At 63.7% G+C, this 230,686-nt stretch carries 191 protein-coding genes, 4 tRNA genes, 6 rRNA genes and 2 riboswitches (2 of these 203 only partly in view); of the genes, 115 read left to right on the forward strand and 86 right to left on the reverse strand.

The window, feature by feature from the left end; all coding sequences use genetic code 11:
• Positions 1 to 211, reverse strand: the 5' portion of a protein-coding gene (locus KG104_RS01870; RefSeq protein WP_207348414.1) for a prolyl oligopeptidase family serine peptidase. Its footprint begins 1,925 nt before the window's first position; the window shows 211 of its 2,136 coding nt (coding positions 1–211); its start codon is at positions 209 to 211; the stop codon falls past the left edge of the window.
• 109 nt (positions 212 to 320) lie between these two features.
• Here KG104_RS01870 and KG104_RS01875 point away from each other — a divergent pair, with 109 nt between their 5' ends.
• Entirely contained in the window at positions 321 to 2,333 is a 2,013-nt protein-coding gene (locus tag KG104_RS01875) for an FAD/NAD(P)-binding protein (protein ID WP_237687253.1), read from the forward strand.
• Between the two features lie 43 nt (positions 2,334 to 2,376).
• On the forward strand, positions 2,377 to 3,603 hold the full coding sequence (locus tag KG104_RS01880) for an MFS transporter (protein ID WP_207348415.1): 1,227 nt from the start codon (positions 2,377 to 2,379) through the stop codon (positions 3,601 to 3,603).
• A 69-nt stretch (positions 3,604 to 3,672) separates the two neighbouring features.
• On the opposite strand, the gene KG104_RS01885 is transcribed toward KG104_RS01880, so the two are convergent.
• Together KG104_RS01885 and KG104_RS01890 are read right to left on the reverse strand one after the other, a co-directional pair.
• Complete coding sequence (locus KG104_RS01885) at positions 3,673 to 4,557, reverse strand: alpha/beta fold hydrolase (RefSeq protein WP_207348416.1); 885 nt, start codon at positions 4,555 to 4,557, stop codon at positions 3,673 to 3,675.
• Between the two features lie 108 nt (positions 4,558 to 4,665).
• Positions 4,666 to 6,159, reverse strand: coding sequence for an aldehyde dehydrogenase family protein (locus KG104_RS01890; RefSeq protein ID WP_207348417.1), 1,494 nt, complete (start codon positions 6,157 to 6,159; stop codon positions 4,666 to 4,668).
• 224 nt (positions 6,160 to 6,383) lie between these two features.
• Between KG104_RS01890 and ctaD the strand changes: the two genes are divergently transcribed.
• Together ctaD and KG104_RS01900 are read left to right on the forward strand one after the other, a co-directional pair.
• A complete protein-coding gene (gene ctaD, locus KG104_RS01895; RefSeq protein ID WP_104055875.1) occupies positions 6,384 to 8,138 on the forward strand; it encodes an aa3-type cytochrome oxidase subunit I in 1,755 nt (584 codons plus the stop codon).
• Positions 8,139 to 8,288: 150 nt separating this feature from the next.
• Positions 8,289 to 9,239, forward strand: coding sequence for a zinc-binding dehydrogenase (locus KG104_RS01900; RefSeq protein ID WP_207348418.1), 951 nt, complete (start codon positions 8,289 to 8,291; stop codon positions 9,237 to 9,239).
• An 87-nt stretch (positions 9,240 to 9,326) separates the two neighbouring features.
• Here KG104_RS01900 and KG104_RS01905 read toward each other — a convergent pair whose 3' ends face one another.
• From KG104_RS01905 to KG104_RS01930, 6 genes are all read right to left on the reverse strand, one after another.
• Positions 9,327 to 10,313 carry a cyclase family protein gene (locus KG104_RS01905; protein ID WP_207348419.1) on the reverse strand — a complete coding sequence of 329 codons (987 nt, stop codon included), beginning with the start codon at positions 10,311 to 10,313 and terminating at the stop codon, positions 9,327 to 9,329.
• Between the two features lie 88 nt (positions 10,314 to 10,401).
• The gene (locus tag KG104_RS01910) at positions 10,402 to 11,382 is read right to left on the reverse strand and encodes an ABC transporter ATP-binding protein (RefSeq protein ID WP_207348420.1); all 981 of its coding nucleotides are present in this window, start codon (positions 11,380 to 11,382) and stop codon (positions 10,402 to 10,404) included.
• Complete coding sequence (locus KG104_RS01915) at positions 11,372 to 12,370, reverse strand: ABC transporter ATP-binding protein (protein ID WP_207348421.1); 999 nt, start codon at positions 12,368 to 12,370, stop codon at positions 11,372 to 11,374. Before KG104_RS01915 ends, KG104_RS01910 begins: the two co-directional genes overlap by 11 nt.
• 64 nt (positions 12,371 to 12,434) lie before the next feature.
• On the reverse strand, positions 12,435 to 13,991 hold the full coding sequence (locus KG104_RS01920) for an ABC transporter substrate-binding protein (RefSeq protein ID WP_207348422.1): 1,557 nt from the start codon (positions 13,989 to 13,991) through the stop codon (positions 12,435 to 12,437).
• Positions 13,992 to 14,050: 59 nt separating this feature from the next.
• Entirely contained in the window at positions 14,051 to 14,953 is a 903-nt protein-coding gene (locus tag KG104_RS01925; protein WP_207348423.1) for an ABC transporter permease, read from the reverse strand.
• Complete coding sequence (locus tag KG104_RS01930; RefSeq protein ID WP_337925762.1) at positions 14,950 to 16,077, reverse strand: ABC transporter permease; 1,128 nt, start codon at positions 16,075 to 16,077, stop codon at positions 14,950 to 14,952. The genes KG104_RS01925 and KG104_RS01930 overlap by 4 nt, the downstream gene beginning before the upstream one ends.
• A 196-nt stretch (positions 16,078 to 16,273) precedes the next feature.
• Here KG104_RS01930 and KG104_RS01935 point away from each other — a divergent pair, with 196 nt between their 5' ends.
• The 7 genes from KG104_RS01935 (at position 16,274) to KG104_RS01965 (ending at position 23,076) form a co-directional block, all read left to right on the forward strand.
• Positions 16,274 to 17,152 (forward strand): SDR family oxidoreductase, encoded by an 879-nt coding sequence (locus tag KG104_RS01935; protein WP_207348425.1) that lies wholly within the window; start codon positions 16,274 to 16,276, stop codon positions 17,150 to 17,152.
• Positions 17,153 to 17,211: 59 nt separating this feature from the next.
• Positions 17,212 to 18,705, forward strand: a complete 1,494-nt coding sequence (locus KG104_RS01940; RefSeq protein ID WP_207348426.1) for an aldehyde dehydrogenase — start codon at positions 17,212 to 17,214, stop codon at positions 18,703 to 18,705.
• A gap of 89 nt (positions 18,706 to 18,794) precedes the next feature.
• On the forward strand, positions 18,795 to 20,087 hold the full coding sequence (locus KG104_RS01945) for a cytochrome P450 (protein WP_207348427.1): 1,293 nt from the start codon (positions 18,795 to 18,797) through the stop codon (positions 20,085 to 20,087).
• The gene (locus KG104_RS01950) at positions 20,084 to 20,293 is read left to right on the forward strand and encodes a ferredoxin (RefSeq protein ID WP_207348428.1); all 210 of its coding nucleotides are present in this window, start codon (positions 20,084 to 20,086) and stop codon (positions 20,291 to 20,293) included. The genes KG104_RS01945 and KG104_RS01950 overlap by 4 nt, the downstream gene beginning before the upstream one ends.
• On the forward strand, positions 20,290 to 20,700 hold the full coding sequence (locus tag KG104_RS01955) for a Zn-ribbon domain-containing OB-fold protein (RefSeq protein WP_207348429.1): 411 nt from the start codon (positions 20,290 to 20,292) through the stop codon (positions 20,698 to 20,700). The genes KG104_RS01950 and KG104_RS01955 overlap by 4 nt, the downstream gene beginning before the upstream one ends.
• Positions 20,693 to 21,841 carry a thiolase family protein gene (locus KG104_RS01960; RefSeq protein ID WP_207348430.1) on the forward strand — a complete coding sequence of 383 codons (1,149 nt, stop codon included), beginning with the start codon at positions 20,693 to 20,695 and terminating at the stop codon, positions 21,839 to 21,841. The genes KG104_RS01955 and KG104_RS01960 overlap by 8 nt, the downstream gene beginning before the upstream one ends.
• Positions 21,838 to 23,076: a CaiB/BaiF CoA transferase family protein gene (locus KG104_RS01965; RefSeq protein WP_207348431.1), complete on the forward strand. Its 1,239-nt coding sequence runs from the start codon at positions 21,838 to 21,840 to the stop codon at positions 23,074 to 23,076. Before KG104_RS01960 ends, KG104_RS01965 begins: the two co-directional genes overlap by 4 nt.
• 69 nt (positions 23,077 to 23,145) lie before the next feature.
• On the opposite strand, the gene KG104_RS01970 is transcribed toward KG104_RS01965, so the two are convergent.
• Complete coding sequence (locus tag KG104_RS01970) at positions 23,146 to 23,355, reverse strand: ferredoxin (protein ID WP_207348432.1); 210 nt, start codon at positions 23,353 to 23,355, stop codon at positions 23,146 to 23,148.
• 1 nt (position 23,356) lies between these two features.
• Positions 23,357 to 24,517 (reverse strand): cytochrome P450, encoded by a 1,161-nt coding sequence (locus KG104_RS01975; protein WP_207348433.1) that lies wholly within the window; start codon positions 24,515 to 24,517, stop codon positions 23,357 to 23,359.
• 159 nt (positions 24,518 to 24,676) lie between these two features.
• Between KG104_RS01975 and fdxA (KG104_RS01980) the strand changes: the two genes are divergently transcribed.
• The gene (gene fdxA / locus KG104_RS01980) at positions 24,677 to 24,991 is read left to right on the forward strand and encodes a ferredoxin (RefSeq protein WP_207348434.1); all 315 of its coding nucleotides are present in this window, start codon (positions 24,677 to 24,679) and stop codon (positions 24,989 to 24,991) included.
• Between the two features lie 61 nt (positions 24,992 to 25,052).
• On the opposite strand, the gene KG104_RS01985 is transcribed toward fdxA (KG104_RS01980), so the two are convergent.
• The 5 genes from KG104_RS01985 to KG104_RS02005 all read right to left on the reverse strand — a co-directional run bounded on the left by KG104_RS01985 (position 25,053) and on the right by KG104_RS02005 (position 30,188).
• Positions 25,053 to 26,228: an Mrp/NBP35 family ATP-binding protein gene (locus tag KG104_RS01985; RefSeq protein ID WP_207348435.1), complete on the reverse strand. Its 1,176-nt coding sequence runs from the start codon at positions 26,226 to 26,228 to the stop codon at positions 25,053 to 25,055.
• Positions 26,225 to 27,577, reverse strand: coding sequence for an FAD-dependent oxidoreductase (locus KG104_RS01990; protein ID WP_207348436.1), 1,353 nt, complete (start codon positions 27,575 to 27,577; stop codon positions 26,225 to 26,227). Before KG104_RS01990 ends, KG104_RS01985 begins: the two co-directional genes overlap by 4 nt.
• Positions 27,574 to 27,903 carry a ferredoxin gene (fdxA, locus tag KG104_RS01995; protein ID WP_207348437.1) on the reverse strand — a complete coding sequence of 110 codons (330 nt, stop codon included), beginning with the start codon at positions 27,901 to 27,903 and terminating at the stop codon, positions 27,574 to 27,576. The genes KG104_RS01990 and fdxA (KG104_RS01995) overlap by 4 nt, the downstream gene beginning before the upstream one ends.
• Positions 27,904 to 27,927: 24 nt before the next feature.
• Positions 27,928 to 29,166 carry an NAD(P)/FAD-dependent oxidoreductase gene (locus KG104_RS02000; protein WP_207348438.1) on the reverse strand — a complete coding sequence of 413 codons (1,239 nt, stop codon included), beginning with the start codon at positions 29,164 to 29,166 and terminating at the stop codon, positions 27,928 to 27,930.
• 179 nt (positions 29,167 to 29,345) lie between these two features.
• Positions 29,346 to 30,188, reverse strand: a complete 843-nt coding sequence (locus KG104_RS02005) for an IclR family transcriptional regulator (protein WP_207348439.1) — start codon at positions 30,186 to 30,188, stop codon at positions 29,346 to 29,348.
• 253 nt (positions 30,189 to 30,441) lie between these two features.
• On the opposite strand from KG104_RS02005, the gene KG104_RS02010 reads away from it, so the two are divergent.
• Genes KG104_RS02010 through KG104_RS02025 form a run of 4 tightly spaced genes read left to right on the forward strand, consistent with a single transcriptional unit; the run spans position 30,442 to position 33,051 of the window.
• Positions 30,442 to 31,197 (forward strand): SDR family NAD(P)-dependent oxidoreductase, encoded by a 756-nt coding sequence (locus KG104_RS02010; protein ID WP_216202342.1) that lies wholly within the window; start codon positions 30,442 to 30,444, stop codon positions 31,195 to 31,197.
• Entirely contained in the window at positions 31,194 to 31,826 is a 633-nt protein-coding gene (locus tag KG104_RS02015; RefSeq protein ID WP_207348441.1) for a carboxymuconolactone decarboxylase family protein, read from the forward strand. The genes KG104_RS02010 and KG104_RS02015 overlap by 4 nt, the downstream gene beginning before the upstream one ends.
• A gap of 17 nt (positions 31,827 to 31,843) precedes the next feature.
• Positions 31,844 to 32,308 (forward strand): HtaA domain-containing protein, encoded by a 465-nt coding sequence (locus KG104_RS02020; protein ID WP_207348442.1) that lies wholly within the window; start codon positions 31,844 to 31,846, stop codon positions 32,306 to 32,308.
• Positions 32,309 to 32,310: 2 nt separating this feature from the next.
• On the forward strand, positions 32,311 to 33,051 hold the full coding sequence (locus tag KG104_RS02025) for a TetR/AcrR family transcriptional regulator (RefSeq protein ID WP_207348443.1): 741 nt from the start codon (positions 32,311 to 32,313) through the stop codon (positions 33,049 to 33,051).
• 65 nt (positions 33,052 to 33,116) lie between these two features.
• Here KG104_RS02025 and KG104_RS02030 read toward each other — a convergent pair whose 3' ends face one another.
• The gene (locus KG104_RS02030; protein WP_207348444.1) at positions 33,117 to 34,058 is read right to left on the reverse strand and encodes an SDR family NAD(P)-dependent oxidoreductase; all 942 of its coding nucleotides are present in this window, start codon (positions 34,056 to 34,058) and stop codon (positions 33,117 to 33,119) included.
• Between the two features lie 169 nt (positions 34,059 to 34,227).
• Between KG104_RS02030 and KG104_RS02035 the strand changes: the two genes are divergently transcribed.
• A complete protein-coding gene (locus KG104_RS02035) occupies positions 34,228 to 35,877 on the forward strand; it encodes a flavin-containing monooxygenase (RefSeq protein ID WP_207348445.1) in 1,650 nt (549 codons plus the stop codon).
• 26 nt (positions 35,878 to 35,903) lie between these two features.
• Positions 35,904 to 36,227 carry a DUF4286 family protein gene (locus KG104_RS02040; RefSeq protein ID WP_207348446.1) on the forward strand — a complete coding sequence of 108 codons (324 nt, stop codon included), beginning with the start codon at positions 35,904 to 35,906 and terminating at the stop codon, positions 36,225 to 36,227.
• Between the two features lie 150 nt (positions 36,228 to 36,377).
• On the opposite strand, the gene KG104_RS02045 is transcribed toward KG104_RS02040, so the two are convergent.
• Positions 36,378 to 40,880, reverse strand: a complete 4,503-nt coding sequence (locus KG104_RS02045) for an ExeM/NucH family extracellular endonuclease (protein ID WP_207348447.1) — start codon at positions 40,878 to 40,880, stop codon at positions 36,378 to 36,380.
• A gap of 210 nt (positions 40,881 to 41,090) precedes the next feature.
• Positions 41,091 to 41,181: transfer RNA gene (locus KG104_RS02050), tRNA-Ser, on the reverse strand.
• 65 nt (positions 41,182 to 41,246) lie between these two features.
• Between KG104_RS02050 and KG104_RS02055 the strand changes: the two genes are divergently transcribed.
• The 7 genes from KG104_RS02055 to KG104_RS02085 all read left to right on the forward strand — a co-directional run bounded on the left by KG104_RS02055 (position 41,247) and on the right by KG104_RS02085 (position 47,497).
• On the forward strand, positions 41,247 to 42,224 hold the full coding sequence (locus KG104_RS02055; RefSeq protein ID WP_207348448.1) for an NAD(P)H-quinone oxidoreductase: 978 nt from the start codon (positions 41,247 to 41,249) through the stop codon (positions 42,222 to 42,224).
• A 193-nt stretch (positions 42,225 to 42,417) separates the two neighbouring features.
• Positions 42,418 to 44,709, forward strand: coding sequence for a carbon starvation CstA family protein (locus KG104_RS02060; protein WP_207348449.1), 2,292 nt, complete (start codon positions 42,418 to 42,420; stop codon positions 44,707 to 44,709).
• A 26-nt stretch (positions 44,710 to 44,735) separates the two neighbouring features.
• Positions 44,736 to 44,918 (forward strand): YbdD/YjiX family protein, encoded by a 183-nt coding sequence (locus KG104_RS02065; RefSeq protein WP_207348471.1) that lies wholly within the window; start codon positions 44,736 to 44,738, stop codon positions 44,916 to 44,918.
• A gap of 247 nt (positions 44,919 to 45,165) precedes the next feature.
• A complete protein-coding gene (locus KG104_RS02070; RefSeq protein WP_207348450.1) occupies positions 45,166 to 45,333 on the forward strand; it encodes a hypothetical protein in 168 nt (55 codons plus the stop codon).
• 43 nt (positions 45,334 to 45,376) lie between these two features.
• A complete protein-coding gene (locus tag KG104_RS02075; protein ID WP_237687256.1) occupies positions 45,377 to 46,078 on the forward strand; it encodes a bacterial proteasome activator family protein in 702 nt (233 codons plus the stop codon).
• A 5-nt stretch (positions 46,079 to 46,083) separates the two neighbouring features.
• A complete protein-coding gene (locus tag KG104_RS02080; protein ID WP_104055884.1) occupies positions 46,084 to 46,563 on the forward strand; it encodes a hypothetical protein in 480 nt (159 codons plus the stop codon).
• A 97-nt stretch (positions 46,564 to 46,660) separates the two neighbouring features.
• Positions 46,661 to 47,497, forward strand: a complete 837-nt coding sequence (locus KG104_RS02085) for an aldo/keto reductase (RefSeq protein WP_104161960.1) — start codon at positions 46,661 to 46,663, stop codon at positions 47,495 to 47,497.
• Between the two features lie 82 nt (positions 47,498 to 47,579).
• Here the strand turns inward: KG104_RS02085 and KG104_RS02090 are convergent.
• The 6 genes from KG104_RS02090 to tmk form a co-directional block, all read right to left on the reverse strand.
• Positions 47,580 to 47,655, reverse strand: a tRNA-Thr gene (locus tag KG104_RS02090).
• Positions 47,656 to 47,734: 79 nt separating this feature from the next.
• The gene (locus KG104_RS02095; protein ID WP_104161959.1) at positions 47,735 to 48,415 is read right to left on the reverse strand and encodes a VC0807 family protein; all 681 of its coding nucleotides are present in this window, start codon (positions 48,413 to 48,415) and stop codon (positions 47,735 to 47,737) included.
• Positions 48,416 to 48,426: 11 nt separating this feature from the next.
• Entirely contained in the window at positions 48,427 to 49,020 is a 594-nt protein-coding gene (locus KG104_RS02100) for a TetR/AcrR family transcriptional regulator (RefSeq protein WP_207348451.1), read from the reverse strand.
• Positions 49,021 to 49,133: 113 nt separating this feature from the next.
• Positions 49,134 to 50,726, reverse strand: coding sequence for an alpha/beta hydrolase (locus KG104_RS02105; protein WP_207348452.1), 1,593 nt, complete (start codon positions 50,724 to 50,726; stop codon positions 49,134 to 49,136).
• 73 nt (positions 50,727 to 50,799) lie between these two features.
• On the reverse strand, positions 50,800 to 51,942 hold the full coding sequence (locus KG104_RS02110; protein WP_104161957.1) for a DNA polymerase III subunit delta': 1,143 nt from the start codon (positions 51,940 to 51,942) through the stop codon (positions 50,800 to 50,802).
• Positions 51,939 to 52,589, reverse strand: a complete 651-nt coding sequence (tmk, locus tag KG104_RS02115) for a dTMP kinase (RefSeq protein ID WP_372434204.1) — start codon at positions 52,587 to 52,589, stop codon at positions 51,939 to 51,941. The genes KG104_RS02110 and tmk overlap by 4 nt, the downstream gene beginning before the upstream one ends.
• 105 nt (positions 52,590 to 52,694) lie before the next feature.
• Between tmk and KG104_RS02120 the strand changes: the two genes are divergently transcribed.
• Positions 52,695 to 53,876, forward strand: a complete 1,182-nt coding sequence (locus KG104_RS02120) for a trans-sulfuration enzyme family protein (protein ID WP_104055896.1) — start codon at positions 52,695 to 52,697, stop codon at positions 53,874 to 53,876.
• Positions 53,877 to 53,885: 9 nt separating this feature from the next.
• Positions 53,886 to 54,206: a DUF2516 family protein gene (locus tag KG104_RS02125; protein ID WP_104055898.1), complete on the forward strand. Its 321-nt coding sequence runs from the start codon at positions 53,886 to 53,888 to the stop codon at positions 54,204 to 54,206.
• A 68-nt stretch (positions 54,207 to 54,274) separates the two neighbouring features.
• Here the strand turns inward: KG104_RS02125 and KG104_RS02130 are convergent, their stop codons facing one another.
• Complete coding sequence (locus KG104_RS02130; RefSeq protein ID WP_237688648.1) at positions 54,275 to 54,997, reverse strand: class I SAM-dependent methyltransferase; 723 nt, start codon at positions 54,995 to 54,997, stop codon at positions 54,275 to 54,277.
• 235 nt (positions 54,998 to 55,232) lie between these two features.
• On the opposite strand from KG104_RS02130, the gene KG104_RS02135 reads away from it, so the two are divergent.
• Complete coding sequence (locus tag KG104_RS02135; protein WP_104055902.1) at positions 55,233 to 55,985, forward strand: phosphoglyceromutase; 753 nt, start codon at positions 55,233 to 55,235, stop codon at positions 55,983 to 55,985.
• Between the two features lie 82 nt (positions 55,986 to 56,067).
• Here the strand turns inward: KG104_RS02135 and phoU are convergent, their stop codons facing one another.
• The gene (gene phoU, locus KG104_RS02140) at positions 56,068 to 56,730 is read right to left on the reverse strand and encodes a phosphate signaling complex protein PhoU (protein ID WP_104055970.1); all 663 of its coding nucleotides are present in this window, start codon (positions 56,728 to 56,730) and stop codon (positions 56,068 to 56,070) included.
• A gap of 186 nt (positions 56,731 to 56,916) precedes the next feature.
• On the opposite strand from phoU, the gene KG104_RS02145 reads away from it, so the two are divergent.
• On the forward strand, positions 56,917 to 58,149 hold the full coding sequence (locus tag KG104_RS02145; protein WP_207348454.1) for a sensor histidine kinase: 1,233 nt from the start codon (positions 56,917 to 56,919) through the stop codon (positions 58,147 to 58,149).
• Positions 58,146 to 58,826, forward strand: coding sequence for a response regulator transcription factor (locus KG104_RS02150; RefSeq protein WP_104055906.1), 681 nt, complete (start codon positions 58,146 to 58,148; stop codon positions 58,824 to 58,826). Before KG104_RS02145 ends, KG104_RS02150 begins: the two co-directional genes overlap by 4 nt.
• A gap of 145 nt (positions 58,827 to 58,971) precedes the next feature.
• Here the strand turns inward: KG104_RS02150 and KG104_RS02155 are convergent, their stop codons facing one another.
• A complete protein-coding gene (locus KG104_RS02155; RefSeq protein WP_207348455.1) occupies positions 58,972 to 59,565 on the reverse strand; it encodes a hypothetical protein in 594 nt (197 codons plus the stop codon).
• Positions 59,566 to 59,832: 267 nt separating this feature from the next.
• On the opposite strand from KG104_RS02155, the gene KG104_RS02160 reads away from it, so the two are divergent.
• From KG104_RS02160 to glgX, 6 genes are all read left to right on the forward strand, one after another.
• Positions 59,833 to 60,315 (forward strand): CarD family transcriptional regulator, encoded by a 483-nt coding sequence (locus KG104_RS02160; RefSeq protein WP_104055910.1) that lies wholly within the window; start codon positions 59,833 to 59,835, stop codon positions 60,313 to 60,315.
• A 149-nt stretch (positions 60,316 to 60,464) separates the two neighbouring features.
• Positions 60,465 to 61,229, forward strand: a complete 765-nt coding sequence (gene ispD, locus KG104_RS02165) for a 2-C-methyl-D-erythritol 4-phosphate cytidylyltransferase (RefSeq protein WP_207348456.1) — start codon at positions 60,465 to 60,467, stop codon at positions 61,227 to 61,229.
• A gap of 2 nt (positions 61,230 to 61,231) precedes the next feature.
• Positions 61,232 to 61,744 (forward strand): 2-C-methyl-D-erythritol 2,4-cyclodiphosphate synthase, encoded by a 513-nt coding sequence (gene ispF / locus KG104_RS02170; RefSeq protein WP_104161952.1) that lies wholly within the window; start codon positions 61,232 to 61,234, stop codon positions 61,742 to 61,744.
• Between the two features lie 38 nt (positions 61,745 to 61,782).
• Positions 61,783 to 63,237 (forward strand): cysteine--tRNA ligase, encoded by a 1,455-nt coding sequence (gene cysS / locus KG104_RS02175; protein WP_207348457.1) that lies wholly within the window; start codon positions 61,783 to 61,785, stop codon positions 63,235 to 63,237.
• Positions 63,238 to 63,361: 124 nt separating this feature from the next.
• Positions 63,362 to 64,363, forward strand: a complete 1,002-nt coding sequence (gene rlmB / locus KG104_RS02180) for a 23S rRNA (guanosine(2251)-2'-O)-methyltransferase RlmB (RefSeq protein ID WP_104104888.1) — start codon at positions 63,362 to 63,364, stop codon at positions 64,361 to 64,363.
• A gap of 28 nt (positions 64,364 to 64,391) precedes the next feature.
• Positions 64,392 to 66,503, forward strand: coding sequence for a glycogen debranching protein GlgX (gene glgX, locus KG104_RS02185; RefSeq protein WP_207348458.1), 2,112 nt, complete (start codon positions 64,392 to 64,394; stop codon positions 66,501 to 66,503).
• A gap of 51 nt (positions 66,504 to 66,554) precedes the next feature.
• Here the strand turns inward: glgX and glgP are convergent, their stop codons facing one another.
• Complete coding sequence (gene glgP / locus KG104_RS02190) at positions 66,555 to 69,179, reverse strand: alpha-glucan family phosphorylase (RefSeq protein WP_207348459.1); 2,625 nt, start codon at positions 69,177 to 69,179, stop codon at positions 66,555 to 66,557.
• A 209-nt stretch (positions 69,180 to 69,388) separates the two neighbouring features.
• Here glgP and KG104_RS02195 point away from each other — a divergent pair, with 209 nt between their 5' ends.
• The 12 genes from KG104_RS02195 to KG104_RS02250 all read left to right on the forward strand — a co-directional run bounded on the left by KG104_RS02195 (position 69,389) and on the right by KG104_RS02250 (position 93,802).
• A complete protein-coding gene (locus tag KG104_RS02195; RefSeq protein ID WP_104055972.1) occupies positions 69,389 to 71,422 on the forward strand; it encodes an alpha-1,4-glucan--maltose-1-phosphate maltosyltransferase in 2,034 nt (677 codons plus the stop codon).
• Positions 71,422 to 73,191 (forward strand): maltose alpha-D-glucosyltransferase, encoded by a 1,770-nt coding sequence (gene treS, locus KG104_RS02200; RefSeq protein ID WP_104055924.1) that lies wholly within the window; start codon positions 71,422 to 71,424, stop codon positions 73,189 to 73,191. The genes KG104_RS02195 and treS overlap by 1 nt, the downstream gene beginning before the upstream one ends.
• A complete protein-coding gene (gene glgB, locus KG104_RS02205; protein ID WP_207348460.1) occupies positions 73,188 to 76,961 on the forward strand; it encodes a 1,4-alpha-glucan branching protein GlgB in 3,774 nt (1,257 codons plus the stop codon). Before treS ends, glgB begins: the two co-directional genes overlap by 4 nt.
• A 446-nt stretch (positions 76,962 to 77,407) precedes the next feature.
• Positions 77,408 to 78,935 (forward strand): 16S ribosomal RNA (locus tag KG104_RS02210).
• A 505-nt stretch (positions 78,936 to 79,440) separates the two neighbouring features.
• Positions 79,441 to 82,603, forward strand: a 23S ribosomal RNA gene (locus KG104_RS02215).
• A 299-nt stretch (positions 82,604 to 82,902) separates the two neighbouring features.
• Positions 82,903 to 83,019: ribosomal RNA gene (rrf, locus tag KG104_RS02220) — 5S ribosomal RNA — on the forward strand.
• The 16S, 23S and 5S rRNA genes sit together here, the layout of an rRNA operon.
• A gap of 422 nt (positions 83,020 to 83,441) precedes the next feature.
• Positions 83,442 to 85,400, forward strand: a complete 1,959-nt coding sequence (locus KG104_RS02225) for a thioester domain-containing protein (protein ID WP_207348665.1) — start codon at positions 83,442 to 83,444, stop codon at positions 85,398 to 85,400.
• A gap of 723 nt (positions 85,401 to 86,123) precedes the next feature.
• Positions 86,124 to 87,649: ribosomal RNA gene (locus KG104_RS02230) — 16S ribosomal RNA — on the forward strand.
• A gap of 499 nt (positions 87,650 to 88,148) precedes the next feature.
• Positions 88,149 to 91,311: ribosomal RNA gene (locus KG104_RS02235) — 23S ribosomal RNA — on the forward strand.
• Between the two features lie 299 nt (positions 91,312 to 91,610).
• Positions 91,611 to 91,727, forward strand: a 5S ribosomal RNA gene (rrf, locus tag KG104_RS02240).
• A 206-nt stretch (positions 91,728 to 91,933) separates the two neighbouring features.
• A complete protein-coding gene (locus tag KG104_RS02245) occupies positions 91,934 to 92,419 on the forward strand; it encodes an SRPBCC family protein (RefSeq protein ID WP_207348474.1) in 486 nt (161 codons plus the stop codon).
• Positions 92,420 to 92,479: 60 nt separating this feature from the next.
• The gene (locus KG104_RS02250; protein WP_237687281.1) at positions 92,480 to 93,802 is read left to right on the forward strand and encodes an FAD-binding oxidoreductase; all 1,323 of its coding nucleotides are present in this window, start codon (positions 92,480 to 92,482) and stop codon (positions 93,800 to 93,802) included.
• 40 nt (positions 93,803 to 93,842) lie between these two features.
• Here the strand turns inward: KG104_RS02250 and KG104_RS02255 are convergent, their stop codons facing one another.
• The 5 genes from KG104_RS02255 to KG104_RS02275 all read right to left on the reverse strand — a co-directional run bounded on the left by KG104_RS02255 (position 93,843) and on the right by KG104_RS02275 (position 100,627).
• Positions 93,843 to 95,558 carry a glycoside hydrolase family 13 protein gene (locus tag KG104_RS02255; RefSeq protein WP_207348476.1) on the reverse strand — a complete coding sequence of 572 codons (1,716 nt, stop codon included), beginning with the start codon at positions 95,556 to 95,558 and terminating at the stop codon, positions 93,843 to 93,845.
• Positions 95,559 to 95,693: 135 nt separating this feature from the next.
• Complete coding sequence (locus KG104_RS02260; RefSeq protein ID WP_104055981.1) at positions 95,694 to 97,049, reverse strand: DUF4032 domain-containing protein; 1,356 nt, start codon at positions 97,047 to 97,049, stop codon at positions 95,694 to 95,696.
• A gap of 119 nt (positions 97,050 to 97,168) precedes the next feature.
• Positions 97,169 to 98,260 carry an ABC transporter ATP-binding protein gene (locus KG104_RS02265; protein WP_104055983.1) on the reverse strand — a complete coding sequence of 364 codons (1,092 nt, stop codon included), beginning with the start codon at positions 98,258 to 98,260 and terminating at the stop codon, positions 97,169 to 97,171.
• A 130-nt stretch (positions 98,261 to 98,390) separates the two neighbouring features.
• Positions 98,391 to 99,167 (reverse strand): trehalose-phosphatase, encoded by a 777-nt coding sequence (otsB, locus tag KG104_RS02270; protein WP_307859011.1) that lies wholly within the window; start codon positions 99,165 to 99,167, stop codon positions 98,391 to 98,393.
• A complete protein-coding gene (locus KG104_RS02275) occupies positions 99,164 to 100,627 on the reverse strand; it encodes an alpha,alpha-trehalose-phosphate synthase (UDP-forming) (protein ID WP_207348477.1) in 1,464 nt (487 codons plus the stop codon). Before KG104_RS02275 ends, otsB begins: the two co-directional genes overlap by 4 nt.
• Positions 100,628 to 100,795: 168 nt before the next feature.
• On the opposite strand from KG104_RS02275, the gene KG104_RS02280 reads away from it, so the two are divergent.
• Positions 100,796 to 101,668, forward strand: coding sequence for a DsbA family protein (locus tag KG104_RS02280; RefSeq protein ID WP_104055989.1), 873 nt, complete (start codon positions 100,796 to 100,798; stop codon positions 101,666 to 101,668).
• A 152-nt stretch (positions 101,669 to 101,820) separates the two neighbouring features.
• Positions 101,821 to 101,897, forward strand: a tRNA-Thr gene (locus KG104_RS02285).
• Between the two features lie 74 nt (positions 101,898 to 101,971).
• On the opposite strand, the gene KG104_RS02290 is transcribed toward KG104_RS02285, so the two are convergent.
• The 3 genes from KG104_RS02290 to KG104_RS02300 form a co-directional block, all read right to left on the reverse strand.
• The gene (locus KG104_RS02290) at positions 101,972 to 102,355 is read right to left on the reverse strand and encodes a hypothetical protein (protein ID WP_207348478.1); all 384 of its coding nucleotides are present in this window, start codon (positions 102,353 to 102,355) and stop codon (positions 101,972 to 101,974) included.
• Positions 102,356 to 102,590: 235 nt separating this feature from the next.
• A complete protein-coding gene (locus tag KG104_RS02295) occupies positions 102,591 to 102,731 on the reverse strand; it encodes a hypothetical protein (RefSeq protein ID WP_207348479.1) in 141 nt (46 codons plus the stop codon).
• 207 nt (positions 102,732 to 102,938) lie between these two features.
• A complete protein-coding gene (locus KG104_RS02300; protein WP_207348480.1) occupies positions 102,939 to 103,916 on the reverse strand; it encodes a DUF5692 family protein in 978 nt (325 codons plus the stop codon).
• A gap of 127 nt (positions 103,917 to 104,043) precedes the next feature.
• Between KG104_RS02300 and KG104_RS02305 the strand changes: the two genes are divergently transcribed.
• On the forward strand, positions 104,044 to 104,640 hold the full coding sequence (locus KG104_RS02305) for a TetR-like C-terminal domain-containing protein (RefSeq protein ID WP_207348481.1): 597 nt from the start codon (positions 104,044 to 104,046) through the stop codon (positions 104,638 to 104,640).
• A gap of 193 nt (positions 104,641 to 104,833) precedes the next feature.
• On the opposite strand, the gene KG104_RS02310 is transcribed toward KG104_RS02305, so the two are convergent.
• Positions 104,834 to 106,042 carry an ROK family transcriptional regulator gene (locus tag KG104_RS02310; RefSeq protein WP_207348482.1) on the reverse strand — a complete coding sequence of 403 codons (1,209 nt, stop codon included), beginning with the start codon at positions 106,040 to 106,042 and terminating at the stop codon, positions 104,834 to 104,836.
• A 98-nt stretch (positions 106,043 to 106,140) separates the two neighbouring features.
• Here KG104_RS02310 and gap point away from each other — a divergent pair, with 98 nt between their 5' ends.
• Both gap and KG104_RS02320 read left to right on the forward strand, forming a co-directional pair.
• Positions 106,141 to 107,148, forward strand: a complete 1,008-nt coding sequence (gap, locus tag KG104_RS02315; protein ID WP_207348483.1) for a type I glyceraldehyde-3-phosphate dehydrogenase — start codon at positions 106,141 to 106,143, stop codon at positions 107,146 to 107,148.
• Between the two features lie 256 nt (positions 107,149 to 107,404).
• On the forward strand, positions 107,405 to 107,632 hold the full coding sequence (locus KG104_RS02320) for a hexameric tyrosine-coordinated heme protein (protein ID WP_104056000.1): 228 nt from the start codon (positions 107,405 to 107,407) through the stop codon (positions 107,630 to 107,632).
• Between the two features lie 8 nt (positions 107,633 to 107,640).
• Here KG104_RS02320 and KG104_RS02325 read toward each other — a convergent pair whose 3' ends face one another.
• Positions 107,641 to 108,396: a dienelactone hydrolase family protein gene (locus KG104_RS02325; RefSeq protein ID WP_237687276.1), complete on the reverse strand. Its 756-nt coding sequence runs from the start codon at positions 108,394 to 108,396 to the stop codon at positions 107,641 to 107,643.
• 161 nt (positions 108,397 to 108,557) lie between these two features.
• Between KG104_RS02325 and KG104_RS02330 the strand changes: the two genes are divergently transcribed.
• The 4 genes from KG104_RS02330 to KG104_RS02345 all read left to right on the forward strand — a co-directional run bounded on the left by KG104_RS02330 (position 108,558) and on the right by KG104_RS02345 (position 112,781).
• Positions 108,558 to 109,514: a patatin-like phospholipase family protein gene (locus KG104_RS02330; protein WP_207348484.1), complete on the forward strand. Its 957-nt coding sequence runs from the start codon at positions 108,558 to 108,560 to the stop codon at positions 109,512 to 109,514.
• A 146-nt stretch (positions 109,515 to 109,660) separates the two neighbouring features.
• Positions 109,661 to 110,815 (forward strand): NAD(P)/FAD-dependent oxidoreductase, encoded by a 1,155-nt coding sequence (locus KG104_RS02335; RefSeq protein ID WP_207348485.1) that lies wholly within the window; start codon positions 109,661 to 109,663, stop codon positions 110,813 to 110,815.
• On the forward strand, positions 110,755 to 111,696 hold the full coding sequence (sigJ, locus tag KG104_RS02340) for an RNA polymerase sigma factor SigJ (protein WP_207348486.1): 942 nt from the start codon (positions 110,755 to 110,757) through the stop codon (positions 111,694 to 111,696). Before KG104_RS02335 ends, sigJ begins: the two co-directional genes overlap by 61 nt.
• A gap of 5 nt (positions 111,697 to 111,701) precedes the next feature.
• Positions 111,702 to 112,781, forward strand: coding sequence for a PLP-dependent cysteine synthase family protein (locus KG104_RS02345; protein WP_207348487.1), 1,080 nt, complete (start codon positions 111,702 to 111,704; stop codon positions 112,779 to 112,781).
• Here KG104_RS02345 and KG104_RS02350 read toward each other — a convergent pair.
• Entirely contained in the window at positions 112,778 to 113,257 is a 480-nt protein-coding gene (locus KG104_RS02350) for a hypothetical protein (protein WP_104056009.1), read from the reverse strand. The genes KG104_RS02345 and KG104_RS02350 overlap by 4 nt on opposite strands.
• A 137-nt stretch (positions 113,258 to 113,394) precedes the next feature.
• On the opposite strand from KG104_RS02350, the gene KG104_RS02355 reads away from it, so the two are divergent.
• Entirely contained in the window at positions 113,395 to 113,814 is a 420-nt protein-coding gene (locus KG104_RS02355) for a hypothetical protein (RefSeq protein WP_207348488.1), read from the forward strand.
• A gap of 12 nt (positions 113,815 to 113,826) precedes the next feature.
• Here the strand turns inward: KG104_RS02355 and KG104_RS02360 are convergent, their stop codons facing one another.
• Positions 113,827 to 114,399, reverse strand: coding sequence for a dihydrofolate reductase family protein (locus KG104_RS02360; RefSeq protein ID WP_104056013.1), 573 nt, complete (start codon positions 114,397 to 114,399; stop codon positions 113,827 to 113,829).
• Positions 114,400 to 114,518: 119 nt separating this feature from the next.
• Here KG104_RS02360 and KG104_RS02365 point away from each other — a divergent pair, with 119 nt between their 5' ends.
• The 5 genes from KG104_RS02365 to KG104_RS02385 are packed head-to-tail and all read left to right on the forward strand — an operon-like array spanning position 114,519 to position 121,369.
• Positions 114,519 to 115,847 (forward strand): extracellular solute-binding protein, encoded by a 1,329-nt coding sequence (locus KG104_RS02365; RefSeq protein WP_207348489.1) that lies wholly within the window; start codon positions 114,519 to 114,521, stop codon positions 115,845 to 115,847.
• A gap of 7 nt (positions 115,848 to 115,854) precedes the next feature.
• Positions 115,855 to 116,799 carry a carbohydrate ABC transporter permease gene (locus KG104_RS02370; RefSeq protein WP_104056017.1) on the forward strand — a complete coding sequence of 315 codons (945 nt, stop codon included), beginning with the start codon at positions 115,855 to 115,857 and terminating at the stop codon, positions 116,797 to 116,799.
• A 2-nt stretch (positions 116,800 to 116,801) separates the two neighbouring features.
• Positions 116,802 to 117,641, forward strand: a complete 840-nt coding sequence (locus KG104_RS02375) for a carbohydrate ABC transporter permease (RefSeq protein ID WP_104056019.1) — start codon at positions 116,802 to 116,804, stop codon at positions 117,639 to 117,641.
• Positions 117,642 to 117,648: 7 nt separating this feature from the next.
• Positions 117,649 to 120,681, forward strand: coding sequence for an alpha-mannosidase (locus KG104_RS02380; RefSeq protein WP_207348490.1), 3,033 nt, complete (start codon positions 117,649 to 117,651; stop codon positions 120,679 to 120,681).
• Positions 120,682 to 120,727: 46 nt separating this feature from the next.
• Complete coding sequence (locus KG104_RS02385; protein ID WP_207348491.1) at positions 120,728 to 121,369, forward strand: peptidyl-tRNA hydrolase; 642 nt, start codon at positions 120,728 to 120,730, stop codon at positions 121,367 to 121,369.
• A 35-nt stretch (positions 121,370 to 121,404) separates the two neighbouring features.
• Here KG104_RS02385 and KG104_RS02390 read toward each other — a convergent pair whose 3' ends face one another.
• From KG104_RS02390 to KG104_RS02400, 3 genes are all read right to left on the reverse strand, one after another.
• Positions 121,405 to 121,866, reverse strand: coding sequence for a GatB/YqeY domain-containing protein (locus KG104_RS02390; protein ID WP_104056025.1), 462 nt, complete (start codon positions 121,864 to 121,866; stop codon positions 121,405 to 121,407).
• 63 nt (positions 121,867 to 121,929) lie between these two features.
• Positions 121,930 to 122,622: a bifunctional 4-hydroxy-2-oxoglutarate aldolase/2-dehydro-3-deoxy-phosphogluconate aldolase gene (locus tag KG104_RS02395; protein WP_207348492.1), complete on the reverse strand. Its 693-nt coding sequence runs from the start codon at positions 122,620 to 122,622 to the stop codon at positions 121,930 to 121,932.
• A gap of 42 nt (positions 122,623 to 122,664) precedes the next feature.
• A complete protein-coding gene (locus tag KG104_RS02400) occupies positions 122,665 to 123,486 on the reverse strand; it encodes a DUF1684 domain-containing protein (RefSeq protein ID WP_207348493.1) in 822 nt (273 codons plus the stop codon).
• A 79-nt stretch (positions 123,487 to 123,565) separates the two neighbouring features.
• Here KG104_RS02400 and KG104_RS02405 point away from each other — a divergent pair, with 79 nt between their 5' ends.
• The 4 genes from KG104_RS02405 (at position 123,566) to KG104_RS02420 (ending at position 127,243) form a co-directional block, all read left to right on the forward strand.
• Entirely contained in the window at positions 123,566 to 123,733 is a 168-nt protein-coding gene (locus tag KG104_RS02405) for a hypothetical protein (protein ID WP_207348494.1), read from the forward strand.
• Between the two features lie 165 nt (positions 123,734 to 123,898).
• The gene (locus tag KG104_RS02410) at positions 123,899 to 124,282 is read left to right on the forward strand and encodes a DUF4282 domain-containing protein (protein ID WP_181032608.1); all 384 of its coding nucleotides are present in this window, start codon (positions 123,899 to 123,901) and stop codon (positions 124,280 to 124,282) included.
• A 117-nt stretch (positions 124,283 to 124,399) separates the two neighbouring features.
• Positions 124,400 to 125,929 carry an acetyl-CoA hydrolase/transferase family protein gene (locus tag KG104_RS02415; RefSeq protein WP_207348495.1) on the forward strand — a complete coding sequence of 510 codons (1,530 nt, stop codon included), beginning with the start codon at positions 124,400 to 124,402 and terminating at the stop codon, positions 125,927 to 125,929.
• Between the two features lie 69 nt (positions 125,930 to 125,998).
• Entirely contained in the window at positions 125,999 to 127,243 is a 1,245-nt protein-coding gene (locus tag KG104_RS02420) for an MFS transporter (protein WP_207348496.1), read from the forward strand.
• A 71-nt stretch (positions 127,244 to 127,314) separates the two neighbouring features.
• Here the strand turns inward: KG104_RS02420 and KG104_RS02425 are convergent, their stop codons facing one another.
• The 4 genes from KG104_RS02425 to KG104_RS02440 form a co-directional block, all read right to left on the reverse strand.
• Positions 127,315 to 127,698 (reverse strand): RNA-binding S4 domain-containing protein, encoded by a 384-nt coding sequence (locus tag KG104_RS02425; RefSeq protein ID WP_104105001.1) that lies wholly within the window; start codon positions 127,696 to 127,698, stop codon positions 127,315 to 127,317.
• A gap of 13 nt (positions 127,699 to 127,711) precedes the next feature.
• Positions 127,712 to 128,647 (reverse strand): HNH endonuclease, encoded by a 936-nt coding sequence (locus KG104_RS02430; RefSeq protein ID WP_207348497.1) that lies wholly within the window; start codon positions 128,645 to 128,647, stop codon positions 127,712 to 127,714.
• 52 nt (positions 128,648 to 128,699) lie between these two features.
• Positions 128,700 to 130,313 carry an AMP-binding protein gene (locus tag KG104_RS02435; protein ID WP_207348498.1) on the reverse strand — a complete coding sequence of 538 codons (1,614 nt, stop codon included), beginning with the start codon at positions 130,311 to 130,313 and terminating at the stop codon, positions 128,700 to 128,702.
• Positions 130,314 to 130,489: 176 nt separating this feature from the next.
• Positions 130,490 to 130,780, reverse strand: a complete 291-nt coding sequence (locus KG104_RS02440) for a DUF1540 domain-containing protein (RefSeq protein WP_104056044.1) — start codon at positions 130,778 to 130,780, stop codon at positions 130,490 to 130,492.
• Positions 130,781 to 131,060: 280 nt separating this feature from the next.
• On the opposite strand from KG104_RS02440, the gene KG104_RS02445 reads away from it, so the two are divergent.
• Positions 131,061 to 132,719: an HNH endonuclease signature motif containing protein gene (locus tag KG104_RS02445; protein WP_207348499.1), complete on the forward strand. Its 1,659-nt coding sequence runs from the start codon at positions 131,061 to 131,063 to the stop codon at positions 132,717 to 132,719.
• Between the two features lie 92 nt (positions 132,720 to 132,811).
• On the opposite strand, the gene KG104_RS02450 is transcribed toward KG104_RS02445, so the two are convergent.
• The 4 genes from KG104_RS02450 to KG104_RS02465 all read right to left on the reverse strand — a co-directional run bounded on the left by KG104_RS02450 (position 132,812) and on the right by KG104_RS02465 (position 137,145).
• Positions 132,812 to 133,741, reverse strand: coding sequence for a hypothetical protein (locus KG104_RS02450; protein ID WP_207348500.1), 930 nt, complete (start codon positions 133,739 to 133,741; stop codon positions 132,812 to 132,814).
• A 31-nt stretch (positions 133,742 to 133,772) separates the two neighbouring features.
• A complete protein-coding gene (locus tag KG104_RS02455; RefSeq protein WP_104162112.1) occupies positions 133,773 to 134,138 on the reverse strand; it encodes a DoxX family protein in 366 nt (121 codons plus the stop codon).
• 142 nt (positions 134,139 to 134,280) lie between these two features.
• Positions 134,281 to 135,300, reverse strand: a complete 1,020-nt coding sequence (locus KG104_RS02460; RefSeq protein ID WP_104105043.1) for a LacI family DNA-binding transcriptional regulator — start codon at positions 135,298 to 135,300, stop codon at positions 134,281 to 134,283.
• Between the two features lie 120 nt (positions 135,301 to 135,420).
• The gene (locus tag KG104_RS02465; protein WP_207348501.1) at positions 135,421 to 137,145 is read right to left on the reverse strand and encodes a glycoside hydrolase family 13 protein; all 1,725 of its coding nucleotides are present in this window, start codon (positions 137,143 to 137,145) and stop codon (positions 135,421 to 135,423) included.
• 311 nt (positions 137,146 to 137,456) lie between these two features.
• Here KG104_RS02465 and KG104_RS02470 point away from each other — a divergent pair, with 311 nt between their 5' ends.
• From KG104_RS02470 to KG104_RS02480, 3 genes are all read left to right on the forward strand, one after another.
• Positions 137,457 to 138,743, forward strand: a complete 1,287-nt coding sequence (locus KG104_RS02470) for a sugar ABC transporter substrate-binding protein (protein ID WP_104162114.1) — start codon at positions 137,457 to 137,459, stop codon at positions 138,741 to 138,743.
• Between the two features lie 129 nt (positions 138,744 to 138,872).
• Positions 138,873 to 140,480, forward strand: a complete 1,608-nt coding sequence (locus KG104_RS02475; RefSeq protein ID WP_207348502.1) for an ABC transporter permease subunit — start codon at positions 138,873 to 138,875, stop codon at positions 140,478 to 140,480.
• The gene (locus KG104_RS02480) at positions 140,477 to 141,415 is read left to right on the forward strand and encodes a sugar ABC transporter permease (protein WP_207348503.1); all 939 of its coding nucleotides are present in this window, start codon (positions 140,477 to 140,479) and stop codon (positions 141,413 to 141,415) included. Before KG104_RS02475 ends, KG104_RS02480 begins: the two co-directional genes overlap by 4 nt.
• On the opposite strand, the gene KG104_RS02485 is transcribed toward KG104_RS02480, so the two are convergent.
• Positions 141,412 to 142,389: an aldo/keto reductase gene (locus tag KG104_RS02485; protein WP_207348504.1), complete on the reverse strand. Its 978-nt coding sequence runs from the start codon at positions 142,387 to 142,389 to the stop codon at positions 141,412 to 141,414. The two genes, KG104_RS02480 and KG104_RS02485, sit on opposite strands and share 4 nt — an antisense overlap.
• Before the next feature lie 431 nt (positions 142,390 to 142,820).
• Here KG104_RS02485 and KG104_RS02490 point away from each other — a divergent pair, with 431 nt between their 5' ends.
• Positions 142,821 to 143,720, forward strand: coding sequence for a CHAD domain-containing protein (locus KG104_RS02490; RefSeq protein ID WP_207348505.1), 900 nt, complete (start codon positions 142,821 to 142,823; stop codon positions 143,718 to 143,720).
• Positions 143,721 to 143,768: 48 nt separating this feature from the next.
• Complete coding sequence (locus KG104_RS02495) at positions 143,769 to 145,337, forward strand: MFS transporter (RefSeq protein ID WP_104056064.1); 1,569 nt, start codon at positions 143,769 to 143,771, stop codon at positions 145,335 to 145,337.
• Between the two features lie 32 nt (positions 145,338 to 145,369).
• Here KG104_RS02495 and KG104_RS02500 read toward each other — a convergent pair whose 3' ends face one another.
• Positions 145,370 to 146,422 (reverse strand): LLM class flavin-dependent oxidoreductase, encoded by a 1,053-nt coding sequence (locus KG104_RS02500; protein ID WP_104056065.1) that lies wholly within the window; start codon positions 146,420 to 146,422, stop codon positions 145,370 to 145,372.
• 261 nt (positions 146,423 to 146,683) lie between these two features.
• Here KG104_RS02500 and KG104_RS02505 point away from each other — a divergent pair, with 261 nt between their 5' ends.
• Complete coding sequence (locus KG104_RS02505; protein ID WP_104056067.1) at positions 146,684 to 147,757, forward strand: lipid II:glycine glycyltransferase FemX; 1,074 nt, start codon at positions 146,684 to 146,686, stop codon at positions 147,755 to 147,757.
• Between the two features lie 357 nt (positions 147,758 to 148,114).
• Positions 148,115 to 149,662: a threonine/serine exporter family protein gene (locus KG104_RS02510; RefSeq protein WP_207348506.1), complete on the forward strand. Its 1,548-nt coding sequence runs from the start codon at positions 148,115 to 148,117 to the stop codon at positions 149,660 to 149,662.
• Between the two features lie 83 nt (positions 149,663 to 149,745).
• Here the strand turns inward: KG104_RS02510 and KG104_RS02515 are convergent, their stop codons facing one another.
• Both KG104_RS02515 and KG104_RS02520 read right to left on the reverse strand, forming a co-directional pair.
• Positions 149,746 to 150,603 carry a siderophore-interacting protein gene (locus KG104_RS02515; RefSeq protein WP_207348507.1) on the reverse strand — a complete coding sequence of 286 codons (858 nt, stop codon included), beginning with the start codon at positions 150,601 to 150,603 and terminating at the stop codon, positions 149,746 to 149,748.
• Between the two features lie 14 nt (positions 150,604 to 150,617).
• Positions 150,618 to 151,406: a uracil-DNA glycosylase gene (locus tag KG104_RS02520; protein WP_372434206.1), complete on the reverse strand. Its 789-nt coding sequence runs from the start codon at positions 151,404 to 151,406 to the stop codon at positions 150,618 to 150,620.
• 124 nt (positions 151,407 to 151,530) lie between these two features.
• Between KG104_RS02520 and KG104_RS02525 the strand changes: the two genes are divergently transcribed.
• The 4 genes from KG104_RS02525 to groL all read left to right on the forward strand — a co-directional run bounded on the left by KG104_RS02525 (position 151,531) and on the right by groL (position 154,883).
• Positions 151,531 to 151,833 carry a DUF3263 domain-containing protein gene (locus KG104_RS02525; RefSeq protein ID WP_104056073.1) on the forward strand — a complete coding sequence of 101 codons (303 nt, stop codon included), beginning with the start codon at positions 151,531 to 151,533 and terminating at the stop codon, positions 151,831 to 151,833.
• Positions 151,834 to 151,870: 37 nt separating this feature from the next.
• Entirely contained in the window at positions 151,871 to 152,500 is a 630-nt protein-coding gene (locus KG104_RS02530) for a LytR C-terminal domain-containing protein (protein WP_207348508.1), read from the forward strand.
• A 220-nt stretch (positions 152,501 to 152,720) separates the two neighbouring features.
• Positions 152,721 to 152,924: a cold-shock protein gene (locus tag KG104_RS02535; RefSeq protein WP_104056226.1), complete on the forward strand. Its 204-nt coding sequence runs from the start codon at positions 152,721 to 152,723 to the stop codon at positions 152,922 to 152,924.
• A 321-nt stretch (positions 152,925 to 153,245) separates the two neighbouring features.
• A complete protein-coding gene (groL, locus tag KG104_RS02540; RefSeq protein ID WP_207348509.1) occupies positions 153,246 to 154,883 on the forward strand; it encodes a chaperonin GroEL in 1,638 nt (545 codons plus the stop codon).
• Between the two features lie 144 nt (positions 154,884 to 155,027).
• Here groL and KG104_RS02545 read toward each other — a convergent pair whose 3' ends face one another.
• The 6 genes from KG104_RS02545 to KG104_RS02570 all read right to left on the reverse strand — a co-directional run bounded on the left by KG104_RS02545 (position 155,028) and on the right by KG104_RS02570 (position 162,111).
• The gene (locus tag KG104_RS02545) at positions 155,028 to 155,318 is read right to left on the reverse strand and encodes a WXG100 family type VII secretion target (RefSeq protein ID WP_104056079.1); all 291 of its coding nucleotides are present in this window, start codon (positions 155,316 to 155,318) and stop codon (positions 155,028 to 155,030) included.
• Between the two features lie 151 nt (positions 155,319 to 155,469).
• Positions 155,470 to 156,939 (reverse strand): sensor histidine kinase, encoded by a 1,470-nt coding sequence (locus KG104_RS02550; RefSeq protein WP_307859012.1) that lies wholly within the window; start codon positions 156,937 to 156,939, stop codon positions 155,470 to 155,472.
• Positions 156,940 to 156,942: 3 nt separating this feature from the next.
• Positions 156,943 to 157,656 (reverse strand): response regulator transcription factor, encoded by a 714-nt coding sequence (locus tag KG104_RS02555; protein ID WP_104056083.1) that lies wholly within the window; start codon positions 157,654 to 157,656, stop codon positions 156,943 to 156,945.
• 80 nt (positions 157,657 to 157,736) lie between these two features.
• Positions 157,737 to 159,383 carry a DNA repair helicase XPB gene (locus KG104_RS02560; RefSeq protein WP_207348510.1) on the reverse strand — a complete coding sequence of 549 codons (1,647 nt, stop codon included), beginning with the start codon at positions 159,381 to 159,383 and terminating at the stop codon, positions 157,737 to 157,739.
• Positions 159,376 to 161,808 carry a helicase-associated domain-containing protein gene (locus KG104_RS02565; protein WP_207348511.1) on the reverse strand — a complete coding sequence of 811 codons (2,433 nt, stop codon included), beginning with the start codon at positions 161,806 to 161,808 and terminating at the stop codon, positions 159,376 to 159,378. Before KG104_RS02565 ends, KG104_RS02560 begins: the two co-directional genes overlap by 8 nt.
• Before the next feature lie 39 nt (positions 161,809 to 161,847).
• Positions 161,848 to 162,111, reverse strand: coding sequence for a hypothetical protein (locus KG104_RS02570; RefSeq protein ID WP_207348512.1), 264 nt, complete (start codon positions 162,109 to 162,111; stop codon positions 161,848 to 161,850).
• Between the two features lie 242 nt (positions 162,112 to 162,353).
• Here KG104_RS02570 and KG104_RS02575 point away from each other — a divergent pair, with 242 nt between their 5' ends.
• Genes KG104_RS02575 through KG104_RS02585 form a run of 3 tightly spaced genes read left to right on the forward strand, consistent with a single transcriptional unit; the run spans position 162,354 to position 164,614 of the window.
• The gene (locus tag KG104_RS02575) at positions 162,354 to 162,737 is read left to right on the forward strand and encodes a cold-shock protein (protein WP_104056228.1); all 384 of its coding nucleotides are present in this window, start codon (positions 162,354 to 162,356) and stop codon (positions 162,735 to 162,737) included.
• 14 nt (positions 162,738 to 162,751) lie between these two features.
• Positions 162,752 to 163,288, forward strand: a complete 537-nt coding sequence (locus KG104_RS02580; protein WP_104056091.1) for a DUF3027 domain-containing protein — start codon at positions 162,752 to 162,754, stop codon at positions 163,286 to 163,288.
• A gap of 51 nt (positions 163,289 to 163,339) precedes the next feature.
• A complete protein-coding gene (locus tag KG104_RS02585; protein ID WP_104056093.1) occupies positions 163,340 to 164,614 on the forward strand; it encodes an MFS transporter in 1,275 nt (424 codons plus the stop codon).
• A gap of 42 nt (positions 164,615 to 164,656) precedes the next feature.
• Here KG104_RS02585 and serC read toward each other — a convergent pair whose 3' ends face one another.
• Positions 164,657 to 165,787: a phosphoserine transaminase gene (serC, locus tag KG104_RS02590; protein WP_207348513.1), complete on the reverse strand. Its 1,131-nt coding sequence runs from the start codon at positions 165,785 to 165,787 to the stop codon at positions 164,657 to 164,659.
• Positions 165,788 to 166,016: 229 nt separating this feature from the next.
• On the opposite strand from serC, the gene KG104_RS02595 reads away from it, so the two are divergent.
• The 9 genes from KG104_RS02595 (at position 166,017) to fdhD (ending at position 173,733) form a co-directional block, all read left to right on the forward strand.
• A complete protein-coding gene (locus tag KG104_RS02595; protein ID WP_104056097.1) occupies positions 166,017 to 166,715 on the forward strand; it encodes an iron-dependent transcriptional repressor DtxR in 699 nt (232 codons plus the stop codon).
• Between the two features lie 65 nt (positions 166,716 to 166,780).
• Positions 166,781 to 166,994: riboswitch (cyclic di-AMP (ydaO/yuaA leader) on the forward strand.
• Positions 166,995 to 166,996: 2 nt separating this feature from the next.
• Entirely contained in the window at positions 166,997 to 167,767 is a 771-nt protein-coding gene (locus KG104_RS02600; protein ID WP_207348514.1) for a M23 family metallopeptidase, read from the forward strand.
• A gap of 95 nt (positions 167,768 to 167,862) precedes the next feature.
• A riboswitch (cyclic di-AMP (ydaO/yuaA leader) is annotated at positions 167,863 to 168,049 on the forward strand.
• Between the two features lie 3 nt (positions 168,050 to 168,052).
• The gene (locus KG104_RS02605) at positions 168,053 to 168,889 is read left to right on the forward strand and encodes an NlpC/P60 family protein (RefSeq protein WP_207348515.1); all 837 of its coding nucleotides are present in this window, start codon (positions 168,053 to 168,055) and stop codon (positions 168,887 to 168,889) included.
• A 32-nt stretch (positions 168,890 to 168,921) separates the two neighbouring features.
• Positions 168,922 to 169,767 carry an NlpC/P60 family protein gene (locus tag KG104_RS02610; RefSeq protein WP_207348516.1) on the forward strand — a complete coding sequence of 282 codons (846 nt, stop codon included), beginning with the start codon at positions 168,922 to 168,924 and terminating at the stop codon, positions 169,765 to 169,767.
• A gap of 217 nt (positions 169,768 to 169,984) precedes the next feature.
• Positions 169,985 to 170,485 carry an HNH endonuclease gene (locus KG104_RS02615; RefSeq protein ID WP_104056105.1) on the forward strand — a complete coding sequence of 167 codons (501 nt, stop codon included), beginning with the start codon at positions 169,985 to 169,987 and terminating at the stop codon, positions 170,483 to 170,485.
• On the forward strand, positions 170,485 to 171,201 hold the full coding sequence (gene mobA, locus KG104_RS02620) for a molybdenum cofactor guanylyltransferase (protein WP_237687277.1): 717 nt from the start codon (positions 170,485 to 170,487) through the stop codon (positions 171,199 to 171,201). Before KG104_RS02615 ends, mobA begins: the two co-directional genes overlap by 1 nt.
• Before the next feature lie 32 nt (positions 171,202 to 171,233).
• On the forward strand, positions 171,234 to 171,524 hold the full coding sequence (locus tag KG104_RS17950; RefSeq protein WP_237687278.1) for a DUF6457 domain-containing protein: 291 nt from the start codon (positions 171,234 to 171,236) through the stop codon (positions 171,522 to 171,524).
• Entirely contained in the window at positions 171,514 to 172,806 is a 1,293-nt protein-coding gene (locus tag KG104_RS02625) for a molybdopterin molybdotransferase MoeA (RefSeq protein ID WP_104056107.1), read from the forward strand. Before KG104_RS17950 ends, KG104_RS02625 begins: the two co-directional genes overlap by 11 nt.
• Positions 172,807 to 172,905: 99 nt before the next feature.
• Entirely contained in the window at positions 172,906 to 173,733 is an 828-nt protein-coding gene (gene fdhD, locus KG104_RS02630) for a formate dehydrogenase accessory sulfurtransferase FdhD (RefSeq protein WP_104056109.1), read from the forward strand.
• A 10-nt stretch (positions 173,734 to 173,743) separates the two neighbouring features.
• Here the strand turns inward: fdhD and KG104_RS02635 are convergent, their stop codons facing one another.
• A complete protein-coding gene (locus KG104_RS02635) occupies positions 173,744 to 175,417 on the reverse strand; it encodes a sensor histidine kinase (protein WP_207348517.1) in 1,674 nt (557 codons plus the stop codon).
• A 210-nt stretch (positions 175,418 to 175,627) separates the two neighbouring features.
• On the opposite strand from KG104_RS02635, the gene KG104_RS02640 reads away from it, so the two are divergent.
• Positions 175,628 to 177,544, forward strand: a complete 1,917-nt coding sequence (locus KG104_RS02640; RefSeq protein WP_207348518.1) for an ABC transporter ATP-binding protein — start codon at positions 175,628 to 175,630, stop codon at positions 177,542 to 177,544.
• A gap of 56 nt (positions 177,545 to 177,600) precedes the next feature.
• Here KG104_RS02640 and KG104_RS02645 read toward each other — a convergent pair.
• Together KG104_RS02645 and KG104_RS02650 are read right to left on the reverse strand one after the other, a co-directional pair.
• Positions 177,601 to 177,674: transfer RNA gene (locus tag KG104_RS02645), tRNA-Arg, on the reverse strand.
• A gap of 67 nt (positions 177,675 to 177,741) precedes the next feature.
• Positions 177,742 to 178,251, reverse strand: coding sequence for a MarR family winged helix-turn-helix transcriptional regulator (locus tag KG104_RS02650; protein WP_207348519.1), 510 nt, complete (start codon positions 178,249 to 178,251; stop codon positions 177,742 to 177,744).
• Between the two features lie 85 nt (positions 178,252 to 178,336).
• Here KG104_RS02650 and KG104_RS02655 point away from each other — a divergent pair, with 85 nt between their 5' ends.
• Positions 178,337 to 180,478, forward strand: a complete 2,142-nt coding sequence (locus KG104_RS02655) for an MMPL family transporter (protein WP_207348520.1) — start codon at positions 178,337 to 178,339, stop codon at positions 180,476 to 180,478.
• Positions 180,479 to 180,560: 82 nt separating this feature from the next.
• Here KG104_RS02655 and KG104_RS02660 read toward each other — a convergent pair whose 3' ends face one another.
• Positions 180,561 to 181,196 (reverse strand): hypothetical protein, encoded by a 636-nt coding sequence (locus KG104_RS02660; protein ID WP_207348521.1) that lies wholly within the window; start codon positions 181,194 to 181,196, stop codon positions 180,561 to 180,563.
• 378 nt (positions 181,197 to 181,574) lie between these two features.
• On the opposite strand from KG104_RS02660, the gene KG104_RS02665 reads away from it, so the two are divergent.
• The 5 genes from KG104_RS02665 to KG104_RS02685 all read left to right on the forward strand — a co-directional run bounded on the left by KG104_RS02665 (position 181,575) and on the right by KG104_RS02685 (position 188,768).
• Positions 181,575 to 182,375 (forward strand): inositol monophosphatase family protein, encoded by an 801-nt coding sequence (locus KG104_RS02665; protein ID WP_104056124.1) that lies wholly within the window; start codon positions 181,575 to 181,577, stop codon positions 182,373 to 182,375.
• An 82-nt stretch (positions 182,376 to 182,457) separates the two neighbouring features.
• A complete protein-coding gene (pcrA, locus tag KG104_RS02670; protein ID WP_207348522.1) occupies positions 182,458 to 184,956 on the forward strand; it encodes a DNA helicase PcrA in 2,499 nt (832 codons plus the stop codon).
• Between the two features lie 206 nt (positions 184,957 to 185,162).
• Positions 185,163 to 186,332, forward strand: a complete 1,170-nt coding sequence (sucC, locus tag KG104_RS02675) for an ADP-forming succinate--CoA ligase subunit beta (protein WP_104056128.1) — start codon at positions 185,163 to 185,165, stop codon at positions 186,330 to 186,332.
• Positions 186,333 to 186,370: 38 nt separating this feature from the next.
• Positions 186,371 to 187,273, forward strand: coding sequence for a succinate--CoA ligase subunit alpha (gene sucD, locus KG104_RS02680; RefSeq protein ID WP_104056130.1), 903 nt, complete (start codon positions 186,371 to 186,373; stop codon positions 187,271 to 187,273).
• Between the two features lie 85 nt (positions 187,274 to 187,358).
• Positions 187,359 to 188,768, forward strand: a complete 1,410-nt coding sequence (locus KG104_RS02685; RefSeq protein ID WP_207348523.1) for a sugar porter family MFS transporter — start codon at positions 187,359 to 187,361, stop codon at positions 188,766 to 188,768.
• Positions 188,769 to 188,920: 152 nt separating this feature from the next.
• On the opposite strand, the gene KG104_RS02690 is transcribed toward KG104_RS02685, so the two are convergent.
• From KG104_RS02690 to KG104_RS02715, 6 genes are all read right to left on the reverse strand, one after another.
• On the reverse strand, positions 188,921 to 190,474 hold the full coding sequence (locus KG104_RS02690; RefSeq protein ID WP_207348524.1) for an alpha/beta hydrolase: 1,554 nt from the start codon (positions 190,472 to 190,474) through the stop codon (positions 188,921 to 188,923).
• Positions 190,475 to 190,762: 288 nt separating this feature from the next.
• On the reverse strand, positions 190,763 to 192,643 hold the full coding sequence (locus tag KG104_RS02695) for a BCCT family transporter (RefSeq protein ID WP_207348525.1): 1,881 nt from the start codon (positions 192,641 to 192,643) through the stop codon (positions 190,763 to 190,765).
• Positions 192,644 to 193,015: 372 nt separating this feature from the next.
• A complete protein-coding gene (locus KG104_RS02700; RefSeq protein WP_207348526.1) occupies positions 193,016 to 193,531 on the reverse strand; it encodes a hypothetical protein in 516 nt (171 codons plus the stop codon).
• Complete coding sequence (locus KG104_RS02705) at positions 193,528 to 194,472, reverse strand: DUF6507 family protein (RefSeq protein ID WP_207348527.1); 945 nt, start codon at positions 194,470 to 194,472, stop codon at positions 193,528 to 193,530. The genes KG104_RS02700 and KG104_RS02705 overlap by 4 nt, the downstream gene beginning before the upstream one ends.
• Positions 194,473 to 194,573: 101 nt before the next feature.
• The gene (locus tag KG104_RS02710) at positions 194,574 to 195,401 is read right to left on the reverse strand and encodes an aldo/keto reductase (RefSeq protein ID WP_207348528.1); all 828 of its coding nucleotides are present in this window, start codon (positions 195,399 to 195,401) and stop codon (positions 194,574 to 194,576) included.
• A 9-nt stretch (positions 195,402 to 195,410) separates the two neighbouring features.
• A complete protein-coding gene (locus KG104_RS02715; RefSeq protein WP_207348529.1) occupies positions 195,411 to 196,535 on the reverse strand; it encodes a VIT1/CCC1 transporter family protein in 1,125 nt (374 codons plus the stop codon).
• A gap of 378 nt (positions 196,536 to 196,913) precedes the next feature.
• Between KG104_RS02715 and KG104_RS02720 the strand changes: the two genes are divergently transcribed.
• Both KG104_RS02720 and KG104_RS02725 read left to right on the forward strand, forming a co-directional pair.
• Positions 196,914 to 198,668 carry a long-chain-fatty-acid--CoA ligase gene (locus KG104_RS02720; protein ID WP_237688649.1) on the forward strand — a complete coding sequence of 585 codons (1,755 nt, stop codon included), beginning with the start codon at positions 196,914 to 196,916 and terminating at the stop codon, positions 198,666 to 198,668.
• Positions 198,669 to 198,736: 68 nt separating this feature from the next.
• On the forward strand, positions 198,737 to 199,894 hold the full coding sequence (locus KG104_RS02725; RefSeq protein ID WP_104056143.1) for an AI-2E family transporter: 1,158 nt from the start codon (positions 198,737 to 198,739) through the stop codon (positions 199,892 to 199,894).
• A 36-nt stretch (positions 199,895 to 199,930) separates the two neighbouring features.
• Here the strand turns inward: KG104_RS02725 and KG104_RS02730 are convergent, their stop codons facing one another.
• Positions 199,931 to 201,445, reverse strand: a complete 1,515-nt coding sequence (locus KG104_RS02730) for a sodium:solute symporter family protein (protein WP_207348530.1) — start codon at positions 201,443 to 201,445, stop codon at positions 199,931 to 199,933.
• A gap of 221 nt (positions 201,446 to 201,666) precedes the next feature.
• Between KG104_RS02730 and KG104_RS02735 the strand changes: the two genes are divergently transcribed.
• Positions 201,667 to 202,242 carry a helix-turn-helix domain-containing protein gene (locus KG104_RS02735; protein ID WP_104056147.1) on the forward strand — a complete coding sequence of 192 codons (576 nt, stop codon included), beginning with the start codon at positions 201,667 to 201,669 and terminating at the stop codon, positions 202,240 to 202,242.
• Positions 202,243 to 202,252: 10 nt separating this feature from the next.
• Here the strand turns inward: KG104_RS02735 and KG104_RS02740 are convergent, their stop codons facing one another.
• Positions 202,253 to 203,944, reverse strand: a complete 1,692-nt coding sequence (locus KG104_RS02740; protein WP_104162145.1) for an FAD-dependent monooxygenase — start codon at positions 203,942 to 203,944, stop codon at positions 202,253 to 202,255.
• 162 nt (positions 203,945 to 204,106) lie between these two features.
• Between KG104_RS02740 and speB the strand changes: the two genes are divergently transcribed.
• From speB to KG104_RS02760, 4 genes are all read left to right on the forward strand, one after another.
• Positions 204,107 to 205,072: an agmatinase gene (gene speB, locus KG104_RS02745; RefSeq protein WP_207348531.1), complete on the forward strand. Its 966-nt coding sequence runs from the start codon at positions 204,107 to 204,109 to the stop codon at positions 205,070 to 205,072.
• Entirely contained in the window at positions 205,073 to 206,830 is a 1,758-nt protein-coding gene (locus KG104_RS02750) for a thiamine pyrophosphate-binding protein (protein WP_207348532.1), read from the forward strand.
• A 184-nt stretch (positions 206,831 to 207,014) separates the two neighbouring features.
• Positions 207,015 to 207,512: a MarR family winged helix-turn-helix transcriptional regulator gene (locus KG104_RS02755; protein WP_146068532.1), complete on the forward strand. Its 498-nt coding sequence runs from the start codon at positions 207,015 to 207,017 to the stop codon at positions 207,510 to 207,512.
• 101 nt (positions 207,513 to 207,613) lie between these two features.
• A complete protein-coding gene (locus tag KG104_RS02760; protein WP_207348570.1) occupies positions 207,614 to 209,299 on the forward strand; it encodes an MDR family MFS transporter in 1,686 nt (561 codons plus the stop codon).
• 195 nt (positions 209,300 to 209,494) lie between these two features.
• Here the strand turns inward: KG104_RS02760 and KG104_RS02765 are convergent, their stop codons facing one another.
• From KG104_RS02765 to KG104_RS02775, 3 genes are read right to left on the reverse strand one after another with little or no spacing between them, the layout of a single operon-like run.
• On the reverse strand, positions 209,495 to 210,751 hold the full coding sequence (locus tag KG104_RS02765; protein WP_237688650.1) for an FAD-dependent oxidoreductase: 1,257 nt from the start codon (positions 210,749 to 210,751) through the stop codon (positions 209,495 to 209,497).
• Positions 210,706 to 211,479 (reverse strand): class I SAM-dependent methyltransferase, encoded by a 774-nt coding sequence (locus KG104_RS02770; protein ID WP_307859013.1) that lies wholly within the window; start codon positions 211,477 to 211,479, stop codon positions 210,706 to 210,708. Before KG104_RS02770 ends, KG104_RS02765 begins: the two co-directional genes overlap by 46 nt.
• Complete coding sequence (locus tag KG104_RS02775) at positions 211,476 to 212,729, reverse strand: type III polyketide synthase (protein ID WP_207348534.1); 1,254 nt, start codon at positions 212,727 to 212,729, stop codon at positions 211,476 to 211,478. The genes KG104_RS02770 and KG104_RS02775 overlap by 4 nt, the downstream gene beginning before the upstream one ends.
• Positions 212,730 to 212,896: 167 nt before the next feature.
• Here KG104_RS02775 and KG104_RS02780 point away from each other — a divergent pair, with 167 nt between their 5' ends.
• Both KG104_RS02780 and mmsB read left to right on the forward strand, forming a co-directional pair.
• Complete coding sequence (locus KG104_RS02780) at positions 212,897 to 214,330, forward strand: MFS transporter (protein WP_104056159.1); 1,434 nt, start codon at positions 212,897 to 212,899, stop codon at positions 214,328 to 214,330.
• Between the two features lie 103 nt (positions 214,331 to 214,433).
• Entirely contained in the window at positions 214,434 to 215,372 is a 939-nt protein-coding gene (mmsB, locus tag KG104_RS02785) for a 3-hydroxyisobutyrate dehydrogenase (RefSeq protein WP_207348535.1), read from the forward strand.
• Here mmsB and KG104_RS02790 read toward each other — a convergent pair.
• Positions 215,369 to 216,139 carry a cytochrome c oxidase assembly protein gene (locus KG104_RS02790; protein ID WP_207348536.1) on the reverse strand — a complete coding sequence of 257 codons (771 nt, stop codon included), beginning with the start codon at positions 216,137 to 216,139 and terminating at the stop codon, positions 215,369 to 215,371. The two genes, mmsB and KG104_RS02790, sit on opposite strands and share 4 nt — an antisense overlap.
• Before the next feature lie 2 nt (positions 216,140 to 216,141).
• Entirely contained in the window at positions 216,142 to 216,624 is a 483-nt protein-coding gene (locus tag KG104_RS02795; protein WP_104162151.1) for a DUF2243 domain-containing protein, read from the reverse strand.
• Between the two features lie 93 nt (positions 216,625 to 216,717).
• On the opposite strand from KG104_RS02795, the gene KG104_RS02800 reads away from it, so the two are divergent.
• The 5 genes from KG104_RS02800 (at position 216,718) to KG104_RS02820 (ending at position 222,205) form a co-directional block, all read left to right on the forward strand.
• Positions 216,718 to 217,014: a DUF503 domain-containing protein gene (locus KG104_RS02800; protein WP_104056236.1), complete on the forward strand. Its 297-nt coding sequence runs from the start codon at positions 216,718 to 216,720 to the stop codon at positions 217,012 to 217,014.
• 134 nt (positions 217,015 to 217,148) lie between these two features.
• Positions 217,149 to 218,870, forward strand: a complete 1,722-nt coding sequence (locus KG104_RS02805; RefSeq protein ID WP_207348537.1) for a 3-ketosteroid-delta-1-dehydrogenase — start codon at positions 217,149 to 217,151, stop codon at positions 218,868 to 218,870.
• Positions 218,871 to 218,937: 67 nt separating this feature from the next.
• Positions 218,938 to 219,435 (forward strand): DUF2975 domain-containing protein, encoded by a 498-nt coding sequence (locus tag KG104_RS02810; RefSeq protein WP_207348538.1) that lies wholly within the window; start codon positions 218,938 to 218,940, stop codon positions 219,433 to 219,435.
• Positions 219,435 to 219,692, forward strand: a complete 258-nt coding sequence (locus KG104_RS02815) for a helix-turn-helix domain-containing protein (RefSeq protein ID WP_207348539.1) — start codon at positions 219,435 to 219,437, stop codon at positions 219,690 to 219,692. The genes KG104_RS02810 and KG104_RS02815 overlap by 1 nt, the downstream gene beginning before the upstream one ends.
• Positions 219,693 to 219,730: 38 nt before the next feature.
• Complete coding sequence (locus tag KG104_RS02820) at positions 219,731 to 222,205, forward strand: Tex family protein (protein WP_216202345.1); 2,475 nt, start codon at positions 219,731 to 219,733, stop codon at positions 222,203 to 222,205.
• On the opposite strand, the gene KG104_RS02825 is transcribed toward KG104_RS02820, so the two are convergent.
• From KG104_RS02825 to KG104_RS02835, 3 genes are all read right to left on the reverse strand, one after another.
• The gene (locus KG104_RS02825; RefSeq protein ID WP_104162156.1) at positions 222,202 to 222,462 is read right to left on the reverse strand and encodes a hypothetical protein; all 261 of its coding nucleotides are present in this window, start codon (positions 222,460 to 222,462) and stop codon (positions 222,202 to 222,204) included. The two genes, KG104_RS02820 and KG104_RS02825, sit on opposite strands and share 4 nt — an antisense overlap.
• 72 nt (positions 222,463 to 222,534) lie before the next feature.
• Complete coding sequence (locus KG104_RS02830) at positions 222,535 to 223,224, reverse strand: HAD family hydrolase (RefSeq protein ID WP_104056175.1); 690 nt, start codon at positions 223,222 to 223,224, stop codon at positions 222,535 to 222,537.
• Positions 223,225 to 223,289: 65 nt separating this feature from the next.
• Positions 223,290 to 223,730 carry a very short patch repair endonuclease gene (locus tag KG104_RS02835; protein WP_207348541.1) on the reverse strand — a complete coding sequence of 147 codons (441 nt, stop codon included), beginning with the start codon at positions 223,728 to 223,730 and terminating at the stop codon, positions 223,290 to 223,292.
• A 142-nt stretch (positions 223,731 to 223,872) separates the two neighbouring features.
• Here KG104_RS02835 and KG104_RS02840 point away from each other — a divergent pair, with 142 nt between their 5' ends.
• A complete protein-coding gene (locus tag KG104_RS02840; protein ID WP_207348542.1) occupies positions 223,873 to 224,865 on the forward strand; it encodes an asparaginase in 993 nt (330 codons plus the stop codon).
• Positions 224,866 to 224,969: 104 nt separating this feature from the next.
• Positions 224,970 to 225,206, forward strand: a complete 237-nt coding sequence (locus KG104_RS02845) for a YegP family protein (protein WP_104056180.1) — start codon at positions 224,970 to 224,972, stop codon at positions 225,204 to 225,206.
• Between the two features lie 84 nt (positions 225,207 to 225,290).
• Here the strand turns inward: KG104_RS02845 and KG104_RS02850 are convergent, their stop codons facing one another.
• On the reverse strand, positions 225,291 to 225,440 hold the full coding sequence (locus KG104_RS02850) for a hypothetical protein (protein WP_207348543.1): 150 nt from the start codon (positions 225,438 to 225,440) through the stop codon (positions 225,291 to 225,293).
• Between the two features lie 198 nt (positions 225,441 to 225,638).
• Here KG104_RS02850 and KG104_RS02855 point away from each other — a divergent pair, with 198 nt between their 5' ends.
• Complete coding sequence (locus KG104_RS02855; protein ID WP_207348544.1) at positions 225,639 to 227,309, forward strand: FAD-binding dehydrogenase; 1,671 nt, start codon at positions 225,639 to 225,641, stop codon at positions 227,307 to 227,309.
• Between the two features lie 3 nt (positions 227,310 to 227,312).
• On the opposite strand, the gene KG104_RS02860 is transcribed toward KG104_RS02855, so the two are convergent.
• On the reverse strand, positions 227,313 to 228,848 hold the full coding sequence (locus KG104_RS02860) for an AAA family ATPase (RefSeq protein WP_207348545.1): 1,536 nt from the start codon (positions 228,846 to 228,848) through the stop codon (positions 227,313 to 227,315).
• Positions 228,849 to 228,932: 84 nt separating this feature from the next.
• A protein-coding gene (locus tag KG104_RS02865; protein ID WP_207348546.1) for a helix-turn-helix transcriptional regulator crosses the window boundary here: on the reverse strand, positions 228,933 to 230,686 show its 3' portion. 613 nt of this gene lie beyond the right edge of the window; the window shows 1,754 of its 2,367 coding nt (coding positions 614–2,367); its start codon lies off the right edge, out of view — the gene reads right to left on this strand; its stop codon occupies positions 228,933 to 228,935.

Consider the following 230,686-nt stretch of genomic DNA (forward strand, 5'->3'; position numbering starts at 1 on the left):
GCTTGGTTGCCATCGGTATCCGGTCGGTGGAGTCCAGGACTTCGAGCAGACGTTTCTCGGTGTCCTCGAAGCCCGTTTCGGAGAGCAGGTCCTCGGTGACCTTGTTCTCCGAGCGCACCCAGTCCAGTTGCTTGTCGCCGTAGATGTCCTCCAGCCACAGAAACTCATCATCAGCGAAGGGACCGGGCAGGTCAGGAGTCGAGGAAGTCATGTGCCCATCCTAGGGGCGGATGCCACAGGCAGCGGCTAGCCTTCGGGCCGGACAGCCATTTGTCCGCCCCGCCGAAAAGGTGAACCTACCGGTTAGATACTCTTGAAGCATGATCAATACCACGCAGAGCTTCCAACTGGCCGTGATCGGAGCGGGCCCGCGGGGGATCTCTGTTGTGGAACGTACGCTGGCCCGGTACCTGGCGCTGCCGGAACCGAGCCGGCCTGCCCTGAAAATCCGGGTCATCGATCCGTTCAATCCCGGTCCGGGCCATGTCTGGCGCACCGGCCAGTCCCGGCTGTTCCTGATGAACACGCCCTGCCTCTTTCCCACCGTGGTTCCGGCCGGCGCCACCGCCGATGAGCTGGCGGCATCGCCGTCGGGCCTGTCCTTCGACCAGTGGCGGATACTGATGACGGATCCGGGCGCCGGCACGGACCTGCCTGCTGCCGACCGCGACGAACTGGCACAGCTGACACCCGGTGCCTTTCCCAGCCGCGCAGTGTACGGCCGGTACCTCGAATGGACTTTCGCCCGGTTGCAGGAAGCGGCGCTCGCAGCCGGCGTGGAACTGGACCATGTCCGCTCCGAAGTCCTCAGTCTCACCAGGCCGGAAACCGGTGCGGGCTGGGTGCTTGAGGTGGCAGGCGAAGGCACGCTGGACGCAGACGCCGTCGTGCTCGCCCTCGGCCACCTTCCGGCAGCCCTGAGCGCGGATCAGGACCGGCTGCGTGATGCCGCGGACCGCCACAACCTGCGCTACCTGCCGCCCGCAGTTCCTTCCGACGTGGATTTCAGTGTGTTTCCCGCCGGCGAGCCCGTACTTGTCCGCGGACTCGGGCTGAACTTCTTCGACATCATGATTCAGGTGACCACGGGCCGCGGCGGACGCTTCCTGCCCAGCGGACTGCCTGCGGGCCGGGCGCTTCGCTATGAGCCCAGCGGGCGTGAACCGGTCCTGGTGGCAGCCTCGCGGCGGGGAACCCCGTACCGGGCTAAGGCGCGGCTGGACTCTTACGTGCCGCGCAGCGTTCACCTGCGCTACTTCACTGAAGAAGCCGCAGCAGCCTTCAGGCAGCAGGGAATCCTGCCCGGCTTCGACCATGATCTCTGGCCGCTGCTGCACCGCGACGCCGTTTGGGCCTACTACTCCACACTTGTCCGGGTGGCGGCGGACGAGCTGCTGGAACCCGCAGAGCTGTTCCTCGAAGAGCTCCGCGCGGCCCTCGATCTTCCCGGCCCCGAATGGGATTCGGTCAAAGAAAAAGTTCTGGACCGCTTCGTGCCGGCGGACCGGCGCACCAACCTGGAAGCTTTGGCCCAGCCGCTGGGCAGGCGCCCCTACCGCGGCGCGCATGATCTGGACAACGCCGTCCTGGCCTATTTGGAGGACGACGCCGCCGGTTCCGCAGCAGGGGAGGACGATCCCCTGAAAATGGCGATTGGCGCCCTGAACGCCGGACGCACGCTGCTGAAATCCATAGTGGCCGACGGCGGACTGGCCGATGCATCCTGGCTTTCCGAACTGCGCGGCTGGTTTGAGCCGCTGGTGGAAGGGCTCGCGAGCGGACCTCCACCCGAGCGGATCGAACAGCTGGCCGCTCTGGTGCGGGCCGGCGTCGTGCACTTCGTGGGTCCGGACCCGCGCTTTGACATCGACGAAGCGCGCGGTGTGTTCACCGGTTCCTCGCCCTGGTCCGGCACGGAGTACGCCGCCCGGACGCTGGTGGAAGCGATGATGCCGCCCAACCGCGTGGACCGGAACATCTCCCCGCTGCTCGGCGGAATGCTGCGCGACGGACTGGTGCGGCCCAAGGTCATGATGGCGGCGGACGGAACGGCTGTGATCACCCCCGGCCTGGATGTCACCCTGCCGCCGTACCGGCCGGTGGGGATCAGCGGTGAGCCGCAGGAGAACCTGTATGTACTGGGGCTCCAGCTTTCATCGGTCCAGTGGGGTACCGCAATCGCGGCTGAAGCGGGTTCCCCGGCCGGCGCAGGCGCCCGAACACTGCGGGATGCGGACGATATTGCCTCGGCGCTCCTGGCCTCAGCGGCCGGCCGCGGACAAACCGGCGGGGCAAGCAAGTACCAGCGGGCGAACGCCGGCAGTTCGAGCTGACCCGTTCCTTGCCTGCGCGCGCGGGCATGCCTATGCTCAGGCGATGTCTGCGAAAACGATGCCGGGGGACTCAGGAAAGGCGCTTCGCCGGGAACGGGCTGCGCTGCTGGCGGCCGGGCTCACCTACGGTCCTGCTGAGCTGATCGATTTCCTTATCCCGCTGTGGGCGGGAATCGCCCTGGGGGCGAGTGCCTCGCAGGTGGGGTTGCTGATCGCGGCGGAACTGCTCGTCTCGGTTCTGGTCCGGCCTCTGGCGGGACGCTTGGCCGACAGCAGGGAACGGCGGACTCTTGCCGGGATCGGTGCAGTCATTTACGGGGTGTCCTGCTGCGGCTACGCCCTTGCAGATTCCCTGCCGACGGCGTTTGCCGCTGCCGTTGTGGGTGGTGCCGGCGGAGCCGTCCTGTGGGTGTCCCTGCGTGCCATGGTGAGCGAAAGATTGGCGGCAGACTCCGGAGTCTTTGCCCGGTTTATGTCCGTGCAGTCCACCGGTTCATGGATCGCCTTTGTCGCCGGGCTGACGCTGCTGGGACAGACGGACCTCTTCGCTCCGGTGCTCGCAGGATGCGGTGCGGCCTGCATGGTTGGTGCGGTGGCGCTGTTCACCAGCCCTGTCCGGCTTGCCCGGATTCCGGACGGCACGGGAACGGCCGGGGGAGAAAGCGGCGGGTCCCGGGCCGTCGCCCGGCGGGTGCGGCCCATGCTGATTGCTTCAGCCACTACCACTGTGGCAGAAGCCGCTGTTTCCGTCCTGCTGTTGCTGCACCTGCAGCGGGGATTCGGACTGGGTGTCATTGAAGCCGCTTATGTCTTTCTTCCCGGAGCCATTGCCATGATGGTCCTTCCTCCCGTGCTGCATAAAGCCGTCCTGCGGATCGGGCGGCGGCGGGCGGTCATGGCGGCGTCCGTTTTCAGTGCGGTCTTTGCCGTGTCGCTGGCATGGGTCGGCAGCCCGGTGCTGGTCTCGGTCCTATGGATCCTGAGCGGTGTCGCGTTTGCCGTGCTGATGCCGGTTGAACAGGCCGTGGTTGCCGAGGCAGCACCGAACAGTGTCGGCACTGCCATGGGCATCTACACCGCCGTGGGACTGCTCAGTGCGGCCGCCGGCGCCCTTGCCGCAGGGGCGCTCTACGAGTTCAGTTCCTGGCAGGTAGCCTGCCTGGTTTCCGGGGCCTTGATTCTCAGCGGTGCAGTGCTGGGCCCGTGGGCAATCCGGACACTGGGTGTTGCTGATGTCCCGGCCGACGCATCACCGGTTCTTCCGGGCTGATCCTGACCGGGGCTCCGATCCAGTGTCCCGACGGTGCCGCTTACCGCGGGATATTCGCGCATCGCCTCTTCACTCGAGGGCTTGTTCCGGCGCCGCGTTCTGCCGCAGCATCCGGCAGAACGCGGCACTGTTCTCTGCGGGCCACCAGTGTCCGCCGTCGACGGCGCTGATCCGCAGATCCCGAACCTCCTCGCGCAGCCCGTCCGTCAGCCGCGGAGACAGGAACGGATCCTGCAGCGGAACCACCACGTGCACGGGAACGCCGATGAGGGGTGGGAGTCCTCCGGCCGGAACACCGGACCCCAGCAGGTTGGCCCGGTACAGCTGCAGCCCGCGGATACCGTTGTCTGTGGCTGTTTCGGTGCTGGTTCCCGCTCGCTTCGCGTAGCGCGGCCCGAGAAGCCGCCACAGGAACTCCGGCAGCACGGGAAGTTGGAAGAAGGCCACATACGTACTGCGCACTGCCTGCCCCGCTGCCAGCAGCCACCGGCGCGGAGACCGCAGGGACGCGGCAAACCAGCGCCGCAGGTGACCGATGTCCGGACCGGAAATGCTGGTGAAGCCGAGGATCGTGCCCTCGGCCCGGGTATCGCGGACTGCAGCCCAGCACTGGATAGACCCCCAGTCGTGGCCCACGAGACGGACCGGCCCGGTTTCTGCCGATGCCAGCACCGCGTAGAGATCATTGACGAGCAGCGGCAGCCGGTACGGAGCCAGGGGGCTGCGTTCCTGGTTGCTGTCCACCCGTGACGCACCCGCATTGCGGGTGTCGTAGGCGAGGACCCGGTGGTCCGCAGCCAGATCCTCGATCACACTGCGGAACACCGTGTGGTCATCCGGGTAACCGTGCACCAGGAGCACGGTGGGTGTCATCGGTGCCGCCGGCAGCCCGTACTCGAAAACGGCCAGCCGGGCGCCGTCGTTCTCCACTGTCCACTGTCGCCTCGCCTGCATCGGCTCCCCCTTCATCTGCGTGGTACCCGGCAAAAGAACGATGCCGTCCCGGCAATCAGCCGGGACGGCATCCTTTCAGCTTTCAGCTCCGGGTGGAAGCTGAACCCGTTAGAACGGGTACTGCCGCGGCTCACGCTGCAGGGTCACCGTGTGGTCGGTGGTGAATTCCTCGATCGCCCATTCGCCGTTGAAACGTCCCAAACCGGAGTTCTTCTCGCCGCCGAAAGCCACATGGGCCTCGTCCTGAACGGGGATGTCGTTGACGTGCGTCATACCGGCCTTGATGCGGCGGGCAAACAGAACGCCCCGGTCCAGATCCGAGGTGAAGACCGAGCTCGCCAGTCCGAGATCACTGGCATTGGCCAGCGCGAGGGCGTCTTCGGCGTCGGCCGCGCGGATGATGCCGGCGATTGGACCGAAAATCTCCTCCTGGAAGAGCTCCATGTCCTTGGTGACATCGGCAAAGACGTAGGGGGAGAGGACCTGTCCGTTGGTTTCGCCCTCCACCACCAGCCGTGCACCCTGCTCCTGAGCCAGCTCAATCTTCCTCTGCAGGCCTTCGAGCTGCTTGGCGTTGATGATCGGGCCCACCGTGGTCTGCGGGTCCGTGGGATCCCCGGACTTCAGCGTCTTGGCGTGTGCGACAAACTTCTCCACGAACTCGTCATAGACGGCATCCTCGACAATGATCCGGTTCACGGCCATGCAGATCTGCCCCTGGTGCAGGAACTTGCCCATGATGGCGGCCTTGACGGCCTGGTCCACGTCAGCGTCGGCGAGGACCACAAAGGGACTGTTGCCGCCGAGCTCGAGCGCCACATGCTTCAGCGTGGGACCGGAAGAAGCGAGGGCCCCGAGGTTCTTGCCCACCGGGGTGGAACCTGTGAAGGAGATGAAGGAGGGGACCGGGTGCTCCACAAAGGCGTCACCGATTTCAGACCCGGCGCCGACGACGACGCTGAGGACGCCTGCGGGAAGCCCGGCTTCCTCGAAGATGCGGGCGATCATCAGGCCGCCGGTCACCGGGGTGTCCGAAGCGGGCTTGAGGACGACGGCGTTGCCCAGTGCCAGCGCGGGTGCCACGGAGCGCTGGGACAGGTGAAGCGGGAAGTTCCAGGGGCTGATGACGCCGACGACGCCAAGCGGGCCTCGGTAGACGCGGGACTCCTTGCCGGGGACGTCGGACTGCAGGATCCTGCCGGACACCCGGTGCGGGAAGGTGGCCGACTCCTTGGTGATGGCGCGGGCGGAATCAACCTCGATGTTGGCCTTGATCACGGTGCTGCCGGATTCGGCGGCGAGCCAGGCGATGATCTCGTCGCGGCGCTCGTCGAAGATTTCCGCTGCGCGTTCTAAGACGGCGCGGCGGGCCGCAGGTGTCTGCGCCGCCCACTGAAGCTGGGCCTTGGCCGCTGCGGTGTAGGCCTCGTCCAGGTCTTCCCGGGACGCCTGGCGGATACTCATCAGTTCGGTGCCGTCAAACGGGCTCTTGTCCGAGAGGGTCTTTTCCGAGCTGCCGTCGCGCCACTGCCCGGCGATGTACTGCTTCGAAGGAATCCAGTCCGTGAGGGCCGGAGCTGGTGACTGAACCTGCGTTGTCATGTGTTTCTCCTTGGAGTCTCGAGGCATGTCCCCGGTTCAACCGGGTGCTGGTCGCTTTCATTCCCCACTGTTGGACGGCACCGCTTCGAGCCAGTGGGCTGCGGAAGGTTCCTGCAGCCTCTGGACGGCGGTGAAAGAGGAGACCTACGATACAGACACGGCGGGCTCTGAGGGGATCGCTGGAAGTACGTTGTTCTGGCCACTGCACCCAAGGATGGCACTGCATGTCGACGCTCAAGTACTCCACTGATGAATCCGGCACCTTCGTTGCGCCGCGCGTCGTTCCGCTGTCCAAGGGACGCATCGTCGTCAACTGGATCACCTCGACGGATCACAAGACGATCGGGTACATGTACCTGATCGCGTCGTTCATCTTCTTCTGCCTGGGCGGGGTGATGGCCCTGGTGATCCGCGCCGAGCTCTTCGAGCCCGGAATGCAGATCCTGCAGACCAAGGAGCAGTACAACCAGCTGTTCACCATGCACGGCACGGTCATGCTGCTGATGTTCGCCACGCCTCTGTTCGCCGGCTTTGCCAACGTCATCATGCCGCTGCAAATTGGTGCACCCGATGTTGCCTTTCCCCGGTTGAACGCGCTGGCTTTCTGGTTCTTCCTCTTTGGCAGCACCATCGCGGTCAGCGGGTTCATCACGCCTCAGGGCGCGGCGTCCTTTGGATGGACGGCCTATGCGCCGCTGTCCAACACCACGTTCTCGCCCGGGATCGGCGGGGACCTGTGGGTGTTCGGGCTGGCCCTGTCCGGGTTCGGCACTATCCTGGGCGCAGTCAACTTCGTCACGACGATCATCTGCCTGCGCGCCCCCGGCATGACCATGTGGCGGATGCCGATCTTCACCTGGAACACGCTGGTCACCGCCATCCTGGTCCTCATGGCGTTCCCGCCTCTGGCAGCAGCACTGTTCGCCCTCGGAGCGGACCGCCGGTTCGGAGCACACATCTTTGACCCCGACCGCGGCGGCTCCATCCTGTGGCAGCACCTGTTCTGGTTCTTCGGCCACCCCGAGGTCTACATCATCGCCCTGCCGTTCTTCGGCATCATCTCGGAAGTGCTGCCGGTCTTCAGCCGGAAGCCGATCTTCGGGTACAAGGGGCTCGTCTTTGCCACGATCGCCATTGCAGCCCTGTCCGTCACCGTGTGGGCCCACCACATGTACGTCACCGGTGCGATCATGCAGTCCTTCTTCGCCTTCATGACCATGCTGATCGCCGTACCGACCGGCGTGAAGTTCTTCAACTGGATCGGCACCATGTGGCGGGGATCCATCACGTTCGAGACGCCCATGCTGTGGAGCATCGGCTTCCTCATCACGTTCCTCTTCGGCGGCCTGACGGGCATCATCCTGTCCTCGCCGCCGCTGGACTACCAGGTCTCTGACACCTACTTTGTGGTGGCACACTTCCACTACGTGATCTTCGGAACCGTTGTGTTCGCCATGTTCGCCGGCTTCTATTTCTGGTGGCCCAAATTCACCGGGAAGATGCTTAACGAGCGTCTGGGCAAGATCCATTTTTGGCTGTTGTTCATTGGGTTCCACGGCACGTTCCTGATCCAGCACTGGCTGGGCGTTATCGGCATGCCGCGCCGCTACGCCGATTATTTGGTGGAGGACCGCTTTACCGCCATGAACCAGCTGTCCACGATTTCCTCCATGATCCTGGGTGTTTCAATGATTCCGTTCTTCTGGAACGTGTACATCACCTGGCGCCGGGGACGCCGGGTGGACGTGGATGATCCCTGGGGCTTCGGGTGTTCGCTGGAGTGGGCCACGTCCTGCCCGCCGCCGCGCCACAACTTCACCTCCCTGCCCCGCATCCGGTCCGAGCGTCCTGCCCTGGACCTGCATCATCCGGAGCTGAAACCGCGGGCCAACGAGGACACGGACAACCCCATGGTCAAGGTCTTCGGGGCTGCGGATATGGGCAGTGAGAAGCCCAATGATCCGGACCCGCGGGACTAGCTGTCTGAAGGCAGCCAGCGGGTCTGGACCTGCCGCCGCGCGGGGTCCAGCGCGGTTCTAGACTGGAGCCGAGGGTTCTCGAACGATCGTGCGGACCACAGCGCATGTGCGGGGTCTGCCGCCCTCGACCCCGTCGGAAGGACACCAGTCATGAGAGCTTGGCAGTACATGGGGAAGCAGCAGCCGATCCAGCTGAACGAGGTTGAGGAGCCGGTTCCCGGTCCCACCCAGGTCATTATTGATGTGTTGGCTGCAGGCCTGTGCCACTCCGACGTGATGTACATGGAGGTCGGGGACCAGGCCATGCCGTTCCTGCCGATGACGCAGGGCCATGAGAACGCCGGCGTCATTACGGCGCTGGGCTCGGAAGTCACCGGCTTCAAAGTGGGGGACGTGGTGGGCGTGAATTCCGCCGGCGTCCAGCCGCCGCTGGGCATGTTCACCCCCGGCGGCTTCGCGGACAAGCTGGCCGCGGATTACCGCGATCTGGCCCGCGTTCCGGACGGCCTGGACATCTCCCTTGCCGCTTTGGCCACGGACGCCGGCATGACCTCGTATCACGCGATGATCAAGGCCGGCGGTGCGAAGAAGGGCATGAAGGTCGGCGTCATCGGCTTCGGCGGACTGGGGCAGATCGGTGCCCGCGCTGCGGTCCTGGCCGGGGCCGAGGTGCACGTGGCTGAGATGAAGGAAGAGGCTTGGCCCGCGGCCAGGGAAGTCGGTGCAGTTTCCTGCGTGAAGGATGCCGCGGAATGGGTGACCGATCCGCGGCGGGGCGGCGACTTTGACCTCGTGGTCGATTACGCCGGTTTCGATACCACCCAGAAAGCCGTGAATGCGATTAAGCGCGGCGGCAAGGTTGTCCAGGTCGGTTTGGGCAAACAGACGTTCACCATCCTGACCACCTCGATCCTGGGCAAGACCATCGAAGGTTCGCTCGGCGGCACCGTGGCCGACATCGAGGAGGTCTTTGACCTGATGCTCCGCGGCGAGATCACTCCGGGCTACGAGGAAATCACGTTCGACCAGATCGGCGAGGGCCTCGAGCGGCTGAAGAACAACCAGGTTCTCGGCCGGCTCGTTGCCCGCTTCGGGAACTAAGGTTTCCGCGCCTTAACGACGACGGTGGCTGCGTACCATTCCGGTGCGCAGCCACCGTCGTGCTTTAGCGGGCAGATCCCCGCGCGCTCAGTAGAGGAGCACCGGGTTGATCAAGACTCCGGTGGACCGGTGAATGGCCGGCGGGGCAGCAACGAGAAGACCCGTAGATACACCGGCGGCCTTGAGCTTGGCCACAGCGGGTCCAAGCAGGCAGTTGTCCACCAGGCAGAGACCGATGGCCCAGATCAGGTTGTGCACTTCCAATGCTCCGCGCGGGTTGTTACGTGCATCGTGGAAGTCCCACAGCACCAGCCCGGGGTCCTGAGCCGCTATCCACTCGGCTCCCTCTTCCCCGATGCCGGGGCGGGCCACCGCGGCGGCTCCGCTTGGATACACGTTGCCCGCTGCCTCGTAACGGTCCCGGCCCTGGTAAATGATCAGCGCATCCCCGGCTTCCAGCGTCACGCCTGTGGCGGTAAGCGCGGCGTCCAGTTCAGCAGCGGTGACGGGCTTCTCCGCAGTGATCCACTCCACGCCGCGGGCAGCGGCGACGTCGAGGACGACGCCGCGGGTGGCGATCCCGTGCTGCGCCCAGTTCACCATGGTGTCCTCATCAGTGGCGGTGTTCTGCACCGGGATGGATCCATGCCATGTCCCATCCGCACCGATATGTGCCAGCCCGTCCATGTGCGTGTTGTGGACGCCGTGCGGATCGTAGGAGATGACCTCGCCGCCGTGGGCAGCGCGACCGTACACGCCGATCTGTTCCTTCAGGTCCACGGCGCCGTGGCCGGCGGGCATCTCGGACAGGCCGAGCGCCTCCCACTGGCCCTTTTCAGCGTCCGCCCGCTGTCGTTCGGCGGCCAGACTGGCCGGACGGGTTTCCACCTCGCGTTCAAGCGAGACGACACGCCCGCGTTTGATGTGGGCGGCGCCCCGCAGCCGGGCTGCCTCGTCGATGAGTGCAACCGAGCCGCGGCACTGCTGCCCTGTTCCATGCCGGTCGACTTCGTGCTTTGCCGCGATTTCACGTACCCACGGGGCGAGCGGATCAGTATCCGGTACGGCTGTCATAAGAACTCCATCCTGCGAAAGGTAATGATTGGTGCCCGCGTTCGGTGCAGGCGGTACCTTGTGGTCTGCTTGTGGTGGTCCGGGACGGTCAGTCGAGGGGGAAATGGCAGGCCGCAAACTGCCCCGGGCGTATCTCGCGCATTTGCGGTTCTTCGATTGCGCAGGTGGCCTGTGCCAGGGGACACCGTCCCCGGAAGCGGCAGCCCGTCGGCGGGTTGAGGGGAGACGGAAGATCGCCCGTCAATGCCGGACCGGCGAAGCCATCCTCGAGCTCCGGGGAGGGGACTGAATCCAGCAGGCCCCGGGTATACGGATGGGCTGGCCGTTCGTAGACCTCCACCGAGTCGCCGAACTCGCAGGTCTTTCCGAGGTACATCACTAGGACCTTGTCACTGAAGCTGCGGACGACCCCCAGATCGTGCGCTATGAACACGACGGTGAGGTCGTGCTTTTGCTTAATGTCCTCCAACAGGTTGAGCACCTGGGCCTGCACCGACACATCGAGCGCGGACACAGGTTCGTCACAGATGAGCAGGCCCGGGCGAAGGGCCAGCGCGCGTGCGATGGCAACGCGCTGGGCCTGACCGCCGGATAGCTGGCGGGGCATCGCGTCGGCATATCGTTCGCTGGGGAGTCCCACCTCGGTCAGCAGTTCAGGCACTACTGCTGCCCTCTCCCGCCTGGTCTTACCCCCGATGGCAAGCCCCTCCGTGATGAGCTCCTTGACGGGCCGGCGGGGGTTAAGGGAACTTACGGGATCCTGGAATATCATCTGCATATCGCGGCGCAGCTCACGCATCCGGGAAGGAGGAGCGCTGTCTATATTCTCGCCGCGGTACCTGATGGTGCCGCGCGCTATCGGATCGAGGCGTAGGACGGCCCGCCCGGTGGTTGACTTGCCGCAGCCGGATTCGCCCACGATGCCCAGGGTTTCACCCTGTAAAAGGTCGAAGCTGACACCGGAGACGGCTTTAAAGCTTCCATGCCCCGTGTGATATTCGACCTCGAGATCCTCAACGGATAAAACAGCTGACTCGCCTCGCAAATGTGCGTTACCGCTACCGGCCAACTCGCTCACCTTCTTTCTGGGGGATGGGGTGCAGGCAGGCCGCGGCGTGGCGGTCGGCAAACACGGTAACGGGTGGCTGCTCCATGGTGCACTCTTCAGCAGCCGCCGGGCACCGTGGTGCGAAGCGGCAGCCCGAGGGCGGGTCCGTTGGTGAGGGCAGCGACCCGGGGATGACGTTGAGGGGGGCGTGCCGCGGATGGTCAACGGTGGGTGTGGCTCCCAGGAGGGCATGCGTGTAGCGGTGCCGGGGATCGTTGAAGACAGCCCGGCTGTCACCGATTTCGGCCAGTCGTCCTGCATACATCACGGCCGTGCGGTCCGTCCGTCCGGCCACAACGTGCAGGTCATGCGAGATGAGCATGAGGGACATGCCCCGCTCTGTCTGGACGCGGCGCAGCAGGTCAAGCACCTGCCGCTGGATCGTCACGTCCAGGGCTGTGGTTGGCTCGTCGGCTATCAGGAGGTCGGGTTCACAGGCGAGGGCAACGGCGATCATGATCCGCTGGCGCATCCCGCCGGAAAGCTCATTAGGGTAGGACCGCAAACGGCGTTCGGGATCCGGAACTCCGACCTCCTTGAGGAGCTCAAGTGCCCGCGTCGCGGCCTCGCTGCGGCCGATACCGAGGTGGAGCCGCATCCCTTCCGTCAGCTGGCGCTCCACCCGGACAACGGGGTTCAAGGACCGTCCCGGATCCTGGAAGACCATCGAAATCTGCTTTCCCCAGATTTCCTGCAGTTGCTTTCGGCCCAGACCGGAGAGGTCTCGTCCCTGAAAGACGATGCTCCCGGTCCGTGCTGAACGCGGAGGCATCAAGCCCATGATGGCGCGCGCCATTACGGACTTTCCCGAACCGGATTCCCCGACGACTCCGAGTGCTTCGCCTTTGTCCACTGACAGGCTGACGCCGTCGACGGCCTTGACGATGCCTCGTGGAGATCCGATGTAGGCATGAAGGTCGTTGACCTCCAGAAGCACTTTTTCGGTCATGGGTTGCTATCTTCCTTTGTCGAATGGTCCCGTAGGGCCCGGGAACGGGCCCTACGGCGTCGAGTTACTGCTGCAGCCAAATGTCTCCGGCGGCGGGTGTGGTGTAACCGAACATGGTTACGCCCTGTACCTTGTCGTTGGAAATGGCTCCGTTGAGGAACTTTTGGTACAGCAGGTACGGCGAGGTCTCAACCAGCCGCTGCTGGACCGTTTCATAGTGCTTCTTCTCTTCCGCCGGGTCGGTGGCTACTAGGGCGGCATCGAGAGCGGCGTTCAGCTCGGCATCGTTGATCCGTGAATAGTTGGTGCGTTCGGCTTCTCCGTTGAGTGCACCCCAGAGGCGTGAGGCGGGATCAACGAAGGCCAGGGATGAGGTGGCGAGCTGGTAGTCGCCCGAAGTTGTGACCACTCCCTGCTCTGATGTATCCCGCTGGTCAGCCGTGATGGTGACGTTTTCATACTCGGCGATCTGCGCCTGGAGGGCGTCGAAGGTGACGCTGCCGGTGCCCGGAAAAACGGTGTAGGTGAAGTCGACGGGCTTGCCCTCGTCGGCCAACTCATCGAACAACGCCTGCGCTTTTTCCGGGTTGTACGTGTGCAGCGGAATGTCTGAGTAGAAAGGTGATTCCTCTTGGAACAACGTCTCCGGAGGCGTGCCGTTACCGCGGTTAACTGCAGCGGCAATCTGTTTCATGTCGATGGCATAGGACAGTGCCTGGCGTGCCCGGACATCATTAAACGGTTCCTTTGCCGTGTTGACCATAAAGCCCACTCCGCCGTTGAAGGTGTAGATATGGTTCGTGAATCCGGCGGCTTCGGCATCGATGAAAGTTGTTTCATCGGAGTTCAGGATGATGTCGGCCTGTCCGGCGATCAGTGCGTTGAGTCGTTGCGTGTTGTCAGCAACCCCCTGGATTTCGATGGTGTCAAGGTGCGCCTGCTCACCCACGCTGTTTTCATTTTTCTTCAATTTGAGGACGCCGCCAGGGCTCCAGCTTTCAAAAAGGAAGGGGCCGGCGCCGACAGGGTTCTTATTGAACGCTTCCTGTCCCGCCTCGAGGGCAGTCGGTGAGGCGATCCACTGCAGTGCGTAGATCGGCATGAGTCCGAGGAAACCCGGTGTAGGGACTGTCATGTGCAGGCGTGCCGTCCGGGGATCGACCACCTCTATGTCGGCTATCTGGCTGGCCATTCCTGCACTGGCGGAGCCCATGGCCGGGTCCTTGACTCGGTCCCAGTTGTATTTGAGCGCAGCGGCGTCAAAGGGGGTGCCATCCGTGAACGTCATGCCTTCGCGCGTCACCACGTCCCACGTGGCACCGCCGTCCGGGGTGGTAAAGGACTCGCACAGTCCGCACTCGTAAGCGCCGGTCTCGGGATTGGTGATGACAAACTGGCCATAGAGGGCAGTGAACGTCAGGGGCATGGACGTTGAGCTGAAGGCCTGGACGGGATCGAATCCGGTTGGCTGGGCCACTTCGAGCACACGCAGCGTTCCGCCATCAACCGGATCACCTGCCGGCCCGGCGACGCCGGAGCTGTCCGATCCGGAATTCCCGTCGCCGCAGCCCGTCAATAGCAGGGCCACGACGAGGGCCGCGGAAAGTCTCTTCGAAATCACGTTGTACCTGTTCTTTCTCTTCATCGAGGATGTGACTGGTTGGGCAACGCATGGGTCTTTCAATCGCGCATGGTGCGGTCGAACCGCATGCGCAGGTTTTCTCCGGCTTGGTTGAGTGCGAAGACGGTGAGGAACAGTGCAACCGCCGGTACGAACACCATGTAGGGTGCGGAGCGGAGTTCAGCTGCGCCGGCGTTGATCATGCCGCCCCAGCTGGGGGTTGGTGGCGGCACCCCGAGCCCGAGGAAGCTCAGTGATCCCTCCGCGACTATGAGGGCGGCTATGACCAGCGGCAGGTAGGCCGCAAGCGTCGGTGTGACGTTCGGCAGGATCTCGCGGAGAAGGATACGTACGTTCGATGCCCCCATGTTCCGGGCCGCGCGGACAAACTCACGGCTGGTCCATGACATGGTGCTGGCCCGGGCCAGCCGGATGAACGTCGGCGTGCTGGTGAGCCCCAGACCGATCAAAAGGACCGGAACGCTGGGAGAGAAAATGGCGGTGATGGCCAGCAGTAGCACCAGGGACGGGAAGGAGAGCAGCACGTCGGCAACCAAAGTAACCACCCAGTCGATGCTCTTGCGGTAGTAACCGGCAAGCAGGCCGAGAATTGTTCCCAGTACAACGCCGCCCGCTGCGGACGCCGTGCCGATAAGCAGTGATATTTGCCCGCCGTACACCATACGCGTCAACATTGAGCGCCCAGCGGAATCCGTGCCCAGGAGGGTGTCCAGCTCCCCGAACTGCGGGGCCTGCCGGGGAGCACCGACAATGGCGTCAATAGCCGGAAGCGGAAGCACCCGGGCAAAAACCGCCAGCAGCACCACCAGCACTATCCAGGTGTAGGAAAGCCAGACCAGTACGGACCACTGGCGTTTTGGCGGAGCGATCGCGGGAAGACCGGGCAGAATGCCTGTCCCTGTTTTCCATACAGGTCGTGTGCTTCTGGTTGTGAGCGTCATGCCGGTACCGCCTTCACGGGAGCAATGGCCTTCTTTTTCGCCCTCCGGGCGCTGTTCCGAACGCGAGGATCGATGATGCCGTAGCCGACGTCGACCAGCATATTGATGACCACGAATGCCACGGCGATGATGGTGACCACGCCCTGGACGGTGATGACGTCCCGCTGGATGATGGCGCCGGAGATGAGCTGCCCGAGTCCCGGAAGGACGAACAGGGCTTCAACGATGATCGTTCCCCCGATTAGCCGGGCCAGGCTCAGCCCGGAAATTGTCAGCAGAGAGAACGAGGATGGGCGGAAGGCGTGGCGGAACATCACGTAGCCGGGACGCATTCCCTTGGCACGGGCCGCGGCAACGTAATCCTCCCGGAGGGTGCCGATGAGGTCTGCGCGCAGGACGCGGTGGAAGGCGGCAATTTCCGTCAGGGCGACGGCGACCGCCGGCAGCAGTGCGCTGCGCAGGTTACCCCCAAGATCAGTGCCGATAGGTATCCACCCCAGTGCAGGAAGCATCCCCAGCTGGACGGCGAAAACGAAAACCAGGATGGGACCGGCCACGAACGCCGGGATGGAGAGGAATACCGACGTCACGGCGTTGATCACGCGGTCGAGAATGCTGTTGGGGAAGGCCGCGGAGAGCACGGCAAGCGGCACGGCGACGCCCATGGCGATCACGAGTGCCAGGACAGCGAGCTCCAAGGTCACCGGGAGCCGCTGCAGGATGGACTCCGAGACGGACATATGGGTAATCAGCGAGGTCCCCAGGTCTCCCTGTACCGCGTTGGTTGCCCAGTCGAAGTACTGCACGAAGAAGGGGCGGTCCAGGCCCAGCTCCTGTTCCAGTGCCGCCACGTTTTCCGCTGTGGCGGACTCGCCCAAGACGACTTCGGCAATGGATCCCGGGGCAAGGCTCATTAGTGCCCGGACGCCGAGCGTCACGAGCACAATCACTAGCAGCGCGTATCCCACGCGCCGGAGGAAGTCAGGCCACCTCACATGGAGCCCCGGGGGGAGGGACTGAGGCTTCGAACCCGGCGCGGGGGGCTTGGCGCCGCTGGATAAGTGGACCGCATTGGACAACTCCTTTGTTGTGGTGCTGGCGTACTGTTCTGTACAACGCAACACGCAATCTCTTCAATGCAACAGTGTGAATGTGACACGTGACACGAAAGACTGTCAAGGATCCCCCATGAAGTCAGGTACAAAGCATTGACAATGGCGTAAGTCCTTGGGAAGCTGCGGATGTGTTTCGTTGTAAGGCTTAGCTGTTCCCTTCAACGAAACAGTATTTTTCAACCCTTCAGACAAGGATGTCTTCAAGATGGTTTTTGACCTCGGATATAAGGGCAAGGTTTGTGTCGTCACCGGCGCTGCCTCGGGGATGGGCAAAGCGCTCACGGAAATTCTGGTTGACCTGGGCGCAAGCGTTTACGCCGTCGATCGGGTGGAGGCTCCCGTCCAGGGGGTCAAGGAGTCCGTCATCGCGGACCTCGGGGATCGGGAGTCCGTGGACGCCGCCTTCCGGCAGATCCCGGATTCAATCGATGCCTATTTCGGCGTGGCAGGTGTCTCCGGAGTGCACACCAACTTCGCCGACACGATGCGCATCAATTTCACGGCAAACAAGTACGTTACGGACAAATACCTGGTCGATCGCATTGCGCAGGGTGGTTCCATCTCCTTCGTGACCTCCAACGGGGGCGTGCGCTGGGAGGATCCCTCCGTTCGCGAGGAACTGATTCCCTTCGCCCACGGCGGCGGCTGGGATGACCTGGCCCGGATCACGGACGAGTACGAGGCGGAATTCGGAACCATTCCGGGCACGCTCGGGTACATCCTGTCCAAGCGTGCGCTCAATTACTGGATCGCCGAACAGGTCGAGCGCTTCGCCGAGCTGGGCCGTGTCCGCATCAACGCAGTGCTGCCCGCCATGACTGTCTCGGGCATGCTGCCGGAGTTCGCTGAAATGAAAGGCGGACAGGAAGCAGTCGAGGCAGATCTGGGTCCCGCCGGCCGGCTCGCGGAGGCCAAGGAAATGGCGCAGGTCCTGGTCTTCCTCGGTTCCGACATGGCCAGCTACATCTCCGGCGCCCACATCTCGGTCGACTTCGGTATGAACGCCCGCACACTCGCCGGACTAGATCCCGAAAAGCTGCGCTGGACCCTGCACGGCGTGCTGAGCCGCCAGCCCGGCCAATAAGCGAGAGCAAACCGCACAGGCAAGCGCCCGGTGCCCCTTCATCCGAGAGAGGTATGCAAGTGACAAATTCTTCTGTACGCGACGAACCCATCACACTCCGCCATCCTGACCGCCTGTACATCAACGGCGAATGGACCGCTCCTGCCGTGGAAGGCGGCTTCGACGTCGTTGACTCGACCACCGAAGAGACCTTCCTGCGTGTGGCCAGAGCGGGCGCCACCGACGTCGACCGGGCCGTTGCTGCGGCGCGCTACGCTTTCGACCACACCTCCTGGTCCTTCCTGGAGCCGGCAGAGCGTGCCGTTTACCTGCGCAAGATGGCGGCGAGCCTGCGTGCCCGCAGCGAGGAGCTCGCTGCCTACTGGAGCCGCGTGGCGGGCATGGTGAACAACATTGCGAACTTCTCCGTCGCGCGCGTTCCGGCACTGTTCGACTACTACGCCGACTTGGCGGATTCTTTCGAGTGGGCGGCCGTCGATACCCCTGAGTTCGCTGCGTTCGGGGCAGTCGTTCAGGAGCCGGTTGGCGTGGTCGGGGCGATCGTTCCCTGGAACACGCCGCTTTCGTTGGCTGCCTACAAGATCGCTCCGGCACTGCTCGCTGGCTGCACCGTGGTACTGAAGGGGCCACCGGAGGCCCCGGCCGAAATGTATGTCCTGGCCGAGATTGCCGAGGAGATCGGTCTCCCGCCGGGAGTGCTCAACGTTGTCATTGCCAACCGTGAAGGGTCCCAGGCCCTGGTCGCCGATCCCCGCGTGGACAAGATCGCCTTCACCGGATCGAGTGCAGTGGGACGCCAGATTGCCGCCGTGTGCGGTGAGCGCCTGGCCCGCTACACGCTGGAGCTTGGCGGAAAATCCGCGGCGGTCATCCTGGACGACTACGATCTCACCGCCGCTGCCAAGGCCATCGCCCAGCAGGAATGTTCCATGGCCGGCCAGGTGTGCATGTCGCTGACACGAGCCATCGTGACCAAGGACCGGCATGACGAGTTTGCCGAAGCGCTGGGCAGCATCTTCGGTGCAGTGCGCGTCGGGGATCCGTTCGATCCGGGGTCTGCAATGGGTCCGCTGGCACTGTCGCGGCAGCGGGACAGCGTCGAAGCGTACATCCGCAAGGGCGTGGATGAGGGAGGCCGGCTGGTGACCGGCGGCAAACGCCCCGAACACCTTGACCGCGGCTGGTTCGTAGAGCCGACCGTCTTCGCCAACGTCGACAACAAGTCGACGATTGCGCAGGAGGAAATCTTCGGTCCGGTCATCTCGGTGATCCCGGCTGAAAACGAAGAGCACGCCATTGAGCTCGCCAACGGGACCGCCTACGGGCTTAACTCCGCGGTCTTCAGCGACGACGTCGAGCGCGCCTACCGGACAGCACGCCGCCTGCACTCGGGCACGGTGGGCCACAACGGCTTCAAGACCGACACTCGGATGGGCTACGGCGGTTTCAAGCAGTCCGGCGTCGGCCGCGAAGGCGGGACCCAGGGCCTGCTGCCGTATCTGGAGTCCAAGACTGTCCTGCTCGACAGCCCGCCGGCACGTTTCCAGAAGTAACCCCGACGCAGGGCGGCCTTCCGCCGCCCTGTGTCCCGGCCGCGCCCGCAGGGCCGGAAGCAACCCCAGACAGAAAGCGAAGGGTCCCGATGACCACCGTCAAGGTCGATCCCACTGAAATTGACTTCTTTACCGATCCGGAAACCGCCAGGAAGGCGGAACCCTATTTCGACCATATGCTCGCCAACCAACCGGTGTGGCGCGAACCGAAGTACGGCGTCGTTATTGTCACCGGATACGAGGAAGCCCTGCAGGTCTACCACCAGCCGGAGGTGTACTCATCCATCAATCGGACCGGGGGACCGGTGCTTGACCTGCCCGTGGAACTGACCGGAAACGACCTCACCGAAGTGTTGGAGAAGTACCGCGAGTACTTCCCCAACAACGACCAGATTGTCACCTTCGACCCGCCTGTGCACACGGACCACCGCTCACTGCTGATGGGGCTGATTACCCCCAAGCGGCTGCGTGAGAACGAGGAATTCCTCAAGCGCACCGCTGACCGGTTCCTGGACGGAATCATCGGCAAGGGTGAGTGCGAGTTCATCTGGGACTATGCCAAGAGCTACACTGTCCTGGCTGTGGCCGATCTACTCGGTGTGCCTGAAGGGGACCAGCCGATGCTGCTCGAACTCCTGGCCTCGTCCCCGGGTCCGGTACTCGGGAACCTGGAACTGCAGGCGAACCATCACAACACCATCGAAAAGCTCTACGAGTATTTTGTTGGCATGATCGAGAAGCGCCGGGCCGAGCCGAGGGAAGACGTAATCACAGGAATGGCGCTGGCTACCTTCCCCGACGGCACACTCCCGGAGCCGCTCGAAGTTGCCCGGATCGCAGCCAATATGTTCTCCGCCGGCCAAGAGACCACCGTCCAGCTGATGGGCATCGCCCTGCAGCGGATTGCCGATGACCAGCAACTCCAGAACCTGCTGCGCGGCGACACCTCCCTGATCCCTAAGTTCATTGAGGAAACCCTGCGGATCGAGGCCCCCATCAAGGGGTCATTCCGGCTCACCAAGGTGCCGACCAGCATTGGGGGACTGGACCTGTCTCCCGGAACGGTGGTGATGCTCTTGCATGGTGCCGCCGGGCGGGACCCGCGGCTCTTTGATAACCCGGCGGAATTCGATGTTCTGCGGGCCAACGCGCGCCAGCACTTGGCCTTCGGGCGCGGCATCCACACTTGCCCCGGCGCTCCGCTGGCCCGGGCGGAGGCAGTCTTTTCCATCCAGCGTTTCCTCGACCGGACGGAACAGATCGGGATCAGCGAGGAACACCATGGACCGGAGGACGCCCGCGAATGGGACCTCATTCGCAGCTACAAATTCCGCGGCCACAACAAGCTTTACCTGGAATACACGGCCAAGGAGGCATCATGACCGCTGACCTGACAGTGGACCGGGACCGCTGCATGGGTTCCGGGCAGTGCACGTTCTACGCGCCGCATACCTTTGACCTCGACGACCTCAGTATCGCCGTGGTCCTGGACGGCGGGGGCGATGCGGCCGCCGACGTCGCGATGGCAATCAATGTGTGTCCGACGCGCGCGATTGTCCGGACCGCTGGCACGGAGGGGAACGCATGAGCACCGCAACCGAAGCTCCCGTCTCCCACCCGGTGGCGGACCTGGACGAGGACAGTCTCCTGGGCAGCTTCCCGGAGGGCCCGCGCCTGATCGGCAGCCACTGCGACGACTGCGGCTGCACCATGATCGGCAGCCGCGTGGTGTGCAGCACCTGTGTCGGCCAGGCCATTTCACGGGTGGCCCTGCCCGGCGGCGGCGTGCTCTACACCTTCACGACCATCCATACCGGACCGGCTCCACGCACCCTCGGCTACGTCGATCTCGACAACGGGGTGAGGACCCTGGCCGATATCACAGCCGGGGACATCCAGCTCTACCCGGATATCCGGGTAGAGCTGGGAGTCGAGGGCAGCGACTGGTTCTTTTCGCCCGTTGAAGGCGAGCAGGGAAAGGGCCACCATGAGTGACCAGGTTTATGTGATTTCAGCAGCGATGATCCCCTTCGGGAAACACCGCAGTTCCTCTTATGTCGGTCTGGCGGTTCCGCCGCTGATTGACGCTATCCGCGAAGCGGGGATCACCAAGTCAGACATTGATGCGGTGTACGTGGGGCATTCCTACGGCGGCATGATGACCGGGCAGCGTATCTGCAAGGAAATCGGGTTGGGAACCGTGCCGACGGTCAACGTGGACAACGCGTGCTCCAGCGGCGCGACTGCCTTGCATGAGGCCTCGACGGCGATCGCCCAGGGACTTATCGACATCGCCGTGGTGGTCGGCGTGGAAAAGCTCACCCAGTTCGGGGGAGGAACGCTTCCGCTCTCGTCCGAGGACCGCGAGGTGAAACAGGGCATTATCATGCCGGCCGTGTACGCGATGCGTGCGACACGATACCTTCACGAAACGGACGCGACCCCCGAGGATCTGGCCCTGGTGAGCGTAAAGGCACGCCGGCACGGTGCGCTGAATCCCTTTGCGCAGTTCCGCAAGGAAACCACGGTGGACGAGGTGCTGGGTGCACGGAAGGTCGCGGATCCGCTGACACTGCCCATGTGCTGCCCCACCGGCGACGGTGCAGCGGTGGTGGTGATTGCCTCCGAGCGGGCACGGGCGCGGCTCAACGGCGGGCCCGGGATCCGGATAGCCGCCTCGGTGCTGCATTCGGGCCACGTGGCGGAGGGGTTCCGGGACATGACGAAGCCCGAGATCAGCTATGACTCGGCACGTGACGCCTACGCGGCCGCCGGCATCGAACCGAAGGACCTCGACGTCATCGAGCTGCACGATGCGTTCTCTATTGCCGAGCTCGTGTACTACGAAGCGTTTGGACTCGCGGAACCCGGACACGGCGTCGATCTCCTGCGCGATGGCAGGACGACGTTTGGCGGGGACGTGGTGGTGAACCCCAGCGGAGGGCTGCTGTCCAAAGGGCACCCGGTCGGAGCCAGCGGCGTCGCCCAGGTGGCGGAGGCTTTCTGGCAGCTCACCGGCCAGGCCGGCAGTCGACAGGTTGACGATGCCCACTGGGCTATGACGCATGTCACCGGCGGCGGCACGGCGGGCCTGGACCACGGCGCCTGCGCCATCCACATCTTTGAGGCAGTATGAGCGGGTCGCAACGGCCGCCGCTGGAGGGTATCCGGGTCATCGACCTGACCACTTTCCTCTCCGGGCCGTCGGCTACCCAGCTCCTCGGGGATCTCGGAGCCGATGTGATCAAGGTTGAGTCGTTGGGCGGTGACTCGAGTCGTTCGATTGCCGGGCCGGAGATCGACAACGTCAGCGCCTACTTCCTGGCAAACAACCGCAACAAGCGCAGCATCGCGATAAACCTCAAGACGCCGGAGGGTCTGGCCGTGGCCAAGCGCCTGATCGCCGGTGCCGACGTGGTGATCGAGAACTTCCGGCCCGGGGTAACCACCCGGCTGGGACTGGATCCGGAAGCCATTTCTGAGCTTCACCCGAAGCTGGTGTGGGCATCGATCAGCGGGTTCGGTCAGGACGGGCCGGGGCGGGACCGCCCGGCCTACGACATGGTAGTCCAGGCGCTCAGTGGCGTCATGAGTCTTACCGGCCACCCCGGGGCGCCGGCAGCCCGGCTGGGGATCCCGGCTGGCGACGTTGTTGCCGGCCTGTATGCCGTCATCGGTATCCTGGCCGCGCTTGCCGACCGAGGCACATCCGGCCGGGGACGCATTGTCGATGTGTCGATGCTTCAGGGTCAGCTCGCCATGTTGTCTTATCAGGCGCTCTACACCGTCATCAGCGGAACCGCCCCGGAACCGCAGGGAGCCGGACACGATTCGATTGCCACCTACCGCTCGTTCCGCGGCGGGGACGGACGGGAATTTGTGGTGACAGCCAACACGCCGCGGATGTGGGAGGGACTGTGCCGTGTTCTCGGGCTGGAAGAACTCATCGCTGATGCCCGCTTCGGCAATGCGGCCAGCCGGCTCCGAAACAAGGAAGCACTGTGGGCCCTGCTGGAGGCACGCTTCGAGGAGCGAAGCGCCGCCAAGTGGGTTGATCTGTTGACGGCTGACTCTGTGCCGGCAGCCCTGATCAAGAATGTCCTAGAAGCACTCAACGAGGCCCGAGCCTCGAACAACGGAGCGCTGGTTACCGTGACGGACGGATCGTCTTCCTTCGAGAACGTTGCCACGCCCATCCGCTTCGGGAACACGGGCACGATTGCTGCTGGCTATCCTCCCGAGCTCGGTGCGGACACGGTCAGCATCCTTCGGGAAGAGCTTGGTTACTCCGAATGCGACGTCGAGAAACTCCTGGCAGAGAATGTCATCGGGCAACCCGAAAGGACCACGTGGCAACCCGGTGAACCGTGAGAACCCCGAAAAACCCTTGGTCCACGGCGGGAATGCCGTGAACCAAGGGGTTTTCGTTGTCTGGGGTTCTTAGTTACCTGCCGGCACTGTCGTCAGGGAGATCGAACGGCTGGGACAGATATTCACGGCCTGGCGCACGCTGGCCAGGTCCGTCTCCGTGGTTGCGTCCTCCCGCAGGAGCACCACGAGTCCGTCATCATCCTGGTCAAAGGTCTCCGGCGCAGCGAAGACACACTGGCCAGCTCCGATACATGTCCGCCGGACGGCCTCAATCTGCACGCTACCACGCCACCGGAAGCGAATAGACGCCGTAGTTCGGCCCGAATTCCTTGAAGCTGGCCTGCTCGCGGGGGACGGCCAGCCGAAGTGTGGGCAACCGGCGCAGGACGGCCGCAAGCACAACTTCCAGTTCGAGCCTGGCAAGGTTCTGACCCAGGCACTGATGCGGGCCGAAGCCAAAAGCCAGGTGGTTGCGGGCACCACGGGTGAAGTCAATCCTGTTGGGGTCCTCGAAAACCTCTGGGTCGCGGTTGGCAGTATTCGTGAGCCCGAAAACCGAGTCGCCGGCGGGAATGATGGTTCCGTCGATCTCCAGATCCTCCGTCGCGAGCCGCAGTCCGCCGATTTCCGCGATGGTGAAGTACCGCAGGAGTTCTTCCACGGCGCCGGGCATCAGGGAAGGGTTGTCCCGAAGCTGCTGGGCGAGTTCAGGCTTGTCCAGCAGAGTCATCACCGACAGTGAGATCATGTTTGCCGTGGTCTCATGGCCGGCAATCAGAAGGAGGAACCCCATTGCCGTGAGTTCTTCGGGGTTCGCCCCCGCCGCCAGCTGCCGGCTGAGAATGTCCTCACCCGGTTGATCCACCCGCTCGGCAACAAGTTTGCCGATGTACGCCTTAAGGTTTCCAATTGCCACCGCTTTTTCCTCGGCCGTGGCGTCTATTTCAACAAAAACAGCACTGTTCTCCTGAAAGAAAGAATGGTCCTCATATGGAACCCCCAACAATTCCGCGATAACCATGGACGGGACCGGGAGGGACAAAGCGTCTACGAGATCAACTTCAGAGGGGCCGGCGAGCATAGCCTCAATGGTTTCATCGACAATTTCCGTGATGCGGGGGCGCATGGCCGCTATTTTCTTGACAGTGAACTCATTCATAATGCGCGAACGCGCAGTGGTGTGCTCGGGCGGGTCCATTTCAATGAGTTGCCTAAGGCTGCCTGGAACATAGGCCCGTCCGGTCGGGTGGCCGGGAAGGGACCGGTCCGAACTGAAACGGGCGTCGCTAAGCATGGCCCGAACATCCGCATGCTTGGTGATGGCCCAGATCTTTCCATCGCCCCATGCAACCTGCGCCACGGGGTTCTCCGCCTGCAGCCGCAGATGCTCAGCAGGAGGGGTGTACGGATCAATACGCTGAGTGGAAAAGGAATTCGTCATTGAAACTCCGCTGGGTCGGTTAACTGATGACGGCGGTTCTCCGCCCATCACGCCAGATTTCAAATCTAGTGCTTATTATCCTAGACACTTAAGGGTGCAGAGTCTAGGGTAGTTATAAAGCAAAACACAGTATCAAAAAGTATCAGGAACGGAACTGGGATGACCTTTGTAGTTACACAGGACTGCGTGGACGTAAAAGACAAAAGTTGCATTGAGGTTTGCCCAGTTGACTGCCTATATGAAGGCGGGCGGATGATGTACATCCGTCCTGACCAATGCATCAACTGTGGCGCGTGTGAGGCGGCATGCCCCATGGAAGCCATCCGGTTCGAGGGAGAACTGGAAGGGGACGAAGAAAAGTTTTTAGGCATTAATGCTCAATTTTTCGAAACCCAGGACGTGCCGAAGGGCGGACGCAAACTTGGGCGGATCGACCACGATGAGCCGTTCATCGCCCATTTGGAGCACAAGTAGCAAATAACCGCCCTATCCAGGCTGCGGACGGCTGAAAAACGAGCGCCGCCAGCAGCCCGAGCTAGGACAGTGAAACCGGGAGCCGGCGCCCGGGCAGGCCGCGTGGGCGGATCGACAGCGCCGTTGCCAGGGAGGTAAAAACCTGGGCAGCGGGATCGGCGGGATCGGAGGCGGCCACCGGCGTTCCGGTGTCGCCCGCCACTCGCAGCGCCGGGCTGAAGGGTACCGAGCCGAGCAGGGGAACCACCTCTCCGTTGGTGGACAATCGTTCCGCCAGGGTATTGCCTCCCCCGGTGCCGAAAGGTGCAAACTCGCTGCCGTCGGGCAGATGCATGGGGGCCATTGTTTCCACGACACCGATAATCCGCTGGCCCAGCTTCCGGGCCAGGAAAGCGCTGCGCACTGCAACCTCGGTGGCCGCACACTGCGGAGTCGTCACCACAATGACCTCGGCATGGGGCAGCAGCTGGCCCACGGAGATGGCTACGTCGCCCGTCCCGGGAGGCATATCGATCAGCAGGACGTCTAGATCTCCAAAGAAGACGTCCGTGATGAATTGATCAAGGGTCCGGTGAAGCATCGGGCCGCGCCAGGAAACAACTGCGTCGGTGTCCCCTTCCGGGAGGAACATGCCGATGGAGATGGTCTTGACGCCGTAACCGACCGGCGGCAGCACCAGATCCTCAACCCGGGTGGGACGAAGAGTTTCCCCGTCGTCGCCAATGAGGCCGAGGAGCCCCGGGATGGAGAAGCCGTGCACATCCGCATCGACAATGCCTACCCGGATACCCTGCGCGGCCATGGCGACCGCCAGGTTGGCCGTGACGGATGACTTCCCGACTCCGCCCTTGCCGCTGGTGACGGCAATGACCCGGGTCAGGGACTGGGCGCTGAAAGGCGTGCCGGTACGGCTGCGTCCATCCCGCAGTTTCGATGTCAGCGCAACGCGCTCCTGCTCCGTCATAACCGTCAGGACTACCTGAACCTCGTTGAGCCCTTCGACGGTGTCCGCCGCTGCCAGCACGTCGGCCTTAATACGGTCCGCCGCCGGACAGGTCGAAATGGTCAGGGCAACTTCGACGACAGCGGCAGCGCCGGTGACCCTGACGTCGCGGATCATGCCTAGTTCGGCGAGCGGGCGGCGAAGTTCGGGATCCACCACTCGCCCCACAACCTCACGGACGAAGGCGGTCAGATCCGGAGCCGTTGTGCCGGCCAGGCGAGATTTGGCGGTCATGGCATCTGCGCATTGAGGTTTAACGGCAGCCCTGCCGCGCGGAGCATGTCATCCTTGTCGTGCAGTTTCACGCGTTCGCGACTTAGCGCGGCACCGGCGGCGTACTCCGCCTTCGCCAGTTCGTGCCAGCCTGCCCAGGGGACCACGTGGACTCCGCGGCCGGCGAGCAGCCGGTCAACCTCGTCGGCGCTCGTGCCATGCGACACCCAGCCGGGCGCCGTTGTGTCGGCGAGGATTGAGGTGGCCGTTTCCAGGGCGCAGCGGCGGTTCGTGCCGACGACGCCGGTGGGTCCGCGCTTGATCCAACCTGTCACGTACACGCCGGGTACGTGACCGGCATCGTCCACCACGCGGGAATCGAGATGCGGAATCGTGCCGGTACGTTCGTCGAAGGGCAACCCGTCAATGGCCTGGCCACGGTAGCCGACCGAACGCAGTACCACCTCGGTTTGCAAGGTCTCCACCTCGGTGGGGTTGCTGGTTTTTGCCAGCTGGATGCCCGAAACGCTGCCATCGCCCACGCAGGCGAGCGGCGTGCGGTCGAACAGAAAACGGATGGTCTTGGCGCGCCCGAGGGTGCCCCGCGCGGCGGCTTTGGCGAAGGTCGCCAGGAGGCGCCGGGCCGCCGGGTCGCCGTCCGCGTGGGCCTGCTGCGCGGGGTCAAGTTCCAAATCGGCGGGGTCAATGACGACGTCGCAGTTCTCCACCTCAAGGAGTTCGATGAACTCCTTGTTTGTGAATTTGGCGTACGCCGGTCCGCGCCGCCCGACGACGACGATTTCGTCGTACGTGCTGGCGGCAAATGCCTCGACCACATGTTCGGGGACGTCGGTGGCGCGCAGGGCGTCGGTGGTGTGGGCCAGCATGCGGGCCGCGTCCAGGGCAACGTTGCCGACTCCGATGATGACGGCCCGTTTGCCGCTCAGTGAAAAGGCATCCGGTGCACTGTCGGGGTGCCCCTGGTACCAGGACACGAATTCCCGGACAGCGTAAACGCCGTCGAGCGTTTCCCCGGGGATACCCAGATTGCGATCGGCCGGAGCGCCGCTGGCGAAAACGACGGCGTCGTAGTGGTTGCGCAACTCCTCAAGTGTGATGTCCGAACCCACCTGGACGTTGGCGAGCAGGCGCACGTTCGGGTTCTCGTCGAATACCTCGGTAAAGGAGGTGATGATCGACTTGATTCTCGGATGGTCGGGGGCCACGCCGTACCGCACCAGGCCGAAGGGAGCAGCCAGCCGCTCAAAAACGTCAACTTCGATGGGCGACTCGGATTCTTCGCTGAGAAGCTGGGCGCAGTAGGCCCCGGAGGGACCCGACCCGATCACCGCTATGCGCAGGGCGGTCATTCGCCTGATCCTTCCCGGGCGGGGAGCGCGGTGATTTCCTCGACGTCGTGATCGATTTTTCCAGCCTTTCGGCCGCTCTTGGGGGTAGTGACTTCCTCGAAGAACCTCTCGTTGTATTCGAGATAGTTCTCCTTCTCGGCGGGTAGCTCAGCCTCGTAGTAGACAGCGTCCACGGGGCAGGCGGTAATGCAGGCTCCGCAGTCGATGCAAAGTGCCGGGTCGATATAGGTCATCCGCCGGCCTTCGAAGATGCAGTCTGCAGGGCATTCCTGCATGCAGCTCTTGTCCTGGATATCCACGCATTCTTCGGTGATTACATACGCCATGCTTGTTCTCCCTTGTTTCCGTCGTCAGCGCGCGGCATAAGCCATTTGCTTGAGCTCGTCGGCAATGGCTTCAGCCGACGCGTCCGCGGCGAGCAGCCGGCGGATGAGGTTGAGTCCGCGTATCCAGTTGATGGTGACGGCGCCGCAGGGAACGCCTTGGATATCTGTGTGAAGTACCGCTGCCCGGCCGTCAGCGAGATCACCGACCGTGTAGGAGATACCGTCAGGATCACGCCAGCCGACAGTGTGGATCTTCCAGTCATATTGGTCCGACCAGACGAAATCGGTTGGCTGGTAATCCGCATCCATGGTTCCGGTAATTGCGGCTGCAACGTAGCGGGCCTGGTCGCTGGCATTCGTCCAATGCTCGGCACGAACCAGAATGCCCCGTCCCGGATGGGGCCATCTGGCCACATCTCCAATGGCATACACGTCTTCGGCGCCGAAAGCACGCAGACGTGAATCTGTGAGGACGCCGTTGGCGGTGTCCAGTGCTGAATCCGCCAACCAGTACGTTGAGGGAATGGATCCGATTCCCACGACTGCCGCCGAGGTTTCAATCCGGCTGCCGTCCGCCAGGGAAACCGTCAGCGCGCCCTCCCTGCCCTGAATGTCGGTGACCCCAACTCCGAACCGGGTCCGGGCACCATTCCTGGTGTGGAGGTCGGTGAGGGTCAGGGCAGTCTCCGGACCCACGATCCGCGTCATCGGTTCGGCCACCGGATCGACCACCGTCACATCGCAGCCAAATCCGATTGCTGCAGCGGCAATTTCCGTGCCGATGAACCCGCCGCCCACAATGACGATAGGTTCCCGGCGCCGAAGGCAGGCGGCCAGCGCCCGGGAGTCGTCCAGGGTACGCAACTGGTACACGCCGGATTCCGGCTGCCACGGAGACGGCCGCGCGGCTGCACCGGTAGCGATGATCAGCACGTCGTACGGTATTTCCCGGCCATCGGCGAGGTGGACGGCACGGTCTGCGGTGTTGAGGCCGTCGGCCGGTACGCCCAGTTCCAAACGGATATCCGAGGCGCCGAGGCTGGCCGTCGTGGCGAGACGAAACAACTCCACGGAGGCGTCGGTCCAATCCGATTTCAGGAGGTCTTTGGAGAGCGGGGGCCGGTCGTAAGGCAGCTCGTGTTCGGAACCGATCAGCGTGATGGGGCCGGTATGTCCAAAGGCGCGCAGACCTTCGGCGGCTCGCGTTCCCGCCAATGACGCTCCAACGATAACTATGTGCCGCTTAGCAGGGGAGTCGGTCATCTTTGATCCTTTGTGTCGTCCAGAGGCACGCAGGATCTGTGTCGCCCACGCGTCCCTGCGCCATCTCAATCTACGTTCTGTACAACGGAACATAGAGTTGCTTCAACGCAACAGCATCAGTATGCGTGCAGCAGCGAAGTGGTGTCAACCACTTTTGGAACGCGCCGGTACGTCTGGCGTCAGCCCCGTTCGACGCCGCGCAGGATGCCGGTCTGGGGGCCCCAGGCGCCGTTGAGGTAATCCGTAACGCGGGAGGCGGACTGCCGAACCAAATCGGCAAGGCGCCCTGAGTCCGCGACATTGAAGCGCGTCTCCGGCAGGGTGATACCCACTGATCCGATAACGGCTCCCACTGGTCCGATGACCGGGGCCGCAATGGCAATGGCCCCCTGAATGCGCTCGCCATGGGTCATGGCATATCCATCCCGCCTGATCCCCTCTAATCGCTGGAGGAGGGCATCGCCGTCGACAGGTGTGCGGTCGGTGGCGGCAACGAGTGTGCCGCGGGCAATGCTCTCCTGGTTCTCCCGGGGAAGGAAAGCAAGCATGGCCAGGCCGCTTGCGCCCGTGTGCAGTGGGATCCACTGCCTCAGGGGCAGAGAATAGCGGAGCGGGTGCGGCGACTCGACGACGCGGGCAAACATCATCGCCAGTCGGCGTTCATCGAACACTGCGAAGAACGCAGATTCCCCGCTCTTGTCCTTCAGGTCTGCGAGAGTCTCCTCTGCAGCCGCCTGAATGGGATAACGCTCGGCGGTGGTCCAGGCTAATCGAAGGAACTCCAGGCCCAGCCGGTAGGAACCGTTTGGGAGACGGGCTACTAAGCCGAGCTTCTCCAGGTCGGCGAGGAGACGATGAATGGTGCTCGGGCTGACGTCCAGGCGCCCGGCTAGTTCGCGGACCCCGAAGGCGTCCTGATTGCTGTCAACCATGAGAGTGATCAGTTCGATACCGCGGGCAAGGGGGTGCCGGCGTCGCTGATCGGCTTCCTGATTGTGGGGCGTGCCGTCCGTGGTGGCCATTGAAAAACTCTCCCTTACTCATGTGGCAAGCATTGACAGTCCGTTGGGTGCGTGGAAGTCTGCTAGCTAACAACGGAACGACTGTTCCGCTGTAAGAAACAGTCTCGTATGAACAGTAGCGCCAAGACCAAAGACCTGACACCACAAAGACGTGAAATCCGTGCATCCGGCACTCAGCCGAAATTGTACGGAAGGAAAAGAGGAAGCCCATGTTTGCTGCTCCAAATACTCCCATTCATCAATGGCGCACCCGATGAGCGCGGCCCGCGGGGTCGCCGTCATTTCCGGCGGAGCGGCAGGAATTGGTCTGGCCATCGCTGAGCGGCTGGCCGCGGACGGGTTTCCTGTTGCCATACTGACCCGAACGGAAGGGGCGGCCGAGCAGGCGGCCGCTTCAATAGAGCAGTCCGGCGGTATCGCACGGGGTTACAGCGCCGACGTCAGTGACCGCGGGCAGGTCGACGATGCGTTGGCCAAAATCCGTGCCGATTTGGGCCCACTGTCCGTGCTTGTTGCCAATGCTGCCGTCGCACCGCAGCAGCCGTTCCTGGAGATGACGCTGGAACAATGGAACCAGACTCTGTCCATCAACCTGACCGGCACCTTCAACCTGGTACAGGCAGGCCTCCCCGACCTGATTGAGGCCGGCAAGGGGCGGGTTATCCTGATTTCTTCCTCCAGCGCTCAGCGCGGCGCCCCGCGGATGGCGCACTACGCCGCATCTAAGGGTGGGCAGCTCGCGCTGACCAAGGCTCTCGCCGTCGAGTTTGCCAGAACCGGCGTAACGGTCAACACGGTCGTTCCGTCCTCGATCGACACTCCGAGCGTGGAGAAGAAGCGCGCCGCCGGCACCATTCCTTCCGCAGAGGACATGGCCAAGTACATTCCGGTAGGCCGCATGGGGCGGGGGGAGGACATTGCAGGAGCCGTGGCCTATCTCGCCTCCGATGAGTCCTCGTACGTCACTGGGCAGACCATCAGCGTTAACGGCGGATCGTTCATAGGATGAGTGAGGAAGCGAAAATGGCGCAGCCGCGGATTGCACCGAGGCCCACTGAAGACTGGGATGCCGACGTCGACAGTTCCCTGTCCGTATTGGCTACGCACGGAGCGGGAGGGCAGAGCGCACCGGCCCTGACACCGGAAAACCGTCCTAAGTCCCACATTCTGGGCATCTATGCCTGGCACCCGGACCTGATGCGGGGGTGGATGCCGTACTCCAACCACTTGCGTAACTCCACGCTGACCGACCGTGTAAGGGAAATCGCCATCATTCGGACCACCTGGCTGGGGCATGGCGAGTATGAATGGGCCCAGCATGTGCGAATGAGCCTTGCCGCCGGCCAGCTCACGGAGAATGAGGTGGCGGGGTTGTCGGAAGGCGCTACAGCGTCGGTCTGGTCACCGGAGGATGCCCTGCTCGTCCAAGCCATTGATGAGATGTGTTTGGAGAAGAACGTCACGGATGCCACGTGGGAGGAACTGGAAGCCAATTTCAGCCGGCAGCAGTTGCTGGACCTTCTGTTCACCGTAGGAACATATGACTTCCACTGCATGGCCTTCCGCGTCATCGGGCTGGAACTTGAACCCGGAATGCCCAAATTCCCTGCGGAGCATACCCTCGAGCCGGTTCGGTGACTGGATCGGTTACGGCCGTGGATCGCGGATCGCTCAACTGGGCGATCCGTGATTCGCTGCTGCGCTATATCACCGTCATTGCAGGCGGCACCTGTACCGTCTCCGGCGGCGCGGGCGCTTCGGAAGGATCATTTGTCTTTCCGCTGCGCAGTATCCGGCACGCGGACGGCGAATGGTATCTGACGTTCGGCGGCGAAGTTCGCCTGACGGCACACCACGGATTTCTCGATGTCACACTCGCGGAGCCGGAATTTATCGCAGGGCCCGAAGGAGGAGTGCTTACTGTTCTCACCGGTGGCCAGGGCGGCAGGATTCCCGTGGCGCTAACAGACGGTGTCCAGTCCGGGTCCGGTGATACGGACCTCCTCTGGCACGCTATGCCGGCTCAGCTCTTGCCGGCCGCGTGTGGGTTGTTTGGGGACGCCTACCCGGCCGGCACCGAGCTGGCACCGGTGACAATTCGGGCCACACTAGACTCATAGGTATGCCACCAACCACTCCGGAGCAGCGGTCTTTTCAGCGACAGTCTCTCCAGCGGACGACATCCGAGCGACGCAACACCCGGGGGGAGTCAACGCGGCTGCGAATTCTGGAGGCCGCCGAGCGGCTCTTTGCCGAGCGTGGGATTTCCGCTGTTCCTTTGCGGGACATTGGTTTCGCTGCCGGGCAGCGAAATCATGCTGCCGTTCAGTATCACTTCGGAGAGCGGGAAGAAATTGTCCGCGCCCTCATGGACTACCGCGGCGGAGCCAGCGAAGCGATGCGGGCGGATATGGTTGCAGGAATCATGCTGGCTGCGACGAAGCCAACCGTTGCCGACGTCGTGGGCGCTTTTGTCCGCCCGCTGGCCATCCACTTTCAGCCCGACAACTACTACTTGCCGTTCCTCTCGCTGTATATCAGTGAGGAAGGCGGCTACGAGGGCCTGGTGGGAGTGCACGTCGGTGCGTCCGTCATGGCGCTGCGTACGCTGCTGGGCCATTTGGCCCCGGGGATCCCCGAGCGTGTGCTCGACGAGCGCTGGTGGGTAACGCTGACGAGTTCGGTTCATGCTCTGGGCCGCTATCACACGGCACGCCGTAAGCGGGAACATCTTCCGGCGGAAATCGAGGATCTGGTGTCGGACCTCATTGCCTTCCTCAGCGCGGGGATCCTCGCTCCCGTGGCGGATGGCTACCACCGGCAGGACAGGGGTGAAACAACCGGTGCCGAAGGGCGGCTGTAGGCCGGCGCCCCGATGCCCGCGAGAAAACTGTGTCCCACCGCGGGCAACGCGGGGCATATGGTGCGTCAGGCGAGATGACCCATGAAATTGGCTGACCACTCGTTGAGGTTGCGGGGAACGTAGAACCCCTCCAGGTCATTGATTTCGTTCCAGTGTCCGGCAACTTCCTCGATGGTGGGCATGCTGTCGGTATCGTCCAGCCAGCCCTGCGTGAAGCCCAGGAACCAGCGTCCGAACCGCTTCGCGCCGGCTACGAGGATCTCTCCATTGACCGTGCAGGATTCGTGCGCGAGGTAACCCACCAGCGGGGACACCAAATCGGTCTGCATTGCCTTGAGTAGCTCCGGATCCATTTTCGAGTCGGTGACGATGTTCGGTTTTTTTGCCGATTCGCTGGGGCGGGTCACGGCGTTTGGTGCGATGCAATTGACGAGGATGCCCTTGGGGGCGGCGCTCACAGCCAGGCTGCGGGTGAACCCGATCAGGGCTCCCTTCGCCGTTGCATAGGCGAGGTTCTCAGGCAGCCCCAGCATGCCCGTCGAGGTTGTCGTGATGATCCGCCCGTACCCCTGCTTTTCCATGTGAGGCCACGCGGCACGCGTGGTGTGCCATGTACCCCGCAGGTGCACATCTAGAGTGCGCTCGAGGTTTTCGGCGTCGGCTTCCGGAAACGCAGCCCAGCGGGAGATCCCGGCATTGTTGACCACAATGTCGATTCGACCGAACTCGCGGACCGCAGTCTCGACAAGGGCATGGCATCCGGCTTCGCTGCCTACATTGTTCGTGTCTGCAACTGCGACACCGCCGGCCGCGAGTATCTCGTTGACGGCATCGGTGGCGGGACTCGCATCCACGCCCTCACCTTCTTTGGATCCGCCGAGATCGTTGACTACAACCTTGGCGCCGCGCTGAGCCAGCAGGAGGGCATGCGCCCGGCCCAGACCGCGTCCGGCCCCGGTGACTATGGCGACGCGGCCGTCAAAACGGTGCTCGTTCTTGGCGTTCATGTTTCTCCTTTGAAAGATGCTGTATGGAATTTCATCATGTCTGCTGATTTAAGGAAAGTCTAGTTTCCATCTAAGCAGCTGTCTTTCCAAGGAAACCATTGTTATTTTTCAGCAGAAATGCTTAGATCACCTCATCGCCTTGAGGCGCAGAACCGAGTAGGAGTTAGTTATGCGAGAAATGACCGACAAGGACGTTGACGTTGACGTTGACGTGCTGGTAATCGGTGCCGGAGTGGTTGGCATTTATGCCCTCCAGCAGGCCGTAGAAGCCGGATTCAGTGCCCAGACACTGGAAGCCGGCGACGGTGTCGGGGGTGTCTGGTATTGGAACCGGTATCCCTCCGCGCGGTTCGATTCCGAGAGCTATGCCTATGCGTACATCCATTCCAAGGAGCTTTTCACTGGCTGGAAGTGGCAGGAGGAGTTCGCTACCCAGCCCGAAATCGAGAGCTATCTGAACTTTGCGGTCGACCATTTCGACCTGCGCGGCCACATCCGCACCGGTGAACGGGTCGTATCAGCGGTATGGCAGGAAGCGGCAAACCGCTGGGAGCTGACAACGGCTAAGGGGGAATTGATCTGGGCGCGCTGGGTCATTTCCGCCACCGGAGGGCTGTCAGTGCCCAACTACCCCGATCTGGAGGGTTTGGAAACGTTCAGCGGCCAGGCGCTCCACACTGGCGCCTGGCCGCACACGCCGGTAGATTTCGAGGGCAAGCGCGTGGCCATCATCGGCAACGGACCCAGTGGTGCCCAGCTCCTACCGGCCATCGTGGATACCGTCGAGTACGTGGATCTCTATCAGCGGACGCCTACCTGGACCACTCCTTTGAACAACACACCCATTACGGCCGAGCGGCAGACATGGCTGCGCGAGCACTTCGAAGAGATTGCGGCGAAGCTTGGTTCACCAGCGAACCCCACGGGTTTCCTCCACGAGCCGGCGGGCAAATTCTCGACTGACGATTCACCGGAAGAACGGCAGGTCTTTTTCGAGAAGGTCTGGAACAGCCCAGGCTTCGCGAAGCTCACGACCAATTACTACGACCTGACCACCAACAGGGAAATCAACCTTGAGTTCTGTGAATTCCTGGCCAACAAGGTCCGCAGTATCGTCGCTGACCCTGAAACCGCGGAACGGCTTATCCCCAAGGATCACCTCTTCGGTGCCAAGCGTCCGCCATTCGTCACGAATTACTATGAATCCTTCAATAAAGCTGCGGCTTCGCTGATCTCGCTGAAGGAGACGCCGATTGTCCGTGCCGATGCCACCGGTATCGAGACGACAGCCGGGCACCGGGATTACGACATCATCGTGTTCGCCACCGGATTCGACTTCGGCACGGGCGCTCTCACACGCATGGGAGTCAAGGGGCTGGACGGACTGGATCTAAGCACCGACTGGGAAGACGGGCCATCGGATTTCGCCGGTTTCAGCGCTAACAGGATGCCTAACTTCTTCTTTCCAGGCGGTCCGCACGGTGCCGGCGGAGGCAACTACCCGCGCTACTCCCAGGACCAGATCGACTGGATCACCGGCACCATGGTTTACGCACGGGAGCACGGCTATGACCGCTTCGAGCCCACCGGGACACAGCAGGAGGCTTGGATGGCGATGGTGGAAACTCTTGCCCCCCTGTCGATTTTCTCTGCCGAGCACAGCCATTATTACGGGGCGAATGTGGAGGGGAAGGTCCGCAAGTTCCTGCTCAACCCGGGCGGGCGCGCGAAGTTGCACGAAATGCTCGCCGAGATGACTTCCACCGAGAACTACGGCGGCGCCCTCTCAACCGTTCATGACCGTGTAAGCGCAGTCTAAGCCTGCCATTCAAAGGAGAACTGAGTATGTCTGAAAATGCATCGCCCCGCCAAATACTGTTGGCACTGGTCAACCCCGTCGAGGGGCGGGACGAAGAATTCCGCACCTGGTACTGGGAAACGCATATCCCTGAGGTCTTGGCACTGCCCGGTTTCATCTCTGCCGAGTGCTTCCACGTTCCCGCTGAAGCTGCTGAAACTGCCTCGCACCGATACACAACTATTTACGGAGTCGAGGGATCGGCTACAGCTGCCATGGACGGGCTGTTCAAGGCTGGTGTTGGCATGAGCCCGGACCTTGACCTGAGCACCATGGTCTTCGTGCCGCTCGTCGCCGCGGACGCGTCATAGCCACGAGCTCTGTCCAACGGACTCTCCCACCAGTGCGTGGAGGACAGTGACAATTACGTGATTGATCAAAGAGGCGGTGCCGCCGGGACCCAGGGTCCCGGCAGCACCGCCTCTTGTTTGTCTCAGGCTCTATGGATCAAGCAGCCCGGACTAGCCCCGCTGACTCAGGCAGACCAGGTACTTGGCCCACTCAAGGGCGTACCGGAGCCAGCCCCGGACATCCCACCAGTGCTGGGGCGGAACCGGAGCCTTGCAAACCGGGGCCGGCGGAACGGTCGGAGCAGCCTCCACCGTGACAGGAAGCGTCACCGTGGTACCGGACGGAGCCGCGGTGAGCACCAGGGTGCCCGAACCGGAAGCCGACGCCGGCAGGGTGACGTTCACAGTTGCCGTCCCGGTTGCCACAGGGGCTGTTCCCAGAGCGGTGGCGGTGCCGGCCGCATTCACCCAGCTGGCGGCCAGCCCGGTGTTCGCGGGGCTGCCCAGTGAGGTCAGATCCAAACCGGACACGGTGAAGGACGCCGCGGTTCCGGCCGTTGCAGTTGTCGGGGCGCCCTTGACGATGACGCCCTGGCGGGCAAAGTCCGGGGAGAGCGGGCTGTTGGCTTCGATGTAGCTGATCCAGGCATCACGGTCCACCAGTCCGGAGTCACGGGTGTCAGTGCCTTCGGAGAAGACGGTGAAGTTGTCGCCGCCCTGGGCCAGGAAGCTGAAGGTGCCCACCCGGTAGGCGCGGGACGGATCCATGGCGGCACCGTTGATGGTGACGGTCTGGATCCGGGAGCCGCGCGGCTGGTCCGGATCATAGGTGTAGGTGATGTTGTCGGACAGGCCCAGCGCCAGGAAGGCACGTGAGCTTCCGTCGGGCTGCCACTGCTGTTCCAGCATCGTTTTGAGCTGGGCACCGGTGAGCGTGGTGGTCCACAGGTTGTTGACGAACGGCAGCACTGCGTTGGCTTCGGCGTAAGTGATCACGCCGTCGTTTCCGTAGTACAGCTCGGCGCGCAGACCGCCGGGGTTGGTGACGCCGATTTCGGCGCCGCCGCGCTCGGCGGAGGACAGCGTGTTCAACAGGGAGTCTGCCACGAGGTTGCCCAGCGTGGATTCCGAGCTGCGGTCATCGCGGACGGTGCCGTTGAACGCCGTCGTAATGTCAGCCGTCACCGAACCGACCGGCTGGTTGCCGATCTCGGCAGCGGAGGCCAGCGCCGCATCCACGATGGACTTGACCTCTGCCACCGCGGGGTAGGCGGCAACGAGTGACTCAGCGCTCGCGGTGGTCCGCGGAACGTTGGTCGCCGTGTAGGACAGCACCTCATCCGTGGCCGGGTTGTAATCCAGGGTGATCTGGCCGACAAACTCGCCGTAGGAACCGGTCTGCAGCACCGGACGGGTCTTGCCGTCAGTGCCGGGAACGGGGGCATCCCAGGCGTACTGCTTGTGGGTGTGCCCGGTGTAGATGGCGTCCACCAGCGGGCTGGTGCCGTTCACGATCTCGGCAAACGCACCGCCGTCGGCCAGTTCATCGGCGAGGGAAGCGCCGTCGGGAGTGCCGCTGCCGGCGCCCTCGTGGTACTCGGCGATGATGACGTCAACATCGCCCTCAGCCTGCAGCTTTTCGGCTACGCGGTTGACGGCTTCCACGGGATCACCGAACTCCAGCGCGGCAATGCCGCCGGGCGTGACCAGCGTGGAGGTCTCTTCGGTGACGGCACCGATGACGGCCACGGAGACGCCGTTGACGTCCAGGACCGTGTATTCGTCCAGGGCCGGGGTGGTGGTGCCCTGGAGGTAGACGTTGGCCCCCAGGTACGGGAAGTCCGCAGCGGGATCAACCCGGTCCGTCAGGTCGGTGTAACCGGCGTCGAACTCGTGGTTGCCCACGGCCGAGGCCCGCAGTCCCAGGGCGTTCAGCACATCGATCGTCGGGACATCCTGCTGTACCGAGGAGGCGAACAGCGAAGCGCCGATGTTGTCGCCCGCAGAGAGGAACAGCGAGCTGCCCTCGGGTGCGGCGGCCTTGAGCTGTTCAACGGTTCCGGCGAAATTCACGGTGTTGTCATCAATGCGGCCGTGGAAATCGTTGATGTTCAGCAGGTTCAGTTCCTCGGTTTCGGTTCCGGCCGGGGTCAGGTCCAGGCCGACGAGGATGGGATCGTGGTCCGAGGAACGGTACGGATCCGGTGCGTAGTAGTTGGTGACGTTGGTGTTGTAGCGGCTGTATTCCAGCGCCACCGACTCCACCGAGTTGATGTTCCAGATGTCGGCACCGGTCACGGCTTCCGCTGCTTCCTCAGATGCCAGGATGTGGTCCAGGGAACCTACCATCCCGCTGAAGGCGTAGGAGTGCTTGCCGGTGGCCTTGCCCAGATTCACGTAGCCGGCCTCGGCCAGAACGTTCATCGGATCCTCGGCGGCGTAGGAGTTGAAGTCTCCCAGCAGGAAGACCTTTTCCGTGCCGGCGGCTTCGGCTGCGCTGTCGGCAAACGCCGCCAGTGCCTGGGCCTGCCGGACGCGGTCTGCGTTCCAGCCGCCCTGCCCGGTGTCGGCGTTTTCGCCGGTTGCCGGAGCCGATCCCTTGGATTTGAAGTGGTTACTCACGGCCAGGATGGTGGAGCTGTCGTCCCCGCCGGCAGGCTTGAAGGCCTGCGCCAGCGGTTCACGCGCGTTGGAGAAGACGGTTTCATCGTTGAGGATGACGGATTCACCCACCGGCTCGGCAACGGCCGTGCGGAAGATGAAGGCGGTGCGGATGACGTCTTCAGCGTCCGGCAGCGCTGCGGGGGAGCGGACATAATCCCAGGTTCCCGGTGCTGCCTCATTCAGGGCGGCGGTCAGGTTGGCCAGGGCTTCATCGCGGTCCTTGCCGAACACTGCGGAATTCTCCACCTCCATCAGGGACACGACGTCGGCGCCCAGGGCGTTGATGGCGGAAACGATCTTGGCCTGCTGCCGTTCCAGGTTTTCCGGGTTGGCAGCGCCTCGGGCGTCGCAGCCTCCGCGCACGGTCAGCGGGGCGCCGGCGCGGTCGTTGTAGTAGGTGCACCCGGTGAGATCCGTGCCCGTGGTGCTGAAGTAGTTGAGCACGTTGAAGGAGGCGAGTTTGAGGTTTCCTCCCACGCTTTCCGGTGCGGCGGTGCGCGTGGCTTCGAACGACGCCGGGGCCACCTCTGCCGCATTGGCAGCGGTGAGCGCGGTGAGCGGCTGGAACTTCCAGGCACTGTTGCGGTAGTCCAGGATGATGCCCGTGGTGAACGTCGCGGCAGCGCCGATGCGCACCGGGTTGTCCAGGGTCAGGTAGGGAAGCGCGATGCCCTGATTGGCGGCGCTGAGGAAATTGATGCTGCTGCCGTCGTCCAGCTTCACGGCGCGGGCCGCGTTGTCGGCGACGACGGCGTCGTGCTCCGGGGTTCCTACGGCAGCCACGGCGGTGGGCTGGACCAGGGGCGAGTCGCCGGCGGCCAGACCGATCTCCGCGTACTGGTTCAGGGAGTAATTGTCGGTCACCGTATAACTGCCCTGCGGTGCCAGCAGCATGCCCTCGAGGGCTTCACGCTCCGCGTCGGAGGCCGGCCAGGCAACAGCGGCAGGCTTGACCTCTTCGGCCGGTTCGTCGAGCTTGGTCATCTGGCCGGCAGCAACCGTGAGCTGGGTGAGGCCGAAGTATTCGCCCACGGCGCCGGTGACCTCAACATAGTCACCGGCTGCTACGGAGCCGACGGTGTCTGCGGAGAAGACGAAGATGCCGTCCGAAGCGGTGTGGGTGGCCGGATCCAGTGCGCCGCCGGTCCCGGGGGTCTGGAGGTAGTAGCCGTTGAACCCGCCGGTGGGATAGACACCGGTGACTTTTCCGCGGGTGGTGACGGTCTGGCCCACCAGCGGACTGGTGTCACCGGTCCCCTGGATCTGGGCAATGGGAATGGCGCCCGCAGGCGGTTCGACGGGCGTGGTGGGCGACGGCGTCGGAGTGGGGGTCGGAGTCGGCTCGGTGGGAACTGTTCCGCCGGTTCCGGTGGGAGTCACGGCTGCGCTGAGCACGAAATCCGCTGCGTTGTTGTTCGTGTCCGCGAATCCGGTCCGGTTCAGGGACTTGGGATCGCTGTTTCCCGCCGGTGCGGCGGCGGCGGAGGTTTCGAAGGTGTTCGAGGTGCCGTAGCCGAGCAGATCAACGACGCCGGCGGCGGCGGTGACCGAACCGGTGGGCAGGGGATCCACCCGGGTGGACTGGCTGGACAGGATCAGGGTGCCGCCCGAGCCGGAGAAGCTGGCGCCGATGTTCGCATCGGCTTCGGGCAGGGGTGCTCCGGTGGCGCCGTTGGAGGCGCCGGAGACCAGATAGTAGCCGCCGGCAGGAATGGTGCCGGACAGTGCGCCGATGCCGGTGGGTGCCGCCGTCGAGCCCGCGGCACGGTACTGGAGCGACCAGCCGTCAAGGCTGACGTCTTCCCCGGTCGGGTTGTACAGCTCCACGAACTTGTTGGCGAACGGCGCGTTGGCGCTGCCGCCGCTCAGGTACGCCTCGTTGATGATGACACCGGGGGAAACAGCAGCACTGCTGTCTTGTGCAAAGGCCGGCAGCGCCGTGATCGGTGCTGCCAGCAGGCCGGCTGTGAGGGTGGTTCCCAGCGCAGCCTTCCAGAATGGTCTTCTCATGCCTCTTGCTCCTTGGTCCGCTGGGGTGCCAGCCGACAGTAGTGACACCGCCGCGCGGCGCCAAGGGGGGTAACTGGAGTGACGCACGTAATACTATGTGGTCTGCGTTACGAACACATGACCTGCAGGAGACCAATCGAAGTTATTGCATGTGGGGGAGTCCCCGGATAACAAAAAAGCGGCCCCAATAGGGGACCGCTTTTCGGTTTTTGGCGGAAGGTAAGGGATTCGAACCCTTGGTACGGGGTTACCGCACACTGGTTTTCAAGACCAGCTCCATCGGCCGCTCGGACAACCTTCCTCACTAGTAGTCTGGCAGAAAGGTGCAAAACACCCAAAATTCGATCAAGCACCGCGGAGGTCAGAATGAGAGCAATTGTCATTAATTCGCCCGGAGGGCCGGAAGCCCTGCAGGTTCAAGAGGTGCCGGCGCCGGTGCCCGGCCCGGGGGAAGTCCTCATTGATGTGGCCGCTGCGGGCTTGAACCGGGCGGACGTGCTGCAGCGCCAGGGGCATTACCCGGTTCCGGCCGGCTCCTCCGAATACCCGGGTCTTGAGGTGTCGGGCCGGATAGCCGCAGTGGGAACCGGCGTCGAAGGACTCTCGGTGGGGGCCGACGTCGTCGCCCTGCTGACGGGCGGCGGTTACGCCGACCAGGTGAATGTCCCGGCGGGGCAGGTTCTGCCTGTCCCGGCCGGCCTTGACCTGGTGACGGCGGCAGCCTTGCCGGAAACCGCTGCCACTGTGTTTTCCAACCTGTTCATGGCCGCCGGGGTCACTGAGGGGGACCACGTCCTGATCCACGGGGGAGCCGGCGGAATTGGAACGATGGCCATCCAAATGGTCGCGGCGTTCGGTGCCGTCCCTATGGTCACCGCGGGATCACCGGAGAAACTGGAACTGGCGCGGTCACTGGGCGCCCAGGTCCTGATCAACTACAAGACCGAGGATTTCGTGGCTCGGGTGCGCGAAGTCACCGACGGCCGCGGAGCTGACGTCATCCTGGACGTCATCGGAGCGAAGTACCTGCAGCGCAACCTCGAGGCGCTGGCGGTATCCGGACGCCTGGTTATTATCGGCCTGCAGGGCGGCACCAAGGCGGAGATCGACCTCAACCTGCTGATGCGCAAGCGGCTGGCCGTCATCGGGACCACCCTGCGCGCCCGCCCGACTGAGGAAAAGGCCGCCATCATGCAGGCGGTCAAGCAGTATGTCTGGCCGCTGGTTGAGGCAGGAAAAATCCGTCCGCTGGTGGACAAGACCTTCCCCTTGGCCGAAGCCGCAGCAGCCCACGAGTACTTCGACTCCGGTGTCCACACAGGAAAAATCCTGCTGACAACCTAGTGCCGCCCGCAGGTTTTCCTGCCCCTGCGCCTACGGCCCGGCCGGTGACTGCTCCGGACAGTCACCGGCCTGTCTTGTGCCCGGGGTCACAGCGCACTGCTACCCTCTGTGGCAAGAGTCCGGAATCTTCCGGCTCCTGCCGGTTCCACTGCCGGCTTCCGCGCTTCATTACCGCAAGCAAAGGGACCCCTCCATGAGTGAGAATCGCCGGCGCCGGGCCGCTCCCGGAAAACCTGAGGACAGTGACGTCCTGGTGCAGGATCCGGACCTTCCGCCGGTGGCCCTGGACGCCGAAACGGCAGACGCCCAGGATCGGGAATGGACTCCGCTGAAGATCGCCATTTGGGCCGGCATTGCGCTGCTGGGCGGCGTGAGCTGGTACATGCTGGCGCTGGTCCGCGGGGAAACCGTCAACGCCATCTGGTTTGTGTTCGCCGCTGTCTGCACGTACTTCATCGCGTACCGCTTCTACTCCAAGTTCATTGAGCGCAAACTCCTTCGGCCCAATGACCTCCGGGCCACCCCGGCGGAGTACAAGGCGGACGGCAAGGATTATGCCGGCACGGACCGACGCGTCCTTTACGGGCACCACTTCGCGGCCATTGCAGGAGCGGGACCCCTGGTGGGGCCGGTCCTGGCTGCCCAGATGGGCTACCTGCCCGGCACCATCTGGATCATCATCGGCGTCGTCCTGGCCGGCGCCGTCCAGGATTATCTGGTCATGTTCTTCTCCATGCGCCGCGGCGGGCGCTCGCTGGGCCAGATGGCCCGCGAGGAACTGGGACGAGTGGGCGGCACCGCGGCCCTGATCGCCACCCTTGCCATCATGATCATCATCGTGGCCATCCTGGCCCTGGTGGTTGTCAATGCACTGGCCGAGAGCCCGTGGGGCGTCTTCTCCGTGGGGATGACCATCCCCATTGCCCTGTTCATGGGCGTGTACCTGCGGTTCCTGCGTCCGGGCAGAGTCACCGAAGTGTCCCTCATCGGTTTTGTCCTGCTGCTGCTGGCCATCATCGGCGGCGGCATGATCGCGGACACCGCGCTCGGCGACGCACTGACCCTGGACAAAACCGTCATCGCCTGGGGCATCATCATTTACGGGTTCATTGCCGCAGTGCTGCCCGTCTGGCTGCTGCTGGCACCCCGTGACTACCTGTCCACCTTCATGAAGGTGGGAACGATCGTGATGCTGGCGGTGGCCATCATCATCGTCCGGCCGGAAATCACCGTACCGGCCATCAGCGAATTCGCGTCAACGGACAACGGCCCGGTAGTGGCCGGCCCCCTGTTCCCGTTCCTCTTCGTCACCATCGCCTGCGGAGCCCTGTCCGGGTTCCATGCCCTGATCGCCTCCGGAACCACTCCGAAGATGATCGAGAAGGAACGGCAGACCCGCTTCATCGGCTACGGCGGCATGCTGATGGAATCCTTCGTGGCCATCATGGCCCTGGTCGCAGCCATCTCCATTGACCGCGGCATCTACTTCGCCATGAACTCCTCGGCCGCAGCCACCGGCGGCACCGTGGAAGGCGCCGTCGCCTTCGTCAACAGCCTGGGCCTGGCCGGCGTGAACCTGACTCCGGAAATGCTCACCAACATGGCCTCAAACGTGGGCGAGGAATCCATCGTGTCGCGCACCGGCGGTGCACCCACGCTGGCAGTCGGGCTCGCCCAGATCATGCAGAGCTTTATCGGCGGTTCCTCAATGATGGCGTTCTGGTACCACTTCGCCATCATGTTCGAAGCCCTGTTCATCCTCACCGCAGTGGACGCAGGCACCCGCGTGGCCCGGTTCATGCTGCAGGACTCCATCGGCAACTTCATTCCCAAGTTCCGTGACACCTCCTGGCGTACCGGAGCCTGGATCTGTACGGCCGTCATGGTGGGAGGTTGGGGCTCGATCCTGATCATGGGGGTCACGGATCCGCTGGGCGGCATCAATACCCTGTTCCCGCTCTTCGGCATCGCCAACCAGCTGCTGGCGGCAATAGCCCTGGCCATCTGCCTGGCCATTCTGGCGAAGAAGAACGTGTTCAAATACATCTGGATTGTGGTGCTGCCGCTGGCGTTCGCGTCCGTGGTGACCATCACCGCCTCCATGTACAAGATCTTCTCCACCGTTCCGGCCGTGGGTTACTGGGCGCAGCACAACGCCTTCAAGGGAGCCCTCGAGCGGGGCGAGACCAGCTTCGGAACGGCCAAGACGGTGGCAGCCATGGAAGCGGTGGTCCGGAACACCTTCATTCAGGGCACGCTGTCCATCGTGTTTGTCACCCTCGCCATCATCGTCATTGTCACGGCCATTCTCGCGAGCATCCGCTCGTACCGGTCCGGCGGTGCGCCCAGTGCCGAGGACCCCGCGGTTCCCTCGCGGATGTTCGCACCGTCGGGCTTCCTCGCCACGCCGGCGGAGAAGAAAATCCAGGCGCAGTGGGATGCCCTCCCCGAGGACCGTAAGGTCGTCCGGAAGGCCCATTCGTGACCCCGGCCGGTGCCCGGACGGCAGGGATGAGGGACGGGCTTCGAGGGTTCGTCCGGTTCTTCCGCGACGTCATGGGTGAAGACGCCTACCGGAAGTACGTGTCCTTCCACCGGGCCTCCGGATGCACTGGGCCGCTGCTCAGCGAACGTGAGTTCTGGAAGGACAAAATGGACCGCCAGGACGCAAACCCGGCGGGCCGCTGCTGCTGACGGATCCAGTTTCATGACGATGACGGCGGCACCAGCCCGGGTGCCGCCGTCATCGTTTGCGCGGCAGCTGCAGGCAACGGACCGGACAGCCCGAAGCATGTCGTTATGTTTCCCGGCCTTGAGCGTCCGCCGCGCATCGGCCTACCGTGAAGAATGGGACATCACCGGAATGCCGAGAACATGCCGCAGGACGAGCACCTGCGCGATGACATCAACCTCCCCGTCACAGATACGGCCGACAACGGGAATGAACACTTGGCCGAGGACATTAACCTGCCACGGGAATCAGGGGTGGGGCCCCGAATTTGATGACCGGCACTACACCGCCGGACAGCTCAATGCCGGCCAGCAGGTCGCGGGCCTGAGCCCGAGCGGGGAGTACGCGAAAATGCGGGAGGAAGAGCTCGAAAACTAGCTCGCCACCGGGTAATCAGGGTCAACCATGAGAGCATTAACGCATGACTGAAGAGAACGGATCCGCCGACCGCGGGACTGCGGCGCGTGCGCCCAAATCCGACGATTCATCACGTGCCGGGAAAGTCGGAGGTGTTGAGGCGCCGTCCAGCAACCCGCCGGTGGGCGTTCCGGGCGCCGGCGGCGGAGCACCCGGCAACGGTGCGGAAAACCCTGCCTCCGGCGGCGACAGCGTAGCCGGTCCGCCAAAGCTGCGCGATCTGGTGGACCAGCCCGCAAAGGTCATGCGGATCGGAACCATGGTCAAGCAGCTCCTGGAGGAGGTCCGGAACGCGCCGCTGGATGACGCAGCGCGCAACCGCCTGGCGGAAATCCATGAGCGGTCCCTCCATGAACTTGAGGACGGACTCGCGCCTGAACTGGTGGAAGAACTCCACCGCATTAACGTGCCTTTCGGAGATGACACCGTTCCCACCGACGCCGAACTTCGCATCGCCCAGGCCCAGCTGGTCGGGTGGCTGGAAGGACTGTTCCGGGGCATTCAAACCGCCATCGCAGCCCAGCAGACCGCCAACCAGCAAATGGCTTCACGTCTGCAGCTGCGCCAGCTCCCGCCCGGCACCGTCCTGGCCCCCGGCGTCATTATCGGCGAGAACGGTGAGCCGCGCCGTGCCGATTCATCGGCCCAGAGCCGCATCGGATCCACCAACCCCGAACCGCATGCCGGTCCCGGGCAATACCTGTAGGACCAATGGCACTTTTTGCAGCCGCCCGGCAGGGGCGGAAGGACGACACCCAACTCGGAAAAGGCGTGTGGCGACGGGCCCATGACCGCTTTACCCGCGGTTTGGACCGGTACCACCAGATGCTGGAGGGCGTGGAAGACGACGCCGTTTACAACGAGCTGGTGACGGTGGCCAACAGCTTGTCGGAGCTGCTGCCGCGGGTGCGGGAGGTGTGCATGGCTGCACAGCGCCGGCTGCCCAGCGACGGACAGGACATTCCGGGAGCCCTCATCGCCGTGCACCGCGCTCTCTCCCGCAGCGGCAACTCCCTGGCAGCCACCGCGGAGGCCGCGGCCATGTCCCGGCTTGAGGGCGAACGCTGGGGGTATGCCTCCGCCGGTCTGCAGAACGTTCACCGGCGGGCGCAGCTGGTCGCCGAAGACGTGCTGGAAGCTGAACGCGCACTGAAGGTCGCCGTCCCCGGACCCGCCGGCTCCAGAAAATAAATCCGCAAAACGGGAATAGGGCGGGTGCTTTTTTCGCGTCCAGCATAGAGGCGTCATTCAATGCCGGATACCGCCGGTCATTTGCGAAGATAGGCGAATGACTACATCACCGGTTTTGACTTTCAATGACGGCAACACCATCCCCCAGCTCGGCTACGGCGTGTGGCAGGTTGAGGATGAAGTTGCCGAAAAGGTAGTGGGACAGGCATTCGAGGTTGGCTACCGCCACATCGACACTGCCAAGATCTACGGCAACGAAGCCGGCGTTGGCCGTGCCATCGCTGCTACCTCTGTTCCCCGCGGGGACATGTTCATCACCACCAAGGTGTGGAACGCGGACCAGGGTTACGAAGAGACCCTGAAGGCCTTCGACGCTTCCATGGAACGCCTGGGCCTGGAAACCCTGGACCTGTACCTGATCCACTGGCTGCAGCCGAAGCAGAACAAGTACGTGGACACCTGGAAGGCCCTGATCGAACTGCAGAAGCAGGGTCGCGTCAAGTCCATCGGTGTCTGCAACTTCACCGTGGAGGCGCTGCAGGAAATCATCGACGCCACCGGCGTTGTCCCGGTCCTGAACCAGGTTGAAACCCACCCGTACCTGAACCAGTCCGAGCTGCGTGCCTTCGAAGCCAAGCACAACATCCTGCATGAGTCCTGGTCCCCGCTGGGCTCCGGCAAGGGTCTGCTGGAAGATCCCAAGCTGGTGGAGATTGCCGCGAAGTACGACGGCGCCACCCCGGCCCAGGTGGTCATCGCCTGGCACCTGGCGCTGGGCAACATCGTGATTCCGAAGTCCGTGACCGAGTCCCGGATCAAGGAAAACTGGGAGTCCCTGGACCTCAAGCTTTCGGATGAGGACATCGACGCCATCAATGCCCTCGACAACGGCACACGCTACGGAGCGGACCCGGCCACAGCCGACTTCGCCTAGGCCGCCGGTGGCCTCCGCCTCAGGATGCCACCGACGCGACACGCAAAAACCCCTGGAAACTGAGTTTCCAGGGGTTTTTCTGTGGAGCCTCCTGCCAGAATCGAACTGGCGACCTTCTCATTACGAGTGAGACGCTCTACCAACTGAGCTAAGGAGGCGGGCTTCACCTGTCCGCTAAGGGCCAGAATCCACAAGGAACAACTTTATATGCCACAGCCCGGCTGGTCAAAACGGGCGTCATTGGGCCGGAGTTTCCGGCACGGCATAGAACCGGGACCATTTTCGGGCGGCCCCTGTCACCTGGTAGTAAACGTTGGCGAACGTTATGAGTACCACGGTGGTGAGCGCGGACAGTGCGGCCGACAGCGAAGGCACGCTGTCGACGGGCAGCGTGTAGGCCATGAAGATGCGCAGCACGCAGTCGATGATCAGCGCGAGGCCCCATGCCACCGAGGTGACCCGCCAAACCCGGCGGAAACGGGGCACGCGCTCCCAGACAGCGTCCCAGTCGCCGGGCCACCCAAAACGGCCCTGCAGCAGCGGTCTGCTGAACAGGTAGACCAGCGGCCGCCGGGTAAAAGCACTGGCCAGGAACCATGCTCCCGCGAGACCAGTGGCCCATGCACCCCGGGCCAGCAGGAAACGCACGTCGCCGGCGATCAGAGAAACTCCCGTGCTGAAGACCATCAGGGTGATCACGAAGGCCGTCACCGGTCCGAGCGTCCGCCGGCGGACAACGTCGACGGCGGTTCCGGCCAGGGAAACAGCGGTTCCCGCCAGCAGGGCCAGGTAGGCGCTGACACCCATGGCGCGGAGCCCGTAGAACAGCGCCAAAGGCAACAGCAGGTCGGCGGCCAGCCGCAGGCCGCGCATCAGCCGCTTTAGAGCGGAACCGTGCTGTACTGCCGGACGTTTCACCTCGCTCCTCCTTACATTTCGCGCCGGGTGCCCAGCTCAAAAAGCATCGCCAGCTCGCGGGCATAGGCAGTGCAGTCCAGCTCCGGTTCCCGCTCCAGCAGGAACGGCAGCCCGTCCACGCAGCGCTGGACGGCGGCTGCCATCACCAGGGGGTCAAAGGGCCGGAACTCTCCGGCCTCCTGTCCCCGGCGCAGCAGTTGCTCCAGCGGCGCCCCGGCCCCGGCATCGTCGGCTGCCGAATAATTCAGGGCTCCCGCCAGGAGAATTTCTGTCAGGGCCTTCATGGGTGCACGGTTCTCCGCAATGAACTGCACGGTCGCTTCGATGTACGCCCGCAGCTGGGCGGCAGCACTGACATGGGACCGCATTTCCCCGCCGGTCCAGTTGCCGATGGCGGTGATGACGTCCGCCGCCACGGCGGCCATCAGGTCGGCTTTTCCGGCGAAATGGTAGGAAATCAGGCGCGTGCTGGAGATTCCGGCGCGCTCAGCGATGCGGGCGAACGACGCACGGTCGTACCCCTGTTCAGCGATGACTTTGATGGTGGCGTCAATGATCTGGGTCCGCCGTGCGGCCCCGGTGACCGTCACCGGTCTTACCTGCATGAGTAAAAAATACGCCGCCGAAGTAACGGCGGCCAGAGGCTTCCACAAAATAAAAAGAGCTGCCCTGCCTGGCCTGGATTCCAGACGCCGGCAGGGCAGCTCTTTACAAAGGGTTAGGAGCAGACCTTGTCCTCGCCGGGCACGGTGCCGTCAATGAAGTAGTCGTCCACCGTATCGGCGATGCAGTCATCCCCGCGTCCATAGGCCGTGTGTCCCTCGCCCTCCCAGGTCACCAGGGTGGCCGAATCCAGCTGTTCGGCCAGTGCCACCGACCACTGGTACGGGGTGGCCGGATCGCCGGTGGTGCCGATGACCAGCAGCTCAGCGGCGCCTTCGGCCTTGATCTCGTGCGGGGTGTTGACCGGTTCGTAGGGCCAGGACTCGCACGTGATGCCGCCGTAACCGAGGAATTTCCCGATCGTGGGGGAGGCTTCTTCGAGTTTCTTCGCGTCCAGGGCCATCTGTTCGTCGTCGGCCGTCATCGGATAGTCCAGGCAGTTGATGGCGCTGAAGGCCACCGTGGTGTTGGACCCGTAGGTGCCGTCCGGCTGGCGGTCGGCGTTGAGGTCTGCAAGGTACAGCATCGTGGACGGATCACCCTGGAGCGCTTCATCAAGCGCCTGCGTGAGGATCGGCCAGTTGTCCGAGTTGTACAACGGCACGATGAGGCCCGTGACAAAGGTGGACACGGTGACGGTCCGGCCGTCCTTGGCCGTCATGGGGCTGGCCTCGACCGAGGCGATCAGGTCCCGGATCGTCTGTACGGCCTCGTCGGTGCTGCCCGACAGGGGGCAGCTAGAGGAGGTCAAACAATCCTCTACGTAGGCACGGATGGCGTTTTCGAAGCCTTCCGCCTGCCCGAGAGTGATCTCTTCATTGCTGGCGGAAGGATCCAGGCCGCCGTCGAGAACCATGCGGCCCACTTTGTCGGGAAACAGTTCGGCGTAAGTGGCACCCAGGAAGGTGCCGTAGGAGAAGCCCAGGTAATTCAACTGCTTGTCACCGGCCACCGCGCGCAGGATGTCCATGTCCCGGGCCGCGCTGACAGTGTCCACGTGGCCCAGCAGTTCGCCGGTCTTCGCTTCGCATTTCGCCGCCAGTTCCCTTGCGTCCTCACGCGCGGCTTCCCGCCCGGCCGGTTCGGCCGGGTCGTAGTATTCTTCGCGAAGCGCGTCCAGCTCGGCATCGGTGAGGCATTCCACCGGGGTGGACCGTCCGACGCCGCGGGGGTCAAAGCCCAAGATGTTGAAGTTCTCCCGCAGCCGGTCCGTGGTTACGTAGTCCACGGACTCACGGACGGTGTCATAGCCGGAGCCCCCGGGACCGCCCGGATTCAGCAGGATGGTGCCCTGCGGCGTGTCATCGGACCGAGCCAGAATGGCGGCCAGTTCAATGCTCTCGCCCTCCGGATCCGCGTAGTCCAGCGGAACCTCCACCGTGGCGCACTGGAAGCTGCTTCTAAAACCCGTCTCGCATTCTTCCCAGGTCACTTCCTGGCTGTAAAACGGCAGCAGGTCCTCGGGAACGTCTCCGATCACGTCAGCCGAGGCTGCCGTAGGAGCAGCGCTGGCGGACGTTGACGGGGAGGCAGTGCCGGTTTCATCCGACGCAGTGTCCCCGGTACAGGCAGTGATGCCCGTCAGCAGGACGACGGCGGACGCTGCAGCCAGCGCGAGTCGGGGAAAGCGGCGGCTGGCTGGGGTCATCGTTGCTCCTGTAAGCGGTGGATGGTGCGATGGTTGTCAGCGGACTGGTGCTGGCCGTGCTGGCTGCGCGGGCTTATAACAGGCTAACCGCCATGGCTTCGATGGCCAGCAGCGGCGCCACGTTGGTGGATACCAGGCGCCTGCGCACCACGTTGATTTCCTCCATCCGCAGCAGTGTCTGCTCCGGAGAGCCCTGCGCGGCGTACTCGGTCAGCTCACGGCGCAGGGATTCATTGACGAGGGTGTCGGCGTTGCCCAGCTGGAGCATGAGCACGTCCCGGTAGAAGGACAGCAGATCGGTCAGAGCCCGGTCAAAGTAGTCGTTTTTCGACCGTTTGGCGCGGCGGACCTGGTCCTCCTCGAGGCGCTTTACCTGGCTTCGGATCGACGGCGGCAGCGTTCCGCTTTCCGGTGCGCCCAGGGAGGCCAGCAGCGACTGCCGCTCGGCGGCGTCTCGCTGCTCAAAGGAACTGGTGGCTTCGGCTTCGGCCAGGGCCACCAGATCGGCCGCCGCTTTCATGGCGCCGGAGACATTGCGCAGGGACAGGGGAAGCCGCACGATGGAGTCCCGGCGGCTGCGTGCGCCCTCATCCGTGGCCAGCCGTTTGGCAATGCCAATGTGGCTTTGGGCGGCACGTGCCGAGGCGCGGGCCACCTCGGGATCAATGCCGTCGCGGCGGATCAGGAGCTCAGCAACGTCCTCGACCGGCGGCAGACGCAGGCTGACGGCACGGCAGCGGGAACGGATGGTCACCAGGACGTCGCCGGGGCTGGGGGCGCAAAGCAGCCAGATGGTGCGCGGCGGCGGCTCCTCGATGGCTTTGAGGAGCACATTGGTGCTGCGCTCCTGCATGCGGTCGGCGTCTTCGACGATGATGACGCGCCAGCGGCCGGTGGAAGGCTTGTCCTGGGCCTTGCGGACCAGTTCCCGGGCTTCATCGATGCTGATGGTCACTTTCTCCGTGGTGACGGAAGTGACGTCCGCGTGTGAGCCAGCGAGTGCAGTCCGGCAGGCCTTGCATTCTCCGCAGCCTCGCAGGGCCGGGTCCTGCTGGTCGCACAGCAGGGCGGCGGCAAAGGCGCGGGCGGCATTGGAACGCCCGGACCCGGGCGGTCCGGTGAACAGCCAGGCGTGGTTGGGGGTTGCCTGGGCGGCCCCTCGGCGCAGCTGGTCAACCACGGGAGCCTGGCCCTGCAGATCGTCCCAGACACTCACGGCAGCAGCTCCTGCACCTTGGCCAGGATGGTGGCTGCCAGCTCTTCCACCGGCCGTCCGGCGTCGAGCACCAGATAGCGGTTCGGTTCGGTGCGGGCCTGTTCCAGGAAGGCCCGGCGGATGCGCAGGTGGAAGGTGTCCGGCTCGGATTCCAGCCGGTCCTCGGCGGCCTCGTTTGCCGTGCGCCGCAGACGGCCCTGCCCGGGATCAACGTCGAGCAGCACGGTGAGATCCGGGGTGAAGCCCTCCGTGGCCCAGATGTTCAGCTGCCGCACATCGTCCGTGCCCAGGGACCGCCCGGATCCCTGGTAGGCCACCGAGCTGTCGATGAACCGGTCGCAGACCACCACCTCGCCGCGTTCCACCGCCGGGCGGATTACCTGTGCCACGTGTGCGGCCCGCGAGGCCGCAAAGATCAAGGCTTCGGTGCGGGCGTCGATTTCGCCGTTGCCGTGCTCCAGCACCAGGGACCGCAGCTGTTCTCCCACCGGCGTTCCGCCGGGTTCACGCGTGCGGACCACGGTGTGCCCGGATGATTCGAGGGCCGCAGTGAGCTTGGCGGCCTGGGTCGACTTGCCGGCACCGTCGCCGCCCTCGAAGGTTATGAACAGGCCGGGCGTACCGGCTGGGACATCAGAAATACTCACCTGCCTAGCGTACCCAGTCCGGCTGGGAGGCAGCTGCCGGTCCATGGGTCCCTGCGTGAACGTAATGCGCGGACCTATCCCGAATCAGCGCATTAGGCTGGTCCCATGAGCCAAGCGCCGAACCACCACTGGACAGCGAACCTTTCACCGGACACCGTAGTGGTGTCCGCGGGGCGCCCGCCGCGTGAGCCGGATGCCCCGGTCAACCCGCCCATTGTGCTTTCTTCCACCTTCCACGGCGCAGGGACTCCGGCTCCCGGCGACCGGGTGTACGGGCGGTTTTCCAACCCCACCTGGGACCCCTTTGAAACGGTTCTGTCAGAGCTTGAAGGAGCAGCTTTGCCGGCCCTGGTCTTTTCCTCGGGCCTGGCTGCCGTGGCTGCCGCGTTGTCGCTGGTTCCCGCCGGCGGAATCCTGGTGATGCCGCAGCACAGCTATCAGGGTTCCCTGCTCCTCGCCGCGGAAGAGGCAGCCAACGGACGTTTCACCGTCCGGACCGTGGACATTGCGGATACGGAGCAGGTGCTGGCTGCCCTGCAGGGTTCATCGGGGGAATCCGGAACCTCCCGGCCGGCGGACATGCTGTGGATTGAAAGCCCCACGAATCCGATGCTTGAGGTGGCTGAGATCGACGTGCTGGCCCGCGCCGCGCATGACGCCGGTGCGCTCGTGGTCGCGGACAATACCTTTTCCACGCCGCTGGTAACCCGTCCGCTGGAGCTGGGCGCCGACGTCGTCCTCCACTCGGTCACCAAGTACCTTGCCGGGCACTCGGACGTAATCCTTGGAGCACTGGCCACCTCGGATGAGGACCTCCGCGCCCGGCTGCACAACCACCGCTCGCTGCACGGCGCTATCGCGGGACCCTTTGAGGTGTGGCTGGCGCTGCGCGGGCTGCGGACCCTGGCGCTCCGGATCGAAAGATCGCAGACCACGGCGGGCCTGCTGGCGGACCGGCTGCTCGGACATCCGGCAGTGGAGGCGGTCCGCTACCCGGGCCTGCCCGGGGACGCCGGATATGAACGCGCCGTCAAGCAGATGGACGGGTTCGGTTCCATCCTGTGCATCGAAGTTGCCGGCGGGGCCGAGGCTGCGGAAGCCGTGGCAGACAAGGTTCGTTTGTGGCTCCCGGCCACTTCGCTGGGCGGAGTGGAATCACTGATTGAGCGCCGGCGGCGCCAACCGGGGGAACCGCATTCGGTGCCGGAGAACCTGCTGCGGCTCTCGGTGGGCATCGAGAACGCCGAGGACCTCTGGTCGGACCTGTCCCAAGCGCTGGCAAGGTAGGCTGAAACGGTGATTGCCGTTCTGCTTCTTGAGCCCATCCTGTACCAAGTCCTCGGCTTGGCTACTCTGATCATTGCGCTGTGGGCCTTTTCGGACGCGCTGCGCCGCAAGCCGCAAATGTTCGAGGCTGCGGACAAGCGGACCAAGGGCTTTTGGCTGGGCATGACCGGTGCCTCTACGGCTGTCGGAGTGTTCAGCTCCCTTACCCCCGGCGCGCTGCTGCCCTTCACCCTGGCGGCACTGGTGGCAGCGTGCGTCTACTTGGCTGACGTCAAGCCTTCGGTCAGCGGTTCCGGCCGCGGAAACTCCGGCCCCTACGGGCGCTGGTAACAGCTCCATAAACGCTCAAACGGCGGGCTTGGCCGGCGTCCGGCGGAGCCGACCGGGACCCCGGCCGCTCAGCTCGGGGCGACGGCGTCCCATGCGACGGTGATTTCGCCCAGCCGCCAGCGGGCCGGGCCGGTCATCAGCGGCCAGCCGGAGGCACGCAGGTCCGCGCACATTGCCAGCCAGCGCTGCCGGTTGCCGTAGGAGGCCTGGGGTGCTGCCGTCAGCCACGCCTGGTCCATGGCCTGCAGCAGGGCATGGACTTTTTCGCCCGGGACGTTGCGGTGGATCAAAGCTTTGGGCAACCTCTCGGCCACGTCCGAGGGCAGCGTGAAAGCACCAAAGCGCAGGGAGATGCTCAGGGACACCGGCCCGTTGGAATCCAGTTCCACCCATGTGGAGCGCCGGCCAATCTCGTCACAGGTCCCGTCCACGAAGATGCCGCCGGGAGCGAGCCGCGAGAGAACCATGTCCCAGTGCGCCCGGTATTCGTCCTCCGAATACTGCCGGAGCACGTTAAACGCCCGGACCATGACCGGACGCCGTCCGTCCGCCGGCAGCTCGAAGCCGCCCTGCCGGAAGGAAAGACCGCTCCGTTCCAGCGGCTTCGCTGCGCGTACCCGGGCTGCGTCAATTTCAATACCCATGATCTCGACGTCGGGACGGACCCGCCCCAGGCGGGCATGAAGCTCGACGGCGGTGGTTGGGGCGGCCCCGTAACCGAGGTCAACAATCAGCGGGTCTGCCGCTCTGCGCAGCCGCCACCCCTGAGGGCCGGCCAACCAGCGGTCCACCCGTCGTAGTCTGTTGGGGTTTGTAGTGCCCCTGGTCACATTTCCTACGGGTTTCTGCAGTTTTTGCACTAAACAATGTTACTTGTCCGCAACCGGGTCCCCGGACCGCGTGCAGCGGACTAAGGCTGTGCCCCGGGAGGGTTCACGTCGCGCAGGCACCCAAAGTAAGCCGTAACGTTGGCCGCCAGGACGCAACCCTGCCCCCGGTGCGGTGTCCTCCGTTACGATGACATATATGACTTACAAACTGATCCTTCTGCGCCACGGCCAGAGCGAATGGAATGAAAAGAACCTGTTCACCGGCTGGGTGGACGTGGATCTGACGGACCTCGGCCGGGCCGAAGCGCTCCGCGGCGGCGAGCTGCTTGTGGAAGCGGACATCCTCCCCGACATCCTCTACACCTCGCGGCTGCAGCGTGCGATCAACACCGCCAACATTGCCCTGGGCGCGGCGGACCGCATCTGGATCGATGTAAAGCGCAGCTGGCGCCTGAATGAGCGGCACTACGGTGCCCTTCAGGGCAAGGACAAGGCCCAGACCCTGGCGGAATACGGCGAGGAGCAGTTCATGCTCTGGCGCCGGTCCTATGACACCCCGCCGCCGCCCCTGCCCGATGACAGCGATTTTTCGCAGGCACATGATCCGCGCTACGCCGATCTGTCGCAGGACGAGCTGCCGCGAACCGAGTGCCTCAAGGACGTCCTGGAGCGGTTCCTGCCGTACTGGGAGTCGGACATCTCCGCCGATATCAAGTCGGGCAAGACGGTCATGATCGCCGCGCACGGCAACTCGCTGCGTGCCCTGGTCAAGCATCTGGACGGCATCAGCGACGCGGATATCGCAGCCGTCAACATTCCCACGGGCATCCCGCTGGTTTATGAACTGGATGAAAACCTCAAGCCGGTCAAGGCCGGCGGCACGTACCTGGATCCGGAGGCCGCAGCGGCGTCCATCAAGGCCGTGGCCAACCAGGGCAAGAAGAAGTAAGCGTCTTTCCCGGCTTCTGCTGGGAACAACAGGAAAGGGCGGCCCCGCGGGGCCGCCCTTTCCTGTTGTTGTTCCTCGATGTTTAGCGGCTGGACTCGGACATCGGCTGCCACTCGCCGGTCACCAGGTAATTAACCTTCCGGGTGACCGAGACGCCGTGGTCCGCGAAGCGCTCAAAGTAGCGGCTGGCCAGGGTGAGGTCAACGGTGCTGACCGCGGACACGTTCCAGTCCGGCGAAGCAATGGCCTTGAAGACGCCGGCGTGGAGCTCGTTGATCCGGTTATTGCAGGCGTAGATGTCATTGCTCAGTTCCAGGTTCCGCGTCTCGAGCAGCTCAGTAAGCAGCTCGGAAATACGGATGTCCAGCCGCGCCATCTCGCTGAAGGTTTCCACCATGGGCTCGGGCACCACATGCTCGGGGTAGCGCAGGCGGGCCAGCTGGGCGATGTGCCGCGCCAGGTCACCCATCCGCTCCAGTGAGGCGCTCATCCGCAGGGAGCCCACGATCATGCGCAGGTCGCTGGCCACCGGCCCCTGCAGTGCGAGGACATCGATGGCCCGCTCATCGAGGTCATTCTGGAGGAAGTCGATGCGCGCGTCGGCGGCAATGACATCCTGCGCCAGTTCAGTGTCGGCGCCTTCGAAGGCTGCGGTGGCTTTCTGCATCGCTTCGGTGACGAGCTCGGAAATCTGGGTCAGCTCTTCGCCAATCTGATGAAGCTCGGCTTGAAAAACCTTACGCACTTCGGCGTCCTTTCGGTTGTGCAGCATCCTGCCCTGGTTGTCCGCAGCTGTTGATCGCGGCCATGCTGGCAGGATTTCAGTTAGCGGTTAACGGTTGGGCTTCTTTTGATGAACGTTAGTTTAACGGATCAGCTTATGCCACCGGAGAAGCCTCCCGCATTTCCGCGGTCAGCCTAAGCTAGGAGAGTGAATCCTGTATTGCTGGGCCTGATTGCCGGGGTCCTCGGCCTGGCTGTGGGCGTTTCCGGTGTGCTTGCGTATGTGTCCAGCCGGCGCCAGCGCCAAGAGCTTGCCGCAAACGATGACCCGGCCATCCCCAACGGAGCAGCGGAAGTGCTGGCCGCCATTGGCCGGGCTTACATCGTGGTGGACGCGGTCGACGGCGTGGTGCGGGCCAGTCCGGGCGCCTACGCTTTGGGACTGGTCCGGGGGCACACCCTCGTGCCTCCCGAACTGCTGGCTATGACCTCCCGGGTCCGGCGTGACGGAGTCATTGAGGAACGGCAGCTGGAGCTGCAGCGTGGACCGTTGGGCCAGGGCAGCACCATCCTGCAGGTTCGAGTGGCAACCGTGGGGGAGGAGTACATCCTCATCCTCGCGGACGACCACACCGAAATCGCCCGCACCGAAGAGGTGCGCAATGACTTTGTCGCCAACGTATCCCATGAGTTGAAGACCCCCGTGGGAGCAATCTCGCTCCTTTCCGAAGCTTTGGATGACGCCGCAGGTGACGAAGAAGCAGTGCGGCGCTTTGCGGCCAGAATGAGCAAGGAATCCGCGAGGCTCACGTCGCTGGTCCAGGACATCATCGAACTCTCACGCCTGCAAAGCACCGACATGGTGGACCGGGCCCGTGAGGTGGACCTGAACCAGCTCGTTGCCGAGGCGGTGGAAGCCAACCGGCTGCCGGCCGAGAACCGCAAGACAACCGTCGTCGTCGGCGGCTCCGTTGACGGCGCTGTCTATGGCGACGCGAAGATGCTGACCACGGCCTTCCGTAACCTGATCGACAACGCCATCCGATATTCGCCGGAGGGGAGCCGGGTGGGTATCGGCCTGCGGTCCCGCGACGGTATGGCGCAGGTTTCGGTTACCGACCAGGGGCCGGGGATCAACCCCGAGGACCAGGAACGGATTTTTGAGCGTTTTTACCGCATCGACAGTGCCCGGTCACGGCACACCGGCGGCACGGGCCTGGGTTTGAGCATCGTCAAGCACGTCGTCTCCAACCACGGCGGAGAGGTAAACCTCTGGTCCCAGCCGGGGCAGGGTTCCACCTTCACGGTCCGGCTGCCGGAGATGGAGTCCGCTGAGCCGTCTGCGGAGAAGCAGCAGCAATCGGACGCCGCCGGCGCCCGTGCACGGAAGGCAACCCCGCCGGCCGGCGGAGGAACGCGCGAACAAGGAGTCAGTGCTTGAGCAGGATCCTGATGGTTGAAGACGAAGAGTCCTTCAGCGACCCGCTGTCCTATCTTCTGGAACGGGAAGGTTTCGAGGTCCAGGTCGTGGACAACGGTAATGATGCCGTAACGGAATTCGACCGGCGCGGCGCGGACCTCGTGCTGCTGGACTTGATGCTTCCGGGCCAATCCGGCACTGAAGTCTGCCGGCAACTCCGCCAGCGATCCGACGTCCCCATCATCATGCTGACAGCGCTGGACGGAGAGATCGACAAAGTCGTGGGCCTGGAACTGGGGGCTGACGACTACGTCACCAAGCCCTACAGCTCCCGCGAACTGCTGGCCCGTGTCAGGGCAGTGCTGCGCCGCCGAAGCGACAGCGGGGAACTGTCCGGACCGTCCGTTGAGGCAGGACCCGTGCGCATGGATCTGGACCGCCACGTGGTCAGCGTCAACGGAGAGAACGTGCCGCTGCCGCTCAAGGAGTTTGAGCTGCTCGAGTTGCTTCTTCGCAATTCCGGCCGCGTTCTGACCCGCGGCCAGCTGATTGAACGGGTGTGGGGCGCGGACTACGTAGGTGACACCAAAACACTTGACGTGCACGTCAAGAGGCTGCGCGGGAAGATTGAACCGGATCCGTCGCTGCCGCGCCACCTGGTGACGGTGCGCGGGCTGGGCTACAAGTTCGAAGCCTGACCGGCTCACGGGTCCCGGAAGCCGTGGCCTGCCCGACACGGAAAATCCGTCTCACACAGAAAGCGTCGCACACGGAAAAAGGGACCAGGCCCGGTGGCCATGATCCCTTATCCCTGCCGGCATTGCGCCGGCACAAGCTGATGAACTAGTTGGACTGCACCGGCGCAGGCGTTTCAGCAACTCCGGTGTCAACGCCTGTGTCCTGCTCAGCGCCGGCCTCGTCGGAGGGAACCATGGTGGCAACGTCCGAGGGCACAGCCGACGGCGTCGGCAGGTACTCGCGGTAGTCAGCCAGGGTTCCGTCAACAACCGGGATATTCACTTCGACGGTCTCGGTGCCGTTGCTCGCGTCGCCGCGCAGTCCGGTTCCCGGCTTCACATCCACGTTCGGCACAGTCACCTCGGCGGCAGCTGCGTCTTCGAAGACCACTTTGTCTCCGGCTTCAATGTTCCAGGTAAGGGTGGTGCCGCCGGTGGCCAGCGAGAATTCAACGTCCTCGGAGGAGGCGTTCACTACTGTGCCCAGGAGGCGGCCCTCTTCGCCGTCGCCGTTGCTGACCATCAGGATGTTGCGCAGCTCCACGTCTCCGACGTTTTCGACGATTCCGTCAGACGGGGAGTACTCGCGCACCGTTGCCTGCTCGTTCACGGCGCTGCAGCTGGAGACTCCCAGTACGGCCAGCGCAATTACACCGGCGGCAGCTGCTCGCTGCGCCCGGTTCTTGGGTGTGAATCTCACAGCACAAACTCCTGGGGTATTGCGGTCTCTCGACCGGCGGCGTTTCTTTTGTGCCTAGCCTATCGGCAAACCCTCAAAATGTTGGATTTTGGCCCGTTGCGGGGGACGTAAAGCTGGGCCCGGGAAGACGTATCGCCGCAGGTGGGAATGGGAAATAGGGTCCGAATAATACTCAGCCTGATGACGATCGACTACCTGACCTGCGAAAACTCTACTCGGCGTATCGCACACATGGTAAACTAGAGGTTGGGAAAGGGGAAAGTCCACATGGTTTTTGAGGTTGGCGAAACAGTTGTTTACCCTCACCACGGTGCCGCGAAGATCGAAGAGATCAAGATGCGGACCATCAAGGGCGAAGAGAAAATGTATCTCAAGCTTAAGGTGGCACAGGGTGATCTGACCATAGAAGTACCGGCTGAGAACGTCGACCTCGTTGGGGTTCGGGACGTAGTGGGCAAAGAAGGTTTGGAGCATGTTTTTGACGTGCTGCGAGCCGAGCTCACTGAAGAACCCACCAACTGGTCGCGCCGCTACAAGGCGAACCTGGAGAAGTTGGCTTCCGGTGACGTGGTGAAGGTGGCAGAGGTCGTTCGTGACCTGTGGCGCCGCGACCACGACCGTGGGCTCTCCGCCGGGGAAAAGCGCATGCTCGCAAAAGCCCGCCAGATTCTGATTTCAGAACTTGCGCTGGCCGAAAAGACGGACGAGGATCAGGCCGCAGTTGTTCTGGACAAGGTCCTGGCAAGCTAAGCAGCAGCATCCAAGATAGAACGCAGCACCTACGGCACGCTGCCGGTCCTTTGGGACCGGCATTTTGTCGTTAAAGTGCGTCTTTCATGCCCGATCCCGGACGTGGCGCCCGAATACGCTGCCCGGCCGAGGGGCACTAGGCTGAAGGGGTGCCAACAACCACTTCATCCCGTCAACGCATCGGTGTCATTTTGGTGGCGGGCGGTTCCGGCCAAAGGCTGGGCTACGGGATCCCCAAAGCCCAGGTGCCGCTGTCCGGCGTCGCACTGTTGACCCGGGCACTGCGGGGTGTGGAAGCATCCGGGGTTGCCGCCGCGGTCAGCGTGGCAGTTCCATCAGGGGACACGGTTTTGCGTTCCCTCTGCGCTGAAGCCGGGATGAGCGTGCCGCTCGCCGTCGTTGACGGCGGGGAAACCCGTGCCCACTCTGTCCGGGCTGCCCTGCGGGCCCTTCCCGCGGACATCGACTCGGTCCTGGTCCATGACGCAGCCAGGCCACTCACTCCGCCTGAGGTGTTCCACCGGGTCGCGGCAGCCTTGGCCGCGGGCGCGGAGGCGGTCATCCCTGCCGTTCCCGTCACCGATACCATCAAGTCAACCGCGCCGACAGCACCCGGGCAGGCAGGCATCGCCTCACGGACTGTGACGGGCACCCCCGACCGTTCCGCGCTTAGAGCTGTGCAGACGCCCCAGGGTTTTGACGCCGCGCTGCTGTGCAGCGCGCATTCGGCAGCTGAAAGCTTCGACGCCGCACAGGCCGCAGCAGTCACCGACGACGCCATGCTCGTTGAATCCCTCGGAGCAGTGGTTTACGTTGTCGAAGGCTCTCAAACATCCCTCAAGATCACTACGCCGCTGGACCTGCTTCTGGCCGAAGCAGTCCTGGCTCAGGAACAGAATCGTCTGGAGGACTGACCATGCCCGCAGTGAACCTTCCCCGCACCGGCATCGGTGTGGACGTCCATGCGTTCGCTCCCGTCGACGCCCCGCGTCCCCTATGGGTGGCAGGACTGCTCTGGGACGGCGAGCGTGGACTTGCAGGCCATTCCGACGGCGATCCGGTGGCCCATGCGGCGGCGGACGCCCTGTTTTCCGCCGCCGGTCTCGGAGACCTGGGTACCCACTTCGGTACGGACCGGCCTGAATATGCGGGTGCCTCGGGGCTGACGCTGCTGGGCGAGGCCGCCCGGATTGTCCGCAGCGCCGGGTTTGAGATCGGAAACGTGGCGGTGCAGCTGATCGGTAACCGGCCCAAATTCTCCCCGCGCCGCGCAGAGGCTGAAGCAGTGCTCTCCGGTGCAGCCGGCGCACCGGTGAGCGTTTCCGCGACCACCACCGATGCTCTCGGGTTCACGGGACGCGGCGAGGGCATCGCAGCCGTGGCAACCGCCGTCGTCGTATTGGTGCATGAGTCCCTGCGCGACATCTAGATCGCCGCGGAGGCGCCACGGCGCGATAGCCTAGAGCGGTGAGCTTGAGATTCTATGACACCGCTTCCGCGCAGGTCCGTGACTTTGTTCCCTTGAAGGAGGGCGAGGTCAGCCTGTACTACTGCGGCGCCACTGTGCAGGGCCGGCCGCACGTGGGGCATATCCGCTCCGCCATTGCCTTTGACCAGCTCACCCGTTGGCTGCAGTTCCGCGGCTACCGGGTCACCACGGTCCGCAACGTGACGGACATTGATGACAAGATCCTGGCCAAATCCGCCGAATCCATGGGTGCCGAACCCTCCGCCGACGTCGTTCCCAACGAACCCTGGTGGGCGCTGGCCTACCGCTTCGAACAGGAATTCGCCAAGGCTTATGACACCCTCGGCGTCCAGCGGCCCACCTACGAACCCCGCGCCACCGGCCATATCCCGGAAATGCATGCGCTGATTGCACGGTTGATCGACGCCGGCCACGCCTATCCGGCGCTGGATGATTCCGGCGACGTCTACTTCGACGTCCGGTCCTGGAACAAGTACGGGTCGCTGACCCGGCAGAATATTGACGACATGCAGGCAGCGCCCGACGCCGGCCCCCGCGGCAAGCGCGATCCGCGCGACTTCGCACTGTGGAAAGGCTCCAAGGAGGGCGAGCCCCAGACGGCTGCCTGGGACAGCCCCTGGGGGAAGGGCCGGCCCGGCTGGCATCTGGAATGCTCGGCCATGGTCACCAAGTACCTTGGCCCGCAGTTCGATATTCACGGCGGCGGACTGGACCTGCGCTTCCCGCACCATGAGAACGAGATGGCCCAGTCGCAGGCAGCCGGCGACGGTTTCGCTAACTTCTGGATGCACAACGGCATGGTCACCTTCGAGGGCGAAAAAATGTCCAAGTCCATCGGCAACACGGTGAGCCCGGCGGACATGCTGGCCGAAGCAACACCCCGGGTAGTGCGGTATTACCTGGGCCAGGCACATTACCGGTCGGTGCTGGACTACCGGCCCACCTCTCTGCAGGAGGCAGCAGCCGCCGTGGAGCGGATCGACGGGTTTATCGCCAAGGCGCACGCCAAGGTCTACGGCGCCGGAAACTATGCCTTTGTCCTGAACACTGATGCCATGCCGGCGGCCTTCGCCGAAGCCATGGATGACGACCTCAACGTTCCGCAGGCGCTGGCAGCGCTGCACGATACCGTCCGTGCCGGAAACACCGCCCTGGCCGAGGGCAATACCGACGCCGTCCGTGAGGCGCTGCACGCGGTGCTGACCATGACGGGTGTTCTCGGCCTGGATGACGTCCGGCAGCCGCAAACAGGCACGGGCGCCGAACACCGGGCCCTGGACGCACTGGTCCAATCGCAGCTGGAAGAGCGGCGGGCCGCCCGCGCCGCCAAGGACTGGGCCCGCGCCGACGCCATTCGGGAGTCGCTCGCAGCCGCGGGCATCACCGTGGAAGACACCGCAGACGGCGCCAGCTGGAGTATGGCCCAGGGCTGATTCCGTCCAGAGGGTGAGCCTGGAATGTTTGCTTTCGGAGTACACTGCGGGGCGTGGAACACGCAGGGCCGTGAGCCTGCGTAAACTAGAAGTAATGCTTTCTTCTAGGTTTAAGGTGTAATCGATGGCCAACAACGGACGTCCCGGCGCAATGCGTAAAGCCAAAAAGGGCCCCAGCGGGGGCACCGGTGGATTGGGCCGCAAGGCTCTTGAGGGCAAGGGACCCACGCCCAAAGCCGAAGACCGCCCCTACCACAAGGCGTTTAAGAACAAGCAGCTCTCCGAGCGTTCGGCAGCCAAGCGCGGGGATTCCCGCGACAACCGTGCCGCCGGCGGCCGTAGCGGCACCAACGTCCGCGGCAAGGTGGCTGAAGAAGTCGTCACCGGCCGCAACTCAGTGGTGGAGGCCCTGCGCGCAGGCATTCCCGCCAAGGCGCTGCACGTCGCTGTGCGGATCGACATGGATGACCGCGTGCGTGAATCCCTCAAGATGGCGGCCGACCGCGGCCTGCCCGTGATGGAAACACACAAGCCCGAGCTGGACCGCATGACGAACGAGGCCGTGCACCAGGGCCTCGTGCTGCAGATCCCGCCGTATGAATACGCTGACCCCACGGATTTGGCAGCAGAAACCATCGAGGCCTGGAAGAAGGGCCACATCCGCAACGCACCGTTGTTTGTGGCGCTGGACGGCATTACCGATCCTCGTAACCTGGGTGCCATCATCCGCTCCGCGTCCGCCTTCAGCGCCCACGGCGTTGTTGTTCCGGAACGCCGCGCGGTGGGCATGACTGCGTCCGCATGGAAGACCAGCGCCGGTGCAGCCGTCCGCGTTCCGGTGGCCCGCGCAGGCAACCTGAACAACACCCTGAAGACCTTCAAGAAAATGGGCATCTTTGTCCTCGGCCTGGATGGCGACGGCGACGTGTCACTGCCGGACATCGTCCTGGCCAAGGACCCGGTCTGCATTGTCGTTGGTTCCGAGGGCAAGGGACTGTCCCGCCTGGTCCGCGAAAACTGCGACCAGATTGTGTCCATCCCCATTGATTCGGCCATGGAGTCGCTCAACGCCTCCATGGCGGTAGGCATCAGTTTGTACGAGATTTCACGGCAGCGTTCCGCCTGATCCAAGGCGGAGTCATCCCGGAGGCAGCATGGCAGACTTGACCAGCATTAAGCAGGGCCAAGCCGCCGCGCGGCGGGTTTCACGGCCCTTTCCCCTTGGCGTAAGGAATTCCGTTCCCGGTGTTGATGAGGTGCCGGGAACCGCCAATGTCTCTGTTTACGCACCCGGTCTCACCGGCGTCGAGATCCATTTTGAAAGGGCGCCGGGAGACTGGTCCTCGGCGCCCCTGGGTGAATCCGTTGCGGGAATCCACCACGGCCGCGTGAGCGGTCTGTCCTACGGCAGCCGTTACGGATTCTGGCCTGCGGGAAAGGAGCTGCCGGGCAGGCCCGGCAGCTTCCAGCTCCTGCTGGACCCCTACGGCCGCGGAATTGACGAAGTTCCGCATCCGGACGGCGTCCCCCTGTTCTTCTCCGTCCATGTGGATCCGTCCTTTGACTGGGGCGGCGCACGCCAGCCTCATATCCCGTGGCGCGACACCGTCATCTACGAGGCCCACGTCCGGGGACAGACGATGCTCCATCCGGACATCCCCGAGGAGCTGCGCGGCACCTACGCCGGCATGGGGCATCCCGTGATGGTCAATCACTTCAAAGAGCTTGGCATCACCGCGGTGGAGCTGCTGCCGGTGCACTTTCACACCGACGAAGCCCATCTGCGTGAGCTCAACCTGACCAACTACTGGGGCTACAACACCCTTGGCTTCTTCGCCCCGCACACCGCCTACGCCACCAAGGCAGCGCAGGCGGCAGGGCCCAAGGCTGTGCAGGACGAGGTCAAAACCATGATCAAATCCCTGCACGAGGCAGGCCTTGAGATCATCCTGGATGTTGTCTACAACCACACCGCCGAAGGCACCAAGGACCAGCCGGCGCTGAGCTGGCGGGGCCTGGGCGACAAACAGTATTACCGGCACGACGGCGAAGGCCGCTATCTGGATACCACCGGCTGCGGCAACACCTTGGATTTCAGTCAACCGCGGGTGATCCAAATGGCCCTGGACTCGCTGCGCCACTGGGTCCAGGACTATCAGGTGGACGGGTTCCGCTTTGACCTTGCCCCTGCGCTCTGCCGCGATGAAGACGGCCGTTTTGACCGCCGGCATCCGTTCCTGGTGGCAGTCGCGGCTGATCCCGTGCTCCAGGGGATCAAGCTCATCGCCGAGCCCTGGGACATTGGGCCCGACGGGTGGCAGACGGGAAACTTTCCGCCCGGCTGGGCCGAATGGAATGACCGGTTCCGTGACACCACCAGGGACTTTTGGCTCCGGGATCAAGCCGCGCTGGACGCCGGCGGCATGGGAAGCTCGGTGGCACGGATCGCCGGTTCGCTCGCAGGGTCGGCAGAGGTGTTCGCCGGCTCCGGACGCACCGCGCTGTCTTCAATCAACATGGTTACTGCCCATGACGGTTTCACCCTGGCGGACCTCACGTCCTACGAGCTCAAGCACAACGAGGCCAACGGTGAAGACAACCGGGACGGCAGCAGTGAGAACCGCAGTTACAACCACGGTGTCGAAGGCCCCACCCCGGACGGGGATGTCCTGGCCCGAAGGGCGCAGAGCGCCCGGAATATCATGGCGACCCTGCTGATGTCCCTGGGAATTCCCATGATCACGGCCGGCGATGAACTTGGGCGCACGCAGCAGGGCAACAACAACTCGTACTGCCAGGACAGCCCCCTCACGTGGCTGGACTGGAACCTGGACGAGGGCGGCCGCCGGATGCTGGCAACCACGCGCACATTGCTGCGCCTGCGCCATGAGTTCCTCGCCTCGCAGCCGTACCGTTTCCCGGCGGACGCCAACGAAGCATCGTTGCTGTGGTTCGATGTTTTCGGCCAGCCCATGGCGCTGGACAGGTGGGAGGATCCAAGCTCCCGGGTGGTCCAACTGCTGGTGAGCTCCCGGAACGGGATGCTGAAGGGCCTCATGGTCCTGAACGGCTCGCTGGAGGATACCGGATTCACCCTGCCCGAGGCTCAGGCCCTGGAGGGATCAGGTGCAGCCCGCGACGAAAACCACTCCTATGAACTGCTGCTGAGCACCGCCGCCGATGCGCAGGAGCGCACCGGCTTGCGGCTGCGCGGAGGGGAGAAGGACATCCTGCCGGCCAACTCAGTGAGCCTGTACCGGGCCTAGACGAGCTCGGGCCGGCATCTGGGTCTCTCCCAGCTGCCGGTCCGGGCTCGTCTAGGCGTTGGCCACCAGCCCCAGTTCCGCTTTGGAAGCCAGCCCTGCGTGCACCGGAAGCACCCTCACGGTGTACCCGAAGGGGCCGGCCTGCTCAATGCCGATCGTGCCGGAGAACATGTGGCGGCCAGAGCCGAGGTCCTCTGCCTGAACCAGCTCCTCGGTCCGCGGGTCCGCCAGCTGGTCATTTTCCAGGGCCTTGCCGTACGCCACTTCCACGCTAACGTCCTCCGGACGCAGGGAGCCCAGTGATACGTAGGCCTGCACTTTCAGCTGGTCACCGATTTGCGGGTCATCGGTGATGCCGATGGAATCCACATGTTCCACCGAGACAGCGGACCAGCCGTCGCGGATTCGGGTGATCCATTCCGCCAGTTCCTTCGCTGCTGCGTACCCGTTGGCGGAAGCAGCACGCCCGGACTGTCCGGCGGGGCGGTAGAGCTGGTTTACGTAGTCGCGCAGCATGCGGTTCGCCGACACCGCCGGACCCAGATCGGCCAGCGTGTGCTTGACCATTTCCAGCCATTCGCTTGGCAGGGAGCCTGTCGGTGCATCCGAAGGGCCGGCGGAACCAGCCTCCGCGGGCGGTTCCTTTCCGTAGAACATGGGCGTCACGGCGTTTTCCAGCAGGTCATACAGTGCTGCCGCTTCCAAATCATCGCGCTGGTCCGGTCCGTAAACCTCCCTCGTGCGCGCTCCCTGGGTCGGGTTGGCGGAGGGAATGGCCCAGCCGTTGCCGCCGTCGAACATCTCGTCCCACCAGCCGTCCAGGATCGAGAGGTTCAGTCCTCCGTTGATCGCAGACTTCATGCCCGAGGTGCCGGATGCCTCCAGCGGCCGCAGCGGGTTGTTCAGCCACACGTCGCAGCCGGGAAACAGCGTTCGTGCCATGGCGATGTCGTAGTTGGGGAGGAACACAATGCGGTGCCGGACCTCCGGATCATCGGTAAACCGGACGAGATCCTGGATCATGCGCTTGCCCTGCTCATCGGCGGGATGCGATTTGCCGGCAACCACCACCTGAAGCGGATGGGTGGGATGCAGCAGCAGGGCTTTCAGCCGGGCGGGATCCCGGAGCATAAGGGTCAGACGCTTGTAAGTGGGGACCCGCCGGGCGAACCCGATGGTAAGGATGTCCGGGTCCAACACGTTGTCGGTCCAGGCAAGCTCGGCATCAGTGGCACCGCGCTTGCGCCAGGCGGCACGCACCCGGCGGCGCACGTCATCGATCAGGTTGGAACGCAGTCGGCGCCGAAGGTCCCACAGATCTCTGTCGCTGATCTCGTAGGCCCGGCTCCAGTCGCGGTCGTGAACCGTGGCGACACCGAACTTCTCGCGGGCCAGTTTGGTGAGTTCCGGATCAACCCAGGAGGGCACGTGCACGCCGTTGGTCACCGAGGTGATGGGCACTTCGGAGATATCGAACCCGGGCCACAGGCCCGAGAACATTTCCCGGGACACCTTTCCGTGCAGCTTGGCTACGCCGTTGGCACGCTGGGCCAGGCGAAGACCCATTACTGCCATGTTGAACTTGCCGGGATCACCGCCGTCGTAGCTTTCAGCACCCAGGGCGAGGACCTTGTCCGTCGGGACCGACTGCGCCAGCCCGGCGCTGAAGAAATGCCGGATCTGGGACTGGTCAAAGCGGTCAATGCCCGCAGGGACGGGAGTATGAGTGGTGAAGACAGTGTTGGCACGGGTTGCGGTCAGGGCTTCTTCCCAGCCCATGCCGTTGTCCATCAGTTCGCGGATGCGTTCAACGCCCAGGAACCCGGCATGGCCTTCGTTGGTATGGAACACCTCAGGGGCCGCCGTGCCGGACAGGCGCTCGTAAACCCGCAGCGCCTTGACTCCGCCCATGCCCAGCAAAAGTTCCTGTTGCAGGCGGTGGTCTCCGCCGCCGCCGTAGAGCCGGTCCGTAATGCCGCGGGCGGCGTCGTCGTTGCCGGTAACGTCCGAGTCCAGCAGCAGCAGCGGAACGCGTCCGACGTCGGCACGCCAAATCTGCGCGGAAAGCCGGCGGTTATTGGGCAGCGGGAGGTTGACCCGGGCGGGGGTGCCGTCTTCTTCGCGCAGCAGTGTCAGCGGCAGGCCGTTGGGATCCAACACGGGGTAAGTTTCCAGCTGCCAGCCGTCGCGGGACAGCGCCTGCTTAAAGTACCCGGCCTGATAGAGCAGGCCGACCGCTATCAGGGGGACACCCAGATCCGAGGCCGACTTGAGGTGGTCGCCTGCAAGGATGCCCAGGCCGCCGGAGTACTGGGGCAGGACGGCACTGATGCCGTACTCGGGGGAGAAATAAGCCACGGCACGCGGTGCGTCTTCACCCAGTGTTTGATACCAGCGCGGGGCGGTCAGGTAGGCATCCAGATCGGCACCGAGATCCTGGATACGCTGAACGAGTCCAGCGTCCTGTGCCAGCCGTTCGAGGCTGCCGCGGCTCACTGACCCGAGGAACTTGACCGGGTCATGCCCGCTGGCCTTCCAAGCCGCCGGGTCAAGGTCGGCGAAGAGCCGGGTGGTGGGCTCATGCCAGGACCACCTCAGGTTTGAGGCCAGCTTACTCAGGGGAGCAATGCTGTCGGGGAGGACGGTTCGGACGGTAAACCTTCGAATTGCCTTCACCCGGGTTACGCTAGCGCAAAACGAACCCCGAATGGCATGGGTAGTGCTTGGAATCTGTTAGATTTCTGCCAATTAAGTCTCTGTGTCGGTGCTGCGCGAAAAACTCGCCAATACCCGCCGCCACCTGCGGCAAAACCCCAGAAAGTACGTTGGCTTAGCATTCTGCCCGGAATGTCGCTAACGTCTAGTCTGTGACCAGTTCCAGTGCGATGCCATCCAATGACCTGCCCGCTGAGGAACTCCGGTTCGGCCGGATTCCCATCATCAACGTGACCCCGGTGGTTGAATGCGGCCGCATTCCGGCCAAAGCCATACCGGGTGAGGACCTCGTCATCGGGGCCACGGTCTTCCGTGAAGGCCATGACCTCGTGGGCGTCAGCGCAGTGCTGTATGACCCTGAAGGCACCGAGATACAGCGGGTGCGGATGCACCCGGTGGGCATCGGCCTGGACCGGTGGGGCGGTTTGCTCCGGCCTGAAGGTACCGGCTCCTGGAGCTTCGCCGTCGAGGGCTGGGCTGACCTGTACTCCACCTGGCACCACAACGCTGAAGTGAAGATCAATGCCGGCGTGGACACAGACTTGATGCTCGCGGAAGGGGCTGCCCTGTTCCGGGATGCCGCGCAGGAGCGCACCGGTGACAGCGCACGGATTTTTGAGGCTGCGGCGGCAGCGCTCGCCGACACCGGTCTGCCCGTGGAGGACCGCCTGGCGGCAGCCGCTTCCGATGCTGTTCTTGCGGTCCTCGACCGGGAACCGATCCGCGACCTGGTGACCAGCAGCCCCCGTTTCCCCCTCCACGTTGAGCGTGAGCTTGCCGGCCGCGGTGCCTGGTACGAGTTCTTTCCGCGCTCCGAGGGCGCAAAACTGGATCCCGCAACCCGGGAGTGGACTTCCGGGACCTTCCGCAGTGCCGCGCGCAGTCTGCAGCGGGTAGCGGATATGGGCTTTGACGTGATCTACCTTCCGCCGGTGCATCCAATTGGCGTGACCCACCGGAAGGGGCCCAACAACACGCTTGTCGCCGGCCCCGGAGACCCCGGCTCCCCCTGGGCCATCGGTTCCGCTGAGGGCGGCCATGACGCCATTCATCCGGATCTCGGTACCTTCGAGGACTTCGACGCGTTCGTGGACACGGCCCGTGAACTGGGTCTGGAAGTGGCTATCGACCTTGCCCTGCAGGCGTCCCCGGACCATCCCTGGGTGACCAGCCATCCGGAATGGTTCACCACACGCGTGGACGGCACAATCGCTTACGCCGAAAACCCGCCGAAGAAGTACCAGGACATCTATCCCCTGAACTTCGACAACGACTTCACCGGCTTGTCGGAGGAGATCCTGCGGATCGTGCTGATGTGGATTGGCCACGGCGTCAAGATTTTCCGCGTGGACAATCCGCACACCAAGCCCCTGAGGTTCTGGGAATGGCTGATAAAGACGGTCAATGAAAAGCACCCGGAGGTCATCTTCCTGGCCGAGGCATTCACCCGCCCGCCCATGATGCATGCCTTGGGCATGGCCGGATTCCAGCAGTCCTACACGTACTTCACCTGGCGGAACACCCGCAAGGAACTGGAGGAGTACTTCACCGAGGTCTCGTCTGAGACTGCGGCATTCTTCCGGCCGAACTTCTTCGTAAACACTCCGGATATCCTGACCGAGTTCCTGCAGTACGGTGGACCGGCGGCCTTTAAGATCCGGGCCGTTCTGGCCTCCACAGCCAGTCCGCTCTGGGGCGTTTACGCCGGCTACGAGTTGTTTGAGCATGTGGCCCGTCCCGGTGCCGAAGAGTACATCGACAACGAAAAGTTCGAGTACAAGGAGCGTGACTTCGCTGCGGCGGAGGCGGAGGGCAGGAGCCTGGCCCCGTACATCACCCGGTTGAACGAAATCCGGCACACACATCCGGCGCTGGGGGATCTGCAGAACCTGACGGTGCATTCCAGCACGGACGAGTCAATCGTGGTGTACTCCAAGCACAAGGAGGTCCGCCCCGGGGACCCCGCCAGCAGGGACACCCTGATTATCGTGGTGAACACGGATCCGCACAGCGCCCGGGAATGTGGCGTGTCGCTGGACCTGGGGGCACTGCACCTTGATCCGAAGGACTTCAACGACGACGGAACCTTCTGGGTGGATGATCTTCTCAGCGGCCAGAGCTGGCGCTGGGGAGCTCACAACTATGTCCGGCTGGACGCCCATTTTGAACCTGCACACATCCTGTCAGTTCGGAGGAACTCCTAGTGCCCAACCCGTTTCAGCTGCACGCCCCAGGTCTCACGAATGACCCGCACTGGTACCGCAAAGCAGTTTTCTATGAAGTGCTCGTGCGCGGCTTCGCGGATGCCAACGGGGACGGGTCCGGCGACTTCACCGGCCTGATCGACAAACTCGACTATCTGCAGTGGCTCGGCGTTGACTGCCTCTGGCTTCCCCCGTTCTTTAAATCCCCTCTTCGGGACGGCGGATACGACATCTCTGATTACTACGATGTCCTGGACGAATTCGGAACCATCAGCGACTTCAAGCGGCTGGTGGCTGAAGCCCACGCCCGCGGCGTGCGCGTGATCATTGACCTTCCGCTGAACCACACCTCGGACAAGCATCCGTGGTTCGAAGAATCCCGCAGCGATCCGGACGGCCCTTACGGCGACTTCTATGTCTGGTCCGACACGGACCAGAAGTATGAAGACGCACGCATCATCTTCGTGGACACCGAAGAGTCCAACTGGGCCTTTGACCCCGTGCGGCGGCAGTTCTACTGGCACCGTTTCTTCAGCCACCAGCCGGATCTCAACTTCGAGAATCCCAAGGTGGTTGAGGCGATCTTCGACGTCGTCCGGTTCTGGCTCGACCAGGGCATTGACGGGTTCCGCGCCGATGCCATTCCTTACCTGTTTGAGGAGGACGGCACCAACTGCGAGAATCTTCCGGCGACGCACCGCTTCCTCAAGGACCTGCGCACCATGGTGGATGAAAACTACCCCGGACGCGTCATCGTGGCGGAGGCCAACCAGATGCCGCATGAGGTCGTGGAGTACTTCGGCGACGAAACCGGGCCCGAATGCCACATGGCGTTCCACTTCCCGATCATGCCCCGCCTCTTCTACGCGCTGCGCGACCAGAAGGCTGCGCCCATTGTGCAGACGATGGAGGAAACCCCGGACATTCCGGCGGGTGCCCAATGGGGAACCTTCCTGCGCAACCATGATGAGCTCACCTTGGAAATGGTCACCAACGAGGAGCGCCAGGCAATGCTCGGCTGGTACGCACCGGATTCACGCATGCGGGCCAACGTCGGTATCCGCCGGCGGCTCTCGCCGCTTCTGGACAACTCCCGTTCGGAAGTGGAACTGATCCATGCGCTGCTGCTTTCGCTTCCCGGCAGCCCGTTCCTCTACTACGGCGACGAAATCGGGATGGGCGACAACATCTGGCTTGAGGACCGGGACGCCTCGCGAACCCCCATGCAGTGGAACCCGGACCGCAACGCCGGCTTCTCCACCGCCGATCCCGGAAAGCTGTACCTGCCCGTGGTGCAGTCGTTGGTCTACCACTACAACCACGTGAACGTGGAAGCCCAGCTGGCGAGTTCCAGCTCGCTCCTGCACTGGATCCGCCAGATGATCATGGTCCGCAGGACCCACCCCGCGTTCGGGCTCGGTTCCTACCGGAATGTGCCCACCGAGGCGGAGTCCGTCCTGGCGTTCCTGCGCGAACTGCCGGCGGATAATCCCGAAGGCGAGGTGGGAGAAGTCATGTTCTGCATTTTCAACCTCTCCCAGCACCCGGTTTCGGCCACGGTGAGCCTGCCCGAGTTTGCCGGGCGCGGGTTGCGTGACGCCTTTGGCGGTACCCCGTTCCCGGCCTTCGGGGCGGACGGTTCCGTCACCCTGACCCTGGGCAGCCACGATTTCTACTGGCTGCGCCTGCGCTCTCCGAAATCAAACACTTCCTCGCCCCTGACCGAAGCGATTCCCCTCATTCCCATTTCGGAGGCCGTGAAGAAATGAGCCAGTTGACTCCGTCGCTGCCTGAACTCCTGACCGCCTGGCTGCCGCAGCAGCGCTGGTTCCCCGCGAAGGGCCGCGAAATTTCCCTGGACAGGGTGGGCGGCATCCGCTTGGAAGACCCGGCGGGGGCTGTGGAACTGGAAGTCCATCTCATCGCCGTGAGCTCGGGTCATCGAACGGACGTCATCAACGTCCCCGTCAGCTACCACAGCACCCCGGTGCCCGAATTGGCCGATTCGCTGCTGGGACGTGCCCAGCATGCCGAGCTGGGAGAGCGCTGGCTCTATGACGGTACTGCTGATCCGGTATTCGTTACGGCGTGGCTGGAACTGATGCGTTCGCAGTCGTCCTCGGTGGACGGCCACACCCACGGCATCGCGTTGGCCGGATTTGCCGAGTGGCCGCCCTTTGACAGCGTGGTGGATGCCAAGCTGATGAAGGGCGAGCAATCCAACACTTCCGTGGTGGTGCCCGCCCGGCCCAACCAGCTGATTATCAAGTTCTATCGGGTCCTCGCTGCCGGAGAAAGCCCCGATGTACAGGTCAGCGCCAAGCTCACTGCCATGGGTTCCGCCGACGTGCCGACAACTTTTGGCTGGGTGACGGGGAGCTGGCGGGATCCGCTGGCCGACGACGGCGCCTGGGTCGCCGGGGACCTCAGTGTCCTGCGCGAGTTCATCCCCAACAGCGAAGATGCCTGGCGCCCCGCTTCGGCTGCCGCCCTGGCGAATTCCGATTTCACCGCCGAGGCTGAAGAGCTGGGGGCAGTCACCGGGCGCATCCACCAGCAGCTGGCACAGGCTTTCGGCAGCCAGCCTCCCAGCGCGGCGGAACGCTCCGATTTCCTCGAGTCTCTTGAAAACCGGATCCGCTGGGCCTGGAAAGAAGCCCGGAGCTATGTGGGGGAGTACGACGAACCGCTGGAGTACCTGCTCCGGCAGATCAGCAACCTCGAAAAGCTGCCCAACCTCCAGCGAATCCACTCTGATTACCACTTGGGCCAGGTGCTGAAATCAGGCACCCATGGCTGGATGGTGCTGGACTTTGAAGGAGAGCCGCTGCGGCCGGCCGCTGAGCGCAGCGTTCCGGATGTGCCGCTGCGCGACGTGGTGGGCATGCTCCGGTCCATTGACTACGCCGCCGGCGTGGCGCTCGTCGAAGGCCCCGGAAAAGGTGACGCTGCCGGTTCCAAGGATCAGCAGCGCCGCGGCTTGGAAGCCGCACGCTGGGCCGCTACGGCGTCCGAAGCTTTTCTCCGCGGCTATGAGAAGGAAACAGGCACACAGATCAACCGCAGCGATCCGCTGTACCTTGCCCTGTGGCTGGACAAGGCCCTTTACGAAGTTGTCTACGAAATACGCAACCGCCCCGACTGGGTCCGCGTGCCGGTCGCTGCCGTTCGGCAGATTCTGGAACAGGCACGCAGGCAGGTCCACGGAACGAGCAGCCAGGAAGAGAATTCAGTGACTAAGACTCCACCCTCCGCTCCTAAGGGGAACCGTCCTTCGGAATCCGCGCTGCCCGCGAAAGCGGACGACGTCGTCGTACCGGCCGCCGGCGAAGCTGCCGTGGTGCCCGCGCACCGCAACCCGCTGCCGGTTTCCACGGATGTGCTGCAGGCCGTGTCCGAGGGCCGGTATCACCAGCCGCACGCAGTGCTGGGCGCCCACGTGGATGACCAGGGCCTCGTGACGATCCGCACCCTGCGTCCCCTTGCCCAGCAGGTAGTCGCTGTGACTGCCGGCGCGCGTGTTGAGCTTCAGCACGAGTACAACGGCATTTGGGTTGGCACACTTCCTGCTGATCGTCCGGGCCAGGTTCCCGATTACCGGCTCGAAGTGACCTACGAGGGTCTTGGCGCGCAGCGCTTTGATGACCCGTACCGGTTCCTGCCGTCGCTGGGGGAGATTGATCTGCATCTCATCGGCGAAGGCCGGCACGAGAAGCTGTGGACGGTGCTTGGAGCGAACCTGCACCATTACAAATCTGTTCTCGGTGATATCGACGGCGTCAGCTTCGCCGTTTGGGCACCCAACGCACAGGCGGTGCGCGTCAAGGGCGATTTCAACGCCTGGGACGGCAGGATTCACGCCATGCGCTCCCTGGGCGGCTCCGGAGTCTGGGAATTGTTCATCCCCGACGTGGAACCCGGCGCGCGTTACAAGTATGAAATCCTCGGCAGCGACGGAATCTGGCGTGACAAAGCCGACCCCCTGGCCCAGGCCACGGAGGTTCCGCCGTTGACCGGTTCCCGGGTGGTGGAGTCCACCTACGTGTTCCAGGATGCGGAGTGGATGGAAGCCCGGGCGGCACGGGACCCGCACAATGCACCCATGAGCGTCTACGAAGTGCATCTCGGATCGTGGCGCCTCGGCCTGGACTACCGCCAGATGGCGGACCAGTTGGCGGAATACGTGAAGTGGCAGGGGTTCACCCACGTGGAGTTCATGCCAGTCGCTGAGCATCCGTTCGGCGGCTCGTGGGGTTACCAGATCACCTCCTACTTCGCTCCCACTGCGCGCTTCGGGCATCCGGACGACTTCCGTTACCTGGTGGACAAGCTGCATCAGGCGGGCATCGGCGTCATCCTGGACTGGGTGCCGGGACACTTCCCCAAGGACGAATGGGCGCTGGCCAAATTTGACGGGCAGACGCTGTACGAACACGGAGATCCGCTCCGCGGCGAACAGCCCGACTGGGGCACGCTCATTTTCGATTACGGCCGCCGGGAGGTCCGCAACTTCCTCGTCGCCAACGCGATCTACTGGCTTGAAGAGTTCCACATCGACGGCCTGCGAGTGGATGCCGTGGCCTCCATGCTGTACCTGGATTACTCCCGGCCCGCCGACCAGTGGCGTCCCAACGCCTTTGGCGGCCGGGAGAATCTCGAGGCGATCTCCTTCCTGCAGGAAGTCAACGCCACCGCGTACCGCCGTGTCCCCGGCATCGTGATGATTGCGGAAGAGTCCACCGCGTTCCCGGGCGTTACCCAGCCCACCAGCAGCGGAGGCCTGGGATTTGGCCTGAAATGGAACATGGGGTGGATGCACGACACCTTGGAGTACATGTCCGAGGACCCCATCAACCGGATGTACCACCATGCCAAGCTGACGTTCTCCCTGGTGTACGCCTATACGGAGAACTTCCTGTTGCCGATCAGCCATGACGAAGTTGTGCACGGCAAGGGTTCACTGCTGCGGAAGATGCCCGGCGACCGCTGGCAGCAGTTGGCCAACGTTCGGGCCTATCTGGCGTTCCAGTGGGCACACCCGGGTAAGCAGCTCATCTTCATGGGCACGGAATTCGCCCAGGAAGCGGAATGGTCGGAACAGTACGGTCTGGACTGGTTCCTCACCGACACCCCGCAGCATAAGGGCGTGCAGCTGCTGGTCCGCCAGCTCAACGAGATCTACCGGAATACACCGGCTCTTTTCGACCGCGACAACGAGCCGGCCGGATTCCAGTGGATCAACGAGAACGACGGCGCCCGCAACGCACTGTCCTTTATCCGGTACGACCATCAGGGCAACCCCCTGGTGTGCATCGCCAACTTTGCCGGCGCCCCGCATGAGAACTTCAGGCTCGGCCTGCCGTGGGCCGGCGAATGGGTGGAGGCATTGAATACGGATGCGGCCGAGTTCGGTGGATCCGGTGTGGGCAACCTGGGCGTTGTCACCGCTGAAGAGGGAGCCTGCAACGGACAGCCTGCCTCGGCGACGCTGACTGTACCGCCGTTGGGTGTGCTGTACCTGTTGCCCAAGGACGTCTAGGCCGGGCAATTTAGCGTGATCAGGCCCGGGGCGCAGCCGCTCCGGGCCTGGTTCACCGCAGCCGCAAAACCGTGCTAGAGTTAATACCCGCGCTGATCGAGGCAACGAGAACAGCTGAGCGTCACGGAGCCTAGGCTCCATCCGGTTCGCCGGAAGGGCGAACAGCCGTTTTGACAGACTCTGATCAGGGCGGTAAGATTGAAAAGTTGCTCCGGAGCGATGCAGAGCGGAAGATCCTTGGATCTGAGCCTGTTGGTGCCGGAAGCAGTCTGTTGTTTGAGAACTCAATAGTGTGCCAAGTTTATTGATACCAATTATTTTAATTGGTTGAACTGGTTGTTTCCGCCCACCCCGTGGGTTGGGAGCAGCTTTTTTAGCTGGTTTCGAATTTAGTGCAGGACTGTGCAGCCAATTTTCCTTGGCTCCGGTCTTGTGTCTGTAACACATTTACGGAGAGTTTGATCCTGGCTCAGGATGAACGCTGGCGGCGTGCTTAACACATGCAAGTCGAACGATGACTTTTGTGCTTGCACAAAATGATTAGTGGCGAACGGGTGAGTAACACGTGAGTAACCTGCCCTTAACTTCGGGATAAGCCTGGGAAACCGGGTCTAATACCGGATACGACGGATTCCCGCATGGGGGTCCGTGGAAAGCTTGATGCGGTTTTGGATGGACTCGCGGCCTATCAGCTAGTTGGTTGGGGTAATGGCCCACCAAGGCGACGACGGGTAGCCGGCCTGAGAGGGTGACCGGCCACACTGGGACTGAGACACGGCCCAGACTCCTACGGGAGGCAGCAGTGGGGAATATTGCACAATGGGCGAAAGCCTGATGCAGCGACGCCGCGTGAGGGACGAAGGCCTTCGGGTTGTAAACCTCTTTCAGCAGGGAAGAAGCGAAAGTGACGGTACCTGCAGAAGAAGCGCCGGCTAACTACGTGCCAGCAGCCGCGGTAATACGTAGGGCGCAAGCGTTATCCGGAATTATTGGGCGTAAAGAGCTCGTAGGCGGTTTGTCGCGTCTGCTGTGAAAGCCCGGGGCTCAACCCCGGGTCTGCAGTGGGTACGGGCAGACTAGAGTGCAGTAGGGGAGACTGGAATTCCTGGTGTAGCGGTGAAATGCGCAGATATCAGGAGGAACACCGATGGCGAAGGCAGGTCTCTGGGCTGTAACTGACGCTGAGGAGCGAAAGCATGGGGAGCGAACAGGATTAGATACCCTGGTAGTCCATGCCGTAAACGTTGGGCACTAGGTGTGGGGGACATTCCACGTTTTCCGCGCCGTAGCTAACGCATTAAGTGCCCCGCCTGGGGAGTACGGCCGCAAGGCTAAAACTCAAAGGAATTGACGGGGGCCCGCACAAGCGGCGGAGCATGCGGATTAATTCGATGCAACGCGAAGAACCTTACCAAGGCTTGACATGAACCGGAAAGGCCTGGAAACAGGTCCCCCACTTGTGGCCGGTTTACAGGTGGTGCATGGTTGTCGTCAGCTCGTGTCGTGAGATGTTGGGTTAAGTCCCGCAACGAGCGCAACCCTCGTTCTATGTTGCCAGCGGGTTATGCCGGGGACTCATAGGAGACTGCCGGGGTCAACTCGGAGGAAGGTGGGGACGACGTCAAATCATCATGCCCCTTATGTCTTGGGCTTCACGCATGCTACAATGGCCGGTACAAAGGGTTGCGATACTGTGAGGTGGAGCTAATCCCAAAAAGCCGGTCTCAGTTCGGATTGAGGTCTGCAACTCGACCTCATGAAGTTGGAGTCGCTAGTAATCGCAGATCAGCAACGCTGCGGTGAATACGTTCCCGGGCCTTGTACACACCGCCCGTCAAGTCACGAAAGTTGGTAACACCCGAAGCCGGTGGCCTAACCCCTTGTGGGAGGGAGCCGTCGAAGGTGGGACCGGCGATTGGGACTAAGTCGTAACAAGGTAGCCGTACCGGAAGGTGCGGCTGGATCACCTCCTTTCTAAGGAGCACCTCAAAGTTTTTCGTGTTCTTCCACAGTGTTGGATGCGGGCTTTGCAGGAGATGCCCATATCGGAAACATATGTTTTCCGGTGGGTGCTCAAGGGTGGAATATCAATAGGCAGGTGCCCGGCGTTGAGCCCGGCAGCACAGTACGTTCTTCCTTCGGGGAGGACTGGAAACGCTGCCGGTGTCTTCAAGTACCGGGTTTTTCCGTTTGGCACACTGTTGGGTCCTGAAATAACAGGACCGAAGAATTTCAAGCCTTCATTGGAGGGGTTGGAAGGGACACGGGTTCGTGTTGTTTCTGATTGTTCCTGCGCAGGCCCAAGACCGTCACGGTGAATACGTGGTGGTGGCGGGGTGTGACGGGGTTGTTGTTTGAGAACTACATAGTGGACGCGAGCATCTTAAAATTATTAAGTGCAATTTCAGATAAACCTGGTGACCGGTTTTTACCGGCCTCCATGGTTTTCTCGATAGCGATAATATTTATTGATCTTTGTGGTCAAGTTTTTAAGGGCACACGGTGGATGCCTTGGCATCAGGAGCCGAAGAAGGACGTAGGAATCTGCGATAAGCCTGGGGGAGTTGATAACCGAGCGTTGATCCCAGGATGTCCGAATGGGGAAACCCCGCCCGGCGCGCGAGTGACCGGGTGACCCGCATCTGAACACATAGGGTGCGTGGAGGGAACGTGGGGAAGTGAAACATCTCAGTACCCACAGGAAGAGAAAACAACAGTGATTCCGTTAGTAGTGGCGAGCGAACGCGGAAGAGGCTAAACCAGTGGTGTGTGATAGCCGGCGGGCGTTGCATCACTGGGGTTGCGGGACTTTCCGTACCGATTCTGCCGGATTGGTGAAGTGAGTGCAGATGCATAGGTGAACGGGTTTGAAAGCCCGGCCGTAGAGGGTGTTAGCCCGTAACCGGAATGTATGCTGCCGCTTGGAGAGGATCCCAAGTAGCACGGGGCCCGAGAAATCCCGTGCGAATCTGCCAGGACCACCTGGTAAGCCTAAATACTCCCTGATGACCGATAGCGGACAAGTACCGTGAGGGAAAGGTGAAAAGTACCCCGGGAGGGGAGTGAAACAGTACCTGAAACCGTGTGCCTACAATCCGTTGGAGCAGGGCAATGCCACTTGTGGTGTTGTGCTTGTGACAGCGTGCCTTTTGAAGAATGAGCCTGCGAGTTAGTGTTACGTCGCGAGGTTAACCCGTGAGGGGAAGCCGTAGCGAAAGCGAGTCTGAACAGGGCGATGCAGTGGCGTGATCTAGACCCGAAGCGGAGTGATCTACCCATGGCCAGGTTGAAGCGCGTGTAAGAGCGCGTGGAGGACCGAACCCACTTCAGTTGAAAATGGAGGGGATGAGCTGTGGGTAGGGGTGAAAGGCCAATCAAACTCCGTGATAGCTGGTTCTCCCCGAAATGCATTTAGGTGCAGCGTTGCGTGTTTCTTACCGGAGGTAGAGCTACTGGATGGCTAATGGGCCCTACAAGGTTACTGACGTCAGCCAAACTCCGAATGCCGGTAAGTGAGAGCGCAGCAGTGAGACTGTGGGGGATAAGCTTCATAGTCGAGAGGGAAACAGCCCAGACCACCAACTAAGGCCCCTAAGCGTGTGCTAAGTGGGAAAGGATGTGGAGTTGCTCAGACAACCAGGAGGTTGGCTTAGAAGCAGCCATCCTTGAAAGAGTGCGTAATAGCTCACTGGTCAAGTGATTCCGCGCCGACAATGTAGCGGGGCTCAAGTACACCGCCGAAGTTGTGGCATTCAAATATTAGCCAAGCGGATGGTTTATCCATTTTCGTTCAAGCGTTTGGATGGGTAGGGGAGCGTCGTGTGGGCAGTGAAGTCGCGGTGTAAACCAGCGGTGGAGCCTACACGAGTGAGAATGCAGGCATGAGTAGCGAAAGACGGGTGAGAAACCCGTCCGCCGAATGATCAAGGGTTCCAGGGTCAAGCTAATCTGCCCTGGGTAAGTCGGGACCTAAGGCGAGGCCGACAGGCGTAGTCGATGGACAACGGGTTGATATTCCCGTACCGGCGAAAAACCGCCAATACTGATCGGGGGATACTAACCGCCCAATACCTGACCGTTAGCCCTTGTGGCGACACGGTTTTTGGTGGAGCGCGGGACCTGATCCCGGGAGGTAAGCGTATTAACAGGTGTGACGCAGGAAGGTAGCCGGGCCGGGCGATGGTTGTCCTGGTCTAAGGATGTAGGGTCAGTGATAGGTAAATCCGTCACTGTGTCTTGAATGACGCACCTGAGATCTGACGGGACCCACTTTGGTGGGAATCCGGTGATCCTATGCTGCCTAGAAAAGCATCGGCGCGAGGTTTTAGCCGCCCGTACCCCAAACCGACACAGGTGATCAGGTAGAGAATACTAAGGCGATCGAGAGAATTATGGTTAAGGAACTCGGCAAAATGCCCCCGTAACTTCGGGAGAAGGGGGGCCCCAACCTTGATGGACACTTGCTGTCCGGAGGGGATCGGGCCGCAGAGACCAGGGGGAAGCGACTGTTTACTAAAAACACAGGTCCGTGCGAAGTCGCAAGACGATGTATACGGACTGACTCCTGCCCGGTGCTGGAAGGTTAAGAGGACCGGTTAGCCCTTACGGGCGAAGCTGGGAATTTAAGCCCCAGTAAACGGCGGTGGTAACTATAACCATCCTAAGGTAGCGAAATTCCTTGTCGGGTAAGTTCCGACCTGCACGAATGGAGTAACGACTTCCCCGCTGTCTCAACCATAAACTCGGCGAAATTGCAGTACGAGTAAAGATGCTCGTTACGCGCAGCAGGACGGAAAGACCCCGAGACCTTTACTATAGTTTGGTATTGGTGTTCGGTGTGGCTTGTGTAGGATAGGTGGGAGACTGTGAGACCCGGACGCCAGTTCGGGTGGAGTCATCGTTGAAATACCACTCTGGTCATACTGGATATCTAACTTCGGCCCGTAATCCGGGTCAGGGACAGTGCCTGATGGGTAGTTTAACTGGGGCGGTTGCCTCCTAAAGAGTAACGGAGGCGCCCAAAGGTTCCCTCAGCCTGGTTGGCAATCAGGTGGCGAGTGTAAGTGCACAAGGGAGCTTGACTGTGAGAGAGACATCTCGAGCAGGGACGAAAGTCGGGACTAGTGATCCGGCGGTACATTGTGGAATGGCCGTCGCTCAACGGATAAAAGGTACCTCGGGGATAACAGGCTGATCTTGCCCAAGAGTCCATATCGACGGCATGGTTTGGCACCTCGATGTCGGCTCGTCGCATCCTGGGGCTGGAGTAGGTCCCAAGGGTTGGGCTGTTCGCCCATTAAAGCGGTACGCGAGCTGGGTTTAGAACGTCGTGAGACAGTTCGGTCCCTATCCGCTGCGCGCGCAGGAAATTTGAGAAGGGCTGTCCTTAGTACGAGAGGACCGGGACGGACGAACCTCTGGTGTGTCAGTTGTACTGCCAAGTGCACCGCTGATTAGCTACGTTCGGATGGGATAACCGCTGAAAGCATCTAAGCGGGAAGCCCGCTTCGAGATGAGATTTCCATACACCTTGTGTGTGAGAGGCCCCCAGCCAGACCACTGGGTTGATAGGCCGGATGTGGAAGCGGGGACTAAAGACCCGTGAAGCTGACCGGTACTAATAGGCCGATAACTTACACCACACCACAGTCTGGGCAGGAAACGACTTCAAACGTTCCCGCCAAAGAAGGATTGTGTTGATCATGCTGCTTGCGTCCACTATGTGGTTCCCGGATAACAAACCCGTGTGTGGTTTGTCACCGTGGAACGAACCGCTGATTGTCCTTTCGGGGATGGTTGGGTGGTTTAGAATAAAAGAGAAGTGTTCATTCTTACGCGTGGATACTTTTTCATGACAGGCACTGTTGTTTGAGTGTTTGGTTGTGACCCATTGTTTTCCCCTCCACCAGGAGTAGTTGGCCGGTGGTGCGGGTGGTAGGGTTACGGCGGTCATAGCGTGGGGGAAACGCCCGGTCCCATTCCGAACCCGGAAGCTAAGACCCACTGCGCCGATGGTACTGCATCCGGGAGGGTGTGGGAGAGTAGGTCACCGCCGGACAATATTTCGGTAGAGAGAGTAAGGCCCCGCCATCGGCGGGGCCTTACTTGTTTAACCAGGATTCCTTCCCAGCCGGCGGTTTTGCCGGGTTACGGTTGCCCGGACGGGAGCCGTTGGCGCTGCCTTACCGCGCGGGATTGTCAAGCACATCTCAGCTATCACGCTTTTAACTTCAGTATCAGTAGATGATTCCTGCACTTCCCTTTGCACACGTTTCCCCACGAGGTAGCCTCACTGCTCACGGAGCCTCATATAAGTCTGTCCTCACCTGGGCTCTGCGGATGTCAAAGGGTCGAGCAGAAAGCGGGAAGCTAATGAGCGTGCGTCGCAGAACCGGCAGTGTCCGGAGGGGCAGTACCCCAGTATGGAGAGGCCGGGCCAGCGGCACGGGCATTGGGGTATTCGCCATCCTGTGTCTTCTGATGCAACTGGCATTGCCGGCACATGCCGTATTCAGCGGTGAATCCCCGGGCAACGAAGTCCCCTCGGACCTCACGGAGATCACAATGACCGGCACCGGACCGGGTCAGGGGGTGGCTGGCGGGCTGCCTCCTGCAGGTACGCCGTTCGACCCCACCACCGGGTATCCCACGGGCGTGCCGGCGGGCTATGAGACCCTCAATGAGGGGTTTGCCGGCATCATCACCACTGTTGACGCCGTCGGCAATACGCAGCAGATGTACTGCATCGACATTCGTACCTCCACCTACACCGGCCTGGGTTATGAGAGCGGCAGCTGGGACGAATCCAATGTGCCGAACATTGGTTACGTTAATCGGGTGCTGAACAGCTACTACCCGGATCAGCCGGGCCTGCCGGAGGCGCCGTCGGACAGCATTCGGGCAGCAGCGGTTCAGGCTGCTGTGTGGTTTTTCAGCGACGGCTACGTCCTAGCGGAAAACGATCCAGTCCGGCCGTACACGGCTCCGATTGTCGCCGCAGTACTCGCGGCAGGACCGCTGACCGAGCCGCCGGCCCCCAACGTAGCTATCGATCCGCCCACTGCGTCAGGCCCCACCGACGGAGTCACCGGGCCATTCACCATTACTTCCGATGCAGGCACCATCACCGTTGCGGTGCCGGAAGGCTACACCCTGTACACGGATCCGGCCGGTACGGCCCCGCTTGTTGGCACGACTGTCACCTCCGGCACTCAGCTGTGGGTGCGGAACGACAACCAAACCACGGATCCAGTTGATCTGACCGCCACAGCCGTGGTTCCTGTCCAGACAGGCAACGTCTACCTCTATGCCGGCAACAATCCCAGCGTCACCACTGCCCAGAAGCTCATCCTGGCAGCTGATGCGCAGATTGAGTCCAATGCACGGGCGACGGCCGAGTTCTTCGTTGCCGGCGACTTGACGGTCAGTAAGGCGTTTGCAGGTGAAGGAGCCGGGCTGCAGGGCGACATTTCCCTGGTGGTGGACTGCGGAGCATCCGGCGTCTTCACCTTCGAGATCCCCGCCGGCACGACTGAAACAGTGACTGAGACGGTCGCAGGACTTCCAGTAGGCACGGTCTGTTCAGTTACTGAACCCGTCACCGGATCAACGACGGAGGTAACAGTCACACCGGTGCTCCCGGAACCCGTGACCATCACTGACGGTGAGAACGTCCTTGCGGTTACCAACACGGTTCAGTACCTCCCGGGAGCGCTTAACGTCACCAAGACGATCGACGGGAACGCCGCAGGTCTGCAGTCGGAAATAGTTCTCGACGTTGTGTGCGGGTCCGTTCTGGACACCAGTGTTGTCATCCCGGCAGGCAGCGCGGCCGGGACCTACGGTGAAACCCTCACTGATATCCCGGCGGGGACGGAATGTACGGTGACGGAATCGAGCACTGGGGCGACGTCGGAGGTTACCGTGGAGGCCGGTGACCCGGTAACGGTCGTTATTGAGCCGGGAGCCACGGTAAGTGCAGGCCTGGCTAATACGGTGCAATATGCCAATGGATCTCTGCAAGTAACCAAAATCGTGGCCGGAAATGGCGCCGGAAAGCAGTCCGCGTCATACCTCAACGTGGTCTGCGGAAACGAGCTCGAGCAAGTGGTGCGGATCCCCGCTGAAACCCTGCCCGGTGAGTACGTGCAGGTCTTCGACGGCATCCCTGCCGGTACCGAGTGCACTGTCACCGAGCCCACGAACGGTGAGAACGGGAACGTCACTGTCGAGACGATTCTGCCCTACAGCGTCGTGATCGTGTCGGGTGAAACCGTAGACGCGACAGTCACTAATACCTACGCGGTTTTGGGTAAGGACACGCTGGCCAAGACCGGGGCAACCGCCACCGCACAGGTATCCCTTGCCGGAGCTGGCGCCGTCCTCATGGGCACACTGCTGGTGGCCGGGGCTGCACGACGGAGGAAGGAAATGGACTAGCAACAGGGGGCCACGTCTGAGTTCTTTATGCCGGCTATAGGCTGAAGAGCTGATGACCAGCCGGTAGAGCCCGTGGGCTCAACATTGTGGGTAGCTCTCCAAACCGGAGAGCTACCCACAGCTGTGTCATGGGAGAATAACCATGCGGCAGACAGCCAAGGGAAATTCCGAACAAAAGTGGCTTTGAAGGGCCGGAAAGCCGTTTGTTCACCGTGGTTGTTGGGACCCCGATCACAGCCCATGGGCCGATTTGCGGGTGGGTCAAAACCTGTGTAAAGTCTTCTAAGTCGCCGCGGCCGGGAGTTGGAAAACATCCCGAGCATGGCGGCCAAACCCCACCAAAAACATCCTGGTGATCCATCCTGCGCCTTACGGCCCGGGAGCGGAAAGCCGGAGCTTTTGCGCGGGGTCAGCCGGACAAAATGAAGCACACTTCGGGAATTACCCCGAATTGCCAAATACGGTCCGGATGAAATAGAATAAAGAAACACTGCAGCGAAGAGAAAAGAAAAACATTCTTTGTTTTTCCGAGTATTTCGGATGCATCTGTTGTTTGAGAACTCAATAGTGTGCCAAGTTTATTGATACCAATTATTTTAATTGGTTGAACTGGTTGTTTCCGCCCACCCCGTGGGTTGGGAGCAGCTTTTTTAGCTGGTTTCGAATTTAGTGCAGGACTGTGCAGCCAATTTTCCTTGGCTCCGGTCTTGTGTCTGTAACACATTTACGGAGAGTTTGATCCTGGCTCAGGATGAACGCTGGCGGCGTGCTTAACACATGCAAGTCGAACGATGACTTTTGTGCTTGCACAAAATGATTAGTGGCGAACGGGTGAGTAACACGTGAGTAACCTGCCCTTAACTTCGGGATAAGCCTGGGAAACCGGGTCTAATACCGGATACGACGGATTCCCGCATGGGGGTCCGTGGAAAGCTTGATGCGGTTTTGGATGGACTCGCGGCCTATCAGCTAGTTGGTTGGGGTAATGGCCCACCAAGGCGACGACGGGTAGCCGGCCTGAGAGGGTGACCGGCCACACTGGGACTGAGACACGGCCCAGACTCCTACGGGAGGCAGCAGTGGGGAATATTGCACAATGGGCGAAAGCCTGATGCAGCGACGCCGCGTGAGGGACGAAGGCCTTCGGGTTGTAAACCTCTTTCAGCAGGGAAGAAGCGAAAGTGACGGTACCTGCAGAAGAAGCGCCGGCTAACTACGTGCCAGCAGCCGCGGTAATACGTAGGGCGCAAGCGTTATCCGGAATTATTGGGCGTAAAGAGCTCGTAGGCGGTTTGTCGCGTCTGCTGTGAAAGCCCGGGGCTCAACCCCGGGTCTGCAGTGGGTACGGGCAGACTAGAGTGCAGTAGGGGAGACTGGAATTCCTGGTGTAGCGGTGAAATGCGCAGATATCAGGAGGAACACCGATGGCGAAGGCAGGTCTCTGGGCTGTAACTGACGCTGAGGAGCGAAAGCATGGGGAGCGAACAGGATTAGATACCCTGGTAGTCCATGCCGTAAACGTTGGGCACTAGGTGTGGGGGACATTCCACGTTTTCCGCGCCGTAGCTAACGCATTAAGTGCCCCCCTGGGGAGTACGGCCGCAAGGCTAAAACTCAAAGGAATTGACGGGGGCCCGCACAAGCGGCGGAGCATGCGGATTAATTCGATGCAACGCGAAGAACCTTACCAAGGCTTGACATGAACCGGAAAGGCCTGGAAACAGGTCCCCCACTTGTGGCCGGTTTACAGGTGGTGCATGGTTGTCGTCAGCTCGTGTCGTGAGATGTTGGGTTAAGTCCCGCAACGAGCGCAACCCTCGTTCTATGTTGCCAGCGGGTTATGCCGGGGACTCATAGGAGACTGCCGGGTCAACTCGGAGGAAGGTGGGGACGACGTCAAATCATCATGCCCCTTATGTCTTGGGCTTCACGCATGCTACAATGGCCGGTACAAAGGGTTGCGATACTGTGAGGTGGAGCTAATCCCAAAAAGCCGGTCTCAGTTCGGATTGAGGTCTGCAACTCGACCTCATGAAGTTGGAGTCGCTAGTAATCGCAGATCAGCAACGCTGCGGTGAATACGTTCCCGGGCCTTGTACACACCGCCCGTCAAGTCACGAAAGTTGGTAACACCCGAAGCCGGTGGCCTAACCCCTTGTGGGAGGGAGCCGTCGAAGGTGGGACCGGCGATTGGGACTAAGTCGTAACAAGGTAGCCGTACCGGAAGGTGCGGCTGGATCACCTCCTTTCTAAGGAGCACCTCAAAGTTTTTCGTGTTCTTCCACAGTGTTGGATGCGGGCTTTGCAGGAGATGCCCATATCGGAAACATATGTTTTCCGGTGGGTGCTCAAGGGTGGAATATCAATAGGCAGGTGCCCGGCGTTGAGCCCGGCAGCACAGTACGTTCTTCCTTCGGGGAGGACTGGAAACGCTGCCGGTGTCTTCAAGTACCGGGTTTTTCCGTTTGGCACACTGTTGGGTCCTGAAATAACAGGACCGAAGAATTTCAAGCCTTCATTGGAGGGGTTGGAAGGGACACGGGTTCGTGTTGTTTCTGATTGTTCCTGCGCAGGCCCAAGACCGTCACGGTGAATACGTGGTGGTGGCGGGGTGTGACGGGGTTGTTGTTAGAACTACATAGTGGACGCGAGCATCTTAAAATTATTAAGTGCAATTTTAAACCTGGTGACCGGTTTTTACCGGCCTCCATGGTTTTCTCGATAGCGATAATATTTATTGATCTTTGTGGTCAAGTTTTTAAGGGCACACGGTGGATGCCTTGGCATCAGGAGCCGAAGAAGGACGTAGGAATCTGCGATAAGCCTGGGGGAGTTGATAACCGAGCGTTGATCCCAGGATGTCCGAATGGGGAAACCCCGCCCGGCGCGCGAGTGACCGGGTGACCCGCATCTGAACACATAGGGTGCGTGGAGGGAACGTGGGGAAGTGAAACATCTCAGTACCCACAGGAAGAGAAAACAACAGTGATTCCGTTAGTAGTGGCGAGCGAACGCGGAAGAGGCTAAACCAGTGGTGTGTGATAGCCGGCGGGCGTTGCATCACTGGGGTTGCGGGACTTTCCGTACCGATTCTGCCGGATTGGTGAAGTGAGTGCAGATGCATAGGTGAACGGGTTTGAAAGCCCGGCCGTAGAGGGTGTTAGCCCCGTAACCGGAATGTATGCTGCCGCTTGGAGAGGATCCCAAGTAGCACGGGGCCCGAGAAATCCCGTGCGAATCTGCCAGGACCACCTGGTAAGCCTAAATACTCCCTGATGACCGATAGCGGACAAGTACCGTGAGGGAAAGGTGAAAAGTACCCCGGGAGGGGAGTGAAACAGTACCTGAAACCGTGTGCCTACAATCCGTTGGAGCAGGGCAATGCCACTTGTGGTGTTGTGCTTGTGACAGCGTGCCTTTTGAAGAATGAGCCTGCGAGTTAGTGTTACGTCGCGAGGTTAACCCGTGAGGGGAAGCCGTAGCGAAAGCGAGTCTGAACAGGGCGATGCAGTGGCGTGATCTAGACCCGAAGCGGAGTGATCTACCCATGGCCAGGTTGAAGCGCGTGTAAGAGCGCGTGGAGGACCGAACCCACTTCAGTTGAAAATGGAGGGGATGAGCTGTGGGTAGGGGTGAAAGGCCAATCAAACTCCGTGATAGCTGGTTCTCCCCGAAATGCATTTAGGTGCAGCGTTGCGTGTTTCTTACCGGAGGTAGAGCTACTGGATGGCTAATGGGCCCTACAAGGTTACTGACGTCAGCCAAACTCCGAATGCCGGTAAGTGAGAGCGCAGCAGTGACTGTGGGGGATAAGCTTCATAGTCGAGAGGGAAACAGCCCAGACCACCAACTAAGGCCCCTAAGCGTGTGCTAAGTGGGAAAGGATGTGGAGTTGCTCAGACAACCAGGAGGTTGGCTTAGAAGCAGCCATCCTTGAAAGAGTGCGTAATAGCTCACTGGTCAAGTGATTCCGCGCCGACAATGTAGCGGGGCTCAAGTACACCGCCGAAGTTGTGGCATTCAAATATTAGCCAAGCGGATGGTTTATCCATTTTCGTTCAAGCGTTTGGATGGGTAGGGGAGCGTCGTGTGGGCAGTGAAGTCGCGGTGTAAACCAGCGGTGGAGCCTACACGAGTGAGAATGCAGGCATGAGTAGCGAAAGACGGGTGAGAAACCCGTCCGCCGAATGATCAAGGGTTCCAGGGTCAAGCTAATCTGCCCTGGGTAAGTCGGGACCTAAGGCGAGGCCGACAGGCGTAGTCGATGGACAACGGGTTGATATTCCCGTACCGGCGAAAAACCGCCAATACTGATCGGGGGATACTAACCGCCCAATACCTGACCGTTAGCCCTTGTGGCGACACGGTTTTTGGTGGAGCGCGGGACCTGATCCCGGGAGGTAAGCGTATTAACAGGTGTGACGCAGGAAGGTAGCCGGGCCGGGCGATGGTTGTCCTGGTCTAAGGATGTAGGGTCAGTGATAGGTAAATCCGTCACTGTGTCTTGGATGACGCACCTGAGATCTGACGGGACCCACTTTGGTGGGAATCCGGTGATCCTATGCTGCCTAGAAAAGCATCGGCGCGAGGTTTTAGCCGCCCGTACCCCAAACCGACACAGGTGATCAGGTAGAGAATACTAAGGCGATCGAGAGAATTATGGTTAAGGAACTCGGCAAAATGCCCCCGTAACTTCGGGAGAAGGGGGGCCCCAACCTTGATGGACACTTGCTGTCCGGAGGGGATCGGGGCCGCAGAGACCAGGGGGAAGCGACTGTTTACTAAAAACACAGGTCCGTGCGAAGTCGCAAGACGATGTATACGGACTGACTCCTGCCCGGTGCTGGAAGGTTAAGAGGACCGGTTAGCCCTTACGGGCGAAGCTGGGAATTTAAGCCCCAGTAAACGGCGGTGGTAACTATAACCATCCTAAGGTAGCGAAATTCCTTGTCGGGTAAGTTCCGACCTGCACGAATGGAGTAACGACTTCCCCGCTGTCTCAACCATAAACTCGGCGAAATTGCAGTACGAGTAAAGATGCTCGTTACGCGCAGCAGGACGGAAAGACCCCGAGACCTTTACTATAGTTTGGTATTGGTGTTCGGTGTGGCTTGTGTAGGATAGGTGGGAGACTGTGAGACCCGGACGCCAGTTCGGGTGGAGTCATCGTTGAAATACCACTCTGGTCATACTGGATATCTAACTTCGGCCCGTAATCCGGGTCAGGGACAGTGCCTGATGGGTAGTTTAACTGGGGCGGTTGCCTCCTAAAGAGTAACGGAGGCGCCCAAAGGTTCCCTCAGCCTGGTTGGCAATCAGGTGGCGAGTGTAAGTGCACAAGGGAGCTTGACTGTGAGAGAGACATCTCGAGCAGGGACGAAAGTCGGGACTAGTGATCCGGCGGTACATTGTGGAATGGCCGTCGCTCAACGGATAAAAGGTACCTCGGGGATAACAGGCTGATCTTGCCCAAGAGTCCATATCGACGGCATGGTTTGGCACCTCGATGTCGGCTCGTCGCATCCTGGGGCTGGAGTAGGTCCCAAGGGTTGGGCTGTTCGCCCATTAAAGCGGTACGCGAGCTGGGTTTAGAACGTCGTGAGACAGTTCGGTCCCTATCCGCTGCGCGCGCAGGAAATTTGAGAAGGGCTGTCCTTAGTACGAGAGGACCGGGACGGACGAACCTCTGGTGTGTCAGTTGTACTGCCAAGTGCACCGCTGATTAGCTACGTTCGGATGGGATAACCGCTGAAAGCATCTAAGCGGGAAGCCCGCTTCGAGATGAGATTTCCATACACCTTGTGTGTGAGAGGCCCCCAGCCAGACCACTGGGTTGATAGGCCGGATGTGGAAGCGGGGACTAAAGACCCGTGAAGCTGACCGGTACTAATAGGCCGATAACTTACACCACACCACAGTCTGGGCAGGAAACGACTTCAAACGTTCCCGCCAAAGAAGGATTGTGTTGATCATGCTGCTTGCGTCCACTATGTGGTTCCCGGATAACAAACCCGTGTGTGGTTTGTCACCGTGGAACGAACCGCTGATTGTCCTTTCGGGGATGGTTGGGTGGTTTAGAATAAAAGAGAAGTGTTCATTCTTACGCGTGGATACTTTTTCATGACAGGCACTGTTGTTTGAGTGTTTGGTTGTGACCCATTGTTTTCCCCTCCACCAGGAGTAGTTGGCCGGTGGTGCGGGTAGAAGGGTTACGGCGGTCATAGCGTGGGGGAAACGCCCGGTCCCATTCCGAACCCGGAAGCTAAGACCCACTGCGCCGATGGTACTGCATCCGGGAGGGTGTGGGAGAGTAGGTCACCGCCGGACAATATTTCGGTAGAGAGGTTGAGGCCCGTATCTTTTGGTACGGGCCTCAACTGTTTAACAGGCCTGGTCTAACCCATCGACTATCTGACCCATCAACTGTCTAACCCATCGACTATCTGACAATGGCGTCCAGAGCCCTTGCCCACGGCGCTGAGCGGCGGTTGCCGGCCGGCGGCCGGCAGGGACATCGGCGCTAGGCTTGGATGATGAATTCCTCTCTCTTTTCACATGCTGAGCAGCCCGAGCCGGCAAAGGAAACTATTTCAGTGCCGGACATCGTCGTGGAACGGAGAGTTCCACGCGAATTGCACGAGGCCTTCAACGGTTTCACTGAATACGTACACCTGTGGTGGCCGGAGGAGCACACGCAATTTGGCGAAGGAACCCATCCGGAGTTCGAATCAGACGCCCTGACGGAAACCGGCCCAGCGGGAGAATCTGCCGTGTGGGCGACGGTGGCCAAAAGAGTGCAGGACTCTCAGCTTCTGCTGGGTTGGATGGGGCGGCATAGCCCGCAGACCCCAACCTCGGTGCAGATCAGCTTCAGTTCAGCAGACGGGACAAGCACCCTTGTCACCCTCACGCATTCCGGCTTCAACATGGTGGCGGATCCGGTGAAGACCCAGGATGAGTTCTCCGTATTCTGGCCGCAGGTTTTGGACCGTTACGCTCGCTTCATGGGTGCCCGGTAGCATCCTCGTATGACCGCAGACACGCTTCTTGACCTATCCCGCTCCCTGACCGGCATCGAGATGGACACCGCGCCTCAGACGCTGGCAGCCTATGGAAGCGATCAGGGACCGGTCCTGGAGTACGTCAACCCTTTGGCGGTTGTGTGGGCCCGCTCCGTTGAGCAGGTCCAGCAGATTCTGCGCTGGGCTTCGCGTACCGGCACCACAGTGGTTCCCCGCGGTGCCGGGACCGGGGTGTCCGGTGGGGCCCATGCCACGGCCGGATGCATTGTCCTCAGCCTGGAGCGGATGAACAGGATCCTCGAAATTCGGCCGGAGGATGAACTGGCCATAGTGGAACCGGGGGTCATCAACGCAGACCTCAACGCTGCTGCGGCCGAATTCGGGCTGATGTACGCACCTGATCCCGCAAGCTACCGCGTGTCCACCGTCGGCGGAAATGTTGCGACCAACGCCGGAGGGCTGCGCTGCGCTAAATACGGCGTGACACGGGACTCTGTCCTCTCCCTCGACGTCGTCCTGGCCGACGGAACGCTCATCAGCACGGGCCAGGAAACGTTTAAGGGGGTGGCCGGGTACGACTTGACCAGCCTTTTCACCGGCTCCGAAGGGACACTGGGAGTAGTGGTGGGGATAACCGTGCGGCTGCGCTACCTCCCCGTGGATGTCTGCACGATCGCCGGATTCTTCCCTGACATCGAAAGCGCTGCAGCCGGGGTGCTGGCGGTGGGCCGCGCGCGGGTGCAGCCGGCGATCATGGAACTGCTCGACGCCGAGACCATGGTGGCGCTGGACACCGCCCACGGCTCCAACCTGCGCTCCCGCGGCGCTGCTCTGCTCCTCATCCAGACGGACGGGTACGGCGCCGCGGCCGAGGCCGACGTCGTGCGTTCAGTGCTGGGCGAGCTGGGCGGGCAGATCAGCCTGGAGGGATCGGAGGAGGCACTGCAACTGGTTGACCTTCGCCGCCACAGCCGCGGAGACGCCATCCACACCGAACACCGGGTGGGGGAGGACGTTGCGGTGCCGCGCTCCCGGCTGGTCTCCTATATCGCCGAATTGAACCGCATGGCACGCGAGCATGAGGTGCGGCTGAAAGTGGTGGCACATGCGGGAGACGGAAATCTTCATCCCACCTTCTGGGTGGACAAAACCGAGGGCAGCGCCGGCCTTCAACGGCTGGACGCTGCCCTCGATGAATCCATAGCCCTTGCCCTGGCGATGGGAGGCACCATCACCGGTGAACACGGGGTGGGCCAGTTCAAGCTCCGCTGGCTGGCGCAGGAGCAGCAGGAACAAGTCCTGGAACTGCAGCGCCGCATCAAGGCGGTGTTTGACCCGGCGGGGATCCTCAACCCGGGGAAAGCGATCCTCACCAGCTGAGAGCATCCCCCCGGCAGTACCCTGTGTCTCCTGCGACACCTTAGGCCAGTCGAAGCCACACAGTGCAGTTCGGACGGATTTTGGTTCCTTCCAGAGCGGAAGCCGAACTCATGGCAAGCACCGGGAGCTCCGGCAGCTGGATTGGGTTGTCTCCCATGTTCATGGCGACCAGGACGTTTCCGTTGACGAAGGCCACCAGGCCTTCGGCGTCATGCTCCGGCCACCACGCGAGCGACCCGGCGCCCAGCGCCAGCTCACGGCGAATCTCCAGTGCCGTGCGGTACATGTTCAGCGACGAGAACTGGTCCCTGCGCTGGATGTCCCGTGAATGCCGGCCCCAGTAGCCCGGCTGCGGCAGCCAGGTTTGTCCTGAGGAGCTGAACCCGAAGGACGGTTCGTGTACTCGCCAGGGCAGAGGCACGCGGCTGCCGTCGCGGCCCACCCTAACCCCTGCTGTGCGGTGATAAGTGGGATCCTGCCGGAACTCGTCAGGCATCAAGGTATGGTCCGGGAGGCCGAGCTCCTCGCCCTGATACAGATACACTCCGCCGGGCAATGCCAGCATCAGCATGGTGGCAGCCCGTGCCCGCGCCGCACCCAGCTGATAGTGCGGCTGGGCGTCGTTGGGCCCGATGCCGTCACCGCTGCGCAGATTATTGGCTTCCAGGCCGAAGCGGGACACATGCCGGACGACGTCGTGGTTGGACAGCACCCAAGTGGTGGGAGCGCCTACCTTGTCGAAGGCCCGCAGTGAGGAATCGATAATCTCCCGCAACTTCTCGGGGTTCCACGGATGGGTCAGATACGCAAAGTTGAAGGCCTGCTGCATTTCATCCGAGCGGACCCAGTCCGTCAGCCGGTCCAGCGGGTCAACGTTGGCTTCGGCGCACAGGACACGGTCGCCGTCGTACTCGTCAAGGAGCTTCCGCCAGGACCTAAAGATGTCGTGGATGCCCGGCTGGCCAAACATGGGCGTGTCATATCCGGGGAAACCTTCGGAGGAGGCGCCGTCGGCCTTCCCGCCCCAGTCAGGCAGCCCGGATTTCTTGATCAGTGCATGCGCCACATCCACCCGGAAACCGCCCACGCCGCGATCTAGCCAGAACCGCAGGATGCGCTCAAACTCTTCCCTGACCGCAGGATTGTCCCAGTTAAAGTCCGGCTGGGAGGTGTCGAAGAGATGCAGATACCACTGGCCCGGGGTTCCGTCCGGGTTGGCGATCCGGGTCCACGCTGGTCCGCCAAAGTGGGACTGCCAGTTGTTGGGCGGATTTTCGCCGTTCTCGCCGGTTCCGTCCCGGAAGATAAACATGTCGCGCTCCGGCGACCCGGGCTCCGCGGCGAGTGCTGCTTGGAACAGGGGATGCTGGTCGGAGCAGTGGTTGGGTACCAGATCCACGATGACCCGTATGCCATACTCGCCGGCTTTGGCCACCAGGGCGTCGAAATCCTCCATGGTGCCGAAGATCGGGTCCACCGAGCAGTAATCTGCGACGTCGTAACCGGCATCCTTCTGTGGAGACCGATAGAAGGGTGAGAGCCAGATGGCATCGATCGCGAGTTCAGCCAGGGCCGGGATTTCCGCGGTAATGCCGGGCAGGTCGCCAACCCCGTCACCGCGCAGATCCCGGAAGGACCGTGGATAGATCTGGTAGATCACCGAGGAACGCCACCACTCGCTGCCAGGCTGGCCGTCATGGACCGGAACAGTCCTCAGCGCACCTCCCTGGGAAGGGAAAACTGCTGATGCGGACATCTCTGAGGAGGATCCTCCTGTCTCGGGAAGGTTTTTAATAAGTTCCATCGACACTATTAAACGCAACAGCTGCGCCTGCTGCCATGAACTGGGCCACAGGCCGCAACAACGATGCCGCGCGGGTGCCGCCCGACGTCAGTCCGGTGCGCCGCCGGCCTCAAGTATTTTCATGGTCCTGGTGTCAGTTGACAGCAAAATGGCTGCCTCGTCCCGGCGGTGGCGGAGCACGGTGTCCAGATAGGACTGCACGGCCTCTGCCATGGGGACGTTGCGGTTTTCCTTTTCCGACATGTACCACCGGTGCTCAAGCACCTCGTGCACCACTTCGGCCTGTTCCAGCTTGCTGCCAAGTTCCCGGGGCACGGACTTTACGATGGGTTCGAAGACCTGGGTGACCCACAGATGTGCACTGAGTTCCTCGTCCAGCTCCGGATGGTTGTCAGCCCGGTAGGAATCCATGTCATTGAGCAGGCGGCGCGCCTGGTTTTCCTGGGCATCCAGACCGGTCAGGCGCAGCAGGCGCCGCTGGTGGTGGCCGGCGTCGACCACCTTGGGCTGGAGCTGGACCTGGGTGCCGTCGGCGGTGGTGTTGATGGTGAGTTCGTCGACGTCGAACCCCAGGTCATTCAGGCGGCGGATGCGGGCATTGACCCGCCAGCGTTCGCCGAGTTCGAAGGATTCCTTCTCCGTGAGTTCTGCCCAGAGGTTCCGGTAGCTGTTCATGATGCGCTCGCTGGTGGCGAGCGGATCGACGCTTTCTTCGATCAGCCCGCCCTCTGCGAGGTCCATCAATTCGCCGGCGATGTTCACCCTGGCAATCTCCAGGTCGTATTCGCGCTGGCCCCGGGAGAGTTCCGGATAGAGCTCTCCGGTCTCGGCATCCACCAGGTAGGCGGCAAACGCTCCGGCATCTCGTCGGAACAGCGTGTTGGACAATGACACATCACCCCAGTAGAAGCCTGCCAGATGAAGCCGGACCAGCAGCAGGGCCTGGGCGTCGATGAGGCGGGTCAGGGTGACCTGGCGCAGCGTCTGGGAGAAGACGGCACGGTACGGCAGGGAAAAGCGCAGGTGCCTGGTGACGAGGACGGGCTGCAGTTCCTGGCCGTCTACATCGTAGCGGCCGGTGATGACAGCCACCGGTTCAACGCTCGGAACATTGAGCCTGCGCAGCTTGCGCAGCATGTGGTATTCCTGCCGGGCCACGTGCTCGCTGGTTTCCTTGATGGCGATCAGCGAGTCACTCATTCGCGCGAAGCGGACGACGTGGCGGGAAATGCCTCGGGGCAGTGCCGCAAGGTTATCCTTGGGCCACTCTTCGAGCGGCAAATGCCACGGCAGGTCCAGCAGCCCCGGGTCCATCGAAGCAGCGGTAATGTTCAGGGACGCGAGTGCCTTTTGAGGGGCCGAGAGATGAATCCGGGGCAGTTTGCCCTGCTGCTCCCAGTCTGTTGGTTCATCGCGCCATTTGGCACCTGCGGGTTCGGACATAAGCACACGCCTTCATCGAACGTTCTGCTGAAACGGAGATGTAGTTAAACAGAAAATGCGGTGGCCCCTTAAACGAGTCTAGAACAGTCGCATGGGCCACCGCATATTCGGCGGCGGAACTAGGCCTGGTCTGCCAGGCGCTCTCCATTGCTGGTGTCGAACAGGTGCACATGGCCCTGCTGCGGGCGGACGAACAGGGTGTCGCCCTTCATCGGGGGACGCCTGCCGTCAACACGGACCACCATGTCCCGGTCAGTTCCGTCGAGGGTGGTGTGCCCGTAAACGTAAGCATCGGCGCCAAGCTCCTCCACCACGTCAACTTCCACCTTCAGGCCGGAGCCGGAAGAGTCAACGATCTCCAGGTCCTCAGGCCGGACGCCGACGGTCACGGTGTTGCCTGCGGCCGCGCCCAGAACCGAGCTGGCGACCGGGTAGATGGCGCCGCCGAAGGCAACACCGCCGTCCACAACGGGCAGTTCCAGCAGGTTCATGGCAGGGGAGCCGATGAAGCCGGCCACAAAGACATTCTTGGGGTGGTCGTACAGGTTGCGCGGGGTGTCCACCTGCTGCAGGATGCCGTCCTTGAGCACAGCCACGCGGTCACCCATGGTCATGGCCTCAACCTGGTCGTGGGTCACGTAAACGGTGGTGACGCCCAGGCGGCGGGTCAGCGATGCGATCTGGGTGCGGGTCTGTACGCGCAGCTTGGCGTCCAGGTTGGACAGCGGTTCATCCATGAGGAAGACCTGCGGGTTACGGACAATGGCACGACCCATGGCGACGCGCTGGCGCTGGCCGCCGGAGAGTGCCTTTGGCTTGCGGTCCAGGTAGTCCTCGAGGTCCAGGAGCTTGGCGGCATCGCGGACACGTTCCATCCGCTCTTCCTTGCCGATGCCTGCGATCTTCAGGGCAAAGCCCATGTTGTCCGCTACGGACATGTGGGGATAGAGGGCGTAGTTCTGGAAAACCATGGCAATGTCACGGTCTTTGGGCGGGACATCCGTGACGTCGCGGTCACCGATAAGAATGCGGCCGGAGTTGACGTCTTCGAGTCCGGCGAGCATGCGCAGGGAGGTTGACTTGCCGCAGCCGGAAGGCCCAACGAGCACCAGGAATTCGCCGTCGGCGATCTCCAGGCTGAGATTGTCCACTGCGGGCCTGTCAGTGCCCGGGTACAGGCGAGTGGCCTGGTCAAACGTTACCGTTGCCATGATATTTCTCCTTCACGGGCAGGTACGTGCCCGACGATCCGTTGTGAAGTGCTTATGTAGTTGTACAGCAGGTGGCAGCGGTTGTGGCCGCGGTCACAGGGTCAGTATGCCACACCCGTCCCGCGGCGGATCATTTGTGTGCGCGGCGAAGTTCCAGCAGGTGCGCCAGGACCGAGCTGAAGGCAGCCGGGGAGCCCACCCGGAAGGCGGCACGGGTGTCCCCGGGGCCGATCTTGATGGCCAGGTCCCCGGATTCCAGGGCTGCAAAGCCGTGCTCGTCGGTGACGTCATCGCCGGCGAACAGCACCGCCGTCGCACCGGTGAGTTCGCGCAGGGCGCGGATTCCTTCCCCCTTGTTGGTATGGACAACGGAGGCTTCCAGGACCCGCTTGCCGTCCGTGAGCTGGACACCGTCCAGTGCGCCAAGTCCCCGCCGGGCTGCATCGGTTGCGGCTGAGGCGACATCATCCGGTGCGCTGCGGGTGTGGAGCACGACGCCGGCCGGCTTTGCTTCCAGCCAGGTGCCCGGATGGGACGAGGTCACCCTTTCCACCGCTTCGCGTGCCCGCGCCAGCAAGGCAACCTGCTCCGGTGTCAGACGCAGCGGTTCGGCGTTGGGTCCCGTCCAGGCCTCTGCGCCGTGGCTGCCAATCAGCAGGGTTTCCGGCTCGGGGGAGGCGGTCCGGCGCAGGCTGTCCAGGGCGCGTCCGGAGATCAAAGCGGTAAAGGTGTCCGGCAGTTCTCCCAGCCCGGCCACTGCCGCAGCCGATGCCGGAAGCGGACGGGCGTCGTCGGCGTGCTCCACCAGGGGCGCGAGAGTACCGTCGAAGTCCAGCGCCACCAGCAGCGTTTCCGTGTCCGCCACCCGTGCCAGCGCCTGCATCAGATCTTCGGGGAGGTTGTTCACTGTGCTGCCTCGTTTTCTCCCTGCTGCAGGGCACTGAGGAAGTTCTTCGACCAGCGTTCGACGTCGTTCTGCAGGACCTGCCGGCGCATCAGGCGCATGCGGCGCTGGGCCTCGCGCTCCGGCATGTTGATCGCCGTCAGGATGGACTCCTTGACCCCGTCGATGTCGTGCGGATTCATCAGTACCGCCTGCCGCAGCTGGTCAGCGGCGCCGGCGAACTCGCTCAGCACCAGCGCACCGGTGTTGTTGATACGGGCGGCCACATACTCCTTGGCCACCAGGTTCATGCCGTCGCGCAGAGCGGTGACGAGCATGACGTCGGCGGCGAGGTACAGCGCCACCATTTCCTCCACCGGGTAGCTGTGGTGCAGGTAGCGGATGGCGGTGTTGCCCATGGTGTCATAGGTGCCGTTAATCCGGCCCACTGTGCCCTCCACCTCTTCGCGCAGCAGCCGGTACTGTTCCACGCGCTCGCGGCTGGGGCTGGCGACCTGGATCAGCGAAGCATCCTCCACGTTGAGCTTGCCGTCCTGGAGGAGCTCCCCGTAGGCCTTGAGCCGGTGGCTGATGCCCTTGGTGTAGTCCAGCCGGTCCACGCCCAGCAGGACAGTCTTGGGATCACCGAGTTCCTTGCGGATCTGCTTGGACCGCTCGATGATGTCCTCGCGCTTGGCCAGCTCGGTGATCTGTTCAACGTCAATGGAAATCGGGAAGGACTCGGCCCGCGAAACGTAGGACACTCCGTCCTCATTGGTGACGTGCACCTGCTGCTGGCGGACCGTGTGTCCGGCGAAGCGGCGCACGCAGCGCAGGAAGTTGCTGGCATCGGAGGGACGCTGGAAGCCGATCAGATCCGCGCCGAGCAGGCCCTCAATGATGTTGCGGCGCCAGGGCAGCTGGGCAAAAATCTCCAGCGGCGGGAAGGGGATGTGGTTGAAGAAGCCGATCTTCAGGTCCGGACGGTCCCTGCGCAGCATCTGCGGCACCAGCTGCAGCTGGTAGTCCTGGACCCACACGGTTGCCCCCTTGGCGGCCATGGTGGCAGCGGCGTCGGCGAAGCGGCGGTTGACGGTCCGGTAGGAATCCCACCAGGTGCGGTGGAACTCCGGCGGCGCAATGACGTCGTGGTAGAGCGGCCACAGCGTGGCGTTGGAGAAGCCCTCGTAATACAGCTCCACTTCGGAAGCGCTCAGCGGAACCGGCAGCAGATGCATGTTGTCATGATCGAACTCGTCCAGCTCTTCGTCGGCAGCTCCGTGCCAGCCCACCCACGCGCCGTCGGCCTTGGCCATCACCGGGGCCAGCGCTGTGACGAGCCCGCCGGGGGAGCGCCGCCAGCTTTCGCCGTCGTCCGTATTTACCCGGTCCACCGGAAGTCGGTTGGAAACTACGATGAAATCGAAATCGCCATACCCGTCCGTGGCATTCTGTCCTGCGGAATCAGCGGCAGCAGCGTTCACGATATGCACCCCTTGTTTGGCTTATGTATTTAGGCCACTCTATCCAAGGCTGGAAACTTTATGCCTGTACAGGCCGTTGAAAGTAAGGGCGGACACCCCCGGTGGCCTAAACTGTTGCTGCCCGGCCGCATGCCCAAACGGGCAGGCGTGAGAGAGACATGAGGAACTATGACTGAGCGGAACCCCAAGCCCAGCAAGGCCGATCGCACGGCTGCTGCGCGCGAACAGGCGCGTGCCCTGCGTGAAGCCCAGAAGAAGAAGGAGCGGCGCAACAAGCTCCTGGTGCGCTGGGGCGTGGTGGTTGCCGTGGTGGCGGTCATCGTCATCGTGGCGCTGATCGTGATCAATTCCGTGCGCAGCGGCAACGGAGCGGACGCCCAGACCGGAGAATCTCCGGCCAACGCGAATGAATACGGCGGCATTACGGTGACGTCCACCACCTCGCTGGAGCCCACCGAGCCGTTCAGTGTTGATGTTGCCTCACTGCCGGAGGCTCCGTCCGACGCCAAGGAAGACGCACCCGTTCCCCCGGGCATTGAAGCAGCCGAAGCCGGCCAGCCGGTGCCAATCGTGGCTTACGTGGATGTGAACTGCGTGCACTGTGCCGACTTCGAGAAGGCCTACAACTCGCAGATCGCCACCTGGCTCGACGCCGGCGAGGTCACCTTTGAGTACCGCACCGTCGCGTTCCTGGACCGCGGATCACCCACGAATTACTCCTCGCGCGGCGCCAATGCCGCAGCCTGCGTGGCGGACACCAACCCGGAGTCCTACTGGGACTTCATGAGCGCCATCTTTGCCAACTACGACAACGGCGAGATCAAGAACGCGGAGCTGGCTGACATGGCCGAGTCCGTGGGTGCCGGCGATGCGTCCGACTGCATCCAGAATGACGGCTTCCGCGCCTTCGTGAACTATGCGGACCGCCTGGCCCGCGTGGACTACGTCAGCGGAACTCCCACCGTGTATGTCAACGGTGCGGAGAGCAACCCCAATGACTTCACTGCCGCTGTTGAAGCTGCCATCGAGGCCACCAAGTAACCTGTTCCGGTTTCCCCCGGTGCGTCCGTTTCGTGCGGAACCGCCTCCTGGTTTCGCGGGAACGGGCGCTCTGGGCTAACCTTGACTAGCGCAGTTGCCGTGTTTGGCTTTTGAAGCACGACGACGGCGGTTAGCCGGCTTAGGCCGGCGCCGCCCCCTTAGCTCAGCTGGCCAGAGCACCTGTCTTGTAAACAGGGGGTCGCCGGTTCGAATCCGGCAGGGGGCTCCACGAAACCCCTCCTGATCAGGCATAACGCTGATCGGGAGGGGTTTTTCTATGGCATTCGAAGGCTCACGACACGCTTACAACAGGGGCTGGCGTGATGCTTCTGAATCAGCCGGTGCCAGGGGTTCGGCTCGCTCTGTGCGGTACAGGCCGCGCAGGTAACCCTGATGCAGGAGGTCCCGCTGGGCCCATTGCAGGTACGAAACCCCCGGCTCAAGGTCGAGCCGCTGCCAGAGCTTGCCGGAGTAGAAGAAGGAACCGAGCAGGGTGCCGAGCAGCAGGACCAATCCGCCGAGGATGGTGACTTCCCAGATTCTTTGGATGGCAAGCACGGCTCCGATAGTCAGCAGGATCAGGCTAAGAAACGGAACCCACCGGATTTCCGGGATCCGGACCGTTGCCAAGAGCACGCCTAGGCACAGTCCCAGAATGGCGATGATGATCAACGGTGTTGCCTCCATGATGCTGACTCCTGCTCCTCTGGCGGTAAACTTCAGGCTGTCAACCCACCTGCCGGATTTCAACCTATCGGCAGTCATCGTCACTGTAGACCAGGCCGATGGGAGCCGGAACCGTGGCGATGAACAGGCACCTGCTTTGGTACGGCTCCGCCATCGAGTTCTAGGTGAATTGTTTTATGGGCAGCCGCTAAACCGGGCATGACAAGCCCCGGCCGAAACGGGGCAGAGCGTCACATCATTCCTTGCGGCGGGCTGTGCGCCTGACAGCGCGATGCGGCACACCTTTGCGTGCGACGTAGACGATCCCGAAGATCACCGCGGCAATCAGGAGAATCATGAGGAACACGGTCAATGTCCAGCCTGCGATAACACCCATTTCATTTGTCCTTCCGTCGAGCCATTAGCTATTCGGAGCAGGTCATGTACGCACACCGTAGCCCACGTTCAGCTGTACCCAGAACGTAAACGGAAGTGGGTCGCCGGTTCGAATCCGGCAGGGGGCCCACAAAAAACTCCTCCTGCTCAGGCATAGCACCTGAGCAGGAGGAGTTTTCTTTATCGCAGTGAGCGGCGGCCGGCGGGGTTAGACGGTGACCGGCCGGCCCGTTCCCGGGGACCCGGGCAGGGCAGCCGGGGACTCGCCGGGGAGGTTGGCGTCGCGCACCTCCTGGTACTGAGGCAGGTGGGTGTACAGCTCGTCGCGCAGCGGGTTGCGGTGCCGTTTGACGATGGTGAACACCTGGTAGACCGCGACGGCGATGTTGGCCGCCAGCGAGATGGCCGACACGACGAACAGCGCGGTCGGGTTGTGCGAGGACTCGACGGCGAACGGCGACGTGCTCACGAATGTGGGGACCGCCATCGTGAACATCATCCACAATGCCAGGGTGTGGGCGCGGTGCTGCAGCCATGCACCCTTCTTGAGGAAGAACGCGGGGATGGTGCAGGAGATGAGCAGTGCCGCACCGGCGTAGAACGAGTGGTCACCGACGCAGTTGTAAACGTAGGCGAAGTTCCACAGGTCGTACGCGATGATCCAGAACCACATCATGTCGGGCCAGATCATGTCCTTCGACTTGTCGCGGGAGACGATGATGCCCGTCCAGCCGCAGATGGTGAGCAGGTTCAGGATGCCGGCGATGGCGTTCATGTAGTTCCACGGACCGCCGACCATGAAAACGCCGTCGTGCATGCCCTGCAGGCCCGCCACCTCAACGTCTCGGATGACCGCCTCGGCGATGTTGATCGCAAGGATCAGTGCAGGGAACATCAGCATCCAGCGGTTCTTCGCCAGGCGCGGGACATACCGGATGAGCATGAAGCCCAGGCACCCGAGGAGTGCCGAGTACACCTTCACCCAGTGGAACCACGTTCCTGTGGACGACCCTTCTCCGGCCGTCGTGGGCCACACGAACACGGTCAGGAGGACGGGCAGCGCCACGAAGAAGGCCAGACCGGCCCACTTCCAGCGCCGCGTCACTTCGTTAAGCGCAATGAGGGCAACCAGGACGACGCCGAACATCGCCCAGGAATACCAGGGAATCGATTCGTACAAGAACATCTAGGGACCTCTCCTTATTGGCCCGCCGCATGCGTGCCGTCTGATTCCAAAGTAAAAAAGGCCGCCCCGCGCGGTCATTAGACACCTGTTGCGATGTGTCCAAAAGCGCCCGGTGCTACCGTCAGGCATGACCGATGAGGGCACCGACGCGCAGCGTCACGCGAGTGCGCGAGCGGCTTTGGCTGCCGCGCTCAAGGCCCGGCTGAACACCGAGCCACTGGACAAAGTGACGGTCACGGAACTAACACGCGACTGCGGACTGACGCGGCAGGCGTTCTACTACCACTTCACCGATGTGCGGGATCTCGCGGTCTGGGTGTTCGAGACCGAGGTTGCCCGCCGGGTCCGCGCTTTTGCGGCTGAGGTGGGATGGGCTGACGGACTTGTGCGGTTGATGCTGTACATGCGCGATAACCGCTCGTCGACGCTCGGTGTCCTCAACGGGGTGGGCCAGCCCGGGCTCGAACGTTTCCTGTTTCGGCAGATGCGACCGATCACCGAGGCCGTGATGGACCAGGACGGCGGCGGACCGGCGCGCCCGCAGGACCGGGTCCTGGTGGTCGACTTTTACACCTCGGCCGTGCTCGCCGTGGTCCTGCGATGGGTCGCGGACGGCATGGTCGACCACCCGTACAAGGTGGTGGGGGACCTGGAAATCATGCTGCACGGCGCCGTGCGGGAGTCCGTCCGCCGGCTCGACGCCAGGGCAGCTCCAGGAAACTAATAAACGTCATCTGATGTCTATTTGTGGGACCACTTCACCACAGCCTCAGCCGCGCGGCTGACCCGTGAGCTGGCTGCAGCCGCTTGAAGGGCTGAACCCGTTGCCAGCGACCTGGGCCGGCCGCCGGATGGTCCTGGGGGCTGATCACGCAGATCACGGGTTGCTCCGGCAGCGGTGTTGCTCATCCAGCAGTTCAGCCGGGACGGCGGACCTGCGGCACCAGTTCCAGCAGGTGCTCCTCCACATAGTCCAGGGCCAGGCGCAGGGCACCGGTTGGTACCAGCAGTTTGCCCATGTTGGAGACGGCCAGCCGCGGCGGCTCCGCCACATAGCCGGCAAGTTCCCGGGTCATGGCAGGCAGCAATGCCTCGGCCGATGCTGCCACGGCGCCGCCGATGACGATCAGGCGCGGGTCGAAGAAGGACGAAACAAGGGCCAGCACCCGGGCCATGCGCCGGGCGATACGGTCCAGGATTTCCTGTGCCACCGGATCGCCGTCGGCTGCTGCCTCGAAAACGTAGCGGGCCGACGCGCGGTTGGTTTTCGGCCCCACGAGGTCCCGGATCCGCCCGTCGTGCCCGTCTTTGAGGGCGGCACTGCCCCAGAGGCGGGCCAGTTTCGCGATGCCGTCCTCGTTGCCGACGCCCTGGACAAGTTCCAGCCCGCCCATCGCACCCGTTCCGCCGCGGGCGCCGTGCAGCAGCCTGCCGGCGTCGATAATTCCGCTGCCCAGGCGCTCGCCGGCGAGGATCACCGCGAGGTTTTTTTCACCCGCGCCAACACCGCGCCACCGTTCGGCAAGCGCCGCCAGCTTGGCATCATTCTCCACCAGCATCGGCCAGCCCCGGACCTCGCCGAATTCCCGCTGCAGGCCGAGGTCAAACAGGGGTGCCATGGGCTGGCCGGGAACGACGACGCCGTCGCCGGCCACCTGTGCGGCAACACCCGTCCCGACGCAGAACACCTTTGCCGAGGTGATGCCGGCGTCCTCAAGCGCCTTGTCCACCGCGTCCGTCAATATCCGCCGCCGGGCATCCGGCTGACCGCCGTGGCGGGGGAATTGGGCCTCCGCACCGCCGACGACGGTTCCGGCGAGGTCGGCAACCAGGACTCGGATAGTTGCGATGCCGACGTCGAGCCCCAGGACATAGCCGGCATTTTCATTGAACTCAAAGCGCCGTGCAGGCCGCCCCTTTTGTCCTTCCGCACGCGGGGAATCAGCTTCCCGGGCCCAGCCGCGGGCGACCAGGTCATCACACACGGCGATCACCGTGGCACGCGTCAGCCCGGTGGCTTCGATCAGGTCGGTGCCCGTCACGGACGAGGCTGACCGCAGCACTTCCAGCACCGCCCGGAGGTTGGTGCGGCGCAGAAGCTGGGGGGTATTTGCGGAGGGGTCCATGGGATGCCTTTTGACGTGTGGCGGTAATAACAGCATAATTGTAGAAGGTAATAAATTTAGTGTCTAAATCTAATCCTGATCGAGCCTGAGGAGGCCCCATGACGGTACGTGTCGGAATTAATGGTTTTGGTCGCATTGGCCGCAATTTCCTGCGGGCAGCACTGGAGCACGGCGAAGGCTTTGAGGTTGTTGCAGTCAACGACCTCGGCGATCCCGCCCAGCTGGCGCACCTGCTGAAGTACGACTCCGTTGCCGGACGCCTGAGCGAAAAGGTCTCCGTCGAGGAGGGCAACCTCGTGGTTGGCGGTCACACCATCAAGGTCCTGGCCGAGCGCGATCCCGCCAACCTGCCCTGGGGCGAACTCGGCGTTGACATCGTCATCGAGTCCACCGGCTTCTTCACCAACGCCGATGACGCCCGAAAGCACATCACCGCCGGCGCCAAGAAGGTCCTGGTCTCCGCACCCGCCAAGGGCGATGCGTTCACCGTGGTCATGGGCGTCAACGACGCAGACTACGATGCCGAGAACCACGACGTCATCTCCAACGCATCCTGCACCACCAACTGCCTGGGCCCGCTGGCCAAGGTCCTCAACGACGCCTTCGGCATCGAAAAGGGCCTCATGACCACGGTTCACGCCTACACTGCAGACCAGAACCTGCAGGACGGCCCGCACAAGGACCTGCGCCGTGCACGCGCCGCAGCCCTGAACATGGTGCCCACCTCCACGGGTGCTGCTAAGGCCATCGGCCTGGTCCTGCCGGAGCTCAAGGGCAAGCTGGACGGCTTCGCCATCCGCGTTCCCGTTCCCACCGGCTCGGTCACGGATCTGACCGTCACGCTGGAAAAGGAAGCCACGGTCGAAGAGATCAACGCCGCCTACGCCAAGGCCGCACAGGATCCGCGCTGGACCGGCATCCTCACCTACACCGAGGATCCGATTGTTTCCTCCGATATCGTGGGCGATCCGTCCTCCTGCATCTTCGACTCCGGTCTGACCCGCGTTATGGGCAACCAGGTCAAGATCGTCGGCTGGTACGACAACGAGTGGGGCTACTCCAACCGCCTGGTCGATCTGACCGGACTGGTTGCTTCCAAGCTCTAAAGCTGGCCGCTTCCTTCGGGAGATCAGCACAGAACAACGCACGACGGCGCCGCGCCGGACCGCTTTCAGGGTCCGGGCGGCGCCGTCGTGCGTTTAACGCCGTTGGCCCTTCAACCTCAGCAATGGCACGCGGGCCTGCGTGCGCTGCCCTTGTTCGCCCCGGGACCAACCGCGGACAATGAGTCGGATAGCTGCATAAACCGGAAGCACCAGTGGTGCGGGGCGGGCCACTGTCTAACTCGACAGGACGGACACCATGGAACTCGTTCCCAACAACACCCTTATCTGCGCAAGCCCCGAAGACGGGAGACGGCTTGCCCTCGGTCTGGCAATGCAGACCTCTTTCGCCATTCAGCCCGATGACCACGTGCAGAAAATTATCCGCGACGCCTATATGAACAACCCTGACGGCCTGATTGCCGCTGGTCATGTGGTGGCCATTGAGTTCGCCACCATTGCGGCCGCCAACAATTACTGGCGCTGACTACAGGCCTAACGGTCCTGGCTCAGCGATTGGGCGAGGAATTCCAGCGTGCGGGCCCAGGCGTCGTCGGCGGCGTCCGAGTCGTAAGCAAACCGGTTGGTGTCATTGAAGAACGCATGGCCGGTGCCCGGATAGACATCCGCGGTGAAGTCGATGCCTGCCTCGGTCATGGCTGCACCCAAATCGGGGAGCGTTTCCACAAGGTCGGTGTCCTGATCGCCGTAAAACGCCAGGACCGGGCAGCGGATGGCGGCCAGCTCGGCGACGGAATAATCGGCCCGGCCGTAGAAGGACACGCAGGCCTTCAGGCGCGGCTCCTGGACGGCGAGGGAGAGCGCGAAGGTTCCGCCCATGCAGAAGCCAACGACGCCGATTTGTCCGTGGACGCCGGGGGAGGACTCCAGATACTCAAAGCAGGAGGAAACCCGTGCCGAGGCCTGGGCTGAAAAGTCCGGACTGCGGAACGGCGACATCAGAGCCCGCAGCTTCGGCTGTGCCGCGTGCCGCTGCTCCGGATCCGGATTGAAGAGTTGCTCACCGAGTTCCGTGGCCACGTCATCAGTGATGCCGTTCTCGCCCAGCAGATCGGGGGCAACCGCAAGGTATCCCTGTTCGGCAAACCGGTCCGCCACGCTGCGGATCTGGCCAACCAGTCCCCACGCCTCGTGAATGACAATAACGCCGCCCCGAATATCTCCCTCCGGCCGGGAAACGTAGGAGTGAACCGCGGAGGAACCTGTGCCCATTTCAATCATTTCGCCCATGCCGACACCCTGCCACAGGGAAGGCACGCCGGGCTAGGGATGCTGTGAGAGCAAGAAACCTTTTCGCACAGCGCCAACGTGCGTGGACCTTGACCCTGATCACCCTCGGGAGAAGGCTTAACCGCACGTTGGCACTTACCCCGCACCCCTCAGGAGCCCCCATGCTGCGCATTCTCTCGATCGACGGCGGCGGGGTCCGCGGGATCATTCCGGTCATCTGGCTCACCCACTTGGAAAGGCGATCGGGGCAGCGGACTGCGGACCTCTTTGACCTCATAGTGGGCACCTCCGTCGGGGGCATGATTGCCCTGGCCCTGGCCTGCCCCCGCGACGGCGGGGCTCCGTACAGTGCAGCCGACCTCCGGCATCTGGATCTGGGCAGCGTCAAGAAGATCTTCCCCCGCCATACCGCAGCCCGCCCCAAGGCCGCACCCGGCACGGCGGCCTATTCCGCCGCACCGCTGCAGGAGTTTCTGCATAAGGTCATGGGTCACACCAAACTCTCCGAGGCTTACCGGCCAGTGGGCGTCGTGACGTGCGATCTCGTCCATACACAGGCTCTGCACTTCGCGGGCGGGGGATTGGACCAGTCACAGCTCGGTGATGCCGACATGGCGGTTGCTGCTCGGGCCACGGCATCGCTGCCGCGGTTTTTCCCGCCCGTCACCTTCACAGACCCCGGCGGGCAGGCGCGCGAGCTGGTGGACGGCGGGCTGGCCGCTGATGATCCGGCACTGGTGGCCTACACGCTGGGCCGGTCCCTGGCTGGGGCCGACGACGGCGTGTTGTTGGTTTCGCTGGGCACCGGAACCAGCCAAACCTCCTCGGGCCTGCTGCTGAGCTCGGAACAAACCAGCAGCACCGCAGACGTGCAGGGGATGGAACGGGACTTTTCCATGGTCTACGAAGGGCCGGGACAGCTGGTCCGTGAGAGCCTGCGCCAGCTTCTGGGCGAGGACTACGTCCGGATCCAGACCAGCCTCCTTCCAGGCACGCATCACGCTTCCGACGACGCGAGCCCCAAAAACATCCTGGGACTGCTGGCTACCGCCGAGAAGATGGTTCTGGAGACTTCCTCCGAGCTGGAGCGGCTGGCGGAACTGCTGCAGGGCAGGTAACCCGGCGCTGCTCCCGATCTCGCTGGCCCCGGTGCGGGCCTCCCTGCTGTCACAAATGCGGGCTGTCACAAATCCGGCCCGTCCGGTGTCCTATGTGTGAGCCGGCCGCGAGCCGGAGCGGCAGGTTTCAGGGACAGGAGAAGGACATGGGAACCACAGCAGTTGTCCTGGGCGGCGGATACGCGGGAGTCATGGCAGCCAATCGGCTCGCCGCCGCAGCACGGCCCGGACTCGACGTCGTGCTGGTAAGCCCGGGAGAGCGCTTCGTGGAGCGGATCCGGCTGCATGAGTATGCCGCCGGAGTCCGCAGTGATGCCACCGCCTCCTTTGAATCCGTGCTGCATCCGGCCATCCGACGGGTGCGGGACACGGCGGTGCGCATCGATGCTGCCGGCCGGTGTGTGCGGCTAGCCGGCGGCCGGCTGCTGAACTACGACTATTTGGTCTACGCAGTGGGATCAGGGGCCCTGAAGGTTCCGGAAGGTGCGCTCACCGTCCAACAGCTGGAGGGAGCCGAAGACACCCGCACGGCACTCGAGGCGCTGGCCCCGGGCGGCCGGGTTGCGGTGGTTGGCGCCGGGTTGACCGCCGTCGAAACGGCGGCGGAAATTGCCGCCCACCGAGGAGACCTGCACGTGCGCCTGCACACGGACGGTAATCCCCTCCCACAGGTGACAGCGGCCGCCCGCCGTGGTCTGGAACGGAGCCTTCGCCGCACAGCAGTGAAACTGCAGTCCGGCGTGCGGGTATCCGGGTCCGGTGATCCGCATCTGCGGCTTCAGGCCGACGTCGTGCTCTGGTGCACGGGTTTTGGAGTTCCGGATCTCGCCTCGGCCAGTGGGCTGCCGGTTGATCAGGAAGGCCGTCTGCTGCTGGACCCGAATCTGCAGGTGCCCGGGGAGGAACGGATTTACGGGGCCGGTGACGCCGCCGTGATTGCCAGCCCGGAGTACGCCTACCTGCGGATGAGCTGCGCGGCGGCGATGCCCATGGGTGCTGACGCGGCGGGAAACATCCTGCGCGGAATGGATGGGGCACCCGGCATCCGGCATGACAGCGGTTTCGGCGGCCAGTGCGTTAGTCTGGGCCGCAGCGACGGGCTGGTCCAGTTTGTCCGGGCGGATGACACCCCGGTCCGCGTTCACCTGCACGGCAGGTTGGCGGCGGTCCAGAAGGAGATTATCTGCCGGATGACGCTGCGCTGGATCCGCAGCGAAATCAAACGGAGCGGAGCATACACATGGCCCAAAGGTCTGCGGATGACGACGGCGGAGCAGACTCAGGCGCCGGCCGGACGGTGAGCCGCGACGCCGATTTCCTCGCCCACCGCGGCATGGTGTTCACCATCGCCTATGACGTCCTCGGGACCGTGGCGGATGCCGAGGACGTTGTCCAGGAAACCTATCTCCGGTGGCGGACGGTCCCCGATCCGGTACGCAACCCCCGGGCCTATCTGGCGCGGATCGCCACCCGGCAGGCGCTGAACACCGTCCGCTCCGCAGCCCGGCGGCGTGAGGACTATCCGGGGGAGTGGCTCCCCGAGCCGCTCCGCACCGGCGCCGGCGCAGACGGCCCCGCCACTCCGGAAACCGCTGCCCTGACCGCAGCCGAAGTTTCCACCGCCATGCTGGTGGTCCTGCAGACGCTGAGCGGACCGGAACGCGCGGGGTTCATCCTGCATGACGTGTTTGGGTTTGGTTATCCGGAAATTGCAGAGGCGTTGGAGTCCGGGCAGCCTGCTGTCCGGCAACTGGTGCACCGGGCACGGGAGCGGGTGGAGCGGGGCACACCGAAGACCCAGCCCGATCCCGCCGAGCACCGGGCCGCCGTCGGACGCTTCCTGGAAGCCACCATGACCGGATCGCTGCAGGCGCTGCTGGATGTGCTGGCCCCGGAGGTGGTGCTGCGTTCGGACGGCGGAGGCAAAGCCAGCGCCGCACTAAAGCCGGTGTCCGGACCGGAGAAGGTTGCGCGGCTGATGCTTGGGCTGGCCTCAAAGTATGCGGCCGGTGTCCTGCCGGAGTTCGTGGAACTGAACGGGCTGCCCGCCGTCGCCTTCCGGGAGGACGGAAGCGTCACCACCGTGTTCCAGCTAAGCCTGGTGAACGGACAGGTCCAGGAGATCTACGCAATGCGGAACCCGGACAAACTCGGGCAGCTGCAGGGGCCGCCTGTAGGCTGAATCGGGTGACTATTTCCTCGACTCCCAACCGCCGCTGGTCCGAAGACGCCATCCGGCGCATCGAGGCCGACAGCAACCGCTCTGCCGACACCCACCTGTTTGAGATTCCTGTTCCGGCGGGCTGGTCAGTGAAGGTGTACCTCAAGGACGAGTCCACCCACCGCACCGGAAGCCTCAAGCACCGGCTCGCGAGGTCACTGTTCCTCTTTGGACTGGTCAACGGCTGGATCACCCGGGGCATGCCCATCGTGGAGGCCTCCAGCGGGTCCACCGCCGTGTCCGAAGCCTACTTCGCCCAGCTGCTGGACCTTCCGTTTGTGGCCGTCATGCCGCGCAGCACCAGTGCTGAGAAAATCGCGTTGATCGAGCAGTACAAGGGCACCTGCCACTTCGTGGATGATCCGTCGCAGGTGTATGCGGCTGCCGAAGAGATTGCCCGCAGCACCGGCGGCCATTACATGGACCAGTTCACCTACGCCGAACGTGCCACCGACTGGCGCGGCAACAACAACATCGCCGAATCCATGTTTGGTCAGCTGAAACTCGAGGACTCCCCGGTGCCCGAGTGGATTGTGGTGGGCGCAGGAACCGGGGGCACCAGTGCGACGATCGGCCGCTACATCCGCTACCACCGCCATGGAACCCGGCTGGCCGTCGTGGACCCGGAGAACTCGGCGTTCTTCCCTGCCTGGCACAATCCGGGGGCTCCCGCCGTCGGCGGTCCGTCCCGGATCGAAGGCATCGGCAGGCCGCGGCTGGAACCCAGCTTCGTGCCCGCGGTCATTGACCACATGATCCAGGTGCCGGACGCCGCATCGGTTGCCGCGGCGCGGCACCTGCGGGAAACAGCAGGTCTCCACGCCGGCCCCTCGACCGGAACCAACCTCTGGGGAGTGTGGCAGCTGGGAGCGCAGATGGAGGCCGAAGGCCGGGCGGGGAGCATCGTTTCGCTGATGTGTGATTCGGGGGACCGGTATGCCGCCTCCTACGGCGACGACGAGTGGCTCGCTTCCCGGGGACTGGATCCGGCGCCCGCGGCGGCTTTGCTGACGAAGCTGTTTGAGGCCGGCCGCTGGCCCGCCTAAGAAGCCTGGGGTGCGCTCGCGCCGGGTTGGCCGCCCATGTCCTTCTCAGCGGTGCTTATCAGCTTTTCCTCATCGTCACGGACGTCAACCGGGCGCTTGCCCTGCAGGGAAGGGTTGGGGCTGTAGAACCACAGGGCAACCTGCTCGTCCTTCCAGCCGGCCCAACGCCCCATGCGGACTACGTCCTTGACCGCCGGGACGGTGCGGCCGCCGGGTTCGTCAAACTGGAAACCCGGATACAGGAATGTTCCACCGCGCTGCACTGCCAGGACCCGCCCTTTGCCGGTCAGCCGTCCGGCCCGGAGGTTGGGTCCGTAACCGAATCCGAGCCGTTCAGCGGCTTCGGAGATGGTGTAAAGGCCGTGTTCCTGCCGCATGGCTCGCCACAGCGCCTCGGCCTTCTTTCCTGAGGGGATCGAAGGGATGGCGCCGGTCGGATGGGAACTGTGCCGCCGGTGGGTGTCGCGGTCGCTCATAATTCAACGGTACAACCGCCGCGGGCCCTGAGGCAGAGCTCGCAGCTCCCGCAGGTCCGGCAGGAGGAAAGCTCTTTCATGAGCGCGGCTGAACAGCCAAATAGGTTCTGCCCGCCTCCAGCTGGGATTATGGAAACATGCGAACACTCAGCCACCAGGAAGCCACCCGACTTGCGGAGCAGACAGCGGCCGTGGCTGAGGCCCACATCCCCTACGGGTCCGGACTGGGTGCACCGGCATCCTTTACACTGGCCTGGCTGATGGCGGGCGCGGGCATTGAGGACATCCGCGTGGCCAGCGGTAGCTCAGGCATGGGGGACCACTTCTGGATTGAGACGGCCCAATGGCGGATCGATCCGACGTTGCGCCAGTTTTCCCATCTGAAGCACCGTTCGCTGGTGGAGCCGGTGACGGAGGCCGGGAGCTTCGAAGCGCTCAAGTACCACAACGTTCCGGCTTCCCGGGAGGAAGCGGTGCGCGAGGTCTCCTACGGTTTCCGGAACGCCGTTGAAACCGAGGCATTCGTCAATGAGATGACGGCGGCCGTCAGCTTCTGACGCCCTGCATCCCTAACCTGTGAAGCCGGCCTGCCGGATGCCGTAGCGCAGGAACACCACCCCGTTGCCGAACCGGCGCTCGTCGAGCAGTTCAAGGTCCAGCCGCAGTCCGTCCGGCAGGAAGGGCTTCCCGCCTCCGACGACGACGGGGGAGAGCAGCTGGTGCAGCTCGTCCACCAACCCTGCCTGCAGCGCCTGTGCCGCCAGGGTGGGGCCGCCGACTGTGAGATCCCGGTCGGCACTTTCTTTGAGCCGGCGTAGGGCCTCAGGGTCGAAGGTCCGCTCCAACCGGGTGTTGGAGGTGCTGATGGCGGGCAGCGTGCGGGAAAAGACGATCTTGTCCGCAGCCTTCCAGATGCCGGCGTAATCCTGAATCACGGCCGGCTCCCCGGCTACGGGCATGGTCTCCCACGCAGACATCACCTCGTACAGCTTTCGTCCGTAGAGCTGAGTTCCGATCCTCCGTTCCAAATCATTGACGAAGGCATGAACTTCTTCGTCCGGCATGCTCCAGTCGAACTGCCCGTCCTCATCAGCGACGTAGCCGTCAAGCGAAGTAATGCAGGTGTACACCAAACGTCCCATGCTGTGCCTCCCGACACCGGTGCCGATGTGTCAATGATTGAGGAAAGCCCGGCGGTGTACTAGCGTCGGGCGCACCACGGGCCGGGTCCGCCGTGGAACCCGTGGATCAAAGGAGAACCATGCGAGGGATAACCAAGACCGTGATTGCAGCCGCGGCAATAAGTTTGGCGCTGACCGGCTGCTCCGGAGACGATACAGCTGACGGCTCGCAGACCCTGAGGATCGTTTACAAGAACGCCGACGCGGCCCCTCTGGTAGCCCTGATGGAGAACGTCAAAGAGGAGTTTGAAGCGGCCAACGAGGGTGTAACGGTTGAGCTGGCGCCCATTGAGGGAAACGATGAGGACTATGCCACCAAACTGGCCTTGTCCCAGCGCTCACCTGACACCGCTCCCGATGTCTTTGTGGAGGATTCCTTCAAGCTCCGTGCTGACGTTGACGCGGGCTATGTGCTGCAGCTGGACGATTATCTGTCCGATTGGGAGGACTGGGACAGCTTCAACGAAACGGCCAAGCAGGCGGGCTTGGCCGACGACGGCGGCACCTATGCGATCCCGCTGGAAACGGACACCCGCGTGATTTGGTACAACAAGAATGTATTGGGTGCGGCGGGTATTGAGCTTCCGTGGCAGCCGGAAAGCTGGGATGACCTCCTGACCATGGCACGCACCGTGAAGGACTCCAACCCCGACGTCATCCCCTTCAGCATGTATGCCGGCACCATGCAGAGTTTCTATGAGCTCCTCTACGGGACTGAGGGTGGAACCCTCTATGACGCTGACGAGCAGAAATGGGTCACCGGGTCCCAGGGCTTCATCGATTCCCTTGCGTTTCTGAAGACCATTTATGACGAGGGGCTGGCGGTCACCCCGGCGCAGGCCCTGGATGCGAATATCTGGCAGCCCATCGTGGGAGAGATGCTTCCGCAGGACCGCATGGGTGCCACGGTGGAGGGCTCCTATGCGCCGCAGTTCTGGCAGCCGGGAGGACAGTTTGAATGGCCCGAGTACAGCGAGGTTATGGCCACGGCACCGTTTCCCACCCAGAACGGGCAGAAGCCCGGTGCAGTCAACATGTCCGGCGGGTGGACCCTGGCGGTGGGGGCCGGAACAGAAGAGCCGGAGCTGGCCGCTGATTTCGTAAAAATGGCCCTGAGCTACGAGAACTCCCTGGAGTACACCGTGGACAGTTCCAAGATTGCCGTACGGACCGACGTCGCAGAGGCCCCGGAATACCTGGACATGAATCCCTTTGCCTCCGAGGTCACGGAGGTGCTTGACGTCAGCAATTACCGCCCGGCAACGTCCGATTTCGCCGAGATCGATGCCGCTGTCCTCACAGCCACCCAGGAAGTGGTGGCCGGCGGCAAATCTCCGGAAGAGGCGGCGGCCGCCTATGACGAGACACTGACCAAGATAGTCGGTGACGAATTCGTGGTTGAGAAGTAGCTCGGGCATGTCCAGTACGTCTCTGGCCGGCCGCTCCCGCCCCGTGAGCGGCCGGCCGGATGCCCGCCGGGCCCGGCCGCCTTCAGCGCGCCGACAGCTCGGCAGACTGCTGCCCCTGCTGCCCGCGGTGGCCCTGCTGCTGGTTTTTCTGGGCGGCCCCATCCTCTGGGCCTTCTACGGTTCCTTTACGGACGCCGGTCTGACCGGTGCCAGCGCAAAGAATCCGGAGTGGATCGGGTTCGAAAACTACCGGACCCTTTTCACGGACCCGTTGTTTCCGCGCTCGCTGTGGCTCACTTTCCTGTTTGTGTTCGCCTCGGCCGTTATCGGACAGAACTGCTTGGGCCTGGCCCTTGCTCTTGTCATGCAGCGGGCCAATAAGGCCGTTGCCGGTTTCGTGGGTTCCTGTGTGGTGGCGGCTTGGGTTTTGCCCGAGATTGTTGCGGCCTTCATTGCGTATGCATTCTTTTTTCGGGACGGCATGCTGAACCAGATGACCGGGCTGCTGGGGATCCCTGCCGTGGACTGGTTGTACGAGTACCCCATGGCGGCGCTGATCCTGGCCAACATCTGGCGGGGGACCGCTTTTTCGATGATGAACTACCAGGCAGCCCTGAACGACGTCCCACCGGACATTACGGAGTCAGCCACTATTGACGGTGCCGGAGGGCTTGCCCGCCTGCGGTTCATCACTCTTCCCATGATCAAACGCAGCATCGCGACAAACCTCATGCTGATTACTCTCCTGACCCTGGGTACCTTCACCTTGATTTACGTTGTCACCCAGGGAGGACCGCTCAATGCGAGCACCACACTTCCGATCATGGCCTATGAGCAGGCCTTCCAGTACGGGGACATCGGTTACGGCACGGCCATCGCGGTGGTCATGCTCCTGATTGGTGCCGTTTTCTCCATTGCCTACATCCGCATGCTGCGCGAACGGAAGGAGTAGACATGGCGATCGTTTCGGTTTCCTCCGCCCGCAAGAGCTCCGGTGCGAAGATCTCCAACGCAGTGCTGCTGTTGCTGGCCGCGTGTTTCCTCCTGCCGCTGGCCTGGCTGCTGACCGCCTCCGTCAACGCCGACGCTACGTATGAGCTCACCGCCCCGGTGCTCACCCTGGGTAACTTCAGCGCCATCATGAACGCCCAGCAAACCTTCATTCCGCTGCTGAACAGCTTCATCCTGGCGGTCGGATCCGCCACGGTCACCGTGGTGGCCGCGGTGCTGGCTGCTTATCCGCTGTCGCGCTATCAGATGCGTTTCAAGCGACCCTTTATGTACACCGTCCTCTTCGGCACCTGCCTGCCCATCACCGCCATCATGGTTCCGGTGTACAGCCTCTTTGTACAGTTGAACCTGCTCGATTCCCTGGGCGGGACCATTCTGTTCATGGGAGCCACATTCCTGCCCATCGCCATCTGGATGACCAAGAACTTTATGGACTCCGTGCCCATCAGCTTGGAGGAAGCGGCCTGGATTGACGGCGCCTCCTCAATGAAGGCCCTGTACTACGTGGTGCTTCCGCTGATGCGTCCGGGTCTCGCCGTGGTGTTCATCTTTGTGTTCCTGGAGGGATGGGGAAACTTCTTTGTTCCCTTCATCCTGCTGTTCGCCGCGGACAAACAGCCTGCCTCTGTGAGCATTTTCCGTTTCTTCGACGAGTACGGCGGGGTGGCATACGGGGAACTCGCAGCCTTTTCCATCCTCTATTCCCTGCCGGTGATTGTCCTCTACATCCTCTCCCGTGCCATGGGCGGTTCCTTTGCGCTCAGCGGGGCAATGAAAGGGTAGGTGCCACGTGCACGACAACCGTGAACTGGTGGAAGCACGTATCAACAGGTTCCTCCGGGAACGGCTGCCCGGAAGCCTGTGGCGGGACCGGAGGCCGGCGGAGCTGGCAGTTTGGGAAGCACCGGGGGAGCCGGTTCCTTTTGCCCAGGCAATCAGCCAGGACTTTCTGCCCTTTGCAGCCGGTCAGGCGTGGGGCGCCCCTTGGGGAACCACCTGGTTCCGCATCTCCGGTACGGTTCCGCTGGAATGGCGGGGCCCCGGAGCAGGCCGGCCGGAACTGCTCATCGACCTGGGCTTCAGCGGCAACGGCCCCGGATTTGAGGCGGAAGCACTGGTGTACACGCCGTCCGGGGAGATTGTGAAGGCGGTGGAGCCGCGGAACCTGTACGTACCGCTGCGGCAGCTGCCGGGTGAGCCCTTCGAGTTCTACGTGGAAGCGGCATCCAATCCGAACATCATTTCCGGCTTCACCTACGCGCCAACACCGTTGGGCGATCCGGCGACCGCGGGCGGGAACCCGCTGTATGTTTTCCGCGGGGCGGACGCCGCCCTGCTGGACGTCGAGGCCTGGAACCTGGCGCAGGATTTCTGGACCCTCAACGGCCTGATGCATGAACTGCCGATGGACCTTCCCCGGCGATATGACATCCTCCGGGCCATGGAACGGGCGGTCACCGCCGTCGACCCGTCGGATGTGGCCGGAACCGCAACGGCAGCCAGGGCGGAGCTGGCCCAAGTGCTGTCCACACCCGCCAACGCCAGCGCACACCGCATCCACGCCGTCGGGCACGCCCACATCGACAGCGCCTGGCTGTGGCCGGTGCGGGAGACGGTGCGCAAGGTCGCACGCACCTTCGCAAATGTGCTGGACCTGATGGAACAGGATCCTGAGTTCGTTTTCACGGCGTCCTCCGCACAGCAGTACGCGTGGCTCAAGCAGTACTACCCGGACCTGTTCTCCCGGGTGGCGGAAAAGGCGGCCGAAGGACGTTTTGTGCCCGTCGGAGGAATGTGGGTCGAGGCAGACACCAATATGCCCGGAGGCGAGGCGCTGGCCCGCCAGTTCCTGGCCGGGAAAAGATTTTTCCTGGAGAACTTCGGGGTGGAATCAGAAGTGGTGTGGCTGCCGGACTCCTTCGGATACTCGGCGGCACTTCCACAGATCGCCAAGGCGGCCGGCTGCCGCTGGTTCCTGACCCAGAAGATCTCCTGGAATGAGACCAACGTGGTGCCGCACAGCACCTTCCGCTGGGAGGGCATTGACGGATCCACGCTGTTCACCCATTTCCCGCCGGTGGACACCTACAATTCCGAACTGTCCGGGCGGGAACTGGCCCGAGCCCAGCGGCAGTACAAGGAAAAGGGGTTTGCGAATACTTCCCTGGTCCCGTTTGGCTGGGGCGACGGCGGCGGCGGGCCAACGCGGGAGATGCTGGCTGCTGCCCGCCGAACCGCCTCGCTGGAAGGATCACCCACCGTAAAACTGTCCAGCCCGGTGCACTTTTTTGCCGTGGCCCAGGCCGAGCTGGCGGAGCCGGCCGTCTGGTCCGGAGAGCTGTATCTGGAGTTCCACCGCGGCACCTACACCAGCCAGGCCAACACCAAGAAGGGCAACCGCCGCAGCGAGCATCTGCTGCGCGAGGCAGAGCTGTGGGCAACAGCTGCCTTCTTGGCAACCGGCGCGGACTATCCCTACGACGCTTTGGAAGAGGCATGGCAGACCGTCCTGCTGCAGCAGTTCCACGACATTCTGCCCGGCTCCTCCATTGCCTGGGTCCATCAGGAGGCCGAGCGGAACTATGCACTGGTGTCGGCCGGGCTGGAGGCCCTGATCGAGGGCTCGGCGCGGGGGCTGCTGGGCGACGGCGACTCGGCGGCAGTGCTCAATGCCGGCCCGTTTTCCCAAGCCCGGGTGCCTGCCGGCGGCGCAGGACCGGTGCCGGAACCGGCCCCGTGGACCTGGCAGCGTTCCGCAGAGGGCTGGACTATCGGCAGCGACCGGCTGCGTCTCGTCGTGGACCGGGAGGGGCTGTTCCGTTCCCTTACGGACCTTCCCGGCGGCCGCGATGCCTTCCTGCCCGGGCGGCCGGGGAACCTGTTCCAGCTCTTCCGGGACACGCCCAACCAGTGGGATGCCTGGGACCTGGATGCCCATTACAAATACAGCACCACGGATTTGATGCAGCCCGATGCCATGGAGATCGAGGAGGTAAGCGGGGGCCGTACGCTTCGAATCACGCGGTCCTTCGGGAACTCGGCGGTCATCCAGCGGATCTCCCTCAGTCCCGACGGCACAGCCGTGGATCTGGAGGTGGAGGTGGACTGGCATGAACAGCAGAAGCTGCTCAAACTTGCCTTCCCACTGGACGTGCACGCAGCCCAGGCGGCTTCGGAAATCCAATTTGGCCATGTGTACCGCCCTACACACGCCAACACTTCCTGGGACGCGGCACGTTTCGAAACAGTGGCACACCGGTGGATTCATGTGGGGGAGCCCGGCTACGGGGTGGCGGTGGCTAATGATTCCACCTACGGCCATGACACCTTCCGTGACCTGGTGGGCAGCAAGAGCTGCACCACGGTCCGGCTTTCCCTGCTTCGGGCACCGCTGTTCCCGGATCCCTCGGCCGATCAGGGCCGGCACAGTTTCCGTTTTTCCCTGCGGCCGGCCGCAAGCATTGCGGACGCGCTCGCCGAGGGGTACCGCCTGAATCTTCCGCTCCGCGGGATCCGCGGGGTCTCACGGACGCGGACGGACCCGGTTGTTGCCGTGGACAACCCTGCAGTGGTGGTGGAAGCGGTCAAGCTTTCCGAAGACCGCAGCGGAGACGTCATCGTGCGGCTGTATGAGGCGCACGGCGGCCGTGCCGGTGCGGTGGTCCGCGTGGGGTTTGCCTATGACACCGTTGCTGCTGCGGATCTGCTGGAGCGTCCGCTGGCTCCCGGGTCACCGCTCACTGGCCGGACCGGAGCAGGGGAACCGGTAACGCTGATGCTTCGGCCGTTTGAAATCGTCACCCTGAGGTTCCGGCGCGGATAAGGAGGGTAGCGAAACACCTGTGCCGCAGCCGTGAAAAACTAAAGGCATGCAACCCAGTGACACCGTTCAGCCGATCGTTCTGCTCGTGGATAAGGAAGACCCCGCGGCCCACCTCGATGCAGTTGCCGCTGCAGCCGCGGCGAGCGTGAGCGCTTATGCCCGGCGGACGGAGGACGATGCCTGGGACAACTGGGTGTATGGCCGGTTTACGAAGTCGGTCCGCCGCGCAGGACCGAAGATGTTCGAGAAGATGGCGGCTTCCGCGCCGTCCGGAACCGTCGCCGTCGGCCGGGCGAAGGCAGCGGCCTTTGAACCGGTGAGCTATGAGGAGATGCCCAAGAAGCTGCGTGCTCTGCAGGTTTCGGGCACGCACCTGCCGGACGGCGAACCGGCGCCCGCCAGCCCGGGCACGCCGCTCATCATTGTGAACGCGGACTTGGAAATGTCCACCGGCAAGGCAGGCGCCCAGGCCGCGCATGCCCTGATGGCCTGGTACCTGACGCTGTCCGCGGAGGAACGCGTTGCTTGGTATGACGACGGCGCCGGCCGGGCCAGCGTCCGGCTGGCCGCGGGCGCCGAGTTCGAGACGCTGGCGAAAGCGCCGGGGGCCGGTCCGCTGATTGTAGACGCAGGGATGACGGAGATCGCACCCGATACGGCCACAGCGTTTGTCGCGGCCGCCGGATAAAATGGCGGCCGCGGCGCCGGCACTGGCGTCAGGGGTTAGGAGAGGCGGCTGCGGACGATCTCGCTGACTGCCTTGCCGTCGAAGCGGCCGGCAACCTTGGCGGTGACCGGCTTCATGACCGCACCCATCTGGCGCATGGTCAGTACCGTGCCGTCCGCCGTCAGCTCGGCCACGGCTTCGTCCACGATGGCTTCAACGTCAGCGGCGGTCAGCGGGGCGGGAAGGTAGGCTTCGATGATCTCGGCCTCGGCGATTTCAGCGGCGCCGCGTTCCTTTTCCCCGGCTTCCAGGTAGATGCCGGCGGTGTCACGGCGCTTGGCGGCTTCCTTCTGCAGCAGCGAAACCACCTGCGCATCGTCCAGTTCCACCGGTGTCTTGCCGGACTTTTCCCGGGTCTCAATTTCGCCGAGGACGTTGCGGACCGTCATGAGCGCCGTGCGGTTACCGGCTTTCATGTGGGTTTTCATATCGGACTGGAGCTGCTCTTTGAGTGTCATGCGGACTCATTTCCGGTGAAGATTGTTGAAGTGTGTTCTTCCCATGATCTCAGCAATGCGCTCTCAGCCGGGCGCGTTCCCCGCTGCGGCACAGGCCAGGCGGGTCCGTACGCCGAGGGACTGCAGATCACCGCCTGGCAAAAGGGCATCGCCCACCAGGGACCGTCCCAGGACAACCGCAGCGGCGCCGGCGGCCAGCCAGCCGGTGACGTCATCCAAAGCGATTCCGCCGCCGGGAATCACTGGGATGTCCGGCAGCGCCCGCCGAAGGGTTGCGAGGTAGCCAGGTCCCACGGGTGCGCCGGGAAACAGCTGCACGGCGGTGGCTCCCGTCCGCCAGCCAAGATGAACCTCGCTGGGCGTCATCGCTCCGGGGTAGCTGGCCAGTCCGCAGCCGCGGGCGGCATGGACCACGTCCGGCGCCACATGAGGGGACATGACAAAGCGTGCCCCGGCGTTGGCTGCCCGGACAACGCCCTCGGGCGCGAGCACCGCAGCGAGTCCCAGGTCCACGCCGTCCGGCAGCCTGCCGGCCAGATGCTCAAGTGCACTGAGAGTGTTCCCCGCCGGGGCAAGGGCCAGGCAGCGCACGCCGTTAGCCACCAGGGTGTCCGCAGCGGCCACAACCTGAGACAAATCCGGACGGTATTGCTCCGGTGCGGAATTGGTTGCAAGCACGGCCGCAATCCGGGTCTGCTGCAGCCCGGTGCCCATTGGCGCCCGGTTTGGCATGGGGCTGACTGGTTCCGTTGTCATGTGCAGGGCCAAATCATGGGCGGGGCCTTCCCAACTTTTAGGTCAGCGTTCCGGGGCCTTTTCGCCGGCCTCCACCGGTATGCCGATGATGTTACTGCCCACCGGCATGGGGCAGGTGCCGAACGCGGTGAAGGCGCTGGGATAGTTCACGGCACGGTTGAAGTCCACCGTGACGGCAGACGTGCCCGGTGCCGGCGCGTCGAAGACGACTTTGCGCCATCCGGCAGTGCTTTGGTTGTTGGTGGCATCGTGGAAGGTGAGGGCCAGCCGGCCGGTTCCCTCGGCACTGACCTGCAGCCGGTACTCGTGCTCCTCTCCGGGCAGCTGAACCACGAGTTCGCCCACGGTGAGGTGCACGCCGTCGACGGCGGGATGCGCGGTGCGGATCGGAACCTCCACCGGCTCGGGATAGGCCTCAAAGCGGCCCTGGACCACCAGATCGGGACGGTAGTCGAAAGTTGGCACGCCGTCGAAATCGGTGAACACGGCCGAGGCGGCGTCGCGGGTGCGGATGGCGTAGCGGCCGCCGCGCCGGGCCAGCTCCACGGCTATCCGCCGGCCGCCGGAACCGCCGAAATACACCCACAGAAGTGACTCCTCGTCCGCCAGGGATGCCATGACAGTGCCGTCCACCGGGGCGCCGGTTTCGGCGAGGGTCAGGCCGTCGTCGGCGGCGGCGGACAGGGTTGCCGCAGCATCGTCCGCAGCCCAAAGGCCCGGAAGATGCTCCACCGCCGCAGGCTCAACCGTCAGCCACTGCAGAGACGTCAGGGTCAGCCAGCCGTGCTGCTGCGCCAACTCGGCATCCCGCGCGCTGCGGAACCGGCGCCATTCCTCCAGGACTTCGGGCGTGGGCGTACTCATGGTTCCTCCTGATTGTCCGCCAGAATAATATTTGTCTCTCTGCAGGGAAGTGTAAGTGCGCAGTTTGTAGGATGAGGCCATGGAAACCAACGGTTCACTGCCTTCGCTCGACCAGCTGCGCCACCGCCAGACCGAGCTGGTGACTGCCCTTTCCGTCGAAACCAGCACCTCTTCCCTGGCCGCGTTGAGCACAGAGCTGGAAAGCATTCTGGAACAGATCCAGCAGCACGGCAGCCAACGGATGTAGGTCGTCCAGGCGGGGACCCCGCCGTCGTCGTCCCCTGCCGCCACTCGGATGAGGGCGGCATCGAAGTTGCCGGGTCTTAATTCGGTTACGCTGAATCGGCCGCCGCAGCCGCGGTGGTTGACCGCGAAGTGCTCACAGCAACTCGCAAAGTCTCAGGGGGACACCATGATCAATTTTTTCGATCCGTCATTTAAGAAGTTTTCGGCACCCATTCTGATCAAGCTGTATTACGGACTGTCCGTGGGCTTGCTGGCCCTGTTCTGGCTGGTTCTGCTCATCAGAGCTTTCGACGATGGTTTCCTGAGCGGCTTCCTGGTCCTGATCCTGGGCCCGGTGGTTGCCTTCTTCCTGCTGATAGCCACTCGGATTTCCTGCGAGTGGATTCTGGCCACCATCCAGGTTTCTCAGAACACTGCCAAGTTGGTTGATTTGATGGGCGGAACCTCTGCCCCGCTGGCCGGCGCAGCCGCGCCCGGAGGCACGTCCGGACGTCGTGGTGCAGGGCAGACGCCGTCCCGGCAGCCTGCGCCGATGCCGCCGGAACAGTAGACCGTGCCGGTTGCACCGCCCCGGCGGGCACCCGTCGGAGTGGTGCAACCAACGCGTAAATATGACCCACGCCTCACAACCGATAGTGTTGGTTGGTCCCATCTAAGAAAGGCCACCATGCACGACCGCATTCACCATGAAGGACTGCTTGAGCGCAGAATGTCCGCAGAACAGGCGGCCGCGCTCATCAAGCCGGGTATGACCGTGGCGATGAGCGGGTTTACCGGCGCCGGCTACCCCAAAGCCGTCCCGCAGGCGCTTGCCGTCCAAATGGAAGAAGCCCACGCCCGCGGCGAAGATTTCCAGATCAAAGTACTCACCGGTGCCTCCACCGCTCCCGAGCTCGACGGCGTGCTCGCAAAGGCCGGCGGCATGGAACTGCGTCTGCCGTACCAGTCGGATCCCACCCTGCGGAAGCGGATCAACGACGGCGAACTTGAGTACATTGATATCCACCTCGGGCACGTGGCTCAGTACACCTGGTTTGGCTTCTACGGCCACATTGACCTGGCGGTGATCGAGGTGGTGGGCATCAATGAAGACGGCTCCCTGATTCCGTCGTCGTCGGTTGGCAACAACAAGACGTGGATTGAGCAGGCAGACAAGATCATCCTGGAAGTGAATGTCCAGCAGGCCGCTGCCATGGACGGCATGCATGACGTTTACTACGGCACGGCGCTGCCTCCGCACCGCAAGCCCATCATGCTGGTCAATCCGGATGACCGGATCGGCGAGCCCTACCTGCGGCTGGATCCGGACAAGGTCCTCGCCGTCGTGGAAACCGATGCTCCGGACCGCATGACTCCTTTCGCTGCACCCGATGAAACCTCCACGCAGATCGCCGGGCACCTGATCGATTTCTTCGGGGACGAGATCAAAGCCGGCCGGCTGACCGACAAGCTCATGCCGCTGCAGTCCGGTGTAGGAAACATCGCCAATGCCGTCCTGGGCGGGCTGGCGACCTCGGGGTACACCGGGTTGACTGCCTACACGGAAGTCATTCAGGACGGGATGCTGCACCTGATCCGCGACGGGGTGATCCGCGTGGCGTCCGCGACGTCCTTCTCGCTGAGCCCTGCGGGAATCGAAGAGTTCAACTCCAACATCGAGTTCTACCGCAAGCGCATCATCCTGCGCACCCAGGAGATCTCCAACCACCCCGAACTCATCCGCCGGCTGGGCTGCATCGCCATGAACGGCATGATCGAGGCGGACATTTACGGCAACGTGAATTCCACCCACGTGGCCGGCACGGCCATGATGAACGGCATCGGCGGATCCGGTGACTTTGCCCGCAACGGCTTCCTGTCCGCGTTCCTCTCACCGAGCACAGCCAAGGGCGGGAAAATCTCCGGCATCGTGCCCATGGTCAGCCATGTGGACCATACGGAGCATGACACCATGCTGATCGTGACCGAGCAGGGCCTGGCGGACCTTCGCGGGCTGTCGCCCAAGCAGCGGGCCCGTACCATCATCGAGAAGTGTGCGCATCCGGACTTCCAGCCCCTGCTGCAGGATTACTTCGACCGGGCCAGCCGCGAGAGCTTCGGCAAGCACACTCCGCACCTGCTGGACGAGTCATTGTCCTGGCATCACCGGTTTGTGGAAACCGGTGACAGCCGCCCGGCGGTGGCTGCACAGGCGTAAGGGGCGTAAGGACACCCGCGGCACACAGCCGGCGTGCTGTTTTCCGGCAGACATGCTAGAAACGCTCAGATGAGCGAATTCGGCGGCCGGTCTGCAACCCAACGTAAAGGCACCGTGCCGCTGCCCCTGTGGCTGGCCGCCGTCGCCGTCATCCTGGTGGCAGTGAACCTGCGGCCGGGTGCGACGTCGGTGGGGCCGGTCCTCGCCGAGATCCAGGCGGGTCTTGGCATGGGATCGGTCCAGGCCGGGATTTTGACCGCGTTGCCGGGCCTCACCTTCGCGGTGGTGGGAGCCCTCGCCGTGACGGTCTCGCGCAGGGCCGGTGTCGCGTGGACCATCACCCTGGGGCTGGGGCTGGTTTCCGCCGGATTGCTGCTCCGGTCGATAGCGCTTTCCCCGGTGCTGTTCATGACTCTGACGGTGCTGGCGTTCGCCGGCATGGCGATGGGCAATATCCTGGTCCCGGCCTTTATCAAGAGCCACGGCGGGTCCCGAACTGCCCTGTTGAATTCGGTGTACGGCACAACCCTTGCGGCGGGAGCCACGCTTCCTCTGCTGGTGGCAGCGCCGCTGACCGCCTCGGATTCCGGGGGATGGCAGCTCAGCCTCAGGATATGGGGGCTGGCGGCCCTGACGGCGTTTGTTCCCTGGATCCTGGTCTCCGTGCGCAACCGCAGGACAGCAGTGCATATGGAGGATGCGTCGGCACCGAGGGACCGGCTGCGGATCACGTCTTCCCGGACCGCTGTGGCGCTGTGCGTGTACTTCGGTGTGCAGTCCATGCACGCCTACGTCCAGTTTGGCTGGGTGGCTCAGATTTACCGCGACGCCGGACTGGAGCAGGCTCAGGCCGGGTTGATGGCGGCCATCCTTGCATCCCTGGGAATAGCCGGGGGCCTAATCATGCCGGCGTTGGTGGCGCGGGCTCCGGGCCTGCACTTCTACATTGCAGGTCTGGCAGCAGCGGTGGCGGCCGGGTATCTGGGTTTGTTGCTGGCCCCCGCAACGGTGCCGTGGATGTGGGCGCTTCTGCTCGGAGTCGGCGGCTTTGCGTTCCCCACGGCGCTGGCCCTGATCACGGCGCGTTCACGGGATCCCCGGGTGACCGCGGAGCTGTCAGGGTTCTGCCAGCCGGTGGGCTATCTGCTGGCAGCGGCAGGCCCGTTTGCCATCGGTGCCCTGCACGAGGCTACGGGCAGCTGGACGGTTCCGCTGCTCATCCTCATTGCATCAGCTGCCGTCATGGCCGTAGCCGGAATTATTGCTGCAGCTCCGCGCTTTGTGGACGATCAATTGCGGCGGCATCCGGCCTGACCCGGCCCGATCCGGCCTGACCCGGCCCGACTCCGATCCGGTTCCGCTAACTTCCGCAGCCGTGTTTCGGCTCAGCGATCGCCGCGCAGCCGGTCGATTTCCCGGCGGTCTTTCTTGGTGGGACGTCCGGCGCCGCGGTCCCGAAGCGGAACACCCAGCGCGGGTCCCACCGGACGGGGAGGAGTGTGGTCGGTAAAGCAATGGGAAGCAGCCTCCGCACCCACCCGCTTGGCAATGAGCTGTCGGACTTCCAGGATCCGTTCATAACCGGGCTGGCGGACCCTGATGGTGTCTCCGGGCTGGACCGGCTGGGCGGCCTTGGCCGGGTTGCCGTTCAACCTGACATGGCCGGCGCGGCAGGCAGCGGTGGCGGCGGATCTGGTCTTGTAGGCACGGATGGCCCACAGCCAGGCGTCCACGCGGACTGATTTGGAGGTGCTGGCGGGAATGCTCATGGGGCTACCGATTCTACTGGGTGTCCTTGGGATGCAGGGACGTATCCCTGAGACGTGCAGCGTCAGCCTGGGCATCCAGCTGTTCCGGTGTGGGGACCGTGCCGGGAATGGAGTTGCGGAACGGCTGTGCACCCCTTGCCGAGGCCAGCATCTGCCGCAGTTCCGCCGGAGTGTATGGGTCGGGGGCGCCCCGGTGCGCAATGGCATGGCAGTTGGGGCACATCGGCACCAGATCGGATACCGGATCCAGAACATAATCAGGGCTGATGGCTGACGGCGGAACAATGTGGTGCACCTGGACGAAGGATGCTCCCGCCGGTCCGTACATCTGCTCCATTGACAGGCCGCAGGCAGCACACGATGTTCCGTGGAAAGCGACACACCGCTGCACCCCCTCGGGGTCATGCTCGCAGCGGTTCACCGCTACTTCGCGCAGGGTGTCCTGGGGAAGGCTTCCCGGCAGTGGAATGGTGGGGTCCACAGCCCCCAGCCAGCCCTCGGGGACCGGCCGCGACCTCAGATATGACGTCCATGCGGCACGCATCTGCCCTTCTGCGGGGGGCGGAACAACGGTTCCCGTACTGCGCACGGCGTTCCAGTTCAGGTCCGGCACACTCTCCTGCAGCAGCTCAGCCGGCAGGGCATCGCCCGGGGGCAGCAGCAGGTCAAAAACGACTCCGGCCAGTAATCCCAACCGGGCCGGCAGTGCCGCGCCCGGTTGGGGCGCGGCGGCCACCACCCCGTGACCCAGCAGCCCGCGGCCGTGCCGGCCCTGGGCGAACAGCCACACGTCGGTGCCGCGCGCCATCTGCTGTCCGCGTCCCACCCGCCAGCGGATCCCGAAGAGTCCCGTGCGGTCCACCGTCGCCGCAGCCATGGCATAGTCTGCGCGGCCGGGTCCGGCACCAAACGCAGTGGCCGGATTCCAGCCCAGCACGACGGCGGCCATGTGTTCTCCTTACCCGTTACGGATTGCGGTCCGGTTCGCTCAAAAAAGTGCCCTAGTTAATGCGCGCTTCGCGGCCTTCCCATTCCGAGGACCGCAGTTCATTCTTGCGGATTTTCCCGGTGGATGTCTTGGGCAGATCAATAATGAACTCCACGCTGCCCGGAGCCTTGTAGGAAGCAATCTGGGATTTAACGTGCTTCAGCAGGTCCGCTTCGGTCACGTCCCGGCCCGGGGCCAGCACCACAAAAGCCTTGGGCCGCTCACCCCAGCGTTCGTCGGGGATGCCGATCACGGCGACGTCGGCCACAGCCGGGTGGCTGGCCAGCGCCTGTTCCACCTCAATGGTGGAAATGTTCTCACCGCCGGACACCACCACGTCCTTGGAACGGTCCAGCAGTTGAACGTAGCCGTCCGGATGCATGACCCCCAGGTCTCCGGTGTGGAACCAGCCGCCGTAGAAAGCTGTTGCCGTCCCCTCGTCGTCGCGGTAGTACCCCTTCATCACAGAGTTCCCGCGCATCACGATCTCGCCCATCTCGACACCGTCCGCGGCCACGTCGGCCAGCCCGCCGTCGTCGTCAGGCATGTCGCGGACCACGCGCAGGCGCTCGGAAGTCAGCATGCCCACGCCCTGGCGTGCCATGTTCTTGGCCAGCGCGTCCGCGTCCAGGTCCGCCCAGGCGGCCTGCGGCTCGCACACCGCGTACGGGCCGTAGGACTCGGTGAGGCCGTAGACATGCACCACGGTGGCCTGCAGCTGATGGATTTTGTTGATGACGGTGGGGCTCGGGGGAGCGCCGGCGGTGACGATGGTCAGCGGGTGTTCCAGGGCGTGGGCTTCCTCCGCGGTGGCAATGGCGCTCAGTACGGTGGGTGCGCCAGCCAGATGGTCAATGCCGTGGGTGTCGATCAGCCGCCAGATCTCCGGCCCGCGTACGGCGCGCAGGCAGACGTGGGTACCGGATGCGGCGGTCAGCGCCCAGGTGGTGCACCAACCGTTGCAGTGGAACATGGGCAGCGTCCACAGGTAGGTAGTGTCTGCGTCGAAGCCCTGGTGGTGGACCTCGCCGAGCGAGTTTAGGTAGGCCCCGCGGTGCGTGTACATCACGCCCTTGGGCCGGCCGGTGGTGCCGGAGGTGTAATTGAGGCTGATGACAGTGTTTTCGTCTGCGACTTCCCAGGGGAGAGGAATGTCGGTTCCGCGGGACAGGAAATCGGCGTACGACGTCGTTCCCTCCACAGTGTCGGAGGTTCCGTCCTGGAGCGGGAAGGAGAAAGCTTCGGTGACCGTTTCCAGTTCCGGGGTGCCGAGTCCGCGCAGCAGGTCCGGGTCGCCGAAGAGCAGGGTGGCTCCGGAATGGTTGCAGATGTAGGCCACTTCGGGCGGGGACAGCCGGGTGTTCAGCGGCACGATGACGCCGCCGGCAAGGGGGACGGCGTAGTGGGCGATCAGCAGTTCTGCTGAGTTGGTGCCAAGGAATGCCGCGCGGCTGCCCTCCTCCAGACCGGATGCGCGAAGCGCGTGTGCCGTCTTCGTGACCGTCGCTGCGAGCTCCCGGTAGGTCAGGGTCCGGTCACCGTCTATTACAGCGATTTTTTCCGGGTGTACCTGAGCTGCGCGTTCGAGAAAGCGCAGAGGTGTCAAAGCAGTGTCCAAGCCGGGCATTGTTCTCCTTCAAGGCAGGTTGATGCCCACCAACGCTACAGGGTTTGTGAGGCTTGGGTCACATTCTGTGCAGCGCTCAAGGATTTGCGCCGGTGTTGTGGGTTCCTGCGTTGTTCAGTGGGGACGCCTGTCCGGCGGGGCTTATCCGGCCCAGTTGGAGGCCAGATGCCCGTTTGTCAGCGGGACTGATACGTCAAACAATCCGCCGACTCGGCTCCGGGGCCGACTTTGACATCATGGGCAGTGCACATCAGGTGGTCATTGTGTTGGCATTCGCTCCGCAGGCACGCGCCCACGGAGGCCAGAACTTTGGGCAGACCACCGGTTTCGGTGGTGTCAATGAAGGTGGAGCAGCTGGCATGGTCGGGGGCTCCGCCCACCGTGATGGCATAGGCAGTGCAGCCGTCGTGGTTGTAGTCGCAGCTGTGAACGGAGCAATCGCTGACGGGCGCTACGTGATCAGTCATGGTTCCTCCAAAGAAGGCGTAATGTCTGTCGGGTTCCGAACGTACCACCGGTGCACGCTAATAATTAGGGCGAATTTGTTGGACGTATTTACGGGTTCCGGAGGGTTTGTCGCTCCGCGGGAGCGTCCGGACAGGTCCGGGCCGTGCAGGTAATCCGACCCTGGCGCAGGTAGTCCACGTGAAAAGTCGAGTATTTGGAACGTCCCAAAGTGGCCTGTTTTGGGGTTTTTGGGGCTGTTTTCGGGACGGAAATGTCGGTGGCAGGTGAAAGCCTGAAGACATGGATCAGAACGGATCTTTTCGAGGCGGCGGCACCGGTGAAGCATCCGGTGCCGGGCAGGCTGCCGGCCCGAGCCTGTCGGTCTTCGCAGCTTCGCGCAGGGTCGATGATGCAGGTTCCAGCCAAGACGGTTTCCTTCCGGCCCCTGCCCATAGTCCGTCCTATCGGGACGGGCTTACCGGTTCGTTGGTCCTGCAGGGTGCGGAGGCCCTGACCCAGGACGAAGCCAGTGCGGTGTTGTCCCGATTGGATGCGCTGGTGCGGTGGGCCCAGGCCCAGCAAGCCAAAGTGCTGCACCGGATGCAAACCCTCTTCCGTGACGACCTGCTCGAAGACATCGGCCGGGAAGATCCGGCCCTGACCTTCAGCCTGGCCGCAGAGGAAGCCGCAGCCATCCTGCACCTGCCCACGAACACCGCGAAGATGCTGATGAGTGAGGCGGGACGGTTGTGCACCACCCACACCGCGACCCTGGCCCGGCTGGAAGACGGGAGCCTGGGTTACGGGCATGTGCAGACGGTGCTGGACCAATCCCAGAACGTCCCAGACTCCGAACTGGCCGGCTTCGAGGCTTCCCTGCTGGAGGCTGCTGGTGCGGGGCAGACATCGTCCCAGTTCCGGGTGAAGGCCAGAAGGTTGCGGGAGGGCCGGTATCCGGACACCATTCCGGTCCGGCACCAGAGTGCTTTTGAACGCCGGCGGGTCTGTTTGGCGCCGGATGAGGACGGGATGTCGTGGCTGTCGGCGTTATTGCCGGCAGCGAGGGCGCAGCTGGTTTATACGCAGCTGACCACGGCGGCGCGGGGTGAACAGGGTGCGGGGGATCCGCGGGGAGTGGATCAGTTGCGGGCGGACATTCTGGCTGACTTGCTCGACGGTGATGAGGATGCAATGGACAGTTATGACCTCGAACGAAGTGTGCCTGCCAGCGAGGTGATGGACGGCGGCGGCCTGGGTGGCCGTGCCCCAGATTCTGGACGCAACGAGGCCCGGGACAGCGGTAACAAGGATAACCAGGCCCGGACACGTGCCCGGGCCCGCACCGAAATCCTGGTCCTGATCACCGCCGAGACCCTGTTCGGTGCCGACGAACAGCCTGCCGAACTGCACGGATACGGGCCGATCAGCCCCGAAACTGCCCGCCGGCTGGCCCGGCAGGCAGCACACTGGACTCCGGTGGAACGAAACCCGGACACTGACGAGATACTGCGGGTCGGGCGGCGCCGGAAAGTACCTGCCGGACTGCAGCGCTGGCTGCGGGCACGGGACGGAACCTGCCGGTTCCCGGGATGCCGAACCAACGCCGCGATCGCCGAAATAGACCACACCAAACCGTGGTCCCACGGCGGGACCACCGATCACGACAACCTGGAGCACTTGTGCAGACGGCATCACATGTTCAAGTCGCGGGGCTTCTGGAAGGCACAACAACACAGTCCCGGAATTATTGAGTGGACCTCCCCGGGCGGTCGGACCTACCGCACGGATCCGCACCTCACCCTGGCCGCAGGACTTAGCGCAGGAGTCAGCGCGGGACCAGGCACAGGGCTAAGCACGGGACCCAGAGTGGAAGCCACGAAACCTGCTGTAAGCCGGATGTCGGGCTGGATCTCCGCCGACGAGCTCCGTGGCTATGGTGAGGATCCACCACCCTTCTGACCAGACAAGATGGCCGCAACTTGGGCCGAGTGCGCCGGTGGGGCCGAGCTACGCCGGGTGGGCTGGGTTGCATCAGGGTGGTGCCGAGCCGGCTAACCCAGCTCCTCAAGTTTGGTTTGTGCCTTTTCCACCGCTCGGCGTGCCGCCCGGGCTGTCCGGCGGGCGCCGTCTCGCGCCCGTTCCAGCGTGCCGGAGCGCCGATCGGTTGCTGCTACTTCGTGTTCCAGCTCGCGGATCCGGTCCCGCAGGTCGTCAATTTCATCAGTCAATTCGTCACGGCGGGCGGCGACGGCGTCGATCTCTTCTTGTGCAGCCCGCAGCGTTTCCTCGGCCTGCTCAGCATCGCGCTGGGCGTCCGCCAAGGACGTTTTGGCCGCCCGGAGCGCCCGTGCAGCCGCAGCACTAACAGCAGATTTCTTTTTGGCGGACTGGTTCCCGCTGGCACCGGCTCCAGTGTCGGGCTTGGACGCAGACCTGCGCTGCTGGCCGCCGCTGGCAGAGAGGGGCCGGACTGATGACGGATCCGCTACGGATCCGTCCACGTTCACAGGATCCCAACCGTTGGCTTCCAGCGCGCGCACCAGCTGGCCGCTGGCCGCAGCCGCGGCAGCATCGGCGTCGGTCATGGCCGCCCACAACGTTTGTTCCACCTCGGCACCCACAGCTGCGCTGACCGGGCGGCCAAGCTCCTCAGCAAGGCTGCGGGCCTCTCGGGCGGCAGAACGCAGCAGGCGCTGACGCTCCCCGCTGAGCCGCCGCAGCTGCTGCTGGTCCATGTCATCCTGGGCTTCGCGCAGCACAGCACCCAGCTCCAAGACTTCCGAGATGAGCTCAGAGCGGTGCAGGGCCAACATGTTGACCAGCCAAGCCCCGGCAGACGGCTTGGGCAATGACCGCAGCGCCTTGCCCAGCTCCTTGTTCCCCGCTTTTGCGGCTTCTGCAGCCAAATTGTTTCTGGCTGAGGTGAACGTATCGGGCATCAGTGCGTAAAGTTCCGCTACGGCCTGAGCCACGTCCGGCATGCCACTCCACCTACATCAATCAGTCAGTTCGTCACATCATTTGGTCCAACCGGCCCCACAACACAATTCCGGCCATTACCAGCAGGATAGCCGGAAGCACTGCGGTCTGCCGCTGGCCCTGCCTCAGGTGCATCAGCACCGCCAAGGTCATCAGCGCGGCCAAACAGCCTGCAGCTACGGCTGTCACAAGAGGAGACCACCCCAGTATCCCGGGAGCCAGGACACAGACGCCGGCAACAAGTTCCGCTGCCCCCAGGGCGCGGATGGTCCCCGGGGCATACCCGTCAGTCCAAGGCAGCTTCCTCAGACGGGACGCAGGGCGGGTCAGGCGCAGCCCTCCAATTCCCACGAACATGAGGGCCAGGACTATCTGCAGGATCCAGAGAAAAAGGGTCATGGGTGCGGCGGTATTCCTCGGGCAGCAGAACTGGGTTGGTTGACGCTCAAGTCAAGCACGGTTTTCACGGCATAACGAGGGTGGAACCCCAGGCGTCAAAGGAACCGCTCACTCAAAGGAACCGCTTGCTCAAAGCAACCGCTCAGCGGCGGAGCTCGGAGGGGACCGAGGTGCTGGAGCGGACAACGAAGTCGGTGGGGTAGAACCGCTGGATCCAGTCGGCTTCCAGCGGTTTCTTTGCCAACAGGGACAGCACCGCTGCGACGGCGGCGGCCCCCTGGCCCTTCGGATCCTGGCTGATGGTGGTCAAACCGAAAACCTCCCCCAGCTCGTGGCCGTCAATGCCGATGACGGATAAGTCCTCAGGAACACGCAGCCCAAGTCCCTTGGCGGCGAGGATAGCCCCGATGGCAAGTTCATCCGAGGCACAGAAGATGCCTGTGGGAGGGTTGTGGGGTGCCGCCAGGAGACTCTTTGCGGCCTCCACGCCGCTGGCCACTGAAAAGTCAGGACTATTGATGTGCAGGCATTCCAGCCCGGCCCGTGCCATTGCCCGCTCGTAGCCGTCCCGGCGGGTGCTCCCCAGCCGGAAGTCGCGTTCGAGTTCCTCACCGCCGCCGATGTGGGCAATCCGTGTGTGGCCCAGCGAAACCAGATGATCCGTGGCCAGCATGGAAATGCTGGCTTCATCCACCCGGATGGTGTGGGTCCCGGGCAGCGGGCCGCCAATGGCGACAATCGGCTTGCCAACAGCATGCAGCTGGGCGAGTTCCTCGTCGGTGAGTTTCAGGGCCACCGCTATGACGGCGTCGAGCCTCTTGCGGCGCAGCATCTCCGTCAACACGCTCTCGCGGTGACCCGGACCGTCGCTGGTGTTGTACAGCGTGAGATCGTAGCCGGCATCAATGAGCGCAGCAGCAGCACCTTCGAGAACCTGGGAGAAATACCAGCGACCCACGGTGGGCATGACAATTCCGATGTTGCGGCTTCGTCCCGAGGCCAGCGACGACGCGTTGTAGGACAGGACGTATCCCAGCTCATCGGCGGCTGCTTGGACCCTGCGGCGGGTGGATTCGGACACTTTGCCGTTGCCGCTGAGGGTGCGAGAGACCGTTGCCGATGAAACTCCGGCACGTGCGGCCACATCTTTGATGCCTGCCACGGTTCTCCTCGGATCGGCTTCTGCGGGGCTGGCGGCTTGGCCGGCCAGGTCAGACGGGCCGGCCGGAAGCCGGCAGTGAAACATTTTTGCGGCACCGGGCCAGGCCCGGTGCCGCAGGAATTAGCTTAGCCGGAGCCAGACGGCGTGGTTGGGCGCCAGGATTCCTCCGGCGGCAGCCCCCGCTTCGCTGGCGACCAGCACCTCGCCCGCAGGAAGGTCAACAGGCTCGCTGCCCATGTTGAGCACCACCAGGACATTGCCGTTGAGGAAGGCAACAACTGATTCGCCGTCGACGTCGGGCCACCACGCCAGCGAACCGGCGCCCAGGGCATACTCCCGGCGGACCGCCAGCGCACTGCGGTACAGGTTTAGCGTTGATGCCGGATCCTCACGCTGGGCGTCCCGGGCCAGCAAGGCCCAGTCGGCAGGCTGGGGGAGCCAGGCCGCGCCGGTGCTGCTGAAGCCGAAGCTGTCCGACGCCGCGTGCCACGGCAGCGGAACACGGCAGCCGTCGCGGCCCAGCCGAGCCCCGCCCGTGCGGTGATAGCTGGGGTCCTGGCGGAAGTCATGCGGCATGGTGGTGTGGTCCGGAAGGCCCAGTTCTTCACCCTGGTACAAATAAACGCCGCCGGGCAGGGCTAGCATCAGCAGCGATGCTGCGCGGGCACGGGACAGCCCGAGTTCGTAGTTGGGCTGCGGATCCTCCGGGCCCAGGCCGTCACCGGGACGCTCCTGGTGGCCTTCGATGCCGAACCGTGTGGCATGGCGGACGACATCGTGGTTGGACAGCACCCACGTGGTGGGCGCACCCACCTTGTCGAAGGCCTCCAGGGAGGAGCCGACGACGTGGCGCACGGCACCGGCGTTCCACTCGTGGTTGAGGTAAGCGAAGTTGAAGGTCTGATGCATCTCGTCGGAGCGTACCCAGTCGGAAAGACGGTCCAGCGGATCGATGGTGGCCTCGGCACACAGGACGCGTTCGCCGTCGTACTCGTCCAGCAGCTTGCGCCACGAACGGAAGATGTCGTGGACCTCCGGCTGGCCGAACATCGGAGCCTCGTGTCCCGGGAAACCTTCGGAGGAGCAGCCGTCAGCACGGCCGCCCCAGTCCGGGAGATCGGACTTCTTGATGAGGGCATGGGCAACGTCCACGCGGAAACCGCCGACGCCGCGGTCCAGCCAGAAGCGCAGCACGCGCTCAAACTCCGCGCGAACGGCAGGGTTGTCCCAGTTGAAGTCGGGCTGGCTGGAGTCAAAGAGGTGCAGGTACCACTGGCCGGGGGTACCGTCCGTGTTGTTGGTGCGGGTCCAGGCCGATCCGCCGAAATGGGACTGCCAGTTGTTGGGCGGAGCGTCACCGTTTTCACCGGCTCCGTCGCGGAAAATGAACATGTCACGCTCGGGGGAATTCGGCGGAGCCGCCAGCGCCGCTTGGAACAGGGCGTGTTCGTTGGAACAGTGGTTGGGCACCAGGTCCACGATGATCCGGATGCCGTGGCCGGAAGCCGCGTCAACAAGGGCATCGAAATCGTCCAGCGTTCCGAACAGGGGATCGACGGAGCAGTAGTCGGCGACGTCGTACCCGGCGTCATTCTGCGGAGACCGGTAGAACGGTGAAAGCCACAGCGCATCAATGTCCAGCTCGGCGAGCGACGCCATCTCGGCGGTGATGCCGGGCAGGTCGCCGATGCCGTCACCGCTCAGATCGCGGAAGGAGCGCGGATAGACCTGATAGATGACCGACGAGCGCCACCACTGGCGGTCATGCTCACTGGAGGCAGCGTGAAGGGGGACGAGGGCGGGGTTGGCATCGGGGCCAGGGCTGGAGATAACGTCGCTGAGCATGGGTGCCATCCTAGGGGCACGGACGGCGATAAATGAAAACGCTTACACAGTACGTTCCGACGCTAAGAGTGCTGATAATTCGAAGTAATTCTCCCGAACAGCGATGCGGAAACGGTTCCCCACCCGGTCATGCACTGTGATCCAAATCTGTGATTGGACGCACACGGTGTACGCGCTTACACTTTCTCCATACTTAGGTCCCGACGGAGACTCTCCGTTTGCTCCTGTTCCCTGCGCTGCACAGCTCAGGGAGGACTCGGGCGCTGCCTGAGACAGCCTGACACCATTGAAAATCTAGGAGAGGTACACCAATGAAGGTGCACACCACGGGTACGACGGCGTTTGGCCGCCGTTCCTTCGCTCTCGGGGCCGTTTCGGTCACCGCTGCCCTTGTCCTCAGCGCCTGCGGCGGCGGCGACGCTGCCGAAAGCTCGGACTCCACGGACCTGGCCAGCGCCGGCGCCACCACCCTCACCATGTGGGTTGACGCTGAGCGTTCTCCGGCCCTGACTGACGTCACTGCTCAGTTCAAGGAAGACACTGGCATCGAAATCAAGCTGGTGACCAAGGACTTCGAGCAGGTCTCTGATGACTTCATCACCCAGGTTCCCACCGGCAAGGGCCCGGACCTGATCGTCGGCCCGCACGACTGGCTGGGCAAGTTCGTCCAGAACGGCGTGATTGCGCCGATCGAGCTTGGCGACAAGGCGGCAGACTTCCAGGAATCCTCCGTCGCGGCCATGACGTATGAGGGCAGCACCTACGGCGTTCCCTACTCCATCGAAAACATTGGCCTGCTGCGCAACGCCGACCTGGTTCCCGAACCGGCAACCACCATGGACGAAGTCATCGCCAACGGCAAGGCTGCCGTCGAAAAGGGTGCCGAGTTCCCGTTCCTGGTGGGCATGGATCCCAAGCAGGGCGATCCGTACCACCTGTACCCGTTCCAGACTTCCATGGGCGTACCCGTCTTCGGAACTGACGAGACCGGCGGCTACGACGCCTCCAAGCTGGAGCTGGGCAACGAAAACGGCGCGGCCTTCGCCGCCAAGGTGAAGGAATGGGGTGAGGGCGGAGCAGGCATCCTGAACTCCAACATCACCGCAGACATCGCCAAGGAAAAGTTCAACGCCGGGGCCTCCCCGTACTTCCTGACCGGCCCGTGGAACGTGCCGCTGGCCCAGGAAGCCGGAATCAACGTCGTCGTCGACCCGCTTCCCACCACCGGTGACCAGCCCGCCCAGCCCTTCATTGGCGTCAACGGCTTCTTCATCAGCTCCAAGAGCCAGAACTCCCTGGCCGCCACTGAGTTTGCCTTGAACTATCTGACCACCGAGGCCGTGCAGGACGCCATGTTCGAAGGCGGCGGACGTCCGCCGGCCCTGACCGCATCGTTTGAGAAGGCTGCAGAAGATCCGATCGTCGAAGCCTTCGGCAAGATCGGCGCCGACGGCGTCCCCATGCCGGCCATTCCGGAAATGGGCGCCGTCTGGGCTGACTGGGGCGGCACTGAACTCGCCCTGATCAAGGGCCAGGGCGATCCCGCAGAATCCTGGGCAAAGATGGTCAGCAACGTCGAAGCCAAGATCGCCAAGTAGTCCGGCATCAGCCGCACCTGAGATAGACACGTCCGCCGGCGCCTTCGCCGGCGGACAAGGTATCCGGGCCGGGACGCCGCCAGTTTTCTGAGCGGCGTCCCGGCCCGAACCGGTTCAAGGAGAACCCCGATGGTTGACCAGCTGGACACCCCTGTCCGCTCCCGCACTCCCGCAGCGCAGAAGAAACCCCGCCGCAGCCCGGATTCAACAGCAGGCCTGCTCGCGAAAATCCTGCTCCTGGGCCTGACGGATGCGTTTGCCGTATACGTCCTTATGGCCCTGTTCATGAATGAGAAATGGCTGATTCTCGCCGTTGCCGCCGCCGTAACGGTGCTCATCAACTGGATCTACCTGCGCCGCGGCGGCCTGCCAGCCAAGTACCTGGCCCCCGGTGTTCTTTTCCTGCTCGTTTTTCAGGTCTTTGTGGTGGTGTACAGCGGTTACGTGGCGTTCACCAACTACGGCGACGGGCACAACAGCACCAAGGATGATGCCATTTCCTCCATTTCCATGAGCGCGCAGAAGCGCGTTCCGGATTCGCCGGCCTATCAGGTGTCAGTGGTGGAAAAGGATGACGTCCTGTCCCTGCTGGTCACCGATCCCGACGGCGGCGTGCGCATCGGCACCACCGGCGAACCCCTGGAAGACGTCGAGGACGCGCAAATGGGCGGCACCGGCAAAGCCGTGGGCGCGGACGGCTACCGGACCCTGAACTTCAACGAACTGCTGTCCGTCCAGCAGGACATCACCGCCATCAAGGTTCCGCTTTCGGAAGACCTCGACGACGGCATCCTGCAGACCGCCGACGGTTCCAACGCCTACGTCTTCAAGCCGGTCCTGGTTTACGACGAGGCGGCTGACACCTTCACTGACACCGAGACCGGCGTGGTCTACGCCGACGGCGGTGAAGGCTCCTATGTCTCGGACAACGGCGAACGCCTGGCCACCGGCTGGAAGGTGGGCGTGGGCTTCGACAATTTCAAGACGGCCTTCACCGATCCTGATCTGCGCGGCCCCCTTGTCAGCGTCATCCTCTGGACCTTCACCTTCGCCCTGGGATCGGTGCTGCTCTGCTTCGGACTGGGCCTGTTCCTGGCGCTGACGTTCAACCACCCGAACCTGCGCGGCAAGAAGATTTACCGCACCATCATGATCCTGCCCTACGCGTTCCCGGCGTTCCTTGCCGGACTGGTGTGGTCCGGAATGCTCAACCAGGAATTCGGCTTCATCAACGAAGCACTCTTCGGCGGAGCGGACATCCCCTGGCTGACCGATCCCTGGCTGGCCAAATTCAGCGTGTTGCTCGTGAACACCTGGCTCGGCTTCCCCTATATGTTCCTGGTCTGCACCGGGGCCCTGCAGTCACTGCCGGAGGACGTCAATGAAGCAGCACGCATGGACGGTGCTTCGGCCTGGCGGATCTTCCGTTCCATCAAGCTGCCGCTGCTGCTGGTTTCCACCGCTCCGCTGCTGATCTCCACCTTTGCCTTCAACTTCAACAACTTCAACGTGATCTTCATGCTCACCGGCGGCGGGCCGCGGTTCTCCGACACCAACATGGACATCGGCGCCACGGACCTGCTGATCACCCTGGTCTACAAGGTGGCGTTCGGGCAGGGCTCAGGGCGTGACTACGGCCTGGCCAGCGCCTTGGCGGTCATCATCTTCATCATCGTTGCAGTCATCTCAGCGGTCAGCTTCCGGCAGACCAAGGCGCTGGAGGAAGTGAACTCATGAGCAATTCGACTCTGACCCCGGCAGGCAAGGGCGCCGCGGAACGCACCGCAGGCACCGGCCCGGTTGGGCAGCCGCGCAAAAGCTTTGGACACTGGTTCCGGGACAAGGGCTGGCGCCACCTGGTGGGCGTGGTCATGGGCGTGTTTGCGCTCTTCCCGCTGGCCTACGTGCTCTCAGCCGCGCTGAGCCCCACGGGAACGCTGGTCTCGGCCAACGGCCTGTTCACCACCATCGCGTTCGACAACTTCATCGACCTGTTCTCGGATCCGCAGAAGCCCTTCGCCAAGTGGTTCATGAATACGCTCATCGTCGGGCTGATTACCAGCGCGGGGACCGTCTTCCTCGGCGCCCTGGCCGCTTACTCGTTCTCCCGGATGCGGTTCACCGGCCGCCGGTTCGGGCTGATGAGCCTGATGCTCCTGCAAATGTTCCCGCAGATGCTCGGCGTCGTGGCGATCTTCCTGCTGCTCAGCGGGATCTCCGACGTCGTGCCCTGGCTGGGCCTGGGCAGCCAGACCGGCCTGATCATGGTCTACCTTGGCGGAGCGCTGGGCGTGAACACCTATCTGATGTACGGGTTCTTCAATACTGTGCCGAAGTCCCTGGACGAGGCGGCGCGCATCGACGGCGCCAGCCACGTCCAGATCTTCTTCACGATCATCCTGCGGCTGGTCACTCCCATTCTGGCCATCGTGGGACTGCTGTCCTTCATCACGGCCACCGGCGAATTCCTGATCGCCTCCATTGTCCTGAACGATCCGGACGCCCAAACCCTGGCCGTGGGCCTCTACTCCTTCGTTGGGGACAGCCAGTCCCGCACCTGGGGCGTGTTCGCCGCCGGCGCGGTTCTTGCAGCGCTGCCCGTCATGGCACTGTTCCTGTTCCTGCAGCGGTTCATTTCCTCCGGGCTCACCGCCGGAGCCGTGAAGGGCTAGAACCCCACCACGGGGCGGGGAGTGTAGCCCTGCTCCAGCTCGTCCAGGTCCTCCGGCGAAAGCCGGAGGTCCAGGGCGGCCACCGCATCATCCACGTGCCCGACGTCGGAAGCACCAACCAGCGGCGCGCTCACCACCGGGTGGGCCAAGACCCACGCCAGGGCCACCCGTGCGCGTGGAACGCCGTGGCGCAGCGCCACCCGGAGGACAGCGTCAGCGACGGCCCGGTTGGCATCTTCGGAGCCCGCATAGAGCGAGTGGCCCCGTTCATCCTGCTGCTGCCGCCGGGTGACGTCATCCCACGGTCGTGCCAGCCTGCCCCGGGCCAACGGCGAGTAGGCCAGCACTCCGGTCCCTGTCGCAACGCACAGGGGCAGCATTTCCCGCTCCTCCTCGCGATAGACCAAGTTGTAGTGGGCCTGCATGGTGACGAACGGGGACCATCCGTGCGCCTGCTGCAGGGTCAGCGCCCGGGCAAACTGCCAGGCGTGCATGGTGGAGGCCCCCAGATAACGGACTTTTCCTACCCGCACCAGGCCGTCCAGAGTTTCCAGTGTTTCCTCGAGTGGAGTGGAAGCGTCCCAGCGGTGCACCTGGTAAAGATCGATGTAGTCGGTGCCCAGGCGTTTCAGGCTTTCATCCACCTGCCAGAGGATGTGCTTGCGGGAGAGCCCCCAACCGTTGGGACCGGGCGACATTTCTCCGTGCACCTTGGTGGCGATCACCACTTCTTCCCGCCGCACGTACTTCAGGACGGTGGCGCCGAGGGTGCGCTCGCTGTCCCCCGAGGAGTAGACATTGGCGGTGTCAAAGAAATTGATCCCCAGCTCCACCGCCCGGCGCAGGATGGCCCGGGACTCCGGTTCGTGAAGCGTCCAGCCGTGCATTCCGTGCTGCGGGTTGCCGAAGGTCATGCACCCCAGCCCAACCGCGGAGACCGTGGCTCCCGAGTTGCCCAGTTTCTTGTATCTCATGCCCGGCCCTCATGTTTGAAGATGCTCTGCAGGTTTGAAGCTGTTGCGCAGCCGTCCTGCCGCTGGTAACGGCGATGCTACCGGTGGCCCGCGGCCAAATAACAGGGGACTTGCCCTCCGGACCGCTGCACGGGCTCAACCCCCTGCCTAGGACCGCTTTCCCGGTCCTATACTGAGCCATGCCTACCGCTCAGGAGCCGGAAATCCAGGAGCACGAACCCCGATCCGGCACCACGAATAAGCCCACAACCACTTCCGAAGCGTCAGTATCCGCGCCTGCACAGGGAAAGCCTGCACAGGCGAAGTCCGGGCGCACGAAGCCGGGACAGCCGCGGTCCAGAACTACAAAGCCCGCCGCAGTAAAATCCGTTCCGAAGGAAGCTGCGCGGGCATCCAAGGCCGCGCAGTCTGCCGCGCAGATGGCCGTGCGAGTGGCTGCGAAACAGCCCGCATCGCCGAAGCCCGGCGGCCCTGTCGGGCTGCTTTTGCAGGCCTACCTGCACGGGCAGTTCCTCGCCATGCTGGCCGAGGATCCGAGGATGCGGGCCAACGAGGCGGATGCCGTCCACAAGATGCGGGTCACCACCAGACGGATGCGATCGGCCTTGGGCAGCTACCGCAGCTTTGTGGCCCCGGAGCCGGCGCGTGAAGTGCGGGACGAATTGAAATGGCTGGCGGGAATCCTGGGGGAAGCACGGGATGCGCAGGTGATGCGGTCACGGCTGGACGCTTTGGTGGCGGACCAGCCCGCTGAACTGGTGATGGGGCCGGTGCAGCAGCGCATCGATCAAGAACTGCACGGCGAGTACAAGTCAGCGCACACCGTCGCCATGAAGGCGCTCAACGGCGTCCGGTACCTCCGGCTGCTGGAACAACTGGAAACCCTGGTGACCGCCCCCGGATTCACCCCGAAAGCGGACAGGCCTGCTGCTTCGAGTGCCGGACGCATGCTGAAGCGGGACCGCAAGCGCCTTCATCAGGCGGTTCGGGAAGCCCGCAGGGCAGGCAGTGAGGAACAGCAGTCCGAGTTCCTGCACGAGGCGCGCAAGGACGCCAAACGCCTGCGCTATGCCGCTGAGGTTGCTCAGCCGGTGAGAACCAAGGGGTCCTCCGAACTGATCGCCGGTGCCGAACATCTGCAGAAGATTCTCGGGGAGCACCAGGACAGTGTGGTCAGCCGGGAGTATCTGAGCCGGTGGGGTGCGGGGAGTTCAGGCGCGGGACAGAACGGGTTCACGTACGGCTTGCTGCATGCGCTGGAGGAGAAACGCGGGGAGCGGGCACGGAAACGGTTCCGCAAGGCATGGGCGGGGTTTCCCCGCGTGGTCTGACCCGCTGCCGGCACCCGCACCCTATACCGTCCGGACGGAGGCGCTCTGATGGCTTCGGAATCACCGTGGGCGCCCCTGCGGCGCCGGGCGTTCCTCATCCTCTGGCTGGCGAATATCGGCTCCAGCGTCGGCACGTGGATACAGACGGTGGGAGCTCAGTGGTATCTGGTGGAAAACAGCTCCAATCCTGCGCTGGTGTCCCTGGTGCAGACCGCCAATCTGGCGCCGTCCCTGCTGCTTGGCCTGATCGCCGGTTTCCTTGCCGATGCCTTCAACCGCCGCCGCCTGATCCTCGGGGCAAATCTCTTTGCCGCCGGTGCCGCCAGTCTGCTGACCCTGGTGGCAGCCTTGGGACTGCTGGATGCTGATTCCCTCCTGCTGTACACCTTCCTCATCGGCTGCGGGGTGGCCCTGAGTCAGCCGGCATGGCAGGCCATCAATCCCGACCTGGTGCCACGGGAGGAAATCCGGGCGGCCTCAGCACTGAGCAGCATGGCAGTCAACGGGGCACGGGCGGTGGGTCCGGCGCTGGGCGGCGTGCTCATCTCCCTGTTCGGTCCGGCCTTTGTCTTCGGCCTCAATGCGGTCTCATTCCTGGGTACCGCAGTGGCTGTATATGTGTGGCGGGCGCCCCCGGAACCCGATGATCCCGAACGGATGGGGGAAGCGCTCGCCGCCGGCATGCGCTACATTCGGGCAGCGCCGCGCATCCGCCGCATCCTGCTCCGGACCGCTCTCTTCATGGCACCCGCGAGTGCACTGTACGCGCTGCTGCCGGTGGCCGCGAACGGGCACCTCCGGCTCGGGTCAACCGGTTACGGAGTGCTGCTGGGAGCGATCGGCATCGGCGCCGTCATGGGCGTGATTATGCTTCCCAGAGTGAAGGACCGGGTCCACGACAACCTGATGCTGGGCCTGTCCGCCGTTGTGTTTGGCGCGGCAATCATCGGCGCCGGTTTCCTGCCGGCAGTCCTGCTGGCCATCCTGCTGGTCCTTGCGGGAATTTCCTGGATCGCCACCTTCTCGATCCTCAACAGCGCCATGCAGCTCACGCTGCCCGAATGGGTGCGGGCACGCGGGCTGTCGGTCTACCTGATGGTGACCACCGGGTCCCAGGCCATCGGCGCCGCCGTTTGGGGCTCTTTCGCCACCGCGTTCGGCTACACCCCGGTGCTGGTGGCGGCCGGAACCCTGTTGGTGGCGGCAGGACTGAGCGTGGCCGTACTGCCGCTGCTGCCGCGCACCGGCCGGCTGGACCGGAGCGTCGCTGAGGCGGACCTGGGCATCGAAGCTGCTCAGGAACCCGCGCCCAACGACGGTCCGGTCACCATCCTCACGGCCTACGAGCTGGCCCCCGAAAAGGCTGCCGAGTTTGTGCAGCTGATGCATGAGGTGCGCCTGGCCAGGATGCGCACCGGTGCCCGGGACTGGGAGCTGGTGCATTCGGTGACGGATTCCCGGCAGTTCCGCGAGATTTACGACGTCGCCACGTGGCGGGAGTATCTGCGGCAGGAACAGGAACGCATCACGGGGGAGGACCGGAAGATCATGGACCAGGCGGCGCAGCTAGCCGAGGCAATACCCCGAACCCGCTGGTTCCTCCCGGCATCGGCTTAGCTTTCCGGTCAGTGTCAGCTTTTCGGTCAGCGTCAGTCCCGCGAATCCGTGGCCGCGAGCTGCTCGCGGACCAGCGGCGCAACTTCCGTGCCGTAAAGCCGGATGCAGTTCATCAGGTTTTCGTGCGGGAGGGTGCCCAGGCTGTACTTCATGTCGAAGCGGCTCAGGTCCAGTTCCTTGGCCACCCGGACAATCTTGGCGGCGACCGTTTCGGGGGAACCGATGAACAGTGCGCCGTCGGGGCCGGCGGAGGCCAGGTAGTCGCTGTGGGTGGTGGGGCTCCAGCCGCGCTCGCGGCCGATCCTGTTCTGCATGCGCTCGAAATGCGGCCAGGCTTCCTCCAGTGCCTGCTCGTCGCTGGCGGCAACGTAACCGGGGGAGTGGGCTCCCACCGGAAGCATCGGACGGCCGAACTGGGAAAGGGCCCGCTTGTACAGATCCACGAACGGGGCAAAGCGCGCCGGTTCACCGCCGATGATGGCGAGCATCAGGGGCAGTCCGTAATGGGCGGCCCGCACCACGGACTGTGGCGTGCCGCCGACGGCGATCCACGCCGGGAGTTCGCCTGACGCCGTAGGGGGATACACCCGCTGGTTCTGCAGGGGTGCCCGGGTGCTGCCATTCCAGGTCACTGGATTCTCGCTGCGCAGCCGGGTGAAGAGTTCCAGCTTTTCTTCGAAGAGCTCCTCGTACTGTGCCAGATCCAGCCCAAAGAGCGGAAAGGACTCCGTGAAGGAACCGCGGCCCAGGATCACTTCGGCTCGGCCGTTGGAGACTGCATCCAGAGTGGAAAAGCGCTGAAAGACACGGATCGGATCGTCGGAGCTCAGGACGGTGACCGCCGAACCCAGCCGGATCCGGCTGGTTTGTCCGGCAATGGCTGCCAGGACCACGTCCGGTGCTGAAACGGCAAAGTCCTCGCGGTGGTGTTCACCGACTCCGATGAAGTCAATGCCCACCGAATCCGCCAGGACGGCTTCGGCCACTACGTTGCGCAGCACCTGGTGCTGCGGAAGCCGCTCCCCGTCCGGGTCCGAGGTGACGTCACCAAAGGTATCCAGTCCCAGTTCCAGCTGCCGTCCCATATGAAGCCCGCCATTCCCTCAAAAGTTCATGTATTTGCATCTAGTCTAGCGGCACGGGCCATCCGGCCAAGCCATCTTGTTCCGGAAGGACCGGTGCTTCTTGGGAAAGTGATCTCACAGTGTCGAAGCCCCCGGATTTCATCCAGCCATGACACCAGCAGATAGACTGAGGGACGGTTCCCCGGGCGTTTTTCCGGAACCACTCCGGATCACCCGCAATGGTGCAAGCGATCAAGCGATCAAGCGATTAGTTGAGGTATTTTGCGAGACTTTAGTGCACGCCTGGCCACCGCCGACGAGATGGAAAAGTGGGACAGCCACGTGCAGTCCAACCCGTGCGGCGGGAACGTGCTGCAGTCCGCTTCCTACGCCGAGGTTAAGTCCCGCCATGGCTGGAATCCCATCCATCTGGTGTTCACGGGCCGCGGTTACACGACGTACAACCTGGCCATAGAGAAGAAGGTCCCCGGACTGGGCAGCCTCTGGTACCTCATCAAGGGCCCAGACGTCGCGGAGCCGGCCCACGTCCCCGAGGTCCTCGATGCGCTGCGCCGGTTTATCAAAGAAACCAAGAGGAACGTGTTCGCCGTCAAGGTGGAACCTGACATTGTGGACAGCCCCGAGGTGCGTGCCCAGTTCGAGGGTGCCGGCCTGGTGAAGACCTTCAACCTGCAGCCCAATGACTCCACGGCCCTTCTGGACACCACACCGGACACCGAGCAGCTGCTGAAAAACCTCTCCTCCCGCGGACGCAACGCGGTCCGCCGGGCCATTCGCGAGGGGGCCGACGTTCGGCGGGTCGAGCCGACCGAAGAGAATATGCGCATCATGTACCGGCTCATGAGCCACATCGAGGACCGTTCTTCGGCCCGGATGCGCTCCTATGAGTACTACCACCGCTTCTGGTCCAACTTCGTGGCGGCGGGCCAGGGCCGGTTCTACTTCGCGTTTGAAGAGGGCGAACCCACCGTCGGTGCATTTGTCATCGCCTACGGCAAGAAGGGAACCTACAAGGACGGCGGGTCCAAGCCCCGGCGTAACCAGTACGGAGACTCCCATCTGGTGCAGTGGACCGCGATCAACGAGCTGAAGGAAGACTTCGGCATTGAGCAGTATGACTTCTGCGGCACGCCCCCCAGCGACCAGCTGAAGAACAAGGAACATCCCCACCACGGCCTGGGCCTCTTCAAGACCAGTTTTTCCAAGACCGTCACGGACTTCGTGGGGTGTTATGACCTGGTCCTGGATCCGCTGCGGTACAAGATTTGGAACACCATCGGCGAACGCGTGGCGCGGCAGATTTACTGGCGCCGGCATCAGCAGCCGTTCTACTAAACAGGAAGCGCGCCTGAACGGAATCAGGCCAACAGAGGCGAAAGGGTGAGTCCTTTGGAGAACACGTCCGATGCAGACCGCCAAGAGCCTGCGCAGAATCCCGACCCACAGGTGGGACTGATCCCGGTCATTCGTCAGGGCGGACCTGCCGGGTCCGAACGGAAGAATCAGCCGGAACGCAAGAACCAGCCGGAACGCAAGAATCAGCCGGAGCGGCAGCCGGTACCAGGCAAAGCACCGAAGGCGCCGAAGGCACCCAAAGCGGCACCGAAAGGTGCCGCGGGTCTGCCCACAGGTCCTGCCGGCGTCGGCTTGCGCAGTACAAAGCCCAAACCCCCGCCCCCCACAACGTCCGTCATGCAGACGTCGCCGAAAGGGTCTTCAGGCGGGCTGAGCTCCGGACAGACCACGCCGGCAGGCCAGCCGCCGCGGAAGCCTCGGGCGCGCAAAACCGTTCCCGGCAGCCACCACCATCCCGGCAGCGCCAGCGCCCAGCGGCAGGACCGCTCATCGGCTGCTGCCAAAAGGATGCTGCGCCGCCTGGTCCAGGGTGAGACTCCGCCCACCCAGGCCATGTCCATTGTGGAGCGGCTGGCAGGCTCGCCGTATGCGAACCCCCTGGTGCGCACCGCCGGGCCGGATGCCTCCGCAAGGAAAACGCTTGATCTGGCGCTGGGGCTTGCCGAAACCATGTTCCGTTACGGTGCCGGCGCCCTGGAAGTGGAGACCGCCATCATCGCGGTCACCGCTGCCTTTGGCCTGGACAGCATCGAAGTGGACATCACCAACCAGTCCGTTCTGCTGAACTACTCGCCCAAGGACCAGACCCCCATTACCGTCATGCGGGTCGTGCGTTCCTGGACCAACAACTATGCCGGCCTCGGCCTGGTCCACCAGCTGGTCACGGACATTATCGACGGCGGTGTCTCCCGCGCCGAGGCGTCCAACCGGCTGAATGAGATCATGCACCGGCCAAAGCCGTTTCCGCGCTGGGCCGTGACCTTCTCCACCGGCGCCTTCGCGGCGGCGATTGTGGGATTCATCGGCGGCGGCCCGCTGGCCTCCCTAGTGGCTTTCGTCAGTACCTTCCTGGTCAGCTTGTTGCAGCGGGTGCTGGGGCGCTGGCGTGTTCCGGACTTCTTCACCACGGCCGCGAGCGGTTTCCTGGTCACGGCCCTTGCCATGCTCTTCTGGTCCATGGACGTGCCCATTTCGCCGGGCATCGTGGTTGCCGGAGGCATCCTTCTGCTCCTGCCCACCGGCCGCCTCGTCTCAGCTGTACAGGATGCGATCAACGGGTTCCCGGTCACCGCGTCGGGACGTTTCCTGTCCGCGTTCCTGACGTTCGGCGCGCTGGTGGCGGGCATCGCCGTCGCACTGGTGGTCGGGGCGCTGCTGGGTGTGCCGCGTCTGGATGTGACGCAGGTGGTGGGCTCCCAGTATCCGTTTGCAGTGACCCTGGTGCTGCTGGCCGTGGCGCTCGGGACCATCTGCGTGGTGGAGCAGTCGCCCATGAACTTGGTGCTCCCCACGGTCCTGACCGGGCTGGCCGGCTTCCTAGTATTCCAGCTCTCGGAGCTGGTGGGTGTGGGCCCCCGGCTGACACCGGCCGTTGCCGCGATCTTCATTGGCATGCTGGCACGGATGATTGCCCTGCGCATGGGTGCCCCGCAGCTGATCGTGGCTGTGCCGGCCGTGCTCTTCCTGTTCCCGGGGCTGTCCATCTTCCGGGCGATGTACGGGCTGAGCATCGGCTCCGACGACATCACCGTTGGTGCGGTGGGCATCTTCAACGCCCTTACGATTATCCTTGCGATCGCCGGCGGCGTGGTGTTTGGAGACAATCTGGCCCGCCCGCTGACCCGGAACCTCTCCGGCAACGACCGCCGGAACCGGCGCCGCTAGGCGTTAGACAGGCTGGACGTTAGACCGCCTGGACGTTAGGCAGGAAGAAAGAGCCCCGGACCGAGGGCCCCGGAAAGCAGGATCTAGAGGATCTTGCCGACCGGGGTCCTTTTTTCTGCCTGGAACGCGTCCTCTGTCCGGCCGGCCGCCCAATAGCCGGACAGAGAAACCTGCCGGCGCTCCAAGCCGCGGAGGCCAAAAAAGACATCCCGGAGGGCCTTCATCGCTTCGCGCTCACCGTGGGCAAAGACCTGCACATCGTTGCTGGTCCAGGGCGCATCGGCCACAGCGGCTGCCAGCAGGCCGGTGTTTCCTGCCGGGAGGTCGCCGCGGTACAGCCAAGTCACTGAGATACCTTCCGGCGTCTTCAGCGGCTGGCGGTCTTCGGGCCCGCCCACTTCCAGAAAGACCTGCCCGACGGCGGACGCGGGCAGCGATTCCAGCACGGCAGCCGTGGCCGGGAGCGCGGATTCATCGGCGGCGAAAAGGTACCAGCCGGCGTCGGGGTCTGGATTGAAGGCCCCGCCGGGACCAGTGAAGGAGAGGGTCTCACCGGCTGTGGCCCGGGCGGCCCAAGGTCCGGCGAGCCCCTCGTCTCCGTGGACCACAAAATCGATGGCGATCTCTGCGGCGGCGGAGTCGACGCTGCGGATGGTGTAAGTGCGCGACACCGGCCACTGTTCACGGGGAAACTGTTCCCGGAGTGCTTCGAGCTCCGCTGTTCCGTCCAGCGGCTTACCGTCCGGACCGAACCAGATCTTGCAGTATGAGTCGGCAAAACCATTGGCCGCAAATCGGGAGAAATTGGGTCCGCCGGCAATCACCCGAACCATGTGGGGAGTCAGCTGCTCCGTCCGCAGAACCTCCAGGACCAACAGCGGACGGGCCCGGCGGGGAACATCCTGCGCTGGCTTTGCGGCGGGCGCGGAAGGGTCAGGCATTTGGTTCTCCTAGATCAAAGGACGTTTTCTTTACCGTATCGCGCCGGCCGCCAGTCAATTGGCGAGGCGCCCTGTTGCTGCAACAGTTCGTTAACCCGGCTGAAGGGACGTGAGCCGAAGAATCCGCGCGAGGCGGAGAGCGGACTGGGATGGGCGGATTCGATCCTCGGGACATCATCGAGCAGCGGAACGATTGAACGGGCGTCGTTGCCCCATAACACGGCCACCAGCGGGGCCCGGCTCCCGTCAGCCAGGCGGCGGGCAACCACGCCCCGGACCGCGAGCTCGGTAATCTGCTCCCAGCCTCGTTTGCGGTGGGACCCTGCACTGCCGGCACGAACCGTCAGCACCCGGTTCAGCAGCAGCACCCCCTGGTCCGACCAGCAGCTAAGGTCACCGTGGACGCTGGGCGGTATCCCGAGGTCCGCGTGAAGTTCCTTATAGATATTGTTCAGGCTCCGCGGCAGCGGACGCACTGCAGGGTCCACGGAAAAGGACAGTCCCACGGCATGGCCGGGAGTGGGATACGGGTCCTGGCCGATCAGCAGGACTTTGACGTCTGCAAGGGGACGGGAAAACGCCCGGAGGATGTTCTCCGGCGCAGGCAGGACGGTGTGTCCGGACGCGCGCTCTTCCTGGAGTCCGGCAGCTATCCGGTGCAGGTCCTGGGCAGCGGGACCCAGTGCACAGGCCCAGTCCGGAGCCATGACATCACTGAGCGCTGCGGGGGCGGCGAACGGGAACGGTTTGTCGCCGGGCAGCTCGTGCGGCAGAGGAAAGAGCGTCGGGTCGCTTGAACTCACCCATCCAGCGTAGGCCGGATGCAGGGGAACGGGCTATTCCGGTAGGGCGGAAGACGCAAATGACAGAGCTGTTATTCACCAACTAACATGGGTGGTGAAACCGTCAACTATCTGGGAGCATTCTGTGGCCGAAACAACCGAAGCCTTCTCGCTTGACGGCGCGGTTGACCCCGACAGCCCGCTGGGGGAACAGGAACAGCAGATGCTGGCCTTGGAACGGGCCTGGTGGAAGTACGCCGGCGCGAAGGAACAAGCCATCCGCGAGCTGTTCGGCATGTCCGCCACACGCTACTACCAGGTCCTCAATGCGCTGATCGACACCGAGGACGCCCTGGCTCACGACCCTATGCTGGTCAAGAGACTGCGTAGACTACGAACAACCCGTCAGCGCGCGCGCACCGCCCGTCGTTCAGGCTCTGACGTCTAAACCGGCGCCACCTGAGACCAAGGACTGATACCTCACCATGAGCAATTACCCCCGGGATGAGTTCGACAAGGTTCCCGAAACGTCGTCGCGCCAGGGCGTTCACCGGGAACGGCTGATCCCTTCGCGCTCAAGCGGACTCGGCCTAATCATCACCGTTGGCGTACTCGCCCTGGTGCTTGGGGTGGCGGCTTACTTTGTCCTTCCCCGCCTGGGCATCGGAACGGACGACGGCGACAGGGCGCCTGCCGCAGATTCCTCCGCTTCCGTGGAATCCCCGGAACCGCAGGCCTCTGAACCCGGGCAAAGTACGGAACCAACCCCGTCCGCCACCGCTGCACCGAGTGCTGAACCCGCACCCACACCTTCCCCCACACCTTCACCCACGCCTGCCGCAGCGGACCGGAGCCAGCCCGTAGTGGTCTTGAACGGAAGCGGAATCGGCGGTTTGGGAGCCAGTGTGTCAGCCCGGCTGGGAGCCGATGGCTGGACTACGGCGCAGGTTGCCAACTGGGGCGGACAGCCGCTGCAGGGATCGATCATTTTCTACGGCACCGAGGACCAGCTGCCCAATGCCCAGGAGCTGTCGCAGCTGCTGGGGATTCCCACCGTCGTTCAGTCGCCGGACTTCACGCTGGTCACCGTGGTGCCCGGCCCGGGCTTCCAGTAGCAGCCAAACTGCCTCCTGCTGCGTAAATACTCCATAACAATCCTGCACAGCACCGGGCGCTCCGGCCTGCACTGGCTACAGTGAGTGCCAGCCGTACCGCGCAGGATCCGGAGCCGGCAGAAACAGCTCCGCGTTCCGGACTGCTCTGTGTGCCGCGGCCAGTTCCGCCATGATCACCGTGGCTGGACTTTCGCTCGCAAAAAAGGTGGGAGAAACGCACATGGCGCAGGGGATCGTCAAATGGTTCAACGGGGAAAAAGGCTACGGATTCATTACTGTGGACGAAGCTCAGACGGATGTTTTTGTGCACTGGTCGGCAATCCAGGCATCCGGATACCGCACCCTTGAAGAGGGCCAGCGCGTGGAGTTCGACATCGGCGAAGGCCAGAAGGGGCCGCAGGCTGAGGACGTCCGCACCGTGTAGCTGCCGGTGCCGGGCCGCCAATCCTATGACTGCCCTGCGGACACGGACACGGAACCCGTGGATGCTGTTGCCTGTGACGCGCCAAGCACCGAGCCGTGATCGCTTGCACTCAGTGTGCGGGAGTGCTAATTATTGACTTAGCACTCTTGCCGTATGACTGCTAAAAGCGGTCGGCGTTGAGTGAAAGAGCAAGCCACTGAGGTGAGGGCCTGCGGGAGCGTAAAGAGATCGCTCCTGTTGGCCCGTCCGTCGCGGGCACCGCAGTCTGGAATGCAACATCTAAGCACCCAGCATGACTGTTCCGGAAGGACGAAAGCCGTTATGGCCAAGATCATTGCATTTGACGAAGAGGCACGCCGCGGCCTCGAGCGCGGACTGAACATCCTCGCCGACGCCGTGAAGGTTACCCTCGGCCCGCGTGGCCGCAACGTTGTCCTTGAGAAGAAGTGGGGCGCCCCCACCATCACGAACGACGGCGTATCCATCGCCAAGGAGATCGAGCTCGACGATCCCTACGAAAAGATCGGCGCAGAGCTGGTCAAGGAAGTTGCCAAGAAGACTGATGACGTTGCCGGTGACGGTACCACCACGGCAACGGTCCTCGCCCAGGCACTGGTCAAGGAAGGCCTGCGCAACGTTGCTGCGGGCGCCGACCCGCTGAGCCTGAAGCGCGGCATCGAGAAGGCTGTCGAAGCTGTCACGGCCGAACTCCTCGCCTCCGCCAAGGAAATCGAGACCAAAGAGCAGATTGCTGCCACGGCTTCCATCTCCGCCGGTGACCAGCAGATCGGCGATCTGATCGCTGAGGCGCTGGACAAGGTTGGCAAGGAAGGTGTTATCACCGTCGAGGAGTCCAACACCTTTGGCCTGGAGCTTGAGCTCACCGAAGGCATGCGCTTCGACAAGGGCTACATCTCCGGTTACTTCGTCACCGACGCCGAGCGCCAGGAAACGGTCCTCGAGGATCCGTACATCCTGATCGTGAACTCCAAGATCTCCAACGTGAAGGACCTCGTTGCCGTTCTCGAGAAGGTCATGCAGTCCGGCAAGCCGCTGCTGATCATCGCCGAAGACGTCGAAGGCGAAGCCCTGGCAACCCTGGTGGTCAACAAGATCCGCGGCACCTTCAAGTCTGTTGCCGTCAAGGCTCCGGGCTTCGGCGACCGCCGCAAGGCCCAGCTGGCTGACATTGCCATCCTCACCGGTGGCCAGGTCATCGCCGAGGAAGTTGGCCTGAAGCTGGAGAACGCCACGCTGGACCTGCTGGGCAAGGCCCGCAAGGTGGTAGTCACCAAGGACGAGACCACGATCGTGGAAGGCGCCGGTGACCCCGAGGAAATCGCGGGCCGCGTCAACCAGATCCGTGCGGAAATCGAGAACTCCGATTCCGATTACGACCGCGAGAAGCTGCAGGAACGCCTGGCCAAGCTGGCCGGCGGCGTTGCAGTCATCAAGGCCGGCGCTGCAACTGAAGTTGAGCTCAAGGAGCGCAAGCACCGCATTGAGGACGCTGTCCGCAACGCAAAGGCTGCCGTTGAAGAAGGCATCGTCGCCGGTGGCGGCGTGGCCCTCATCCAGGCCGGCCTGAAGGCTTTCGCAAACCTGAACCTCGAGGGCGACGAAGCAACGGGCGCCAACATCGTCCGCGTTGCCATCGACGCTCCGCTGAAGCAGATCGCCTTCAACGCCGGCATGGAGCCGGGCGTCGTTGTCGACAAGGTCCGCGGCCTGCCCGAGGGCTGGGGCCTGAACGCTGCCACGGGCGAGTACGAAGACCTGCTGGCTGCCGGCGTCAACGACCCGGTAAAGGTAACCCGCTCTGCCCTGCAGAACGCGGCTTCCATCGCCGGTCTGTTCCTCACCACCGAAGCCGTTGTTGCCGACAAGCCTGAGAAGGCTGCTCCGGCAATGGGCGGCGGCGACGACATGGGCGGCATGGGCGGCATGGGCGGCTTCTAGCCCCCACGCCGATTCGTTCCCAAGGGCCGCCATGAGCCGGCGGGACGGATCACCATGACGCGGTTTTGAGAAGGCGCGGCACCTGCGGGTGCCGCGCCTTCCTGTTGTTGGGAACTGCCCGTCTCAGCGCTGATACAAGGCGTCTCAGTGCCGAAACAGGGCGACGTTTGCCGCTTCAGTTTCGGCGTACTGGGACGAGGCGTGTCCGAGTGCCAGATTGATGCTTGCCAGGGACTCTTCGACTTTTGCCTGTGTGCTCCGCCAATCGGCCACGAGCGATTGAAAGTTGGCCGAGGCCTGTCCCTGCCATGACTCGCTTAGAGCCTGCAGGCCGGACTGCATACGGTTGATGTCTGACTGGAGCCGGTCGATGGTTCCGCGCACCTCGGCGCTCTTGGCGTCCAGGATCTCGCTGTCCACTGATACCAGTGCCATGGTTGTCTCCGTTCAAAAGCTGTTCCGTTGGTCATTGAGCTTTTGACACTAGGCCGGTCGGGGAATTGAGGACGACCGCCCGCTGGAGACTGTGGGCAGCTTCGGCCCAGCCGCGCGCCGGCCCCGTCTGTGGAGGGGCCGGCAACCCGGACTAGGCGTTGTCCGCCCGCTCCCCGGCGTCGTCGTCGAACTCCTCCGGAGCGCGGTAGGGCAGGCGGATGGACATCGTGGCGCCGCCGCCCTCAGTTTCGGAAAGGCGGACAGTGCCGTCATGCTGCGCCACCAGCGCGGCCACAATAGCCAAACCAAGGCCGGTACCGCCGGTTTCGCGGTACCGGGAGGAATCGGCCCGGTAAAAGCGTTCAAAGACCCGTGCCGCATCTTCTTCCGAGATGCCCGGTCCGTGATCCCGAACCTCCAGCACGGCGTCGGAACGGTTGTGGATAACCGGAGCCACCCCCACGGCGATCTCGATGGGAGAACCGTCAGGGGTGTAGCGCAGCGCATTGGTCATCAGGTTTGCCACAACCTGTCGCAGACGGGCCTCGTCACCGATGGTGGGGGCCGGACGCGGCTGCTGTCCGTCCAGGCCCACCACACGGATGTCACGTCCCGGCGCGCTGGCGCGCGCGTCCATGGCCGCATCATTCCCAAGAAGCATCAGGTCCACGGGCGCGTATTCCAGCGGGCGCTGTTCATCAATTCGGGCCAGGGTAAGCAGGTCTTCGACCAGCTGCCCCATCCGCTTGGCCTCACTCTCGATGCGGCCCATGGCGGCGCCGATTTCCTCCGGTTTCTGCAGGGCTCCGTGGCGGTAGAGTTCGGAGAATCCGCGGATCGTCACCAGCGGGGTGCGCAGCTCGTGGGAGGCGTCCTGGACGAAACGGCGCATCTTTTGTTCCGACTTGGTTCGCGCAGCAAACGCCGTTTCAATATGGGCCAGCATGGCGTTGAGGGACCGCGAGAGCCTGCCGATTTCGGTTGCCGGGTTGCCCACATCCACGCGCCGGGACAGATCCCCGGCGGCAATGGCTGCCGCCGTCTTTTCGACCTGGCTGAGCGGGCGGAACTGGCGGGTTACTGCCCAGTACGCGATCCCAGTGGCACCCAGAGTGCCCAGCAGCCCCACCGAGAACACCAGCGATGCTGCTTCATCCACTGTGGTGGCAACGGAATCCAGCGACAGTGCCACCACAACGGATCCCGGAACATTCTCCAGCGCGAATACCTTCAACCGCCAGCCCTTGCTGCCCGGGGCGGTGCCGGGCACGGTCTTCCCCGCCTGTTCCAGCTCCAGGACTTCCTGAGCGGTGTAATGCGGCACATTGGGCCTGTCATCGTGGGGATCGCTGTGGGTTTCCGGGCCGTAACTGCCGTCATCGCGGAGGTAGAGTCCGTAGAACTGGAAGAGCGACGCGTCGCCGTTCTGGCCTTCCGAGACGAGATAGCGAGCAACGGCCGGCGCGTTGTCATCGATTTCCGCGTCCAGGCGCGTCACCAGGATTTGGCGCAGTACATAGATGGTGGCCAACCCCGTGATGGTGACGGTGATGACCATCAGGACTGCCATAATGGCTACGAGCTGGGTGCGCAGCGAGGCAGATTTCCAGCGGCGGAGCAAAGCTTAGCGCTTCTCCGACGTACGCAGCAGGTAACCCACCCCGCGCTTGGTCTGGATCAGGGCGGGCGCGTCCGGGCTGCGGTCAATCTTGCGGCGCAGGTACGAAATGTAGGACTCCACAATGGAGGCGTCGCCGTTGAAGTCGTACTCCCAGACATGGTCCAGAATCTGGGCTTTGGACAATACCCGGTTGGGATTAAGCATCAGGTAACGGAGCAGCTTGAACTCGGTGGGGGAGAGATCAATAGTGACCCCGCCGCGCCGGACTTCATGCGCGTCATCGTCAAGCTCGAGGTCATCGACGCGCAGGACGGCGTCGTCGTCGTCGAGGGGCTGGGTCCGCCGCAGCACAGCGCGGATGCGTGCCACGACTTCGTCGAGGCTGAACGGCTTGGTGACGTAGTCATCCCCGCCTACGGTCAGTCCGGTGACCTTGTCCTCGGTGTCGTCCCGGGCCGTCAGGAAAACCACCGGGAAATGCCGGCCGGCCGCCCGCAGGCGCCGGGTGAGCGTGAAACCGTCCATGTCCGGGAGCATGACGTCCAGGACGGCAAGGTCCGGGGCATGCTCCTCCACGGCGGCAAGGGCCTCCCGCCCGTTTCCGGCGGCTACTACGTCGAAACCGGCGAAGCGAAGGGAGGTGGAAAGGAGTTCGCGAATGTTGGGCTCGTCGTCAACGACCAGGAGACGGGCTTCAGGTCCGGATGATTTATTCACTCAATCAGTTTCTTACATTTAGCTGTGCGTTGTCTGTAGGTAGGCCCGACAGTTGCTGACTGCGAGCTGGTGTCTGGCGTCTAAACCGGCTTTTCGATGTCCGCCGCGTCGAGAATGGAGTAGGCGTAGCCCTGTTCAGCGAGGAAGCGCTGCCGTTTAGCCGCGAAGTCCTGGTCCAGGGTGTCCCGTGCCACCACCGTGTAGAAGTGCGCCGCCTTGCCGTCTGCCTTGGGGCGCAGCAGCCGGCCCAGCCGCTGGGCCTCTTCCTGCCGGGAACCGAAGGACCCGGACACCTGCACAGCCACTGACGCTTCCGGCAGATCGATGGAGAAGTTGGCAACTTTGGAAACCACCAGGGTGGTCAGCGTGCCGTCCCGAAACTCGTTGAACAGCCGCTGGCGTTCCTTCACCGGAGTGTCACCCTTGATGACCGGGGCATCCAGGCGCTCCGCCAGCTCATCCAGCTGGTCCAGATACTGCCCGATCACCAGGGTCTGCTCGCCGGCATGGCGGCGGACCAGCTGTTCGACGACGCCGGTCTTGGTTTCCGATGTCGAGCACAGGCGGTACTTGTCTGCGTCTTCTGCCATGGCGTAGGCCACCCGCTCATCGCGGGGCAGGTCCACCCGGACCTCGACGCATTCGGCCGGGGCAATGTAGCCCTGCGCCTCAATGTCCTTCCACGGCGCGTCGTAGCGCTTGGGGCCGATCAGCGAGAAGACTTCACCCTCGCGTCCGTCCTCGCGTACCAGTGTGGCGGTCAGCCCGAGGCGGCGGCGGGCCTGCAGATCCGCCGTCATCCGGAAAATCGGCGCCGGCAGCAGGTGCACCTCGTCATAGATAATCAGGCCCCAGTCATTGGCATCCAGCAGCTCGAGATGCTGATACAGTCCGCCGCGCTTCAGCGTGAGCACCTGGTAGGTGGCGATGGTGACCGGCCGGACTTCCTTCACCGCCCCGGAATATTCGCCAATCTCATCTTCGGTCAGCGACGTCCGCTTGAGCAGCTCGTCCTTCCACTGCCGGGCCGAGACCGTGTTGGTGACCAGGATCAGGGTGGTGGTTGAGCTGGTGGCCATGGCCGCGGCGCCCACCAGCGTCTTCCCCGCGCCGCAGGGCAGGACGACGACGCCGGATCCGCCGGCCCAGAAGTTCTCCGTGGCGAGCTTCTGGTACGGGCGCAGCGACCAGCCGTCTTCATTGAGCATGATCGGGTGCGGGGTGCCGTCCACATAACCGGCCAGGTCCTCGGCAGGCCAGCCAAGCTTCAGCAGCAGCTGCTTGAGCTGCCCGCGCATGGAGGACTGCACCACCACGGTCTCGCCGTCGATCCTCGGACCGAGCAGCGGCTGGATCTTCTTGGCGTGCATCACTTCTTCCAGCACCGGGTAGTCATTGGTGCGCAGCACCAAGCCGTGCTGGGGGTCCTTCTCCAGCCGCAGCCGCCCGTAGCGGGACATGGTTTCCTCAATGTCCACCAGCAGCGAGTGCGGCACCGGGAAGCGGGAGTAAGTCAGCAGGGTGTTAAGGACCTGCTCGGCGTCGAGCCCCGCGGCCCGGGCATTCCACAGGCCCAGCGGCGTCAGCCGGTAACTGTGGATGTGCTCAGGCGCCCTTTCAAGCTCGGCAAAGGCGGCGATGGCGTGCCGCGCCTCTGTCGATTGGGCATGATCCACCTCCAGCAGAATGGTTTTATCACTCTGGACAATCAACGGTCCGTCAGCCATGCGCCGGGGTATCCTCCACTATTTCGACATCCATGATTCGGTGCACCGACACCACTCTCTCCACGTCCCGGCGCGGATCAAAGACCCGCACCCGTCCGTCGGTGACTGATAAGGGAACGAAAATTTCCTGCCGCTGATTCCCCTGGCTGTCCACGACACCCATCCGGACCGAGCTGCGGGTGCGGATGGCTTCGCGGAGGATTTCCAACCCGATCAGGGGCTGGCTCTCGCTGCGTCCGGCGACGGGGGGTCCGGAGCCGCGCAGGGCTGCCAGCTGGTCCGCAATATCCTCGTCCGTCAGTTCCCAGGGATTGAGCCGGGTGCGCGACGACGCCGGTACGGTGATGGGCGGATGCGCGTGGGATCCGGCCACCGGGCGGGCACGGCCCTCCAGCGCGGGCGTGTATCCGAGCTCGCGCAGGGTATGGGAGAGCTCCTGCGGGCTTGCCACGGAGCCGATGACGGTGGGCGACAGCCGCACCAGACCCAGAGCTGCTGTGCCGGGATCGACCATCAGGCCGGAGAGCCCGTCCTCGTCGTCGCTTCGGAGGTAGGAAGCCATGGCACCGACCCGGAGCCGTCCGTAGCGGGCAGAGGTGTCTTCCACCAGATACCTTAACGGCTGGGGGACTTCCGTGGCTGAATGCCGGCGCAGGAAATCCAAGATGTCCGCGGCGCTCTGCCCGTCATCCAGGGCGCGGCGGATGGAGTCAGCGCTGAAGCGGTAGATGGTGGCAGGGCCCTGGCCCTCAGCCACAGCAATGGAAGCGAGCTTGCGGGCGACGCCGGGCTCCAGATATCCGGGAGCGACAGCCGTCAGGTCCGCCTGCAGCAGGAAGGAGTTCAGCGGTTCCGGGAGTGCATTGCGCAGGCGTTCCACCGCAGTGTCCCAGTCGCCGGCGGCAACGGCGGCGCCCAGACCGGTGAGGGCCCCCGATCCGAGCAACCCCAACTGGGCGGCTTCTTTGAGGATGCCGGGAACCAGCCGCGCAAAGCGGCGCTGAAGCCGGGGCTGGTGCCAGGTCAAGGCACCCACGAGGGATTCTCCGTCAAGGGCTCCGGTGGAACCTTCCTCAGCGGTGTCCTCCTCCAGCATGGCGGAAAGCATCTCCAGCGACCGCTTGCGCACCAGCGGTGCATCGGGACGGGATGCCTCGGCTGCCAGGGCGTTGACAGCGCCGCCGCCGGGCAGCGGACTGCCCACCAGGGACGGAGCACGGTCTGCCTCCAGCCATGCGCTCACGAGCTGCTTCCACTGCTCATGCCGGTCCAGGGTCAGCCAGGTCTCCTCAGTGATGCACCAGCGGGAGGTGGTGACGTCCAGAGACAACAGGCCGGCCAGTGCGGCCAGTTCCAGCAGCCAGGCGGTGGAGGGCACATCAACGCGCAGTGCTTCCGAAACCCGGCGCACCTCCCGCACTCCCACTCCGCCTGAGCGCAGTGTGCTGATCGGTGTTGACGCGGCAAGGGTCAGCAGCTCGGTGACCAGCCGCAGGGTTTCTGCCACTGCCCCGAAAGCGGCATTGTCCCGCACGTTGTTGGAGACGCGCCGGGTGGCCGGAACGGGAGGCGAAAGCTTGAAATCAGAAACAATGACGTGACCCCGGGAAGCCTGGCCCACGGGGCGGGGAAGCTCCACATGCAGCGCATCCAGTGGAACCAGGAGTCCGCGGGCTATCAGCCACTCCACGGGTGTGGGGGAAGGATTATCAAGCACGGCACGGCCCAGCGCGGCCTTTTTGGGGATGGTACCCACCGGGGAGTACTTGAACCGTCGAAGGAGGTCGAGGGTTTGCTGCGGCGCATCGGCCATCAGCATGCTCCAGCCGGCCGGATCCGAAACCAGGTGGTGCAGCGAGTGGGCCGCGGTGGCAGGGGTGTCTGCCCTTTCCATGGGAATGCCGCTTTGGCGCAGTCCCTCCACAATGCCCACGAGCCGCTGGCCGAATTCCGGTTGTTGGACTGCAAGCGTGGAATAGGGCCGGCCCAACCCCGCGGGGTAGGCGCCCAGCGCTTCGCCCAGCACTGAGACCGGCAAATAGAAGCGGCGTCCGGCGTCGGCCTTGGGCGCTCCGGGGTGCGGAGTGGCGCGGCGCAGCAGGGCAAGTGCGTGCAGGTGGTTAAGGATGGCGTCCAGGGCCTTGATGGTGGACCCGGCTATGGCGCTCTTCAGCCACGACGCCGTGGTGCTGAGGTGCGAGTTTTCATTGGTCGTCAGGTCCACGGCCTCCAGGACCTGCAACTCGGGGGAGGTGAGCTTTTCCAGCACGCGCTGGACGCTGATCCGTGTTGACGCACGGGCCGCAAGGGCTTGGAAATCAGGGACCGGAGGCAGGACCAGGTCTGGTCGGGCCGCAAGCAATTCACGCAGTTGGTCGTCACTGCGTGCAGCTAGATCTTCGGCTAAAGCTCGGATCGCGGACATCGTCTCCACGTTACCCGACCAGGAACCAAAACAAACGGCTTAGCCGCGTCGCCTGCGGCGGAGTCCGTCAATTATTAGGCCTGCCATCAGGAGGAATGCCGCCGGGAGCAAATAGATGGCCCCCGCGGCGAAGCCGGGCCAGACGCTCTCACCGCGAAGAGCGGAGAGGAGAACAACTCCCAGACAGAGCAGACCCAGGACAGCCAGCATCGCGGCAGTGCCCGAGAGCACCCGTCGAAAAATGGACTTCTGGGGGGCGGTGCGTTGCGGTGTCTCGCCGGGCGAAGGCGTGCGGGTGTCCATGGGCTTTAACGCTAACAGCGGAAACGGTGCCCTCCAAAGGTTGGGCACGGAGAAGGATTACCCGGGCGGGATATTCTAAAGGGAACAGACTTCCCCGTAGTATCTCTCCCGTAGTATCTGGCAGGCCCGCATTAAGTGGAAACAGTTGCCGCGCACCAGTGCTGCACGCGGACGAAATTACGGGATGCGGACAATGCGGCAGGCATCTGCTGCACTCAACAGCTAAGAACGAGGTAACCGAAGTGCCCATCGGCAAGGTCAAGTGGTTCGACACTGGTAAAGGTTTTGGGTTTCTGGCCACAGACGAGGGCCAGGAAGTATTTCTTCATGCCTCGGCGCTTCCGGCCGGTGTCACCGAGGTAAAGCCCGGTACCCGCATGGAGTTTGGTGTTGCCGACGGGCGGCGGGGGCCACAGGCCCTCTCGGCCCGGATTCTGGAAGCTCCGCCGTCGGTGGCCCGGGCCACGCGCAAGAGCGCGGATGACATGGCAATCATTACCGAAGACCTTATTAAACTGTTGGATGCAGTCTCGAACGGCCTGCGCAAGGGCCGGTATCCGGATAAGAAGCATGCCACCAAGGTGGCGGCCGTTCTGCGTGCCGTTGCCGATGACCTGGACGTATAAGGCGGACTCGCTGCATGAGCACTAGCGCAACAGAATCTTCCGAAACGGTTTCCGCGGCAGCTGCTGCCGACGGAACCCAGTCACCTGCCAAGGCCCCCCGCCGCGTACGCCGGCCATCGAAGCCGGACGCGGTTTTGGCAGCCGCCGTTGAAACGGCCCGTGCAGGACTTCTCGAAGTTGTCCCGGCTGAGCAGATCGGGTCCTACATCGGTGCGTTTCCCGACGCGGAGCGCCTGGTAACGCACCGTTTTGAGTCCCTGCGCCCCGGCTACAACGGCTGGCACTGGTATGCCACGGTGGCCCGGGTGCCGCGGGGCAAAGCGGCGACGGTGTGTGAGGTGGGCCTGCTGCCCTCGGAACATGCTGTTCTGGCTCCGGAATGGCTGCCGTGGTCGGAACGGCTGCGTCCGGAGGACGTTGCCGCTGAGGAAGCCGCCCGTGCGGCGCAGGAGCGCGAACAGCCCGACGGCGACGGCAACGCAGCAGACGATGCCGCAGACAGTGCCGGGGACGGCACCGGCCAGGACGGGGCAGCGCAGGAGGATCGTTAAACCAGTGGGTCCGGGGGAAATCATCAAGTCTTGTCTGGCCGGTGGTGAGCTGTGTTCCGGTCGCTGAGGTTCTTTAACTACCGCATCTGGTTCCTGGGTGCGCTGGTGTCCAATATCGGCACCTGGATGCAGCGGACCGCCCAGGACTGGCTCGTGTATGACATCCTCACGGATCAGGACGCCGCCGCGATGGGCATTGTCATGGCCCTGCAGCTCGGTCCCCAGCTGGTGCTGGCTCCCTGGGCCGGACTGATTGCCGACACTTACAACCGGCGCAAGGTGCTGGTCTTCACTCAAGTGGCCATGGCCGCTCTGGGCCTGGGGCTGGGGGTGCTGGTCCTTTCGGGCGCCGCCCAGCTGTGGCACGTCTACGCCTTTGCGCTTGCGCTGGGTGTGGTCTCCGCCGTGGACGCGCCGGCCCGCCAAAGCTTCGTTTCGGAAGTCGTGGGTGAATCAGACCTGCCCAACGCCGTTGCCCTGAACAGTGCCTCCTTCAACGGTGCCCGCATGGTCGGCCCCGCCGCAGCAGGACTGCTGACGGTTGCGGTAGGCCCGGGCTGGGTCTTCCTTATTAACACCCTCACTTTCGCAGCCATGGTCATCGCCCTGCTGAAGATGCGCAGCAGTGAACTGAGGGTCCTGCCCAAAGCGGCTCCGGGCAAGGGACGCATCAGGGCGGGTTTGCGGTACGTCCGGCTTCGCCCCGACCTGATGATGGTGCTTCTGGCCGTGTTTATCGTGGGGACCTTCGGGCTCAACTTCGCCGTTTTCATTGCCGCCATGGCGCGCACCGAGTTTGGCCAGGATGCCGGAGTCTTCGGTTTGCTGAACTCGGTCATGGCCATTGGATCGGTGTGCGGGGCGCTGCTCTCGGCACGGCGCGACAAACCGCGGCTGCGTTTTGTCTTCGGTGCGGCCGGGGCTTTTGGTGCAGCCTGCCTGGTGGCAGCCTCAGCGCCCACCCTGTTGTGGTTTGCCGTGTCCCTCATTCCGGTGGGGCTCTTTGCGCTCACCCTGATGACCAGCGCCAACGCCTATGTCCAGACGACCACCACCCCGGTGATGCGCGGGCGGGTGATGGCGCTGTACTTCGCCATCTTCATGGGCGGGACCCCTATTGGCGCTCCTCTGGTGGGCTGGGTTTCCAACAGTTTTGGGCCGCGCTGGAGCCTGGGCGTTGCCGCCGCTTCCGGGCTCATCACCGCCGTGGTGGGTTTCGTCTGGGCATGGCGGGCGCACCACCTGCGGATTCACTACGACCGCGCCCTTCCCCGGCGGCTCCATATGACCACCAGTGAGACAGAGCAGGACCCGGGCCTGGTCTAAAGGCCGGGTCCTGCTGGTTGGCTGTCTCGCTGTCCGGGGGAACTACCGGGTGTGTTCGATGACGTAGTCAATGCACTGCAGCAGCGCACTGACGTCGTCCGGCTCGATGGCCACGAACGTCGCGATCCGCAGCTGGTTGCGGCCGAGCTTGCGGTAAGGCTCCACATCGACGACGCCGTTTGCGCGCAGCGTCTTTGCGATTGCCGCCGCATCAATGCTGTCGTCGAAGTCAATCGTGGCAATGACATTGGAGCGGTCCTCGGGCCGGGCCACGAAGGGAGTGGCCAGAGGGGAAGCTTCCGCCCAGGCATAGATCCGGCCGGCGGAGTCCGCTGTGCGCGCGGTGGCGAAGTCCAGCCCGCCGTTCGCGTTCAGCCATTCGATTTGCGCGTTCAGCGTCACCAGGGTGGACAGCGACGGCGTGTTGTAGGTCTGGTTGAGCTTGGAATTGTCGATGGCCGTCTGCAGGTTCAGGAAATCGGGAATCCAGCGGTCCGTTGCATTGATCTGCGCTGCCCGTTCCAGTGCTGCGGGGGAAAACATGCCCAGCCACAGCCCTCCGTCGGAAGCGAAGTTCTTCTGCGGAGCAAAGTAGTACACATCGGACTCCGCCAGGTCCACATCCAAGCCACCGGCGGCAGAGGTCGCGTCGATGAGGACCAGTGAATCGGCGTCGGCGCCCTGAACCCGCCGGACCGGTGCGGCGACGCCCGTGGATGTTTCATTCTGGGGCCAGGCGTAAACGTCCACTCCGGCCTCAGCGACAGCCTCGGGACGGGTTCCCGGGTCAGCCTTGATGATGGAGGACTCCGCGAGGAACGGAGCCTTGTTGGTGGCCGCGGCGAACTTGGAACCGAACTCGCCGAAGGACAAATGCTGTGCTTTTTCCCGAACCAGGCCGAAGGACGCCACATCCCAGAATGCGGTGGAACCGCCTACCCCAAGTACCACCTCGTAGCCGTCCGGTGCGCGAAAAAGGCTGGAGAGTCCCTCCCGGACGCTCCCCACAAGATTCCGGACGGGTGCCTGGCGGTGGGAGGTGCCGAGCAGGTTTGAGCCGGCGCGGGACAGTGCTTCCATCTGTTCCGGGCGCACCTTGGAGGGGCCGGCACCGAACCGCCCGTCCCGGGGGAGTAGTTCGGCGGGAATCGTAAGCGCGGCGGTTTCGCCCATGGGGTATCGCTCCAAGCGGTAGGCAGGGTGCTCTGATATGCCCTTTTATTCTGCCCCACCGTGCCGTGTCCGGGCCATTTGTGAACTCGCTCAGCAAGGTGCCGGACACTGCTGGAATTATCCGCCCTGTGGGTCAATGAAGTAACGTATTGGCAGTAATCACCTGTGGCGGCGGCGTCCCGCCGTTGTTCTCCTGATCTTCCCTCGAATACATAGGAGCGGCCCTGCCATGACGGACCTCATTGATACCACTGAGATGTATCTGCGGACCATCCTGGAGCTTGAAGAGGAGAACATCGTTGCGCTCCGGGCGCGGATCGCAGAACGCCTGCGCCACTCCGGGCCCACGGTTTCCCAGACAATCGGCCGGATGGAACGGGACGGACTGGTGGTGGTGTCCGGGAACAGGCATCTCGAGCTGACCGAACTGGGCCGGCGCCGGGCAACGGAAGTGATGCGTAAGCACCGTCTGGCGGAACGGCTGCTCTCAGACGTGATCGGCTTGGACTGGGCGTATGTGCATGATGAAGCCTGCCGCTGGGAACACGTGATGAGCGAGCGGGTGGAGCGGCGCCTTTACGAATTGTTGGGCCGGCCCACGGAATCGCCGTATGGAAACCCCATCCCGGGCCTGGAAGAGATTGGCGGAGTAGCCGCCGAACTCTTCCACCACGGAGTCATCAACCTGGTTGCGGCGGTTGCCGCGACTGAGCCCGGAACCAAGCTGCAACTGGTTCGTCTTGCCGAGCCGGTCCAGGTGGAACCCGAGCTGCTCGTTCAGCTTGATGAGGCAGGGCTGCGCCCGGGAGCGGAACTTACCGCCGAGACGGTGGCCGGCTACATCTCCGTGCGCGTACCAGGAATTGAAGGGGCACTCGAGCTTCCTCCAGAGGTAGCCAACCACGTGTTTGTTTCCACCGCTGGATAACGGAATGGTCTCTTTTGGCTTCCTTAACCTATAGTGACTTACTGACGTTGAAATAACACCGTTATCCGGGCCTTACGCCGAACCCTGCCACTGGCCCGGAATTTCAGACTTTCAGGCAGGGGCGGAGGACCCATCAATCGGCAGCCAAGGCTGCCTCGGGGTGAAGCCTCCAGCATCAGCACAGCGGCCGCACCACTGGTGCGGCCGGTGGTGAGTGCGGGGCCGAGTTTCTCTACTCGAATCCGACAGCTAACTTCGCAGGCATATGAGAGAGGTATACCTTGTCGAAGCATGCTGCCCCGGGCAGACGCCGCGCGTCTGCTCCGGCCCCGGCTCCACGCCCCCGGAACGGCCAGACTTCCGGCCGCCGCCGCGCAGAAACCAAGAACCACACCCTAGGTGACACCGCACAAAAGGTAGCCATCACAGCGGCAACCTCCGGCCTGATCCTCACCGTTGCCATCCCCACCACCGCCGCCGTCAGCGAGCCCGTGCAGGAACTGCAGTCTGTTGCGGTTGAAGCCCCGGTGGTATCGGCTGACCCCGAAGCAACCGTCAGCTTTGAACGCGCCGCGCTCAGCAGCAAATTCGATCCCGAAGCCAAACTCCGACACGTGGTTGTTGCCTCGGGTTCGGAGGTCTCTGCAGGCGCGGCCAAGGGAACGCTCGCGAAGCCGCTGGCAGCGGACCTCGTTGAAACGTCGGGCTTCGGCTACCGTGTCAGCCCGATCACGGGCACCGCGGGCGAGATGCACCGCGGCCAGGACTTCTCGGCCGCCTGCGGCACTGACGTCACGGCAGCTGCGTCCGGGACCGTGACCTTCTCGGGCTGGCACGCCTACGGTGGCGGCAACCGCGTGGTCGTGGACCACGGCAACGGTGTTGAAACGACTTACAACCACATGTCCAGCCTTGCCGTTGCTGTGGGAGCCACCGTGGAGCGGGGAGACCTGGTGGGGGCCAGCGGTACCACCGGTGCTTCCACGGGCTGCCACCTGCACTTTGAGGTCATGGTGAACGGCGAAGTTGTTGACCCGCTGGGCTGGCTGTGACCGCAGGATAACCATTCCGTGACCTGAACGTGACATTGGCCAAATGTTGTTGTAAGGTCATCCTCGTGCCTGATCGACCTAAAGATCGGGCACCCTCTAACAGATCGCCGAGCTCTGCCACTGTCTGAGGTCCGTTCGCAACATCGCATGGCAGAGGCGGGGGAACCAAATTCGGGCTTCGCAAGAAGCCCTTGGGGTTAAGTTGCCAGGCTTCACAGCCGGCAACCGGGTGACTCCCATCCGAATCCGACAGCTCACCTCGCAGGCATTGGGAGAGGCAAACTTGTGTCATCAGTAGCTCACGGCCGCCGTCGCGCGGCCACCGTCCAGTCGAGCCCAATTTCAGCATTGTCCCGGGCCGTCACCTCCAATGTGGGAACCATCGGCCGCCAGGCAGCCGTCGTCGTCGCTGCTTCAGGACTCGTCCTGGCCGCTGGTCTTCCCGCCCAGGCAGCCGTCAGCACCGATCGTCAGGCACTCGAGGCCACGCCGCTCAGTGCCGTAACCACCACCGGCGCCGTTTCGGTCTCCGCACAGGCACCCTTCGAACTGGCCACCATTGAGCCGGTCTCCGCTGTGTCCGGCGCTGAATACCGTGCCCAGGTTGCTGCGGAAGAAGCAGCAGCGGCTGCCGCCGCCGTAGCCCAGGAGCAGGCAGCTCAGGCCCAGCAGGTTGCCGCCGTTCAGGCGCAGCAGGCCGTAGCCGTTCAGGCCCAGCCCGCAGCCCCGGCCGCCACCAACGCGGCACCGGCAGCGGCTCCGGCCGTCAACACCCCGGCTCCCGCAGCTGCTTCGGCTCCTGCTCCCGCAGCCAGCGGTATTGGCGCGGCCCTGGTGGCCTCCGCCTACTCGCAGATCGGCGTTGCCCAGGACTGCACCGCCATGGTGGAGAATGCACTGCGCTCGGTCGGCAAGTCGGTTGGCGACCTGGCTCCCGCACAGTTCTTCGCATACGGCTCTGTTGTCGGCTCGCCCGAGCCGGGCGACCTCGTCATCACCTCCGGCCACGTAGCAATCTACGTGGGCAACGGTCAGGTAATCAGCGGCGGCTTCGACGGTATGAACACCGTTCTGCACCCGCTGTCCTACCTCGGCGGCGCAAGCTTCGTCCGCGTCAGCTAAGCCCAGTTGCAGATAACGGAGACTTCACTCGCATGACTTCTACAACTGAGCGTGCCCGTCACCGGGCACCGGTGGAACGCACCGCCCCGCTGAGTGCACTTGCCCAGGCAGTGTCCGCCAACGCCGGAACCATGGGACGGCAGGCGGCTGTTGTTGTTGCCGCATCGGGCCTGGTTCTGGCTTCCGGTGTCGCAGCCAACGCGACAGGTTCCGATGTTGCCCGCGACGTTCAGACCAGCACGCTGGACCTGACCGCTGCCGCACAACTGACGGTTCCTTCCACTGCTTCCGTGAACTTTGACCGTCCGGCCGTTGCCGGTGTCATTACGGCTCCTGAAGCAGTGCAGCCTGAGATCGCCGTGCAGTCCCAGACTGCGCTGCAGACGCCGGCAGTGCAGTCTGAGGCAGGGCAGTCCGAGGCAGGGCAGCCCGCGGCAGAGCAGTCCCAGGCAGCCGCCCCGCTGCAGGATGCAACTCCTGCGGGCTACGGTGCGCAGCCTGCCGTCTCGGCCAGCCCCGCTCCGGTCCAGGACAGCGCTCCGGCGGCCTCCGGTACGGCTTCCATCATTGCAGCGGCTGCTTACGCCCAGCTGGGCGTGTCGCAGGACTGCACCATGCTGGTTACCAACTCACTGGCTGCTGCAGGAATCAGTTTTCACGACTGGCCTGCAGGCTACCTGTCCCTGGGCAGCACCGTCAGCGCCTCACAGGCTGTTCCGGGCGACCTGATCTACTACGCAGACGGCGGCATGGGTATGGCCCATATTGCTGTTTACGTGGGCAACGGCCAGGCCATCCACGGCGGCTTCAACGGAAACTCCACGGTAGTCGCTCCGGCCGAGCTCGGCTCGGGCGGCGTGTACATCCGGGTCCGCTAGAAGGCCTGTAAAACACTCTGCGCCCGCTCCGATACGCCGGAGTTGTCAAGGGTTCCTCCTTCGGGGGGAACCCTTGACGCGTTTAAACCTGCGGCTGGTGCCGGAAATGGCGAAGACCCGGATGGGGGCATACCCTTTCCATAGATCATCCGAAGTCCCTTCATCCGTCGACGGGTCTGGCCCCGCCGACGGACCGCAGGCGAAGAGGAAAACGTCTATGCGCACTCTCGTTCTGAATGCCGGGTATGAGCCGTTGGCTGTAGTGAGCTTCCGGCGGGCGCTGGTGCTGGTGTTGGCAGGAAAAGCAAGCGTTGTTGCAGAAGACGGCGAACCAGTGGTTGGGCCCACGGAAATCCTTCCTCGACCATCAGTGATCCTGCTGCACCGATATGTGAAAGTTCCGTATCGGGAAGGCACCGTTGCCACCCGGCGCGGAGTCCTGCGCCGTGATGGTCACCAATGTGCCTACTGCGGCAAGGCTGCGTCCACCGTGGACCACGTCCTTCCCCGGGCCAGGGGCGGGGCGGACAGTTGGGAAAACCTGGTTGCATGCTGCCTGCGGTGCAACAATGCAAAAGGCGACAGGACCCTCACCCAGCTGGGATGGCAGCTTAGGTTCCGGCCCCAGCCGCCGCGGGGAGCACGCTGGCAAATTCGCGAATTGGAACGGCCGGCACCGCAATGGAATCAGTTCCTCGATGCCGGCACCGCAGCCTGATGGAGCCCAATACCTGGGGGTTGGGCCATCTGGCCGGACACAATGCCATTATTCTTGCCGGCGGGAGATCCTCCAGGCTCGGCGGAACACCGAAAGCTCTGCTGGAGTCTTCCGGCCGCACGCTTCTGGCAGTTGCGCTGGAGGCTGCGTCCGGGGCACGCAGCTGCGCCGTAGCGGGGCCGCCGGAGCTGTCCGCTGCCGTGGAGGCATCCGGTGTTCCTGCGCAATTGGTCCGGGAGGACCCGCCGTTCTCGGGCCCGGCAGCCGCCGTAGCCGCAGCATGGACTGCGCTGGCGTCACGGGATGAGTTCACGGGGGCAACCCCGCCCGAATGGACGCTGGTCCTTGCCTGCGACATGCCGTTCATCTCTGCGGCAGTAACGGCGCTCCTCCTAGAAGCAGGCAACCCGGCAGACGACAGTCCTGAAGGGAGCCGACCGCCCCAATCCCTCCTCTGCGTTGACGAATCCGGAAGATCCCAGCCGTTGGCCGGACTGTATCGAACGGCTGCCCTGGGTGCCGCCGTCAGCTTCTTCGACAGGCCTGGCGGACTGGAAAACCTTTCAATGAAGCGGCTCCTTGCTAGGGTGCAATGGAGGAACGTTGCGGTGCCGCCCCACAGCACAGCGGACATTGACACCTGGGAGGACGCGGGCCGCTGGTCAGTGAAACCCGGAACCGCCGGGGACCCGGATGCGCCCGCGGCGTTGAACTAGCGTGCAGATATGCGCCGATAAAGGAGCAGGAAATGGCAAGCCAGGAAGAGGAACTCGAAGCGTGGTGCGGCAGACTGCTCACCTCCTTGGAGCTTGAAGACACCACAGTGGATGTTGGCGCAGTGTTGCAGCTGGCCTCCGTTGCAGCGCACACCGTAGTCCGCCCGGCTGCTCCGCTGACCACCTTCATCGCGGGATTCGCGGCAGGCCTGGCCGCCGGGAGCGGCCAGGCCGACGACACCGCCGCCATGGGCGCAGCGATGCGCGCGGCTGCCCGAGAATGCAAAAACTACGGTGAAACCGGAGATACTGATGACCACTGACAACTCAACGCCCGTCATACTTCCGCTGCAGCCGAACGCAGCGTGGGAACATGCCCGTAGCTCCGCATACTCCGCAGGACGGCCGCTTCCCTATGAAACAGTCCCGCTGGCCGAGGCACTGGGGCAAATCCTCGCGCTGGATACAACGGCGCTGCAACCGGTTCCCCACTATGCCTCCTCTGCGATGGACGGCTGGGCCGTATCCGGTCCGCCGCCCTGGCAGCTGGTGACCCACGAAGAACCCCGGGCGGAGCGCTGGCAGATCCACAAGGAATCAGGGCGCCGCCCGCTGCAGCCCGGACAGGCCGTGGCCATCCTCACCGGCGGAATGATTCCTGCCGGGGCAAGCAGTGTGCTTCGCTCCGAAAGCGGTGTTGTCTCCGGCGGTGACAAGCTCACCCTCAGCTCCAGCGCCCGAGGAGACGAACCCAGCGTCGGCGAGCACATCCGGCCGGCGGGGGAAGAGGCGGCGGCCGGCGAAGTCACCATTACACGGGGCACCGTGCTCAACCCGGCACACATTGCCCTGGCAGCTGTGTGCGGGCATGACACCTTGCCGGTGCTGCGCCCTCCCCGGGTGTCCCTCCTGCTGACCGGTGATGAAGTCATTGAGTACGGTCTTCCGGAAGCCGGCCAGGTGCGGGATACTTTCGGCCCCCAGCTGCCCCAGCTGGTGACCATGCTGGGCGGCCGCATGGATGTGGTGAGGCGTCTCTCGGACCGTTATGAAGACGTTGTGGCGGCATTGAGCTCCGACGCCACGGACGAGATGTCCATCGCGATGTCCTCCGGAGACGTGCTGATCACCACCGGAGGTACCGGCCGGTCTGAGGCCGACCACCTGCGCCAGGCGCTGGAGGACATGCAGGCTGAGATGCTGATCGACGGCATCGCCATGCGCCCCGGACACCCCACCATGCTGGCACGCCTTCCCGACGGACGTTTGCTTGTGGCGCTTCCCGGCAATCCGCTGGCTGCCATGATGGCGGTCTTCACCGTCCTCCAGCCGCTTCTGGACGGGCTCCGCGGCGCTCCGCTCCCGCCTGAACGGCATGTGCTCGCCGGAGTGGATATCGAGCCGCTGCCGGGACGGACGCGGCTTATTCCGTGCCGGATCGAGAACGGTAGGGCGGTGCCGTCGCCGTACTTCCGATCGGGAATGCTTCGGGGGATCGCGGACGCTGATGCGGTGATGGTGGTCCCCGAGGCAGGGTGCACCACTGACGAAGCCGTTACCGCGCTGCCGCTGCCCTGGACGGTAGAGCAGCCTCCGGCACGTTAGGGCAGGTGCGGCACACCGGACGGGCAGCCGCCACGGTGGAAGAGCAGGCAGTGGTTGGATAAACCGGTTGCTAAAAGCGGGTGTGTCTAAGGAGAGAGTATGGGACGGGTTACCAGACGCGGTCAGATTACGAAATTCCGGACGGACGGAACAGTCACCAAGCGCGAGGACGTACTGGCCGGCGAAGAGCCGTTGGAGATCAGGGTGGGCGGCCGTTCGTTCACCGTGACGATGAGGACGCCGGGCGACGATTTCGACCTGGTTGCAGGGTTCCTGGTTTCAGAAGGCATCATCTGGGAACCGGGACAGCTGGTCAGCCTGCGCTACTGCGCCGGCGTCGACGACTCCGGGCAGCAGACCTTCAACGTGGTGGATGTGCAGTTGCGGCCCGGCACCGCCCTGCCGGACACCACGATGGAGCGCCACGTCTACACCTCAAGTTCGTGCGGTATCTGCGGCACCGCCTCCATAGAAGCGGTTCGCAAGTCGTCCCATTTTTCGGTGGGCGACGACGACGTCCGGGTGCCGCTGCGGATCCTGGCCGGGCTGCCGGAACAGCTCCGGCAGAAACAGAAGGTCTTTGACCGCACCGGTGGCGTGCACGCCGCCGGATTGTTCACTGTCCAAGGTGAGCTGTTGTGCCTGCGTGAAGATGTTGGGCGCCACAACGCCGTCGACAAGGTGGTTGGCTGGGCCCTGCGTGCCGGAATGCTGCCGCTGCGCGGGACCGTGCTGCAGGTTTCCGGCCGGGCATCCTTTGAGCTGGTGCAGAAGGCGCAGCTGGCCGGGATTCCGGTGCTGGCGGCGGTGAGTGCGCCGTCGTCGTTGTCGGTGGAACTGGCCCAGGACGCCGGAATGACCGTGGTTGGTTTCAGCCGCGGATCGTCCTTGAACTGCTATTCGTATCCGGAACGGATTCTGGCCTGAGAAAGACCGGTCAGCAGGCGGGGATCTGGACCGTGACCGTAGTGCCGCGGCCCAGGGTTGAATCGATGTCCAGCTCCCCGCCGTGCTGGAGCACGATGTCCTGAACGATAGCCAGGCCAAGGCCGGTGCCGGGGATGGCGGCCGAGGTGGCGTTGGAGGCCCGGAAAAAGCGCCGAAACAGCTTGGGCAGGTCCGCTTCCGGGATGCCGATGCCGTTGTCCACAATTTGAACCCTGATCTGGCGTCCGGCGTCCATGGCCACCATTTTGCTGCACACGTTAACAGTCCCGCCGGGAAGGGTGAACTTCACGGCATTCGACAACAGGTTCGTAAAGACCTGTTCCAGCTGGGCTTTGTCCCCCCGCACCACATGCGCCGCCGGCAGCAGCCCGAGTTGCAGCGTAATCCCGCTGGCAGCGGCAGCGGGAGCAAGGGACGCAGCCACGGTATCCAGCAGTTCACGGAGGTCCAGATCCTCCAACGCCAGACCTGCATGGGCATCCGTGCGCGAAATGGTGAGCAGATCGGAAATGAGCTGATCCAGCCTGGCGGCATTGCGCCCAACTATTTCCAGCATCTGCCTGGTTTTCGGCGGAATGTCTTCTCCAGAGCCCTCGAGGATTAGCTCAAGGTAGCCGGTAATCGATGTTAGCGGGGTCCGCAGCTCGTGATTCACTGTGGCAACGAAGTCAGTCTTGGCCCGATCGAGTTCCCGCAGCCGCGCCAACACCTCACGCTGGGCCGTAATGACGTGCCCCTGCACCAGTCCGTGAGCCAGATTCCCGCATACGTGCTGGATGAGGGAAAGTTCTGTCCGGCTCCACCTCCTGGGTCCGGTGGTGCCGGCAATCCAAACATAGCCAAGCACCTGATCCCCGTGGCCCAGCGGAGCAAAGACCGATGTCCGCACAGCGGCAGGCACGCGGGCCGGGAACATGTCGCTCTCGGGATCGTCGGAGCAGAGGTGGTCCTCAATCCGAAGAACAGCTTCACGATCCCATAACGAGGAACTGAGGATTGAGGTTTCGGTCAGGGGAAGCCGAGGTAGGCCGGCTGTTCCGCTGGTCATGCTCCAGGACGCTGCCACCTCGGGAACACGCTCGTCCTGGAACGTCTCAATCCTGACGTGGCAGGCGCCAAACGCCTCGCCGAGCCCCTGAACGGCAAGGGCAGCCATCTGCTGGGGGTCGTTGGTTCCCCGCAGCGCGGCGGACACGGCCCGGGCTTTGTCCCGGAGACGGGCCGCGGCGACCTTGCGGCGGCGGGTGGCCCGGGTGCCTGCCAGGATAAGGGCCACGCGGTTGGCCAGATCCGTGCTTTGGACGCTGCCGGCTACAAAGTGGGTGATGCTCAGCTGGACCATGGTTTCAATGTCCAGCTCTTCATCGCCGGCCAGCAGGATGACCGGCAGCGAGGCCACGGAGGGTTCCTGCCGCAGCCGGCTCAGGTGTTCAGGCCCTGTTGCCGCCAGCATTTCCGCGTCGACAACTGCCAGCACCACATCGCCTTCAAGGATGGCGCTGACGACTTCGTGCTCAGACTCCACATGCACGGGAACGAGGCCCGCTGCCAGCAGGACGGCCTCCGCTGTGTCCCGGAGATCGGCGCTGCGGACCGCCACTACCGCGCACTGTTCACCGGCATCACCGGATGTTTCCGGCAGCGGTAGGAGAGCCGTGGGCATGGATGCCTTTCGTTGTGTGCCGAGCTCCCGAGGAGGACCCGGCGAAAGGAATCCTACCAGCGCGCACACTTATTGGTGTGTCTGCCGTCACTGTGGGGTTTTGGTTCCATCGGGCCCCGGGTTGGAGACGCTGTCCGGGACATTGGACCCGGCATCCGGTGTCAGTGCCGAGGCTTAAGCTGGAGAGGGTCAACAACATAAGGACAGATCATGAGCATGGAAAGCGCGGCCTGGAGTTCTCTTCATAAAATCTCCACCGCCAAGGGCAGCACCAACAAGATCTCCAAGGAAACCCTCAAGCGGATAGTCACGTTTGCTTCTCCCTACAAGAAGCAACTGATCGGCTTCATCCTGCTGTCCACCCTTGGTGCTTTTCTGGCAGTTGCCACGCCGGTGCTGGCAGGAGAAGTTGTCAATGCCATCGTGGCGCGCTCGGCGACGGGCGTGGTCATCCAATTGGCGGCGCTCATCGGGGCAGTGGCAGTGGCGGATGCTGCGGTGTCCCTGGCTACCCGCTGGTTCTCGTCGCGGATCGGTGAGCAGGTCATCCTGGACCTAAGGACCGCCGTCTTTGATCATGTGCAGAAAATGCCGATCGCCTTCTTCACCCGCACCCGGACAGGTGCCTTGGTCAGCCGGTTGAATAATGACGTCATTGGAGCCCAGCAGGCCTTCAGTGGAACCCTCTCCGGCGTCGTCAGCAATGTCGTGGCCCTGGTCCTGACTCTGATCGTCATGCTCAACACCTCCTGGCAGGTGACCGTGCTGGCGATGCTGCTGTTGCCGGTGTTCCTGATCCCCGCCCGCCGAATGGGCGGAAAACTTGCTTCGCTGCGCCGTGAGGCGGCCAACCACAACGCGTCCATGGGCACGCAGATGACTGAGCGGTTCTCGGCACCCGGTGCCACGCTGGTGAAGCTGTTCGGCCGGCCTGAGCAGGAATCAACCGAGTTCTCGGTACGGGCAGCCCGGGTACGGGACATTGGCGTGAAAATGGCCATGATGCAGGCAGTTTTCGTCACTGCTCTGACCCTGGTTTCCGCCCTGGCTCTGGCCCTGGTCTATGGGCTGGGCGGCTACTTTGCCCTGACCGGGCGGCTGGACACAGGCGATGTGGTGACGCTTGCGTTGCTGCTGACCCGGCTCTATGCACCGCTGACGTCGCTGGCCAATGCCCGGGTGGAAATCATGAGCGCGGTGGTGAGTTTCGAGCGCGTTTTCGAAATCCTCGACCTCAAGCCGCTGATTCGTGAGAAGGAGAACCCGGTTCCGGTTCCGGAGGGTCCGCTGGCTGTGGAGTTTGACGACGTCCGGTTCGCCTATCCGACGGCGGACAAAGTGTCGCTGGCATCGCTGGAGGATGTTGCGGTGCTGGATTCCCGCGGCGGCGAAGAAGTGCTGCACGGCATTTCGTTCCGGGTGGAGCCGGGCCAGACGGTTGCCCTGGTGGGCACTTCCGGTGCCGGCAAATCCACCATTGCCCAGCTGCTCTCCCGGCTGTACGACGTCGATTCCGGAGCCGTGCGCTTTTCCGGGACCGATGTCCGGGACGTCAGTTTCGCTTCCATCCGGCAGGCGCTGGGAATGGTCACCCAGGACGGGCACCTGTTCCATGAAAGCATCCGCTCCAACCTGCTCCTAGCCAATCCGGAAGCCAGCGAGGAACAGGTGTGGGATGCGCTGCGGCGCGCCCGCCTCGAGGACCTGATCCGCTCCCTTCCCGACGGCCTGGACACCATGGTGGGGGAGCGCGGCTACCGGCTGTCGGGCGGAGAGCGCCAGCGGATGACGATCGCCCGGCTGTTGCTGGCCCAGCCCCGGATCGTCATTTTGGACGAAGCGACTGCGGCTTTGGACTCCACGTCCGAAGCCGCCGTGCAGGCTGCCCTCGGGGAAGCGCTGGAAGGCCGCACCGCCGTCGTCATTGCGCACCGGTTGTCCACCATTCGCAACGCGGACAAGATTCTGGTGATTGAGGGAGGCCTCATCGCGGAGCAGGGCACCCACACTGAGCTGTTGGCGCTGGGGGGACGCTACGCGGAGCTGCACGGCACGCAGTTTGCGGTGGAAACGGTGCAAGCCGTGGACGCGGGCGCTTCGGGCGGGGAACAGCCGACGGCACCGTAAGGAGATGCCCGGGGCATGGAAAAGCCCGGGGCGTGAAGGCTCCCGGGCACAAAAAGTGCCCCCGGCCGGAATCGAACCGACGACCTGCCCTTTAGGAGAGGGCCGCTCTATCCTACTGAGCTACGAGGGCGGACTGCCGGACTGGCCGGCAGGCGGTTATCAGCTTACCTGTTTCCGCGGCGGTGTTGTTGCAGGCATTACGGTCCGTGTTGTTCGGCGGGCTCTGTTGCCGCCGGCGGAACAGGATCGGCCAACGCGGCCTGATGAGCAGCATAGGCAGAGCGCATGTCTTCCATGAACCGGTGGACAGTTGCCAGTTCCTCCGTGGTGTACCGGTTCATGACCTCGTCGGTGAGCGCTCCGAGCGGCCCGAAGTACGCCCCCGCGAGCTGCATCGCCAGCGGTTCAAAATGAAGGGTTACTTTCCGGCGGTCCGCATGGTCCCGGTTGCGGTGGACGTGTCCGATCCGTTCCAGCCGGTCTATCACCGCAGTGGTGGCTCCGGTGGAAGTGCCCAGCTTGGCGCTTAGCCGGCCGGCCGTCAGAGCTTCATGCTTCAGCTCAGCCTCCATGATGAGGGTCAATGCCCGCATATCGGTGTTATTGAGTCCGTGCCGGTGCGCGAAAGTATCCGCCACGCGCTGCCCGTCAAGGCTCATGCCGCGGATGGCGTTGATGATGTTGCGCCGCAGGTCTATTTCTTCCACGGTCCTACTGTAACTCCACATTGAAGTATCTCTATAAGTGAGATACTTTTTGCTGGAGACAATTTTTAGTGCACCAGGAGCGAGCATGTACGCAGGGATAGTGAAGTCGGCCAAAGCGGCCTGGATTACGCTGCTGCTGAGCCTTGCGGTCGTCATTGGCCTCTTTGCTTTGCCGGCGCAGGAGAACGAGGCCTCCACAGTCGGAGGCCTCAGTGACAAATACCAAACCACGCAGGTCAACGAACTCCTCGAAGAGTTTCCCGATGCACAGACATCCACCGCACTGATCGTGGTGTCCCGGGAGGACGGCGGAGAACTGACCGACGCCGATCAGGCTGCGATCGCAGACATTAATGCCGCTGCCACGGAGCTGGGGGCCGTTGGCCCTCCTCCGCAGGTGCCGCCGATCGTGTCGGAAAACAAGCTGGTGGGTCTGGTTCCGGTCACCCTGAAAGCGGCCGCGGACGACGGCGATGCCGTTGCCGCCGAGGTGGAAAGCCTCCGCGGAAGCATTTCGGATGCTGCCCCCGAAGGCATCAAGGCTGAACTGACCGGCGGGGCGGCGTTCACTGCTGACCTGGCCGGTGTTTTTTCCGGAGCAAACTTCATTCTGCTGACCGTTACCGCCGGCGTCGTTGCGCTCCTGCTGCTCATCACCTACCGGTCACCGTGGCTTTGGCTGGTTCCCCTGGCCGTGGTGGCCACCATTGAACAGGCTGCCCTGAAGGTGGTGGACCTGCTGGCGCCGGTAGTGGGAATCGACGTTGATCCGTCCGCAGTGGGCATCACCAGCGTGCTGGTCTTTGGTGCTGCCACCAACTACGCCCTGCTGCTGATCGCCCGGTACCGCGAAGAACTGCGCATCCACGAGTCCAAGTACCAGGCCATGGGCAAAGCGCTCACCCGCACCCGGGAAGCGATTATCGCTTCCGGCGGCACGGTTATCCTGGCCCTGCTGGTACTGCTCTTCACCGATACCCTGAGCTACCGCGGCCTGGGCTTCTCCGCAGCCACCGGCATTGTGCTGGCCATCCTCAGCGCCCTGTTCATCCTGCCCGCAGCCCTGGTGCTGCTGGGCCGGAAGCTCTTCTGGCCGTTCGTGCCCAAGGTCGGCGACGCAGCCCGCGAAGGCAAATTCTGGGGGAAGCTCGGAGAGGCCACGGCCCGTGCGCCCAAGCGCATCGCCGGCACCGCCGTCGTCGTCCTGCTGGCGGCCGGCGCACTCCTGTTCAACGTCCAGATCGGCCTCAGCGAGAACGAACAGTTCACCGAGAAGCCGCAGGCCGTCACCGCAGCCGAAACCCTTGCCGAAGGCTTCCCCGCCGGCTCCACCTCGCCGGTTATTGTCCTGGTGAATACCGATTCAGCGGAAGCCGCGGCGGAAGAACTCGCCGCTGTTGAAGGCGTGTCCAGCGCCGACGTGGTCTCCGAAAACAACGGTGTGAGCCGCATCGACGTTGTAGACCAATACGAGCCCGGCACTGCCGAGGCCAACGCGTTCATTGAAGACCTGCGCAACGATCTGGCGGAAACCCCTGAATATGAAGCGCTGGTGGGCGGGGAAGCCGCCGAACGCGTGGACCAGCTGTCAGCAAACCAGCATGATCTGACCCTGGTGGTCACCTCGGTGATCATCCTGGTGTTCCTCGTTCTGCTGGTCCTGCTGCGCAGCATCGTGGCTCCGGTTCTCCTGGTGGCCTCAGTGCTCCTGACGTTCGTTGCCAGCACCGGCCTCAGCTGGGTGCTGTTCGTGAACGTGCTGGGCTTCCCGGCCCTGGACACGCTGACGCTGCTGTACTCGTTCATCTTCCTGGTGGCACTGGGTGTGGATTACAACATCTTCCTGACCACGAGGGCCCGAGAGAACGCCATGACCATGGGCACCAAGCAGGGCATGCTCAGCGCCCTTCGGTCCACCGGCGGCGTGATCACCAGTGCCGGCATCCTGCTCGCTGCCGTCTTCGCTGTCCTTGGCGTGCTGCCGCTGGTCACCCTGACCCAGGTGGGCATCACCGTGGCGATCGGCGTCCTGCTCGACACCCTGGTGGTGCGCACGGTCATCGTTCCGGCGCTGACCTTCATCCTGGGCGACAAGTTCTGGTGGCCGTCCAATCCGGCAGGCAAAGCCGGCACGGGAGGCCGGCACGAGGCACCTGCCTCGAGTGATGATTCGGGATCGGAGTCCCTGCCTGCACCCGCCGGCGCGCATCGGGCAACCACCCGCTGACGGTTCACCCGTAAGAAACAAAAAAGTGCCTGTCCGGACTATCCGGACAGGCACTTTGCTGCTTGAAGTCGATCGTGGGCGGCTAGGCTTTCGTCGAACCCTGGCTGTCCGCCGCGGGGGGACGGCGTTTGCTGAACACGGCAACCAGCGATGCCAGCAAGCTCAGGGCAAACAGGACCCAGCGCGCAATCGTCAGGGCGCTGGCCAGGGTCGCATCGGCACTGGTCAGGGTGTCCGCGCCAAGAGCCGCGTCAATGGCAACGTTTTCCCACAGATCCACAATGACAAAGAGGATGGGGGCGGCCCACAGAATCCAGCGTTTGACCCGTCCGCGGGCATTCAGCCCGATGATCAGAAGCCAGGTGAAGCCAAAGATCAGGGGAAAGATGGTGCCGGCTGTCTTGTGCACATAACTGAGCTGGCCGAGGGCATCGGCGTCCATGACCGAGCGCAGGTCCGCCAGGTACTCCATGCTGTAGCCGCCCACCAGCGAATCGGGCATGGCCATGCCACCGGAGAGCTGCGTCATCTGATCCAGCACCAGCAGGTGCAGGTAGAAGAACATGAATAAAGTGGTGGCAACCGCCGCCACCAGGATCAGATTGGCGTTGGACTTGGCCTGCTGCCCGGAGGGCGGAGTGGCCATATTCGCTGTATGCGGCGGGGCGACTGCATTCTCGCCGTGCTTGGCGGCCCGCTGTGCCGGAGTTTTTCCCATGCTTAACAGTATGGCCGCAGTGCGCAGCGGCCGATCTATGCCTTCCCGGTCCAGCAGCTGCTGGCGCTGTACGGGCTGCATGAACGGGGCTGCCCGCCTACATCATCATTGCGGGAGTCCTCACGTTCCTGCCGGCTATTTGCTCCTGGATCTGGCTGGAGCGGCCCATCATGCGCGCGGTCCGCCGGGCCGGAAAAGCTGCGGCACCGCACGCTGCCGTCCCGGAGCCTTCCGCCGGACCCGCCGCGCCGCTCATGCCGGCGGCCACCGCGGACGGAGTCCCGGAAACACCCGCCGCCGCAGCCGCCCAAGCCTGAGCCGGCCGGCCGCCGGCAGCCGTTCCTTTGGTTAGGTGATGGCGCCCGATAGGCTGGCCGAATGAGTGTTCACGCGACGAACGAAGATTTCTCCCTCGCGGCTTCCCTGGTGCGCGATGCCGGGGCACTGGCCCTGCGCATGCGCTCGGAGGGGCTGACCGCAACCGCCAAGACCACCGTGTCCGACGTCGTCACCGCGGCGGACCATGCTGCTGAAAAGCTGGTGGTGGAGCGGATCCGCGAGCTTCGCCCCGATGACGGAATAGTGGGGGAGGAAGGTGCCAGCGTTACGGGCACCTCCGGCAGATCCTGGGTGATCGACCCCGTGGACGGGACCTACAACTTCTTTGCCGGATCCACGTACTGGTGTTCCGCGATTGCCCTGAAGGCGGACGAGCCGGAATCACTGGACGGTGATCCTGACGTTCTGCTGGGAGCCATTTTCCAGCCGCAGGAAGACAGGCTGTGGCTCGGCGGCGAGGGACACCCCGCCACCCTCAACGGTGATCCGGTTCCGCCGCTGGAAGACGCATCCCTGGACCGGCTCAGCGCCGGAACCTACCTGCATCCCACCTGGCTGCTCCGCCCCGAAGTGGCCGGTCCCTGGACCGCTGCGGCTTCCCGGGCTGCCACCATCCGCATGCTCGGCTCGGGTTCCTGCGACCTCGGGGGAGTAGCGTCAGGCCGGCTGGGAGCCTGGTTCCAGCACAGCTGCCCGGAGTGGGACTGGCTGCCGGGCAAGGCCATTGTGCGGGCCGCCGGCGGAAGCACGGCCGTGGTTGAGGTGAACGGTTTCCGGTGGCACATCGCGGGTAGGGCGTCGGCGGTACGCGAAATCGAAGGCGCACTCATACGGGCCTGAACGGGGCCGGTCAGGCGCAGCCCACCACGGCAAAAGGCCAGCGCCGGAATGGTCGGCGCCAGCGCCTAGACTTAAGAACACCATGGACTATCTTTTTGATCCGTACTTTTCAGCCGCCAAGACCGACGCCGGCAAGCCAGGTTCCGCCGCCGCCGATTCCGCCGCGGACTCTCCTTCGCAGAACGGGCGCGGCGACGTCGAACGCCCGCACACGCCGTCGCGCGTTGATGAAAAGCGGGCAGCGGACCTGCTGCAGGGCCTGAATCCGCAGCAGGAAGAAGCAGTGAAGCATGCCGGCTCACCGCTGCTGATCGTGGCCGGAGCGGGATCGGGCAAAACCCGGGTGCTCAGCCATCGGATTGCTTATTTGATGGCCACGGGACGGTCCAACCCCGGCCAGATCCTAGCGATTACGTTCACCAACAAGGCCGCGGCGGAAATGCGCGAGCGCATCGAAACGCTGGTTGGCGGCGTCGCCAAGACCATGTGGATTTCCACGTTCCACTCCTCCTGCGTGCGCATCCTGCGCCGGGAGGCCAAGTCCGTGGGCATGAACTCCAATTTCTCCATCTATGACTCAGCGGATTCACTGCGCCTGATCACGCTGGTGGCCAAGGGCCTGGACCTGGACCCCAAGCGATTCACGCCCAAAATGATCATGCACAAGATCTCCGCCCTGAAGAATGAACTGATCGACGACGAGTCCTTTGCCGCCTCGGCCAACTACTCCGATCCGTTTGAACAGGCAGTCGCCGACGTCTACAAGGGCTACACGGAGCGCATGCGGTCAGCCAACGCCATGGACTTTGACGATCTGATCGCCCAGACGGTCTACATGTTCCGTGCGTTCCCCGGCGTGGCCGAGTATTACCGCCGGCGGTTCCGCCACATCCTCGTGGACGAGTACCAGGACACCAACCATGCGCAGTATGCGCTGGTGCGGGAGTTGGTGGGTGTGCCGGGTGAACACAACACGGTGGACATCCCGCCGGCCGAGCTCACTGTGGTCGGTGACTCGGACCAGTCCATTTACGCGTTCCGCGGAGCCGATGTGCGCAACATTGTCGACTTCGAGAAGGACTATCCAACAGCGCGCACCATCCTGCTGGAACAGAACTACCGGTCCACGCAAACCATCCTGAACGCGGCCAACGCAGTCATCTCCCGCAACCCGAACCGGCCGGAAAAACGCCTGTGGACGGCCGAGGGCAACGGCGAGAAGATTATTGGCTACGTGGGCGAAAACGAACACGAAGAAGCCCGGTTTATTGCCGAGGAAATTGACCGGCTGCAGGATGAAGAGGGTCTGCGCCCGGGCGACGTCGCTGTGTTCTACCGGACCAACGCACAGTCCCGCTCCCTCGAAGACGTCCTGGTCCGCGTGGGGCTGCCCTACAAAGTGGTCGGCGGCACCCGGTTCTACGAGCGCAAGGAAATCAAGGACGCGCTGGCCTACCTGCGCGTGCTGGTGAATTCCGACGACGTCGTGAACCTGCGCCGGATCCTGAACGAGCCCAAGCGCGGCATCGGTGACCGGGCCGAATATGCCGTAGCGGCCCTGGCCGAGCGGGAACGGATTTCCTTCATGGCCGCGCTCCGGCGTGCGGGGGAGGCCCCGGGGCTGGCCACCCGGTCACTCAACGCAGTCAACGGGTTCGTCAAGCTCATCGATGACCTGTCCGAGGTGGCGTCCGGCTCCGGTGCCGCGGCTGCCCTGGAAGCCGTGCTTGAACAGACGGGCTATCTGGCCCAGCTGCGTTCCTCCGCTGACCCGCAGGATGAATCGCGGGTGGAGAACCTTGCCGAACTGGTGGCAGTGGTCCGCGAATATGAGAAGGACAATCCCGAGGGCTCGCTGGGGGAGTTCCTGGAACAGGTCTCCCTGGTGGCGGACGCCGACTCCATCCCCGACGCGCCGGAGGGCTCGGCCGAGGAAGTGGCAGCCGCCGTCGAGGAGTCCCGCCGCCAGGGCGTGGTAACACTGATGACCCTGCACACCGCCAAGGGCCTGGAATTCCCGGTGGTCTTCCTGACCGGCATGGAGCAGGGGCTCTTCCCGCACCAGCGTTCGGCCACCGACCCTGCGGAGCTGGCCGAAGAGCGGCGGCTCGCTTACGTGGGGCTCACCCGTGCCCGGAAGCGCCTCTACATTACGCGTTCTGAAGTGCGGAGCATGTGGGGGCAGAGCCAGTACAACCCCGCCAGCCAGTTTGTCGGGGAGATCCCCGGGGAACTGATCGAGTGGAAGCGCGAAGGGATGGAACGGCCCGCCTGGGGCGGGAGCTCCGGAGCCGGGTCCAGCCGGTACGGCGGCTCGCACTGGGGTGCAGGGTCCGCGTCGGGCTCCGGCACCGGCGGCAACATTTCCGCTGCTCCCGTTGCCAAGGCCATTGGGCGGGTGCAGCCGCAGAAGGAAGTCATTTCAGTGGCGCCGGGGGACAAGGTCAACCACACATCCTTCGGGCACGGAACGGTGCTCGCGGTGGAAGGCTCCGGCGACAAGACGGTCGCCAAGGTGAAGTTCGACGTCGGCGAGAAGCGCCTGCTGCTGAGGTATGCACCGTTGACAAAGGAGTCTTAGGGGAAAGTAATCTGCGCCTCATACTCCACGGCAGCGGATTTCTACAAACCATAGAAGTGTGCGCTTAATCACTAAAGCGGTAGTCTATGGACGGCATTGAGCGCTGAGCGACTAAAGTTCCAGAGAGGCAGACCGGCTACATGCATCTGCTTCTGCGATCATTTGATCGAATGTAAACCTACTTCGACGTAGAAGGACACTAGCCCGTGGACCTGTTTGAATATCAGGCGCGCGATCTTTTTGAGGCGCACGGTGTACCCGTGCTTGCCGGAATCGTGGCGCACACTCCTGAAGAAGCAAAAGCTGCAGCCGAGAAGATTGGCGGCGTAGTTGTCGTCAAAGCACAGGTCAAGGTCGGTGGCCGAGGCAAGGCTGGCGGCGTCAAGGTCGCCAAGACCGCTGACGAGGCGTTCCAGTACGCCTCCGACATCCTCGGAATGGACATCAAGGGCCATACCGTCAACACCGTGATGATCGCCCAGGGCGCTGACATTGCCGAGGAGTTCTACTTCTCCGTTCTTCTGGACCGTGCCAACCGCAACTACCTGGCCATGTGCTCGGTGGAAGGTGGCATGGAAATTGAGGTCCTCGCCGTAGAGCGCCCCGACGCCCTGGCCCGCGTTGCCGTTGACCCCGCCGTGGGCATCGACCAGGCCAAGGCCGAAGAGATCGTCGACGCCGCCGGCTTCGCGCCGGAGCTGCGCGAAGGCGTCGTCAACGCGATCCTCAAGCTGTGGGATGTCTTCGTCAAGGAAGACGCCACCCTGGTGGAGGTCAACCCGCTGGTGCGCACCGGCGCCGGTGACATCGTTGCCCTCGACGGCAAGGTTTCCCTGGATGAAAACGCAGACTTCCGCCAGCCCGGCCACGCCGCGCTGGAAGACAAGGACGCTGCCGATCCGCTCGAGGCCAAGGCCAAGGCCAACGACCTCAACTACGTCAAGCTTGACGGCCAGGTTGGCATCATCGGCAACGGCGCCGGTCTGGTCATGTCCACGCTCGACGTCGTCGCCTACGCCGGCGAGAAGCACGGCAACGTGAAGCCGGCCAACTTCCTGGACATCGGCGGCGGAGCTTCCGCATCCGTCATGGCCGCCGGTCTGGACGTCATCCTGAACGACGAGCAGGTCAAGTCCGTGTTCGTGAACGTCTTCGGCGGCATCACCGCCTGTGACGCCGTCGCCAACGGCATCGTCAAGGCCCTGGAAATCCTGGGCGACGAAGCCAACAAGCCGTTGGTCGTCCGTCTGGACGGTAACAACGTCGAAGAAGGCCGCCGCATCCTCGCCGAAGCCAACCACCCGCTGGTCACGCTGGCCACCACCATGGACGAAGGCGCCGACAAGGCTGCCGAGCTCGCTTACGCCGCTCGCTGATCCAGAGCCTGTCGAACCTTTAGAAAGAGAATCCCCTTATGTCTATCTTTTTGAACAAGGACTCCAAGGTCATCGTTCAGGGCATCACCGGCGGCGAAGGAACCAAACACACCGCCCTGATGCTCAAGGCCGGAACCCAGGTTGTCGGCGGCGTTAACGCCCGCAAGGCCGGCACCACGGTCACCCACGGCGACGTGGAACTGCCTGTTTTCGGCACCGTCACCGAGGCCATGGACAAGACCAACGCAGACGTCTCCATCGTCTTCGTGCCGCCGGCCTTCACCAAGGACGCCGTCATGGAAGCGATCGACGCCGGCATCGGCCTCGTCGTCGTCATCACCGAAGGTGTTCCCGTCCAGGATTCCGCTGAGTTCTGGGCGCACGCCCAGTCCAAGGTGGATGCCGACGGCAACCAGGTCACCCGCATCATCGGCCCGAACTGCCCCGGCATCATTACCCCGGGCGAAGCACTGGTTGGCATCACCCCCAACAACATCACCTCCAAGGGCCCGATCGGCTTGGTCTCCAAGTCCGGCACCCTGACCTACCAGATGATGTACGAGCTGCGTGACCTGGGCTTCTCCACCGCCATCGGCATTGGCGGCGACCCCGTCATCGGCACCACGCACATCGATGCGCTGGCCGCATTCGAAGCTGACCCGGAGACCAAGGCCATCGTCATGATCGGCGAAATCGGCGGCGACGCCGAAGAGCGTGCCGCCGAGTTCATCAAGGCCAACGTCACCAAGCCGGTTGTCGGCTACGTGGCCGGCTTCACCGCTCCCGAAGGCAAGACCATGGGCCACGCAGGCGCCATCGTCTCCGGTTCCGCAGGAACCGCTCAGGCCAAGAAGGAAGCTCTTGAAGCTGCCGGCGTGAAGGTCGGCAAGACGCCGTCCGAGACCGCCACCCTGCTGCGCGAAGTCTACGCAGCGCTCTAACACGCACGCATCAGCCCCCGTCCGCCGGAGTACTTTCCGGCGGGCGGGGGTTTTTGTGCGCTTGGCTATATCCAGAAAGAACGTGATGTCCACAACTCTTACCCCCGCCTCCTCCGCACGGCAGGGCCGAAACCGCCACCGCGGTGTGCTGGGGCGTGCCTCCTGGATTGCCACCCTCGGTGGCTTCCTGTTCGGCTATGACACCGGTGTCATCAACGGGGCGCTGCCCTTCATGACGGAGGATCTGGGCCTGACCCCGTTCACGGAAGGCCTGATTACTTCAAGCCTCCTTTTCGGAGCAGCCTTTGGTGCCCTGGCCGCAGGCCAGCTCGCTGACCGGTTCGGCCGTCGCCGGCTGTTGATGGCCCTGGCCGCAGTCTTCCTCGCCGGTGCCCTCGGTACAGCGGCTGCCCCCACCGTGGGTTTGATGGTGGTGGCCCGCGTGGTGCTGGGTCTGGCCGTGGGCGGAGCATCCGCCGTCGTGCCCATGTTCCTGTCCGAAATTGCTCCCGCTGACCGGCGCGGACAAATGGTGACGCGGGACCAGCTGATGATCGTCACCGGGCAGCTGGCCGCTTTCACGGTCAACGCGGGCATCGGCAATGCATGGGGCGGGGAGACCCACGTCTGGCGGTGGATGCTGGCCGTGGCCTCGGTTCCGGCGATCGCCCTGTGGATCGGCATGAAGTTTGTGCCGGAAAGCCCGCGCTGGCTCGCCGCGCAGGGACGCTACCCGCAGATGATGGCGGTGCTGCAGAAAATCCGCAGCACTGAAGACGCGCAGACCGAGTACGACGGCGTCCGCGCCCTGGGTGCCGGCGAAGACACCCGGCGCGGTTCCTTCAAGGACTTCGCCGAACCCTGGCTGTTCCGGGTGCTGCTGATCGGCATGGGCATGTCCGTGGTCCAGCAGATCACCGGGGTCAACGCCATCGTGTATTACGGGACGCAGATCCTCGCCGACGCCGGATTCGGCACCGAAGCCGCGCTCACCGCCAACATCGCCAACGGCGTCGTCTCCGTTGCCGCCGCGATCCTGGGCATCTGGCTGCTGGGCAGGGTGGGCCGCCGTCCCATGCTGATCACCGGCCTGATCGGCACCTCCACGACGCTGCTGCTCATCGGCGTCGCCTCCATCACGATGCCCGAGGGGACGGCCCGCGGCTTCGTGGTGTTGTCCCTGACGGTGTTGTTCCTGGCCTTCCAGCAGGGTTCCATCTCTCCGGTCACCTGGCTGATGATCGCCGAAATCTTCCCGCTGCGGGTCCGCGGGCTGGGCATGGGATTGTCCGTTTTCGTGCAGTGGATGGCGAACTTCGCCGTCGGCTTCTCTTTCCCCATGCTGATGGCCGGCCTCGGAATATCCACTACGTTCTTCATCTTCGTGGCGCTGGGCCTTTGCGCGATTGTGTTCGTGAAGCACTTCATGCCCGAAACCCGGGGACGAAGCCTGGAGCAGGTGGAAGCACAGCTGCGCGCCGCCGGCACCAAGTAGCCGGGGCCCGGCTGAAGTGTCTCGATCCAGCACGGTGCTTCGAAGGGGTATGAAACGGCGGTCATGGCGGGACCTCGAGTTCATGGCGTCATTGGATGCGGTAACAGCGGCAGAGTCCTCTGCCGCTGTTACCGCATGGCAGGGCAGAAGACCTAGGGAACCACAGGGTAGGCGCCAACCGTCGGCACCGTGACCGACGCCGTGAAGCTGGTCAGGGCCGTCGCCTTCGGCAGTGCGTAGACGGACGTTGCCGGCGTCACCTGCAGCACCAGCCTGCTGGCGGACGTTACGGTGTAGGACACCTCTTCCAAGGGCACTGTCACCGTGCGTTCCCGGCCGTCCAGGATGAGGGGAACCGGGGTGACCTGGTTGCCCAGCACCAGCGACGCCCGGGACCTGTCGATGATCTGCGCATACACATGGGTGTTCCCCCGGGGTGCGTATCCGCGGTAGGTCAGGGTCAGCTGCGGAGCTCCAAAGACCGACGTCGTCACCGCCGGCGCGCTGATGGGCACGTTGACGGCCGACGGCGCCACGGCCGCCGCAACAACCGCGCCGCTGAGGGCAGCCGGCGTCAGCAGCAGCGGACCCTTGCCGGACCCGGTCAGCGACCCGGTGGCTGCCGGATAACCCGGAGCCGCGCGGGTCACGCCAAACTGGTCGATGAACTCGAACGCCGCTCCGGTATCCACCGGTGCATCCTGCAGATACTTGCCGAACCAGTTCAGCACAGCAGGAGTGATGCGGTCCGGTCCGGCCGTGGAGTTGCACAGACCGTGACCGCCGCAGAACTGCAGCATCTTGGTGGGGGTGCCGGCGCTGCTGATCAGTTCATAGTTGCGGGTGGCTTCGGAGAGCGTAAAGAGGGTATCCGCGGTGCCCTGGATGATCAGGGTCGGTGCCGTGATGGACGTGAACATCTCGTCCGGGGTGAGCGAGGCGAAGTACGCCACGGATTCGGAGCTGAGCCGGTTCGGATAGGTCAGCCCCTCCTTGCAGGCTTTGCGCACAGGCGCGGACAGTGCGCCCTGGTTGCCAACGAGCGAACCCAGCTGGCCCAGCGCGGTGCCTTCGGCGCAGAGCAACGCACCCCAGCCAGTCTTGAACGAGCCTTCTTTGTACAGGCTGGTGGTCAGGTCATTCCAGGCGATGGTGGGGGCGATGGCGTCTACGCGCGGATCCTGGGACGCCAGGACAAATTGGATGCCGCCGCCGTAGGAAGCACCTGCCATGCCAAGTACCGGATCCCCCGGGGCATCCAGGCGGGCCTCGGGCTGGGCCGCGATGTAATCCACGATGGCCTGGGCGTCCCGGCCCTCGTACTGCGGGTTGTTGATGTAGGCCTCGCCGCCGCTGAGGCCGAAGCCGCGCGGGTCCCAGGTCACCACGTTGTATCCGGCATCGCGCAGGGGAGCGATGCCGATGGAACCGATGAGTGTGCTGGTGGAAGTGACGGGGAGGCGTCCGCCGGGAAGCCCGAACCCTGGCCCAACCATTACGGTGGGCGCCTGCTGGCCGGAGGCAAGACCCGCGGCCGGAAAGAAGTTGGTGTGGATGGGAGTGCCGTCAAAACTCGTGATGACGACGTCGGTGCGGACGGCGGGTGCGGCTGCTTGAACCGGTGCCGCCCATACGGCGGGAGCCGCTGCCAGGGATGAGCCCAGCAGTCCTGCTGCTGCGGCCAGAATACCAAGATGCTTCCTCATAGGGACCTCATTGTCTCTGTGCGTGATTGTCGCAAAGCATGGCGTGGAGCGAGTTACCATTCGGTAACTTGTGGGAGGCTATGCAGAGGATTGAGGTACCGCAAGGAAGACGGTCAAATTGGGGCCAAATTAGGGGAATTAGCGGTTCCCGCTGCCGGGGAGTCTTCAGCCAGGTTCTGTCGTCAAGTACTCTCCCGCCTTCACATGAGCTGTTGCCTCCAGCCGAGACAGCAGAGGCCCGCGCAGCATTCTCAAGAATAATGCTGCGCGGGCCTCAGCTTCTGCTGGCTAGCTGCGCGGGCGCAGCGGTCCGCCGTCGCCCGCGGGCGTTCCGGCCTGCGCTGAACGCGCGGGCACGGGGGCGGGGGTGGCGGCGTCGTGCGTGGTGGCCTCGTGCTCATGCGTGGACAGGTCGAAGGTCGATCCGCCGTGCTCATCCACACCGGAGGCGATAGCCCGTTCAACCACTGACCTGGCCAGCCGGCGTCGCAGGGCCATCGGATCGCGGGTCAGGTCCTTGGCGAGGGCAACGGTCATCAGCAGCATGACGAGCGCGAACGGCAGCGCCGCCACGATGGTGATCCGCTGCAGGGCAGCCAGCGCCGTTGACGGATCGGCGTCGTCTCCCGCCAGGAGCATGACCGCCGCCACCGCACCGGTCAGGACACCCCAGAAGATGACGACGCCGCGGGCCGGCTTGTCAGACCCGTTGGAGCTCAGGGATGCCATCACAATGGATGCGGAGTCCGCACCGGTGACGAAGAAGATGCCCACCAGCACCATGGCCAGGATACCGACGGCCGCAGCAATCAGGTTGGGCATGGGCAGCAGGGCAAACAGCTCGAAGAGGGCTGCGTCCGAGCCGGCAGCCGCCGTCAGGGCATCTGCCTCACCCGGAGCGGCAGTCTGGGACGTGCCGATGGCGGCGCCGCCGAAAATCGAGAACCAGAGGACGGTGACCACGAAAGGAACCAGCAGGACGCCGCTGACAAATTGCCGGATGGTCCGCCCGCGGCTGATGCGGGCAATGAACATGCCAACAAACGGCGTCCAGGAAAGCCACCAGGCCCAGTAGAAGATGGTCCATCCGGAGAGCCAGGCACGCATGGATTCGTCGCCGACGGCCTCGGTGCGTGACGCCATCTCGGCCATGTTGCCGGCGTAGTCGGCAATGGCGGAGGGAATTACGTTAAGGATGAACAGGGTGGGGCCGGCGATAAACACGACGATCGCCAGCAGCAGTGCAAGGCCCATGTTGATGTTGGAGAGCCACTGGATGCCCTTGGAGATCCCGGACATGGCTGAGCCTACGAAGCACGCCGTCAGGATCGCGACGATGCCAACCAGGATGGGGGCGCCGACGGTGTCGACCCAGCCGGTTGATTCCATGCCGCTGCCAATCTGCAGTGCACCCAGGCCAAGGGAGGCCGCGGTGCCGAAGAGAGTCGCGAAAATGGCAAAAACGTTCAGCAGCTTGCCCAGTGGACCGTCAACCCGTGCCCGGCCAAAGAGGGAGGTGAAGGTGGAGGAAATGAGCTGCTTGCGTCCAAGCCGGTAGCTGCCGTAAGCCATGGCGATGCCAACAATTGCGTACATGGCCCAGGGATGCAGTCCCCAATGGAACATTGAAGTGGCCATGGCGGTGCGCAGGGCTTCCGGAGTCTGTCCGTCAACGGTGCCGGGAGGAGGCGAAACGTAGTGGAACAGCGGTTCCGCAACGCCGTAGAACATCAGGCCGATGCCCATGCCGGCAGCGAACATCATGGAGATCCAGGACAGTGTCTTGAACTCCGGTTCCTCATCGTCCTTGCCCAGCGGAATGTTGCCAAAACGGCCCAGGGCGAGCCACAGGACGTAAACCACGAAGAAGGACGCCAGCAGGACAAACAGCCAGCCGGTGTTGGCCATGACCCAGTCCAGAGCGGTCTGGGACGACCTGGCCAGCGAATCACCGCCCACGAATCCCCACAGGATGAAGGCAATGGCCAGTGCACCGGTGATTCCGAAGAGGACCTTGTCCAGTTTGGCCGGTACGTCGGCCTGGCGGGCAGCTTCATGCGCCCGTTCGGTTTCCAGGAGCTGCTGGAGCAGTTCCTGGTCCGGATCAGCTTCTGCAATCAGAGCGTCTTCCCCCGGGATGGCGGGGGGAATTTCAGTCGTGTTAGCCATAGGCCTTCCTAGATATTAACGGAAGAATGCCCGGTATTCGTAAGGATATTTCGGGCGGCTGGGATGAGGCGGCTGGTCCCGGAATTTGCAGGCATAAACTCTGCGGGCATGGCTTTTACCGGGTGATGAAAGCGACGCTGCCCCTCTTCTGCGTTTCTTCCGCACCTGATACGTAGTGATGCGTAGTCCTTCTTAGGCTTTCCCGGTTGTACATTCAAGTCAAATTGCGCAGGAGTAAAATTGTCCGGAAATTGCCCAAAAAAGGCTCACAACCGCGGACCTGTGCCGATTTCGGCCGGGGGCGGGGTGTGGAAACACACAGCACCTTTGTGATCGGGAGCTCAGGTAAATCAGAGGCAGGAACCCCGCCCGCTACAGTCCCCGCCGCGCGGCACCGTGGCTGCGCTCCAACCGCGCCAAGGCACGCATGCACTCATCTTCAGCGGCGCTCAGTTCCAGTGCCAATTGGTCTGCTCTGCTCTGTAGAAGGAGCACGGGAAGACTGGGCGGGCCGTTTCCGGCAGGCAAAGCGCCGGTTGGCGCCGGGCAGTTGTTCTCCTCCAGAAGCTCACCGGCTTCGGCCTGGAGCTCAAGGCGCTTCCGGTGGATTTCTTCGACAGCGCCCGCGAAGGCCCTCAGTGCCGAGGCTGCATGGGAGGCGGCTTGCAGTACTGCTTCCCCTGCGGTGCGGGGCAGGTCCATGCCGCCGCGGACCTGAAACTGTTCGGGGGCTTCATAGGCATCGGCCAAAAGCGACCACCTGGCATGTGCCCGCTGAAGGGAATCGTTGATGATGGAACCTCGGTGCAGGATGGCCGCTGCGCTTTCCTCAAGCTCCGAGGGGGCCGGCAAGCCCGCCGTAGCCGTCAGGTCGATGGAGGTGCTCATGTCAGTCCCCACTTTCGGCTGCCGGGGCCGGCATCGTATTCAGCCGGAGTCTCGGCGTCGGCGGGTATGGTCTGGCGGCCAATCAGCATCTGCGCGACGGGCAGCTCTGTGCCCACCCGGGGAACCTCCAGCGGGACAAGGGGGTAGTAATAATCCGGAGGAGGCAGGAAGCCCACGTCCGGCAGCCGATGCGGACAGGGGCAGCCCGGCACCGGCCAGAATCCCCAGAGCCAGGGAGATCTGTGTATGCCGGGCCCGTGGGGCCACCGGGGCAGCCCGGGGAACCACGGAGGACGCATCCACCGTGGCGGGCCCAGCCACCACGGCGGACGCCGCCACCACGGCAGCTGCATCCACCAGTACGGGATTCTCAGCAGCGGGTTCGGCAGGACGGGAAGGGGCTTCCGCGGCCAGACGGGCTTCCAGGGCGGCGGTCCGGGCAGAGGCACAACAGCTCCGCGTTCCGGCTCCGGCTCTTTGCCCGGGGGCGGTGACGGCAAAGGCCGGGGCAAGGGCACAGCGGGCGGAACCACCGAACCTCGATCCGGCTCGACACGCGGCCTGGCCTCCGGCACGGCCCCGGGAAGTACAGCGGGCAGCGTTTTCCCCGGGTTGCCGGAACCGGCAGCCGGCACAGCTGCTGCCGCTGCCTCGGCGCGCCTGCGCATCTCCTCATCGGCGGCGACGTACTCGGCAACCGCAGCCTTCACGGACTGAACGGCGCGGTCCGAGCTGACCAATCCGGAGCGGAGGTCATGGAACAGCGTTTCGGCCGCAAAGTTAGTGAAAGCCCGTGCCACCGGGCTGACGCCGAGCGAGGCTGTGACCGCGTCCACCCCGCCCTGGAGATCTGTTTGTTGGGTGACCAGCGAAGCGAGCTCTGCTTCCGTGTCCTGCAGGGCAGCCATGACCGCAGCGGTGTCAATGTTGTAGGCGGCCACGAGTTCCCCTTCCGATGCCCGGCGGCTGGCCGGTCAGCTCAATCTAACCGGTCCGGTTAGCCTCGGATACGGGAGCTTCCCGCCTGTGGAAAACCCCGGAGCTAGTGGCCGAAGACGTCCGAATCGGTCACTGGAGCATCAGTTTCCAGTGTGTCCAGCGCTGTCATCTCCTGGTCATCGAGCTCAAAATCGAAGATGTCCAGATTCTGCGCCATCCGTTCCGGGTTGGCGGACTTGGGGATGGTCACGATGCCGGACTGGATATCCCAGCGCAGCACCACCTGTGCCGGTGTCTTGCCGTATTTGGCGGCAAGTGTGCCGAGCAGGGGATCCTCCAGCAGCCGGCTGCCCTTGCCCAGCGGGCTCCATGCCTCGGTCAGCGTTCCGAGCCTGGCATTGGCCTCCCGGACATCCCTGCGCGGCCGGTAGGGGTCAAGCTGGATCTGGTTCACTTCCGGAACCAGACCGGCATCGGCCAGCGTCTGCAGATGGGCGGGCTTGAAGTTGGAGACGCCTACGGCTTTGGCCAGGCCTTCCTCCTGGACGGCCCGCATACCTCGGAAAGCGTCCACATAAGTGTCCTGTGCGGGATTGGGCCAGTGGATCAACAGCAAATCCACATAGTCCGTTCCCAGCCGTTGGGTGGCCGCCTCCACTGCCCGGCGAACGCCGTCGAAACTGTGCCATTCCTTGTTGAACTTAGTGGTGATGAAAGCTTCTGCGCGGTCCAGGCCGCTGCGGCGCAGGCCCTCACCCACACCCCTCTCATTGCGGTAGTTCTCTGCGGTATCAAAATGCCGGTAGCCCAGACTGATGGCGGTTTCCACAGCGCTCGCCGCCTGATCATCGTCGAGGGGCCAGGTTCCCAGTCCGATCTGGGGGATGAGGGAGCCGCTGCGGAGCGGGAGGAGGGGCACAGAAGTATTCATGGGGGAAGCCTAGGCCACGCCGGTGCCGAACAGCATGCCCAGCAGGTACGTGGCGCCGGCTGCTCCCAGGCCGATCGCCAGCTGGCGCAGTCCCCGCTTCAGGGGTGAGGCGCCGGACAGCAAACCCACCACGCCGCCCGTGATGAGCAGGGCCAGGCCTACGAGAACGCAGGACATGATGACGGCGGTCAGTCCGGTGAGCCCGAAAATGTAGGGCAGGACCGGGATGATGGCGCCGGAAGCGAAGAAACAGAAGCTGGAGGTTGCGGCTCCGATCCCGGTGCCCACCGTTTCATGCTCGTCCACACCCTCCACGGCAGCTTCGGGATTTAGCGAGAAGCTCGGGTCACAGTCGCAGCTGTACAGGCCCATGCGCTCGGCCGCACGGTGTTCTGCGGCTTCCGGAGACATGCCCCGCGCCCGGTAGACAAGCACCAGCTCATTGGCATCAATATCAAGGGATTTGGCGGCGGCCAGCGTGATCTGGGTGGGACGGGATGCTTCGAGGAGTTCGCGCTGGGAACGTACGGAGACGTATTCGCCCGCTCCCATGGAGAGCGCGCCGGCCAGGAGGCCGGCCAAGCCGCTGAAGAGGATGAAGCCGCTGGACACGCCGGTGGCGCCAATGCCCATCACGAGGGCGAGGTTGGACACCAGCCCGTCGTTGGCGCCGAACACGGCGGCCCGGAAGTTGCCGGAGAGCCGATTGCGGCCGCGGGTGGCCAGGCCCCGCACTACTTCCTCGTGGATTTGTTCGTCGGCGGCCATGGCGCTCGTGGCGTTGGGATCCTGAGCGTAGGGGGAGCGGCCTTCGGCCCGCTGGGCCAGCGCCAGGACAAACACCGATCCAAACCGCCGGGCCAGGAATCCGAGCAGACGGTTGCGCAGGGACGCGCGGGTTCTCCGGTTGGCCTCTTCACCCAGCAGCTCCCGCCAGTGGGCTTCGTGGCGGCCTTCTGCTTCGGCCAGGGCCAGCAGGATGTCGCGTTCTTCGCCGTCGCGGCGTTCGGCAAGGTAACGGTAAGTGTCGGCTTCCGCTCGTTCGTCGGCAAGGTACTGACGCCACCGTTTGAGGTCGGACGACGACGGCGGCCGGGGCTGGGGCGAGCGCTCGGCTTCGGGGTGGGTGTTCAACACTGCTCCTGGTACGGGGACCGGAGCGTTTGGGAGGCTCCGGTCAGCTGATGGCGAAACTGACCGAAGGTCTCGCTCGCCCGTGCGTTGAACACACCGGGTGGCATGCCGGGCCACATGGCGGCCAGTATGTCGACAGACCTCGGCTGCTCCGCGGATCCGGTGAACGCATCAACCAGCGGCAATTAATGACAGCTGACTGAGTTCATTACTATGGATTCTGCGGGAGGGCCGGAGCTACTCCCCTTCGACCTATCAGTGTAGCGGAGAACTAAAGTGCAACCCGAGGAAGACAGGATGCAGGCAACAGCAGACAATGGTGTCGGAATGGGCGGGCGTGGGACGGGAGCTCTCCGGCCAACGGCTAAAGTCGAGGACGTGACTACGCATACACCAACAGTCCCTGCCGAATACCCACGGCCCTGGACGCGCCACTACGGCGCCGGGGTTCCCACGAATCTGTCCCTTCCGGAAGGGTCCCTTGTGGACATGGTGGAGCAGTCAATTCGCAAATACGGGTCCAAAACCGCCCTGGAGTTCTTCGGAGCGACCACCAGTTATCAAGCCCTTGGCGAACAAATCCGCCAAGCAGCCTCCGGACTCAAGAAGCTGGGCGTAAAGCAGGGCGACCGCGTGGCGCTGGTGCTGCCGAACTGCCCGCAGCACATCGTGGCGTTCTACGCCATCCTGCGGCTGGGCGCCGTAGTGGTGGAGCACAACCCGCTGTACACGGACCGGGAACTGCGGCACCAGTTCGAGGACCACGGTGCCACGGTTGCTGTGGCGTGGGACAAGGCAGTGGATCGGCTGGAGGCGATGCCGACAGACATCCCGCTGCGCAGCATCGTGTCGGTGAACCTCATCGAGAGCATGCCGCTGAAAAACCGGCTGGCCCTTAAGCTTCCGGTTCCGGCGGCGCGCAAGGCCCGCGAGGCCCTGACCGTTTCCAGGACGCCCCGCAGCGGATCGCGGAACGTCGTCGCCTGGAAAAAGCTGCTGGACCACCGTCCGCTGCGGCGCCGGCATCCCCGGCCTGCGGCATCGGACCTCGCAGCAATTCAGTACACCAGCGGCACCACGGCCGCCCCCAAGGGTGCCATGCTCACCCACGCCAACCTGATGGCCAACGCCGCGCAGGGCAGGGCCTGGGTGCCCGGGCTGCGCCCGGGCAAGGAAACTTTCTACGCCGTCCTGCCCATGTTCCACGCCTACGGCCTGACGCTGTGCCTTACCTTCGCAATGAGCTTGGGCGCGAAGCTTGTCCTGTTCCCCAAATTCGATGTGGACCTGGTGCTGAACGCCGCAAAGAAGTCGCCGCCCACCTTCCTGCCCGCCGTTCCGCCGATTTATGACCGTATTGCCGCCGGGGCCAAGGAAAAGGGAGTTTCCCTGAAGGGCGTGCGCTTCGCGATTTCGGGCGCCATGAACCTTCCGCCTGCAACCGTCCAGGCCTGGGAGGAAGCCACCGGCGGCTACCTGATCGAGGGGTACGGGCTGACCGAAACGTCACCGGTTGCCATCGGCAACCCGATGGGACCCACCCGGAAGCCCGGAACGGTGGGGGTGCCGTTCCCCCTGACCGATATCCGTGTGGTGGATCCGGAAGACCCCACCGTGGACCGGCCGGCCGGACAGGAAGGCGAGCTGCTGATCCGCGGCCCCCAGGTTTTCCAGGGCTACTGGAACAAGCCGACGGAAACCCAGGCGGCCCTGCTGGACGGCGGTTGGTTCCGCACCGGTGACATCGTTTCCGTGGACGAGGATCACTTCGTCACGATCCGCGACCGGATCAAGGAACTGATCATTACCGGTGGCTTCAACGTTTCCCCGTCCGAGGTGGAGGAAGCGCTGAAGCGCCATGACAGCATTGCCGAAGCCGCCGTCGTCGGCATTGGCAGGCCCAGCGGCGGAGAGGACGTCGTAGCCGCCGTGGTCCTCAAGGAGGATGCACACTTTAAGCCCGAAGATCTCCGCGAGTATGTCCGTAAAGAGCTGGCAGCCTACAAGGTGCCGCGCCGGATCGTTCAGATTCCCGATCTGCCACGCTCGCTGATCGGCAAGGTGCTGCGCCGGCACGTCCGGGACAGCCTGACCGAGTCCGCTGCCTCGACCGACGGCACAACTGCACCGTAGCGGCAACACAGTAGAGGCAACACCCGAGTAATTCCTTCACCGGTTCCGCCAACAGGAAGACCAAGGATATGTCCACAACACCGTCCCCCCAGCACCGCGGGCCCGTGGGGGAACCACCTCAGCGGTACTGGAGCGGCTCCCTGGGCCACGCTGCCCAACGCGCCGCCCAGATCCTTCTGGTGCTCGTCCTCGCGGTGGTCGCCATCTATGGGCTGTTGCAGATCACCCTCGTGGTCATTCCCGTGCTGCTCGCCCTGATTCTGGCCGCAGCCATTGCCCCGTTCGTGAATTGGCTGCGCCGCAAGGGGTGGCCAAGCGCCCTCGCCACCGGGGTTTCCTTCCTGCTCCTGCTCATCGTGTTCGGCGGACTCATCACCGGCATCGTTTTTGCCATCCGCAGCGAGTGGAGCTCGCTGGTGGACCAGGCCGTGGACGGGTTCAACAAGCTGTATGAATTCATTCAGGACAGCCCCATCCCGCATGACACCGCCGCAATTGAAAACGCCCGTGACGCCGCGATCAGCTTTGCCACCAGCTCGGCTGTGGGTAACGGCGCCCTGGCCGGCATTGGTGCGGCCACAAACTTCATCACGGGGTTCATCCTGCTGGCCGTGGTGCTGTTCTACTTCCTGAAGGACGGGGACAAGATCTGGGCATTTGTCCTGCGCTGGTTCCACGGGGACCGGCTGCAGAAGGCGCGCCTGTCCGGTACCCGGGCCATGGAGGTTCTGGGCGGGTACGTCCGGGGCACGGCCATTGTGGCCGCCGTGGACTCGATCTGCATCGGCGCGGCTCTGTTCATCCTGCAGGTGCCGCTGGCACTGCCGCTGTCCGTGATTGTTTTTGTCGGCTCCTTCATTCCTCTGGTGGGAGCCACGGCGGCGGGCGTGCTGGCGGCCCTGATCGCCCTGGTGGCCAACGGGCCCCTCGTGGCACTGATCGTGGTGATCGTGATTATTGCCGTGAACCAGCTGGAGGGAAACTTCCTGCAGCCGGTAGTGATGGGCCGAACCCTGAGCATTCACGCCCTGGTGATTCTGCTGGCGCTGACGGCCGGCACAATTCTGGCCGGAATTGTTGGCGCCATCCTCTCCGTTCCCATCGCTGCGGTTTCCTGGGCGATTATCAAAGTTTGGATCGGAGAGGACGACGGCGATCCGGAGGAAGTCCCCGAACTCCCCGAGCCGGAGGAAGCGGAATCCGCCGGCGCGGCTGCCCAGGACTGATTTTCGGCCTGGGCGAGCCGTGCAGGGGGCGGCGCCTCAGGCTACCGGTGCGGTCTCGGCGTCGGTGTCCGTCCAGCGGCCGGCTACCCGGTCCTCCCAGGCCCGCATCACGACGTCGTCGGTGCGGGGCGTGAGCAGCGAACCGGCAATGTAGGCGACGGCCGAGGCCAGCAGCCCGAAGTAGATGGGTTCGTTGGCGTAGATTCCGTCGTACTGCTGTTCCGCAGTGATTTCCAGGAAGGCCATGGTTCCCAGCGTGACCACGGTGCCGGCGGCCATGGACAGCGCCGCGCCGAATCCGGTGCCCCGCTTCCACGTGAGGCCGCCGAGGATGCTCACGAGGAGGCCGCCGACCAGGATGTCATAGGAAATGGTCAGGGCAGCCACCACGTCCTGGACCGCGATGGCCAGGCCGATGGCCACAAGGCCCAGGCCCAACACCCAGGCCCGGTTCTGAGCCACCAAATGCTCGGGGTTTCCTTCTGCCTCAGCGGGTGCAGCGGTGCCGCGTCCGCGGACCCAACCGGTGACAAAGGGAACGACGTCGGTACGGGCCACGGTAGCGGCGGCAATAAGTGCGCCGGAGGCTGTGGACATCATGGCAGCGACGGCCGCCGCGAGGACCAGGCCGCCCAGTCCCACCGGAAGGATGTTGATGGCAACATCGGCGTAGACGTCGTCCTTGGAAGCCACGGCGGGCAGGACCACGCTGGCGGCCATGCCGATCACTGCTCCGGCCACCCCGTACAGGATGCAGTAGATGCCTGCAGCGGTGCCGCCCCACTGCGCGATCAGCGGGGTGCGGGCGGTGAAGACCCGCTGCCAGATGTCCTGTCCAATCAGCAAACCAAGGGTATAAACCACAAAATACGTAATGATGCTCTGGGCGCCGATGCCGGTGAGGCTGAAGAACTCGGCTCCCACGCGCTCCCGGATGCCGTCCAGGCCGCCTGCCGCATTGAGGGTGAAGGGCAGCATCAGGGCAAAGACGCCCACGGTCTTGATGATGAACTGGACCATGTCGGCCAGGGTGATGGACCACATTCCGCCGATGGTGGAGTAGACCAGCACAACTGCGCCGCCCACGGCGATGGCTGCCCACCGCTCCCAGCCGAAGAGGACCACGAAGATGGTCGCATAGGCCCCCGTCGACGTTGCACACAGCATGAGGGTGTACGCGAGCATCACGATGGAGGAGACCTGCGTGGACCGGACTCCGTAGCGCAGGGTGAGCATCTGCGAGACGGTGTAGATTTTCAGCTTTTGCAGAGTGGAGGCAAAAAGCAGGCTCAGGAGCAGCACCCCGGCACCGATCGCCACCACCAGCCACATCCCCGAGATCCCGTAGGTGTAGCCCAAGCCCACTCCGCCCACAGTGGAGGCTCCGCCCAGGACCACGGCGGCCATGGTGCCGGTGTAGAAAACCGGGCCCAGACGGCGGCCGGCAACCAGATAGTCGCTGACATTCTTGGTCCGGGACTTTCCCCACCAGCCGAAGGCCAGCATGCCAGCGAGGTAGGCCACCACGATGACGGTATTCAGGTGTTCCATGAAATTCCTGCCGTTGCGCCAGACTTGGTAGCAAAATGCCCCCAAGTAAACTTATGTTGTCCCGTAGGCTAATTCAGCGCGGTGCCGCCGTCAATGATTCCGGCAGTTGTTACTTGGTGCCGCGCAGGGCGGGACTGGGCGCTGGGCCGCAGTCGATATGCTCGGAAGAGGGAACCGGCGGCTTTTCCGCAGGTAAGAAGAATGAGAGGACATTTTCCGTCATGAAGGCCTTGCCAGTAGAGCCCTCCAATGCCCCGGTGGCCATCGGGCCGAGGATCCGCCTGGCACGGCAGGCCCGCCGGATGACCATCGAGCAGGTGGCCGGTGCCACGGGTCTCACGAAGGGGTTCCTCAGCAGGGTGGAACGGGACCTGACATCGCCGTCGGTGGCTTCCCTGCTCACGCTGTGCCAGGTGCTGTCGATCTCCATCGGAGACCTGTTCACTGCACCGGCAACGGAGCTGACGCGCTGGCGCGATGCACCGTCAGTGCATTTGGGCGGCACGGGGATCACGGAGCGGTTGGTGACGCCGCGTGCCGAACGCCGAATCCAGGTCATCCGCGCAGTCATTGAGCCCAGGGGCTCCGGGGAGACGGAGCTCTACTCCGTGGATTGCGACGTGGAAGTACTCCACGTTGCCCGCGGGCGCTTTGTGCTGGAGTTTGCCGGAGAAACCATGGAACTCTCCGAAGGGGACACCGTAACCTTTCCCGGCCAGGAACCGCACTCATGGCGCAATCCTGCGGATGAAGAGGCCGTGGTGCTGTGGACGCTGGTTAGTCCGTCGGCGAGCTGACCCGGACGGGCTAGACTGCGGCGGCCAGATTGCCCGCGGCCGGAGTTGTCAGCCGGTCCAGGTACTGGACTGCGCCGGTGACGTCTGTCCCCTGGGAACGGAATCCGATGTGTCCGTCCGGACGCACCACCAGGATCTCCGGACGCCGGACGCTGAGTCCGAGGCGTTCAAAGGCCAGTCCGCTCACGTCCTGGATTTCCGAGGGATCCGCCGCTGCCAGCCGGCTGCCCACATTCAGGCGCTGGACGCTGAGCCACGGGGAGAGTCGCCCAAGGGCGTCATGGATTCGCAGCTGGGTGTCCGCCGGCCACCCCGGACCGCACAGGAGGATGTGGAAGCCCGGCGTTGCGAGGATTTCATGCAGGCGCCGCTCGCGTCCGTGTTCCAGGACCACCGCGTCCGGCAACCGGTCTCCGGCCTTTGGTCCGGCGGTCAGGAATGCCGGAAGGCGGCTGTCTCCGGTGTCCACCATGTCGCTGCCGCGGTACTGGGTATCCAGCTGGGAAGCCGTACGGAACAACCGTGAACGCAGCGATTTAGACCCGGAAGCCTTGGGGGCAAGGGTCGGCAGGAGTTTGGTGCGGGGCAGCTTCAGGAGGCCGTTCTTGGACGAGGCCAGGCGGAAGATGCGGTCGGTGAACTGCAGTATGTCTTTGTCCGCGGGACGCCGCTCCGCGTCATAGCTGTCCACCAGCTCTTCGGAAGCAAGACCGCGTGCGCCCAGCGACAGTTTCCAGCCAAGATTCAAGGCGTCCTGAATGCCGGCGTTCATGCCCTGTGCGGCAACGGGGGAGTGGAGGTGGGCGGCATCCCCGGCCAGGAAGACGGATCCGTTCTGGAAATATTCGGCCATCCGGTGGGAGAGTTTGAAATCGCTGATCCACTGGGGATCCCGCAGGGTCAGTGCCCCGCCGGAGAACTTGTCCGCAGTCTTCTGCAGGGACTCCAGCGTTGCCTGCGCCGGGTCGCCGTCCTCCTTGATGGCGATCAGACGCCACGTTGCGGGGCGGCCCAGCGGGAACAGGAACATAAAGCCGTCCTCATTGAGGTAGGCGTGCATGTGGCCCGGTTCCGCACCGTCAACTTCGAGGTCGGCCAGCACATAGGTGCCGGGATAGCCGCTGCCGCGCCAGTCCATGCCTGCCTTGGAGCGAACCGTGCTGTGCGCGCCGTCCGCACCAACAATGTAGCGGGCCCGGATGCGTTCGATGCCCCGGTCCATGCGCTGGATCTTGGCTTCCACTCCGGCGAACGGATCTTCCGTGTCCAGGAATTCCAAATCCTGCAGTTCAACCCCGCGTTCCACCCGGATTCCGCGGCCGGACAGGTGCGCGGCCAGGGCGTGTTCGGTTTCCGCCTGGGAGAGGAACAGCAGGTGCTGGAATTCGGAATCCTCAATGCCTGCGTCGGACAGGTCAACGGGGACGGTCTGATCGGGCAGGTGGAGGAGGAGTCCGCGCGCGGAATGGCCCGCTGCCGTTAGTGCTGAGCTGATCCCGAAAGGCCGAAGGGCTTCCAGGGTCCGCGGCTGCAGCGCCAGCGCACGCGACTGCTCTGAGCGTGTGAGGCTGCGGTCAATGATGCGGAAACTCGTCCCGAAGCTCTCCAATTGGGCCGCCAGGGCCAGCCCCGTTGGGCCGGCGCCCACGATCAGGACATCGACGTCGTAGGTACTGTCCGCACTGTGCTGTTGAGCCGCCATAGGAACAGCCTAGTCTTGACGGCGGCCCACGTTCCACTTTAGCCTCATGGGAAACACTTGATGCCTAACAGGCAACGCATTCCAGACCGCCGGAAGTCGGTGTGCCGGGTGCGTAGCCCAGGGCAGGCCGGATTCCGGCCGGCCCGGATTTGGAGAAACAGCATGCAGAACCCGCCGCGCATTACCGCCAACGGCAACCTCGGACCTGTTGATGCGGCGCTGGTGCCGCGTTATGCCGGACCTGCCACCTATGCCCGCCTGCCCAGGCTGGACCAGGTGCAGCACGCTGATGTTGCCGTGGTGGGAGTGCCTTTTGACACCGGTGTCTCTTTCCGTCCGGGCGCCCGCTTTGGGGCCAACCATGTCCGTGAGGCGTCCAGGCTCCTGCGTCCGTACAACCCGGCGCAGGATGCCTCGCCGTTCGAGAACCTGCAGGTGGCGGACGCAGGTGACATGGCAGTCAACCCGTTCAACATCAATGAAGCAATCGAGTCAATCCAGGCAAACGCGCTGGATCTGACCGCGGGCGGGTCCAAGCTCCTCACCCTGGGCGGAGACCATACGATTGCCCTTCCGCTGCTGCGTGCAGCTACCGAGCGTGCAGGCCAGCCCGTGGCGCTGCTGCACTTCGATGCCCACCTGGATACCTGGGACAGTTACTTTGGTGCTGAATACACGCACGGTACTCCGTTCCGCAGGGCGGTGGAGGAGGGAATCCTCGATACCGAAGCTATTTCACACGTGGGTACCCGTGGACCGCTGTACGGCAAGCGGGACCTGGAGGATGACCGCCGCTTTGGTTTCGGCATCGTGACGTCCTCCGATGTTTTCCGTCAGGGCGTGGATGAAGTGGTTGCCAAGCTGCGGGACCGGATCGGAAACCGTCCGCTGTACATCTCGGTGGACATTGACGTCCTGGACCCTGCCCACGCCCCCGGAACCGGCACCCCTGAAGCCGGTGGCATGACCAGCCGCGAGCTGCTGGAAATCCTGCGGGGCCTGCGCGGCATGAACCTGGTGGGCGCCGACATCGTTGAGGTTGCTCCCGCGTATGACCACGCCGACATCACCGCGGTGGCCGCCTCCCATGTGGCCTATGACCTGATCACCCTCATGGGACTTTCGTAAATGAGCGGGACGGGCCAGAGCGGAGCGCCCGGCACAACGCGCCACGTTCGCGATGAGGAAATCCCGAACACTTTGCTGTCCGAGGAAGCCGTGCTGCCCGGCGGCGCCCCGCCGGTGCGCAACGGCGGAGACCTGGTGGTGGAAACCCTTGCCGCGCTCGGTGCCACCACCGTCTTCGGTATCCCCGGACAGCATGCGCTGGGCCTGTTCGACGCCCTGTCCCGTTCCAGCCTCCGCTTTGTGTCCTCGCGGGTGGAGAACAACTCCGCTTTTGCCGCCGACGGGTTCTCGCGTGCCACCGGCCAGGTGGGAGTTGTCTTCCTGTCCACCGGTCCCGGAGCCCTGACAGCGCTCGCCGGGCTGCAGGAGGCCTATGCCACCGGCGTGCCCATGGTGGTGGTGGCCAGCCAGATTCCCATCGAGGGACTGGGCGCCCGGCGCCGCGGCATGCTCCATCAGCTTGATGACCAGAAGGCTTCGGCGGCCAACGTCACCAAGAGCCAGCGCCTCATCCAGCACGCTTCGGGCATTCCCTCGGCCATCCAGGATGCGTGGACGGAGGCCATCTCCTCGCCCATGGGGCCGGTATGGCTCGAGATACCCCAGAACGTCCTGCTGAACCCCGTGATGGTCCCCGCAGTCGAAGATGCGCTGGCAGAGCCCTTTGATAATCCGCCGCGGACCGAGCTGGTGAAGGAAGCGGTGCGGTGGCTTGCCGCTGCGGAACGTCCGGCGATTATTGCCGGTGGCGGAACCCGCCGCGGCAAAGCGGAAGCTGATCTGCTGGCGCTGGCGGAGAAACTGCGCGCGCCGGTGATCTGCACCCCCGGCGGCAACGGAGCGTTCCCCTGGAACCATGAGCTGTCGCTCCAATCCTGGATCGAGGACCGCCACACCACCGATGTCCTCGAAGACGCCGATGTCCTGGTCGTCGTCGGCTCGTCGCTGGGCGAGGTCACGTCCAACTACTTCACGCTGCAGCCGCGCGGCCGGATTATCCAGATCGATGCCGAGCCCCGGGTGCTGGAATCCAACCGGCCGGCCCTCGGCATCCGCGCCGATGCCGGGCAGGCCCTCGCGGCACTGGATGAGGCGCTCGGTTCCGTGCTCGCCGATTCTCCGCGGAAGGAGCCGGACTGGAACGGACAGACCCCGGAGCAGCTGGTAGCCCGGACATTGGCACAGGTGGCTGACCGTCTGGACAGCCAGGATCTGGACATGGAACGGAAGTTCATGGCTGACATCCGGGCAGCCGTTCCCGCCTCCATGCAGACCTATTGGGACATGACCATTGCCGCGTACTGGGCGTGGAGCTGCTGGGACGCCAAATCCGGCCAGTTCCATTCCGCCCAGGGTGCCGGCGGCCTGGGTTACGGGTATCCCGGAGCCATCGGCGGCGCCGTCGGACTGGGGGAGCGGGTCCTGGCAGTCTCCGGCGACGGATCGGCCATGTATTCCATCGCAGAACTCGCCACTGCCCGGCAGCACAACCTGCCCGTCACCTGGCTGATTGTCGACGACGGCGGCTACGGCATCCTGCGCGAATACATGGTTGAGGCGTTCGGCAAGGCCACCGCCACCGAACTTGCCGGTCCTGACTTTGTGAAGCTGGCCGAGTCCTTCGGTGTTCCGGCGCGGAGAACGGCGCCCGACGGCGTACAGGCGGCACTGGAAGAAGCGTTTGCCGGCGAGGGGCCCAACGTGGTGGTGGTTGAAGCGACCATCGGACTTTTCGCTCCGACTCATCTGGCGGACTGACGGACTGACGTCGAACGGGTTGCCCTTCACCTGTGGTTGAAGGGCAGCCCTGCTTCGCCTGCTCGGAGATCATTCTGCGTGGTTCACGGCCGCAGTTGACCCGGTTCATTTAGTTCGTTGACTCAGGCAATCAATAGTCGTATCGTTGCCTGAGGCAAACAACAATGTTCCAGACAGGTGTTCCGTGGCAGTAAACCAGCGATCAGCTGAAGAATTAATCACGCTCATATTCCGGCTCCAGCGCCAGCTCCGCTGCGTCGCGCAGAAAGGCGCCGATCCCCGGAGCCCGGGCACTGCCCTGCAGGGCGTCATGCGAATAATTGGCGACCACGGAGAGATCCGTGCCACCGAGCTGGCAGAAAAGCTCGGCATCGGAACCGCCGGGCTCAGCCGGCATCTCTCCGAACTTGTCACCATGGGGTACGTCTGCCGCCGTCCGCACCCTGATGACGGCCGGGCCTACCTCATCAGCCTGACTCCGGCTGGAACCCAAGCGGTCTCAGACGAGATGCACCGCCGGGCAGCACTGCTTCAGGACATGCTCGAGCACTGGACCGATGAAGAAGCCCTCTCGGCCAGTGAATCCCTGACCAAGCTCACGGAGAGCCTGCAAACAGCCATCCGCGCAATGAAGCCGGGTACCATCCAACCGCCCATCCCGGCAGGAGAAAAAACTAAGTGACAGAGTCGCAAAGAACCACTACCGCAGAAAGTACCAAGTCCGCGCCGGCCAAAGTCCGCAGGAACGGCAAGCCTGCACGCCAGGACCACGTTCCGGGCGAGATGAGCCACCGGCAGATCCTGCAGGCCCTGACCGGCCTGCTGGCCGCACTGTTCACCGCCATGCTGAGCACCACTATCGTGGCCAACGCGCTGCCGACCATCATGGCCGATCTGCACGGAACCCAGACGGACTTCGCCTGGGTGGTCACAGCGGCGCTGCTGGCCAACGCCGTCTCCACCCCTATCTGGGGCAAGCTGGCGGACCTGTTCAGCAAGAAGCTGCTGGTCCAGCTAAGCATCATTGTCTTCGTGATTGGCTCGGTCATTGCGGGGCTGGCGGACAACATGACCGTCCTGCTCTCTGCCCGTGTGGTCCAGGGCCTGGGCATGGGCGGCCTGACCGCCCTGACGCAGGCCGTCATCGGCTCCATCATTCCGCCGCGCGAACGCGGCCGGTACTCCGGCTATATGGGCGCGGTGATGGCTGTGGCCACTGCCGGCGGTCCCTTGCTGGGCGGGTTTATCGTGGACAGCCCGCTGGGCTGGCGGTGGACCTTCTTCCTCTGCGTGCCGCTGGCCGTAGTGGCACTGTTCCTGCTTCAGGTCACGCTTCGCCTGCCGCACACCCGCCGCAAGGTCAGCATTGACTGGCTCGGGTCGATCCTGCTGACCGCCGGAGTTTCGCTGCTGCTGATCTGGGTGTCGTTCGCCGGAAAGGCCGGCTACTACGAATGGATGTCCTGGCAGACCGCAGCCATGGTTGGCGGCGCCGTCGTGCTCCTGGCCCTGCTGGTCCTGGTGGAATCCAAGGTCCGCGAGCCCATCATCCCGCTGAAGATCATCCGCGAGCGCACCACGGCGCTGTCCATTGTTGCCTCTGTGACCGTGGGTATCGCGATGTTTGGTTCCACCACCTTCCTGGGCCAGTACTTCCAGATCGCCCGCGGGTTCAGCCCCACGGAAGCCGGGCTGCTGATGCTGCCAATGATTGCGGGCAACCTGGCCGGTTCCGTGGGATCCGGTCAGCTGATCAGCCGCTTTGGCAAGTGGAAGCGGTTCCTGATTGCCGGCACGATCATGGTCATCGCCGGTGCGGGCCTGGCCGGAACCATGGATCACGAAACCGACATGCTTCTGGTTAGCCTGTACATTTTTGTCCTCGGCCTGGGCATGGGGCTGCTGATGCAGAACCTGGTTCTGGCTGTGCAGAACACGGTCCGGGTCTCCGAGGTAGGTTCGGCCAGCGCATCGATCGCGTTCTTCCGCACCGTCGGCGGCGCCGTGGGCGTCTCCGTTCTGGGCGCCGTGATGTCCAGCTCCGTGAGCAGCCGGGCTGCTGACGGCCTGCGTGCCGCCAACATTCCCGTGTCCGACGGCGGTGCCGGCGACTCGCTCGACATCGGCGGCATGCCGCCGGCCATTCAGGGTATTTTCCGCGCCGCTTACGGTGACGCCACGGCCACGATTTTCCAGATTGCCGCCGTGATTTCAGTGGTGGCCCTGATCGCAGTGCTCCTGATCAAGGAGCAGGTGCTGCGACGCACGCTGGACATCACTCCCGCGCCCATGCCGCAGGCTAATCCCGATCTGACCGGAAGCTCGGAAACCCTCAGCGCGGCAGCTGGCACCGGCACAGCGCCCGACGGCGGCACAGCATCCGATACCGGCACAGCGCCGGGCGGCGACGCGGCAACGCGCCCACGCTCAACAGCTGGAGCCGCCCGGGGCGGGACCGGAACACACTGATCCAGTCCGGCTGCAGGGCGCCTTTATATAAGGCACCTATCGTATATAAGGCACCTATCGAAAGAGGCACCTATCGAAACAGGCCCTATCTAAAGAGGCCCTATCAAGCACCTATATAAACAAGCACCGACCCGACCCCGTTCAGGGGCCGGGCCGGTGCCTTTCTGCTAAGCGCAGGCGCCAGGGACGACCGGGTTACTGCATCGTGAACCGGCGGGCCACAAGATTGCCTGCCGCGGGGGAGCGCAGAACCCGGGCCAGGCCGGCGTTCCGGGCGGCCAGCAGTGCAGGGGCCAGCGGACGGCCGAGAGCCATGTTCAGCTGAGCCTGCGCCGAAGCTACCCGGGCAGCCCGGAGTCGCTGCCTCTCGTAGACCGCCAAAGACGCTCCGACGTCCCGCCCGTCCAGTGAGGCGGTGATGATGGGAGCGAGCGCCGCCGCATCCAGCCAGCCGAGGTTCATGCCCTGGCCGCCAATCGGACTGACCTCGTGGGCCGCATCGCCAATAAGAACCGTGCGCCCGCGCACCAGATTCCGGACCAGGCCGGTGCGCACCGCAAAGGCACTGAGCATGGTGTTGGAAGCCGGATCCGGGCTGACGCCGGTGCGCTCTCCAACCATGGCGGCCAAGTCCGCCGCGGTAGCCGTGCCCAGCAGCTGATCGGTATGGGCCACCCAGCGGCGGATTCCGCCCGGAAGGGGGAAGGACTCCACGATGCCGCCGGACTCCAGATACAGCACGGCGGTGCTTCCGTCTCCCGTGCTGTCAATGAAGTCGCCCATCAGGTAGGTGTCCCGCAGCGCGCGGGTCCGGCAGGGGGTTCCCAGCAATTGCCGAACGCCGGACCGCGCGCCGTCAGCCGCCACGACAATCTGTGCGGACATTCCAATGTCCCCTGATTCGCCTGACTCTTCGGATCGGTCGGAAGCACCGGTCCTGACGCCGCTGATCCGGACCCGGCCGCCGTCGTCGTGCAGTTCCGTGACCCTTACTCCGCGCACCAGGGCGCCAGGATCCAGCTCCTTCAGCCGCGCTTCCAAAAGTGCTTCGGTGCGCAGCTGCGGCAAAGTCAGAACGTAGGGGAACCGCTCGGACGCGGCCGCGAAATCCAGGGCGGCCACATGCCGTCCGCTGCTGCGGGCTTCGCCGCGCCGGATCTGCACGCCTTCACCGGTGACCCTCTCGGCAACTCCGGCACCGGCCAGGGCCTCGAGCGACGGGGGATGGATGCCGATGGCCCGCGAATGCGCCGAACGTTCGCGCCGCTGTTCCAAAACCTGCACGCTGGCACCGGCCTGGGCCAGCAGCACCGCCAGGAAAACGCCAACGGGTCCGCCGCCCACCACAGCCACATCAGTTTCCGTCCGGGGAACGGCGACGGCGGCGGGACGCTGCGCCTGCGCCGTCACGGTTTCGTCCCGGGCGGAGAATGCATCAGCAGGTTTTGCCACGGCCGGTGCTGCACGCAGTTCCATCCGGGCGGAGCGGCGGCAGCCAGTTCGTCCGCTGTGTAGCTGCGGCGGATGGAGGTCAGTCCGTCCCGGCGGATAAAGCTGCCCGGGAAGAACGGCAGGGTACCGGCGGAGAAAAGGGCGTAACCCCAGCGGCTGCGTTCAATGTCGCTGTGCAGGCTGAGCCTGCTGCCCAGCTGCTCCGAGTCTGCCAGCAGGGACCGGAACTGCTCATCGGTGAGGTGATGCAGGACGTGGTTGGAGATGACGACGTCGTACGTCCTGCCTTCTTCGACCAGCTCGGAACTGAATGCCTGCCGGAAAGCCAGACCGGGTATGGGTGTCTGCGACGACGCAAAAGCATGTGCCCGCTCATCCGGATCGATTCCTGTGATCTCCAGCTGCAGGCCGTCGCGGCGGGCCCAGCGTGCCAGCATCCGGGGGACATCGCCGCCCCCGGAGCCAATATCCAACAGTGTGTTCACCCGGTCTGCGTCGAAGTTGGGACGGAGGTAGGTGACATAGTTGCGCCGCCAGCCGGAGACCACGGTGTTGATCAACCAAAACTGTTCGTAGGTCCGCCGCAGTTTCGCCGGATCGCAGTCGGAGCGGTCCATTTCTTCCACGGCATCCGTGTTCCGCTCGGTGAGGGACCGCAGGTGCGGCGGGGTGAGCCGCCGGACCAACGGTCCCTGCGCCAGGGCACCCGTGGAGATTTCGGTCCTCACACGCCTGCCGGAGCGGGAACGGCCGGGTTTGCCGGGTCCTGTTCCGCAGCGGTTCCTTCGGCCACAGTTCCTTCAGCCGCAGTTCCTTCAGCCGCACCGTCCGTCGCGGCAGGGGTTACCGGACCGCCAACCCGGGTGAACAGACCGGTTTCCACAGTCAGCCCGGGGCCGAAGGCCATGGAGCAGATGCGCTCATTTCCGCCGCGGAAGGGCTGGTCCATGATGTGCTTGAGCACAAACATCACCGTTGCACTGGACATGTTGCCCCAGTTCCGCAGTGTTTCGCGGGCCGGAACCAGCTGCTCTTCGGTGAGGTCGAGTTTGGCCTCCACCTTGTCCAGGATGCTGCGGCCGCCCGGATGGATGGCCCAATGTTCAATGTCACGGTAGGCCTGCCCGGCAAGGCCCGGGTCGTGGGCCAGCAACGGTTCGAGTGCGCCCACAATGTGGTCGTCAATGATGTGCGGGACATAGGTTCCCAGAACCATTTCAAAGCCCTCGTCGCCGATGTTCCAGGCCATGGATTCCTCACCCACCGGGGTGAGGATGGTTTCGAAATGGTCCAGCTGAATACCCGGAGCATTGCCCGGCAGGTCCCGGGCCGTAATGACGGCTGCGGCTGCCCCGTCGGCAAAAAGGGAGGATCCCATGATGGTGTCCGGATCATTGGAGGTGCGCACATGCAAAGAGCACAGCTCCGCGCTGACCACCAGCACCACGGCGTCTGGATCCGCATCACAGAATGACTTTGCTGCCCGCATCGCAGGAAAAGCGGCGTAACAGCCCATGAAGCCAAGATGGAAGCGCTGCACTGACGGGTTCAGGCCAAGCGCCCGGACTACTTTGTAATCAGGTCCGGGATTGAAAAATCCGGTGCAGGAAACCGTAATGACATGGGTGATGTCTTCCGGGGCGATTCCCTCGCAGGCATCGACGGCCTTGCGGGCGGATTCAATGAAAAGTTTGGTGGCCTCGGCCGCGAAAATATCGTTCCGGGTTTTGGTGCTGGGACTGAGCATATTGCCGGATTCGGCATCAAAGAATTTGGCATTTTCAGTCCGGTAGGACAGCGAAAGCTCAGCCAGGGCAGTGCGTCGGGTATCGATGGCGGCAGAGTTGAAACAGGTGGTCACCAGCCTTTGTCCCAGCCTGGTAAGGCCGGGTTGGGCGGCGAAGACATCACGTGCTTCGGTTTGTACCAGCACGGTGGGCGGGACAGCAATTTCCAGTGATCTTAGGGTAACCGTCATAGTCCATTCTTAGGGGAATGTTGCGCAGGACACAATGCCGGGGTCCGCAGCTGGCCTTTGGCGGGGATTGAGTGTGGGGCGATATGCGGCCATACTCAATGCATCATCGGCCGCCTGCCATCGGGCCCGGTGGGAAATGTCAACGGAGACATCGTCAGGAGCACCCCATGAGCACTGAAATTCCCCGGCAGGATGAGGCCGGGCAGGGCAGTTCCCCCAAGAATGCCGGCAAAGAGCCCGCGCCGGAGGGATTGAAGAAGGTTGTTGCAGCGTCCATGGCCGGCACCGTGGTGGAGTGGTACGAGTTCTTCCTTTATGCGGCCGCCTCGACGCTCGTTTTCGCAAGACTCTTTTTCCCTAATGCTGAAACGGAACTCGACGGCATCATCGCCGCGTTCGTTACCTACGCCGTCGGCTTCGTTGCCCGCCCAATCGGCGGTATTGTCTTTGGGCACTTCGGGGACAAATTCGGGCGCAAGAAGCTGCTGCAGCTGAGCATTATTCTGGTGGGCACCTCGACCTTCCTGATGGGCTGTCTGCCCGGCTTTGACCAAATAGGCTACTGGGCGCCGGCCATGCTGGTGATCCTGCGCTTTATCCAGGGCTTCGCGGTCGGCGGTGAATGGGGCGGCGCCGTCCTTCTGGTGGCGGAACACAGCCCCAACAAATCACGCGGATTCTGGTCCAGCTGGCCCCAGTCCGCGGTGCCCATGGGTAACCTGCTCGCCACCGGAGTGCTGTTCACACTGTCCGCCACACTCTCCGAGGACGCGTTCCTGGGCTGGGGCTGGCGTGTGGCCTTCTGGCTTTCGGCGGTCATCGTGCTGGTGGGCTACTACATCCGGACCAAAGTCAGTGACGCCCCCATCTTCCTGGAAGCGCAGAAGGAAGTTGAGGAGGAGGCCAAGGGATACGGCGTGGTCGAGGTCTTCAAGCGCTACCCGCGCGGTGTTTTCACCGCCATGGGACTGCGCTTCGCAGAGAACATCCTCTATTACCTGGTGGTGACATTCTCCATCACCTATTTGCGGCTGGTCGTGGAAGTGGACACATCACGGATTCTCCTCCTGCTGCTCGTGGCGCACTTCGTCCATTTCTGTGCCGTACCAATGGTCGGGCGGATGTCGGACCGGTTCGGCAGGCGGCCGGTCTACCTCGCCGGTGCCCTGCTGGGTGCCACCTGGGGATTCTTCGCGTTCCCGATGATGGATACGGCGGATGACCTGGTGATCCTGGCGGCCGTCACCATCGGTCTGCTGTTCCACGCGCTGATGTACGCGGGGCAGCCGGCCATCATGGCCGAGATGTTCCCGACCCGCATGCGCTATTCCGGTGTTTCACTGGGCTATCAGGTGACGTCGATCGTTGCGGGTTCGTTGGCCCCGATCATCGCCACGTCGCTGCTGGAGCGATACGACTCGTCCACGCCGGTGGCCGTCTATCTGCTGTGCGCCTGCGCCGTCACGGCCTTCTCCGTGCTGATGCTGCGGGAGACCAATGGCTTGTCCCTGCAGGACGTTGATGCCGCCGATGCTCAGGGAACAGCGGATCTGCTGGCGGCGTCCAAAACCAAAGACGCCAAGAACGGGCGCCGCAAGTAACCGTGCCAGGTGATCCGTGGTCTTGAACGCGCTGGATCCGGATGACATTCTGAATCCGCACCTGCACCCCGCAGGTGCCTGATAAGCAAAGGAGCTTACAACCATGGCTGCAGTGGGATGGATTGGACTGGGAAACATGGGCGGCTACATGTCGGCCAACTTGGTGGCGGCGGGGCACACCGTCCGCGGCTATGACCTGAACCCTGCAGCAGTGGCCGCAGCAGGAGAGCGCGGGGTGGAGACGGTGGACAGCATCGCCGATGCGGTGGCCGGCGCCGACGTCGTCTTCACCATGCTGCCCAAAGGAGAGCACTCCCGTTCCGTTTATCTGGGGGAGGACGGGGTGCTGGCCCATGCTGATACCGGCACCCTGCTGGTCGATTCCTCCACCATTGACGTTGAATCCGCTCAGGCACTGCACGACGCCGCCGCTGCCGCCGGCTTCCGCTTTGTCGACGCACCGGTCTCGGGCGGGATCAGCGGTGCCGAAGCCGGAACGCTGACGTTCATGGTGGGTGGTGAACCGGGCCCGGTGCAGGAAGCCGCTGCCTTTATCGAGCCCATGGCGGGAAATGTCATTCCCACCGGCGGAGCCACCACCGGCCAGGCTGCGAAGATTTGCAACAACCTGATGCTGTTCATCAATCTGGCGGCAACGTCCGAGGGAGCGGTCCTCGCCGATCGGCTCGGCTTGGACAAGCAGGTGTTCTGGGACATTGCCTCCGTGTCCTCGGGGGACAGCTGGGCCCTGCGCACCTGGTACCCCATGCCGGGCGTGGTGGCGTCGGCCGCATCCAACAATGACTTCGCCCCCACCTTCACAGCCGAGCTGGCCAACAAGGACATCAACCTGGCGATCGCCGCCGCGCGGGACACCGGCACTCCGTTGGAGATCGGCGAGCACGTCCAGCAGCTCTTCCAGCGTCTGGTGGACGCCGGGCACGCCGGAAAGGACTGTTCCATGATCGTGTCGCTGGTGGACGGCAGCCTGGCCGAGGGGGACGGAACAGGGGCGCAGGTCTCTTCCGCCGGCCGGAGCTAGATGCTGGCGGGACGCTGCTGCGGCCGGGTGGACAAATACCACTGGCGGCACAGCAGGAAAATGATCCCAATTTCCACCACGCCGCCGCCGTAGTAGAGGATCAGGGCTCCTGCCTGGCCGTCCGCCGGTGTAACTCCCGGCGGGGGATCGGCGTACAGCGTCTTCGCCAGGATGTTGTGGGCAGCCGCTGAGAGGATCAGCACAGCTGCGCGCAGCCGAAAACCGGCGCGGTGCGGCATCGGATCCCGGCTCACCAGTGATGCCGTGTACAGATACCCCGCGGCGGCCAGGTGGAAGGTGACCAGCCAGTGAATTGGAGCCGATTCCTGCATGGCCGTGAAGAGGCCGGTCCGGAACATGAGCACCATGCCTCCGACGTTCAGGACCGCTGCCGTCACGGGGAAGGTCAGGAAGCGCAGCGGCCGGCTGCGGAGCACGCGGGACAGCCGCCGTGCAGGCACAACATCCAGGCTGCGCAGCGCGAGTGAGACCGGACGGGAGAGCACCAGCAGCGCAGGTCCCAGCATTCCGGCCAGCAGATGGGTGATGCCCAGGACAGCGAAGCTTGCGTGGCTGCGGGTTGCCAGCGGATCCAGGACGGTGGCCAGGACAGCTGCGGCACCCGCGGTAAACAGAACGGCGCGGTACAACGGCCACGGCCTGGAGCGGGAGGAAAGGGCGCCGGCCCAGTAAGCGGTGACAGCGGCGGCGGCCGGAACCAGAATGAGTAGTTCGACCCCGAAGCTGCCGGGCTGGTGCTCATGCACCGTTACGCTCCGGCGCGGCTGCCGACGGGTTCTGCGTGCCGGCTCCGGTACAGCAGGACCGCTCCGGCGAGGATCATCACTGCCGCGCTCAGGTTCCAGAGCAGGTCATAGGGCAGCAGTGGGACGTTGTAACGGATTTGGTGCAGCTCCATTAGCTTGTGCTGGACGGTGCCGTCATACAGCTGGAACGCTCCCGTCCCCACCAGGACGGCTCCCGCCCACCGGGAGGGAAGCAGGATGGCCCGGCGGCGAAGATCGGCGAACAGGAACAACCCGGCCACCACGGCAAACCAGCCGAAGGCATGGAACAGGCCATCCGAGAAGAGGCCGGCGGCGGTGGTGGACTTATCGTAAAAGTGGTGCCACTGCAGCAGCTGGTGGAACACCACCTCGTCCACGAAGGCGGCAATGCCGATGCCGACCAACACTCCGGACAAGACATTGCGGCGGCGGGGTTGGACAGGAGCTCTGGTGGGGGTGCTCATCTAAGCGAAGATATCACCGGCAGACAGAGGGATGGACAGTTGGGCGTCCGCACTCACTGGCGTCCCGGGCTGGGCTGAACCACCATGGGTGTCATGTGGATGGGAATGATCGAATTCGACCTGCTGCTGGGCGATGTTCACTCGCTCAAGGGCAAACGCTCCGTGATTCGGCCGATTCTGGCTGAGGTGCGGCGCAAGTATGAGGTCTCCGCTGCCGAAACGGGCCAACTGGATCTGCATCGGCGGGCCGAACTCGGCATTGGGCTGGTGGCCGCGGACGCTGCCCATCTTACTGAGGTGCTCGACGCCGTTGAACGGCTGGTGGCGGCCCGTCCGGAAGTGGAACTGCTCAGTGCTCGACGCCGGGTGTTCCATTCCGAGGACTGGTAACCGGCCGCGCGACACGGCACCAGAGTTGAAACTGGGTTTCAGTTCATCTCCGGGTTAGGGTGCACACACAGCATGCTGCGAATAGTCGCGGTGCGTTCGTGAAAACCATCCACAGAATCTCGGGGAGACGGCACATGGCACTACCGGTACCAGCACGGAAGTTCACGGCACAGGACACCACGGTGGATCTGCTCATCATCGGCTCAGGAACCGGAATGGCTGCGGGCCTGGCGGCAGCCGAGCAGGGTTCGTCAGTGCTGATCGTGGAAAAGACAGCCACCGTGGGCGGGTCAACGGCACGGTCCGGCGGCGCGTTTTGGATTCCCAATAACCCGGTGCTCAACGCCGCCGGCGCAAAGGACACACCGGAGCGGGCCGCAGCCTACGTGGACGCCGTTGTAGGCGGAACCTCGTCCCGGGAGCGCTGGCAGGCTTTCCTGGACAACGGAGTCGCCACCGTGGAGATGCTGCAGCGGACCACGCCCATGAAATTCCTGTGGGACGAGGAGTATTCGGATTACCACCCGGAGGAACCGGGAGGCTCAGCGGCGGGGCGCAGCTGCGAATGCAGGCCGTTTGATGTCAATACCCTCGGCGAGGAGCGAGGCCGGCTCCGGGGCGGGACCATGGAGTCGTCCTTGCCGATGGCCATCACGGGCAAGGACTACCGCTGGCTCAACCTGATTTCCAAGGTGCCCGTCAAGGGCCTGAAGACCGCGGTAACGCGTGTGGTGCAGGGAGTCGGAGGCCGCGTGCTGAAGCGCGACTACGTTGCCGGTGGTCAGGCCCTCGCGGCCGGTTTGTACGCCGGGGTGCTCGGTGCCGGCATTCCCGTCTGGACGGACACGTCCCTGGTGCGGCTCATCACCGCAGACGGCAGGGTGACGGGGGCCGTGCTGCAGCAGGACGGGCGAGAGGTCACGGTGACCGCGCGGCAGGGTGTGGTCCTGGCTGCAGGCGGGTTTGACCATGACATGGCCATGCGGCACAAGCACCAGTCCGAATCACTGGAAGCCTGGAGTTTCGGCAGCGAGGGAAACACCGGAGATGCCATTAAAGCTGCCGCGGAAATTGGTGCCGGCACAGCGCTGATGGACCAGTCCTGGTGGTTCCCGGCCGTTGCGCCCCTGCCGGGACGGTCACCGTCGGTCATGCTGGCCGAGCGCTCCCTCCCCGGGTCCTTCATTGTGGACGGCAACGGAAACCGGTTCGTCAACGAAGCCCAGGACTACATGTCGTTTGGGCAGCGTGTCCTGGAGCGTGAACAGCAGGGAAACCCGGTGGGCACCATGTGGATGGTGTTCGACCAGGAGTACCGGAACAGCTACATCCTGGCCGGAAGCCTCTTTCCCCGGATGGCACTGCCGGAGAAGTGGTACAAGGAAGGAATTGCCGCTAAGGCGGACAGCCTGGCGGAACTGGCCCGGGAAATTGGAGTGCCGGAGGAGACCTTCGCGGCAACGGCTTCCCGCTTCAATGAACTGGCCGGTGCCGGCGTCGATGAGGACTTCCACCGGGGCTCCAGCGCCTACGACCGGTACTACGGCGATCCAACGGTGCGGCCCAACCCCAACCTGCGCCCCCTTTCCGGAAATGTGTACTACGCCGTCAAGATTGTCCTGAGTGACCTGGGTACCTGCGGCGGGCTCACGGCGGATGCGCGGGGCCGCGTTCTGGCCGAAGACGGCACAGCCATGGATGGCCTGTATGCCATCGGAAACACTGCAGCGAATGTCTTCGGCAAGAGCTACCCGGGCGCCGGGGCCACCATCGGCCAGGGCCTGGTCTACGGCTATATTGTGGCCCGGGATGCCGCGGAACGGCGGGGCGCGGGCGCTGAACCAGCCGCGGCCTGAACCCCTTGCTGCTTCTCTCGACTATCGATAGATTTGTCTTGAGAAACAGTCGAGGAAGGGAAGCGCCATGGGCAAGCTGACCATTCTGGCGTTGCGCGTTGTGCTGGCTGTGGTCCTTGCCGGCACCGTGTTTGTGCAGACAGTTATAGTGCCCCTGCTGGCAGCGGACCTGACGGAAGCGGGCCCGGGCGCAGACGCCGTCCGGGTCCCCGTCGTCGTTCTCATCGTCCTGGGCCTTGTCTGCGTGCAGATCACCCTGGTCTGCGTCTGGTGCCTGCTGACGATGGTGCGGAGGGGAACGGTGTTTTCTCCGGCGGCCTTCCGTTACGTCGATGTCGTGATCGGTGCCGTAAGCGCGGGTGCCCTGCTGACGTTCGGTCTGGGAGCGGTCCTCGCTCCGGGAGAAGGCGTTGCCCCCGGTGTCGTCCTGCTCATAGGAGGAACGGGCGTGGCCGTCGCCGGGGTTGCGCTGATCGTCCTGGTGCTGCGGATGCTGCTGGCCCGGGCCGTCGCCACCGATGTTGAGGCAACTGCGCTGCGCAGCGAACTCGGCGAGGTGATTTGATGCCCGTCATCGTGGACATTGATGTCATGCTGGCCAAACGGAAAATGCCGGTGGGAGTCCTGGCCGAACGCATCGGCATCACTCCCGCCAACCTCGCCGTCCTCAAGAACGGCCGGGCAAAAGCAGTGCGCTTCACCACGCTCGCCGCGCTGTGTGAAGTGCTTGATTGTCAGCCCGGCGACTTGCTCCGATGGGAACCCGAAGAAGAACATTCGGCGGCTGACTTGGCCGTTCAACGGCCCCTGACACGAGAATAGTTGACCAACCCCGCAGCAGGTAGGGAACAATTGGGCGGGTGAGTCTTCCCCCGGTACAGCCCAAGAAACCAGCAACTCCGACCCCGTCGCGGCCGGAGCGCTCCGGCCGCCGGTCCGGCACGGCAGCCGACCGGACTACCGACCGCGTATGCGCGCAGATCGCTGCGGAACTGAGGGTAGCGCCCTGGCAGGTGCGGGCCGCCGTCGACCTGCTGGACAGCGGAGCCACCGTTCCGTTTGTTGCCCGGTACCGCAAAGAGGCCACCGGAAGCCTGGACGACGCCCAGCTGCGCGAACTCGACGAGCGGCTGCGGTACCTTCGGGAGCTGGAGGACCGGCGGCAGTCCGTCCGGGAAGCGATTGACAGCCAGGGCAAGCTGACCCCGGAGCTTCGAGCAGCCATAGACGCTGCTGACACAAAGTCCCGGCTCGAGGACATCTACCTGCCGTACAAAACGAAACGCCGCACCAAGGCACAGATTGCCCGCGAAGCCGGACTGGAACCGCTCGCCGCAGCGCTGCTGGCCAACCCGATGCTGAGCCCGGAACGTGCAGCCGCCGATTTTGTGAACGATGCCGTGCCTGACCCCGGGGAAGCGCTCGCGGGAGCGCGGGCCATCCTGATTGAACGGGCGGGCCAGGACGCCGACCTGCTTACGGATCAGCGTGAACGGCTGTGGAAGCAGGGGCGGATGCGTTCACAGGTCAAGAAGGGCAAGGAAGCGCAGGGCCAGAAGTTTGCCGATTACTTCGCGTTTACCGGCTCCCCTTCCGGTATGCCTTCCCACCGGGTCCTGGCACTGTTCCGGGGAGAAAAAGAAGGCATCCTGGAATTGGAACTGGCGGAAGCCGACCCGGCCGACACCGCTGCTCTGGCCGCCGCCCGGCAAAAATACGAACGGGCGGTTGCCGCTCACCTGGGTGTGTCGGACCGCGGACGCCCTGCCGACGCCTGGCTGCAGCAGACCGTGCAGCTGGCGTGGCGGCGCATCCTCGCCAAACTGTCCGCCGACCTGCGTGTCCGCCTGTTCGCCGCTGCGGAAACCGAAGCGGTGCGGGTGTTCGCAGCGAACCTGCGTGATGTCCTGCTGGCAGCGCCGGCCGGAAACCGTGCCACGCTCGGATTGGACCCGGGACTGCGCACCGGAGTGAAGGTTGCCGTGGTGGACGGCACGGGACAACCGGTGGCCACCGACACCATTTATCCGCATGCCCCGGCGCGCAAATGGGATGAGGCGCTGTCCCGGCTGGCCGGGCTGGTGAAGAAGCACGGGGTTGAGCTAATCGCCATCGGCAACGGCACAGCATCGCGTGAAACTGACAAGCTGGCCACCGAACTCATCCGGTTGCTGCCAGGTTCCGGCCTGCAGAAGCTTGTGGTGTCGGAAGCCGGAGCCTCCGTCTACTCTGCCTCCGCCCTTGCGTCCGCAGAGTTGCCCGGGATGGATGTTTCCCTGCGCGGTGCCGTGTCGATTGCCCGCCGGCTCCAGGATCCGCTGGCTGAACTGGTGAAAATCGATCCGAAGTCCATCGGTGTCGGCCAGTACCAGCACGATGTCAGTGCCGCCAAGCTGGAACGCTCCCTGGATGCCGTGATCGAGGACTGCGTCACCGCCGTGGGGGTTGACGTGAATACGGCCTCACCGGCGCTGCTGACCCGGGTGGCCGGCGTCGGACCGCTGCTCAGCGAAAACATTGTCGCTTACCGGAATGAGAACGGTCCTTTCGCCCGCCGCGCAGACCTGAAGAAGGTGCCGCGGCTGGGAGCGAAGGCCTTTGAGCAGTGTGCCGGCTTTCTGCGGGTCACCGCCGGGACTGAACCGCTGGATGCCTCCAGCGTGCATCCGGAGTCCTACCGCCTTGCCCGGCGGATCCTTGCTGCCGCCGGGACCACGATGGGTCCGGCGGGAGCGTCACTGGAGAACCTGACCCCGTCAGCGTTCGTGGATGAAACAGTCGGGCTGCCCACGATCCTGGATATTGTGGCCGAGCTGCGCAAACCCGGCCGTGATCCGCGTCCGGAGTTCCGTACGGCTACCTTCTCCGACGGCGTGGAGACGATTTCCGACCTTCGTCCGGGCATGGTGCTGGACGGTGTGGTGACCAATGTAGCCGCGTTCGGCGCCTTCGTGGACGTGGGAGTTCATCAGGACGGACTGGTGCATATTTCCGCCATGTCCTCCACCTTCATCTCAGATCCCCACGACGTCGTGAAGTCGGGACAGGTGGTCAAGGTCAAGGTGCTGGAGGCTGATCCGGAGCGTAAACGCATTTCGTTGACGCTCCGCCTGGATGACGACGCCGCTGCCGCTACCCGCGGGCCCAAGGCTCCGCGGGAGCACGTCATGAAGACCCGCGCCGAGCCGGGAGCCGGCGACGGCGGCAAGGGATCCTCGCCGCAGCGCACCGGGAAGGCAGGAGCTCCCGCCCGGGGCAGCAACCGCCGCCCGGCGGTTCCGGCGCCGGCCCAGGGTCCGATGGCTGACGCGCTGCGCCGGGCCGGGCTGGCTTAACCGTCAGAGGACTCCGGGTCGGCCAGGGCTTCCTCCGGCGCAATGCCGCGGTCAGCGGCAGGATCCTCCGGAGCCTTGCCGGAATGGCCGGCGGGAACCGTGCCGCCGGGCGAGGTGCCCTGTGCCTGACGGATATTGTCGGCGGGGTGCTCCGCCTGTCCGGGGCGGCGCGGGTCGCCCGAGGGCTCGGGCGCAGGGGCGCTCGGTCCCAGGGGATCGTCCTCGGTATTGGCAGGGCCGGTGGGTTCGGTGGTCATGCGGACATCCTTTCGAGCGGTAATTCGGCCGTGTTTGCGGGGGAGAGGGAAAGGAGAGCCGTCAGGCGGCAGTCAGCGCGCCGCCAGCTTCCCGAGCAGCGAGCGCTCCAGGTTTTCCAGCAGCTCGCGCGGGTTCTCCCAGATCTCGGTGGCGCCGGCGTCGCGCAGTTCCGCTTCACTGGTGCCGCCGCAGAGCAGCCCAATCGTCGGGATCTTCAGCTCTGCCGCAGCTTTGACGTCCCACACCGAGTCACCGACGAAGATCGTGTCTTCAGCGGTCAGGGACGAGCTGTCCAAAGCTGACTGCAGGATGTCGGGGGAGGGCTTGGATTCCTCGGCGTCGGCGGAGGAAGTGGCCGCGGTAATCGCGGAATCGGCGTCGATGACGGTGCGCAGGACTTCCAGTTCCGGTCCTGATGCTGATGAGGCCAGCACAATGGTCAAGTCCTTGTCCGCACAGGCCAGCAGCAGCTCCCGGGCGCCGTCGAAGGAGCGGAGCGCCGGCCACCAGGTGGAGAAAATTGCTCCGTGGGTCGCGTCCAACTTTTCGTCTTGATCTTTATCCCGCTCCTCGCCCAGGAGATGCTCCACCAGCTTGTCGCCGCCCATCCCGATCGCCCGGTGCACGGCGGACATCGGAACGTCCAGGTCCATCCGCCGGAAGGCCTGCCACCAGGCAACGGTGTGCAGATAGTTCGAATCAACCAGGGTTCCGTCGACGTCGAAAAGAACGCCGCGCTTGGCGGTGCTGTTGTGGGCCATGTCTGTCCTGCCTTCGGGGGGATGCGGATGAACTGGGGATTGTTCGGGGCGGTGAGGTTTTGAGTCTAGCGACCAGCCGTGCCGCGCGGGCCGAGAAATGTGACGAGTTGCTCCTCCAGGGCACTGCGGTCCTTCAACTCACACTCCCACACGGTCAGCGACTCCCATCCTGCCGCCGCCAGGGACTCCAGTGCTGCTGCGTCACGCATCGCCGTTCTGCGCCGCTTTTCGGTCCAGAACTCGGTGTTGCTCTGCGGTGCATGCCGGCCCGCCGCACAACTGTGCAGGTGCCAGAAACAGCCGTTAACAAAGATGACCTTGCGCCGGGCGGCGAACACCAAATCGGGTTTACCCGGCAGCAGCTTCCCTCCTGCTGCGCCGTGCAGGCGGAAGCGGTAACCGGCAGCTTGGAGAAGGCGTCGAACCAAAAGCTCGGGTTTGGTGTTCTTGCTTCGGATCCGGGACATGTTCGCGCTGCGCTGCTCAACAGTGACGGTATCGGCCATGGTTCAAGTCTAGGCAGCCGCCCGGCTGCAGCATCCTCCCGGAATCCGGCGTCCGGCAGCAGGTACGGCGCAGTGCCCTAGCCACCGCCTGCCGGGTCGGCCTACGTTGGCTGGTAGATGAGATCACGCGAAGGGTTGGCCTATGGCTTCGATTCGAATTCTTGGTACGGGCGGCACGATCGCGTCGCGGAGCACAGGTCCGGGCGGTTTGATCGCCAAGGACCATGCGGAGGACCTGATTCAGACGCTGTCCCGCCGTCACACCGTTTCCGTGCGGAACGTGATGGTCAGCGGAAGTTATCAGCTGCAGTTCTCCGATCTGCGGCTCATTGCCCAAGCGGCACGCAACGCCGTGATGGACTCCACCGTGGACGGCGTTGTCATCACACATGGGACCGACACCATGGAAGAGACGGCGTTCCTGCTGGATCTGGTGCACAGCTCACCCAAGCCGGTGGTGTTTACCGGTGCCAGCCGTCCTGCCGACAGCACTGCTCCTGACGGTCCGGACAATCTGGAGCAGGCCGTGGAAGCCGCAGCTTCCCCGGAACTGCGCGGCACGGGCGTGCTGGTTTCGTTCGCAGGAAAGATCCGTTCAGCCCGGGGACTCTTTCTTGCCAGTACTACGGCAGCGGACCCGTACGCCGGAGGCACCGAGGTGGCACATTTCATCGGGGACAGCCTGCACGTCACTGCCAGGCCGCTCCGGCCTTCTCCGCTGCGCATGCCCAGTGAGGAATTCGACCGTACCCGCGTCACCATCGTGGACTGTGCGCTTGGCGCGGACCCGGATCTGTTTTCCCATGCGGTCCACGCCGGCGCGGCCGCTGTCGTTTTGGCGGGTACCGGGACGGGGAACGCCGGTCCCGGGTTCGTGGAAGCGGTTCAGGACGCAGTACGCGGGGGATGCTTTGTGGTTCTGAGCTCACGGGTTCCCTACGGTCCCGTCATCCCGACGTACGGTGACGGCGGCGGGGTGGACCTGGTGCGGGCCGGAGCGATTCCCTCAGGCGACCTCAAGCCTCCGCAGGCTCGCATCCTTGCGGCACTGCTGACGTCCCAGCCGGCAACCCCCGAGCAGATTCACCGTGTTCTGACTGCTGCTCCCGGCAGGCAGGGCGGGCAGTCAGGATAACGAAAGGGTTGCGGCCTTGCGCGTATGACCGGCAGATGGTTCCAGAGTTCATAAGTTGGCTTATTATTAGTGGCACAGATATGCCCCTTACAAGGAGGTAAGAGATGTCGGGCTACTTCAAGCTTGTAGACGCCCACGACGGCGCTTTTCGGATCAAACTCATTTCCGGTGACGGCGCGCTCATGGCGGTATCAGCCATGTTTCCCACCAAGCAGGCAGCCGTCGCGGGAATCGAGCTCCTGCGCGAGATTGCCGGCACCGGCCCGGTTGTAGATCAAAGCCACGACGCAGACATGCTCGGCGACGCCAGCCGCGAGAACGGCCGAGCCAAAGCATCCTGACACTTTGGTTCTGATCGGCAGTCCTGATCAAAAGGCCCGGAGTTCCGTTGTCGGAACTCCGGGCCTTTTTGGCTGCAGCCGCTTTTACTTGTTGTCATCATCTCCTTCGGCTGCCTCTTGGCTGTGCTGACGCGGTTCATTGGGTCCAGCGGCTGACGAGTCTCCCTCGGACGGAGCTTCGTTGTGGGTACGGTCCTGGTCATTGCCGGATGTGGGATGTTCCTTCTCAGCCATGGTTATCTCCAGTCAGGTTGGGTGCGCGCAGGCTCCGGAGAAGAGCCGCCCGTATGTTCAGTCTAGGAAGCGGTGTTCCGGGCAGTAAGGGCCAACCGCCAAGTCGCCGTCCCGGCGTCCGGGAGCGCTCCGGCCTGTTATCAAACCTGCCGATATCAGTCCTAGCCAGAGGCCTGATCTGCCGGTACCGTGAACCGGATGCAGCCAACTGAAGAGGCAGACGTCATTGTTGTCGGTGCCGGACTGGCGGGCCTCACAGCAACCGCCGAGTTGATTGAGGCCGGCCGCTCCGTCATCCTCGTGGAACAGGAAGGCGAAGCGAGCCTGGGCGGGCAGGCCTGGTGGTCCTTCGGCGGACTCTTCATGGTGAATACGCCCGAACAGCGGCGGCTGCGGGTTCGCGATTCCGTGGAACTGGCGTGGCAGGACTGGCTCGGAACGGCAGGCTTTGACCGGCCGGAAGATTACTGGCCGCGCCGTTGGGCTGAGTCCTACGTCCACTTCGCGGCGGGGGAGAAACGTGCGTGGCTGCATCAGATGGGGCACCGTGTCTTTCCGGTGGTTGGGTGGGCGGAACGCGGCGGTTACGGGGCCACCGGGCCGGGCAACTCGGTACCCCGGTTCCACATCACCTGGGGTACCGGCCCGGGCATCACCGCACCCTTTGAAGCGAAAGTGCGCGACGGCGTCGCCCGCGGGCTGGTGCGGCTGGCATTCCGCCACCGGATGGAGGAACTGACGGTAAGCAACGGCGTCGTCACCGGGGTGCGCGGCAGTGTGCTGGAGCCGACGACGGCAGTTCGCGGCGCTGTGACCAGCCGCGTCCCGCTGGCGGAGTTCGAGTTCACTGCCGGCGCCGTCGTCGTCACGACCGGCGGAATCGGCGGGGACCATGCTTTGGTGCGGGCGGCCTGGCCGAAGCGTCTGGGAACTCCGCCTGAAACGATGCTCAGCGGGGTGCCTGAACACGTGGACGGCCGCGGCATCACCGCCAGTGCCGCGGCCGGGGGCCGGGTCATCAATCCGGACCGGATGTGGCACTACGTGGAGGGCATTCGGAATTGGAACCCGGTGTGGGCCAACCACGGGATCCGGATTCTGCCCGGTCCGTCCTCGCTCTGGCTGGACGCCGCCGGCAACCGGCTCCCGGTGCCCCTGTTTCCCGGCTTCGATACCCTCGGCACGCTGGAACATCTGCGCGGCACCGGCCAGGACTACAGCTGGTTCATCCTCAACAAGGCGATCATCCGCAAGGAGTTTGCACTGTCCGGGTCCGAGCAGAATCCGGATCTGACGGGTAAATCCGTGCGTGACGTGCTGGGCCGTGCCACCGCCGGGGTGCCCGGGCCGGTGCAAAAGTTCCTGGACCACGGTGAGGACTTCATTACCGCCGGCTCGGTGGAGGAACTGGTGGCGCGAATGAACGCGCTGGCGAAGGACTCCACCAACGGCGCTGCTCCGGTCCTGTCCGCCGAGGCAATCCGGGCCGAGCTGGAAGCCCGGGACCGGGAGATCGCTAATCCGTTCAGCAAGGACAGCCAGGTTACCGCCATCCGCGGAGCCCGGAGCTATCTGGGGGACCGGCTCATTCGGACGGCGTCCCCGCATCCGATTCTGGATCCTCAAGATGGTCCGCTCATTGCGGTGCGGCTGTCGGTGCTGACCCGCAAAACCCTCGGCGGTCTGGAAACGGACATGGACTCACGCGTGCTGGGGCTGGACGGAAATCCCGTTCCCGGCCTCTTTGCCGCGGGTGAGGCGGCGGGTTTTGGCGGCGGCGGCATGCACGGCTACCGGTCCCTGGAAGGAACCTTCCTGGGCGGTTGCCTGTTCAGCGGCCGGGCGGCCGGCAGGGCAGCCGCCCGGTAGCCATCATGTGGCCCGCGGCAGCGGGACATATCTGGCCCCGCCCTGGCCGACCCGGCCAAAGCTGTAACCTACGCTGACCCCGGGGTGAGGTTCCTGCCCGTCCGGCAGCAGCCCGGCGCCGTCAGAAACCCCGCCGTCAGAAACCCCGGCAGAATCCGGGCCGGCAGAAGCGCCTCCGGCGCCCAGCAGGCTCCGCGTCAATGTCTCGCCCTGGCCCAGGAGTTCCCGAACGGCGGCGGCCAAGTGCTTGTCACCGGGCTGCTCGCCGGCATCCACGGCAACCAGTACTGCCCGCCGGATCAGCTCCCGTGCGAAGGACGCGGTGGCGCCCTCGGACTGGTCCGCGGCAGCCTGCAGCGCAGCTTCGGAAAACACTCCGGCCGGGGCGTAGAGTTCCAGCAGCCGCACCCGGTTTCCGGCATCGGGCAGCGGAATTTCGACGGCGAGGTCCACCCGCCCGGGCCGCTGCACGAGCGCCCGTTCCAGGGCTTCCGCCCGGTTGGTGGTCATGAGGAAGACGACATCGGCGTCGGCATCCAGCCCGTCCAGGGCGTCGAGGACTTCAAAGAGCAGGGGCTGGGGGCCGTTGCCCATGTCCCGGTCCTCGGCCACCAGATCAATATCCTCAAGGATCACCATGGACGGCGCCATGGCACGGGCCAGTCGGGCCGCTTCTCCCACCGCGTGCAGCGAACTCCCGGCGAGCAGCACCGCCGTCGTGCCCTCGCTGGCGCTGAGCAGGTGGCGGACGGTATGGGTTTTCCCGGTGCCGGGCGGGCCGTACAGCAGGACGCCGCGCTTGAGATGCTGCCCGTGTTCGCGGAGCACCTCCCGGTTGGCAGCGATGCCCAGGACATGCCGGCCCACCCGGTCCAGCACGCCGTCGGGCAGGATGACTTCGTCTGCGGGAAGCGAGGGACGGGGCAGGAACGTGACGCCGGCGCCCTGCTGGCCGTAGGGGTCAAAGGCGAAGGACACGACCTGTCCACGCAGAATGCTGTTGGTCCGCAGATCCTCCTGGACCGCCGTCAGGAAGCGGGCCGCGGCTTCCCGCTCCGGGGCCAGCACGGCAATGTCGGTCCCGTTGCGTCCATACTGCGGGTTGGCTGCGCGCTGCAGCACCGCCAGCGGAACCCCTTCGTAGACAAAAAGCCGCAGTCCCAGTGCCAGCACCTCGCGGGTGCTGTCCGGACCGACGGCGAGATTGACGAAATCAGGTTGGCCCACGGTCACGGGACCGTACTCCTGCTGCACAAGGTCCGAGAGGGATAGGTGGTGACGCTGCTGCCCGCCGCCCACGCCGATCAGCCGTGCCATCGGATCCTGCCCGGAGACCTTCTCGACGGCGATGTCCAGGTCCGCGAAACGATGGACCGGAAAGTCCTGGGCCAGGATGGGAAGGTCAGAGGCGGACATGCCCAGATGTGAGGTCAGGACGTCCAAGAGGCGGACACGTCCCGGAGTTTCGTCCCGGTGCGCCTGTGCCAACTCGACGGCACGGGTGAAGTTGCGAAGGAATTCCCCCAGTTTTTCATCCATGCGGCCAGAGCCTAACAGCCGGGTCAAGAGGCAGGAGCAACCGGCGCAGAGGCGGGCGCTGCAGAGCCGGCCGCAGCACCCGTATCAATAACCCCAGTGTTTAGCCTTGCGCAGTGCTTCGTTTCGGGTGGTGGCTCCAAGTTTCCGGTACAGCGAGCTGGTCTGGGCTTTGACCGTGTTCACGGAGACATGCCGTTCACGGGCCATATCCGCACGGGTCCTGCCCAACCGCAGGCCGGCAAGGACCTGGATCTCCCGCTCCGTCAGCGTGACCCTGCCTTCGGCGCGTCCCCTGCGGGGAGCCTCGAAGGATGCCAGCCGGCCGATTTCCTCATCGGTGAGGCCCAGGACTGCGCTCAGTCCGTCCTGGTTCTGCGGATCCTGCCACAGCCACAGCAGATCGATCAGCTCCCCGCCCGCAGAGTAGTTCTCACGGACAGTTTCCAGGGCATCGGATCCCAGCGGGCCGGGGAAAGCGCTCGCCAGCAGCTGCAGGTTCCGTGCCAAGCTGCGGGTCCGCCATCCCCCGTCACTGGAGGAGAGGGTCCGGTGCAGGATGACCAGCGCAGCGTCGACGTTTCCACTTTGCAGGGACAGGTAAGCCTGCACGTTGCGTAGCTCGAGGGAGCCGGCGGCCGGTTTCCGAGGCACATCCAGGGCATCAAGTGCCACCCGGGCCACTACTTCGGAGTGCTGCAGTGCCCTGACTGCCATGGGCGAATGGGCAGCGTATGTTCGAGTGCTGCGCAGGTTGTTGATCCGGTGCATCCCCGCATCAGCTGAGCCGAAGAACCTTTCGCGCATAGTCAGCAATTCGGCATGGAGCGGCCAGAACTCGTCGTTGTCCGGTTCCGGGGGCAACAGGGCCAGCCCGGCATCCATCTTCTGCCGGTCCAGTTCATGCCAGGCGATGTAAACGCGGGCCAGATGTGCGCCTCTGGCCACCATCTTTGTCCCCCACGCGGTCCGGGCAAGAAAACTGTCCGCCCGGTCAGCCCAATTACGGGCCAGCTGCGTGTTTCCGCTCTGCGCGTGCACAAGCGCGAGATTTGCTGCGGCATTGGCCTGAATAAAAGCGTTGTCAACGCTGGCAGCCCAGAGCATAGCTGATTCGTAGGCGTTGGCCGCCTCGATTAGGCGGTCGGCAACATGCAGTGACAGGCCGCTGTGCAGCTCGGCCATACCGGCCAGCACAGGACGTACCCGGTTGGCGGCTGCAGCCTGGGACACGACTCTGCGCAGCCGTGCGCCGCAACGCCCGGACTCTTCGTAGTGGCCCTGGAGCCGCAGGAAGCTGAGTTCCACCAGTCCCGCGGTCACTGCAAAGGAACTGGGGCGGCGGGAATACTGCTGTGTCAGCTTCCGAAGATTCTGCGCCGTCCGGTCGTCCGCATAGTTGGGCTCAATGGTTGGAAGCGGCAGGTTCATCCGGTCTTCATCGACGGAGGCCAGGATCTTCAGTGTGGCGGTGAATAACTCGCCCCGGGCAATCCGGGCAGGCATCTTTTGAGCGGCATAACGCAGCATCCGCGGGTTGGTCATGAAGAGGTCAACCCAGTGTTCTGAAAGCACAGCCCACAAGCCCCGCCAACTGCGCCGCTCGATGGCCGCCATAACAGCGGCGCCCGGTTCACTGACTCGGGCGAGTGCTGCCACCGCCAACTCATCCAGCTGCTCAGCGCGTTCCGGGCTGCGCCGCTGCAGGGACGCCCGCAGTTCCCTGCGCGCCAGATCCGGCATGATCCACTCGCCGTTTGCCGCAGGGACGATCAGGCAGGCTTCGGCCAACTGGGCGGTCCCGGGAACCCGGTCTGCCCGGTGAGCATAAAAGGCCTGGA

The sequence above is a fragment of the Arthrobacter sunyaminii genome, from assembly GCF_018866305.1.
GTDB lineage: Bacteria > Actinomycetota > Actinomycetes > Actinomycetales > Micrococcaceae > Arthrobacter_B > Arthrobacter_B sunyaminii.

Bases quoted from the DNA above. Each gene is read 5' to 3' on its own strand.
- KG104_RS17950 (WP_237687278.1), top strand. From the start codon at position 171,234: ATGGCAAGCCAGGAAGAGGAACTCGAAGCGTGGTGCGGCAGACTGCTC.
- KG104_RS02330 (WP_207348484.1), top strand. From the start codon at position 108,558: ATGCTGCGCATTCTCTCGATCGACGGCGGCGGGGTCCGCGGGATCATT.
- KG104_RS02580 (WP_104056091.1), top strand. From the start codon at position 162,752: ATGAGCACTAGCGCAACAGAATCTTCCGAAACGGTTTCCGCGGCAGCT.
- KG104_RS02850 (WP_207348543.1), bottom strand. From the start codon at position 225,440: ATGGCTGAGAAGGAACATCCCACATCCGGCAATGACCAGGACCGTACC.
- KG104_RS02570 (WP_207348512.1), bottom strand. From the start codon at position 162,111: ATGGACACCCGCACGCCTTCGCCCGGCGAGACACCGCAACGCACCGCC.
- KG104_RS02135 (WP_104055902.1), top strand. From the start codon at position 55,233: ATGACTTACAAACTGATCCTTCTGCGCCACGGCCAGAGCGAATGGAAT.
- KG104_RS02245 (WP_207348474.1), top strand. From the start codon at position 91,934: ATGAATTCCTCTCTCTTTTCACATGCTGAGCAGCCCGAGCCGGCAAAG.
- gap (WP_207348483.1), top strand. From the start codon at position 106,141: ATGACGGTACGTGTCGGAATTAATGGTTTTGGTCGCATTGGCCGCAAT.
- KG104_RS02435 (WP_207348498.1), bottom strand. From the start codon at position 130,313: ATGCCCGGCTTGGACACTGCTTTGACACCTCTGCGCTTTCTCGAACGC.
- KG104_RS01885 (WP_207348416.1), bottom strand. From the start codon at position 4,557: ATGCAGGCGAGGCGACAGTGGACAGTGGAGAACGACGGCGCCCGGCTG.
- rlmB (WP_104104888.1), top strand. From the start codon at position 63,362: ATGGCCAACAACGGACGTCCCGGCGCAATGCGTAAAGCCAAAAAGGGC.
- KG104_RS02335 (WP_207348485.1), top strand. From the start codon at position 109,661: ATGGGAACCACAGCAGTTGTCCTGGGCGGCGGATACGCGGGAGTCATG.
- KG104_RS02195 (WP_104055972.1), top strand. From the start codon at position 69,389: ATGCCATCCAATGACCTGCCCGCTGAGGAACTCCGGTTCGGCCGGATT.
- KG104_RS02055 (WP_207348448.1), top strand. From the start codon at position 41,247: ATGAGAGCAATTGTCATTAATTCGCCCGGAGGGCCGGAAGCCCTGCAG.
- KG104_RS02695 (WP_207348525.1), bottom strand. From the start codon at position 192,643: ATGGCTAACACGACTGAAATTCCCCCCGCCATCCCGGGGGAAGACGCT.
- KG104_RS01960 (WP_207348430.1), top strand. From the start codon at position 20,693: ATGAGTGACCAGGTTTATGTGATTTCAGCAGCGATGATCCCCTTCGGG.
- KG104_RS02470 (WP_104162114.1), top strand. From the start codon at position 137,457: ATGAAGGTGCACACCACGGGTACGACGGCGTTTGGCCGCCGTTCCTTC.
- ispF (WP_104161952.1), top strand. From the start codon at position 61,232: ATGCCCGCAGTGAACCTTCCCCGCACCGGCATCGGTGTGGACGTCCAT.
- KG104_RS01875 (WP_237687253.1), top strand. From the start codon at position 321: ATGATCAATACCACGCAGAGCTTCCAACTGGCCGTGATCGGAGCGGGC.
- KG104_RS02065 (WP_207348471.1), top strand. From the start codon at position 44,736: ATGAGGGACGGGCTTCGAGGGTTCGTCCGGTTCTTCCGCGACGTCATG.
- KG104_RS02835 (WP_207348541.1), bottom strand. From the start codon at position 223,730: ATGGCCGATACCGTCACTGTTGAGCAGCGCAGCGCGAACATGTCCCGG.
- KG104_RS02005 (WP_207348439.1), bottom strand. From the start codon at position 30,188: ATGGCCACCACGGACGGCACGCCCCACAATCAGGAAGCCGATCAGCGA.
- KG104_RS01900 (WP_207348418.1), top strand. From the start codon at position 8,289: ATGAGAGCTTGGCAGTACATGGGGAAGCAGCAGCCGATCCAGCTGAAC.
- KG104_RS02815 (WP_207348539.1), top strand. From the start codon at position 219,435: ATGCCCGTCATCGTGGACATTGATGTCATGCTGGCCAAACGGAAAATG.
- KG104_RS02290 (WP_207348478.1), bottom strand. From the start codon at position 102,355: ATGGAGGCAACACCGTTGATCATCATCGCCATTCTGGGACTGTGCCTA.
- KG104_RS02370 (WP_104056017.1), top strand. From the start codon at position 115,855: ATGTCCAGTACGTCTCTGGCCGGCCGCTCCCGCCCCGTGAGCGGCCGG.
- KG104_RS02265 (WP_104055983.1), bottom strand. From the start codon at position 98,260: ATGGCAACGGTAACGTTTGACCAGGCCACTCGCCTGTACCCGGGCACT.
- KG104_RS02735 (WP_104056147.1), top strand. From the start codon at position 201,667: ATGAAGGCCTTGCCAGTAGAGCCCTCCAATGCCCCGGTGGCCATCGGG.
- KG104_RS02105 (WP_207348452.1), bottom strand. From the start codon at position 50,726: ATGACCCCAGCCAGCCGCCGCTTTCCCCGACTCGCGCTGGCTGCAGCG.
- KG104_RS02610 (WP_207348516.1), top strand. From the start codon at position 168,922: ATGACTTCTACAACTGAGCGTGCCCGTCACCGGGCACCGGTGGAACGC.
- KG104_RS02280 (WP_104055989.1), top strand. From the start codon at position 100,796: ATGACTGAGCGGAACCCCAAGCCCAGCAAGGCCGATCGCACGGCTGCT.
- KG104_RS02045 (WP_207348447.1), bottom strand. From the start codon at position 40,880: ATGAGAAGACCATTCTGGAAGGCTGCGCTGGGAACCACCCTCACAGCC.
- KG104_RS02510 (WP_207348506.1), top strand. From the start codon at position 148,115: ATGCAGACGTCGCCGAAAGGGTCTTCAGGCGGGCTGAGCTCCGGACAG.
- KG104_RS02300 (WP_207348480.1), bottom strand. From the start codon at position 103,916: ATGTTCTTGTACGAATCGATTCCCTGGTATTCCTGGGCGATGTTCGGC.
- KG104_RS02830 (WP_104056175.1), bottom strand. From the start codon at position 223,224: ATGGCCCACAACAGCACCGCCAAGCGCGGCGTTCTTTTCGACGTCGAC.
- KG104_RS02640 (WP_207348518.1), top strand. From the start codon at position 175,628: ATGAGCATGGAAAGCGCGGCCTGGAGTTCTCTTCATAAAATCTCCACC.
- KG104_RS02685 (WP_207348523.1), top strand. From the start codon at position 187,359: ATGTCCACAACTCTTACCCCCGCCTCCTCCGCACGGCAGGGCCGAAAC.
- KG104_RS01975 (WP_207348433.1), bottom strand. From the start codon at position 24,517: ATGACGAATTCCTTTTCCACTCAGCGTATTGATCCGTACACCCCTCCT.
- KG104_RS02040 (WP_207348446.1), top strand. From the start codon at position 35,904: ATGTCTGAAAATGCATCGCCCCGCCAAATACTGTTGGCACTGGTCAAC.
- KG104_RS02465 (WP_207348501.1), bottom strand. From the start codon at position 137,145: ATGCTCAGCGACGTTATCTCCAGCCCTGGCCCCGATGCCAACCCCGCC.
- KG104_RS02320 (WP_104056000.1), top strand. From the start codon at position 107,405: ATGGAACTCGTTCCCAACAACACCCTTATCTGCGCAAGCCCCGAAGAC.
- KG104_RS02855 (WP_207348544.1), top strand. From the start codon at position 225,639: ATGCAGCCAACTGAAGAGGCAGACGTCATTGTTGTCGGTGCCGGACTG.
- KG104_RS02810 (WP_207348538.1), top strand. From the start codon at position 218,938: ATGGGCAAGCTGACCATTCTGGCGTTGCGCGTTGTGCTGGCTGTGGTC.
- KG104_RS02385 (WP_207348491.1), top strand. From the start codon at position 120,728: ATGCAACCCAGTGACACCGTTCAGCCGATCGTTCTGCTCGTGGATAAG.
- KG104_RS02495 (WP_104056064.1), top strand. From the start codon at position 143,769: ATGGCTTCGGAATCACCGTGGGCGCCCCTGCGGCGCCGGGCGTTCCTC.
- fdxA (WP_207348434.1), top strand. From the start codon at position 24,677: ATGACCTTTGTAGTTACACAGGACTGCGTGGACGTAAAAGACAAAAGT.
- KG104_RS02080 (WP_104055884.1), top strand. From the start codon at position 46,084: ATGGCACTTTTTGCAGCCGCCCGGCAGGGGCGGAAGGACGACACCCAA.
- KG104_RS02060 (WP_207348449.1), top strand. From the start codon at position 42,418: ATGAGTGAGAATCGCCGGCGCCGGGCCGCTCCCGGAAAACCTGAGGAC.
- KG104_RS02360 (WP_104056013.1), bottom strand. From the start codon at position 114,399: ATGGGACGTTTGGTGTACACCTGCATTACTTCGCTTGACGGCTACGTC.
- KG104_RS02305 (WP_207348481.1), top strand. From the start codon at position 104,044: ATGACCGATGAGGGCACCGACGCGCAGCGTCACGCGAGTGCGCGAGCG.
- KG104_RS02750 (WP_207348532.1), top strand. From the start codon at position 205,073: ATGAGCGGGACGGGCCAGAGCGGAGCGCCCGGCACAACGCGCCACGTT.
- KG104_RS02535 (WP_104056226.1), top strand. From the start codon at position 152,721: ATGGCGCAGGGGATCGTCAAATGGTTCAACGGGGAAAAAGGCTACGGA.
- KG104_RS02445 (WP_207348499.1), top strand. From the start codon at position 131,061: ATGGATCAGAACGGATCTTTTCGAGGCGGCGGCACCGGTGAAGCATCC.
- KG104_RS02450 (WP_207348500.1), bottom strand. From the start codon at position 133,741: ATGCCGGACGTGGCTCAGGCCGTAGCGGAACTTTACGCACTGATGCCC.
- KG104_RS02775 (WP_207348534.1), bottom strand. From the start codon at position 212,729: ATGACGGTTACCCTAAGATCACTGGAAATTGCTGTCCCGCCCACCGTG.
- KG104_RS01925 (WP_207348423.1), bottom strand. From the start codon at position 14,953: ATGACGCTCACAACCAGAAGCACACGACCTGTATGGAAAACAGGGACA.
- mmsB (WP_207348535.1), top strand. From the start codon at position 214,434: ATGGCTGCAGTGGGATGGATTGGACTGGGAAACATGGGCGGCTACATG.
- speB (WP_207348531.1), top strand. From the start codon at position 204,107: ATGCAGAACCCGCCGCGCATTACCGCCAACGGCAACCTCGGACCTGTT.
- KG104_RS01990 (WP_207348436.1), bottom strand. From the start codon at position 27,577: ATGACCGCCCTGCGCATAGCGGTGATCGGGTCGGGTCCCTCCGGGGCC.
- KG104_RS02085 (WP_104161960.1), top strand. From the start codon at position 46,661: ATGACTACATCACCGGTTTTGACTTTCAATGACGGCAACACCATCCCC.
- KG104_RS02725 (WP_104056143.1), top strand. From the start codon at position 198,737: ATGTCCACAACACCGTCCCCCCAGCACCGCGGGCCCGTGGGGGAACCA.
- KG104_RS02700 (WP_207348526.1), bottom strand. From the start codon at position 193,531: ATGAGCACCTCCATCGACCTGACGGCTACGGCGGGCTTGCCGGCCCCC.
- KG104_RS02405 (WP_207348494.1), top strand. From the start codon at position 123,566: ATGGAAACCAACGGTTCACTGCCTTCGCTCGACCAGCTGCGCCACCGC.
- KG104_RS02365 (WP_207348489.1), top strand. From the start codon at position 114,519: ATGCGAGGGATAACCAAGACCGTGATTGCAGCCGCGGCAATAAGTTTG.
- KG104_RS02415 (WP_207348495.1), top strand. From the start codon at position 124,400: ATGCACGACCGCATTCACCATGAAGGACTGCTTGAGCGCAGAATGTCC.
- KG104_RS01985 (WP_207348435.1), bottom strand. From the start codon at position 26,228: ATGACCGCCAAATCTCGCCTGGCCGGCACAACGGCTCCGGATCTGACC.
- KG104_RS02100 (WP_207348451.1), bottom strand. From the start codon at position 49,020: ATGCAGGTAAGACCGGTGACGGTCACCGGGGCCGCACGGCGGACCCAG.
- KG104_RS02225 (WP_207348665.1), top strand. From the start codon at position 83,442: ATGCAACTGGCATTGCCGGCACATGCCGTATTCAGCGGTGAATCCCCG.
- KG104_RS02120 (WP_104055896.1), top strand. From the start codon at position 52,695: ATGAGCCAAGCGCCGAACCACCACTGGACAGCGAACCTTTCACCGGAC.
- KG104_RS02690 (WP_207348524.1), bottom strand. From the start codon at position 190,474: ATGAGGAAGCATCTTGGTATTCTGGCCGCAGCAGCAGGACTGCTGGGC.
- KG104_RS02070 (WP_207348450.1), top strand. From the start codon at position 45,166: ATGAACACTTGGCCGAGGACATTAACCTGCCACGGGAATCAGGGGTGG.
- KG104_RS02760 (WP_207348570.1), top strand. From the start codon at position 207,614: ATGAGCCACCGGCAGATCCTGCAGGCCCTGACCGGCCTGCTGGCCGCA.
- KG104_RS02375 (WP_104056019.1), top strand. From the start codon at position 116,802: ATGGCGATCGTTTCGGTTTCCTCCGCCCGCAAGAGCTCCGGTGCGAAG.
- KG104_RS02740 (WP_104162145.1), bottom strand. From the start codon at position 203,944: ATGGCGGCTCAACAGCACAGTGCGGACAGTACCTACGACGTCGATGTC.
- KG104_RS02350 (WP_104056009.1), bottom strand. From the start codon at position 113,257: ATGAGCGACCGCGACACCCACCGGCGGCACAGTTCCCATCCGACCGGC.
- KG104_RS02560 (WP_207348510.1), bottom strand. From the start codon at position 159,383: ATGGCTGACGGACCGTTGATTGTCCAGAGTGATAAAACCATTCTGCTG.
- KG104_RS02710 (WP_207348528.1), bottom strand. From the start codon at position 195,401: ATGAATACTTCTGTGCCCCTCCTCCCGCTCCGCAGCGGCTCCCTCATC.
- KG104_RS02545 (WP_104056079.1), bottom strand. From the start codon at position 155,318: ATGGCACTGGTATCAGTGGACAGCGAGATCCTGGACGCCAAGAGCGCC.
- KG104_RS02665 (WP_104056124.1), top strand. From the start codon at position 181,575: ATGAGTGTTCACGCGACGAACGAAGATTTCTCCCTCGCGGCTTCCCTG.
- KG104_RS01890 (WP_207348417.1), bottom strand. From the start codon at position 6,159: ATGACAACGCAGGTTCAGTCACCAGCTCCGGCCCTCACGGACTGGATT.
- KG104_RS02015 (WP_207348441.1), top strand. From the start codon at position 31,194: ATGAGTGAGGAAGCGAAAATGGCGCAGCCGCGGATTGCACCGAGGCCC.
- KG104_RS02730 (WP_207348530.1), bottom strand. From the start codon at position 201,445: ATGGAACACCTGAATACCGTCATCGTGGTGGCCTACCTCGCTGGCATG.
- KG104_RS01905 (WP_207348419.1), bottom strand. From the start codon at position 10,313: ATGACAGCCGTACCGGATACTGATCCGCTCGCCCCGTGGGTACGTGAA.
- KG104_RS02160 (WP_104055910.1), top strand. From the start codon at position 59,833: ATGGTTTTTGAGGTTGGCGAAACAGTTGTTTACCCTCACCACGGTGCC.
- KG104_RS02455 (WP_104162112.1), bottom strand. From the start codon at position 134,138: ATGACCCTTTTTCTCTGGATCCTGCAGATAGTCCTGGCCCTCATGTTC.
- KG104_RS02595 (WP_104056097.1), top strand. From the start codon at position 166,017: ATGACGGACCTCATTGATACCACTGAGATGTATCTGCGGACCATCCTG.
- KG104_RS02860 (WP_207348545.1), bottom strand. From the start codon at position 228,848: ATGGATGAAAAACTGGGGGAATTCCTTCGCAACTTCACCCGTGCCGTC.
- mobA (WP_237687277.1), top strand. From the start codon at position 170,485: ATGGAGCCCAATACCTGGGGGTTGGGCCATCTGGCCGGACACAATGCC.
- KG104_RS02805 (WP_207348537.1), top strand. From the start codon at position 217,149: ATGGCACTACCGGTACCAGCACGGAAGTTCACGGCACAGGACACCACG.
- KG104_RS02800 (WP_104056236.1), top strand. From the start codon at position 216,718: ATGTGGATGGGAATGATCGAATTCGACCTGCTGCTGGGCGATGTTCAC.
- KG104_RS02295 (WP_207348479.1), bottom strand. From the start codon at position 102,731: ATGGGTGTTATCGCAGGCTGGACATTGACCGTGTTCCTCATGATTCTC.
- KG104_RS02260 (WP_104055981.1), bottom strand. From the start codon at position 97,049: ATGTCCGAACCCGCAGGTGCCAAATGGCGCGATGAACCAACAGACTGG.
- KG104_RS02480 (WP_207348503.1), top strand. From the start codon at position 140,477: ATGAGCAATTCGACTCTGACCCCGGCAGGCAAGGGCGCCGCGGAACGC.
- sucD (WP_104056130.1), top strand. From the start codon at position 186,371: ATGTCTATCTTTTTGAACAAGGACTCCAAGGTCATCGTTCAGGGCATC.
- KG104_RS02250 (WP_237687281.1), top strand. From the start codon at position 92,480: ATGGACACCGCGCCTCAGACGCTGGCAGCCTATGGAAGCGATCAGGGA.
- KG104_RS02515 (WP_207348507.1), bottom strand. From the start codon at position 150,603: ATGCCTGACCCTTCCGCGCCCGCCGCAAAGCCAGCGCAGGATGTTCCC.
- KG104_RS02030 (WP_207348444.1), bottom strand. From the start codon at position 34,058: ATGAACGCCAAGAACGAGCACCGTTTTGACGGCCGCGTCGCCATAGTC.
- ctaD (WP_104055875.1), top strand. From the start codon at position 6,384: ATGTCGACGCTCAAGTACTCCACTGATGAATCCGGCACCTTCGTTGCG.
- KG104_RS01955 (WP_207348429.1), top strand. From the start codon at position 20,290: ATGAGCACCGCAACCGAAGCTCCCGTCTCCCACCCGGTGGCGGACCTG.
- KG104_RS02000 (WP_207348438.1), bottom strand. From the start codon at position 29,166: ATGACCGACTCCCCTGCTAAGCGGCACATAGTTATCGTTGGAGCGTCA.
- fdxA (WP_207348437.1), bottom strand. From the start codon at position 27,903: ATGGCGTATGTAATCACCGAAGAATGCGTGGATATCCAGGACAAGAGC.
- KG104_RS01880 (WP_207348415.1), top strand. From the start codon at position 2,377: ATGTCTGCGAAAACGATGCCGGGGGACTCAGGAAAGGCGCTTCGCCGG.
- KG104_RS02780 (WP_104056159.1), top strand. From the start codon at position 212,897: ATGAGCACTGAAATTCCCCGGCAGGATGAGGCCGGGCAGGGCAGTTCC.
- KG104_RS02500 (WP_104056065.1), bottom strand. From the start codon at position 146,422: ATGGGACGGCAGCTGGAACTGGGACTGGATACCTTTGGTGACGTCACC.
- KG104_RS02625 (WP_104056107.1), top strand. From the start codon at position 171,514: ATGACCACTGACAACTCAACGCCCGTCATACTTCCGCTGCAGCCGAAC.
- KG104_RS02485 (WP_207348504.1), bottom strand. From the start codon at position 142,389: ATGAGATACAAGAAACTGGGCAACTCGGGAGCCACGGTCTCCGCGGTT.
- KG104_RS02825 (WP_104162156.1), bottom strand. From the start codon at position 222,462: ATGACCACCGAACCCACCGGCCCTGCCAATACCGAGGACGATCCCCTG.
- KG104_RS02475 (WP_207348502.1), top strand. From the start codon at position 138,873: ATGGTTGACCAGCTGGACACCCCTGTCCGCTCCCGCACTCCCGCAGCG.
- KG104_RS02310 (WP_207348482.1), bottom strand. From the start codon at position 106,042: ATGGACCCCTCCGCAAATACCCCCCAGCTTCTGCGCCGCACCAACCTC.
- KG104_RS02795 (WP_104162151.1), bottom strand. From the start codon at position 216,624: ATGAGCACCCCCACCAGAGCTCCTGTCCAACCCCGCCGCCGCAATGTC.
- KG104_RS02615 (WP_104056105.1), top strand. From the start codon at position 169,985: ATGCGCACTCTCGTTCTGAATGCCGGGTATGAGCCGTTGGCTGTAGTG.
- KG104_RS02420 (WP_207348496.1), top strand. From the start codon at position 125,999: ATGAGCGAATTCGGCGGCCGGTCTGCAACCCAACGTAAAGGCACCGTG.
- pcrA (WP_207348522.1), top strand. From the start codon at position 182,458: ATGGACTATCTTTTTGATCCGTACTTTTCAGCCGCCAAGACCGACGCC.
- KG104_RS02655 (WP_207348520.1), top strand. From the start codon at position 178,337: ATGTACGCAGGGATAGTGAAGTCGGCCAAAGCGGCCTGGATTACGCTG.
- KG104_RS01950 (WP_207348428.1), top strand. From the start codon at position 20,084: ATGACCGCTGACCTGACAGTGGACCGGGACCGCTGCATGGGTTCCGGG.
- serC (WP_207348513.1), bottom strand. From the start codon at position 165,787: ATGGGCGAAACCGCCGCGCTTACGATTCCCGCCGAACTACTCCCCCGG.
- KG104_RS02395 (WP_207348492.1), bottom strand. From the start codon at position 122,622: ATGACAACGGAACCAGTCAGCCCCATGCCAAACCGGGCGCCAATGGGC.
- sigJ (WP_207348486.1), top strand. From the start codon at position 110,755: ATGGCCCAAAGGTCTGCGGATGACGACGGCGGAGCAGACTCAGGCGCC.
- KG104_RS02440 (WP_104056044.1), bottom strand. From the start codon at position 130,780: ATGACTGATCACGTAGCGCCCGTCAGCGATTGCTCCGTTCACAGCTGC.
- KG104_RS02355 (WP_207348488.1), top strand. From the start codon at position 113,395: ATGCGAACACTCAGCCACCAGGAAGCCACCCGACTTGCGGAGCAGACA.
- KG104_RS02035 (WP_207348445.1), top strand. From the start codon at position 34,228: ATGCGAGAAATGACCGACAAGGACGTTGACGTTGACGTTGACGTGCTG.
- KG104_RS02075 (WP_237687256.1), top strand. From the start codon at position 45,377: ATGACTGAAGAGAACGGATCCGCCGACCGCGGGACTGCGGCGCGTGCG.
- KG104_RS02425 (WP_104105001.1), bottom strand. From the start codon at position 127,698: ATGAGCATTCCCGCCAGCACCTCCAAATCAGTCCGCGTGGACGCCTGG.
- KG104_RS02430 (WP_207348497.1), bottom strand. From the start codon at position 128,647: ATGGCCGCCGTCGTGCTGGGCTGGAATCCGGCCACTGCGTTTGGTGCC.
- KG104_RS01915 (WP_207348421.1), bottom strand. From the start codon at position 12,370: ATGACCGAAAAAGTGCTTCTGGAGGTCAACGACCTTCATGCCTACATC.
- KG104_RS01935 (WP_207348425.1), top strand. From the start codon at position 16,274: ATGGTTTTTGACCTCGGATATAAGGGCAAGGTTTGTGTCGTCACCGGC.
- KG104_RS02410 (WP_181032608.1), top strand. From the start codon at position 123,899: ATGATCAATTTTTTCGATCCGTCATTTAAGAAGTTTTCGGCACCCATT.
- groL (WP_207348509.1), top strand. From the start codon at position 153,246: ATGGCCAAGATCATTGCATTTGACGAAGAGGCACGCCGCGGCCTCGAG.
- KG104_RS02025 (WP_207348443.1), top strand. From the start codon at position 32,311: ATGCCACCAACCACTCCGGAGCAGCGGTCTTTTCAGCGACAGTCTCTC.
- KG104_RS02530 (WP_207348508.1), top strand. From the start codon at position 151,871: ATGAGCAATTACCCCCGGGATGAGTTCGACAAGGTTCCCGAAACGTCG.
- KG104_RS02635 (WP_207348517.1), bottom strand. From the start codon at position 175,417: ATGCCCACGGCTCTCCTACCGCTGCCGGAAACATCCGGTGATGCCGGT.
- KG104_RS02325 (WP_237687276.1), bottom strand. From the start codon at position 108,396: ATGGGCGAAATGATTGAAATGGGCACAGGTTCCTCCGCGGTTCACTCC.
- KG104_RS02390 (WP_104056025.1), bottom strand. From the start codon at position 121,866: ATGACACTCAAAGAGCAGCTCCAGTCCGATATGAAAACCCACATGAAA.
- glgB (WP_207348460.1), top strand. From the start codon at position 73,188: ATGAGCCAGTTGACTCCGTCGCTGCCTGAACTCCTGACCGCCTGGCTG.
- KG104_RS02010 (WP_216202342.1), top strand. From the start codon at position 30,442: ATGAGCGCGGCCCGCGGGGTCGCCGTCATTTCCGGCGGAGCGGCAGGA.
- KG104_RS02255 (WP_207348476.1), bottom strand. From the start codon at position 95,558: ATGTCCGCATCAGCAGTTTTCCCTTCCCAGGGAGGTGCGCTGAGGACT.
- KG104_RS01945 (WP_207348427.1), top strand. From the start codon at position 18,795: ATGACCACCGTCAAGGTCGATCCCACTGAAATTGACTTCTTTACCGAT.
- KG104_RS02565 (WP_207348511.1), bottom strand. From the start codon at position 161,808: ATGTCCGCGATCCGAGCTTTAGCCGAAGATCTAGCTGCACGCAGTGAC.
- glgX (WP_207348458.1), top strand. From the start codon at position 64,392: ATGGCAGACTTGACCAGCATTAAGCAGGGCCAAGCCGCCGCGCGGCGG.
- KG104_RS02840 (WP_207348542.1), top strand. From the start codon at position 223,873: ATGGCTTCGATTCGAATTCTTGGTACGGGCGGCACGATCGCGTCGCGG.
- KG104_RS02400 (WP_207348493.1), bottom strand. From the start codon at position 123,486: ATGAGTACGCCCACGCCCGAAGTCCTGGAGGAATGGCGCCGGTTCCGC.
- KG104_RS02660 (WP_207348521.1), bottom strand. From the start codon at position 181,196: ATGGGAAAAACTCCGGCACAGCGGGCCGCCAAGCACGGCGAGAATGCA.
- KG104_RS02845 (WP_104056180.1), top strand. From the start codon at position 224,970: ATGTCGGGCTACTTCAAGCTTGTAGACGCCCACGACGGCGCTTTTCGG.
- fdhD (WP_104056109.1), top strand. From the start codon at position 172,906: ATGGGACGGGTTACCAGACGCGGTCAGATTACGAAATTCCGGACGGAC.
- KG104_RS01965 (WP_207348431.1), top strand. From the start codon at position 21,838: ATGAGCGGGTCGCAACGGCCGCCGCTGGAGGGTATCCGGGTCATCGAC.